This window comes from Zunongwangia sp. HRR-M8, assembly GCF_027594405.1.
Lineage (GTDB): Bacteria > Bacteroidota > Bacteroidia > Flavobacteriales > Flavobacteriaceae > Zunongwangia.
The window spans coordinates 3,335,001-3,565,686 of the sequence record NZ_CP115161.1 but is presented as its reverse complement, the minus strand read 5'-3'; the positions used below and the strand labels follow the sequence as shown (position 1 = coordinate 3,565,686).

Genomic DNA, 230,686 nt, shown 5'->3' with positions numbered 1-230,686 from the left:
ATAAGTGTGAACTACATGATGGCCAAAGACTCGGTTAAAAAGCGTTTATCTTCAGATGCTTCAGAAGGGATGTCTTTTACTGAATTTACTTATCAATTAGTGCAAGGTTATGATTTTCTACATTTGTTTAGAGAACATCAATGTACTTTGCAAATGGGAGGTAGCGACCAGTGGGGGAATATCACAACCGGTACAGAGATGATTCGTCGAATTGGCGAAGGCAAAGGATACGCACTAACCTGCCCATTAATTACTAAAGCAGACGGTACAAAATTTGGAAAGACTGAAGGTGGAAATATTTGGCTGGATGCCAATAGAACTTCGCCTTATAAATTTTACCAATATTGGTTAAATACCAGTGATGCGGATGCTGAAAAATATATCAAAATCTTTACATTTTTGAGTAAAGAGGAGATTTCTGAGATAATTGCAAAACATCAGGAAGCGCCTCATTTAAGAGAACTTCAAAAAGTTTTAGCGAAGGAAGTTACCGTGATGGTACACTCTGAAGAAGATTATAACAATGCCGTAAAAGCTTCTGAAGTTTTATTTGGAAAAAGCACTGCAGAAGATCTAAAATCTTTAAATGAAGCAACTTTTTTAGATGTATTTGAAGGAGTGCCACAAGCTGAAGTTTCTAGAGCAGATGTTGAAGAAGGTTTGGATATGATTGGAGCACTTTCTGCTAAAACCGATTTTTTGAAATCTAACGGAGAAGCCAGAAGAGCTTTAAAAGAAAACTCGGTTTCCGTAAACAAAGAAAAGGTAAAAGAAGATTACAAGATCACCAATAATGATCTTATCAATAATAAATATGTTATTCTCAATAAAGGTAAAAAGAATACCTACATTTTGGTTGTAGTATAAATTATAAACCTAAATATGATTATAAAAAAGCCCCTTTTGAATTTTCAGAAGGGGCTTTTCAACTAACTAACCAATCTAATATGAAAAATTTTATTTGCGAAAACCTATGATTACCACAATCATATATTTTGCTGAAGATAAGTCGTAATTAGAGTTGTAAACTTACAATTAGTTTTAAAAATATTTGATTATAAAACCATTAGGTTGCAACCACGAATATCGCTATTGTCAAAACGCCCCAATATTTCTATCGTTCCATCTTTATTTATTTTTCCCAAATCCTGAGTAGCAATAAACGAGCAAGAATTAATATTCGCAAGATCGATTACATTTATTCCTCCGGTTTTTCCCGATTTTACTGTCGTTAAAGCATCTTCAGGATCTCTAATAATAAGATCCATCCAAGGCGGGCATTCAAACACGCCATTTCCTTTAGAATAAGCCTGTGAAAGTAACTCGGTCATACCATACTCGCTATGTATAGACGAAACACCAAAACCTTTGGCAAGTATGGTGTGCAGTTCTTCTCTAATCATTTCTTTACGCCTACCTTTCATTCCGCCAGTTTCCATTACAATGGTATTTTTAAGCTCAAATTGGTGGTTTTCTACAAGATCCAACAAAGCAAAAGAAACACCAATTAAAAGCGTTTTTTCGCCTTTTTTATCGAGCTCGATAAGCTTGTATTTTAGTTCTTCGAGATTGTGTAAATAGAAGCCGCTTTCTTTTTTTTGACTTTTCTGAATAAGATGCTCGGCCATGTAGATAAGCGAAGAGCCTTCGCGTTCTAAGTAAGATGGTAAAAGTGCTAAAATAGTGATGTCTTCTGCAGCACCATAAAATTGCTGAAATGCTTTTTCGAAACTTTGTTCGTAGATATCCAAATCTGTAACCAAATGCTTACTGGTTTTATTTCCAGTAGTTCCGCTGCTGGTAAAAGTGATCTCTATTGGTTTATTTTCTGAAAGTATGCGGTGACTCTTAAAAAACTCGATAGGTAGAAAAGGAATATCCTCTAATTGCTGAACGTTGTTTGGAGTCTTATGTAAGTGATTGCAGAAATCCTGATAGGTTTTGTTATTCTTATATTGAAATTCGAAGATTTCGAGGCTTATTTTTTTAAAATCAGTTTTAGACTGAATATCAAAAATTTTGCTTTTCTGCATTGTCTGCAATTTTTAAGCAAAGTTAGAAAGAATAAAAAATAAAGGAATAATTAATCGCAAGAATAAAGTTTATCTGCCTCTTGGGGAAGAGCGTCGTGGGCCGAAGCCTCTCCTCTTCATTTAACAATAAGCTTGCGCGTGGCAATCTCGTTCTTTTCTTTGATTTTTACGATGTAAATGCCAGCATCTAAAGAAGAAATGTCAAGCTCTTTACCGATAAGTTTAGTTTTCTTGATGGCTTTTCCCAGAACGTTGTAAATTTCGATTTCTTTTTCAAGATTCTTCGTGCTGGTAATATAAACTTTGTCCCCAGAAACCGGATTTGGATACATACTAAGACCATCAATTGTCTCTTCAGTCCTTTTATTAAGGCGTAGATCATTTTCCTGAGCAGCTGCAGGAGCAGCTATCAGTAAAAATAGAACCATGATAAGACTGTAGAGATATTTTTGTTTCATTCTTTCTTAGTCGGTTATTGCAAACTTACAACAAATATTGAAAAAGTTTATCTAAAATTTGCATAATTAAAAGAGATGTATTTATGTTTATTTTAAGAAGTAAAAATGGTAACAAAAAACGGCTGCAACTTGCAGCCGTTTTTTATATTATTATTGGCAATAATTTAGTCTTCAGATTCAGCAGAATCTAAAGAAGGGAACGTGTATCCAGTCCATGCAAAAACTGAAGTATCAGCTCCTGTGTTTCCTGCTTCTACAGTAATATTTGTAGCACCCGCATCTTTAATTGCTGTAGCATCTATACCTCCTAAAGCAGTTACATTAATAGAAGTTTCGCTAGATCCGTTTCCACTATTATCAGTAAGGTCAATAAAATCAGACGCAGTTCCTGCATTTTCGTCTTCTGCTGCAAAAATGGCCACTACCGCATTAGTTATTGTAGCGTTACTTCCTCTTCTAATTTTAATCATATCTGCCATGTTAATAGTAGACTGGTGGTAAAGAGTAAGTCCGTCGATAGTAGGGTTCGATCTTGGTGAAGCGTCATTGTTGCCTTGATTACTATCAGCTTCAATACCTCTAGGATCCTCAGTTACATCATTAAATCCAAATTCTCTGATTCCATAAAAGTTTTTACCGTTTCCAGTCCAACCTTCGGTCCAATCAAACCAATCATCTTTTGCGTTAACTACTAGCGCATTTGTTACGTCTACAGTACCGCCAAACCATTCGATACCATCGTCATCACCGTATCTTACCATGATGTTGCTTATTGAAGTTTCACTACCTACACCGTAAAAAGTGAAACCGTTAAATTCTTGCTGTCCACCTATTCTTGCTCCAGTGTATTCTAAAATCATGTAGTCTATGATTCCAGAGTTATCTTCATCGTTGTCACCTCCATAAGTTACTTCAGCAACTTCAGTTGTAGCAACATCTCCAGAATTAATTTGGGCGTATCCAGCTAATATAAGCCCTCCCCAGTCTCCAGAACGCGGATTCTCTGCTGCTGAAGTAATCGTGATAGGTTCTTCAGCTGTGCCCTGCGCATCTATTTTTGCACCCTGTAGAATTACCATATAAACTTCGGTACCTCCTGCTTGAGCTTTTATAGTAACACCAGGCTCTATGGTTAATGTAACGCCATCTACTACTCTCAAGGCTCCTGTGAGCATCCATTCAGTATCAGCAGTAATAGTTACATCAGCACGCACCTCACCTTTTAGATCTTCAGGATCTAAATCTGGATCATCTTGAGAGTCAATTACATCATCTTTTTCTTCTACGGCAACACCATCGTCATCTGTTACTGGGTTGTTGTCATCGTCACTAGAACAGCTAGTTAATAATAGCGCTAGTGCAAAAAACGCATAAAATAATTTTAATTTTTTCATAAGTGTTTAATTTAATAATTGGATTATATAAAAGTGTTTAGATTACATGTTTAGTTATAAACTGTAGCTAAGTCCCAACGAAAACACAATTCCTTTGTTAAAATTGTTAATTACGTTCGTTCCGCCATTGATGTCATCCTGAGTTAATTGAAATTCCGGATCCAAAATATTTTGAACTTTGGCGCTAACACCCCAATGCTGAGAGATAGTTCCTTTAGCGATAAAGTCTAATGTTGGAATACCAGTCTCAACAATATTACCTTGTTCCTGTACCCCTAAAGAGTAAATACGATCACTAAAATAGTTTAGAACAACAGATGACATTAAGTTGAAGTTAGTACTATCGTAGTTGTAAGTAAGATCTGTATTAAGAACCCAAGGAGATGCTCCTTCTAATTCATCTTCACTATTTGTGAAATTGGTGTTGCGATTAGTAAGATCTTGTCTAGAATATAGATAGGATGTGTTTAATCCAAATGCCAATTCGTGTTTTCTGTTCTCACTAGATTCAAGATTGAAAATCGTTTTACGAACTTCTAATTCGGCTCCAGCAACGTCTGCTTCAGCACCTGAGTTGATGTAAGAAAGTTGATTAGCTGCAGAGTTAACTTGTACTCTGTTTATTGGGTTTTTAATTTTTTTGTAAAATCCGGTTATAGAAATAATTTGATTTCCTCCAAAATAAAATTCATATTTAAGATCAAGATTATAGTTGTCTGAAGCTTCTAAGTCTGGATTACCATAGCTTGAAAAGTTTACATTTTCATAGACAAATGGAGCAACTTCTTTAAACTGCGGGAAGGTATATGTTTTACTTCCGGTAAGTCTAAGAATACTATTTTTAGTAAAGCTGTATTTTCCAGTAAAACTTGGCAGCAAATACGTATTTTCTATAGTTGAGGGATCGGTGTTGCGGTTGTTTTCACTGCTTGATAAGTTCGTATCCCAGTTTACATATTGTTTAATATGTTCCAACCGTACACCTGCATTTACTGTAAATGCTTCGTTAAACTGATAAAAAGCACTTGCAAAGCCAGCATGTATGTCTTTTTCTCCTTCGTAGAAGAATGGATCTAAAGGATTAAAATCGTCACCAAAACCACTATTAGTTACTAGTCTAAAAGTGCCGTCAGATAAGTTTTGCTGATTAAATACAGCATCTGGATTTGAACGATCTATAACTACTGGAGAGCCGAAATCATGATTGAATTGTAAGAAATCAAATCTTCTGTCTGTATTTCTATAATCGTAACCTAAATTAATTTTTCCTTTTGGTTGCTCCTCATCACCCATTTCTCCATAAGCATAAGATGCATTTAGGTGTCCCACGATTTCATCTTCTTCTAATTCTGAAAAGAATCGTAAATTATAGGCAGGTGTGCCTACGGCGACGCGGTAATTGTCATTAGTTTGGTTATAAACAAAAGTATTCTGTCTACGATCAGGTTCATTTGCTCTTGTCATGTTGTAACCTACACTAGCTTGTAAACTAATCCTTTCGGTTAAGGCAAATTCACTTAGCAACTGATTAACGAATACCGTATTGTCATTAACCTGCTGTCTTTTTATATAGGCAGAATCGTCTGTTTCCTCAGATATATTTGCAGACTGGCCAAAATAGTTTCCTACACTTTGGGTATTATTATGGATATACAAAGAATTGAAACTTAAATTATTTTCTCCAAAGCCATAATCTACATTCGCCATCAAAATCTGAGAAACATTATATTGATATTTCTGAAAATCGAGATCACGAAGCGGTAATCCCTGTGCATTGATTTCTTTTGTATTTCCTTCGTTGTAGCTGTATTTACTGTCGAAAGATCCTATTAATAGAGTTTTTAAGCTATTTTCTCCAATGTTAAATTTTTTCCCTAGTTGGAAATTTGCATTCAGATTAACTTGAGAATTTTGCCTGTTTGGAGCAAAAGAGTTTTCGAAGCTATAATTGTCTAAACTGCTTATTGGGCTATCTGAAGATAAACCGTACCCAAACCAGGATGCTCCATCCACAGTTTCAAAGTCTTCGCTTACTGCACGGGTATTGATTCCCGATCCAATTCCTACCTGTATCGTTTCTTTGCCGTATAATTCTTTTGAAATGATATCAATATTTGCTCCAGCAAAATCTCCATACAAAGAACTTTGGAATGTTTTATTTATTCCAACACTGTTAATAATATTGCTGTCAAAAAAATCTAAAGCGACGTTTTTGTATTCTGGATCTTCAGAAGGAAGAGGTAATCCATTAAGAGTGGTAGAGTTGTAACGGTCACCAAGACCTCTTACAAAGACATTTTTAACTCCTTCTTGTTTACTTACACCAGCCATCTTTGTTAAAGCGCCTTGGGCATCACCAACACCTTTTCTCGCTAATTCCTGTGCGCTAATGTTTTCGATCATTTCAATGGCACCCTTTTGCTCTAATAATAGAGCAACTTCACTATCTCTTCTAGAGACAGTTGTAATAACAACTTCATCTAAAGAAGCAGCACTGGCGCCTAAATCTGTATTTATTTCTGTAACTTTATCTGCAACAACCTGTACGTTTGGTATCTCTAAGGTCTCGTAACCTACAAAGCTAAAAACCACAGTGTAAGTGCCGGGCTCTAATTTGTTTAGAACATACAAACCGTCATAGTCTGATGTTGTTCCTTTAGAAGTTCCTTTAATTGTTACGTTGGCAAACGCTAATGGTTCACCGTTCATCTCACGGTCGGTAAGTTTCCCTGCGATCGAACCTGTTGTTTCTTGAGCATTTACTACGATAGTAAGTAAAAATGCAATGAGTACTAAAAATTTATTCATCCCTTTGTTTGATTCTTGAGTGCAAATTAAAGGGGGGTATGTAAAGCTTGTGTTAACGGCAAATTAACGCTTTGTCATTTTAGTGTTATGTAAAGGTTACTAAATAAATGCTTAAATTGTAGGTTGAAATTAATAATTACATTTACCCCGTATTTGTTAAAATCTATACAATAAAATGAAGAAAAAAGACATCCGTATCCTTCTAGTAGACGATGAGCCAGATATTCTTGAAATCGTAGGCTATAACCTTTCAGCTGAAGGATATCAGGTAATTACAGCCGATAATGGCGCAGATGCGGTAAAAGTGGCAAAAAAGAAAACTCCGCATCTTATTATATTAGATGTAATGATGCCGGGTATGGATGGTATTGAAGCTTGTGAGCAAATGAGAAAAATCCCTGAGTTAGACGAAACAATCATAACTTTTCTAACGGCCAGGGGTGAGGATTATTCTCAAATGGCAGGTTTTGATGCCGGAGCAGATGATTATATTACTAAACCAATAAAGCCAAAAGTTTTAATTAGTAAAGTGAAAGCTTTATTAAGAAGGTTTAGAGATGAAGAAGCAACTTCTAACATTGTAAAGGTTGGGGAGATTGTTATTAATAGAGATGAATATAAAGTAGTGAGAAATAAAGAGGAGATGATTTTGCCTCGTAAAGAATTTGAATTACTTTCATTATTAGCTTCCAAACCGGGTAAGGTTTTTAAAAGAGAAGATATTTTAGACAAAGTTTGGGGTAACGAAGTTGTTGTAGGAGGACGTACTATAGATGTTCATATTCGTAAATTAAGGGAAAAAATTGGAGACGACAGCTTTAAAACCGTAAAAGGCGTTGGTTATAAGTTCGTAGTTTAATGGCAAAAAAATTTAAGAAGTCCTACACATTCGCAATAAAGACCTCTTTATATCTAACTTTATTTTTAAGCGGTCTCTGGGCTGCTTTTTCTTATTTATCAGGCAATTTTCATTGGTGGGCTTTACTTGGTTTTGCTGCCGTTTGCTATACCTTTTCGTTTTTTATAACGCAGTATCGTGTAGAGAATTTTATTTATAAAAGGATTAAGAAAATATACGATGATGTTTCCTTGCTGGATTCTTCAACCTTAAGGCCTAATCAGGTGACTACAGATATGGCTTCGCTTACCAGAGAGGTAGAGAAATTTGCTGAACATAAAAAACTTGAGATCGAGACTTTAAAGGTGCGTGAGAATTACCGTAAGGAATTTATGGGAAATGTTTCTCACGAGTTAAAGACACCACTTTTTACCGTACAGGGATATATTTTAACTTTATTGGACGGGGCAATGAAAGATAAAACGGTGCGAAAAAAGTATCTGCAACGTGCCAGTAAAGGAGTTGAACGTCTAATCTATATTGTAAAAGATCTTGATATGATCACCAAATTAGAAACTGGTGATTTACACCTTTATATTGAGGACTTTAATATCGTAGAGCTTATCCAAAATACTTTTGATCTCCTAGAGATGAAAGCGGCCAAGAAAAATATCACGCTTACATTTGATATGCCGTATCGCGAAGCCATTTTCGTGAGGGCCGATAAGGAGAGAATTCAGCAGATAATTACGAATCTCGTTGTGAACTCAGTTAAATACGGTAAAGAAGGCGGTACAACAGAAATTAGTATAGAAAACCTGATTAAAAATAAAGTGATTGTACGGGTAACAGATAATGGTGAAGGAATAGAAAAAGAAAATATTCCTCGTTTATTTGAGCGTTTTTATCGCGTAGATAAAAGTGGTTCTCGAAAAGAAGGAGGTTCTGGTTTAGGCTTATCTATTGTAAAACATATTATAGAAGCACACCAGGAAAAAATTTATGTAGAAAGTGTTTTTGGTGTAGGAAGTGAATTTTCATTTACGCTCGAAAAGAGTAAAGAGATCCCGAAAAGAGTGATCGAAACGGATGCTGCTAAATCCTGAAAATTCTTCTAAATCATTCAATTTTTCCAAAGTGAAATCTTGCTGAGTGCAGAATGGAGCAACTCCTAGCTTATAAAGTCTTTCAGCAAGATATTCCTGCTCGTATTGTCCCGGTGTAGGGATAAAGAAAGCCTTTGCTTCAATACTATTTAAATCCATGATAGTTGTATATCCAGATCTTGCAATTATATATTTGCAACTGTTAAGGGCTTGCTGTAGAACAGCTCCATAAAGATGGTTTCTTATATTAATATTGGTGTTTTTTACACTAATTTCTTCCGAAGAAAAAACGCCTCTTACAAATAGAATTTTCTCCTCACTATCTTTAAAAGTGTTTAATAATTTCTTCTCTAAAAAAGTTCGTTGAGGTTCTGGACCAGAGAGAATAATCAAAAAATCATATATTTTAGGCCAGGAGCGTTTTTCAATTCGGCTTAGAGGTCCAATATATTTTATAGCTGAATTTTCTTTTTTTAAATGCCCCAAAATACCGCTTAGGTTTTTGCTTCCGGGATAATCGGGAACCCAGCATTCGTCGAATTTTTCGATATAATTTTGCTGAATTTTACTACTAAAAGATGTGGTGTTGCCAGAGAGTACATTTAATTGATGTGTTACAAAGACGCTTTTTAAATTTTTGTGCCGTACACCCCAACGATTATCTGAAATTATTCCAATAATCTGATAATCCTTAATTATTTGCTTAGTTATTTTTTTTTCAGCCTTTATTGTTCTTAAAATATGTGGACTGTCAAAAAGTAATTTCCATTTCAAATTTGAGGGATCCTCGGTATATTTAATATTATAAGAAGGCAAACTTAAGCAGGTAATATGTGGAAACTCTTTTTGCAGTAATTTTAGCGCATCACCATCGGATGCTAGGATAGGTTCGTAATCATTTTTTAATAATGCTTTAATTATAGGAACGCATCTTGCGGCGTGGCCAAGTCCCCAATTTAAAGCAGCAACTAAAATTCTTCCCTTTTGCATATAGCAAATATATACTTACGCAGAAAACAGCATCTTTTTCCCGATTAAAAAAACATCATCAAAGCTTTAAATAAGCTCTATCGATTTTAAGCAATTTAGTTTTACACTGGAAATCTTCAATTGTAACTATGGCTTTGCTGAAAACTCAAATAATATTCTATAAATTTGTCGAAACTCAATTTTTAACTGTGGGAAGTAAGAATAAATTAAAGCGTTTTAAAGAGAACGAGGTGTTTTCTAATGTAATTCAGCCTAAAAGAGAAGATTTAACCGATGCTCAGTTTGAATATAAAGGAAAATGGGCCAGTGATTTTTTCAAGAATGATAAGCCTATAGTATTAGAATTGGGTTGTGGTAAGGGTGAATATAGCGTTGGTCTTGCAGAAGCATATCCCGATAAAAATTTTATTGGTATAGATATTAAAGGGGCTCGATTTTGGCGAGGTGCGAAAACAGCTTTAGAAGACGGATTGGAGAATGTTGGGTTTTTAAGAACTCAAATAGAACTTATCGATCATGCTTTTGCAGAGAATGAAGTTAGTGAAATCTGGATTACCTTTCCTGATCCTCAGATTAAATATAAAAGGACAAAGCATCGTTTAACGAATGCAGAATTTCTACAGAAATATAAAAAAATTCTCAAGCCAAATGGCGAAGTGAATTTAAAAACAGATAGTGAATTTATGCATGGCTATACTTTGGGGTTGCTTCATGGGGCAGGCCACGAGGTAATTTATGCAAATCACCATGTTTATAAGAATGAAGGTGCGCCAAAAGAGGTGACAGATATCCAAACTTTCTACGAAAAACAGTATCTTGAAAAAGGAAAACCCATTACATATATTAAATTCAGAATAAAATAAAAGGTTTTTGGAAGAAGCAAGGATTTTTCTTATCGTATATTTTGCAGCTCTTTTTGGAGTTTTACCGCCCGGTCTCGTGAATATGACTGTGGCGAAAACCTGTATAGAGCGTGGTAAGAAAAATGGAATGCTGGTTGCTATTGGTGCTTCGATAGTGATTTTAATTCAGGCATTTGTAGCCGTTCTTTTAGCAAAATATATATTCGATCATCCTTTTGTTCAGCGCGTAATGCTTAGAGCTGCTTTAGTAATCTTTATTATTTTAGGAGTTTATTTCTTTATTCAGGCAAAAAATAAAAAGGGTGCTCCCTCTCATTCCAAGAAAAAAAATAAAAACAGTTTGTATAAAGGTATGTTGATAGCAGCCCTTAATATTTTTCCCATTCCTTATTTTTGCGCTATCGCCGGTGGTTTTAATGTTGGGGTTGGTGTAAGTTATAATTGGTTTAAAATTATAGCATTTGCAGCAGCAGCATCTCTGGGTAGTTTTACGAGCCTATATTTATATGTGCTTTCTTTTATTAAAATTGAAAATAAAGCAGAGAAATTCGCTAAATATTCAAACTACTTTATGGCCGGTTTGATGCTTATTCTAGTAATTGTGACGATTTTTAGGATCTATAATTCATGAGTTCTAATTCCGGTTTTTTCGAAAAAGTTTACAAAGTTGCATCTCAAATCCCAGAAGGTCGTGTGACCTCTTACGGTGCTATAGCTAAATATTTGGGAGCGGCTAAAAGTGCAAGGATGGTTGGTTGGGCGATGAATGCTTCAAAAGATAGAGATGAGGTTCCCGCCCATCGTGTAGTTAATAGAAATGGCGTGCTAACTGGTAAAATTCATTTTGGAGGTACAAATGCCATGCAACAGCTTTTGGAGGCAGAAGGCGTAGAGGTGAAAGATCTTAAGATTGTAAATTTCGAATCTATTTTTTGGGATCCAATGAAAGCGCTTTTTAAGGAAGATAAGTAGCTAATAATTGTAAGGTTTTACATACTTATCATACTGAATTTATGAATATACCAATTTAGAAAAACTGAATTGGTTTTGTAAATATTAGGGTAGATCAATTCTATATAAATGCTTCGTGTTCTTAGCATTTCAAGCTATATTTGCATTTAGAATCGGTCTAATTAGAGGATATTCTTACTAAAAAATTTTATGAAATTAGATAGAAAAGAAATCATAAGTGCATTAGAAACTATCAGTATCGCCGGAGAAGGCAAAAATATTGTAGATAGTGGTGCATTACAAAATGTAATGACCTTTGGTGACGAGGTTGTTGTGGATCTGGTGTTAAGTTCTCCCGCTTTACATATTAAAAAGCGTGCTGAAGTTGATGTGATGAAAACTATTCACGAAAAGGTCTACGAAAAAGCCAAGGTTAAGGTAAATATTAAAGTTGAAACTCCCGAGCCTGAAAAAAAAGCTCCTGAAATAAAAGGAAAAGCAATTCCTGGGATAAAGAATGTAGTTGCTATAGCTTCTGGAAAAGGTGGGGTTGGTAAATCTACCGTAACTGCTAATTTAGCAGTCACTTTGGCAAAAATGGGCTTTAAAGTAGGAGTTCTAGATGCAGATATCTATGGTCCTTCGGTGCCAATCATGTTTGATGTAGCTGCAGAAAGACCACTATCGGTTACTGTAGATGGTAAATCTAAAATGAAGCCGGTAGAGAACTATGGTGTTAAAATTCTTTCCATAGGATTTTTTACTAAACCTAGCCAGGCTGTAATTTGGAGAGGACCAATGGCAGCAAAGGCATTGAATCAAATGATTTTCGATGCAGCATGGGGAGAATTAGATTTTCTATTGGTAGATCTTCCTCCGGGAACAGGAGATATTCATCTTTCCATAATGCAATCTCTTCCAATTACGGGATCTGTTGTGGTAAGTACACCGCAAAATGTGGCTTTAGCTGATGCGAGAAAGGGAGTAGCAATGTTTCAGCAGGAAAGTATAAATGTACCGGTGCTGGGTATTGTAGAAAATATGGCGTATTTTACTCCGCAAGAATTGCCAGAAAATAAATATTATATTTTTGGTGAACAGGGAGCTAAAAACCTTTCCGAAGATTTGCAAATACCATTTTTAGGAGAAATTCCATTGGTTCAAAGTCTTAGAGAATCTGGAGATATAGGTCGTCCTGCTGCACTTCAGGAAGATACCCCCTTAGAAGAATCTTTTAAGGAGTTAACCCGAAATATGGTGCAAGAAACGGTAAAAAGAAATAAAAGCTTACCTCCAACCGAGGCGATTAAGATCACCACAATGGCTGGATGTAGTGCGGTTAAAACTAAGTAAATGACGAGCGAAGAAGTAAAACTTAATGTAGAAAAGGCACTGGCCGAAATCCGTCCTTTCCTAGAAAGCGATGGCGGAGATATATCTTTGGTTGCGATTGAAGACGACCGCCTTGTAAAAGTACAGTTAGAGGGTGCTTGCGTAGGTTGCTCTGTAAATCAAATGACTTTAAAATCTGGCGTAGAAATGACTATTAAAAAGTATGTGCCACAGATAGAAGAAGTAATAAATATCCAGAAGTAGACTTTCGAATTAACCCAAACAACATGATTAAAACAGATATGATTATTGTTGGTGCCGGGCCAACTGGACTTTTTACTGTTTTTGAAGCAGGATTGCTAAAATTGAAATGCCATCTAATCGATGCATTGCCGCAACCTGGTGGTCAATGTTCAGAGATTTATCCTAAAAAGCCTATTTATGATATTCCAGGTTTTCCAGAGGTTCTTGCTGGTGATCTTGTGAATAATCTGATGGAGCAAATAAAATCTTTTGAACCAGGTTTTACCTTGGGAGAGCGAGCAGAAACTATCGATAAACAAGAAGACGGAAGTTTTATTGTTACTACAAATAAAGGAACAAAGCATCATGCGCCCGTAGTTGTTATTGCCGGAGGCTTGGGTAGCTTTGAGCCGAGAAAACCGCCTATTCCTTCAATAAATGAGTTTGAAGATAAGGGAGTGGCTTATATGATTAAGGAACCTGAAATTTATCGCGATAAGAAAGTGGTTATAGCAGGTGGTGGAGATTCAGCACTAGATTGGGCTATTTATCTTGCCGATATTGCTTCAGAAGTTTCTTTAGTTCATCGCCGACAAGAATTTAGAGGTGCTCTAGATTCTGTAGAAAAAGTTGAAGAACTCTCTAAAATTGGAAAAATAAAAATGATAACCAATGCAGAGGTTGTAGATCTAAAGGGTAAGGACAATCTTGAAGCTGTGGTTATTCGGCACAAGGATACAGCTCTGGGTGAAGAAATTAAAGAAGTAGATAATTTTATTCCTTTATTTGGACTGTCTCCAAAACTTGGGCCTATTGGCGATTGGGGATTAGAGATCGAAAAAAATGCGATTAAAGTAAATAATTCTTACGATTATCAAACCAATATTCCCGGGGTATATGCCATTGGGGATGTAAATACTTATCCTGGTAAATTAAAGCTTATTTTATGTGGTTTTCATGAGGCAGCAATTATGTGCCAAAGTGCCTACCAACGTATTTTTCCGGATAAAAAGTACGTGATGAAATATACCACCGTTAGTGGTGTTAATGGCTTTGATGGAAGTAAGAAAGAGGCAAAAAAAGAAGTAGTTAAAAGTATAAGTTAATAGTACAAGCGAAGTGTTAGCTTCAAAAAATAAAGAAATGTCTGATATAAAGATTACCATCATCGACAGAGAAGGAGAGGCTCATACGGTAGATGCCCCTACAGATATGAATATGAATTTAATGGAAGTGATTCGTTCTTACGAGTTGGCGCCAGAAGGAACTATTGGTATCTGCGGAGGAATGGCTATGTGTGCATCCTGCCAATGCTATGTTATGAATTTAGAGCATATGTTGCCCGAACAAAGTTTCGAAGAAGAAGATATGTTAGACCAGGCATTTTTTGTTGAAGATAACAGCCGATTAAGTTGTCAAATTCCAATTACAGAAGACTTGGATGGCCTTGAAGTTAAATTAGCTCCAGAGTCTACTTAATTAATTCTATCTGAAAATATATAACAATAAAGCCGATGGGAAACCAATCGGCTTTATTGTTATAATTGTACTATTTCTTTTTCTATTCCATCCCATAACTCTATGCGAGCATCTAAAGCTTGCTTGGCCACAGTTTCTACTTCTTCCCATTTTTTGCCGTCGAAGGCGCATAAATGCTCAATCATTTCAAAAGCCATCGGCCCGTGTTCATCGTCATCCAATTCTATATGGCGATCAAAATAATATTTAAAAAGCTCCAAATCCTTTTCTGGAAAATTCTGTTGAATATTGCTGATTATAGAAGTGAACATTCCGGGAATTAGTCCTTCTCTTCCAAAGGTGAAAGCTGCGGCGATTTTGTGGGGTTTTCCTTCAGAAATTAACTCAAAAGTAAATTTTAGAAACTGTTTAATGCTCCAAGGTAGCTCACTGGTAGCGATAATTAAATAGATATCTGTACCATGGATTACCTGATTTATAAATTTGTAAATCTTTGTAGTATCTGCACCGGCTTTTTGCATGGCGTCAATATACATTTCGTAGTGACTTTGGTGCTTTCCGTAGAAATTAATATCGGTTTCCTCGGCAAGTACAATTTCGTTAATTAAATAGCGTGTTTCAGGATTTCCTACGGGAAACCATGGATTAGTGGTTTTTGTTAAACTTTGCTGTAAAGCTTTAAGTAAAGACATAAAATCCCATACTGCAAAAACATGATGTTCCATAAAGATCTGCAATTCTTTAGGGGAAGTGATCTTTGAATATAGCGAGTGATTTAGTAAAGTTTTTACCTTAGGCTTTAAAACTTTATTGATGTCTTTAATCATGGTTAAGCTTAAATTTCCCACAAAAATACTAGCTAGGTTCGGATTTTAAAATAATAACAGTCTTTTTAAATAATCTTAGTATCGATTTTCATTAAATCTCTTTAAATTCGTTGCTATTATGATTGGCTTCCTGCATTTAAATATTATTGTTTTTTACTCAGAAAAATCTAAGGATTTTCTTAGAGTAGAAGGTGTTGTGCCGAAAAAGGAAATGAAGCTAAAAAAGAAGTGTTGCGAGAAATATAAAAAGGGCAATCGTTGTAAACGCTGCCCTTGCTTCGATCTTTTATAAAAAATTAAAATCCATTAAATACTATCTAGTTTTATCGAATTTCAGCATGTATTTTTAGAATGCTGAATGTCCTGTGATATCCAATCCTGTGATAAGAAGATGTATATCATGTGTGCCTTCGTAGGTAACGACGCTTTCTAGATTCATCATATGCCGCATTATACTGTATTCCCCAGTAATTCCCATAGCGCCTAAGATCTGGCGTGCATCTCTGGCTATTTTTAAAGCCATATCAACGTTATTTCTTTTAGCCATGGATATTTGGGCTGAAGTTGCCTTTCCTTGATTTTTGAGTGTGCCAAGGCGCCAGGCTAGTAATTGAGCTTTTGTAATTTCAGTGATCATTTCTGCCAGCTTTTTTTGCTGAAGTTGTTTTACAGCGATGGGTTTACCAAACTGGATCCTCTCTTTTGCATAGCGCAATGCTGTATCATAACAATCCATAGCGGCACCAATGGCACCCCAAGCGATACCGTAACGAGCAGAATCGAGACAACCAAGCGGTGCACCCAATCCATTTTTATTTGGCAACAGGTTTTCCTTTGGTATTTTTACATTATTAAAGATCAACTCTCCGGTAGCACTTGCTCTTAGCGACCACTTATTATGAGTCTCTGGTGTAGAAAATCCATCCATCCCACGTTCAACAATAAGTCCGTGAATTCGATCTTCTTCATTTTTTGCCCATACAATAGCAATATCTGCAAAAGGAGCGTTAGAGATCCATAGTTTTGCTCCGTTAAGCAAATAATGATCTCCTTTATCTTTAAAATTGGTTAACATTCCACTAGGATTCGATCCAAAATCAGGTTCAGTTAAGCCAAAGCAGCCAATTAATTCGCCAGAGGCTAGTTTAGGGAGATATTTTTTTCTTTGTTCTTCAGATCCATAAGCGAAAATAGGATACATTACCAAAGAAGATTGTACAGATGCTGTAGATCGTATACCGCTATCGCCTCTTTCAATCTCTTGCATTATGATTCCGTATGAGATCTGGTCTAGGCCCGCACCACCATAATCTTCAGGAATATAAGGTCCAAAAGCTCCAATTTCAGCTAAACCATTTAATAAAATCTTTGGGAATTCGGCTTTTTGTGCAGCATCTTCTATTATTGGGCTTACTTCTTTTTTTACCCAAGAACGAGTTGCTTCGCGAACCATTTTATGTTCGTCGTTCAATAAGTCATCGATATTATAATAATCGGGAGCAGTAAAAAGATCTGTTTTCATTTTAGTTGACTTATTATCTATTATAAAATTAGTATTGAAATTACGGAATAACTACTATAGAACAAATTTTATTGATATATTTTATGTAAATAGGTTTCTTTTTAATTCCATAATAATTACAGTTTAGCTAATCAATATGCAGGTTATTGTTAAGCTGTTGCTTAATCTGTATAATTAGCTTTATATTTGGAGATTATATTACTATATGACATTTAAAGAACTGGGTATTATAGACCCAATCTCAAGGGCGTTAGAAGATAAAGGTTATTCTGAGCCTACTCCCATTCAGCAACAAGCTATTCCAATCTTATTAAAAGGAAAAGACTTACTAGGATCTGCTCAAACAGGTACGGGGAAAACTGCGGCTTTTACAATTCCTATTTTACAAAGATTGGTAGAGGGTGACCCGCCAAAGGGTAAAAGAAAAATAAGAGTGCTTATCATTACACCAACAAGAGAGTTGGCTATTCAGATAGCAGATAATATCGATACGTATTCAAAATATACAGACATTCGAAATACGGTGATTTTTGGTGGAGTAAAGCAACATCAGCAGGTAAGAAAAATACAGAGTGGAATAGATATTTTAACAGCAACACCTGGAAGGTTATTAGATTTGATTAATCAGGGTTTTATATCGCTAAATAATATTGAACATTTTGTGCTTGATGAAGCTGACCAGATGTTGGATATGGGGTTTGTACATGAGATAAAAAAAATTCTCAAAAAGTTACCTAAGGAGCGTCAATCGCTGTTTTTCTCTGCCACTATGCCGAAGTCTATTATCGAACTTTCAAGGCAAATTTTAGGTGATTTTGAGCGTGTAAAGATCGCGCCTCAACAAACTACGGCAGAGCGTGTAGATCAAGAAATTTATTTTGTGCCAAAACAGAATAAGGTTAAGCTGCTTGTTCATTTGTTGAAAACGGCTTCTTTTGATACCGTAATTGTATTTTCTAGAACTAAGCATGGGGCGAATAAAATTGTAAAGAAATTGAGTCAGGCTGGTATTGATTCCGCAGCAATTCATGGTAATAAATCGCAGAATCAACGGCAAAATGTGTTGAATGACTTTAAGGATGGAAAAATCAAAGTTTTGGTGGCGACAGATATTGCTGCCAGAGGTATAGATGTATCTCAGCTTTCACTTGTAGTGCAGTTTGATTTGCCAAATGTAGCAGAAACATACGTACATAGGATAGGAAGAACAGGTCGTGCCAAAGCTAGCGGAAGTGCGATCGCTTTTTGTGATATTGAAGAACGACCTTATTTAAAATCTATAGAAAAACTTATCGATCAGCGGTTGCCGGTTATAGATGATCATGATTTTAAAGAAATATCTGCAGAAGCAAAGGCCGCTCAAAGTGCTGGCAAATCGCCAAAAAAGCCAAGAATTAATTCTGGAAGGAAAACAAATCCGAGACGCAAAAAATAGTTTTGTCCTATAATAGAGATTACTAGTTTCGTTTATCTACGAATCGGGGATATTTTCTTGATGAATGATTTAAAGATTTTATCTTGAATGAATTACCTACATGGCAAGGTAAAAATCTTTAACTAAGTTCTTGTAAGCTTCAGTGTATTGGTGTCTATTAATTTCTATGACTAGCTCGTCTTTTTCAGTTTTTGTATTATCAAAACCAAGTAATAACAGACATCTTTTAATTTCTGAATCTTGGTGGCCTTTTACATAAGTGATTTTTTTAGGGAATAATTGAAAGTTTTCTGCTGTAGTTAGGAAACTTTCTTCTTGATTCTTCGGAATGATAACTGCTAGAGTTCCATTTTCGGAAAGTAGATAGGTCGAGCCTTCAAGTAGAAGCTCAAAAGGTAGTGCATCCTGAAAACGTGCCATATCGCGTTCTTTAGATGTGGTTTTATAGTCTGCGTTGTAGAAGGGAGGATTAGATATAATAAGATCGTATTTTTCTTCATCCTGCATTTCTTCAACAAATTCTCCAAATTCTGCGTGGTAGCAAAAAAGACGATCACCCCAATCGCTGGCTTCAAAATTTTCCACAGCTTGCTCGTACGCGTTTTCGTCGATTTCTAAGGCGTCTATAAGTTGTGCGGGGGAGCGTTGTGCAAGCATAAGTGCGATAATGCCTGTGCCGGTACCAACATCTAGTATGCTGTTTATATTTTCAGGAAGGTCTACCCAGGCGCCAAGAAGTACGCCATCGGTGCCGATTTTCATTGCGCATCTATCCTGATGAACTTCAAATTCTTTAAATTGGAATGGTTTTTTGGACATGGTTTGAAAATAAAAAAACCGCTTCAATTGAAGCGGTTTTTGATAAAATATTTTAAAAAGAAATTACTCTCCTAAAGCAACTCTTTCAAAAGCAACTACAGTAAGATCTGAATCTACAGATTTTACATATTGTGCAACAGATTGTTTGTTGTCTTTAATAAAAGCCTGGTTTACTAAAGTGTTATCTTTAAAGTAACGCTTTATTTTTCCTTTAGCAATGTTATCTAACATTTCTTCTGGTTTACCTTCAGCTCTTAATTGATCTTTAGCAATTTCTACTTCTTTATCAATTATAGTCTGGTCGATACCTTCCTCATTAAGAGCAACTGGATTCATTGCAGCCGCCTGCATAGAAACATCTTTAGCAGCATCCTCAGCACCTTCTACATTTTTAGAAAGACCTGTTAAAACAGCAATTTTGTTACCAGCGTGAATGTAAGAACCTACAAATGGAGCTTCTAAAGTTTTAAAAGCACCAATTTCGATTTTCTCTCCAATTACACCGGTTTGTTCAGTTAATTTATCTTGAACTGAAATTCCGTTGTAATCTGCAGCTAAAAGTTCTTCTTTAGTAGAAACAGTTAATGCAAGATCTGCGAAATCATTTGCTAATTTTACGAAGTCATCGTTTTTAGCAACGAAATCTGTTTCACAGTTAAGAGAGATAACAGCTCCTTTAGAATTGTCTGCATTTACTTTTGCAATTGCAGCACCTTCAGCAGAATCTCTATCGGCTCTCTTAGCAGCTACTTTTTGTCCTTTTTTACGAAGAACTTCAATAGCCTTATCAAAATCACCATCAACTTCCACAAGAGCTTTTTTACAGTCCATCATTCCTGCTCCTGTAGCTTTTCTTAATTTATTTACTTCAGCGGCGGTTATCTTTGCCATAGTTGTTTTAGTTTTTAATGAATAAGTCGCTTAGTTCATTCTGCAAAGAAAAAAACTAAACGACTCATAGAATTTACCAAAATGTTATTTTATTCTTCTTCGTTAGAAGATGCTTTCTTTAAAGTTTCTTGCTTAGATTCTAATTTAACATCATTCTTAGCCTCACTCATGGCTTTTTGATCTGATGCATCTTTAGATGGAACTTCTCCTTCAGCTTTTGGCATTTTAGGAGCCGCTTTTTCGCTTTTACTTTCTTTATCAGCTTTCTTAGAATCTTTACCTGATTTTCTATCAGATAAACCTTCTACGATAGCATCTGAAACGTAAGAAACTACTTTGTTGATAGATTTTGAAGCATCATCGTTGGCAGGAATCAAATAATCCACCTCACGAGGATCTGAATTCGTGTCTACCATAGCAAAAATTGGAATGTTTAATTTTTGAGCTTCTTTAATAGCAATGTGTTCACGAGTAATGTCTACCACAAATAATGCACCTGGAAGTCTGGTCATATCTGCAATAGAACCTAAGTTTTTCTCTAACTTAGCTCTTAAACGATCTACCTGAAGACGTTCTTTTTTAGAAAGAGTGTTGAATGTACCGTCTTTCTTCATTCTATCGATAGAAGCCATTTTCTTAATAGCTTTACGGATAGTAACAAAGTTGGTAAGCATACCACCAGGCCATCTTTCAGTGATGTAAGGCATGTTTGCTTTTTCAGCTTGCTCTGCTACGATTTCTTTTGCTTGTTTTTTGGTAGCAACGAAAAGTATTTTTCTGCCGCTGGCTGCTATTTTCTTAAGGGCTTCACCAGCCTCTTCCATTTTAGCAGCACTTTTATATAAGTTGATGATGTGAATTCCGTTACGCTCCATATAGATGTAAGGAGCCATGTTTGGATTCCATCTTCTTGTAAGGTGTCCAAAATGTACACCTGCATCAAGTAATTCTTTAACTTCTACTTTGTTTGCCATTTTTGTAATAGTTTACGTTCTGTTGAGATAGCAACATTCAGGTGGCTACTTGTTTAAAGTATGGCCCTGATTGTTTAGATGCTAAACTAACTTCCAATCGTAATTGGAATAACAACAAAATTTTTAATTTAAATAAACTGTTTGGGTAACAACCCGGTAAATATTAACGTTTAGAGAACTGGAATTGCTTACGAGCTTTCTTCTGACCGAATTTCTTACGCTCTACCATTCTTGGATCTCTTGTAAGTAATCCTTCTGGTTTAAGTGCTCCTTTGTTTTCTTCGTTAAGCTCTACCATTGCTCTAGATAAAGCAAGACGGATAGCCTCAGCCTGTCCAGTGATTCCTCCACCATATACATTTACTTTTACATCAAAAGTACCAGCAGTTTCAGTAAGATTGAAAGGTTGGTTTACTTTGTATTGTAACGTACTTGTTGTGAAGTAATCGTTAAGATCTTTTTTGTTTACAGTGATGTTTCCATTTCCTTCAGAAACATATACACGTGCAACAGCCGTTTTTCTACGGCCAATTTTGTGAATAACTTCCATTACTTAAGATCGTTTAAGTTAATAGTTTTCGGTTTTTGAGCCTCATGATCGTGCTGAGTTCCAGAATAAACCTTTAAATTACGGAAAAGAGCTGATCCTAGTTTGTTCTTAGGAAGCATTCCTTTTACTGCTTTTTCAATAAGACGCTCTGGCGCTTTTGTAAATAATTCTGAAGCAGTTAGACTTCTCTGTCCACCTGGATAACCTGTGTGACGGATGTATTCTTTAGCATCCCACTTTTTTCCAGTTAAGTTGATTTTCTCTGCGTTGATAACAATTACATTGTCTCCGCAATCAACGTGTGGGGTGAAGTCTGCCTTGTGCTTACCTCTAATGATTTTTGCAACCTTAGATGATAGGCGGCCTAAAGTCTGTCCTTCAGCATCTACAAGTACCCATTCTTTGGTTACTGTCGCCTTATTGGCTGATACTGTTTTGTAGCTTAATGTGTCCACACTAATTAAATTTACTTGTTATTAAACATTCCATTCCTGAACCCCAAAGTTGTAGCAAGGGGAAATTCAGGGGGTGCAAATGTACAATTATAAATTTATATAGCAAACATCATTTTTATCTAAAATTTATTGGAAGCGATTTGATAGTCAAAGATATACGTTTTAAGCTCTAATGTGCTTGTCTCTCTCTTCTGAAAAGTAGGGTACAATGATTATTCAAAAATAGATTTTTGATGTTAAAGCTAAAAACTTTGAAATTTTTCGAAATCTAATTCTCACTATATCTTTCCATTGGCTTAACATATAGTTCCTGAACGAGTATAATAATAATAAGCATAAGCGGAGTAGCAAATATAACTCCCCATATACCTGTTAATGCTCCAACAAAAATTTGAGAAATAATTATTAGAGCTGGTGGTATTTTAATAAGTCTTTGTTGAGCTCTTGGAGTAATAAAGCTACTTTCAAACAATTGTATTGCTGAATACATAATCACGACGATAAGTGCTGTAGTAGGGTCTTCAGTAAGTGCAACTAGCACTGCAGGAATCATTGCTGCTAAAGGACCAAAGTTTGGTATAAAATTTAAAACTCCTGCTATAATAGCTAATGTGAGCCACATAGGCATCCCCAAAATGGCCAGGCCAATTGCTGTTAATACAAATACGGCAAACATGGCAATAAATTTACCAGCTAGCCATTTTGTCAGTCCGTTTACTAGCCGTTCTAGGATGTCATTTGCTCTTTCCCTTTGTGAAGGAGGGATTAACTTAATTACTCCTTCTTTATAAATGTATGGCGAAACCGTAAAAAAGATACCTATTAATAATATGATATAGATATCACCAATTCCTCCAAAAGTGGTCATAAAAAACCTGGAAAGAAATTCTGGTACTTTTTCTGAAGATTGAATTTGTTCCAGTTGCATAGAAACTTCGCGTCCCAATCTACTTCCGTTGAGTGAATTTTGGGCATTTTCTAATAGCTTTGGGAAAGTTTCTTCCATTTTTGCAATTTCAGAAGAAACGGTTGCTCCAATAAGCCAGGATAAGCCAGCGACAATTAGAATCACGCCAATAACTGCTGTTAAAAGCGAAATTTTAGAACTCCAGGAAGTTTTTTTATGTATTAAGTCTCCCAAACCTCTGAAAAAGCAAGCGATAAGACTTCCTGCAAGTATTAAGATAAGGATGTCGAATGTTGCTTCTAAAAGAAGAAGGATAATAGCAATTAAAGAGAATATTAGACCAACAATCCAAACTTTCTTAACGAAAGAATAGTGTGGTTCTGATGGTTTGTTGGCTGGCATTTTTTTGGTCTGGAATTAAAATTTCTTCCAAGTTATCAAAGTTTTGTCCCAACTATCTTAACGAATGCTTAATTTTAAGACATCAATAGCCGGATAATAACTTTAAGTTTTGTTCCAGAGACCTATGCTTGTATAAATTCTAAATTCTGTTTAATGCGCTTCCAGCCAATCTTGCCCCACTCCTAAATCAACATCTAAAGGAACTTCAAGTTGATAAGCACTTTCCATTTCAGATTTAATAAGCGTTTTTATTTTTTCCAATTCAGGTTTATAAACATCAAAAACCAATTCATCATGAACTTGAAGAAGCATTTTTGTTTCAAATTTTTCTTCTTTAAATTTTTTGTGAATATTGATCATTGCTATTTTGATAATATCCGCAGCACTTCCCTGGATAGGAGCGTTTACTGCATTACGTTCAGCAGCGCCTCTAACTACTGCATTCTGAGAATTGATATCTTTTAAATATCTTCTTCTGCCTAAAATTGTAGAAACATATCCGTTTTCTCTTGCATAAGCAACCTGATCTGCAATATAATTGCTGAGTTTTGGGTAGGTTTTGTAATAAGTGTCTATTAGTTCTTTAGATTCGGCTCTACTTAAACTTGTTTGATTGCTTAAACCAAAAGCAGAAACACCATATATAATCCCAAAATTTACGGTTTTTGCGTTACTACGTTGTTCTCGCGTAACTTCATCTAAGGGAACATTAAAAACCTGCGATGCGGTTGAAGCATGAATGTCTTCGCCATCTTTAAATGCTTTGATCATGGTTTCTTCTTCGCTTAGTGCAGCAATAATACGTAGTTCAATTTGAGAATAATCGGCAGCTAATAATATATAATCTTCGTTTCTGGGAACAAAAGCTTTTCTAACCTGTCTACCGCGTTCGGTACGAATTGGGATATTTTGCAAATTAGGGTTATTGGAGCTTAGTCTTCCGGTAGCTGCGATAGTTTGGACGTAATCGGTATGCACTCTGCCGGTTTTTTCAACCTGTCCCGGTAAAGCATCAACGTATGTGTTTTGTAGTTTTACGAGTCCGCGGTAATCTAAAACATATTGAACAATATGGTGTTCTGCGGCTAAATAAGAAAGAACATCTTCGCTGGTAGAGTATTGCCCGGTTTTTGTTTTCTTCGGTTTCTTAACTAAAGCTAATTTTTCAAAAAGGATAATCCCTAATTGCTTGGGAGAACTTATTTTGAATTCTTCCCCTGCTTCTTCATAAATTTTAGTCTCTAATTCTTTAATATCACGATCTAAAGCTTCAGAAAGTGAGTTCAGAAAATCTAAATCTAGATTTATTCCTTCAATTTCCATATCAGAAAGCACCTCGACTAGTGGCATTTCAATCTCGTCAAATAATTTGCGAGTATTAGCTTCAGCTAATTCTTTTTCAAAAAATTCTTTAAGCTGAAAGGTGATATCGGCATCTTCAGAAGCATATTCCGTTTGTTCGGCTAAAGGAACATCACGCATGCTTTTTTGATTTTTGCCTTTTTTACCAATTAATTCTGAAATGGGTTGCGGAGTATAATTTAGATAGGTTTCGGCTAAAATATCCATATTATGGCGCATATCAGGATTAATTAGGTAATGGGCGATCATGGTGTCGAAAGTCTTCCCTTTAATCTTTATGCCATATTTATCTAGAACTTTGATATCATATTTTAGGTTTTGGCCTATTTTTTCAATTTTAGGATCTTCAAAGAAAGGGCGTAGCAATTCGATAAGATTCTGCGCTTTTTCAGCATCTTCTTCAAACGGAATATAATATCCTTTACCGGCTTCCCAAGAGAACGCTATTCCTACCAATTGGGCTTCAAGTGGATTAAGACTTGTGGTTTCAGTATCAAAACAAACCGATTTTTGCTTCATTAATTTCTGAAGGAACAATCGGATTGCCAAACCGGTATCTACTTTTTGGTAAACGTGCGCCGTATCCTTTAGCGTTTTTCTGCTATTGCTATCCTCTATTTTTTCTGAATTATCGCCTCCGAATAAAGAAAATTGTCCCGCACCTGCGACTTTAGCATTTTTCTTGGCTGATGGAGAATTGGTGACCTGAGTTTGATTGCTTTCGGTTTCTCCGCTAAATAATTTTATAAATTGATCTTTAAGTCTTCGAAACTCCAGTTCGTCAAAAATTGACTGTACTTTTTCTGAATCTGGCATTGAAAGTTCGTAGTCTTCAGCATGAAATTTCACATCACAATCGATAATTATTCTGGCAAGTTTTTTTGATAAAATTCCTTGTTCAGCATTCGCTTCAACTTTCTCTTTCATCTTGCCTTTTAGCTTATCGGTATTCGCTAAGAGTTCTTCCATAGAACCAAACTGTTTCAGGAATTTTTTGGCGGTTTTCTCACCAACACCAGGAAGACCAGGAATGTTATCTACAGCATCGCCCATCATTCCTAAAAAGTCAATTACCTGTTCTGGTCGCTCAACTTCAAATTTTTTCTGAACTTCTGGAATTCCCCAAATTTCGATACCGTTGCCCATTCTAGCCGGGCGATACATGAAAATATTTTCTGAAACTAACTGTGCAAAATCCTTATCGGGAGTAACCATAAAAACTTGGTAATCCTCTTTTTCGGCTTGTTTTGCCAAAGTACCTATAATATCATCGGCTTCGCAACCGGGAAGTTCTACAACGGGGATATGCATGGCTTTCAGAATATCCTGAATTATGGGAATAGCTTCCTGAATTGGCTCTGGTGTAGCATCTCTGTTGGCTTTATAATCTGAAAAAAGTTCGGTTCTTAGTTCGCTTCCTTCTTTGTCGAAGCACACCGCCAGGTGGTCTGGTTTTTCTCTTCTTATAACATCAAAAAGAGAATTCATAAATCCCATTATTGCTGAAGTGTCGAATCCTTTAGAATTTATTCTGGGATTTTTTATAAAAGCATAGTATCCACGGAAGATTAATGCGTACGCATCTACTAAGAAAAGTCTTTTTTGAGCAGCCATATTTACTGAAAAATTTATCTGTATCTTCCCAAAACTACGAAGATAATATTATACAAAAAGAAAACCGTTCATTTTTATGAACGGTTTTTATATATGTTGTTGATCTTATTTGTCTTAAACTTCTACTTGTCTCTTGCGGTTTATAAAACCATAAAAGAAGATATAAGCATACGCAATCATTACTAAAAAGAAAGCGATACCAAATCCAAATCTATCAGTCAAAAACCCGAAAGAAGGCGGTAATACTGCGCCACCAACGATCATGGTACATAAAACTCCCGATCCTTGTGGTTTATCGTCGCCTAGGCCATCTAGTGCTAAACTAAATATTGTTGGGAACATGATAGAATTAAATAATCCTACGGATATTATCGTAACCATGGCAACTATACCAACAGAAAGGTTAGAAATATTAATCATTAAAAAAGCACAAAGTGCGAATGCACATAAAACTAATGCGGGATTAAATTTCTTGGTTAAATACGACCCTATAAATCGGCCAATCATAGCGGCTGTCCAGTAGAATGTGACGAATACACCAACTACGGCCATATTGCTGGCTTCTTCTAGGCCAGAATCTAATATCCATTGAGCGATATTACGTAAAAAAGGAGTGGATTTTATAATTTCAGATAACTCCAGGTTCAAAAAGTAATTTACCATATAGCTTCCCAGAGCTACCTCGGCGCCTACGTAGAAAAATATCCCGAAAGCTCCCATCACCAGATTTCTATTTTTTAGAACATTTCTGTAATCATTAGAAGCTGCTTTATCTCCTACTTTGGGTAGATTAACAAATGCAAAAACTAAAGCGATTACTGCTATAAAAATAGCGATGCCAACAAATGGTTTTTGTACCGCGCCTGCTTCAGAAATATAATAAGCTTTTTGCTGAGCAGCAGATAATGCTTCAATTTCGGCAGTTGTCATTACTTTATCTTTCAGAATAAATAATGCGCCAATTGCAGGAGCTATTGCAGTTCCTAAGGCATTAAATGCCTGGGAAAGATTCAATCTACTTGAAGCCGATTTTTCGGGACCCAGTATAGTTACGTATGGATTAGCTGCTACCTGAAGAATAGTTATTCCTCCTGCTAGAACAAAGTAACCTACCATAAAGACCCAGAAAACTCTAAAGGACGCTGCCGGCCAAAACAACAAACAACCAGCGGCCATAGTGCTTAGACCTAAGATTATTCCCTTTTTATAACCAATTTTGGATAGAATATAACCTGCAGGGATAGAAAGCAAAAAGAAGGCTCCAAAAAAAGCAAACTGCACCATGCCTGCCTGAAAGTAGCTTAAAGTAAATACTTCTTTTAATCTAGGAATTAAGGAGTCTACTAATACTGTAATAAATCCCCAAAGGAAAAATAAAATAGTTAAGAAAATAAATGCGGTACGATGCGACTTGTTTGTGTTGTTACTCATAGTTAATTAAGACTTTCCTTTAAAGAAAGCTTTTACATTTTACATTTTCATTTTCATTGTCCTGATACTTGGCGTAAGAAAAACCGTCGTGAATGGCATATCCGCCAACCTCTCCATTTTTGTTTATAGCAATAAAGCAAGCCTGGAAATCTTTATGATTGGCATTCTTTTTTACAATGCGCTCTACTGCTTCCTTACATGCTTGTTGTGGAGATCGACCGTTTCTCATTAACTCTACCACTAAAAAGCTGCCTACGCTTTTCATAATAGCTTCTCCCATACCGGTAGCAGCTGCGCCGCCAACTTCGTTATCTACAAATAAACCAGAACCAATAATTGGGGAATCTCCAACACGGCCATTCATTTTATAAGCTAAGCCAGAAGTGGTACATGCACCTGCGATATCACCATCTTTATCCATGCAAAGCATGCCTATCGTATCGTGATTCTCGATGTTAATGATTGGTTTATACTCTTTTTCTTTAAGCCATTCTTTCCAGGCTTTTTCAGAATTTTCGGTTAGTAGGTTCTTCTTTTTAAATCCGTTTTGGATAGCAAACTGTAAAGCACCTTCTCCTGCTAGCATAACATGCGGAGTCTGTTCCATAACCTTTCTTGCTACAGAGACAGGGTGTTCAATATTTTTAAGATAAACCACAGATCCTGCATTTCCTTCTGGATCCATTATGCAGGCGTCTAAAGTTACATTTCCGTCACGGTCTGGAGCACCTCCATTACCTACGGTTGTATTTTTTAAGTTAGCTTCTTCAACCATTACACCTTGTTCTACAGCGTCAAGTGCAGATGTTCCTTTGTTTAAAAGTTCTCCGGCTTTTTTTGTTGCTTCATGGAAATTCCATGTCGCAATAGCAATGGGAAGAGATGCTTCTCTTGATGTTTTGATTTCGGAAATATTCTGGGCGAAAATAGAGGGGGTGGCACTTATCGCAGCTCCCGTGATTCCTGCCTTTTTTATAAAGTTTCTACGTTTCATAGTGCGTAGCTATAAGGTTTTAGCTGAAATTAAGCTGGAAAGGTAGAGTTTACGGGGTAAATTTACAATGTTAGCGCTGTTAATTTTAAGGAATTTTGATTTTAAGGCTAGTGTTTACAAGGCTTATTACGTTAAATTAATTTTAAAGAAGGATAATAAAGAATTGATTAAAAGTACCTTCGTTGAAAATCTCCTAGAATTATGCGATGGCTGCTATTTATTGCTTTCTATTTGCTTATTGATATTTATGCTTATCAAGCTTTAAGAAGTTTGAACCGTTCTTGGTGGCTTACTATAATCTATATCCTTGTTAGTATCGCTGTGATTGGTAATTTTATCTATCAATGGCAAAGTGCAGGCGGAGGATTTTTTAGTGCAATTGGATTTGCTTTTGGGATCGTTCTTGCTTTTTTACTGGCTAAAATTGTTATCGTACTTTTTCTTTTTGGACAAGATATTACACGATTTTTTATTGGAGTTTTTAAAGCATTTTCTGGAAGTGGTTACAGCGCTCCCGGCAGGCGAAAATTTGTGAGTCAGCTCGCGCTTGGTCTAGCTGCGATTCCTTTTGTTTCTGTTTTGTATGGAATGTTTAAAGGGAAATACGATTTCAGAGTATTAAACTACACATTGCATTTTGAAGATCTTCCCGATGCTTTCGACGGTTACCGAATAGCCCAGATTAGTGATGTACATAGCGGTAGTTTTGATAATCATGAAAAGGTTTCCTACGGAATAGATTTACTTAATAAACAAAAAACCGATGTGGTCTTCTTTACGGGAGATTTAGTAAATAATATGGCTACTGAAATGAATGATTGGAAATCACTTTTCAGCACAATAAAAGCGAAAGATGGCGTTTATTCCATATTAGGAAATCACGATTACGGTGATTATGTAGATTGGAGTAGTGCGGAAGCAAAAGCGCAAAATCTGAAAAAATTAAAAGCTACGCATGCTGAGATGGGTTGGGATCTGCTACTTAACGAACATCGATATTTAGAAAAAAACGGGGAGAAAATCGCCGTTGTAGGTGTGGAAAATTGGGGAGGTGGACATTTTAAAAAAGCAGGAGATTTAGATCTTGCCGGTAAAAATGTTGCTGATAAAGATTTCAAAATATTGCTTAGTCATGATCCTTCTCACTGGCAGGAAAAAGTGAAGAATCATAATAAATTTTATCACTTAACGCTAAGTGGTCATACCCATGGTATGCAATTTGGAATAGAGATTCCCGGTTTTATAAAATGGAGTCCGGCGAAATATCGTTATAAAAACTGGGCGGGGATATACCAAGAGAATCAGCGGTATATTAATGTGAATCGTGGATTTGGTTATTTGGCTTTTCCCGGTAGAGTAGGGATATGGCCAGAGATTAGTGTAATAGAATTACGAAAAGGAAAAGCTTCAGCATAATAAGGATTAATTATTATATTTGATTAGCGTCTGGGAGTAGTGTTTAAAAGAAAGAAATCACCTTGTAATAAGGTGAATGTTGAAAAAAATAATATCTCGGTTTATCGAGTAAAGCGCAATTTTATGTCAAAATTTGGAGAACTAGTAGGGTCTAATATACCTGTACTTATCGATTTTTATACGGAATGGAATGAAGCTTCTGTAAATATGCATCCTATTTTGAGGGATGTTGCTTCCGCTGTTGGGGATAAAGCAAAAGTGATTAAGATCGATGTAGATAAAAATACACAATTGGCAGAAGCACTTCGTGTAAAAGGTTTGCCAACACTTATGATTTATAAAAATGGAGAAATGATGTGGCGGAAAAGTGGAGAACAAAAGGCAGAGGCTATTCTTTCGCGCTTAGAAGAATATTCTTAATAGATCGCTTTAAATTTCCAACCTTTTTTAGTGTATTCTTCTAATAGTCTTGGTAGTGCGTATTTCAGGTTTTTTTCAGCTTTTAAACTGTCGTGAAATACAACTATGCTGCCTGGACGTATTTGTTTTTTTGCATTTTTAAGGCATTTTTCTTCATCATATTTGGCATCAAAATCTCCCGTGATCACATCCCACATTACAATTTTGTAACCAAGTTTCGTAATTTCAGAAGCTTGTTTATTTTTAATCTTTCCGTAAGGTGGTCGAAACAATTTTTCTTCGGAAGTAAATAAATTCTGAAGCTGAGATTGTATAATATTCTCTGCTTTTCTGAAATTCTCTAAGTAATCTGAAGTGGATGTTTTCCAGCCATCCAAATGGTTGAATGTGTGATTTCCTATGGCATGTCCTTTCGCTTCAATTTGATGAAAAACTTCAGGATGCTTCCTAACATTGTCTCCTATACAGAAAAAAGTAGCTTTGGCTGTATACTTTTCAAGCTGTTCTAGTACCCACGGAGTAACTTCAGGAATAGGGCCGTCATCGAAACTTAGGTATAGTGTTTTTTCCGAAGAAATTCTGGAAAGTCTTTTTGGATAAAGCTTTTTTAGAATCCAGGGATATTTAAGTATAAAACGATTCATAAAAAAGAAGGTCTCAAAATATCGAATTTAGATATTCTGAGACCTTTTTATTTGTTTATTCAACAACATCAATCTTTAAGGAATCTTGTGCTGCTTGTCCCTGGTTAAGTTCCTGCTCTAATTCTTGCTGGCGTAATTGATCTGCCGGAGATACTTCAGGTTCGATACCTTCATCCTCTGCATAGAAATGCTGGAATTTCTTTAGGTAATTATTGAATTCTTCAGCTTTCTCTTTCATTATTTTTTCATCCTGATTTCTAACCAAAATGTCAACCAGACCGCGGTAACGCTCTACGTCGGTAAAAATTTCTTCAGCATATCTGCGCTGTCTCTCGAAATCCCAAGTGCTGTACCAATCCAGATTTTGCTTATATTTTTCAGCAACTTTATTCCAAAGATCTCGTGCTTTTTCGTCTTCTCCAACTTTGTAGTAGCCATTAATAAACGGTTCTAAAAGCGTGTAATATCCGTAATAATCTACCGGCATATTTTCCATTCCTAAATCCAGGATTTCTTTTGCACGTTCCTGGTCGCCTTCGTTTAATAGGTTTTCTATTAATCTCGCAAGATTGCTCCTGTAGGTGATGGAGTTTTTACGTGTTTCTGGGTCATGGTAAATATTTGGATCTCCCATATTACCCCAATCCCAGTTTTTCACCATATTGTACATCTTATCGGTATTTACCCTTCCCATATCAAATGGGTTTCTAGGATTAACCGGTGTTTTAATCGGTACAAGTTTGTAAGCTACTCCTTCTAGCTGAAGGTAGTCTTTCATCCATAAATAATCGTCATCGCCATAGCTTCCGCCGGTAAAATAGATTGGACGCTCCCAATTGTTGTTAGCAATAATGTCTAACATCAACAATCTGTTTTTATAGATGAGGTTAGAGCCTATTTCTATATCTATATGATCAACAACCTGGTCGGCTTCGCTAGGATCTACGATTCCGTTATCAATAACAGTTTGTTTATTTACCGGAATTCTAACGTGTTTAGAAGGATAGGTATTAAAAGTTTCGTTTTCAGAATATTCTAATTTGGTTCTGGCATCGTCGCTTTCAATGTAATTCATCCATTGTTTAATATTGAGCGTATCCTGAGTAATTTCTCTGCCGATCACAATATCATTTTGCCCGGAATAGAAATCATGCTCTAATTGCGAAGGTATCGGGTCGCTATCAAAAGCTTTGCGCTTCATCTGGTCGATATACCAATCGGTCGCAAATAAACTTGTGTTTACAACTCTAACGTCCATTCTATAGCGCTCCACCTGCTGTGCATACCAAAGCGCAAAGGTGTCGTTATCACCAATGGTAAATATAATACCATTTTCGTCTACAGAATCCAGATACATTTTGGCCATCGCTAATGCCGAATATTTATCAGAACGATCATGATCATCCCAGTTTTGGGCTGCCATGATAGCGGGTACAATTAACGAGACAGAAATCACCACAGGAGCGACTATTTTTGGCGATAAATAATGCTTCAGTTTGTCGTATATCGCGTAAACCCCAAAACCTATCCACATCGCAAATACGTAGAACGAACCTACTAATGCGTAATCTCTCTCTCGAGGTTCAAATGGTCTTTCATTCAGATAAATCTTAAGCGCTATACCTGTGAATAAGAAAAATACAAGTAATACCCAGAAGTTCTTTTTATCACGGTTTAAATGAAAAAAGAAACCAATAAAACCAAGTAAAAATGGTAAGAAATAATAGGTGTTTCTTGCCGGGTTGTCTTTAACATCATCAGGTAGATTATCCTGCGGCCCTAAGTGCCACTCGTCAATTGGTGTAATACCACTTAGCCAATTTCCATGTAAATCAGTATATTTTCCCTGAATATCATCTTGTCTCCCTACAAAATTCCACATAAAATATCTCCAATACATATAACCAATTTGGTATTCTAGTAAATAGGAAATATTAGCTGAGGGTGTAGGTTTTTCAACATCAATGTAATCACTAAATTGTTGAAGAAATTTATGATAGTCTGAGTTATCTAACTCTCCACTAGAATAGCGTTGTTTAAACTGAGAGATAGCTTGCATCAAACGTTCTTCACCCTGGTATTCTGGTTTAACGGTAAATTTAAGTGCTCCCGTTAAATCCATATAATTTGAAGCATGCTCTGTACTCCACATTCTTGGAAGGAAAGTTTTATGATCGTCATCCAGATTCTGCTTCGTATTTTTCCAATTATTGGTGATCACATACTTGCCAAGCTCTTCGTTTTTCTCGTATTTAGGTTTTTTATCGCTGTATGGATTGTCTTCATCTAAACCAGAATACATTTCAGACCATTGCGGGCCGTAAAATAAATGCGTTTCTCCGTATTGCTCTCTATTGTAATATGCAAGTAATTCACGCGCGTTATCAGGGCTGTTTTCATTAATAACAGTCGGTGCGTTAGAACGAATAGGTAGCATGATCCAACAAGAGAATCCTATTAAGATAAAGAGGATACAATGTAATAGTGTGTTTATTTCAGTTTTCTTATTTTTTATACTCCAATTAATTCCGAAGTAAAAAGCAGCAATAACGACTAAGAAAGCTACGATTGTACCCGTATTAAATGGCATCCCGAGTGAGTTCGTAAAGAAAACTTCGGAAGCTGAAAAGAACGTTAAGGTGTAAGGTAGTAATAATTTAAATATGAATAGTAATACTGCTACCACTACGACATTGGCAATGATGAAATTCTTTACGGTTACCTTTGGATAATTTTTAAAGAAATATAGAAAACCAATCGCTGGGATCGTTAAAAGTCCCATAAAATGAATCCCGAATGTTAGTCCTGTAACTAAAGATATTAAAATTAGCCATTTGTTTCCGCGAGATTCAAACATATCCCGTTCCCAAAGTAATCCAAGATAAAACATGAGGGACATAAGGCATGCCGCACCAGCGTAAACTTCAGCTTCTACAGCACTAAACCAAAAACTATCGGTAAAAGTGAAGGCTAAAGAGCCAACGGCTGCACTCCCAAGAACGGCAATTTGTCCAGAAATACTAAGCGTGTTCGCTGGTCCTGAAATTTTCCGGATAAGTAGAGAAACCGACCAGAAAATAAATAATACCGCAAATGCACTGGCCAATCCAGACATAAAGTTTACCATTAACGCTATATGTGCGTTATCGGGAGCAAAAGTAGAGAAAAAAGCTCCAAGCATTTGGTAAAGCGGCGCACCTGGCGGGTGGCCTACTTCTAAATTAGCTGAAGTTGCAATATATTCTCCTGCATCCCAAAAACTGGCTGTAGGTTCTAGAGTCGAGCTGTAGGTAAAAAGGGCGATAGCAAAAATCACCCAACCGGTGATTATATTCCACTTTTTAAAGTTGAATTTTGTCATTTTCGGTAATGTTGAATCTTGTGTGGCGAATTTAGTAATAAAATTAGGAACGTCTGTACAACGCTTATTTAAAGTATTTATTTTTTGCTGAATTTAGAAAAGTATTGAAGTTCTTAAATTTAGCATAATATTGGATAGTGCGTTTATGCTTATTTCAATTAAAAGTTGTATTTTTTTTAAAAAATATTTGTGGGAATGAAACTTTGTTTTAAATTTGCATCCGCATTACAGCAATGGCCTATGGTGTAACTGGCAACACGTCTGGTTTTGGTCCAGAAGAGTCTAGGTTCGAGCCCTAGTAGGCCAACAGAAAAAGCCCTCAAATTTTTTGAGGGCTTTTTTATTTTGATCAGGATTTGAATTCTATATATTTGAACTACTAATCCTAACCCGGAACCTAGAAATTATGTCGATCGAGGCAATTATAACGATATGTGTTATAGTTGGAGCAATTATACTTTTTGCTACCGAACTTTTATCTATTGACCTAGTAGCCTTATCGGTTATGCTGGTTTTAATTTTAAGTGGTGTTCTAACTCCACAGGAAGGAGTAAGAGGGTTTAGTAATACTGCTACTATCACCGTAGCTTTTATGTTTGTTTTAAGTGCTGCTTTGTTAAAAACTGGTGCGCTTCAGGTTATGGCACATCGATTATCCGGTATTTTTAGATATAAATTCAATGTAGGCATAATTTTGATGATGGTGCTTATAGCTTTTATTTCTGCATTCATTAATAATACACCAGTTGTTGCTGTATTTATTCCGGTAATTATTCAGATTGCTCATTCTTCCGGTCAAAGTCCCGCAAAAATGCTTATTCCGCTTTCTTTTGCCTCAATTTTCGGTGGAACTTGTACGCTTATAGGAACTTCCACAAATATTTTGGTAAATAGTATTTCTGAATCTGATGCGGGTATTTCGATTTCAATGTTCGATATGACTCCTTTGGGGCTAATTTTCCTGGTTGTTGGTATTTTATATATGATTGTTTTTGGAGTTAAAATATTACCTAATAGAAAAGTAAGTAAAGATCTCCGTGCAAAATTTCAGATGAGCGGTTACCTTACCGAAATTGAACTTTTAGAGGATTCTGGTTCCGTAGGGAAAAAAATAATGGACTCTGGTTTAGTGAAAGAATTGGAGATGGATATCATCGAAATTCGAAGAAATGACCAGAAGTTTACGCTCCCTGCAGGAGACTTTATCTTGCAAAGAGGAGATATCCTGAAAATACGATGCGATGTAGAGAAGATCAAGTCTTTAAAGGATCGAGCTAAGATAGTTATTGGTACTTCCATTCGAATTGGCGATGATGATTTAACTGGAACAAATTCTACCATAGTAGAACTTGTTTTAACAGCTAATTCTGAAATTGAAGGTAAAACTTTAAAATCTATGGATTTTAGAAGAAGGTATAGGGCTGTTCCTTTAGCTATTAGGCATCGCGAGGAGGTAAAACACGATCAACTTTACGATGTGAAATTAAAAGCTGGAGATGTAGTTCTTGCAGAGGTTAAAACGCATTACGTGAAGGAATTGCGTAAAAAAGGAAGTTCCCAAAAGGCGCCGTTTATTGTTCTTTCAGAAGATATGATAACCGATTTTGATAAGAAGAAGTTTTATACCGTGATTAGCGTAATATTAGGTGTAATTCTTTTAGCTACTTTTAATATTCTTGATATTATGGTAGGCGCTATATGCGGAGTGACTTTGTTGGTTCTTTTAAAAACAATATCTATGAAAGAAATGTATCAGGCGATTAACTGGAAAATTGTGTTTCTCTTGGCTGGTGCATTAAGTATGGGAACTGCTATGAGTAAAACAGGTCTAGATGAAATGATTGCTAATGGATTAATTAGCAGTTTAGGGAGTTGGGGACCGGTGGCTATTGTTTCGGGTTTATATTTGGTAACCTCAATGCTAACAGAAATTATGTCTAATAATGCAGCGGCAGCTTTATTGACTCCAATTGCGATTACTACAGCAGTAAATCTTGGTGTAGATCCTATGCCATTTTTGATGGCGATTATGTTCGCCGCTTCAGCAAGTTTTATGACGCCGGTTGGTTATCAAACCAATACAATGGTTTATAGTGCCGGGCAATATAAGTTTAAAGATTTTTTAAAAGTAGGTACACTACTTAATATTATCTTTTGGATAATAGCAACGATAATGATTCCGCTTTTATATCAATTTTGAAATTATTCTTCTAGATATAAATCGAATTCAATTTCAATTTCTTCTTTCACTTTAATTAAACCGAAAACTTTTTTAGGAGGTTCTAGTTTAAAATCATTGATATTTAGCAAAATTGTTCCTTTGTAATTTGAAGAAGCCTGATCTATTTTTACCGGCACTTGAAAAGTTTTTGCTATGCCGGCAATATTTATTTCTATAGTAATTAATGAAGAAGATAAATCTTTGAATTCTAATTTTTTCAAATTCAGAATAATATTAGGGTATTTTTCAGCTTTCATCAAAGCTTTAAAATCCTTGTTGATTGGTCGACTTCCGCAGTCAAAAGCTTTAGAATTTAGTTTTAAACTAGTGTTTTTGAAGAATAAGGTATTTTGTTTGCTTTGAAAAGAAACCCTTAGATATTCTGGTAGTTCTTTAGGGTCAAATTCGCAGCTAAAAGTATTGATGTTAGTATCGCCTGTAATTTTAAGATGGGAATCTTTATTGATTTTTAGGGTTTTATGTTCTAGGCTTTGAGCATTGTTTAATTGAATTCCGAAAAATGTGAAAAATAGTATGTATAAGAAAGTTTTCATTGCTAAGGGGATTTTAATGAAAAAATGAAAAAGGAGAGCGATAAATTCGTTCTCCTTTTTCTAAATTGAATTTATCTAAAAACTAATCACTGCTTCAATTGTTGCACCATTAAATTTACCTTCATTTAAAATGCTTGTTTGGTTAAAGTCATCGTAGTTTTGCACTACGTATTCAGCTTTCAATAGAATATTATCAGTCATAAACCAACCTGCGGCAGCTTGAAATCTGTTGATATTTACATCTTGTCCTGAAGGATCTTCTGCATCAACTACATTATAACGAGCGCCAACATAAATGTTTTCATCAAGTCCAAATCTATATATCAATTCACCAGCATATTGGTTAGCAGTTCTGTCATCAACTTCAGCACTAGCTTTTCCTGTGGCAGTTTCAATTGTTCCGAAGAATTCAAGACCTCTATATTTCACAAACGGGTTAATCATAATTGCAGTTATTGCGTTAGATAACTTAGGGTCGTATCTTGAAGCTCTAAAATCATCACTTTCACTACCTAATGCTTGCATTACATTATAATATCTAGCTCCTGCTCTATCTGCGCTGTATAGATATGTGTTTGGAATGTAGCCAGTATTGTACATAGATCCAGTAAGGCGAACGCGCAAATCGTTATTGATTTGTTTGTCGTATCCCAATTTCGCTAGGAACGATGCTCCACCGGTTTTGCCATAATCATTTTCGCTAACAGATTGATTTAATTTACCGTTGGTGAACCCTACCATTCCTATAAATCCGTTACGACGGTAATATAATTCAGCTCCTACTTCAGTAGTAAAGGCATCCATAATTAAGTTACCTACAAATGGGTTGTAAATTGCCTGTGCGTTATCAGATCTTCTAAAGTGAGCATCACCATAGTTGTTTTCCATGTGACCAATTTTAATAGTGGTGTATTTCATAACATCCTCTAAAAATCCTTCCTGCACAAAGTTAAGTTTGTCTACCAATAAATATCCTCCTTTTACATAAGGTTCGTGGTGGTGTCTTGAAGATAAGTATGTACGAAGATGCATTCTAACTCCATCATACAGGGCTACATCTAAATCGAAATTTGCGGTAGGAAGGTTAAAATTCTCGCCAATACCTTGTATTTGGTAACCTTCTATATTTGCATTTTCATTATCCAAAGCCTGGAATTGTAAAGCAAAGGCTCCTCCGATTCTAACTTTTAATCCATCAAAAGTAGTGGTGGTATCTTTTGGTGCTTCAAAAACATTGACACCATTTTTATCTGGTTCGCGATAATTATCTAGATTTCGATTGTCTTGAGCTTGTATATTTACTCCTAGGAATAAAGAGAAAGCAATAGCGGAGATTTTAAATATAGTTTTCATATTGTTTGATTTATGAATTAGTTATTGATTGAATTGAAAATTGAAGTTTACCGTTACCTCTTCACCTGTTTTAATGGTGCCCATCAAAGCTGTTGGAGGTTCTACACCGTAATCGGTCATGTTAATTGTCTGTTTTCCTGAAATTTTGATGTTTTGGTTAGAATTTTTTATACTTACTGGTATTGAAATTGTTTTAGACTTTCCATTCATTGTAAGGCTTCCAATCACCTTGTTTGATTGTACTTCTTTTGAAGTAAATTTTACTTTAGGATAATCATCTTCGTTTAATGCCTTGTACGCATTTTTATCCATGCCTCCTTTTCCGCTTTTTAGAGATTTAATTGGGATTTCAATTGTGATTTTAGAGACTTTTCCGTCTTTACTTTCTATGTGTCCAACGGCATTTTTAGAAGTCATTTCCCAATCATGAATATTAGATGTTCCTTCTACCAAAATGTTAGAAGTAATCGATTTAAGATTCTGGCTGTTTACATTAAATCCTGTGAAAATTATAAGGATTAAAGTGATCAATGAATAATTAAGGGATTTAGTTCTCATGACTTATTTGTTTTGTTTGATACAAATTTCTCATATTAAGCCTGAAGAATTTATGATTAATGTCATGTTTTGCTGAAATCACGCGGTATTTATGAGGAGTTATTAACTATTTCGATATAGTTGTTTTTTCTTTTTAGTATTAATAAGCCATGAAAATTTTTACACTTTCTTTTATTGAATTTTATTAATTGATTTATATTTACAGCTTCATTTTTGAAGCTATGATTCATTTAGAAACTTCCCCACTTAAGGTTTCTTTAATTATTCCCCAAAAGATAGCTTCTATTTCAAACCAGTGATTTATTATGTCTTGGTATGTAGTAATAACAAAGCCTAAGTCTGAAATTAGAGTGGCTAAAGCTCTAAAGGAAATGGGGATTGAGGTCTTTTGTCCCGTAATAGAAGAAGTACGGCAATGGAGTGATCGTAAAAAGAAGTTCACTGTTCCTTTATTTCGAACATATATTTTTGTGAATTTATTAGAAAAGGATCGTTCTGTAGTTTTTGATGTACCAGGGGTCGTAAAATATTTATTTTGGTTAGGAAAGCCGGCTAAAGTTCGTAAGAATGAAATTGAAATGATCAAAGAGTGGTTGGGCAATGAAACTGTTCACAATATTAGAGTTTCACAATATAAACCGGGTGAAAATTTCAAGATTAAAAAAGGAGCTTTTAAAGATAAAACGGCTTTTGTTCAGGAATTAAATAAAACAAAATTAAAGCTTGTTCTGCCAGATTTAGGAATATTTTTAACTGCTGATATAAATGAAGTTATTTGAATTTATGAATATCATATTATTCTGAATTTAACTATTTAATTAATGAATATTTCTTGATATCACCAGAGTGTTTTTAAATATATAGTAATAGTAAAAAAATGTTAAATTTTAGTTTTGTTGAATTAACATTTATTTATAGGTTAGTGTACTCTAAATAAATAGTTTTGGAGCTCGATTTAACTAAAGGTTGAATCAATTTTATACATAATACAGCTTCTTTTTTTATGAATTGAAGTTTCGAATAAACTACTTGGGCGATTTAAATCTGTGACTCTTGCGGCGAAGCCGTATAAAATTTTATCTTTAAAGTAAAATAATCAGTTAAAATATGGGCGCTACTTATCATGTTGTATTAACCGGGGGGGTGGGAAGCCGTTTATGGCCACTATCCAGAAAATCCAGACCCAAACAGTATTTAGAAATTTTTAAGAATGATTCTTTATTTGAGCTTGCTGTTAAACGCAATCAGAAATTTTCTGATGGATTGATAGTGGTAGGAAACAGGAATAATCGCAATCTTTCAATTAGAAGTCTGGAAAAACTTGGAGTTGATAATTATTATGAAATAGTCGAAGCCATTCCACGAAATACTGCTCCAGCTATTGCCTTTGCAGCATTTCAGGTAAATCCAGATGATATATTGGTGGTCACACCTGCCGATCATATTATCAAGGCAGGTCAATTTTATGATAAAGCAGTTTCTAAGGCTATAGAGTTAGCTAAATCAGATAATATTGTAACATTTGGTGTAAAACCAACAAGGCCAGAAACTGGTTATGGGTATATTGAAAGTGATGGGCAATCGGTACTTTCTTTCCGCGAAAAGCCCAATTTAGAGACCGCGAAAGATTTCTTGCATAAAGGTAATTTTTTATGGAATAGCGGAATGTTTTGCTTTAAAGCAGGGGTGTTTTTATCAGAACTTCAAAAATATGAACCTGAGGTTTATAATAATTCGAAGGAAGCTTTTGAAAAGGCGAATGATGGGATGCTTGATGAGGAATTGTCGATGCAAATCCCTTCTATAAGTGTCGATTATGCTGTAATGGAACGTAGTGAATTAATAAAGGTGGTTAATGCTGAATTCGACTGGAGCGACATGGGTAGCTTTGAAGCGGTATATGATTACTTTTTAGAGTCTGGTTATCCTGTAGATGAATATGGGAATATGGTTATTGGCTGCGATAAATTTACCGCTTTTGTTGGATTGAAAAATTGTATTTTCATAAATACTGATGATGCTATTTTGATCTTGTCGAAAAAAGCTTCGCAAGATGTCAAAGGGGTTTATCAACAACTGGTAGATAAAAATTCACCTTTAATCCAATAAAAATATTCAATTCTGCTTTTATTTTTAAGTTGCTAACTTTTTAAGTAGAATAGATTAATATGAGTAATATTATTCCACATAAATATGAAATTTCTGTTTCCGAAAGAGCTTCTTTAAAAAGTCAGAGGCCAATTGCAGTGTGGTTTAGCGGTCTTTCAGGATCTGGCAAATCTACCTTGGCAAATCTGCTGGAGAAAAAACTTTTTTCTGAAGGTTTTCATACGTACACATTGGACGGGGATAATATTAGGTGTGGACTCAATAGAGATCTAGGGTTTGATCAAGAATCCAGAAATGAAAACATTAGAAGAATAGCTGAAGTTTGTAAATTGTTTTTGGATAGTGGTTTAATTGTGATTGCTGCATTTATAACCCCTAAAAAAATTGATCGGAACATTATAAAATCAACTCTTGGTGATGCATGTATAGAGATTTTTGTTGATACGCCAATAGAGATTTGTGAGAAAAGAGATGTTAAAGGTCTATATAAAAAGGCAAGGCAGGGAGAGATAAGAAATTTTACAGGAGTTACCTGTGAGTTTGAGAAGCCTACAGCACCAGATTTGCATGTAGAAACTCAAAAGGAAGAAATAGAAGAAAGCATTCGGAGAATATTTCAGTATATTCACGACCGAATAATTGAAAAATGATATGAAGAAGTATTATCTGAATTATTTAGATGAACTTGAATCGGAAGCAATTTATGTTTTACGAGAAGTCTGGGCTCAATTTGATAATCCGGTAATCTTATTTTCCGGTGGCAAAGACTCGATTCTTGTGACTCATTTAGCAAAAAAAGCGTTCTATCCAAGTAAAATCCCGTTCTCGCTATTGCATGTGGATACTGGGCATAACTTTCCAGAGACCATTGCTTTTCGTGATGATCTAGTGGAGAAATTAGGCGTTAATCTTTTGGTTGGTTCTGTTCAGGAATCTATAAACCAAGGCCGGGTGCAGGAAGAAAAGGGTAAAAATGCAACTCGTAATGCATTACAAATTACCACGCTGCTTGATGCTATTGAAGCTAATAAGATTGATTGTGCCATAGGCGGTGGGAGAAGAGATGAAGAGAAGGCTAGGGCTAAAGAACGATTTTTTTCGCATAGAGACGATTTTGGACAATGGGATCCTAAAAATCAACGTCCGGAATTATGGAATCTCCTTAATGGAAAGCATTTTGAAGGAGAACATTTTAGGGCATTTCCAATAAGTAATTGGACTGAAATGGATGTTTGGAATTATATAAAACGTGAAAACATTCAAATCCCATCTTTATATTTCGCTCATGAGAGAGAGGTGGTTTGGAGAAACAATTCCTGGATTCCGGTCTCAGATTTCTTGAAATTGGAAGAAAATGAAGAAATTTTATCTAAGAAAATAAGATTTAGAACACTAGGAGACATCACAATTACCGGAGGCATAGAGTCTAATGCAGATACACTGGAAAAAATTGCAGAAGAGGTTTCTACCATGCGCAAGACAGAGCGGGGCGATCGATCTGACGATAAGCGCTCAGAAACGGCTATGGAAGACAGAAAAAAACAGGGTTATTTTTAAATAAACGGGTCTTAGACCATAAGATACAAGTTACTATGGAAATTAGTAATAATCAATTATTACGATTTACAACAGCTGGAAGTGTAGACGACGGTAAAAGTACCTTGATAGGAAGACTTTTATATGATTCAAAATCTATTTTTGAAGATCAATTAGCTTCCGTTACAGAGACGAGCTCTAAAAAGGGACATAACGGCGTCGATCTTGCTCTATTTACAGACGGGCTTAAAGATGAAAGAGAACAAGGGATTACCATAGATGTTGCATATCGCTATTTTACTACTCCCAAAAGGAAGTTTATAATAGCAGATACACCGGGTCATATTCAGTATACAAGAAATATGGTGACAGGAGCTTCGACAGCTAATGCTGCGGTGATTCTTATTGATGCCAGAAACGGAGTTATTGAGCAAACCAAAAGACATTCTTTTATAGCTTCACTATTGAATATTCCACATCTTGTGGTATGTGTAAATAAAATGGATCTTGTTGATTTTTCTGAAGAGACTTTCAATAAAATTACGGCTCAATTTGAAGAATTTAGTAGTAAGTTATTAATGAAAGATGTGCGGTTTATTCCAATTAGCGCTTTAGAAGGTGATAATGTGGTGAATAAATCAGAAAATATGAACTGGTATGCTGGTGGTACTCTTTTAAACGTTCTAGAGACACTTCATATTAGTAGCGATATTAATAAGATAGATGCTAGATTTCCTGTTCAAACAGTTCTAAGACCGCAATCTGAGGAGTTTAGGGATTATAGAGGATACGCCGGTAGAATCGCTAGCGGAATTTATAGAAAAGGAGATGAAGTAGCTGTTTTACCTTCAGGATTTACTTCAAAAATTAAGTCCATCAATACCGGTGATATTGAAGTGAATGAAGCTTTTGCTCCAATGTCTGTTTCGATTACCTTGGAAGATGATATAGATATTAGCCGAGGAGATATGATCGTGAAAAAAAATAATCAGCCGGAACCTTCTCAAGAGTTTGATGTGATGTTATGCTGGTTAAATAATGAGGCTGCGAAGCCACGTGCTAAATATCTAATTCAGCATACTTCGAATGAGGAAAGAGCAATGATTAAATCTGTCGTTTACAAAATAGATATCAACTCCTATGACCGTGAGGATGGTGAGGATAGCTTAAATATGAATGATATTGCTCGAGTGAAGATTCGGACTACAAGAAGATTAATGATCGATTCTTATCGTGATAATAGAAATACCGGAAGCATCATTCTAATTGATGAAGGAACTAATGAAACTGTAGCTGCAGGAATGATTGTTTAATTTGGAAAATCAGTATTTAGAGATAGCAATTAAGGCAAGTTTTAAAGCGGCCAAAAAGGTAATGTCAATTTATAATGAAGGAGGCTTCGATGTAGAGTTTAAATCGGATAATTCACCTTTAACCCGAGCCGATAAAGCTGCGCACAGAATTATAAAAGAAGAGCTGGAAAAAACAGGAATTCCAATTCTTTCTGAAGAAGGAAAACATTTGTCTTACGAGGAGAGAAAAGATTGGGAGAAGCTTTGGATTGTAGATCCAATAGATGGTACTAAAGAGTTTATCAAAAAAAGTGGAGAGTTTACCATAAATATCGCTTTGATCGAACAACAAAAACCAGTGTTGGGTGTTGTATATGCACCAGCTTTAAACGTGATTTATTGGGGAGCAAACTCTGGTTCTTTCAAATTATCTAATGTTTCAAGCTTTAGTGAGTTTCATGATAATTTTACTTCTAAAAGAGAATTACCTCTAAAATATGAAAAAGAAGCTTATGTAATCGCAGCTAGTAAGTCGCATCTCACAGAACGAACCAAGAGATTTATTGAGTTGCAAAAGGACGAGCATTCTAATGTAGAAGTTATCTCAAAAGGAAGCTCTTTAAAAATATGCATGGTTGCAGAAGATGCTGTGGATTGTTATCCAAGATTCGGTACTACCATGGAATGGGATACTGCTGCAGGTCATGCCTTGTGTGTCAATGCGGATGCCGAGATTATGGATTTAAATCAAATCCCTTTATTGTATAATAAAAAAGATTTAAGGAACAGTGACTTTTTATGTGTTCCTATTAATTAATAGAGTAATCAACTAAAATACTATAAATGAAAATTAAGAATATCTGCTGTATAGGAGCTGGTTATGTTGGTGGACCAACAATGTCAGTTATCGCTCAAAAATGCCCAGAAATTAATGTAACCGTAGTAGATCTTAATGAAAAAAGAATTGCTGCATGGAATGATGATGATGTAGAAAATATTCCGATTTACGAACCTGGTCTATCTAAAATAGTGAAAGAAGCCAGAGGTAGAAATTTATTTTTTTCTACGGAAGTTGATGAGGCAATCGATAAAGCAGATATGATATTTATTTCGGTTAATACGCCAACCAAAACCTATGGTATAGGTAAAGGAATGGCAGCTGATCTAAAGTGGATAGAATTATGTGCACGGCAAATTGCAAGGGTTGCTACTTCAGATAAAATTGTTGTCGAAAAATCTACCTTACCCGTTAGAACGGCTCAGGCATTAAAAAATATCCTTGAAAATACTGGGAATGGCGTTAATTTCCAAATTTTATCCAACCCTGAATTTTTAGCAGAAGGAACGGCAGTAGATGATTTACTAAATCCTGATAGGGTTTTAATCGGTGGGGATATTGATACTGAAAAAGGGAGAGAAGCAATGCAAGCTTTAGTTGATGTGTATGGACATTGGGTTGCTAATGATCATATTTTGACGACCAATGTTTGGTCTTCAGAATTATCAAAATTAACGGCTAATGCTTTTCTGGCGCAAAGAGTATCTAGTATAAATGCAATGTCTGAACTTTGTGAAAAGACAGGTGCAGATGTGAGTGAAGTAGCGAAAGCTGTAGGTATGGATACTAGAATTGGTCCCAAATTTCTTAAAGCTTCTGTAGGCTTTGGAGGATCTTGTTTTCAGAAAGATATTCTTAATCTCGTCTATATTTCTAAGTCTTTCGGCTTAAATGAAGTGGCTGATTATTGGGAGCAGGTGATTATCATGAATGATCATCAAAAAAGACGTTTTGCTGCTAACATTGTAAAAACACTTTATAATACAGTATCAGGAAAGAAAATTGCAATGTTAGGATGGGCTTTCAAAAAAGATACTAACGATACAAGAGAGGCTGCATCTATTTATGTTGCAGATTACCTTTTAAATGAACAGGCAGAAATTGTAGTGTATGATCCTAAAGTAACTGCTGAACAGATCTATGCTGATTTGGCTTATTTAGGTTCAAGGTCTGATGAAGAAAACCGCAAACTTGTTAAAGTTGTAAATACTGCTAAAGAAGCCTGTAATGACGCTCATGCAATAGCACTGATGACAGAGTGGGATGAATTCAAATCTTTAGATTGGAAAGAAATTTATGAAAATATGCTTAAACCTGCTTTCCTTTTCGATGGAAGAAAATTATTGAGTAATAAAGAAATGGAAGATTTAGGATTTAAATTTTATGCAATTGGAAATTAATTATTAGAATTAATTCAATTGTTAAAAACAAGAAATTAAAATAATGATTGCTATGGATAAAACTGCTAAAATTTATATCGCAGGTCATCGTGGAATGGTAGGTGGTGCTATATGGAGGACTTTAGAAAAAAAAGGCTATTCCAATTTAATAGGGAAAACTAGTAAAGAGCTTGATCTTAGAGATCAAAAGCAAGTCGCTGACTTTATTTCAAAAGAAAAGCCGGATGTTATTATAGACGCCGCAGCAAGAGTTGGTGGGATTTTAGCAAACAATGATTATCCATACCAATTTATTATGGAGAATATGCAAATCCAAAACAATCTAATTAATGCAGCACACGAACTAGATGTTGAAAAATTTGTATTCCTGGGAAGTTCTTGTATTTATCCTAAGTTAGCTCCGCAGCCATTAAAAGAAGAATATTTGCTTACTGGACCTTTGGAAGCTACTAATGAATGGTATGCGATTGCAAAGATTACGGGTGTAAAGACGTGTCAGGCCATACGTGAACAGTTTAATAAAGATTTTGTTAGTTTGATGCCTACCAATTTATATGGAACGAACGATAACTTTGATCTTAAAACTTCACATGTTTTGCCTGCTATGATTCGTAAATTTCATGAAGCAAAAGAAAATGGAAATTCGCCAGTTACTTTATGGGGAAGTGGCACACCAATGAGAGAATTTTTGTTTGTTGATGATATGGCTGAAAGTATTGTTTTTGCACTTGAGAATAAACTACCTGAACATTTATATAATATAGGTACCGGTATCGATATCACCATTAAAGAATTGGCTGAAACAATCCAAAGGAGCGTTGGTCATACAGGTAATATTATTTGGGATAGTTCGAAGCCAGATGGAACACCTCGTAAATTAATGGACGTTTCCAAAATGCATAATTTGGGGTGGAAACATAAGGTAGATCTAGAAGAAGGAATAGAGAGAACGTATCAATGGTTTCTTGAAAATATAGAGAACTTTAAGGAAGTAAAATTATAACGATTTAACAATCTAAACTAATACTTAAAATTTTAATTATGAAAGTTGCATTAATCACGGGTATTACAGGTCAGGATGGATCATATTTAGCTGAGTTATTATTAGAAAAGGGCTATATGGTTCATGGTATCAAAAGAAGAGCTTCCTTATTTAATACTGATAGGATTGATCATTTGTATCAGGATCCACATGATCCAGAACAAAAGTTAAAGCTGCATTACGGTGATTTAACAGATTCTATGAATTTGACCCGTATTATACAGGAAACGCAGCCTGATGAGATTTATAATTTAGGAGCGATGTCTCATGTTAAGGTTTCTTTTGATTCTCCGGAATATGTTGGCAATGTTGATGGATTAGGAACACTAAGGATTTTGGAAGCTGTGCGCTTATTAGGGCTAGAGAAAAAGACCAGAATTTACCAGGCTTCAACTTCTGAACTATACGGTGGTTTACCAGAAAATAAAAATGCAAATGGCTTCTATGATGAAACCTGCCCATTTTATCCACGTTCTCCGTATGGTGTGGCTAAAATCTATGGTTTCTGGATTACAAAGAATTATCGTGAAGCTTATAATATGTATGCCTGTAACGGAATCCTGTTTAATCATGAATCGCCAAGAAGAGGGGAAACTTTTGTGACCCGAAAGATTACACGAGCCGTAGCAAAAATAGCTTTAGGATTACAAGATAAAATATATTTAGGGAATTTAGAAGCACAACGAGACTGGGGACATGCGAAAGATTATGTACGCATGATGTGGATGATTTTACAAGCTGAAAAAGCTGAAGATTGGGTAATAGCAACAGGTGTAACTACCACGGTTAGAGAATTTGTTCGTATGGCTTTTGAGGAAGTGGGGATCGAGTTGGAATTTAAAGGTAAAGGAGTAGATGAAAAAGCATATGTAGTTTCCTGTAAAGGCGAATATAAAGTTGAGATTGGAAAAGAAGTCTTGTCGGTAGATCCATCATATTTCCGTCCAACAGAAGTAGATTTGTTGTTAGGAGATCCATCTAAAGCAAAACAAAAGCTGGGTTGGGTGCCGGAATATGATCTAAAAGGATTAGTAAAAGATATGATGAAAGGGGACATAAAGTTGATGAAAAGAGATGTAGATCTTTTAAAAGCAGGGCATAAAATTTTAAAACAAATGGAGTAATTTAAATTGAATCCCTATTTTTTATAACGTAAATCTTGGGGCTAGTGAAAATACCTAAACTTAAATAGGAAATGAAACTGTTTTACTGAATCATTTCATTAAATTTTATATAATAGTTAACTTCTGAAATAGAAAATTTTTAGATAAATATGAAAAAAAATAAAAATATACTGATCAAAATATTACATGTCTACAGCGAATAGGGTTATTAAAAACACTGGCTTTTTATATGCAAAAATGGGGATAACAATGTTTATCTCTTTGTATACAACGAGGCTAGTTTTAAATGCTTTAGGAACATCTGATTATGGAATATATAGTGTTGTGGGTGGAGCTGTTGCAATGTTAGGTTTCTTAAACGCTGCGATGGCTAGTGCTACTCAAAGATTTATGTCTTTTTATGAAGGTAGAGGAGATAGGATTATTCAAAAAAAAATATTTAATGTAAGTCTTATTTTACATTTTGGAATTGGAATATTTTTAGCTTTAATATTGCTATTAGCTGGTTATTTCTTTTTTAACGGTATATTGAATATCCCAGATAATAGAATGTATGCAGCTAAATTTGTATACGGAAGTCTTATTGTTAGTACTGTATTTACAGTAATGAGTGTGCCTTATCAGGCTTTGTTAAATGCTCATGAGAATATGTTTTATTTTTCCATAGTTGGTGTTCTCGAATCTATTTTAAAATTACTTGTGGCATTATTTGTAGTTTATACAGCGATGGATAAGTTGAAGATGTATGGTGTTCTAATGGCTGGAATTCCATTAGTAATTCTTACAATAATGAGAATATATTGTCACAAACACTATTCGGAATGCGTTGTATCCCCCAGACGTTTTTGGGATAAATCTCTTTTAAAAGAAATGACGGGGTTTGCTGGATGGAATTTTTTAGGTTCCACTATTTCTATAGTCGCTCAATATGGCCAAGGTATAGTTCTTAACATGTTTTTTGGTACTAGAATTAATGCAGCTCAGGGTGTAGCAAATCAAGTTAATGGTCAAATTAGCGTTTTTGCTGCAACTATGCTAAAAGCATTAAATCCTGTTATTGTTAAGAGTGAGGGAGCTGGAAGGAGAAGTAGTATGTTGAAGACAGCTATGATTGGTTCTAAATTTTCATTTTTTCTTTTAGCCTTTTTTGCCATTCCTATCTGTATAGAAATGCCATATATATTGCATTTATGGATTAAAAATGTACCAGAGTACACTGTTGTTTTTTGTCGTCTTTTATTAATTATAAGTTTAATAGATCAATTATTTATAACATTACCATCAGCAATCTCTGCCACAGGTAAAATTAGAAATTACCAATTATCTGTATCAGTTTTACTAGCATTACCAATAGTTCTGGGTTATATTCTTTTTACTATGGGCTACCCTCCTTACACTTTATATGTATTGTTCATTACTCAAAGGTTAATAAGAGGTTTTGGCGTTGTTCTGCATTTTGCAAAGAAAATTGTCGGTCTATCCAAAAGTTTATTCCTGAAACAGGTTGTAGTTAGATGTCTTTTGTCAACAATGGTATCATTAAGTATCGGTATTTTAATTATAGCGCTTTTAGAGGAAGGTTTGTTTAGATTATTTATAAGCTTAGTTTTTACTTTTATTGTAGGTCTATTAAGTTCATATTATATAGGTCTAGCTAGTGATGAAAAGGATCAAGTTATGTTACTTTATGGACAGGCAAAAGTGAAAATGGGAGAAATGTTAAAAAGGAATTAGAGAGGTATGATAAATATAAAAGATGCTCTAATTTATAGGATTAAACCTATATTATTTGAAAGGCTTAATAAAAAAGTAAAGAATAATTTTCAGAGTGATAACAAATCGTTTGAATATTATGATTTAAAAAAAGCAATTAATATAAAAAGTGTAGAGAATTTTTTTGAGTTCAAGGATAATTCTTGGAATCAAATTAAATACATTGAAAATCTTATGCTTAACGATTTAATTCCTTTCAAAGTGAAGGATGCGAATTATAAAAATGATAATGTATGTGATAATTCGAAAGTGGAATTTTTATCTGATGGAATTATTAAATGTTTCCATGAAGGTGTTAGTAATGATTGGATATTATTAAAATATCAAAATGAACTACAAACACCATATATTTTTGAGTTTGATGCTAAGATTAATACTATAAATTCTGAATTTCAGGTAGCTTTTAATTTCGAGAATTTAGGTAAGAGATATAGGTTTAATTTTAGGCACAATGAAAAATTATCTTTTGAAGTAGTTTATAAGGGCTTTTTTCATAATCATATATACTCTAAACCTTTAAGTGTTGAATTAGGTATTTATAATCATTTCAAGATAGTTGTTGGTATTGACTACTATCAGTATGTTGTCAATGATATTATTATTCTATCTGTTAAAGAAACAGAAAAACTTTTTCACGCATCGGGGTTAGCGTTAATTCTTTGGGAAAATAATGGTAATTCTATAGATGTTAGTTATAAAAATATTAAGTTTTCAGAAATCTAGCGGGGAAGAATTTAGTTTGTTAGATGTTTAAGATACCTAGAATTAGGAACTGATTAGAAAGTATTTTTCTTTTTTTAATTATAATAATTATGTTCATTACTAAAATTAAACTCATAATTTTTGCTGTAAACGTAGTGCCTCATCTACTTGTAACTTATTTTTCATCTGAAAAAGAAAAAATAAGATTGGATTTAGAGGCTTTTGCCAAAATTCAAAAGAAAAACATTCACGGGTTTTATGGGAGTTTAATGCACTATTTGATAAATTGTAAAGAGTTTAGAAATGTTTTTTACATGAGAGTTGGGCCTAGAAAAACACACTTACTTGGGTTATTATTAAAACCGGCTCCACTCTTATTTTTAGGGGTGAAAAGTGAAAATTGTGGAGGGGGAGTTTTTGTACAACATGGCAATTCTACTATTGTGTTGGCTAAAAGTATAGGTGAAAGTTTTTGGGTTAATCAGAATGTCACAGTGGGATGGACGAAATTGGGATGTCCTACAATTGGTGACAATGTAAGAATAGGAACTGGAGCCGTTGTTATCGGACCTATAACTATTGGAAATAATGTAACTATTGGAGCAGGTGCTATTGTAGCGAAAAATGTACCTTCTAATTGTACTATAGTTTCTCCACATGCATATATTTTAAATCAAGATGGAGTAAGAGTTAATAAGCCTCTTTAAGCAGTTTACTATAACTACATAGATATTTTAGATCCTAGTATATATTGTTTTTTGCGATTATTATAAAAATATAAAGGGAATGAGAATAGGTATAATGACAACCCAGGATGCTTTGAATAATGGTGCAATGTTGCAAGCATTTGCTTTACAAACATTTTTAGAGAGTTTAGGGCATCAGGTTGAGTTTATTAATTTTGAAAGACAACGAAATAGAACTTGGCGTTCTTTAGTTTCAAAAAGCCCAAAATTAATGAGACAAAAGTTAATTAATGCATTAAACGAAAGCCGCTATAGAAAGCAAGGTAACTACGGAGCTTTTTTAAAGAGGGGCGAGAAGGTTTATAAGAGTCTTAAAGCACTACAACAAGATCCGCCAGATTACGATATTTATATTGCTGGGAGTGACCAAATTTGGAACGTGAGTTCTAGAAATACGATTAATCGGCCATTTTATCTTGATTTCGGAGGAGACCATGTCAAAAAAATTGGCTATGCGGCAAGTATGGGGCAATGTAAGGTGCCTGAATTTATGAATGATGAAATTCATTCTTTGCTAAAGAATTTTTATGCTATCAGTTTAAGAGAAACAATCGCCGTGAATTTTATTCAATCTTTATTTAAAGATACAAAGCAAATATACCATACACCAGATCCTACGTTTCTACTTTCCGTAAATGATTATAAAAGATTTATACCGGATAGTAATAGCCAAAAGGAATATATTGTTTCTTATATATTGGTGCCTAATGAATTTCCGAAGGAATTGAGGGAAGCCTGTAGATTTATTGGGAACCAAAAAGGAATGGAGATATTAAATTTAAGAAATCCAGATACTTGCATTTGGTTAAAAGGAGCAACAGATATTATTGTTGCTCCTGAAAAGTGGTTGGAATATTTTTATTATGCTAATTTTACTATTTGTTGTTCCTTCCACGCTGTAGTATTTTCATTAATATTTAATAAACCTTTCGTGGTTTTAACACCTTATAAAAATGAGAGGATAGTGTCTTTACTAGACAGGGTAGGACTTGGAGATAGAATAGTTTATAAATTTGATAAAGAACAAATTTATAAACTTTTGAACCAAAATATTAATTGGAAAGAGACAAATGAGCGATTAAGCGAATTTCAAAGTGTAGGAGTTAATTTTCTTAAAGAACACATATGAGTATGATATCAGTTGTTATTCCGTTATATAATAAAGCGCATACAATATTAAAAACTATTCAAACGGTTTTAGATCAAACTTTAACAGAATTCGAATTGATAGTTGTTAATGATGGATCAACTGATGAAGGAGTCGAAGTGATTGAAAAAAATATAAATGACCCCCGAATTAAAATAATAAATCAGGATAATAAAGGGGTTAGTGTTGCCCGCAATGAAGGTGTTAGAATAGCAAAGAATCAATATATTGCTTTTTTAGATGGTGACGATGAGTGGCTCCCAAATTATCTGGAAACGATGGTAGATGGGATCAAGAAATTTCCAAATGCGGGTATGTTTTGTTGTGCAGGTTTAATTAGGAATTCGACAGGTATACATAATAGAATAGCTACAGACTATCGAGATAAAATAGTTGAAATTAGTTTTTTTCAAAATCCCCATGTGTTTCTTCATACGAGTGCTACAATTGTAACTAAAATTGAGTTTGAGAAATTGGGAGGATTTCCGGTAGGAATGAAAAGAAATCAAGATTATGCTCTTTTTTTTCAATTAGCACTTACTTCAAAGGTAATCTATTGTGGAACTCCACTAAGTATATATGTAGGTGACGTTGCGGGCCAAGCAACCCAAACTAAAATTAAGGAAGTACTAAAACATGTAATGGATAGGTATAATTTGGTACATATGAGATGGTTGGAAACGGGTAAGCTGAATATTGATTATCCAACTTTTCTGAGGTATGAAGTTAGGCATTTTTATCTTTCTTTTTTAAAAAAGAAAGATTATGCATCTATCAAGTACTTTAATAATAATCTAAATATAGAAATAAAGAAATGCTTTATTCCATTTGAATTTAATTTATATAGAAGTAGGAATACGAGAATATTGTCATATATTTTCATCTATCTTACTAAAGTTAGATGGCGTTTGAGAGGATACCCGAGATTGGGGAAATAAAAATTTTTATATGAATAAAACAAAAAAAATTCTGCTTAAATCATTACGTCGTTTGTATATTAAAATCACTAGTAATTCTGAACGAATTTCAGAAAAGAAAATTTATATTAAAAGTTCTGAAAATCTTATTTATAATAGATTACTTGCTGATGAACCTTGTATGATAGCTAGATTTGGTTCTACAGAATTAACATGCTTAATAAATTATATAGGAGTGAAGTCCGGAAGGAAAAATTATTTAAAATTTATTAGAGGGGAAGAAAATAAATGGTGGTGGGATTATAATATTATTGATCAAATGTACGAATGGAGTGGCTTTTTTCCTCCAACTTTAAATAATATTGAAAGATTTTGTGAGATGATGATCGATGATATGCAGGAGGTAGATGTTTTAGGTTCGTGGTTAGATGGAGAGAATTATTTTGATGGGTATTTAAATTGTTACAAAACACATTTACGTAATTTAGAGCCTTTTTGGTCAGATTTACCATGGACAAAGGCTTTAGAAAATAAAAGAGTTTTAGTAATTCATCCCTTTTCAGAAACAATACTTGATCAATATGACAAAAGAGTCCATTTGTTTGAAAATCCAAATATATTGCCTGAATTTAAATCTCTTGATGTAATAAAAGCTGTTCAGACTTTAGGTCAGACTAGTTCAGAATATATTGATTGGTTTGATGCTTTGGAAGGGATGAAGGAGCAAATTGATAAAGCTGATTTTGATATTTGTTTGATAGGGGCCGGGGCTTATGGTTTTCCCTTAGCAGCACATGTTAAGAGAATTGGTAAAAAAGCTATTCATTTAGGAGGAGCCTTGCAATTAGTTTTTGGAATTAGAGGAAAAAGATGGGAAGATCCAAATTATGGGGTTAAAGAGTGGGAAATCTCTAATGGTGAATATTCAGAATTAATGAATGAATATTGGGTGCGACCACTTGAAATTGAGAAACCTGAGACTGCGGGTAATGTTGAGGATTCATGTTATTGGTAAAATTATGAAATATCTTAAGAGGTTATTATATTTTCCAATGGGAGCATTTAGAGCATTACTTTTTTCTAGTAACTCCCACGCTCGGGATATTGTGAATAGAAAACAATTTCCAGAGGCGATTATTGATAAAAATGTAACAATTACGTCAGATTCTGAAATTGGTAAGAATTCTCATTTATTATCTGGTAATATAATTAATCATAGTAAGATTGGAAATTATACTTATATAGGTAGAAATTCAATGGTTCAGAATGCCGAAATTGGTAATTTTTGTTCGATTTCTCATGAGGTGAATATAGGCTTAGGTAGTCATCCAATACATCTGATCTCGACTTCTCCAATTTTTTATAAACGTGTAAATACTTTTAATATTCAGGTTGTGGATAAAGACTTGGATTTTATCGAATTTAAAAAAATTAAGATAGAACATGATGTTTGGTTGGGGGCTAGAGTAACTATTATGGATGGTGTTATAATCGGTACTGGAGCAATTGTAGCCACTGGAGCTGTTGTGACTAAAGACGTTCCGCCATATGCAATAGTAGGAGGTGTTCCAGCAAAAATAATAAAATTTAGATTTGACGAAAATGAAAGAAATAATTTATTAAAGAGTGAATGGTGGAATGAGTCTCCGTGGGATATTGTTAATATGAATTGGAAATGAGAACTAAAGCCTATTACTATGCAACTAAAATTTTACCTTTCTGTATTTTGTTAGTAACATTATCCTCAGTAAATCAATGGTCCAGACTGCCGATAGGAAATACATTTTTTTGGTGGATTATTTACGGTATTATTTTAGTGCTCTTTTTTAAAACAAAATCTTATTTATTAAATTCTATTACTTCTAGTTTTTGGCCTATATCTTTTTTCTTGATTATTGTATTATTTTCATTTATGCATGGTATTCTCAAGTCGGAATATTATTGGGACTGGAAATTATTAATAAGTAATTTAATGGTGTTTTTAATGCCAATATCAGTTTATGCATTTGGTTCACCATTGATATTGAGTAAAATTATAAAATATTGGAAAAATTGTGCATTTCCTTTATTTCCAATTTTTCTGATGTTTATATTGCCTGAGGCTTACGGAAGATATTTAATGCCCATAAGTTTTTTTTTATTGTTTTTTCCAATTTTACCTAAAAAGTGGAAATTTATTGGTATTCTTTCAATTTTATTGATAACATTATTAAGTAGTGGTGCGCGAAGCAACGTAATTAAATTTATAGTTCCATTTGGATTAAGTTTTTTATATTATTTCAGAAATTTCTTTTCTAAGAAAATATTTTTCTTGATTAGTTTGATGTTTTTTGTTTTGCCTTTTGCTTTTTTTTATCTCGCAGCTAACAATACCTTTAATGTATTTAAATTTGACGAGTATTTAGATACTAAGAATGATGATCAGAAACTTTTGGTGGACACTAGGACTTTTCTTTATGAAGAGGTCATAAGTTCTGCAATAAATAATGATTATTGGTTTTTGGGAAGATCTATGGCTCGAGGTTTTGACAGTAATTTTTTTGATTGGTTAGAGGCTTATAAACAATATCGTTTAGAAACTGATAGGGATGAGCGCCAAAGTTCCGAAGTTTCTATATTAAACATTTTTAATTATTTTGGGATAGTTGGAGTTATAGCATATTTTATTATTTTCTTTAAAGCTGTCCATACTTCAATATATATGTCAAATAATATTTTTTCTAAAATTCTTGGAGTGTATGTTGCCTTCAGGTGGTTTTATAGTTGGATAGAGGATTTTAGCCGTTTTGATTTAAACTTTTTGGTTCTATGGATCGCTGTTGGTGTATGCTTTTCTGAAACTTTTAGAAGCATGAATGATAAAGACTTTTTTAATTGGATCCAAAGTCTTTTTAGTAAGAGTGCTTTATTAAGTTAATTTAATAGTCATAAATGAAATTAAAATTACTTTTTAAAATAATTTTTAAGACTCTTAGAAAAGTTTTGCAGTTTCTTGTTAAAAGGTATGATAAATTCATTTGTTATATTATTTTCACAGGAAATGGTGTCTGTTTCGGTAAATTTAAATCAACCGGGTTCCCTTATATGATGATTGCCCGTAGAGGAAATTTTACAATAGGTGAGAATTTTTCTATGCATAATGGGATTAAAGGAAACCCTATAGGTTTTTATGATAAATGTACTTTTTTTGTAGATAAAGATGCAAGGTTGATTATTGGTAATAATGTAGGTATATCTCAGGCTGCTTTAATCTGTTACAAAGAAATAGTTATAGGAGATTTCGTTAAAATTGGTGGAGGTGTCAAAATTTTTGATACTGACTTCCATTCTTTAGATTCGAATATTAGAAGAAGTAAAGAGGATTTAAAACACAAAATAAAAGCTTCAGTCTTGATTAAGGATAATGCTTTTATTGGTGCTGGATCAATTATTCTCAAAGGAGTTGCTGTCGGTAAGAACTCCATAATAGGAGCAGGTTCTGTTGTTACAAAATCAGTGCCAGATAACCAAATATGGGCCGGAAATCCTGCTAGATTTATTAAAGAAATCAAATAATGAAGACTATTGCGGTAATTTTAACTGTTTTCAATAGAAAAAAGAAGACGCTCGACTGTTTAGACGGTCTATTTATTCAAAGTATACCTTCAGATATTCACATAGATGTTTTCATGGTGGATGATGGAAGTACCGATGGGACTTCCGAAGCTGTTGCAGGTAGGTTTCCCGAGGTCAATGTTATTAGGGGAAGTGGAGATTTATTTTGGAATAGAGGGATGCATTTGGCCTGGACTGTTGCTTTAAAGAAGCAGGAATTTGATTATTATTTATGGTTGAATGATGATACCTATTTGAAAAAAGATGCTTTGAAAAAATTATTAAAAACTTCTTATGATTTTAAGGATAAATCAATTATTGTAGGGACTACTTGTGCTCTTGACGATCATAATAAGATTACTTATGGAGGTCGTTCGAGGAAAAAGGGTTTATTAATTCCAAAACAATCTCCGCAAGAGTGTGATTATTTTAATGGAAATATAGTTTTGATTCCGTTTTATGTTCATAAAATTGTAGGTCTTAATGATCCAATCTTTAGACATGCCTTAGGAGATTTTGACTATGGTTTACGAGCGAAAGCTGAAGGGGTGAAAATGTATATTGCACCAGAAATATTAGGCAAGTGTGACTTACATCATGAATTAGCTACTTGGTGTAATCCCAAAAAGTCATTCCTAAAGCGTTGGAAAGCTTTTCGTTCACCGTTGGGAAATAACCCTGAGGAATTTTATAAATTTGAGAAAAGGCATAAGGGTTTCGGAATAGCTCTATTCCATTATATAACGAATCATGTAAGGCTTGTAGCTCCTTATTTGTGGAACTAAAATTTAATTTCTGTGATTAAAAAAACAAAAGCATTAATTTTTTTCCAATATCTACCACCTTGGCGTATTGACGTTTTTAATGAGATGAGTTTATATTATGATCTAACTATTGCTTTTACTGATTCTGAAAGGGAAGGTTTTAAGTATAATAGGCATGAACTTTTAAATCTACTAGAACCTGAAATAGACACTGTTTTTTTGAACAAGGGCTTTAGAATTGGCAAAAGACCTATAAGGTTTGGGGTTTTAAGCTTAATTAAATCTGTAAAGCCGAAGATTATCTTTTCTCATGAATATGCTCCTACTAGTATACTCCTTGCATTTTATAAAAGGTTTGTCAAGTATAAATATGTCATTACCACTTCCGATAATATTGTAATAGCTCAATCAGCAAAAGGTTTAAAGGCTCAATCTAGAAAATATGTACTGAAGAATGCTGATGCAGTGATTGTTTATAGTAAAAGGGTGATGAATTGGTATAGAAATGTATTTCCTCATTTGAGGGTGGAGGTATGTCCAAATATTCAAAATCCCGAAAGTCTGTTAAGTTATAGAAGTTTGTTTCCTGAAATAATAAATAAATATGAAGAAAAATTTCATCTTGGTGATAGAAAAATTATTCTTTATTCCGGGCGATTAGAACATGTTAAAGGATTAGATTTATTGATTTCTGCATTTGCAGAATCTAATAATAAGAATCATATATTAGTTTTGGTTGGAGAAGGAAGTAAAAAGAATGAGTTATTGGAGCAATCTAAATCTTTAGGAATTAGCGATAAAGTTGTTTTTGCTGGTTTTTGTTCAGGAGCTAAATTATATGCATGGTACGATATAGCAAACTTTTATATATTGCCAAGTAGATTTGAACCATTTGGTGCAGTGGTTAATGAGGCTTTGATTTTTGGTTGCCCCGTTTTGGCTAGCAAACATATTGGAGCAATCGATTTTATATCAGACAAAAACGGAAAACTTTTTGAGCCTCTAAATAAAGAAAAATTTGTTAATGAGCTTAACAATTTTTATTCTATAGACCATATTAGACAGAATCAAAGACCTAATTTAATGCCGGTGTCTTTTAAACAATATGTGGAAGTTTTTAATGATTTTTTATAATATATAGTATTTTATGAATTTTCAGTATAGTAATATGCCAGTAGGATCAAGTAAGTTAAAATTTGCTTTGAATCATTTTCTTAACGTTTTTCGTACCTGGTATGTATTTAACTTTAAATTTCCTTTTGTAAAATATAATGGATTTGTGAGGGTAATGAAAGATGTAAGATTTGCCAAGGGGCGTAAAATAGTTTTAGGGCATAAGGTGCAAATAGGTAAGGGCTCTAGAGTAGCAACTGATTTAATTTTAGGAAATCATGTACTTATAGCAGGTAATGTTTCATTTGTTGGTAGGAATGATCATACTTTTACAGAACCGGGAATAAGCATGTGGGATGCACCACGTGGCAAGGATGAAATGACTTATGTGGGTAATGATGTGTGGGTTGGAAATGGAGCAATAATTTTAGCGGGTGTCAAAATTTCTTCTGGATCTATAGTAGCAGCAGGTAGTTTGGTAAACAAAAGTATACCGCATTGTGAGATTTGGGGGGGGGTTCCTGCTAAGAAAATCAGGGATAGATTCCAATCTTCTGAGCAAAAAAAAGAACATTTAGAATATCTTAATAAACTAAGTACTAATTAATTCAAGAATGAAAAAAATAGGTATTATTACCATATCAAGAACAAACAATTATGGTGCTGAGTTACAAGCCTACGCGCTTCAAAGAAAATTAAGGAACCTAGGTTATGATGCAGAACTTATAGATTATTTATATTATAAACATAAAAATCATAAACCGACTAGTTTATCCCAACCAGTATTAAAACTGGATACAAAAAGTAAACTTAAAAACTTTTTAATGTACAGGGTGGTTTCGCCTTTAATCGAAGGAAGTTCTGTGTTTTCTGCTGCTATTAAAAACAGGAAAAAAAATTTTTATAGGTTTCATGCAAATGGCAATACTAGTTATTCTAAAGATCAATACAGAAGTTATGAGGAACTTTGTAAAATGAGCTTAGAATATGATATTTACATGGTTGGTAGTGACCAAGTTTGGAATCCTGGAACTGGAACATCATTATCTCCGTATTTTCTTGATTTCGCTCCTAATGATAAGCTAAAAGTGACTTATGCTTCCAGTTTTGGGGTTTCACAAATCCCTGAGAGTTTACATGCTAAATATCGCGATTTTTTTAATAATCTTGATATTATAGGTGTGCGAGAAAAGCAAGGGGTAGCTCTAGTTGAGCAGTTATCTGGGAAACAAGCACAGCAGGTTTTAGACCCTACTTTATTGCTTTCTAAAGATGATTGGAGTCGAGTTATTAATGGGGGTAACATGAATAGTTTGCCAAAAGGAGATTATATTCTTCTATATAAGTTACATGAATCTGATGAATTGGTGAAAAAAGCTTATGAGTTAAAACAAAAGTTTAATTGTGAAATATATAATATTTGTAAAAGAGCTTACGCAAATAAAAAAATAGATGGGATTCATAATATTGAAGATGCAGGACCTTCTGAATTTATAGCCTTATTCCAAAACGCTAAATTTGTTCTAACAACTTCTTTTCACGGGACTGCTTTTTCTGTTAATTTTAATATTCCATTTTTTGCAGTTTTGAGACCTAATAAGGCAAATAATTCCAGAATTACTGACTTTTTAGAAATGCTGAATTTATCAGATCGTATTGTTTGGGAAGATGGAGAAAGTGATAATGGGCAGTTATCTGAAAATATTAATTTTAGTGAAGCTAATCGACTCTTAAATGAATCCAGAAATGATTCGATGGGATATTTACAGCGTATTTTGAATGCTGAATATAAATAAATTATGAAAGAATTACTCTTTAAAATTTTTCCGGACAGTTTTATTAGATTTATTTTCAATAAAACTTTAAGAGCATATACTATTTATCAGTCGTATAATTACGATAGAAAGCGTTACAAAAAGTATTCTGATTCTTTCTTAATGAAAAACCAGAATGAGTTAATGGGTAATATTATTAAACATTATCATGTGTTTGAAAAGGGTTTGACAATGCCAGAGACTCGCTTAGGTTTTGGACAACCTAAGCTAATAGTTTTAATTAACGAATGTTTGAAGTATAGTGAGTTATTTGGGATTAATGAGCCTCAGTTAAAACATGCCGTTGCTGTTATAAAAGAGTATGAAAATTTTCATATTCAGAATAACTTTAAATTAGAAAGTAATACCCTTGAAAGTTTAAGCAGAATTAATTCTTTGGGTATTGAAGGTCAAGTTTCTAAGCAGCTTATAAATTATAGTGAAGAATATTTTAAAAATACAATGGCTCCATTTGATAAATTTTCTGTTTCAAGACATAGTTTACGAAACTTTAAGGATTCAAATATTCCCATAGAAAGCATTACTAAGGCTATAGAATTAGCTAAAAAAACACCCTCCGCCTGTAATAGGCAGGCATGGAGAACTTATGTTTTTACTGATAAAAGGCTTATTCAAGAAATATTAAAAATCCAAGGAGGAAATAGAGGTTTTGGTCATCTGGCTGATAAATTAATTATTGTTACATCTGAGTTGGGCGTGTTTGGTCATTCTTTTGAAAGGAATCAAGCTTTTGTTGATGGGGGAATGTATTTAATGAATCTTTTGTATGCTTTGCATTTTAATAAAATAGGCGCATGTCCCTTAAATTGTAGTAATACACCTAAAAAGGATAAAATACTTCAGGAATTGTGTAATATACCTCCCTCTGAAGTTTTTATTTGTATGATAGCATGTGGAGTGCCTCCAGAAGAATTTAAATTGGCAATTTCACCAAGGTATGATATTAGCTTTACAAATAAGGTTATAAATTAAGGTTATTGAATTTCAGCTAAAATGATCAAAATTCTTATTAATGTCTATGCGTGTTCTCCACATACAGGAAGCGAACCAGGAATGGGATGGAACTGGTGTATTAATTTAGCCAAGTATTGTGAGGTACATATAATTACCGAGGGAGAGTTTAAAGCTTATATTGAGGAAGCTCTAAAAAAATTACCGCAGGCATCTAATATGTATTTTTATTATAACCCGGTTTCAGAAGAAGTTCGAAAGATGTGTTGGAATCAGGGGGATTGGCGTTTCTATAGATATTATAAAAAATGGCAATATAAAACTTACCAATTAGCTAAAGAAATTGTTGAACAAAAAAATATAGATATCCTTCATCAACTTAATATGATTGGTTTTCGTGAACCTGGATATTTATGGAAAATCGAAAGTATTCCTTTAGTTTGGGGGCCGATAGGTGGATTAAAGAAATTTCCTGTAAATTATTTGGAAGGTGCAGGTATTAAATATCAGCTTTTTAACAGACTAAAGAACTTTCTTAACCTTTACCAGCTTAATAATGATATTAGGGTAAACAAAGCTCTAAAACGTGCTGATGTACTTATAAGTTCTATTCCCGATTCTCATAATGCTTTAAAAAAATATAAAAGATTAGATTCAGTAATTATTTCTGAAACTGGAAGCTATCCTACGAATAGCGGGTTTTCTGCAAATAGATTCTTTTCAAAAAAGTTAAATCTTCTTTGGGTAGGTAAATTTGATTTTCGAAAGCAATTACTTTTGGCTTTAAAAAGTATAGCTCGAGCAAACAATCCAGATATTATTTTGCATGTTGTCGGAAGTGGTTCTAAGCAGCAGGAAATTAGTGCAAATAAAATGGTAGAAACTTTGGGTATAAAAAATCAGGTTATTTTTTATGGAAGTATTCCTCATGTAATGGTGTTGAAGAAAATGAAGAAAATGCAGGTTTTTTTCTTTACCAGTGTAAGTGAAGATACTTCTACCGTTGTTCTTGAAGCGATTTCTAATCAATTACCAGTCCTTTGTTTTGATGCCTGCGGATTTGGGGCTATTGTTAATGAAAAAATAGGGGTTAAAATTAAACTTTCTTCACCAGAAAAGTCTGTATCCGAATTTTCTTCTAAATTAAATTATCTATTTGAAAATAGGGATTTATTAAAAGAAATGTCTATCAATTGTATTGAGGGTCAGTTAGAGTTGTCCTGGGATAATAAAGCAAAGAAAGTTGTTGATCTATATAGAGATGCTTTAGGCAAAAATAGAGCATAGGTAATTTTTATAAAGAGACATTCTTGATGAGAAAGAGACTTATAAGTATTGATATTTCTATTAAATCATATCAGGATTTTATTAAGGATTTAACCCGTTATGCAGAAAAAAAGATTTCATCGTATACTTGTGTAGCAAATGTCCATATGCTGGTGGAGGCTTATAAAAATAAAGATTTTGCGGCAGTAGTTAATAATGCAGATATGGTAACGCCCGACGGCATGCCGCTTGCTAAGGCTTTAAATTATTTGTATCATATTAAGCAGGATCGTGTGGCAGGAATGGATTTGTTACCGGATTTACTTGAATTAGCGGAGGAAAAAAATATCAATGTGCTGTTTTATGGTGGTACCCAGTTAATGTTGGATGAAACCAGCAAATTTTGTAAAAATAAATATCCTGACCTAAATTTAGTAGGCTTAATAAGCCCACCATTTAGGGACTTAAATTTAGAGGAAGAAGAAGATTATATTCAGCTAATAAATCAAAGTGAAGCAGGCTTTGTTTTTGTAGCTTTAGGCTGCCCAAAGCAGGAAAAATGGATGGCTTCGATGAGAGGACGAATTAATGCATGTATGATTGGGATTGGTGGTGCGCTTCCGGTAATGGTTGGCATGCAAAAAAGAGCACCAAAATTAATGCAGAGATTTTCATTAGAATGGCTTTTTAGATTAAGCCAGGAGCCAAGGCGGCTTTTTAAAAGATACGCCTACACCAATTCTTTATTTATATATTTAATAGTAAAGGAAAAATTTAAAAGATAGAGCTATATTCGAAATTAAGGCAAAGCTCGTTATTATTAATTAGTTTTGCAGCATAGCTGAAAAAAATATGAAGAGGTCTTCTTTAATCATACCTGTTTCAATTATAATACATCTTATTATAATTAATTTTACATTGTTTACTTTAAGTTATGATACCTATAATAATATCGTAGCCATAGTCTATTATAATCTTTCTTGGTTATTGATTACTTTCGCCATCGATTTTTATCCCACAAAAAGAAATGAGCGCTTTTTTACTAATTTTCATAAAGTGTTGGAATTGTTCTTTATTTTTTCTTTGGCTTATTTTACCAATTTTAGTTTTCGTAATCTTTCAATATCTCCTGTATATCAGATAAAAGTATTGTTGGTTATTTTTTCCACTATCATAATCTATCGCTATATTTTTTATTATCTAAGAGATATCTATCGTGTAGAAGGTGGAAACTTTGTAAGTGTTGTGGTAGTTGGGAGGGACCGGAAGCTTAAAAAGATCCGTCAAATTTTTGATCAGCCGGAACTAGGATATCGGTATAGGGGGTATTTCGATAATCATCCCTCTAAAAGTATTACCTATTTAGGGAATATAGATCGGGCGTTCGATTTTATTCGTGACAATACGGTAGATGAAGTTTACTGTATGGTATCCAGGTTATCTTCGGAACAAATTAATGAACTTATTGCTTTTTGTGATAATAATCTGGTTAAAATAAAAATGGTACCAGATAATAAAGAGGTTTATACGAGAGCCATGAATGTCGAACTGTTTGGAAATGTGCCTATTCTTAATTTAAGAAAATTACCATTGGATACTGATGTGGCGCGCTATACAAAGCGTAGTTTTGATATTGTTTTTTCTTCGCTTGTGTTGATATTTGTGCTATCATGGTTAGTTCCTATTATTGGAATTTTGATAAAATTGGAATCCCGTGGCCCGGTATTTTTTAAGCAAAAGCGACATGGAGTAAATAAAAAATCATTTTTTTGCTATAAGTTTCGCTCAATGGCCGTAAATAAAGAAGCAGATACAAAAATGATGACGAAAAACGATGTTCGCCTTACTAAGATTGGAAAATTTATCCGGAAAACGAGTATAGATGAATTGCCGCAGTTTATTAATGTATTGAAAGGAGATATGAGTGTGGTGGGGCCTAGACCTCATATGGAAGCCCATACAAGGGAATACGAAAATTCTGTTGATAAATATTTAGTAAGGCATTATGCGAAACCTGGGATTACGGGTCTCGCACAAATAAAAGGCTATCGTGGCGAAGTAGTGGTGAAATCTGATATTATCAATCGTACTCGTTTAGATATCTTTTATGTTGAAAAGTGGTCTTTACTTTTGGATATTAAAATTATTATCAAAACAGTGTTGAACGCAATAGGAGGAGAGGAAAAAGCCTATTGATATTATTTAAATTTTATAATTTATTTTTTAGATCTTTATAAAGATTTATTTTAGCCTAAAATCTATATTAATGTTGAAGTCCAAATTTATTCTTTATATATTCTGTTTTTTATTGTTATCCTCCTGTGTCTCTCGCGAGGAAATGGTTTATTTTCAAAATATAGATCAGCTTAAAGGAGATGCTGATAATCTGATTTATAATAATTTGGAAATTAAACCCAATGATCAATTGGCGATTACCGTTTCAGCTGATGAAATTGAGGCGGCAATGCCTTTTAATCTGCCTTATGTTGGTAATAGCTTAGGAGGGCAACCGGGAGAAGTTCGAATTGGAGGAACACCTTCTTTGCAAAAGTATCTCGTAAATTCTCATGGAGAAATACAATTCCCTGTTCTTGGTTCTATCAAAGTTATTGGAATGAACCGAAAAGAATTGACATCTTTTTTAGAAGCTAAAATTTCAGATTACATTAAGAATCCTATTGTCAATGTACATATATCAAATTTTCAAATAACGGTTTTAGGAGAGGTAAATCGACCTGGAACTTTTACAGTTAACGATGAATATATAAGTTTGCCGAAGGCTTTAGGTCTCGCGGGGGATCTTAGCATTTATGGTAAACGTAAAAATGTGCTGGTGGTTAGAGAAGGTAAGGACGGAGAGAAGGTACATGCTTATTTAGATTTGACCGATGCTAATATAGTTAATTCTTCCTTCTATTATTTACAACAAAATGATTTGGTGTACGTTGAGCCTAATGGCCCACAAATTCAGTCCGCAAGTTATAATCGAAATGCGTCTGTGTATATCTCCATAGCTTCTGTTCTAATTTCTTTAGCTGTATTAATAACCCGATAATTTATATATGAATAGCGAATATCAAATTTTTCAGGAGGAAGAAGAATTCAATTTAAGGGAAGAAATATATAAGTATTTAAAGTATTGGCCATGGTTTATTGTATCTGTATTTATTGCTTTATGTATTGCATTTGTTTATTTGAAATTTTCAAATTCCGTTTATAGAAGTAGTGCAACTATTATCATTAAAGATGAAGATACTAAATCTCCTGGTTCTGGAATATCCTCTTTTGCAGATTTGGGCTTTATAGATGGTTTGCAAACTAGTAGTATTGAAAATGAAATAGGTTTATTGGAATCTAAACGGATGTTGACTAAAACCGTTGAGTCTTTGGATCTAAATATTAAATATTATGCAAAAGATTTATTTGTTGCTCGAGAAATTTATAGTAATGTTCCTTTTAAAATAAGTATTTTACAATTAGACGAGCTGAAATTGTTTGATTTTGTGAAAAAAGGATATAATAGTTTCATAGTTAAATTGGAGAAAAAAGATGGTGTTGTTATTACTAATGCTGAATCTGGTGAAAAATTCAAGTTTGAATACGGCGAGCCTGGTAATATTGGTTTCGCCGATATCGTATTTAGAAATAATGAAAATTTCGAAATGAGCGGAAATAGTGAAATTGAATATAGTTTTGCCATTTCCCCAATTTCATCAGTAGTTTCCTCTTACAGTAATCGTTTGGAAGTTTTATTAGTAAACGATAATTCTACTTTAATTGAAATTAGTCTTAAGGATGAAGTTCCAGCTAAAGCGGAAGATATAATAGATCAATTAATAGTAGAATATAATAAAGAAGCCATTATAGATAAAAATCTGGTAGCTTCAAACACAGCTGAATTTATTGACGAGAGATTAAAAATAATCAATTTCGAATTAGATTCTGTAGAAATCGATAAAGAGGCTTTTAAAGAGAATCGTAAACTTACAGATATCCAAGCAGAATCTGAGCTTTTTTTAGAAAATGCAAGTGAGTATAAAAAGAAACGTCAGGAAGCGATGACTCAAATGCAATTGGTTGATGCGATGTTAAATTATCTTGAGGATGGTAATAATTCCGATCTTTTGCCGGCAAATCTAGGACTAGAAGGTGATGGTGTGAACAAACAAGTAACAAATTATAACCAATTGGTATTAGAGCGCAATCGTATCTTAGAATCATCCACTGTAAAAAACCCTACTATTCTAAAATTAGATCAGCAAATTGATCAAATGCGTTCTGTTATTATTAAAAGTTTGGATCGTTTGAGTTCAAACTTGGATATTTCCATGAAAGAATTAAATAATGAGGCCAAAGTCATACAGTCTCGAATTTCTGCGGTACCTTCGATAGAACGTCAATATCGAGGTATTGATAGGCAACAGCAAATTAAGGAGGCTTTGTACTTATTTTTATTACAAAAAAGGGAGGAAAATTCACTATCCCTTGCAGTTACTGCTCCGAAGGCTAAGATTGTAGATCACGCTTTTACTTCTGGTCAAATAGCACCTAGATCTAAAGTTATATTGCTTGGAGCATTAGTTATAGGTTTGATATTTCCTTTTTTAATTATTTATGGTAAGAATCTTCTAAATAATAAAGTGAGGAATAGAGATGATTTAGAGAGAAAAGCTAAGCAGATTCCAATTGTTGGTGAGATCCCTAGAATTGATAAAAAGCAAAGTCATTTGATTACAGAAGCGGATCGTTCTGTTCTAGCCGAATCCTTTAGAATTGCAATTACCAATATGCAGTATTTGCTGATAAATAAGACTGATAAGCAAACAGGGATTAAAATGCTGGTCACTTCTACAGTTAAGGGAGAGGGGAAAACCTTTACTTCTATAAATCTGGCTTTAACCCTGGCGAACATGGGAAAAAAAGTAATTGTAGTAGGTGCTGACTTACGTAATCCGCAGTTACAACGTTATGATGTAGGTTCTAGAAAGCAACTGGGGGTTAGTGATTATTTAATTGATGAAAATTTGAACTTACTTACTCTTGTAGAGCAAACAAAATATAATAAGAATTTAGATTTTTTAACTTCAGGAAGTATACCGCCAAATCCTTCTGAATTATTAAGGCATCGTCGCCTGGGCGAAATGCTTAGCATATTGGAAGAAAGGTATGATTACATAATTCTCGATACGGCACCATGTATGTTAGTAGCAGATACTTTCCTGATAAGCCAATATGCAGATCTGACGCTTTATGTGGTAAGAGCCTCCTATACAGAAAAAGATTTATTGCAATTCCCTATTGATTCTAAAAAGGCCGGAAAGTTACATGATGTTAGTTTTGTACTTAACGATGTTGATTTGGCAAATTTTGGTTATGGTAATAAGTATGGATATTCTTATGGAGCGGATAAAAAAAGCTTTTGGGAAAAATTTAAAGAACGTTTCTAGGGGCTTTAATTAAATTTTGAATTGAAATGATATTTTGTTGAATTACTTAGAAAGAATTTAAATATGGGACACAGATTAAAATTGTATAAAAGATTCCTGACGGGATCTTTTTATTTCATAACTTTTATGATGTATTCCCAATCTGGTTTTCAATTAGAGTTGAAATCTGCGGCATTTGTCAATGGCGATGATACCCTGCCATTTTGGTTGCAAAGTAACAATCATGGAAGAGTTGGTAGGCAAACAAATGTGTATGCTGTGCTTGCTCCTTCTTACGTTTTGTTTCTCAATGAAAATTCAAAATTAACCTTTGAATCGGCATTTGCTTATCGGGATAAATTTAACGAAGTAGGGAAAGCTAAGGATGTTTTTATAGATGAATTATATGCTAAATTCGCTTCAGAATTTATTAATGCAACAATTGGAGTGAAACATGGTGAATTAAAGTATAATGGACTTGCTTCTACAAATCAAAGTCTTCTTTGGTCGAATAATTCGCGTTCCCTCCCTGGGATAGAAATAAAAACAGCTAAGCCTGTTTATTTTCTCTTTGGTAAACAACTAGGCTTTGAAGCTTTGTTTAGTGAATATTTTTTAAACGATCACAGGTCCACTGAGGATACTCATGTGCACCATAAGTATTTAGCCCTAGTTTATAAACTAAGTACTAATTCAACTTTAAAATTAGGAGTTAGACATGTTGCTCAATATGGCGGGCAGCCCTCTGATCCTAGATTCGACGATCAGGCAATTGGTTTTTCTGAATATATAAGAATGTTTTTTGGGCGGCCGGGAAGTGATAATTCTTTACCTACAGACCGTGAAAATGCGATTGGAAATCATATAGGAAGTTACGAGTTTTCCTATAATAGGAAGCTCAGGAATGAAGGTGAGTTTGAATTTTTCTATAATAGTATTTTTGAAGATGGCTCTGGAAGTGCCATGAAAAATTTTCCTGACGGACGTTATGGTATTTTTTATGATACAGGTAAGTCAGATAGGATCATCAATTCGTTTGTCTATGAGTTTATCTATACTAAGAATCAAAGTCAAACCGCACCTCATCTTTGGGATAATTACTTTAATAGCGGTGTTTATAGTAGTGGTTGGACCTATCAGCAAAATGTAATCGGTATTCCTTTTATTACCAGTACGTACTTGTCAGATTATGGCGGTGACCATATTACTGTTGGTAATAATAGGTTGATTGCCCATCATTTGGGTATTCAAGGTAAATTATATTTTCCATATGAATTTAAAGTTAGTTACCGACGAAACTACGGATTTAATCAAAACATCGCTTATATGAAATATAGGCATTATGATGCAGATGATGAGCGTTCTTTATTTAAGGTGCAGCCTGAAGTTGTTTCGACCTACCTGAAAATAGGTTTACTAAGAAGTTTTATGAACGTAGATGTAATGGGAGCTTTAGATATTTCAGACGAGAATTCTAATTTTGCAGCAGGTCTTTCCGTCTCAAAATCTTTCTTTTAGAAGTCTATAGTACTAATGGCGTTAATAAGCCTCATTTTATTATCCATCACGGCAGAATTTACAAATAATGTAGGTCCTATATTCTTCTTTCCGAAATCGTCGTGAACATGCCCAAAAAGGTGTAGTGTGGGTTTTATATTTACTACGTGTTTTAATAATTCTTCACAACCAATATTCTTATAGGTTTGGCTTTCATCTAAAATCCCATAGGGAGGGGTGTGAGTTATGAGAATGTCTATGTTTTGTGGAATAAGATTCCATCTTTTTCGAATTGCTCTTCCTCTTTCCAAAGCAAATGCCCAATTAACATTACTTGGAGTATAAGGGCTTCCCCAGAAAGTAATTCCTTCTATGTTAATTCCACTATCCTCAAGGTAGACTATATTGTTAGGAATGATATTCGAAATTTCCTGCTGATGTTTTTCTAGATAAAAATCATGGTTACCCGCAACGAGTATTTTATGTTGGTATGGTTGTTTTGAAAACCATTCAAGAAAATTTAAAGTTTCTTTTTTTGAACCTCCTTCAGTAAAATCACCACAATGAATCAAAATATCTGCATCGGGTAAATGAAGATCTTCGTGTTTATTATGAGTGTCTGAAATGGAAACTAAGCGCATAAGCTGATATCGATTATTCACCGGTACCGTCTTCTTGCTCTTTAGAAATGTAGTCTTTATCTACGGGTAAGAATTTATTGGTGATTTTAGTAAGTGCAAACGCAATGATCACCGCTGTAAAAGCAAAGAAAATAAATTTAACCAATAGGCTGTCGCTCATAGCAAAGCTGTAAAATGCCAAGAAAATTTCAGCAATTACAAACAGTATCTTAAGGCTCAATTTAAAAATCATTGGTTAGCAATTAGTTGTTGCAAATATAATTTCTAATCTCGTAGTCTAGTAAAAAATTTTAATTTTTGACGTAAATTTAACTTTGGTAATTTTCTTAATTTAAAGTTTTTAGTTAAAAATTCTTAATCATGTTACCTTGGTCATAATAGAATCGTACATTTCAATTAAATAAGGACATCTTGACCAAAAAACAAATTACGGTTACTGTGATTTCATTAATAATTGTCGCAGTGGTTATCTCAAGTTTCTTCGCAAATTCTTTTGTCGAAAAAAAAGCAATTTCTTTACTTCAAAAAGAGTTGCCCGAGCTTCAATTTGACGATTTAAACATTAATATTTTTCAAAACCAAGCGAATCTATCTCAAATAAGTATACGTAAAGGCAGTGTAGATTTAAAATCGAATGGTATAAATCTAGCTGGTCTGGATTATTGGAAGTTGTTGGTAAGTGGTGATGTCGAGATAAGTAATGTTGCGATTCTGGATCCTGAAATCGTTTATTTTTCTAAAAGCAATTCGGCTGAGAGTAGCAAGAAGTCAAAAGGAAGCGATGATAAATCGAAGGATTTCAAAAAGGAAATTACGGTGAATAGCTTCAATATTAAAAAGGGGAGTTTTAAAATATTAGATAGCATCCAAGAGCGTACATTGCTGATAAATACTTTTGATTTTGAGCTCAACGAAATCTTTTTAAGTAGCGCTACTATTGCTAATAAGATTCCGTTTAAATATGGGAATTTTAGTTTGAAGTTAGATTCTGTAAAATTGAATGTCGATAAAAGGCATCAATTGAATGTTGCGGCGATTAGTATAAATAATAACGAAAGCTTTTTAGAAAGTATTCATCTAAGCTCTAAATATTCTCGTGAAGAATTTCAAAAACATACCGATATAGAAAAAGATATGTACGATCTAAAAATTGATAGTTTGGCTTTTCAAAATACGGATTATGGGTTTAGAAATGATAGTTTGAAAGTTTTAGTGGGTAGAGCTCTCGTTAAAAATGCCGATTTTCAAATTTATCGAGATAAAACATTGCCAGACGATACTTCTGTAAAACCAATGTACAGTGAAATGCTACGAAAAATGTCATTTCTGCTAAAATTGGATACTCTTCAAATTTCAAATTCGAGAATTGCTTATGAGGAAAGAATGAAAGCAGATCGTAAACCTGGAAAAGTAATTTTCGCTAATCTAAACGCGACCATAGCAAATCTTACCAATTTTAGCGAAAAGAAGGAATTTCCAACAACAAGTATTAGTGCTAATGCTGATTTTATGAATGAAGCGCCAATAAATTTAAATTGGGGATTTAAAGTAAATAATCTTAGTGACTATTTTAATGTTTCCGGAAGCATGGGGACGCTTTCTGCTAGAAGTATTAATGGATTTTTGGAGCCGGGAATGAATGTGAAGGCTGAAGGTGCTATAACTTCTATGAAATATGATTTTTCTGGAAACAGAAGTAAAGCTACCGGAGGAGTAAATATTGCTTATAAGGATTTTAAAGTTGAAGTTCTTAAAAATGACGGAACAGAAAAAAGTGGATTTCTAACAAGTATTGCGAATATATTTGTAAATCATAACGGCGAAAGTGGAAAAAATGCCAATAAAGGTTTAGAAATTGAGCGAGATAAAACTAAATCTTTCTGGAATTATCTATGGTCTTGTATTCGTAAAGGTGCTCTTAAAACCTTTGTTTAGATCTTAAAAGTTATTACCGGTCTAGAGGCATGATTTATTAAATCTTCGCTTATGCTTCCATTAAAAAAGTGTGAAAGTCCTTTGCGTCCGTGAGTGATAATTCCTATTAAATCTGCATTAAATTTTTCGGCAAAATTTAAAATTCCCTTCTCGATGCTCACGTCATTATAAATATGCTTTTCGATATTGTTTAATTTAATTTCTTCTAGAAATTCCTCTAAATCTGCATAAGCTTGTTTTGTAGTGGTGAAATTATTGGGTGTATTTACAAACAATAAATGAAGTTCTGTTTCGAATAATTTTGCAAAATGAACCGCTTTTAAAAGTGTTTTTTTGTTGTCTAGATCTGCATCTGTCGCTAAAACGAATTTTTTAATGTTGAAGTCTGAAACTTCCTTTTTAACGACCAAAACAGGTATTTCAGATTCGCGAACTACCTTTTCTGCGTTAGATCCTATAAACATTTCTTTATATCCGCTACTGCCATGTGATCCCATTACGATCAGGTCGCACTCATTATTTTTAGCAAATTCAGTAATGCCTTTAAACGCATAATTAAACTGAACTGCTTCGTGAATATTTATATTTTTGAGAAAATCCATATGCTTTATTTTGCTGAATTGCTGATGAGCAAGTTTCATAAAATATAGTGCTTCCGGTATGTTTTCGTTGTTCTGTAAAACCGGGTCAGCAAGATGAAGCGGAAGATCCAGCATATGCAGTAAATAAATATCAGCGTTAAATTTAGTAGCTATTTTTGCTGCAGATTTAAGTGCATTTTTAGCAATTTCTGAAAAATCTGTGGGAACCAAAATCTTTTTCATAGTGGTCAATTTTAATGGGTTTTAAACCGCATAATAAATTTACAAAGATTTTTGCCTAATTGCCTGGTTTTCTTTCTCGGGAATTATTATTATATTTGCATCGTTGAAACTAAAAAAGTACAGCGAGGGGACATAAAGTCCCCTCTTTTTATAACCAGTATGGAGTTGAAGGAGAAAGTAGAAAAGTTACTACAAGAAGCATTCGATGAGAATAATTCCTTATTTTTGATTGACCTTATGGTGACGCCGGATAATCAAATAAGAGTGGTTATTGATGGTGATAAAGGAGTATCTGTAGAAGATTGCATTAATGTGAGCCGTAAGGTAGAGCATAATTTAGATAGAGAGGAAGAGGATTTTTCTTTAGAAGTAACTTCTGCAGGAGTATCTGAGCCATTGCTGCTCCCAAGACAGTTTAAAAAAAATGTTGGAAGAAAGTTGCAGGTTAAAACTGAAAATGAACAATTTGAAGGAAATTTAATCGATGCTACAGAAACCAATTTTAAACTGCGCTGGAAAGCACGTGAACCTAAACCTGTTGGTAAAGGGAAGGTGACGGTAGAGAAGGAAGCTGTATTAGAATATTCAGCAGTTGTTGAAGCTAAAGTTATGATAACATTTTAATTGTCTTAGTATGGAAAATCTCGCCTTAATAGATTCATTTTCAGAGTTTAAGGATGATAAGTTGATAGATCGTGTAACATTGATGGCGATCTTGGAAGATGTGTTTAGAAATGCTTTAAAAAAGAAGTATGGTGAGGATGATAACTTTGATATCATTGTAAATCCCGATAAAGGAGATTTAGAGATCTGGCGAAACCGAGTTGTTGTTGCCGATGGTGAGGTAGAAGATCCAAATCAGGAAATATCACTAACAGAAGCACGACAAATTGAGCCAGATTTTGAAGTTGGCGAGGATGTTTCTGAAGAAGTTAAATTAATAGATCTTGGGCGTAGAGCGATTTTGGCATTAAGGCAAAATCTAATTTCCAAGATTCATGAGCATGACAATACAAATATATATAAGCAGTTTAAAGATCTTGAAGGAGAAATTTATACTGCAGAAGTTCATCATATTAGACATCGTGCAATAATCCTTTTAGACGATGAAGGGAATGAAATTGTTCTTCCAAAAGATCGACAAATTCCATCAGATTTCTTTCGAAAAGGAGAAAATGTAAAAGGTGTTATTGAAAGTGTAGAGCTTAAAGGGAATAAACCAAGTATAATTTTATCTAGAACTGCACCTGTATTTCTAGAAAAATTATTCGAACAAGAGATTCCTGAGGTTTTTGATGGTTTAATTACCATAAAAAAAGTGGTACGTGTGCCTGGCGAAAAAGCGAAAGTAGCGGTTGATTCTTACGATGATAGAATTGATCCTGTTGGAGCTTGTGTTGGGATGAAAGGATCAAGAATTCACAGTATTGTGAGAGAACTTGGTAACGAAAATATTGATGTGATTAATTATACAAATAACGATCAGTTATTTATAACCAGGTCTTTAAGTCCTGCGAAAATCACATCTATTAAGATCGACGAAGAAAATAAAAGGGCTGAAGTTATGCTTAAGCCTGAAGAGGTTTCTAAAGCAATTGGTCGTGGAGGTCATAATATAAGACTAGCGGGGCAATTAACAGGTTACGAGATAGATGTCTTTAGAGAAGGAGTAGAAGAGGATGTAGAATTGTCTGAATTCTCTGATGAAATTGAAGACTGGGTAATTAAAGAATTTGCAAAAATTGGTCTTGATACTGCAAAAAGTATTTTAGAACAAGATGTAAATGATTTAATTAAGCGTACTGACTTGGAAGAAGAGACTATTCGTGAGGTATTCAATGTTCTTCGCGAAGAATTCGAAGAATAATTTATTGTAATAATAAACAAAAGAGGTTAATTTAGAGGGCAATTTATGGCTGAAGCAAAAACAATGCGATTAAACAAAGTATTACGTGAATTCAATATTTCGCTGGACCGGGCTGTGGAGTTTTTAAACTCTAAGGGGCATGATATTGAAGCACGTCCTACTGCTAAAATTTCTCAGGAGACTTATCAAGTTCTTTTTGATGCGTTTCAGACGGATAAAAGCAAAAAAGTAGCTTCCAAAGAAGTAAGTGAAGAGCGGAAAAAAGAGAAAGAAGAATTACGTCTGGCCCGCGAGCGCGAGCAGGAGGAGAAAAGGAAGGAGCAAGAAAAGCTTGAAGAGGTAAGGCTTAAGGAGGAGCAGGAGATTAAAAAGCAGCAGGAGCAAGAAGCGATAACTTCTAGAACCAAACTTTCTGGTCTTAAAACCGTTGGTAAGATCGATCTCGATCAACAACAAGGTGAAAAGAAAAAAGAAGTGCAAAAAAAGGACGAATCTACAAAAGAGGAGCCTAAAAAAGTAGCTAAGAAAGAGGAAAAGGAAACACAAAATCAGCAGGATAAGCCAGCCCAAAAATCTGCCGATCATAAGCCTAAGCCAAAATCTGATGATGCTAAAGAGCAAAAAGAAGCTGCCCCTAAAAAAGAACAGCCTAAGCAGGAAAATGTAAAAGAAGAAACTGAAGGCAAGCCTGAAGCTTCTGAAGGAGAAGGGGATAACCGAATTAAGACTAATTATACAAAATTAGACGGTCCTAATTTTACTGGTCAGAAGATTGATCTTTCTAAATTTAAAAAACCTGCTAAGAAAAAAGACGATAAAAAAACAGCTGCTAGCGATGACAAAAAAGGTAATCGTAAAAAGCGTCGTCGTAGAATTAGTAAAGATGTAAAAGGAGGTCCTAATCAAGGTGGGGGTTCTAATAATAACCGCAATAAAGGACGTAATACTAAGCAACGTAGTAAACCGATTACTAAAGAAGAGCCTAGTGAAGAAGAAGTACAAAAGCAAGTACGCGAAACACTAGAGAAACTTCAAGGTAAATCTAGTAAAGGTAAAGGTGCTAAGTATCGTAGAGATAAAAGGGATCAACACCGTCAACGTTCAGAAGAAGATCTTGCAAAACAGGAATCAGATTCTAAAGTGCTTAAAGTAACAGAGTTTGTTACGGTAAGTGAAGTTGCTACAATGATGGATGTTTCTGTTACCAAAGTTATTTCAGCTTGTATGTCTCTTGGTATGATGGTTACAATGAACCAGAGATTAGATGCTGAAACGCTTTCTATTGTTGCAGATGAATTTGGATACGAAGTTGATTTTGTAACTGCAGATGTTGAAGAAACTGTTGAAGTTGTTGAGGACGATCCTGAAGATTTAGTAGAAAGAGCTCCTATCGTAACAGTAATGGGGCATGTTGATCATGGTAAAACATCACTTCTGGATTATGTTCGTAAGGAAAATGTGATCGCAGGAGAGAGTGGTGGTATTACACAGCATATTGGTGCTTATGGTGTAGAATTAGAGGGTGGGCAAAAAATAGCCTTCCTGGATACACCAGGTCACGAGGCCTTTACAGCAATGCGTGCACGTGGTGCGCAGGTAACCGATATTGCTATTATTGTAATTGCTGCAGATGATGATGTGATGCCGCAAACTAAAGAGGCTATCTCTCATGCGCAGGCAGCAGGAGTTCCGATTATATTTGCAATTAACAAATCAGATCTTCCAACAGCCAATCCAGAAAAAATTAAAGAGAAATTAGCTTCAATGAATCTTCTAGTGGAAGATTGGGGAGGTAAAGTTCAATCTCATGATATTTCAGCTAAAACAGGAATGGGTGTTAAAGAGTTGCTGGAAAAAGTACTTCTTGAAGCCGAAATTCTTGAGCTAAAAGCGAATCCTAACAAAATTGCCAACGGTACGGTTGTGGAAGCGTTCTTGGATCGCGGTCGTGGATATGTAGCCACAATTCTTGTTCAGGCTGGTACACTTAAGATTGGTGATTATGTTTTAGCAGGTCGCCATAGTGGTAAGATCAAAGCAATGCATGATGAGCGCGGTCACGAGATTAAAGAAGCCGGTCCATCAACTCCGGTTTCTATTCTAGGTTTAGATGGAGCTCCACAAGCGGGAGATAAGTTCAAAGTGATGTTAGACGAGCGTGAAGCTAAAGATATTGCTGCGAAACGTACTCAACTGCAACGTGAACAAAACGTAAGAACACAACGTCATATAACATTAGATGAGATTGGACGTCGTATAGCTTTAGGAGAATTTAAAGAACTTAATATTATCTTGAAAGGTGATGTGGATGGATCTGTAGAAGCTTTAACAGATAGTTTCCAGAAGTTATCTACTGAAGAGATACAGGTTAACATTATTCATAAAGGAGTAGGAGCAATTACTGAAAGTGATGTATTGTTAGCTTCAGCTTCCGATGCGATTATAATTGGATTTAACGTGAGACCTGCTGGTAATGCCAGACAGGTAGCCGATAAAGAAGAAATCGACATCAGGACATATTCTATTATCTATGATGCTATCAATGATCTTAAAGATGCTATGGAGGGTATGCTTTCTCCTGAATTGAAAGAAGAAATTACCGGTACAGCAGAGATTAGAGAAACCTTTAAAATATCGAAAATCGGAACAATCGCAGGTTGTATGGTTACCTCAGGTAAAATATACAGAAGCGCGGGTATTCGTTTGATTAGAGATGGCGTGGTAATCTATACTGGAGAGCTTGCTTCGCTTAAGCGTTTCAAAGACGATGTGAAAGAAGTAGCTAAAGGATATGACTGTGGTATGCAGGTTAAAAATTACAATGATATTAGAGAAGGTGACGTTATAGAAGCCTTTAGAGAAGTAGAGGTTAAGAAAACCTTGAAATAAATTTTTCGCGCTTTTAAGCGTGAATTGAGAATAAAAAAAGGCCGCAATAAGCGGCCTTTTTTTATGTTTAAAATTTAATTGGTTTACTTCCTTTTGGGTTTTGGGATAAAAGCTGAGGGGTATGCTTCTTTTAGCGTTAAAAGAGCTCTGTCTGCTTCTATTCTATTTCTAAAGTTTCCTACCCAAACCTTATAATTTGGTTCTTCATACTTAATTCTAGCACTGTAATTATATAGAGATTCGTAGTGTTTTATCTCTTCGCTAGCACCTTTGGAATTTCCGCTAAAGATCTGAATTGCAAAACGATCCCCTATCGTGTAGGATTTTTGAAGTTCTGTTTTCGTATCAATTAATTGAGTTATCATTTCATCTTCTGAAATGTTAATTTTTGCTGAATTTTCTTGAGAAACGGCTATTCCTGAAAAACCAAGGAATAAGCCTAACGAGATATTTCGTATGCTTAAAATATTCATAGCTATGATTTTATGGACAAATGTAAAACTTAATAACTAAGATTCTAGCTATTTTATTATTTAGAACTAGTATAAATTACCGATTAACACTTCTGTAACATTCACAAAATCGAACTTAAGTATTACTTTTGTGCCTGAATTTAATGGTGCGATTCTGAGTTTTTACGTACAGATTTTAATCTTAAAAACCGTACCAAAGTTTAGACGTTAATTCAACTTGTAATATGAAAAAGGTGAAATACCGCCACTCAACTTCGCGACTGCTCTTAATTGTAGCGTTTTTTCTTTCGTTCTCTGTAACGGGATTTTCTCAGGATTCTACAGATGTCGAGGCCGGTGAGCCAAAGACAGCTGCAGGAAAAGATGATGCATCCGCTTCAGCAGAACTTGGAGATCCGGCAGCCGGTAAAGGTTTGTTTAATTCTTTGTGTGCAGCATGTCATAAACCATACTCAGCTAGTATTGGTCCGGCACTAAACGGAGTGACACTTAGGCATGATAAAGAATGGCTTTATGCATGGATTAAAAATAACGCAGAGCTAAGAGCTTCTGGGGATGCAGATGCAGAGGCGATTTATCAGGAATACAATGGTACTGCAATGCCAGTTTTTCCTCAGTTAAGCAATGAAGATATCGATAATATTCTTGCTTATGTAGAGCAGCCGCAACCAGAAACTTCTACTGCCGCCACTGGTGGAGGAGAAGCTGAAGGCCAGGGTGGATCTGGAGGAGAAGTTTCTGTGAATATCATATTGGGTATTCTGATCTTTGTTTTGATTATGCTGTTGGTTGTTTTGTTCTTAGTGAATAAAACGCTCAATAATTTTGCTGCGGCTAGCGGAGTTTCACTTCCTAAGAAGCCAAAAGGAAAGCCAATTTGGCAATCTTTTGTTGAAAATCAGTTTTTAGTACTTGTTTTTTCAATAGTTGTACTTTTAGGTGTTGGTTATTTCGCTTATGGATTCTTGATGCAGGTTGGAGTGGATCAAGGTTATCAACCAATTCAGCCAATTCACTATTCCCATAGAATTCACGCAGGGGATAATGGAATTGAGTGTAAGTATTGCCACTCTTCAGCAAGAGTTTCTAAGTCTTCAGGAATTCCATCATTGAATGTTTGTATGAATTGTCATAAAGCTATCTCTGAAGTTGCACCTGAAACTGCTACTGAAGATCATTCTAAAGAATTCTATGATGGTGAGATTGCAAAATTATACGATGCTGTAGGATGGGATCCTGCAACTAGAACATACTCGGGAGAAGAGAAGCCAGTTAAATGGGTAAGAATTCATAATCTTCCAGATTTCGTTTATTTTAACCACTCGCAGCACGTTACTGTAGCAGGAGTACAATGTCAGCACTGTCATGGTCCTATTCAGGAAATGGAAGTTGTGCATCAGGAAGCTCCTCTTACTATGGGATGGTGTATAAACTGTCACCGTGAAACGAGTGTTCAGATGGAAGGAAACGAATATTATGAGAAAATCCACGAAGAGCTTTCTAAGAAGTATGGTGTAGAAGAGCTTACTATTGCTGAAATGGGTGGTCTTGAATGTGGTAAATGCCACTATTAATAACTGCGTTAGCAGATATAAATTAAGAAGTAAATATCTAGATATATATGTCATCAAACAAAAAATACTGGAAAAGTGTTGAAGAGCTAAAAGGTAGCTCTGTTGTTGAGACGCTAAAACAAAAAGAATTTGCAGAGGAGATTCCTGTAGAGGATTTTCTTAGTGATGAGGAATCTTTAAGTAATTCAAAAACTTCTAGAAGGGATTTTCTAAAGTATGTTGGGTTTAGTACTGCGGCTGCTTCTCTAGCAGCCTGTGAAGGTCCTGTGGTTAAATCAATTCCTTATGTAGTTCAACCAGAGCGTATAGTTCCTGGGGTAGCTAACTATTATGCTTCTACCATAGCAAACGGATTCGATTTTCAAAGTGTTTTGGTTAAAACCAGAGAGGGTAGACCAATTAAGATTGAAAATAATGATCTTGCGAAAGTAAAAGCTGCGGGTGGTGCTCGTGTTCATGCTTCGGTTCTTTCTTTATATGATAAGAAAAGAGTGAAGCGCCCAATGATCGATGGTAAGAATGTATCTTGGGAGCAATTTGATCGTGAAGTGGGATCTGCTCTTAATTCGGTTTCAGGAGAGATTGTTTTACTTACACAAACTTTTGCTAGCCCTAGTACAACTAAGCTTATTCAGGAATTTAGTGCGAAATATGCTAACGTAAAGCATGTTACTTATGATGCGGTTTCTGAAGACGCAGCGCTTTCAGCCTTTGAAGCTAGATATGGAAGAAGAGCGCTTCCTAATTATGATTTTAGTGAAGCGGAAGCTATAGTTTCTATAGGAGCTGATTTTCTGGGTGATTGGCAAGGCGGAGGTTACGACGTTAGTTATGCTAAAAGTCGTATTCCAAATAATGGAAAAATGTCAAGACACGTACAATTTGAATCAAATCTTTCTTTGGCAGGTGCCAAAGCAGATAAACGTGTACTTGCAAAACCATCAGAGCAAAAGGCTATTTTAGCTGCGCTTTATGGATATATAGTTGGAGGAAATTCTACAAGTGAGCTTTCTTCCAAAATTGATGATGCAGTTGTAAAAGCAGCAAGTCAATTAAGAAAGGCGGGAAGTAAAGGTGTTGTAGTTTCTGGTATTCCAGATGCTGATGCGCAGGCTCTTGTTTTGTCAATTAATGAAGCTTTAGGTAGTTCTATTATGGACACTGATAATGCTCGTTTGACGCGTCAAGGTAATACGGCACAGGTTACTGAACTTGTTAAAAATATGAATTCTGGCAATGTAGGAGCGCTAATGATTGTGGGAACAAACCCTGCTTATAGTCTTCCTAATGCTTCTGAATTTATTGAAGGTATTAAGAATGTAGATTTAACTGTTTCATTTACCATGAAGGAAGACGAAACAGCTAAACTTTGTAAATATATTGCTGCGACCCCTCATTATCTTGAAAGTTGGGGAGATGTTCAGTTTACTGATAAACAATTCAGTTTAATGCAGCCTACCATTAGACCTTTATTTGATACTCGTCAATTTCAAGAGTGTCTTTTAAAATGGTCTGGTAATAGCAACTCTTATCACGATTATATTAAGGAAACATGGTCTGGTAGTTTATCTGGTGGATGGAATCAGGCATTACATGACGGTGTTTTTGAAGGAACCAGCCCTGTTAGTTTACCGGTTTCTGAAGGTTTTGCTCCATCAAACAACGATGCTTCATCATTGAGAAAATTGAATGCATCTGCCCAAGAAAAAGGTGATTTGGAGCTTACGCTTTATACCAAAGTTTCGATGGGAGATGGTGAGCAAGCTAACAACCCTTGGTTGCAAGAACTTCCAGATCCTATAACAAGAACAACTTGGGATAATTATCTGATGATTTCTAAAGCAGATGCAGATAAATTAGATTTGGAGAACGAAATTGTTTCCAACGGAGCTTTAAACGGAAATTATGTAGATATTAGTGTTGGTGATACAACACTTAAGAATGTGCCTGTAATAGTACAGCCAGGTCAAGCAAAAGGTTCTGTTGCCTTAGCCTTAGGCTATGGTAAGAAAGAAGGAATGCAAGAAGAGATGCAAGTAGGTGTAAATGCCTATCCATTATATAAGAATTTTAGTGCTTTCCAAAATGTATCTGTTACTAAAGCTGCAGGAACTCATGAGTTTGCCAGTGTTCAGATGCAAAGTACACTAGCAGGTCGTGATGATATTGTTAAAGAAACTAGTTTATCTGTTCTTACCACAAAATCTAAACATGAATGGAATAGTGTTCCTGAGGTAGATTATAATCATCAGGAGATTCCAGTAAGTGATCAGAAAGCTGATATTTGGAATTCTTTCGATAGATCTATCGGTCATCATTTCAACTTATCTATAGATCTAAATGCATGTACTGGATGTGGCGCTTGTGTTATAGCTTGTCATTCAGAAAACAATGTTCCTGTTGTTGGTAAGGATGAGGTAAGAAAGTTTAGGGATATGCACTGGTTAAGAATAGATAGATACTATTCTGCTGGCGATACTTTTGAAGAAGAACAAGAGAAATTAATAAATCTTCCTGCTTTTGAGACCTACGATACTATAGAAGATCCTTCTTATGATAATCCACAGGTTGCATTTCAGCCTGTAATGTGTCAGCATTGTAACCATGCACCTTGTGAAACTGTTTGTCCAGTTGCAGCAACATCGCATGGTAGACAAGGGCAAAACCAAATGATTTATAATAGATGTGTAGGTACAAGATACTGTGCTAACAACTGTCCTTATAAAGTGCGAAGATTTAACTGGTTTAATTACGCTCAGAACGAGGAATTTGATTATCATATGAATAACGATCTTGGTCGTATGGTATTGAATCCAGATGTTGTAGTACGTTCTCGCGGAGTTATGGAGAAATGTTCTATGTGTATTCAAATGACACAAAAAACAATTCTGGATGCTAAGCGCGAAGGAAGAGAAATCAAAGATGGTGAATTCCGTACAGCTTGTTCAGCAGCGTGTGATACTGGAGCTATTCAGTTTGGAGATGTAAACGATAAGGAATCTAAAGTTGCTAAAATGCAAAATGATGATAGAACTTATCATTTGTTAGAAAGTATCGGTACGAAGCCAAACGTAATGTATCAGGCTAAAATCACTAATACTGCTGAAGCATAATAATTAAGTAATAAGAATCAATTTTTTAGAAATATGTCGTCACATTACGAAGCACCTATAAGAGAACCTCTGGTTACCGGAGAGAAGACTTATCATGATATAAGTGTTGAAGTAGGAGCGCCTGTACTTGGTAGAGCTAATAAATCCTGGTACATAGTATTTACAATTGCCTTAATTGCATTTTTGTGGGGATTAGGTTGTATAATCTATACTGTTTCTACAGGAATCGGAGTATGGGGGTTAAACAAGACCATTGGATGGGCTTGGGATATTACCAACTTCGTTTGGTGGGTAGGTATTGGGCATGCCGGAACTTTGATTTCTGCCGTATTATTGTTATTCCGTCAGAAATGGAGAATGGCAGTTAACCGTTCTGCAGAGGCAATGACAATTTTTGCGGTAGTTCAGGCAGGTTTATTCCCAATTATACACATGGGACGTCCATGGTTGGCATATTGGGTACTTCCAATTCCAAACCAATTTGGTTCCCTATGGGTAAACTTTAATTCACCTTTACTTTGGGATGTATTTGCGATTTCTACATATCTTTCTGTATCTCTTGTATTCTGGTGGACTGGTTTACTTCCTGATTTTGCGATGCTTCGTGATAGAACAACAAATGAGTTTCAGAAAAAAATATACGGAATATTAAGTTTTGGATGGAGTGGTCGTGTTAAAGACTGGCAGCGATTCGAAGAAGTATCTTTGGTATTAGCCGGTTTAGCAACTCCTTTAGTACTTTCGGTACACACCATTGTATCTTTTGACTTTGCGACTTCGGTAGTTCCAGGATGGCACAGTACTATTTTCCCTCCTTACTTCGTAGCAGGGGCGATCTTTTCAGGTTTTGCAATGGTACAAACCTTATTAATCATTATGAGAAAAGTGGTAAATCTTCAGGATTATATTACTGTTCTTCATATTGAATATATGAACAAAGTTATCCTACTTACTGGAGGTATTGTTTCCGTAGCATATATTACTGAATTTTTTATAGGATGGTATTCTGGTACTAGTTACGAGAACTATACTTACTTATCTTTTGGTGCTGCAACAGGACCTTATGCTTGGGCTTTTTGGGCATTGATTATTTGTAACTTTATAGTGCCATTAACCTTATGGTTTAAAAAGCTAAGAAGAAACATTCTTTGGACGTTTATTGTAGCTCTTGTTATTAATATTGGAATGTGGTTTGAGCGTTTTGATATTATTGTGATCGACTTAAGTAAAGGTAGAACCCCATCATCTTGGGCAATGTTTTCTCCTACATTTGTTGATATTGGTGTATTTATTGGTACAATTGGATTCTTCTTTGTTTTGTTCCTATTATATGCAAGAACATTCCCAGTGATCGCTCAGGCAGAAGTTAAGACTATCTTGAAATCATCTGGTGAGTACTATAAGAATCTAAGAGCTAAACATGGTGATGACGTTGCTCATCATGTAGATAATGATCCTACTTCTAAAGAGCCGGCGGCAAATATTGAGGGAAAAGGTAATTTCTTTGGTGATACTTCTACTGAAAAGGAAGCTGGAGAAGGCCATGAGGCAACGGTAAATGCGGATGGATTGGGAATCACTGAAGCTCAAAAAAATCGCCTTGATGTAATGTTAGAAAGGATTGGAACTTTCAATCCCGAAATGCAAAAGGCTGATGATTTGCAAAAACTTGATAATGTTGGGCCGTTGTTGGAGCAACGTTTGCATCAAGTAGGAATATACAAATATGGCCAGGTGGCTAATTTGACGAATGAAGATTATGTTTTGCTTGATGAAGTTATAGAAAGCTTCCCTATTGCTAGTAATCGTAGTGATTGGAATGCTCAGGCAACCGAACTAAAAAATAAATAACCAAGATGGCATCAAAGACAATACACGCTATTTATAATGATGATGATCTGCTTTTACAGGCTGTAAAGCAGGTTCGTGAAGCGCGCTATCACATTGGAGAAGTCTTTACTCCTTTTCCTGTCCACGGTTTGGATAAAGCGATTGGTGAAGCTCCTACAAGACTGGCGATAACTTCTTTTTTATACGGTATTACAGGTTTATCGGTAGCCATTTTGATGATGAATTTTATGATGGTTCAAGATTGGCCTCAGGATATTGGAGGAAAGCCGAGCTTTTCATTTATAACCAATATGCCATCATTTGTGCCAATTATGTTTGAGTTGACGGTATTTTTTGCGGCTCACTTAATGGTAATCACTTTTTATATGAGAAGTAGATTGGCACCTTTTAAAAAAGCTGAAAATCCAGATCCAAGAACAACCGATGATATGTTCTTAATGGAAATCGACGCAACAAATCATAACGTAGACGACCTTACAAAGTTTTTATACGATACGGGTGCTGCAGAAATTAAATTAATTGATAATAAATAGACCAGATGAGAAGTTTATTTCATAAATCTATAGTCTTTATTATAATCGCAGGTTTTTTTACTTCCTGTGCAGATGATAACGATCGTAACTACCAGTATTTTCCTGATATGTATCGACCAGTTCCTTACGAGCCTTATGGGTCATACGATATTTTTGCGAATCAGCAGGAAGCTAAATTGCCGGTAGAAGGAAGCATCTCTAGAGGTTGGATGCCTTATGATTACGAAAATACACCTGAGGGAAGAGAGGATGCTAAAGCAAATTTAAAAAACCCTTTACCTTACACAGAGGATAATTTAACTGAAGGTAAAGCTCTTTATACTGTTTATTGTGCAGTTTGTCATGGTGACAAAGGTGATGGGCAAGGAACTTTGGTAGAAAGAGAAAAAATATTGGGTGTTCCTTCTTATGACGATCCAGGTCGAAGTATTACAGAGGGAAGTGTTTACCACGCAATGTATTATGGTCTTAACAATATGGGGTCTTACGCTGTTCAAACTAGTATAAAAGAGCGTTGGCAAATAGATCATTATGTAATGAGTTTAAAAGATAAGTTAGAAGGAAATCCTGAACGTTCTTTTCAAACCAATACCATAACTCAGGAAAATTCAGAAAATCTTAATCCTGCTGAACCTGCTGATGAGCCTAGTAAAGAGCAAGTCGAAGGGTCAAATGAAGAGGAATCTCAGTCTGAGGAATAATTAATTAGGAATATAGCTTTTAGATCTAGTAATATGTATACGCTTTCTAGTAAATTAAAATTAACTGCAATTATTCTAATAGTTGTTGGTGCCATAGGCTTAGTTTATGGTTTTATTTCTACACCATCCAACCAGGAAGAATTGAAGGAATTAATGGCTTCAGATGCTCACGGCGAACACAGCAGTGATCATGTTGAAGCAACTGCTAATATAGAGGGACATGGTGCTGAAGAAAATCATCACGCCAGTTCTGCTGAAGTTCATGAAAATGAAACAGCTCATGAAACAGAAGCTCACGGAGAAGCTGAGCATGGTGATGAACATATGGAGCATGTGCTTCATCAATTTCAAACCAAACCTTGGTCGGCCGTTTTTGTTTCAGGTTTCTTTTTCTTAATGATTGCATTGGGAGCTCTTGTATTTTATGCTATTCAATACGTCGCGCAGGCAGGTTGGTCTCCGGTATTATTTAGAGTTATTGAAGGTATTACCAATTATATTTTACCAGGTTCGATTATCGTTGTGTTAATTGTACTTTTTGCAGGGGAGCATTTTTATCCTTGGCAAAATCACGAGCTTGTTGAAGAAGATGTGATCTTGCAAGGTAAATCAGGGTATCTTAATTTTCCGTTTTTCGTTATTAGAGCTATAATTTATCTAATAGGATGGAATTTATATAGATTCATTGCAACCAGAAATTCAGTGGCACAAGCTACAGCCAATACCTTAACTCCTTATAAAAAGAATTTTAAGGCTTCGGTATTTTTCCTATTGTTTTTCGTAATTACTGAAACTACGATGGCCTGGGACTGGTTTATGAGTATGACTCCGCATTGGTACAGTACACTTTTCGCATGGTACATATTCGCTAGTATGTTTGTTTCTGCGATTACTGTAATTGCCATGGTAACAATGTTCCTTAAAAAGCTTGGACATTTAAGTTTCGTAAACGATAGTCACTTACACGATTTGGCTAAGTTTATGTTCGCTTTTAGTGTATTTTGGACCTATCTTTGGTTCGGCCAATTCTTATTAATTTGGTATGCAAATATCCCTGAAGAAGTAACTTATTTTATTATTAGAATTGAAGAATATAACTTATTATTCTTTGGAATGATCGTATTGAATTTTATATTCCCTATTCTAATGCTGATAAATACAGATTATAAGCGTATTCCTTGGTTTGTGATGATGGCTGGAGTATTAATTTTAGTAGGACATTATATAGATATTTTCCTATTAGTTATGCCTTCTACTGTTGGACCTTACTGGTCTTTCGGTATTCCTGAAATTGGAAGTATCTTATTCTTCTTAGGCTTGTTTATATTGTTTGTAGGAACTGGTTTAGGTAAAGAATCCTTATATCCAAAGGGTAATCCTTTCCTTAAGGAAAGTGAAAATTACCATTACTAATTAAAAGATTGATTGTTTAAAGAAGACTTTATAAAATGACCGTATTTTTAGTAATCATAGTATTAGCACTTCTTGCTGTGACAGGATGGCAAATTTCAAAAATATTTGAATTGTCAAAAACTCCTGATGCAGATACTTCTCAGGTAGCTAACAATAAGGATAACGAGAACCAGGGAAAACTAATGATTGGTTTTGCAGTTTTTCTTTATCTTTTAATGATATTTTGTTTTTGGAGTTACACAAATGTAACTTTACCAGAAGCTTCATCAGAGCATGGTAGTAAATATGATAACTTAATGTTGATATCTATTCTACTTATCATGTTTGTTCAAATTATAACTCAGGCGTTACTGCATTTCTTTGCGTATAAGTACAGAGGTGCGGCAGGAAAGAAAGCTTTGTTTTATGCAGATAATGATAAGTTGGAATTTATTTGGACTATCATTCCGGTAATTGTGTTAGCAGGATTAATTATATATGGCCTTTTTACTTGGACCGATATTATGAGTGTTAATGAGGATGAAGATCCAATAGTTATCGAGTTATATGCTCAACAATTTAGTTGGACTGCGAGATATGCAGGTGAAGATAATACTCTAGGTGAGGCAAATGTTCGTTTTATAGAAGGAGTAAATACATTAGGGGTTGATAAAGAAGATTCTTATGCTCAGGATGATAAAGTTGTAAGAGAATTACATTTACCGGTCAATAAGCCAGTATTATTTAAGTTAAGATCTCAGGATGTATTGCACTCAGCTTATTTCCCTCATTTTAGAGCACAAATGAATGTTGTTCCTGGTATGATTACTCAGTTTGGTTTTACTCCAACAGTAACTACTGAAGAAATGAGGAATAACGATGATATGATCGATAAAGTAGATCATATAAATGAAATTAGGAAAGATAATGGGGATGATTCTTACGAATTTGATTACTTCTTACTATGTAATAAGATTTGTGGACAAGCCCACTATAACATGCAGATGAAGGTTGTTGTAGAGTCTGAAGCCGAATACGAAGCCTGGTTGGCCGAGCAAGGAACTTTCGAAGAATCAATGTCGCAAGAATAATTATTTTATTAAAGAACTAAAAGTATTATTTAAGATATGTCAGCAGTAGTAAACGCACCAGCTCAGGATCACCACGAAGATCACGGACATCATCATAAACAAACATTTATATCGAAGTATATTTTTAGCTTTGATCATAAAATGGTTGCTAAGCAATTCCTAATTACAGGTCTCTTAATGGGGATCGTTGGAATTGGAATGTCTATTTTATTTAGAATGCAATTAGCATGGCCAGAGGAGTCTTTTGCTATTTTTGAAGCTTTGCTAGGAAAATGGGCTCCAGATGGTGTGATGACACCAAATATTTATCTTGCATTAGTGACCATCCATGGGACTATCATGGTATTCTTTGTACTTACCGCGGGATTAAGTGGTACCTTTAGTAACCTGCTTATTCCGTTGCAAATTGGTGCGAGAGATATGGCTTCTGGTTTTATGAATATGCTTTCATATTGGTTGTTTTTTGTGGCTTGTGTGATTATGTTATGTTCTTTATTTGTAGAGGCAGGACCTGCTTCTTCAGGTTGGACAATATACCCTCCTTTAAGTGCATTACCACAAGCAATTGGTGGTTCTGGTATGGGGATGACACTCTGGTTAGTTTCGATGGCATTATTTATTGCTTCTCAGCTATTAGGAGGTATTAATTATATTGTTACTGTTATTAACTTGCGAACCAAAGGAATGTCTATGACAAGACTTCCATTAACTATTTGGGCGTTCTTCGTAACAGCAATTCTTGGTTTGGTTTCTTTCCCTGTATTACTATCGGCAGCGTTGCTATTAATCATGGATAGAAGTTTTGGAACTTCATTCTTTTTAAGTGATATTTTTATTGAAGGAGAAGTATTAAGCCACCATGGTGGTTCACCGGTTTTATTTGAACATTTATTCTGGTTCTTAGGTCACCCTGAAGTTTACATCGTAATTCTTCCGGCTCTTGGTATAACTTCTGAAGTTGTTGCTACAAACTCTCGTAAACCTATTTTTGGTTATCGTGCGATGATCGCATCTATATTAGCAATTGGTTTCCTTTCAACAATCGTTTGGGGTCACCATATGTTCGTATCGGGTATGAATCCATTTTTAGGATCTGTATTTACCTTTACAACGTTATTGATTGCGATTCCTTCAGCGGTAAAAGCTTTTAACTATATAACAACATTGTGGAAGGGTAACCTTCAAATGAACCCAGGAATGCTTTTCTCAATAGGATTAGTATCCACATTTATTACAGGTGGTCTTACCGGGATTATTCTGGGGGATTCTACATTAGATATTAACGTTCATGATACTTATTTTGTGGTAGCTCACTTCCACCTTGTAATGGGTATTTCAGCATTGTATGGTCTTTTTGCCGGGGTTTATCACTGGTTCCCAAAGATGTTTGGAAGAATGATGAACAAAAATCTTGGTTATATCCACTTCTGGGTAACAGCTGTTGGAGCATACGGGGTTTTCTTCCCAATGCACTTTATAGGAATGGCTGGTCTTCCAAGACGTTATTATACAAATACAGCTTTCCCATATTTCGATGATCTTGCAGATATTAATGTAATTATTACGGTATGTGCGATCATAACTGCTTTGGTTCAGTTGGTATTCATTTACAATTTCTTTAATTCAATGTTCCGCGGTAAGAAAGCGACTATGAACCCTTGGAAATCTAATACTCTAGAATGGACTACACCAGTAGAGCATATCCATGGAAACTGGCCAGGAGAGCTTCCTGTAGTATATCGTTGGGCGTATGATTATAGTAAAACCTATCCTAACGGCGAATACATTATTAAAGGTCAGGATTACGTACCTCAAACGGTACCGATGCAAAAAGATGAAGAAGATTTACATCATTAATAAACTTTTATCTTATATACTCAAAAGCCTTTTCTTTAATGAAGAGGCTTTTTTATTTTATATTTGTTTTGTCTATACTTAGGCTGTATTTAATTTACTTGCTATGAATGAAAATCTTGATGCCAGCGGAGAAAGTTTTTCTTCGGAAGAATTTGATATTGAAAGGGCTTTAAGGCCTCTTAGTTTTGATGATTTTGCTGGGCAGGAACAGGTTTTAGATAATTTAAAAGTATTTGTAGCAGCTGCGAATCTAAGAAATGAAGCTTTAGATCATACCTTATTACATGGTCCTCCCGGATTAGGGAAAACCACCTTGGCTCATATTTTAGCAAACGAATTGAATGTTGGATTGAAAGTTACTTCAGGGCCTGTTTTGGATAAACCTGGAGATTTAGCCGGTCTTTTGACTAATCTTGATGAACGTGATATCCTTTTTATAGACGAAATTCATCGTTTAAGCCCTATTGTTGAAGAGTACTTATATTCAGCAATGGAAGATTACCGCATTGATATTATGATTGAATCTGGGCCAAATGCGCGTACGGTTCAACTTAATTTGAGTCCGTTTACCTTGATTGGTGCCACCACTAGATCTGGATTGCTTACGGCACCAATGAGAGCTCGTTTTGGTATTTCAAGTCGACTTCAATATTATTCAACCGAACTGCTTTCGGATATCGTTCAGCGTAGTGCGCAAATATTAAATGTGCCAATTACTATGGAAGCTGCGATAGAAATTGCAGGTCGTAGCCGTGGAACGCCACGTATAGCCAATGCACTTTTACGCAGAGTTCGTGATTTCGCTCAGATTAAAGGAGATGGTAAAATTGATATTCATATTGCCAAATATGGTTTGAAAGCTTTGAATGTAGATGCGCATGGTTTGGACGAAATGGACAACAAAATTCTAGAAACCATAATCGATAAATTTAAAGGTGGTCCCGTTGGTATAACCACTTTAGCTACTGCGGTAAGTGAAAGTGCTGAGACTATTGAAGAGGTTTACGAGCCTTTTTTGATTCAACAAGGATTTATTTATCGTACACCAAGAGGAAGAGAAGTAACCGAGGCTGCTTATAAGCATATGGGCAGATCGCCAGGCGCTAAGCAAGGAGGTTTATTTTAATAGTTGCAGAAAAAGCTGCAATTTTTGACGTTTTGATTTATGAAGAAGAAAGAAATTCCAGAGGTATCTACGCTAACATTTTTAAAAAATGCAGGTAGCATTGTAAAAAACCCATTGCCTTTTCATCGTGAGAATTTCAAAAAGCATGGTGATATTTTCCGTTTAAATATTGGCCCTAAGAAGTCTGTTATTTTTTGTAGAGATGCCGATTTTGCCCAATATGTACTTCAAAAGAATCAGAAGAATTATATAAAATCTGAAATTCAGACCAAAGATCTTAAGAAATACGTAGGTAATGGTCTGTTAACCGCTAATGGTGAACATTGGCAAAAACAGCGTAAATTAATTCAGCCTGCTTTTCATAAAAAGCATATTGCTAATTTATTGGAAACAATTTTAGAAGCGATAAGAGTGGAATATACAAAGATCGAACTCAATACTTCTTTAGATGTGTTTCCCATATTCAACGATCTAGCTTTCCAAACGGTCGTTAAATCTTTATTTAGTTCAGCGGCCAGTCAGGAACAAATTAATCGTTTACAGTTTGTGACAGAAGCGAACCAAAAAATGCTTGTAAAAGAGCTTCGACAGCCTTATAAAAGTGTTTGGTTCCGCATTAGTGGAGAGCTGAAACATCACTTAAAATTAAGCGAAGAATCGCGACAAATTTTAAAGAAAATCGTAAAAGAACGTCAGGAAAATCCAAAGCGTTACGACGATTTACTCGATATGCTATTGGATGCGCGTTATGATGATGGGCAGCCGATGGATGAGGAACAACTAATCGATGAAATTTTAATTCTTTTTGTCGCCGGCCACGAGACCACTTCAAATTCCTTAAGTTTTACCACGCAACTACTAGCGCAGCATCCAGAAATTCAAGAAAAAGTTTTTGCTGAAGTAAAAGAAGCTTCAGCCAATAGCAAGGGTTTGATGGAATTTCTTCAGCAATGTTCCTATACGCAAAATGTGGTTTTGGAAAGTATGCGTTTATATCCACCGGCATATTTTATGGATCGAGTGAATTTAGAAGAAGATGAATTTAATGGATTCAAATTCGATAAAAACTCGAACCTTTTATTTTCGTTTTATGAGATTCATCGTAGCAAAAAACATTGGGAAAATCCGTTGGATTTTAATCCAGATCGTTTCGCTTCAGAAAAGAATCCCGAAGCGTATTTTCCGTTCGGTGCAGGGCCAAGAAAATGTATAGGTAGTAATTTTGCGATGTACGAGATGATTTTGGCGGTTTCAGAAATGGTTTCAAACTTCAAAATTCTTCCGAAGAAAAAAGACATAGAGATTTTACCTCTTATTACTTTGAAGCCTAAAAATGCTTTTGTAGAATTCCAGAAAAGAGCCTAATGTTTTCAGAAAAGAAGGCAAAATATACCAATCTTATCAAAGAAGAGGCGAAGCGTCTCGGATTTATGTCTTGCGGAATTAGCAAAGCTGAATTTCTAGAGCAAGAAGCACCACGTTTGGAAGAATGGCTTAATAAAAATCGAAATGGGAAAATGTATTACATGGAAAACCATTTTGATAAGCGTCTAGATCCAACAAAACTGGTGGAAGGCTCTAAAAGTGTGATTTCTTTATTGCTGAATTATTATCCTAATCAAACTCAAAATTGCGATTCCTATAAAATCAGTAAATATGCCTACGGAAGAGATTATCACTTTGTGATTAAAGACAAATTGAAATCTTTACTGAAATTTATTCAAGATGAAATTGGTGAAGTTGAAGGACGAGCTTTTGTGGATTCTGCACCGGTTTTAGATAAAGCCTGGGCGGCAAAAAGTGGTTTGGGATGGATTGGGAAGAACTCAAATTTACTTTCTAAAAAAGCCGGTTCTTTTTTCTTTATAGCAGAGTTGATCGTCGATCTGGATTTAGAATACGATACTCCGGTAACCGATCATTGTGGTACCTGTACCGCCTGTATTGATGCCTGTCCTACCGATGCTATTGTAGAGCCTTATAAAGTAGATGGTAGCAAGTGTATTTCTTATTTTACCATCGAGTTAAAAGACGAATTACCGAATAGTTTTAAAAATACTTTTGACGACTGGATGTTTGGTTGCGATATCTGTCAGGATGTTTGCCCTTGGAATCGTTTCTCTAAACCTCATAACGAGCCTTTGTTTGATCCGCATCCCGATTTACTGAAATTCGATAAAAAAGACTGGGAAGAGATCACCAAAGAAACCTTCAACGAAATCTTTCGAAAATCTGCCGTTAAAAGAACCAAATTCGAAGGTTTAAAGCGGAATATTTCTTTTATTAAATATTAAGACCGGAAATTTCTTTTGAACAAAACCTGTAATAAATCAAATGTTGCTGCACTAATCAGGTAAATTATATTTTGAGCAAAGATTTTTATAACCAGTTTATATTGCCTTACGCCGGTATTATTATTAAGATTTGTAGAGCTTATACGGATACTGAAGAAGATTTTCAAGATTACTATCAGGAGGTTTGTCTACAAATTTGGCACAGCCGTGATAATTTTAAAGAAAAATCGAAGTGGTCGACCTGGATCTATAGGATTACACTAAATGTAAATATGAGTTTGCTGAGAAAGCAGAAGAAGCAAAGTTATTCTTCATTGAATGGAAGAGATCTTCAAGAAATTCCTGCTGAAGAAACTTTCTTTCAGGATAAATCTTTGCAACTTCTTTATAAAGCGATACGCCAACTCTCTGAACTAGACCGTGCAATAATATTATTATATCTGCAGGAAAATTCTTATAAAGAAATTGCAGACATCATCGGAACTTCTCCTAATAATATCGGTGTGAAAATCACTCGAATAAAAAAACAACTTAAAAAATTACTTGATGGAAAAATCTATTGAAAATATCTGGAAAGAAGGATTCGAAGCTGAAAAAAAGTTATCGGCACCGGTGGTCTCTAATTTATATCGAAAAAAGTCTTTGTTGGTTGTTAATAAAATCAACAGTACCATGAAACGTGATAATTTAAGCTTAATCCCAATGTTGATAGTATTCTTTGCGGTGTTCGTCTATTTAGATAAAATGATTTTAGGTTGTTATATTGGTTTACTTCTTATCGTTTTATTTTTTCTTAATAGAAGGATATTAAAACGATTTGAAGCCATAGACATAAAATCGAATACCTACACCTATCTTTTAAATTATAGAAATCAAATAAAGCGTAGCATAAGATTTTCTACCTGGATAGTAGGCTTAGGCTTTCCTTTGCTTATCCTGCCTTCTTATTGGATGTTTTTTGAAGGAACCCAGATGATGGAAAGTTTTGAGCAACTTAGTTTTAGCTTTCAATTACTATTAACTTTAGGAATAGCTATTACACTTTCAGTACTATGCGTGGCGATGTATAAATTAGCTAATATAGTTCTTTATGGTAGATTGCTTGCAAACTTAGAAAGTACGCTGGATGATATGGAGCAACTTATGGACTCATGAAAATTATAAAGCTTTGTTATATAGTTTACATTATAAAGCTTTTGACATAATTTGTAAAGAAACCTTACTAACTTTGTAAATAGCTAAAGCCAAAAGTTATGAGCAACAATTCCAGAAAAAGAAGGGAAGCATTAGTTTATCATGCTAAACCTAAACCAGGGAAAATTGAGGTTGTCCCGACAAAAAAATATGCTTCACAGCGCGATCTTTCATTAGCGTATTCGCCTGGAGTAGCAGAACCTTGTCTAGAAATAGAAAAAGATAAAGAAAACGCATATAAATACACGACCAAAGGAAATCTTGTTGCTGTTATTAGTAACGGCACAGCAGTTTTAGGCCTTGGCGATATAGGCCCTGAAGCTTCTAAACCGGTAATGGAAGGAAAAGGTTTACTTTTTAAAATCTTCGCAGATATCGATGTTTTTGATATTGAGGTGGATACTAAAAATGTAGATGCTTTTATCGAAACCGTTAAAAATATAGCGCCTACTTTTGGAGGAATTAATCTTGAAGATATCAAAGCTCCTGAAGCTTTTGAAATTGAAAAAAGATTAAAAGAGGAATTAGATATTCCTGTAATGCACGACGATCAGCACGGTACTGCGATAATCTCAGCAGCAGCATTATTAAATGCCGTAGAGCTTGCCAAGAAAAAAATGTCGAAGGTTAAAATCGTAGTAAGCGGAGCCGGTGCAGCGGCAGTCTCTTGTACGAAGTTATACAAACTTCTTGGAGCTAAGCCAGAAAATATTGTGATGCTGGATAGTAAAGGAGTAATTAGAAAAGATCGTCCTAACCTTTCTGAAGAGAAATTAGAATTTGCCACGGAGCGTGATTTAAATACGTTAGATGATGCGATGAAGGGAGCTGATGTATTCATAGGCCTATCTATTGCAGATATTGTATCCCCAGAAATGTTAGAAAGTATGGCAAAACGACCTATCGTTTTTGCTATGGCGAATCCAAATCCCGAGATCGATTATCAACTAGCCATGGATACTCGTAAAGATGTAATTATGGCCACTGGTCGTAGTGATCATCCTAATCAGGTAAATAATGTTTTAGGATTTCCATTTATTTTCCGCGGTGCTTTAGATGTTAGAGCGACAAAAATTAATGAGGAAATGAAAATGGCTGCCGTAAAAGCTTTAGCAGAATTAGCTAAAGAACCGGTGCCAGAACAGGTAAATATTGCTTACGGCGAAACCCGTTTAAATTTTGGTCCAGACTATATAATACCAAAGCCATTTGATCCAAGACTGATTGCCAAAGTTCCGCCGGCTGTAGCAAAAGCAGCTATGGAAAGCGGTGTAGCTAGGCAGGATATTACAGATTGGCAAAAGTATGAAGATGAGTTGCTAGAGCGAATGGGAAGTGATAATAAGATCACCCGTTTACTTATGCAACGTGCAAAAACAAATCCTAAGCGTGTAATTTTTGCTGAAGCCGATCATTTAGATGTATTAAAAGCTGCTCAGATAGTGCATGACGAAGGGATCGCAATCCCTATTCTTCTTGGCCGTAGAGAGGTGATTAATGAATTAATGCGAGAAATAGATTTTGATGCTGATGTAGAAATCATCGATCCAAAATCTGATGAAGAAAAGGACAAGCTTCAAAAATATGCTGAAGCTTATTTTGATACTAGAAATAGAAAAGGGGTAACGCTTTATGATGCGCAACGATTAATGCGCGAGCGTAATTATTTCGCTGCAATGATGGTAAATGTAGGCGATGCCGATGCTTTACTTTCAGGATATTCCAGAGCTTATCCAACGGTGGTAAAACCAATGCTTCAGTTAATAGGAATGGCGAAAGGTGTTTCTAGAGTTGCAGCAACAAACGTTATGAATACCAGTAGAGGTCCTGTTTTTATTAGTGATACATCTATTAACATAGATCCTTCAGCTAAAGATTTGGCTAAGATTGCTCAATTAACCGCAAGAACGGTGAAATTATTTGGAATGGATCCCGTTATGGCGATGTTGTCTTACGCGAATTTTGGATCCTCAGATCATCCACAAGCAAGAAAGGTAAAAGATGCAGTGTCTTACTTACATCGTTATCATCCAGATTTATTGGTAGATGGGGAACTTCAATCAGATTTTGCATTGAATAAGGAAATGCTTCAAAGTAAATTTCCGTTTTCTAAATTGGCAGGGAAAAAAGTTAACACACTAATTTATCCAAACTTGGATTCAGCAAATAGTGCTTATAAACTTATCAAAGAGCTTAATAATACCGATTCTATTGGGCCGATTATGATGGGAATGAAAAAACCCGTTCACGTTCTTCAGCTAGGTGCTAGTGTAGAAGAAATGGTTAATATGGCTGCTGTTGCTGTAGTTGATGCACAGGAGAAAGAAAAAGCTGAAAAGGCTAAAAAATAGTTTTAACATAAAGATGATTTAAGGGGAAAGACTTGCGTTTTTCCCCTTATTTTATTTTAGTACATTTGCGGCTTTAACTTTCGGTTACCGTATGATTCATCACTTAAAGGGCAAACTGGTAGAGAAGAATCCTACCCATGTTGTCGTAGATTGTAATGGCGTTGGTTATTTTGTCCATATCTCGCTGCATACATTTTCTAAAATACAAGACGAAGAGAATATTTCCCTTTTTACTCATTTACAGGTGAAAGAGGATTCTCACACCTTATTTGGCTTTCATGAAAAATCTGAAAGAGAAATCTTTAGGCTTCTTATTTCCGTAAGTGGTATAGGGGCTAATACTGCTCGATCTATGCTTTCGTCTTTAGAGCCTGTACAGATAAGAGATGCTATAGCATCTGGCGACGTAGCAACTATCCAGAGTATAAAAGGGATAGGCGCCAAAACGGCACAACGGGTTATTTTAGACCTAAAAGATAAGATTGTTAAAATATTTGGTATTGATGAGGTTTTTGTAGAACAAAGCAATACAAATAAAGAAGAAGCGTTATCTGCTTTAGAGACTTTGGGTTATGCTCGTAAGCAGGCAGATAAGGTTCTAAATAAGCTAATTAAAGAGCAGGAAGATCCAACGGTAGAAACTCTGATTAAATTAGCATTAAAAAACTTGTAGAGACATTGAGAAACAATTACCTAAGGTTTTTCACATCGATGCGTTTCCCTTCGCTGCTAGTAGTGTTGTTGCTTTTAATTACTTCTAATTTATCTGCACAGCAGGAGGAAGAGGAAGAAACGCAACAGGATACCACACAAACATTTTCGTTTGGCACTATTTCTATGCCAGATCCCAGCGCTATACAATCTAAGTATGAGTATGATCCTGCTTTAGATTTATATTTTTACAAAAAGAGCCTGGGAGAAACAAATATTGGTTTGCCATTAGTTCTTTCTCCAAAAGAATATCAAGAACTGGTTATTAAGGAAGAAATGCAACAATATTTCAGGCTTAAAAACCAGGCATTATCTGGTAGAAGTGATAATGTTGAAGAGTTGCAACAGGATTTATTACCAGATTTTTATGTGAATTCAGATTTCTTCCAAAGTATATTTGGGGGTACAAATATTGATATTGCTCCACAAGGTTCAGTAGCGGTAGATCTTGGTGGATTATATACAAAACAGGATAATCCCGCTTTTTCGCCAAGAAACAGATCTAACTTTACATTCGATTTTGATCAGAGAATTCAGTTGTCGCTATTGGGGCAGGTAGGTACTCGATTGGGAATTGTAGCTAATTTTGATACCGAGTCTACCTTCGATTTTCAGAATCAATTAAAACTGGAATACACGCCCAGCGAAGATGATATTGTTCAAAAGATTGAAGTAGGTAACGTAAATATGCCGCTTAATAATACCCTTATTCAAGGCGCACAAAGCTTGTTTGGTTTTAAAACACAACTTCAATTTGGAAAAACCAAAATAACAGGTGTTTTTTCAGAGCAGAATTCAGAGAGGCGAACGGTAAACGTAGAAGGAGGTGCAGCAGTAGAGAATTATGAAAAATTTGCTTTAGATTATGATGAAAATCGGCATTTTTTCTTAGCGCATTATTTTAGAGATAATTACAATAATTCGGTTAAGAATTATCCATTTGTAAGTAGCGGAATTCAGATTAAAAGAATTCAAGTTTGGATTACCAATAGAACCAATAATGTACAGAATCTTACCGATACCAGAAATATTGTCGCTATTCAGGACATTGGAGAAAGTCCGGTGGATGGTAATATTGGTTTAAATGTAGCTCCTTCAGGCTTTTTTAATCAACCTGCTGGCGCTTATCCCGATAATGAAAATAACGATTTTAATCCCTTCGGAATAAATGGTGGAGCCCAGTCTGTTTTAAATTCGGCCATTCGTGATATTTCAACCGTAGAAAGTGGTTTTGGAAATGTTCAGGTTTCAGAAGGAATAGATTATGTGAAGTTGGAAAATGCACGGCAGTTGAATCCTGGCGAGTATACATTAAATCAGGATTTGGGATATATTACTTTAAACCAAAGACTAAATAATGATGAGGTTTTAGCGGTAGCATTTCAGTATACGGTAAACGGGCAGGTATTTCAGGTTGGTGAATTTGCGAATGATGGAGTAAATGCGACGGGAGATGAGTCACAACAACAGCAAGGACAAAACGATGCCAGGATAAGCCAAAATTTAGTGGTGAAAATGCTTAAAAGTACCATCACAAATGTGAACGAGCCGGTTTGGGATTTGATGATGAAAAACATTTATAGCCTGGGAGCTTATGATTTGGATCCTTCAGATTTTAGATTAAATATTTTATATACCGATCCTCAGCCCTTAAATTATATTAAACAAGCTGAAAATTCTTCAGTTCCGCTGCCAGAGGATGTCGTTGAAACACCACTTTTACGTGTTTTCAATTTAGATAATCTGAATACCAATAATGATCCAATAAATGGCGGGGATGGATTTTTTGATTTTGTACCCGGTTTTACAGTAGATGTCCAAAATGGACTGGTAATTTTTACCTCTGTTGAACCGTTTGGTGAATATTTATTTGAAAAGTTATATAATACGCCAAATAATAATCAGGAAATTTACTCAGAACCTTCTACCTGGAATGGCAATCAGAATAAGTATGTTTTCAGGTCACTTTATCGCACTACTAAAACGCAGGCAGAACAAGAAGATGCAGATAAAAATAAATTTCAGTTAAAAGGACGTTACAAATCGGCAAATTTTGAAGGTATTCCAATAGGTTATAATGTTCCTCAAGGTTCGGTTACGGTTACAGCTGGTGGTAGATTACTGCAAGAGGGTGTGGATTATGTAGTGAATTACGATTTGGGAAGAGTACAGATTTTGGACGAAGCACTTTTAGCTTCAGATACGCCAATTCAGGTAAATACTGAAAGTAATGCGTTATTTGGGCAACAATCCAAAAGATTTACCGGTATAAATGTAGAACATCAGTTTAGTGAAGATTTGATCTTTTCAGGTACATTTTTAAATCTTAGGGAACGCCCATTAACGCAAAAGGCAAACTATAGTTACGAGCCCATTAACAATACGATTTTGGGCTTCAATTTCAATTATACCAAAGAGGTTCCTTTTCTCACAAGATTAGTGAATAAATTGCCAAATATTGATACCGATGTAAAATCGAATGTGTCGGTAAGAGGCGAATTTGCCTATTTGCTCCCAGGGGCGCCAGCAGTTAATGATTTTGATGGTAAAGCAACAACATATATAGATGATTTTGAAGCTGCTCAAACTTCCATAGATATCAGTACACCCCTTAGTTGGGAGCTTTCTAGTGTGCCAATTGGTTTTGGGGGAGAATTGGCAAATGGCGATTTAAGTGTTGGCGATCGCAGGGCAAAACTTGCTTGGTACTCTATCGATCCGATCTTTTATAGTAGTCAGCGTCCTAGTGATATTTCAGATGCAGATCTTAGTAGTTATGCAACACGTAGGGTAACTGTAGATGAGATTTTTCCTAATACAGATGTAATCCAGGGGCAGGCTCAGGTTATTTACACCATGGATGTGGCTTATAATCCACAAGAGCGAGGACCGTATAATTACAATCCTGCTGCTGCTGGAGGGAACACAATCCCTAACCCCTCAGGTAATTTTGGGGGAATGATGCGCGGTATTAATACTACTAATTTTGAACAATCTAATGTAGAATATATTCAGTTTTGGGTGATGGACCCATTTTTATACCAGGACAATCCTGATAATGTAAATAACGACGGTACGATTGTATTTAATTTAGGGAATATTAGTGAAGATGTTTTAAAAGATGGTAGGAAACAGTACGAAAATGGATTGCCGGTAGATGGCTCAGATTTAAATACTATAGAAACTACTTATGGTAGAGTTCCTTCAGATCAATCACTGGTTTATGCTTTCAGTTCGGAAGGAGAAGCTAGAGAAAATCAAGATGTGGGTTATGATGGTTTGGATGATATTCAGGAAGCTTTAAAATTCCCAGATTTTGGTAATCTTCCCGATCCTTCAGCAGATAATTACGAATATTTTTTAAGTGTAGATGGTGGCATTAGAGAGCGATATAAAAATTACAATGGTGTAGATGGAAACTCTCCAGACAATTCAGGAGCAAACGATCGCGGGAATACTACTTTGCCAACTACAGAAGATGTTAATCGTGATAATACCATGAATACGATTGACAGTTATTTTCAATACGAAGTTCCTTTTTTTAACGGAATGAATAGCGAGAATAATGAATATATCTCTGATACCAAAGAGCTAAGTGTAACGCTTTTAAATGGCCAAACCCAGCAGGTAAGATGGGTGCAATTTAAAGTGCCAATTTACGAGCCTACAGATGCTATCGGGGGAATAGCAGATTATCGTTCTATCCGATTTATGAGAATGTTTCTTACTGAATTTGAAAAACCAACTTTATTACGTTTTGGAACGATGGAATTGGTGCGTGGAGATTATCGTCGCTACAATGGTAATTTAGATGAAGAAAGTAATTTACCACAAGATTCTAATGTGCTTTTTGAAGTTACCGCAGTAAATATTGAAGAAAACGAGAACCGAGAGCCAATTCCGTATGTTTTGCCTCCGGGTGTAGTAAGAGAAGAACTGTATCAAAATAACACTAATATTAGACAAAATGAGCAGTCTCTATCTATGAGTGTTTGCGGATTACAACCTCAGGATGCTCGTGCTGTTTATAAAAATTTCCAGATAGATATGCGTCAGTATAAAAATTTGGAAATGTTCTTGCACGCTGAAGCTTTACAGGGCCAAACACCGCCATTGGATGGCGAGTTGGTTGCGTTTTTAAGAATAGGAACCGATTTTACTGATAATTTTTATCAAATTGAAATTCCGTTATCTATTACTCAGGCCGGTAGTGTGAATCCTACAGAAATTTGGCCAGAATTAAATAGGTTAAATCTTCCGTTAGAATTACTGCAACAAGTAAAAACTGCAGTTTTGGGAGATCCGGCTTACAATACTACTCGTCTTAATTTCTTTGATGAAAATTTAGAGCCTCGAAATCCTGAAGATGCGTACGAAGCAGGAAGGTTAAGAATTGGTGTAAAAGGAAATCCGAGTTTTGGAAATGTAAGGTTAATAATGCTCGGAGTAAAGAACGGTGCAGATCGTAAAAGTTTGCAGGATATATGTGGGGAAGTTTGGTTTAATGAATTAAGACTTTCAGATTTGGATAACGAAGGTGGATGGGCCGGAGTTTTAAATATCGATACCAATTTGGCCGATTTTGCAACATTTTCTGCAACGGGAAGAAAAAGTACTGTTGGTTTTGGAACTTTAGATCAAGGGCCTAATCAGCGAAGCAGGGAAGATGCAGAGCAATATGATTTTGTAACCAATCTTAATATGGGGCAATTGCTGCCGCAAAATTGGGGGCTCAAAATTCCGGTTAACTATAGTAGGGGAGAAGAGCTGATTACGCCAAAATACGATCAGGAATTTTTAGATATCGAGTTAGATAATAGGCTTGCAGCTATAACTAATCCTGAAGAACGAGATCGCGTTAAAAAGCAATCGCAAACTTATACCAAGCGTGAGAGTATAAACCTTATAGGTTTAAGAAAAGAACGTACAGGAGAATCTAAACCACAGCCTTACGACGTGGAGAATTTTGCTTTTTCGGGTTCTTATAATCAGGTTGATTATCGTGATTTTGAAATTGAAGAATCTTTAGATCAAAATGTAAGAACGGGTGCTACGTATCAATTCAATTTTGCGCCTAAAAAAGTAGAGCCTTTCAAAAATATTACGGCTTTAGATAGTAGTGATTATTTCTCGTTGATTAAAGATTTCAATTTAAACCTCTTGCCTACCAATATAAATGCCAGTGCAAATTATCTTAGGCAGTATACACAGCAACAATTTAGATCTTTGGAATTGAGTGATAATGATATTGGCATCCCTACGCTTTATCAAAGAAATTATTTATTTGATTGGGAATATGGGATTAATTATAATCTAACCGAAGCTTTAAATTTCAGTTTTAATGCATCTAACAACAGGATTGTAAGAAATTATATCGACGAAGAGGGAAATGCCGATAATACGATTGGAATTTGGGATGACTATTTTAATGTAGGAGAACCTAACTTCCATTATCAAACGCTTCAACTTAATTATGAGGTTCCGCTCAATAAAATACCAGTTTTTGAATTTTTAAAGACGTCTTATTCGTATACCGGAGACTTCCAGTGGCAAAGAGGGTCGCGTATCTTACAAAATTTGGATGGTGTTCCTGATATTGGTAATTCTGTTCAGAATTCAAATTCGCATCAAATAACTGCAAATATGGATTTGCAGAAACTTTATAACTACGTAGGGCTTCGTAAGAAAGATGCTAAAAAAGGAACTTCTATCGCAGAGCGTAGTTTGGGAGTGCCTACGCTGCAGCCGCCAGGTGCTAATGAAAAACCAGCGCGTTCCAGTAAAAGTGCTTCGGGTAATAAAGCTTTAAATACGCTTATTGATGTCGTAACAGCTGTAAAGCGACTTCAGGTTAATTATCGAAATAATCAAGGAACTTTCTTGCCGGGTTATACTCGTAGTATAGGATTTATGGGATCTTTAAAACCTTCCGCAGGATTTACTTTTGGGATGCAGGATGAAATTCGCTACGAAGCTGCAAGGAGAGGTTGGTTAACTTTATATCAAAATTTTAATCAGCAGTTTACAACCATAGAAAATGAAGAATTAAGTGCGCAAGCGTCAGTAGACCTTTTGCCAGATTTAACTATAGAGCTTACAGGAAAGAAATTGTATTCTGAAACCTTTTCTGAAAATTTTCAGGTAGATCCACAAAGCTTAGAATATCAATCTTTAACGCCATACACTTTTGGTAACTTCAATATTTCAACGATTTTAATAAAAACTGCCTTTAAGCAAAGTGACGAGCAGTCTTCAGAAACTTTCCAGAAATTTAGAGAAAATCGATTGGAAGTTGCAAGAAGACTCGCTGTAGAAAAAGGTTTAGATCCTAATAATGTAGATGAATCGGGATATCCTGTAGGTCTGGGGAAAACCAATCAGGCAGTATTGTTGCCTGCTTTCATTTCGGCATACTCCGGAACTTCCGCAGAAAATGTAAAGCTTGGTGCTTTTAGAGATGTGCCATTACCTAACTGGAATCTTAAGTATACTGGATTAATGCGTTTGGAATGGTTTAAAAGAAGTTTTAGACGATTCTCACTTAGCCATGGTTATAAATCCAATTATACCATCAACCAATTTCAAACCAATTTGGATTATGATGAGGAGAATCCTTTTGATACCAATCAGGCCGGAGATTTTAAAAATAGAACTTTATTTTCGAATATTGTACTTTCAGAATTATTTACACCGCTCCTGCAAGTTGATCTTGAAACAAGTAATAACATCCAGTTTTTAGGAAGGTTAGAAAAAGATCGACAACTTTCCTTAAGTTTTGATAATAATATTCTAACAGAGATTACCGGAAATCAATATACCTTGGGAATGGGGTATCGTTTAAAGGATATGAAAATTGTTACAGCACTTGGTGGTCGTCGCCGGGTTTTAAGTAGCGATTTAAATTTTAAAGCAGACGTTTCTTATAGAAGAAATAAAACTATTGTGCGTTATTTAGATTTATTGAATAATCAGGTAATTGCCGGGCAGGACATTTGGTCGATCAATTTTGTGACCGATTATGCGATTACAAAGAATTTAACGGCTTTATTTTATTATGAGCATACATTCTCTGAGTATGCAGTTTCTACGGCTTTTCCGCAAACTACAATACGCTCAGGGATAACATTACGATATAATTTCGGAAATTAGTGTTTGCCTATTTGAACAATTACCCGAAAAAATTAACTTTGTCGCTATATAAAACATAACTATGAATATTCCAGAGGATTTAAAGTACACCAGAGACCACGAGTGGGTTAAAATTGATGGTGACATTGCAACTGTAGGTATCACAGATTTTGCACAAGGTGAGTTGGGAGATATTGTTTACGTTGAGGTAGAATCTGTAGACGAATCTCTAGACCGCGAAGACGTATTTGGTACCGTAGAGGCTGTAAAAACAGTTTCAGATCTTTATTTACCACTTACGGGAGAGATTATTGAGTTTAATGATAGTCTGGAAGATGAGCCGGAAAAGGTAAATAACAATCCCTATACCGACGGTTGGATGATTAAGATTAAGTTTTCTGAAATTTCTGAACTTGAAGATCTTCTTACGGCCCAAGAATATAAAGAAATAATCGGTGGCTAAAATTGCCTTTTTTTTGGCAGGAGCTTACACGGCAACGCTGCTTTTTTTCTCGTTGTATAAAATTACACCAGAATTTGAAGTAGGAGGATTTAGTGTAACCGATAAGATGCTACATGCATCTGCCTATTTAATGTTGTTTGTATTTTGGAATTTGGCTTTTTTTCTAAAATCCAATACAGAAACAGCATATAAGTCGACAATAGTTAAAATAAGTTTAGCTTGTATTGCTTTTGGTATGTTAATTGAGGTATTACAAGGGACGCTTACTAGTTATAGACAAGCCGACTGGTGGGATGTTGTCGCAAATTCAACCGGTGTTTTAATAGCATCATTTCTTTTTTTAGCTTTTGAGGGACCACTCAAAAAGGTTAAAAACTGATATTTGTTTAATTTTTTGGAAAAAATATTTATTTTAGCAAACCTTATTAATCAATAACCATTATGGAACCTAAGAAAAATCCTAAAGCAGATTTGTCCAGAAGAAGCGTATTGTTTCTTCAATTAGGTCTAATATTGGTTCTTTTTGTAACCTGGCAGGCTATCGAATGGAAGACTTATGACAAGTCTGATATCGATACCGGAATGGTACAGATGGATCAATTAGAAGACGAAGAAATTCCAATTACTCAAATGCAAAACACGCCTCCACCACCACCGCCACCACCACCGGCGCCAGAGGTGATTGAAGTTGTGGAAGACGAGGAAGAAGTAGAAGAAGATGAAATCGAATCTACAGAAACCAGTCTTGAAGACATCGTAGAGGTAGAGGAAGTGGTTGAAGCACCTTCTGAAGAAGAGGTTGCAGATGTTCCTTTCTCTGTAATTGAAGATGTGCCAATCTTCCCAGGATGTGAGAACCTTAAGAACAATGATGAGCGTAAAGCTTGTATGAGTGAAAAAGTTCAGAAATTTGTAGTTAAAGAGTTCGATACAGATTTAGGGTCAGAGCTTGGATTATCGGGTATTACTCGAGTAATTGTTCAGTTTAAAATTAATAAACAAGGTAATATTACAGAGGTAAGAGCTCGTGCTCCACACCCAAGATTAGAGCAGGAAGCTGCTAGAGTTGTAAATAAATTACCTAAAATGCAACCTGGTAAGCAAAGAGGTAAGCCAGTTGGGGTTGTTTATTCACTGCCAATTGTTTTCCAAATTCAGGATTAAAAAATTACGTTTTATAAAATATTTAAGAAATCCCGGTAAATCCGGGATTTCTTTATTTCAGGATAGCTTTAAATAGCGTATCTTTCAACCCGAAAAATCTTTTATCCTGGTATGAAGTATATCCTACTTCCAATCATATTCTTCTCGTTTTTTAATTTGCATTCCCAGAACGCTGAGGTTTATCCCGTTTTTCCGGAGTGCGAAACTGTAAACTATAGTGCTTCTGAAGCTTGTTTTAATACTACTTTGACAGAATTTGTAGTAGAGCGTTTCCAAGTGCCTTCTGCATTGAAAGAGAAAAGATATAGTGGGCAAATTACTGTGATTTTTGAAGTGAGCAGAACCGGTGCTTTTCGAGTAATGTATGTTGATGCTGCTTATGAAAGTTTGAAAGAGGAAGTAGAAAGAGTGTTTTCTCTTTTACCGCAAATACAGCCTGCGATGTACAATGCGCAGCCTACTTATATGCAATTTCGATTGCCTATTAACGTTCCTTTAGAAAGCAATCTAATACAAGAGGTGCGAAGTGAAAATATAACTTCAGTAAATGCTCCAGTAATCGCTCAGGAGGGCAAAGAAGATTTTGCTGAAAACGAGTTGGTAAAGGCAGCCGATGAATATGATTCAATAAAGTCTAAAATCTTCACTAATCCTCGTTACAGTAGTAATATCAATATTCCGCTTTCTCACGAATATTATTCCAGATTCGATGCGGCGCTTAACCAAATAGGAACAAATACGCATACTGCTTCAAAACCATTTTTATTTAAAGATGTATCTAAGTATTACGATTTAGAAGGAGATTCAAAACGTTTATTTCAAGATCGAAAAACATTAGTGGGGCGTAAAATCTGGAATGAGCATATGGTTAGGTTTGAAACCGATGATTATTGGTTTACTTTCGATTTTGCTTTAGATCTTCAATTAGGTAAAGATTTTAATGATGATAGCAGAGACTATACTTATAATAATACTCGAGCTGCTATTTTTCAGGGTGGGCTAGGCAAGAATCTAAATTTCTATGCGGTAGTTTACGAAAATCAAGGCCAGTTTGCTGGATATTATAATAATTGGGCAGAGTCTCTTCGGCCGGCTGGTGGCGATCCAGCTATAATCCCTGCACGTGGAATAGCGAAGCCATTTGGAGATAATGCCTATGATTATCCGGTTGCTGAAGGTTATATTTCCTATAGTCCTTCAAAATTCTTTAATGTTCAGTTCGGGCATGGTAAAAATTTTATAGGAGATGGTTATCGTTCTTTGTTGATGAGTGATATTGCTTCTCCTTTTCCTTATTTAAAATTAGATACTGAATTTTGGAAATTGAAATATACCAATACCTGGATGTCTTTACGCGATGTACGTCCAGAGGTTAATGATAATGGTAGTTTTAAAACCAAATTCATGGCTAATCATTATTTAAGTTTGAATGTTACAAAACGTCTTAATATTGGTTTGTTTGAGTCTGTAATTTGGGAGAGTGATAACGATCGAGGTTTTGATCTTAATTATTTGAATCCAGTTATTTTCTACAGAGCGATAGAATTCTCTACGGGACCTAACGGGGGGAATGCTTTAATAGGGCTTACGGCAAAATATAAAATTAATAATCAGTTGAATGCCTATGGGCAATGGATTATTGATGAATTTTCTTCTTCTGATATTTTTGGAGGGAAAAAGAGTTGGAAGAATAAATTGGGTTATCAATTGGGGTTGAAATACTTTAATGCATTCGACGTTCCTAATCTTTTCCTTCAGTTAGAATACAATCAGGTTCGACCTTATACTTATTCCCATAGAAAACCCGTTTTAAATTATGGCCATGCCAATCAATCCATGGCGCATCTATGGGGTGCGAATTTTAGAGAAATAATTGCCATTGGTAGGTATAAAAAAGATCGTTGGTATGGGATGGCAAAAATGATCTATGGGAAAAGGGGTTTTGACTTTAATTCTTTTGAAGATCCTTTTTCATATGGAGAAAATATTTACCGAAGTTATAGAGAGAGACCTTTTGATGATGGTGTGAAGATAGGGCAGGGTAACACTGGTATTTCCTTTTTCGGTCAATTAGAAGCAGGGTACATTATTAATCCAGAAACCAATTTGAAGCTATACGGTAGTTTTATTTATAGAAATATGAATACCGACGTGAATACAGTGAATAACTTCGATATTTCTACCACTTGGCTTAACTTTGGAATACGTACAGATATTTTTAACTGGTACTACGATTACTAGACTTTTAAGCTTGCTAAAAAATTAACAATTGTGCGGCCTTGCCAAAACCTAATTAAGGAGTATCTTTGCGCCAATTATAAAAAGTAGTTTTTGAGCAGCGCAGGCGTACATAGTACTTCCACTTCAATATTATCGGATTTTAAGGAAATAACCAAAATGCGTCTTGCAATTAGTGTGGTTTTTTCTTCTGTTGCTGGCTATTTTTTAGGTGCTGAAACTGTTGATTTCGTAACGGTACTTCTTCTTGCTATTGGTGGATACCTCATGGTTGGTGCATCTAATGCGTACAATCAGATAATTGAACGGGATCTTGATGCATTGATGAATAGGACAAAAAATCGCCCTATTCCCGCAGGTAGAATGTCGATTACCAGTGCTTTTATTATCGCAAGCCTATTTACTATTTTGGGATTAGTAGTGCTATATGTTATTAACCCTAAAACAGCCATGTTTGGTGGGATTAGTATATTTTTATATGTAAGTATTTATACTCCGCTTAAAACTAAAACACCATTATCTGTTTTTGTAGGGGCCTTTCCTGGTGCGATTCCTTTTATGTTAGGATGGGTAGCAGCTTCGGGTAATTTTAGTATCGAGCCAGGTACACTATTTATGATTCAGTTTTTTTGGCAATTCCCGCATTTTTGGGCAATTGGTTGGTGGTTATATGATGATTATAAAAAGGGAGGATTCTTTATGCTCCCCACTGGTAAAAGAGATAAAGGAACAGCAATACAAGTTATCTTATATACGGTCTGGACGATATTAGTTTCTTTGATACCGGTATTTGGTGTGACAGGTAGATTATATCTTACACCGGTTTCGGGAATTATTATTTTAATTCTAGGATTGGGGATGCTTTATTATGCGCTAAAACTTTATAAATTGAAAACGGCAGAAGCAGCAAAACGTCTGATGCTCGCCAGTGTTTCGTATATCACTTTATTACAAATTGTTTATGTTTTGGATAAATTTATAAGAGAATGGATTTAACAAGAGGAAGCGAGAAAGATAGAAGGAATCGTGCAAAAAAGATGATGCTTCTGTTTGCTATAATTAGTATGGTAATGATGTTTGCAGGTCTTACGAGTGCTTACGTAGTGAGTAAAAGCAGGCCTGATTGGCTTACGGAATTTGATTTACCTAAATCTTTCATATGGAGCACTATTGTTATTGTGGTTAGTAGTATAACGATGTTTTTAGCGAAAAAGAATATAATTGCAGGAAATAGAACTAATGGGACTGCTTTTTTAATTGGTACTTTAGTCTTAGCTTCTGTCTTTGTAGTATTTCAATTTCAAGGTTTTGCAAGTATTGTAGAAGAAGGCTATTATTTTACTGGTAGTGAAAGTACAATTACGACAAGTTTTATATATGTTTTGGTTTTAGCGCATTTAGCCCACTTGGCGGGAGGTTTGGTTGTGCTTTTAGTGCTAATTTATAATCATTTTAAACAGCGTTACTACAACGGGCAAACACTTGGATTAGAGCTTGGTGCAACTTTTTGGCACTTCCTTGATCTACTGTGGGTTTACCTGTTTTTCTTTTTATATTTCTTTAGATAATAAAATTGCGTATTTTTGCGCATCACTTAAAATTAAATGACTTCTTCTTATGGACGCTACTGTTGTTAGAACAGGTACCGAAGGTAAAACTTGGGGCGGTGGTAACCAGCCACTTGGAGCCAGCTATGGTAAGTTGATGATGTGGTTTTTCATCCTTTCCGATGCACTTACATTCACAGGTTTTTTATCAGCTTATGGGTTTTCCAGATTCAAATTTGCAGATTCTTGGCCAATACCCGATGAGGTTTTCAATCACTTTCCTTTTTTACATGGGGTAGATGCACCAATGTACTACGTTGCATTAATGACGTTTATTCTTATTTTCTCTTCTGTTACAATGGTGCTAGCTGTAGATGCTGGTCATCAAATGAAACAGGGTAAAGTGACTACTTATATGTTTTTAACCATTATTGGAGGATTAATCTTCCTTGGTTCTCAGGCATGGGAGTGGACTAATTTTATTCAGGGAGAATATGGTGCTCTAAAAACTAAGGGAGGTAAAATTCTTCAATTTGTAGATGGTGAAGGTCATCGAGTAGCTTTAGAAGATATTGCAGTAGCACACGAAGGAGAAAGAGTAACTCATGCCAACAACACCGGTGTTTGGTTTGAAGGTGAATCAACAGTTTCTGAATTTACACTAGAAGAAATAAAAGAAGGCTTCGCAGCTAACGATAATTTATTCATAAGAACTCTAGATTTTAACGAAGAAGGAGAAAAAACCATTTTATCCAGAGGGGATTCTCAAAAATGGTTAGATAATAATGCTGTTGGTATTGTTGAGGGCGCTAATTTAACAGAGAATGAATATGGGCCACCTTTATTCGCAGATTTCTTTTTCTTTATTACCGGTTTTCATGGTTTTCACGTACTTTCTGGAGTAATAATCAATGTTATTATCTTCTTCAATGTAATTGTTGGAACTTATGAGAGAAGAAGAAGTTATGAAATGGTAGAAAAGGTTGGTTTATACTGGCACTTTGTAGATTTAGTTTGGGTATTTGTATTTACTTTCTTTTACCTTGTTTAATTTTTTGAAGCGAAGAGATTATGGCACACGATAATACAGCACATCAGCACGAATCAAGTACAAAAAGAATATGGCAGGTATTTGCAATTCTTTCAGTAGTAACCATTGTAGAGGTAATATTGGGGATTTTAAGACCTCCTTTTTTAACTGAAACAACGGTAATAGGTATGCACCTATTAAACTGGATATTTATTATTCTAACCTTATACAAAGCATATTATATTGCATGGGCGTTTATGCACATGGAACACGAAACTAAAGGCTTAAGAAGAGCCGTAGTTTGGTCTGGTATCTTTTTAGCAATATATTTAATCTTTATACTTTTAACCGAAGGAGGATATATTTACGAAGTATATGAAAACGGTTATATAGCTTGGGATTTTTAATATAATCCAAAAGTTAAAATGTTAAGAAAAGGCGGTTTTGTAAAACCGTCTTTTTATTTTTGTACTCCTTTTCTGAATTGCTGCTATGAAGAAATTTTTTGTACTTACAGTACTTTTTGCACTCCCGATTATAGCCTATCTTTTTTTTGCCTCAGGTAAGAATAATTTTGCCAAGTTGCCGGTATTAACAGAGAATGTGACAGAAATTTCCAATTTGTCTACCTATAATGGGGATGCGGTTGCCTTAAGAGATCATATTAGTGTTGTAGCCTTCTTCGGAAGTAATCTTGAAGAGTTTAGAGGAAATACCTTTAATTTGGATAAGAAAATCTTAGAGAAGTATTATGGTTTCGATGATTTTCAGTTCGTAATAATACTGCCTGAAAGCGCAAGAAAAGATGCTGAAGCTTTTGCAAAAGAATTTGAAGGCATAACTAATGCAGAAGAATGGAAATTTATCTTTGGTTCCTCACAAGAAATTGAAACGATATTTAAAAGCTTCAAAAGTCCCTATCAACTTTCTGGTAATTTATATTCTCCTTACGTTTTTATTGTAGATAAAGCTGGTAATTTACGTGGTAGAGATGATGATGACGGTAAAGATCTTTATGGTTATGATTCTAGGGATATTGCTGAACTAACCAATAAAATGAATGATGATGTTAAAGTGATTTTAGCGGAATACAGATTGGCTTTAAAAAAGAATAATGCAGATCGAGATTATTAGGATTATAATAGAAATTCGGTAAAATGAAGAAGAAATATTCGTACATAGGTGTAACCATTGTTATCTTAATTTTCGGAATTATTTTTATTCCTAAAATTATTGATAGGGTTAAAGATGGTGAGGTCGTATCTGCAGATCGACTTAACAAAGAAGGAACAAAGAAAAAAGCAAAAAATTCGCCCGAGGTTGGTTTTGTTGAATTGAATGGACAAAAAAGAAAAGCTCCAGATTTTGAATTTATTGATCAACATGGTGATACCATCAGTAATCAAGATTATTTAGGGAAAGTATACGTTGTAGAATTTTTCTTTACAACCTGTCCAACAATTTGCCCTATAATGAGCGAGAATCTTGTTGAAGTTCAGGATGAATTAAAATCTTACGAAGATCAATTTGGTATAGCTTCTTTTTCAATAGATCCAGATCATGACACGCCTGAAGTTTTATCTGAATATGCCGATCGCTATGGTGTAAGCAATCCAAACTGGCATTTAATGACGGGAGATCGTGACGATATTTATAAATTGGCCAACGCAGGATTTCAAACCTATGCAGGAGAAGATCCGAGCGTAAAGGGAGGTTTTATACATTCTGGGATGTTTGCTTTGATCGATAAAGAGGGCTATATACGATCAAGAAAAGATAAGTTTGGGAATCCTTTAATTTACTATAGAGGATTTGTAGAAAGAAATAAATCGATTGCTGAAGGTGAAGAAGAACCTCAAATCGATATTTTAATTGAAGATATCAAAACATTGTTGTGAAAAGAGCTTTAACTAAAACAGACAAAATAGCAATACCGGTTATAATCGCACTATCGGTTTTAATTCCAATAGTGGTGCTTATTTTAATGAACTTGCCAGAAAGGTATAATCTTTTAGGGACAGAATCCGGAACCTTTCCGTTGTTTCATGCTGTGCTGAATGGATCTACGGCAGTTTTACTGCTTATGGGTTACTTTTTTATGAAAATAAAGGAGTATAAACTTCATAGAAATGTAATGATCACTGCATTTCTTTTGTCGTCCATATTTTTAGTAAGTTATGTGATTTCCAAAATTAGTAATGAGCCCGTACATTATGGAGGTGAAGGAATGCTGAAGTATGTATATTTTTTCATCTTAATAACACACATAGCACTTTCAGCAATAATAATTCCTTTGGTGTTATTTACGATGTATCGCGGTTTGACTGCAGAATATGAAAAGCACAAGAAAATAGCGCGGTGGACCTTCCCTATCTGGCTTTATGTGGCGATAACCGGCGTTTTGGTCTACGTTTTTATGTTTCCGTATTATTAAACAATTTTAATATGAATACAAGAGCTAACAAAAAGTGGATAGTTTCGTTTTTAATAATACTATTTATTCCTGTGGTTTCTAATGCCCAATGTGCAATGTGTAGAGCTGTTTTAGAAAGTGAAGCTTCTCAAAATGCTGCTGAAGGCATTAATGATGGTATTCTTTATTTGATGGTTTTTCCTTATTTACTCGTTGGCGGTTTGGGATACTATATTTATCGCTCTTATAGAAAAAGTAAGTCGCAGTCTTAAATCAAATTCTTTTTCTTAATAATTTTAAAAATTCCTGTAACATTTTGTAAAGATTTTAGTCTTATGGTTAAAGGCATTCATTTTGCTTCTAACCATCAATCAAAATGTTATGATCGAAATTAAAGATTTACACAAATCTTATAAAACAGGAAACAATTCTCTTCATGTCTTAAAGGGAATAAATTTTAATGTTGCTGAAGGGGAACTCGTTTCTATTATGGGCTCTTCAGGATCTGGTAAATCTACACTGCTTAACATTCTTGGTATGCTCGATGAAGCAGACGAAGGATCCTATACATTAGATGGTGTGGCTATTAAAAATCTAAACGAAAAAATAGCTGCTCGTTACCGAAACAAGTTTTTGGGATTTATTTTCCAATCTTTCAATCTTATTAATTACAAATCTGCAGTAGATAATGTTGCGCTTCCACTTTATTACCAAGGGATAAAACGTGGAGAGCGAATGGATAGGGCTGAAGCTTATTTAGAGAAAGTAGGCCTCGCCCAGTGGATGCATCACCTGCCAAATCAACTTTCTGGTGGGCAGAAACAGAGAGTAGCAATAGCCAGAGCTTTAGCAAGTGATCCCAAAGTACTTTTAGCAGATGAACCTACCGGAGCCTTAGATACTAAAACTTCCTACGAGGTCATGGATCTTATCCAAAAAATAAACGATGAAGGAAGAACTATTCTTATCGTAACACACGAGCATGATATTGCTGAAATGACCAAGCGAATTGTTAATCTAAAAGATGGGTTAATTATCGATGATACTAAAGTTAATCAGGTAAGAGCTTTACAGAATGTTTGATTTAGAGCGTTGGCAGGAAATATTCGAAACGATAAGCAAGAATAAATTGCGAACGTTTTTAACCGGGCTTTCAGTTGCTTCAGGAATATTTATTCTTGTGATTCTTCTTGGTATTGGTGAAGGCATGAAGCATGGTATTGAAAAAGAATTCCAATCTGATGCTGCCAATGTGATTTATGTTTATCCCGGGGTAACTACCAAAGAATACAAAGGTTTGAATCCTGGACGTCAAATTCAAATGAAAAATGAAGATTACGAGTTTACAAAACGGGATAACAAAAACGAATTAGAACTTAATTCTTCAATCTATCGTATTTGGTCTGGTATGATTACTTATGGTAAAGAGTCTGGTTCTTATAGAGTAGAAGGCGTTTATCCAGATTATCAATTTCTCGAAAACAGTAGTATGGTCCAAGGACGGTTTCTTAATCATAAAGATATTGAGGAATCAACGAAAATAGCCGTAATCGGAAATCGTGTAAAGCTCGATCTTTTCAAGGATTCAGATGATGTTATTGGGCAATACGTAGAAATTTCAGGAATCAAATTTCAGGTAGTTGGCGTTTATACCGATCCCGGTGGAGAAAGAGAAGAGAGTCGGGTTTTCGTTCCAATCAAAACAGCACAAAAAGTTTTTAGTGGTGCTAATAATATCGATTTACTAAGTTTTACATTAGAACCTAAAGATACTTACGAAGAAGCGCTTGCAGCGTCAAACAGTTTTACAGATAAGGTAGAAACCTATTTAAAAGGAAAGCATACTGTAGCTCCAGATGATAACAGTGCCATAAGAGTAAACAATATGCTAGAGAATACTAAGCGATTTTATGATCTTATGGGAATGATCAAGATATTCTTTTGGGGAGTGGGTATCTGTACCATTATTGCCGGTGTGGTTGGTGTAAGTAATATAATGCTAATTATCGTCAAAGAACGTACTAGAGAAATTGGTGTAAGAAAAGCTTTGGGAGCCGAGCCACTTTCGATTATAGGGATGGTGCTTCACGAATCTATTTTTGTAACCTCCTTTGCGGGATTAACGGGATTAATTGCAGGATTAATTTTGTTGGATCTAGCAGGTCCTTTAATTCAAACAGATTTTTTGTATAACCCAACGGTTGATTTTAACGTTGCGCTATCTACAGTTGTAATATTGATAGTTGCGGGTGCTTTAGCAGGTTTTTTTCCTGCATACAGAGCAGCACGAATAAAACCAATTGTAGCTTTAAGAGACGAATAATATGTTTAGTAGAGATCGCTGGGACGAAATTATAGAAGCATTAACCTCCAATTGGTTTAGAACACTGCTTACCGCCTTTGGTGTATTATGGGGGATTTTTATACTGGTAATACTTCTGGCGGCGGGTAAAGGCTTAGAAAATGGAGTGAAGCAGGGATTCGGAGATATGGCAACAAATTCTATGTTTATGTGGTCCAGAACCGTTTCCAAATCCTACAAAGGGCTTCCTAAGGGAAGAGAGTATAATTTTAAAACAAGTGATGTTGAGGCTATAAAAGAAAATGTTCCCGGCTTGTCAATTGTCTCACCCAGAAATCAACTAGGTGGTTTTGGAGGAGCTAATAATGTTGTGCGAGGTCTAAATAGCGGTGCTTACAATGTGTATGGCGATTATCCTGAAATTATAAAGCAACAGCCAATGGATATAACTTCCGGTAGATTTCTTAATTATTCGGATATTGAAGAAAAGAGAAAAGTAGCGGTTATCGGTGAGGGGGTAAAAGATGGTTTGTACGATTTAGATGAAGAAGTTTTAGGCTCATACATCAAAATTAACGGGGTCAACTTTATGGTGATTGGCACCTATAAGAAAAAAGGAAGCGGCGGCGGAGATATAGAAGAGCAGCAAAAGGAAATTTACGTGCCTTTTTCAGCATATTCCCAGGCTTTTAATATGGGAGATATTGTGGGTTGGATGGCAATTACCGCAGATGACGATCATTCTATTACCGAGCTTAAAAACCGAATTTTTAATGTTATTAAAACAAGACATACGCTGCATCCAGATGATGATAGAGCAGTAGGGAATTTTGATTTATATGAAGAGTATAGCCGGATAAACGGATTATTTGTTGCGCTTCGATTTGTAGCTTATTTTGTGGGTACCTTGGTGTTGCTGTCTGGTATAATTGGGATTAGTAATATCATGCTCATTGTAGTAAAAGAACGAACTAATGAAATCGGAGTTCGAAGAGCTTTAGGCGCAAGTCCTTGGAATATTAGAGGGCAAATTTTATTGGAATCGATATTCTTAACGATTGTTTCAGGGATGGTAGGTATCATACTTTCTACCATCGTTATTTTCATCATCAATAAAGTTTTAGAAGGAGTGGATACTTCAGAAATGATGTTTGCAAATCCATCAGTAAATATTGGCGTGGTATTAATTGCGCTGGCAATTTTAGTGATTTCAGGATTACTCGCAGGATTAATCCCGGCGCAAAACGCAATTAAAATAAAGCCGGTAGACGCTTTAAGAACCGAATAGAATCAAACCTAAGATAAATACAATCAAAAATGAAAAGAACAGTTACCATCATTATTTTAGCCATAATTTTTATAGGCTTTTTGGGTTCGCTGTATTACTACTTTCAAAAAGGTCAAGAAGATCCTGTAGTTTATCAAACCGAGCAACCATCAACTCAAACAATAACCAAGAAGACAGTGGCCACAGGTAATATAGTACCGTTAGAAGAGATTCTAATAAAGCCTAATATTAGCGGAATTATTGATGAAATTTATGTTGAAGCGGGAGAATCTGTAGAGGCAGGAGACTTAATTGCTAGGATTAGAGTGATCCCAAATGTAACTTCATTGCAAAGTGCAAAGGATGCAGTAGCTACAGCAAAGATCAATTTAGATAATCAGAAGAAGCTGTATGATCGTCAAAAATCTTTATTTGATAAAGGAGTAATTTCTGCAAACGATTTTGATAATACTGAAGTTGCCTATCAAAGAGCAGAACAAAATTATAAATCTGCTCAACAAAATTTTGAGATTGTAAAAACAGGAACAACAAGCGGGATAGGTGTTGCTGCCAATACTTTAATAAGAAGTACCGTAACCGGGATGGTTTTAGATGTTCCGGTGAAAACAGGAAATCAGGTAATCGAATCTAATAATTTTAACGACGGAACTACCTTAGCAACTTTAGCTGATGTAAATAAAATGATCTTTGAAGGAAAAGTAGACGAAAGTGAGGTAGGAAAAATAAAAGAAGGTTTGCCTCTTGAAGTTACTGTTGGTGCGATCGAGAATAAAACTTTCGATGCTGTTTTAGATTATATTGCTCCTAAAGGAGTAGAGGAAAATGGCGCGATTCAGTTTGAAATTAAAGGAACATTGGATAAAGCTGATGCTACTTTTATTAGAGCAGGTCTTAGTGCAAATGCCTCGATAATTCTTGAAAAGGCTGAAGATGTTCTTGCTATTAAAGAGGCCCTGGTTCAGTTTGATTCTGATTCACAAGAACCTTATGTAGAAATTGAAACCGGAAATCAACAATTTGAGCGTAAAAATATTCAGCTTGGCGTTAGCGATGGCATTTATGTAGAAATTAAGAGCGGAATTGATAAAGACGCTAAAATTAAAGTTTGGAATCAATTGAAACCAGCACAAAACCTTGCTGCTAATTAAAAAGTATAAGTTTTTGTAACATCTCAACTTTTCGTTAGACATATCTTTTACAATATTAATTATGAAGAAATTTAGTTTTTTAACCATTTTACTTTTCGTTGGGTTCATCACCAACGCACAGGAGAAAAAATGGACTTTACAAGAATGTGTAGAATATGCTTTGGAGCATAATATCTCTGTAAAGCAATCTGAGCTTGATGTGGAAGCTTCAGAAATCGATAAAAAAGATGCGATAGGTAATCTTTTACCGGCGATAAATGGTAATGCCAGTAACTCTTGGAATACAGGTCTAACCCAAAATGTAACCACGGGGGTCCTTCAGAATCAGACTACAAGAAACTTTTCTGCAGGGGTAACAGCAAGCATCAATTTGTTTGATGGCCTTCGTAATTATAAGCAATTACAGCGTGCAAAATTAGCTAAGCTTTCAGCACAGTATTCGCTCGATAAGATGCAGGATGATATTACGCTCAATGTTGCAAACTCATATTTACAGGTGCTTTTTGCAAAACAGGATCTAGAGGTTTTAAAATCTCAAAATGAAGTCACACAAGAGCAATTAGAGCGTACGCAACAGCTGGTAGATGCAGGATCTTTGCCAAGAGGGGATCTTTTAGAAATTAAGGCAACAGATGCCGACGAAAGACAACGTATTATTGTAGCTCAAAATAACATAAGGATTTCTTTAATTAGCCTGGCGCAAATGCTTTTAATTAAAGATTATGAAAACTTCGATATTGTAGAGTATGACTACGATATTTTTGGAGCTGAGATTTTAAATAATTCAGTTTACGATATTATTGAAAGAGCAAAAGAAGAACGTTCTGAAATTAAAATTGCAGAGGCAAATAAAGAAATTGCTCAACAAAACGTTGAAATTGCGCGTGGAGCTTATATGCCAACTTTAGGAGCTTTTGTAAATTATAATACCAGAGAGACAGGAGCAAATAGAATTGAATATTTTGATCCTCCGGGAACTTCAATTACAGAGATTGGTTATGTAGAATCTACAGGAGAGCCTGTTGTGACGGAGACTAGTGATCCTGCGGTTCCAACAGTTATAGGTCCACGTCCTTTTATCGATCAGTTATGGTTAAATGATGGTATTTCTTATGGGTTTCAATTAAGCGTTCCTGTATTTAATGGGTTTTCAACCAGAAACCAGGTACGAAGAAGCCAGGTAGATGCGCGTAGAGCAGAATATCAATTAGAACAGGCAGAGCTAGATCTTGAAGCAAATGTTTATCAGGCTTACGTAGATGCCTCTGGTGCTTTTGAAGCTTACGAAGCGGCATTAGTTGCAGCAGAATCTCAGGAACAAGCTAACGAATATGCTACAGAACGTTACGATGTAGGATTAACAAATGCTTTTGATTTTAGTCAATCTAAGTTACGTTTTGAAAATGCGCAACGCGAGGTGATTCGTGCTAAATATGATTATATTTTCAAATTAAAAGTATTGGAGCTTTACTTTGGAGTTCCGGTTTCAGATTTACGATTTTAAATTTACCCCAGTTAGTAGATTTAAGTAATAATAGATAATAGATCATCTACGATTGATGATTAAAAATGATTGCGTTTAAAAATTTTATAAATGAAAAAGAAAACTCTTTTTATCATTCTTGGTGTAGTAATAGTGCTAATTATATTACTTGTTGTAGGTAAAAAATCGGGAATGTTCGGTAAGAGCGGTAATTTTAAGCAGATCGAAGTTACAGAAATTAAACCATTGGACATTGTTGAAACAGTATCTGCTACCGGGAAAATTCAGCCCGAAGTAGAGGTGAAATTATCTTCTGAAGTTTCAGGAGAAATTATTGAGCTTCCCATTAAAGAAGGGCAACAGGTAGAAAAAGGTGATCTTTTGGTTAGAATTAACCCAGATCTTTACCAGTCGAGCTTGCAACGTTCTCAAGCCAGTATGGAAAATACTCGTGCAAATTATGCACAATCTCAGGCTAGTTTAAAACAAGCAAAAGCCGATTATGAGCGTAACAAAACTTTATTCGATAAAGGAGTAATTTCAAAGGCTGAGTGGGATGGTATAGTGTCTAATTACGAAGTAGCAGAAGCTAATAAAGAGTCTGCTTACTATAGCATGCAAAGCGCAGCGGCGACTGTGACCGAAGCTCAGGATAATTTAGGTCGAACTAGCATTTATGCTCCAATGAGTGGAACCATATCTAAATTAGATGCTGAATTAGGTGAACGAGTTGTAGGAACACAACAGATGGCAGGTACCGAAATTTTGAGAGTAGCCAATCTCTCTAATATGGAAGTTGAAGTTGATGTTAATGAAAATGATATCGTAAAAGTTGAAGTAGGAGATTCTACCACAGTTGAGGTTGATGCGTACCTGAGAAAAGAATTTAGAGGAGTGGTAACCGAAATTTCTAATTCTGCAGATAGTGAATTAACAACAGACCAGGTAACCAATTTTAAAGTGAAAGTAAGAATTTTAGAAGAATCTTACCAAGATCTTTTAGAAGGGCGGGGCGAGAATTATTCGCCTTTTAGACCGGGTATGACGGCTACCGTAGATATTATCACAAACCAAAAGAATAACGTAATAGGAGTGCCAATTAGTGCTATTGTTGTAAAATCTGATACAACCTCTGCCAAAACAGGGTCATTGCCAGCTTCAGCAAAAGAAACAGACCCTTCTAAACTTTATGAGTGTGTCTTTGTTAAGAATGGAGAAGAAGCTAAATTGCGCGTTGTAAAAACCGGTGTTCAGGACGATGCTAACATTCAGATTACAGAAGGTCTGAAAGAAGGAGAAACCGTAATTACCGGTCCTTATAATGTGGTAACAAAAACTCTTAAGTCTGGAGATAAAGTTGAGGTCTCAAATAGCGGTAACAGCGAAGACTAGAGTTTAAAAAATTAAAATTTTGGCTATAATTCTTTGTTTGGAAACAGCAACCACAAATTGTTCGGTTGCTTTGTGTGAAGATGGTAATTTAATTGCTTTAAAAGAAGATAACAGTAAAGGCTATTCGCATGCCGAAAAGCTTCATGTTTTTATTGATCAGATACTCAAAGAAAATAAGCTTGAAATCAATAATCTTGATGCTGTAGCTGTAAGTAAAGGCCCTGGGTCTTATACTGGATTAAGAATAGGTGTTTCTACCGCAAAAGGTTTATGTTTTGCTCAGGATATTCCGTTAATTTCAGTGCCTACTTTAACTGCTTTGGCTAAAAAAGTAGCTCCACAACCACAGGAGCAGATTATCCCAATGCTGGATGCTCGAAGAATGGAAGTATATTCCGCAGTATTCGATTCAGTATTTAACCAAGTTAGAGAAACAAAAGCTCAAATACTTTCCGAAGAATCATTTACGGAAGAATTGTCGAAAGGAACAGTTTATTTTATTGGGAACGGAGTTGCTAAATTCAAAGAAATTTGTGAGCATCCTAATGCTGTTTTTATAGAAGATAAGCTTCCTTCAGCAAAAGAAATGTGTGTAATAGCATTTGATAAATATAAAATAAGCGACATGGAAGATGTCGCTTATTTTGAGCCTTATTATTTAAAGGATTTTGTAGCAGGATAATCTGCTGTCTTATAGTTCTTTGTCTTCAGAACTGTCTTTAGATTTTTCTGATTCTTTTAAAACAGTCCCATTCATTTTTGTTTGATCGTAAAGATAAACATCTCTTTGTGGATAAGGAATGGTCATACCTGCTTCTTCCAATCTTATCTTACCTTCTTCTAGCATATACCAGTGGAGGTCCCAAAATACAGTATTGGATGCAAAATATCTCACATAAAAGTTAACCGAGTTGTCACCAAGTTCTCCAACTAATACCTGTGGCGCTGGATCTGCTTCGATACCTTCCTGTTCTTTTACAAGATTCATCAATACTTCTTTAGCTTTCTTTATATCGTCGTCATAAGAAATACCAAAAGTCATATTTTCGCGACGAACACCGTTTACAGTATAGTTTACAATGTTGTCATTTGCCAAGCTACCATTTGGAATTACAGCTTCCTGATTTCCGAAGGTATCTAGCTTAGTATAAAAAAGATTTACTTCTTTTACACTACCAGAAACTCCTTGTGCTTCAATCCAATCTCCTATTCTAAAAGGTTTTAAGATGATAATCAAAACTCCTCCTGCGAAGTTTGATAAAGATCCCTGTAATGCAAGACCTATAGCTAAACCTGCAGCACCAAGAATGGCCACTAAAGAGGTTGTTTCTATGCCTACTTGGGAGATGGCAACAATAATTACCAATATTTTTAAAGCCCAGTTTACCAATGTAGCAAGGAAGCCTTCTAAAGCAGGATCGTATTCTCTTTTTTGCAGTGCATTTTTCATGAATTTTATTATCCTTTTTACGATCCAAAAACCGATAATTAGGATTAAAATAGCTGCAATTAAGTCGGGTAGAAAATCAATAAATTTTTTAGCGTATTCTTTCGCTACAGCAGAAAAGTCGTTTAATTTATCCATAGTTTTTTAGTAGTTTTCACAAATAGAATAATTTTTTTGAGTAAATGCGAGAAATTCTCGTTTAAGTTTTGTTAAACCAGCTGTATATTATTTAAAACGCTCGTTAAATTTTGGTCGGGTAGCTGGCATTTACCCTCTTCGCATAAAAATATTTGGGTTTTTCCGTTAATAAATCTGTTGGCAAGTAAAGGCAAGTCGCTTTCTACTTTACTTCCTGAAAGTATCAAATTAGGATTATAATTTTTCTGAATTTCAGTTTTATACTCCATTGCTTTATTACCAAGAATTGCAACCTCGTAATAAGGATTACTCATATTCATATATAGTTGAAGCCAGTTAGAATATCCCATAGGGTAGGATTCGATTTTTTCTGAAATAACTTTAAGCATTTTAACGGCGATATCCTGATATTCCATATTCCTCAATAATTTACTTAGTTTAAATAAATTATTAGCCATTACTGAGTTAGAAGCAGGTATCACATTATCGGTGAATTCTACCGGAGTACTTATTAATGGATCATCTTCTAAAGATGTGAAGTTAAAAAGTCCATTTTCGGCATTATGGAAATTTTTGATACTATATTGAAGCATCTTTTTCGCCAGATCGATCCATTTTTCATCGAATGTAACCTCATAGAGCTTAACAAAAGCTTCAATTGTAAATGCGTAATCTTCAAGATAGCCATTAATCTTACTCTTTCCGTTTTTATAAGAATGGTATAATCTAAAATCTGAACTACACTGTTTTTCAAATATAAAATTGGCATTCTTACTAGCAATTTCTAAAAACCTGGTAATTCCCGTAGCAGCATAAGCATCCAAAAAACCTGTAATCGTCATTGCGTTCCAAGAAGTAAGTGTTTTATCGTCTAGACCTGGCCTTTTTCTTTTTTTTCTTACTTCTGAAAGAATACCAGTCCATTTCTCTTTTTTATTTTGAAGTTTCTCTAGCGAGATTTGATGTTTCTTGGCGAAGCTTTTGTCGTCTTCGGTTTTATAAAGAATATAATTTCCGTTTTCCCAATATCCTTTTTCATTGATGTTGAAATAAGAAGCAAATAAGTTGTAATCTGAAGTTAATAACTTCTGAAGTTCTTCTTTTTTCCAGGTGTAGTAAGCGCCTTCTTCCTGTTTTCCGCTTTCATTTTCAGAATCAGCATCCAGAGCAGAGTAAAATGCTCCCGAACTATCTGTAAGCTCATTTTCGATAAATAGGGCTGTTTTTTCAACAATCTCTCTAAACCATGGATTTTGAGTAAGTTTATAAGCTTTGCTGTAAACGCTTAGCAGTTGAGCATTGTCATAAAGCATTTTCTCGAAATGCGGAACATGCCATCTTGCATCTACAGCATATCTGGAAAAACCACCGCCCACATGGTCGAATGTTCCCCCAAAAGAAATTTTATTTAGTGTGTGAAGAACGTAATCATTTAACTGGGTATCCTGAAATTGATAAGAATATCGCAGTAAAAAATCCAGATTAGTGGGCATCATAAATTTTGGAGCATTTTTACTACCTCCAAGTTTAGTATCCAAATATGGTTTCCAGATTTCTAAAAAAATCTTCAAATTATCCTGAGAGAATTCTACGTCATTTTTACCAATTTCAAGAGTGTTTAATTGGTGTAGTCCTTTTTCAAGTTTTTCAGCATAATTAGTTAATTGCGCCGGCTCTTTCTCATAAATCTGTCTAATTTGGCGCAAGGCGCTTATCCATTGTTCTTTTCTAAAATAAGTGCCACCCCAAACAGGCCTGCCGTCTGGTAGCGCCACAATATTCATTGGCCAGCCACCACTTCCGGTCATTATTTGTACGGCCTGCATATAAACCTGATCGATATCTGGTCGTTCTTCACGATCTACCTTTATAGAAACATAATGCGCATTCATGATATCAGCTACCTCTCCATCTTCAAAACTCTCGTGCTCCATTACATGACACCAGTGACAAGCCGAATAGCCAACACTTATAATAAGTAGCTTATTACTCTGTTTTGCCTCCTGTAATGCCGTTTTATTCCATGCTCTCCAATCCACTGGATTATGGGCATGCTGAAGCAAATACGGACTACTTTCATTTATTAAATCATTAGTAAACTGCGGGGATTCCATAACCTATTTTTAATAAAAGGTAGTAAAATTTAAAAGTTTTGGTGCAATGAAGTTTAGATAACTTCACGTTCGTAATGACAATCTAAAGGTGAGATCATTATATTTGTCTCTCAAAATCAGCACAAAGCCTATATTTTGGAGGTAGTAATTAATTAAAGTTTTGGTAACCTTGGAGCGCTTTTAATTTGAAAAAAAAGAAAGACTTTTGCTGGTTGAAAATATAGGATTTATGGAAGATGTATACATTGTAATGCTGGTGGCCCTTCTTGCACTGGCAATTACAGATTTGGTGGTAGGAGTAAGTAATGATGCCATCAATTTTTTGAATTCGGCTATTGGGTCTAAAGCCGTTTCAATGCGAACCATTTTAATCGTTGCCAGTATAGGTGTAGCTGTAGGTGCGATATTTTCGAGTGGTTTGATGGAGGTTGCCAGAAAAGGGATTTTTCTGCCTCAGCAATTCTATTTTGAAGAAATCATGATCATTTTTATGGCGGTAATGATTACAGATGTACTGCTGCTCGATTTCTTTAACTCTATTGGTCTTCCTACTTCGACAACAGTATCTATTGTTTTCGAATTACTGGGTGCTGCTGTAAGTATAGCTGTAATTAAGATCTATAAAGATAGTGGCGATTTAGGATTATTAACAAATTATATAAATACCAGTAAGGCGACAGAGATTATTATAGGTATTTTAATGGCGGTAGTTATTGCCTTTATAATAGGGTTGCTGGTTCAATATATATCAAGACTTATTTTCTCTTTTCAGTTTGAGAAAAAAATGAAATATGTTGGAGGTGCTTTTGGTGGAGCTTCATTAACCGCTATCCTTTATTTTATCCTTATAAAAGGTCTTAAAAGTGTTACTTACCTTTCTGAAGAAACACTAAATTTTATAAATGAAAATACGCTATTAATAATACTTATTGGTTTTGTAATATTCTCGATTATCAGTCAGCTTTTAATGAGTATTTTCAAGCTAAATATTCTTAGGGTAATTATTGTTATAGGAACTTTTGCATTGGCGTTAGCATTTGCTGGTAACGATTTGGTAAACTTTATTGGAGTGCCTATTGCTGCGTGGCAATCTTTCACTTTATGGGAAGCTGCGTATCAATCTTCAGGAACATTACCTTCAGAGCTTTTGATGAGCGGTTTAAGCGGGAGCGTTCCTACACCAGAGTTTTTGCTAATCATAGCAGGTGGTGTTATGGTAGTAACTCTGTGGTTTAGCAGTAAAGCCAAAGCAGTAGTAGAAACGGGAGTGAACCTGGCAAGACAAGGAGATGGAGTAGAACGTTTTGAACCCAATTGGCTTTCCAGAAGTATTGTTCGCTATTCTGTTATAGTTAGTGGAGCTGTTTCTACCGTAGTGCCAAAAGTGGTTAAAAATAAAATAGATAAGAAATTTGAAAAGCCAGAAAATACTTCTAGAAGTAAGCGTTTAGATGCTCCGGCCTTTGATATGGTTAGAGCCTCTGTAAACCTGGTTGTGGCCAGTATTTTAATTTCTATAGGTACAAACCTTAAATTACCATTATCTACTACCTATGTAACATTTATGGTAGCTATGGGTTCTTCTTTAGCAGATAGAGCATGGGACCGCGAGAGTGCTGTTTATCGTGTTGCAGGAGTACTTAATGTAATTGGTGGTTGGTTTGTAACAGCATTAGTAGCTTTTACAGCAGCAGCAATTTTTGCTTGTATCATTTACTACGGAGGGACTATAGCCTTAGCTGTTTTAATCATTTTAGCCGTAGTTCTTGTGGTAAGAAGCGGAATAATGCATTCTAGAAAATCGAAAGAAGAGAAGAAAAATAAGCGATATAATCGTACCGATATTATTACTATTAATGAAATTACCACCGAAACTTCAGAGAATATTTCTAGTGTAATACACGGGATTAATAGAATGTACACTAAGACGGTCGATAATCTTGGTTATCATGATCTTGGCAAACTGAAGAAAAATAATAAAGCTATAGGAAAGCTTGAAGAGGAAGTAGATGATTTAAAGGGGAATATTTTTTATTTTATTAAATCGCTAGATGATGACTCTGTTGAAGCCAGTAAATTTTATATTTTGATTCTGGATTATCTTCAGGATATGACGCAGTCTATAGCATTTATTACCCGTAATAGCTATAACCACGTTCATAATAATCATAAAAACCTGAAGTTTAATCAGATTAGAGATTTGAAAAAGGTTGACGATCGTATGCAGGTTTTATTCGATGATATTGAGCATACTTTCAATAATCACGAATTTGGGAAAATAGATCAAATTCTAACAGATAAGCAGGAATTACTGGATTATGTTTCAGACTTAATTCAGAAGCAAATTAATAGGATTAGAACATCAGAGACCAGTCCTCGTAATACAAAATTATATTTTGGATTGTTATTGGAAACCCGCGATCTAATAACGTCTACGATGAGTTTATTGCAATTATTTCAGGATTTTTATCGTGAAGCAAAAAGCACTTTATAATAAATATTTAGTATTAATAAAAAAGCCGCTTAAAATTGATAAGCGGCTTTTTTTGTATCTTATAATTTTTAGAAAACTATCCGTTTATAGCTTCAACGTAATCTACTTTTCCTTTTAGCATGTCACGAAGCATCGTTTCGATTCCGCTTTTTAATGTCATCGTAGACGATGGGCAGCCACTACAAGCACCTTGTAAAATAACTTTTACTGTTCTTGTTTCTTCATTGTAAGAATCGAATAAGATATTCCCTCCATCACTAGCAACGGCAGGTTTAATATATTCTTCCAATATCGCCACAACCTGTTGTGAAGTGTCATCTAACTCATCAATATTAATTTGTGGCTTTGGGGCTTTTGCAGCATCTTCGGTTGTATTATTTTTTTCCGTAGAAGTGGTAACGGCATCATTGTTTAAAACCGAATTTCCATCCTGAATAAAATTACGGATAAATTCACGTAGTTCCATGGTGATTTCTTCCCAACTGGCAACATCAAACTTATTAATGCTCACATAATTCTCATCAATAAAAACTTCTTTTACAAATGGAAAATGAAATAATTGTTGCGCTAAAGGTGCATCCTTCGCATCGTCGATATTTTTAAATTCTGCCGCATGAAGCACAAGCTTACGATTGGCAACAAACTTCATTACCTTTGGATTAGGTGTGCTTTCAGCATAAACAGTTACCGGAATATTTTTCTGCTCGTTTTCATCGTTTTTGATAATGATTCCACCTTTATTAAGGTAAGATTCTATTTGTTCAGCTACTTCTTGCTCTACCTCTGGCCATTCTACAATATCGTACTTTTCAATAGCGATAAAATTCTGTGAGATATAAACTGTTTTTACAAAGGGAAGATAAAATAACTGTTGTGCTATAGGCGATTTTGCAGCTTCATCTATATTTTTGAATTCAAAATTCTCATGCTTGGTTAAAAATTTGTTAGCTTCAAATTTAACAATCTGAGTTTGTGTAGTATGTTGTATATTAATTTTGTAATTTTCCATTATTTTCAATTTTTGGCAAAAATACTAAACAAAAGTTATCTTGTAGATTTATTACTTAACTTATCTAATATTGCGAAATATAGTTTGATAAAATTTTACCCTAATTTTATAGTTTTTAAACGAATCAAAGGCTTATTGATTTTAAGCTTATTTTTCGTTTTTCCAGTCAATAATGCGATAGCACAAGAAGTTATCCCAACCTACTCCGATTATTTGACAGATAATTTATATCTTCTTTACCCTTCTATGGCGGGCGCTTCCAATTATAATCAGATACGTCTAACCGCAAGGCAGCAATGGTTTGACGTTAAGGATGCACCCAACTTACAAACTTTAAGTGTTAATGGAAGACTAGGTGAAAAGGTTGGATTAGGTACCATTTTTTTTAGAGATGAAAATGGTTATTTTTCCAAATTGGGTGCTTATGGTACTTTTGCTTATCATCTTATGTTTTCTCGCGATAACGTCAATCTGAATCAATTATCATTCGGGATTAGTGGGGGAATTATTCAGCATCGTTTAGACCAATCTCAGTTTACAGTTTTTGATCCTTTGATTGGAGGCCGTAATGCAACCGATTTTTTTGCTAATATGGATTTGGGATTGTCTTATTACTACATGGATTTCTATGCGCATGTTGCAGCTAAGAATATAATTTCTGTAGAGCGCGATTTATTTTATTCAGATGCTGTTCCTAATAATCAGAGAAAATATTTGGCGTCTGCCGGTTATGTTTTTGATTTCTATAAAGATGATTGGGGATTAGAACCTTCAGTTTTATTTCAGTTACGAGAGCAAAATTCGCAGAGTAGTGTAGACGCAAATCTAAAAGCTTATAAAGATTTTGATTTTGGTCTTGGGTGGATAGGTGCTTCTTATCGGCATAGTTTTGATGCTTCAGAATATAACAGAAATGGGGAAGAAGTAGCTCGCCAAAGTTTGAAATATATCACACCGTTTTTAGGTATTGAATATAAACAGTTTATTTTTGGGTACACTTTCAGCTATCAATTAAATACAATGGTTTTAAGTGATAATGGATTCCATCAACTTACACTAGGTTATAATTTCGGAAAGAATAGAGAGCGATACGATTGTCACTGTCCCGCAATAAATTAGAATTTTTTTTGCTTTACCTGAAATTCTTCTTTTTCAGGATTAATTATTTTCTGAAGCACAGTTGGATTAGTATTCGTGTAAAATTTACATTCTCCTTTTTGTTGAAAATTAGTATTCAATATTTTCAATTTCTCCAAGACTGCTTTTGTCTGTCTGGCAACCGCTTCACCAGAATCGATGATTGATATATCGTTGCTGAAAAAATGACGTAATTTAGGGATCAAGTAGGGGTAGTGACTACAACCGAGAACCAGATAATCTAAAGCTTGTTCCTGAAACGGAATTAGAATGTGCTGTAATAAGATATCCATTTCTTCGGAATTAATCTTACCGGCTTCAATAAGCTCTACAAGACCATTTCCTTCTACTTCAATAACTTTTAGATCTTGCGTATACAACTCTGAAGTTTTTGAGAATAATTGGCTGCTAAGCGTTCCTTTGGTTGCAAGAATGCCAATCGTTTTTGTTTTCGATTTTAAAGCAGCTGGTTTTATTGCTGGTTCAATTCCTATAAATGGTACGTCAAACTCGGTTCTTAGCTCCTGGATTGCATTGGTGGTTGCGGTGTTACAGGCTACAACAATTATTTTAGCGCCTAATTCTAAAAGTTTAATGGTGTTCTTCCGGCTTAATGCCACAATTTCTTCTCGAGTTTTTATTCCGTAGGGAGCATTAGCGCTGTCTGCAAGGTAAATAGTATTCTCGAAGGGAAGAAGTTCGTGAATTTCTTTCCATATAGAGGTACCGCCTATCCCAGAATCAAATATGCCTATTTTATCTTTTACCATAGCTCCAAAAATAAAAACTGCGCAGATATCTGCGCAGTTTTTATAGAATTTTATGTTTTTAGGTAAATTACATGCCTAATTCAGTCTTTACAGCTGGCATTAAGTCGTAACCATCTGCCATGATTACTCCAGCACCTGTTGTAGAGTCTAATACATAGTCGTATCCTTTAGCTCTTGCTACTTTTTGGATAGCTCCACGAGCTTTTTCTAAGATTGGTCTTACAAGATCTTGTTGTTTTTTCTGAAGATCCTGAGAAGCTTTTTGGCTGCGTTCTTGAATTCTTCTTTGCGCACCTTGTAACTCCATAGAACGTTTTTGATTTTCTTCCTCAGTTACAGTTTCTGCTTCAGCTTCGTAACGTTGTAATGTTTTTTGAGCTTCATTCATCATATCTTTGATCTCAGCATCATAAGTGTTTCGTAGCTTATCAAGCTGTGTCATTGCTTCTTTGTAGGCTGGCATAGACTCGATAAGATCTTGAGTTGCAATGTGAGCGATTTTAGAATCCTGCGCATTTACAAATGTTGTAGCTCCCAATGTTAAGGCTAGGGCTATAAAAAGTGTTTTGAATTGTTTCATTTTAATTAATTATTAAGTGTTAAAGTAATTATTTGTTAATTGATTGTATCCTTAATTCTGGCTTCAGCTTCTCTAGCTGCGTTTATACTATCTCTTCTTCGTTCTCTGTCTTCCAATATCTGTGCCCTTCTTTCTTCGAACTCCGCTTTTTTAGCAGCTCTCGTAGAATCACGTTTTCTTCTTCGCTCTTCAATATATAATTCGCGCTCTGTTTTGGCATTTTGAGAGGCTTGCTCCCGAGCTTGAATTACTGAATCCTGCTCTACAGTTCTATTTTCTGCTTGTTGTAATTCTATAAGATCCTGGCGGCTTTCAATCTCTTCTCTATTGGCAGCCCTTGTAATAATTCTTACTACCTGATCGCTCATATCGTAATTGGATTTGGCATAAATCATACCAATATCTGAGGTTCGATCAAAAATAAAATCAAATTTTCTTCTTTCAGCTATTTCCTGAACTGCGTTAAAAACCTGGTCTTGTATAGGTTTAATTAGTTGGCGCTTTTGTAAAATATAATCACCACCCGGGCCAAATCTTTTTTGTTGATATTCGGTTAATTGATCCTGAAGATATTTAATATCATCTTCTCTTTCCTCTAAAAGTTCTTTAGTTAATAAAGTTCTTTCGTTTTCAAGCTGAGTCTGAATTTCAGAAATTTCTCTTTTTTTAGTATCTATTTCATTTTTCCAATCCTGCACACGATTATCAAGTTGATTTGATGCTTCCTGATATTCCGGAATATTCTCTAAAATATAATCCATGTCAATATAACCAATATTGAGTCCGCGTTGAGAAAAAGCTCCCAGGGGTAAAAGTATGGTTAGTATGATAAGGAATATTTTTTTCATAATTGGTAGATAGAAAATATCATGCCATTTTAAAATTGTTGCCCAATGATGAAGTGAGTTTCCCATCCGTTAGCACCGCTATTAGGCTGTCCTGGCAGTGCATCGAAACCGTATCCAAAATCGATACCTAATAATCCAAAAGCTGGCATAAATATTCTTAAACCTGCACCGGCAGATCTATTTAACTGAAATGGGTTGAAGTCTCTAAAATTATCATAAGATGCACCGCCTTCTAAGAAGGTTAATGCATAAATAGAAGCTGAAGGTTTAAGCGTTATAGGGAATCGAAGTTCCAGAGAGTATTTATTATAAATAGTAGCTCCATCATCATTCGATGCCTGGCTTAAAGAAGTTCTGTCTAGCGGAATTAAAGATTGGTTAGGATAACCTCTAAGACGTATAGTTTCACGACCATCAAGGCTGTAAGAACCAAGACCATCACCACCCAGATAGAATCTTTCGAAAGGTGGTACTCCACGATCCTGATTGTAGGCACCTAAAAATCCATATTCTACATTGGTTCTTAGTACCAAGTTTTTGTTTTCGCCAAAATTGGCCAAGGTTGTGTACCAATCTCCTTTAAATTTCACTTTGTAAAACTCTAACCATTTATATTTTTCCTGGTCAATTTTCGCCTGATCGCCAATAGCGTTTGCTTCAGTGGTACGTACTGTTCGGCCTTGATCGTCGTATCTTATCAAATTACCATTATCATCTTCTAGCTGAAATTCTCTTTGGTTTTCTAAGTCATCATAGTCAACACCATTCCATAAAGAATAAGGAGGAGTGAACTTAGCTGTAATACTGAAAACAGACCCTGCAATAGGGAATATTGGGTTATATCTTGTGTTATCTCTAGTAATACCAAAGGTATAAGTTAAGTTGTTAGAGAAACCATCACCGTAAGTAAATAAACCGGTATTATAATTATTAAGATCGTAACGCTGAAACCCTAAAGTATGTGAAACCTGAAGATATGGATCTGGCTCTGTTAAACGTTTCGCAAAACCTACACTTACACCCAAAATGTCGAAACTACGGCTCTTATCAGCTCGTCTTGAGCGATAGTCATACAAAAACTGTCTTGTATAAGAGAATGATGTCGATAACTGTACTGGCTTTTTGCCTCCTAACCAAGGCTCCATAAAAGAAAGACTATATGTTTGGTAGTAAGTACTTGCCTGTGCTCTTAAAGATAATCTTTGCCCATCTCCCATAGGTACCGGTGTGTATGACTCTTTATTGAAGATCTCTGAAATAGCGAAGTTATTAAAAGAAAGTCCCAGCGTACCAATAAATCCACCGCCACCGTAACCACCTTGTAGTTCAATTTGGCTGGCACCTGCTTCCACGACGTTATATTCTAAAGATAATGTTCCACTTTGTGGATCTGGATCAATAAATTCAGGACTTAATTGTTCTGCATCGAAAAATCCTAAAGAACCTAATTCCCTAACGGTTGAAACAACATCTTGTTGGTTGTATTTTTGTCCCGGTTTTGTTAGTAAATTTCTATAGATTACGTGATCTTTTGTTTTGTTGTTTCCAACCACTCTAATTTCATCAAAATATGCTTCTTTACCTTCGTTAATACGTAGTTCAAAGTCTATAGTGTCATTGTAAACACGTGTTTCAACTAAGTTGAAACTTGAAAACAAGTAACCGTTGTTTCTATATATTGTTGAAATATTTGTTGCATTTGGATCCTGCGCTTCGATTCTTTCGTTAATAAGAACGCCATTATAGGTATCTCCTTTTTTGATCCCCATTGCGCGATCTAAAAATTCATCTGTATAAACTGTATTTCCTACAAATGAGATATCTCCGATAAAATATTTGTCTCCTTCTTCAACTTTAATATCTAGGGCGATATTTTTATCGTCTATTTTTATAAGACTGTCAGATATGATACGCGCATCGCGAAAACCATTTTCTTTAAGCTTATTAACCAGGTTTTGTTTGTCTTCTTGATAATCGTCACGGTTAAATTTAGAGCGTTTCCAAAAACGATAAAAGCGTTTTTGCTTCGTGTTTTTCATTGCTCTTTTCAGTTTCGCATCAGAGATCTGATCGTTACCTATAATATCAATATTTTTTATCTTTACTTTATCACCAGTATCAATATTTACAACCATATTTACCTGATTGGTACCGGTTGTGTCTTTTACTTCTACAGTATTGATAGCTACTTTTGCATTAAAATAGCCATCTTTTTTATACTTGCTTTCAATATAGTTTTTGGTGTTGGTAATTAAGTTCTCAGTAACATTAACACCGGTTTTAAGCTTATTCTCATCAATAAGCTCTTCTTTATCTCTTTTCTTTTTAATTCCCTGAATTCGAACTTCTGATAGTTTTGGGATATCGGTAATAACAAGCTCAAGATCGGCCACGCCGTTATCTACATTAGTGATATAAAATTCTATGTCACTAAACATATCTAGATCCCAAAGTTTTTTAATTACATTACTTAAACGTTGTCCCGGGATGTAAAGTTCTTCACCTTTTTTGAGTCGAGTAAACGAGATTACGGTTTGCTCGTTGTATCGTGTAGATCCAGTTACTTTAATTTCGCCTAAAGTATATTTTTTACCGTTTCCTATAGGGAGATCCTGCGCATTGGCAGCGATACTAAGAGTAAAACAAATTATTACGAATGCTACTATATTTTTCGTCATAAATGCACTAACTAAGTTGCTCACTTGTTTTTCCAAATCTTCGTTCTCTGTTTTGATAATTATAAATGGCTTCGTAAAGATTTTCTTTTCTAAAGTCTGGCCATAAAATACTTGTAAAATACAACTCGGCATAAGCCATTTGCCAAAGCAAAAAGTTGCTGATTCTTTGTTCGCCGCTAGTTCTAATCATAAGATCAACATCGGGCACATCTTTGGTATATAAATTTTCAGAGATTAAAGAATCATTGATCTCATCTGGTTTTAACGTTCCATTTTGCACTTTATTGGCTAAAATTTTAAATGCAGAGGTTATTTCTTCTCTGGATCCATAGCTTAAAGCTAAAATTAACGTCATTTTAGAGTTATCTTTTGTCTTATCGATAACATCTAAAAGTTCTCTTTTCGCTTTTTTTGGTAAGTTCTCAATATTACCAATGGCGGTTAATCTAATGTTATTATTTTGTAATGTTTTGATTTCTTTTTTTAGCGAAGAAACCAAAATTTTCATTAAAGCATCAACTTCAAATTTAGGACGGTTCCAATTTTCTGTTGAAAATGCGTAAAGAGTTAGATATTTAACTCCGATTTCGGCACTTCCTTCAACTACATCTCTAACCGATTTTACACCTTCGTTGTGCCCAACGGCTCTTAAAAAGCCCTGTTTTTTGGCCCAACGACCGTTACCGTCCATAATAACGGCAATATGCGCAGGTAATTTTGTTAAGTTGAGATTTTCTTTAAAATTCATTCTCTAAAAGCTCGAATAACAGGGTTTTCTCCCGAAGGTTATTGTAAATGTGATTCCGGTAAAAACATACCAATCATTTGTATTTTGATTTCCAAAGGTAAGAACAGGATCTTGTGTGTCGGTTAATTCCTCTGGATTACTTCCGTCTAAATTATCTGTAAACGTATATCGCGCGCCAATTTCTACTGCTCCAATTAGACGCTGAGTTAAAGTTGTTTTGTAACCAATAACCATTGGGATCGCAAATTCCCAGTTTGTACCCTGGTTTACCAATGGTCCTCCTCTAGATCCATCTAATATTACGTGGTCTGCACTAAAATAAGTAACACCTGTGTAAAGATAAGGGCTGCTTTGCGGCTTTCCCTTATGAAGATCGAAATCCCAGAAATTAAATTCTAAGCCCAAGGATGCTTCTGTAATAGTATTACTAAAAGAGTAGCCTCTTTGTTCTCTACGGGTATCATTACTTTCGGTATCATCTGCTTCTATATTTCCCATAATAACAGAAAACCTAAAGGAATGGCGAGGACTGCGATTCCATTTAAGAATACCTCCGAATGCCAAATCACTTGGGTTGATGTAAGTAGATTTACCTACATCACCAATATAATTTGCGCCACCCAAAAAGGCACCGACCTCATAGGTCTGAGATTGCAAATGTACTGAAGTAATTACCATTAAAACTAAAGCTATTCGATACCGCATAGGTTCTTAAAAGTTTGCAAATATAACAATTATGTTTGCTCTGCAATAATTTGAGCTAATTAGTATTACATTAACAGAGTTTTAAAAAAAATATTGTCTAATTACGTTTATCCTCTCCCCATAGAAGTTTCTTTCTTAGCGTTTGTAGAAAGCTATTATCGTGAAGTTCTACTAGATTAATAGTATAGGGTGCTTTTTTTATTATAATTTCAGTATCATTAGGAAGACTTGCTAAGCGTGAATCCATCGATAGAAGATGAGAGTCTTCGCGTCCACTAACTTTTAAAGTGATTTTTGTATTATCTTTAATAATAAGCGGTCTTGCATTTAAATTGTGAGGTGCGATAGGTGTGATTACGATAGAATCTGCATCTGGAGTAATAACCGGCCCGCCACAACTAAGGGAATATCCTGTGGATCCTGTAGGTGTAGCGATTATTAATCCATCCGCCCAGTAAGAGGTTAGATATTGATCGTCTAGCCAGGTGTCTACTGTAATCATCGAGGTTGTATTCTTTCGGCTAACAGCTATTTCGTTTAGGGCTACATTTTTAAAGATCTCTTCATCAAATTCTGGATTTGTTTCCACTTGCAATACCGTTCTTGGAGAAATACTAAAGTCTTTTCTCAAAATCGCGTGTATTGTTTCTCCAATTTGCTCTTTCTGAATGGTAGATAGAAATCCTAAACGTCCTGTGTTTATACCAACGATGGGAATATCCAAATTCTTAATATAATTCACCGATTTTAAAATGGTGCCGTCGCCACCAATAGTGAAAAAAAGATCAAAACTGTCATCTAAAACATCGAATGTTTCGTAGTCACTATATTCCCCTGTAACGCTTTGATTTTTATTGATAAGTTCTAAAAAATAACGTTCGATAATAACTTCAACTTTTTGTTCTTGCAAAAGCTCTAAAAGTTGATTGATGTAAGTGCCGGCGTTTTCGTGATAAAACTGGCCGTAAATGCCTATTTTCATATTAAATGTTTAGGTATTTGTCCAGATATTTAGAGCGTTCTCGAAGATTTTTATTAAATGAATCTTCCTGGTGTTGGGAGATAATACTGTAACCATATCTTCGTAGTGATTGTATCACTTCAGTAATTCCCGTAGGATTTATTTTGATGGTAATTTGGGCAAGATCGTTTTCAATTTTAGACACAAATAAGCCAAGTAAATGTACGTTGCTTGATTCTATAATCTGGCTTATTTCACTTAACGAATAATCTTTAAATCCTTTCTCTACGACAATAATATTTCCTGCCTCGTTCAAAAAGGGAGTTTCGTTAAAAATTCCCATAATTTCATTTAATTCGATATAACCCAGATATTCATTTTCATTATCTAATACAGGTAGGATATTCGAATCATTTTGTGCAAAAGTTTCAAGTACATCTAGCCAGTAATCGGTATTTCTAACAAAAAAACCTTCCAGCGCATATTGGTAATCTTCAATTGATTTTTCGGCATCAAAGCAACGAATGTCATTTTCAGAAATACATCCCATATATAATCCGTTATTCTCTACGGGCAAGTGAGAATAGGTAAGCTGATTAAAATCTTTCTGTACTTCACCAATTTTGTCAGTAAAATGACGAATTGAAACGTCATTTAAAATATATTCTTCCATATTCATATCCCACGTCCTTTAGCGCAAATTAATTAAAATAAAATTCATTCAGCCATACCCAACTTTGTATTTTTGTTAAAACAAAAAGTTTTAAGATAAGCTTTAGAGTATGTAGTGCAGTAGTAATTTATAATTGCAAAAGGCTCTATATGTCAAATAAAAACTATAAATACAAATCCCTTTATTGAAAGGAGAAAACTATAGCTATGACGAAATTAAGCGTTAATATTAATAAGATTGCCACATTAAGAAATGCACGGGGAGGAGATATACCTAATGTAGTGAAATGTGCTTTGGATATCGAAAAATTTGGAGCACAAGGCATTACGGTGCATCCACGCCCAGATGAAAGACATATTAGATATCAGGATGCGAAAGATCTGAAACCGGTTTTAAAAACTGAATTTAATATTGAAGGAAATCCAGTGACCAAATTCGTAAATCTCGTCCTGGAAATTAAACCAGCGCAGGTTACGCTAGTGCCAGATGCTGAAGATGCAATTACCAGTAATGCCGGCTGGGATACTATTCGTTATAAGGAATATTTGCAGGAAGTAATTTCAGAATTTAAAAAATATGGTATTCGTACTTCGATTTTTGTTGATCCAGATGAAAAAATGATTCAGGGAGCCGCAGAAACCGGAACAGACCGTATAGAACTTTATACCGAAAGTTTTGCTGAAAAATTTGCACACGGAAATAAAGAAGAAGCTGTGGCACCATATGCTAAATGTGCCAAACTTGCACACGATTTGGGGTTGGGTGTAAATGCTGGTCACGATTTGTCGTTGGATAATATAGCATTCTTTAAAAAACACGTGAATTTTGTAGATGAAGTATCTATTGGGCATGCATTAATTGCAGAAGCGCTTTATTTAGGTCTAGAAGAGACCGTAGCAAGATATTTAAAGAAATTAAAGTAAATTAAAATTGGCCAATTTTGGTTAAGATTTTAAAAGAACAAAAATGAAATTACATACTAATATTTTAGGAAAAGGAAAGCCATTTATCATTTTGCATGGATTTCTAGGAATGGGAGATAACTGGAAGACTTTAGGTAAAATGTTTTCTGGAGATGCTTACGAAGTTCATTTGGTAGACCAGCGAAATCATGGTAAAAGTCCGCATAGTGATGATTTTTCTTATGAATTATTAGTGGAAGATTTAAAAGAATATATCGAAGAGCACAAGTTGGAAAAAATTGTGCTTTTAGGTCATTCTATGGGGGGTAAGACAGCGATGCTCTTTGCAGCAACCTATCCAGAATTGCTAGATAAACTAATAATCGTAGATATTGCTCCTAAATATTACGAACCTCATCATCAGGAAATTTTAGCAGGATTAACCTTGTTAGAAGACGCCAATCTTTCCTCTCGCCAGGAAGCCTCTAAAATAATTTCTGAATACGTTCCCGATAGGCCAACACAGCTTTTTCTTCTGAAGAATTTAGACCGCGAAGGGAAAGGAAACTACGTTTTAAAAGTAAACCTTAAAACGCTAAAAGACAAGATTGAAAATATTGGAGCAGGTTTAGAAAAAGATAAAGTTTATAAAGGCGAAACACTTTTTATAAAAGGAGAGAAGTCTAATTACATAAGATTACCTGAAGATGAGCAACTTCTCCGTACTCATTTTCCAGAAGCAAAAATTGAAGTAATAAGTAATTCGGGCCATTGGGTTCATGCAGAAAACCAGAATGATTTTTATAATGCTATAATACGTTTTTTGTAAAAAGCGCCTTTAATTATTATGCATACATAATATTTTTCTCTATTTTGTTGTAGGATTCGTAATTTATGCTAAATTTGAGCATAGGTTTTTTAAACCTGATAAAACTTAATTCTACAATAAATTATTATGAAGAAACTAGTATTTCTAACCCTTTTTGGGTTGGCAGCTGCAATGGCTTATGCAGGTGGTTACAGAGTAGGGCTTCAGGGGCAGCGAAGACTGGCTATGGGGCATACTGGTGTGGCTGTGGTTGATAATGCAGAGCTGGCCTTTTTTAATCCGGCGGGTTTAGTGTATTTAGAGGATAATATAAATGTTGCTTTTGGAGCAAGTGCCGTATTCTCTGATGTGGTTTGGCAAAATGATGAATTTGGACAAATGTCCAGAACAGATAGTTCTATAGGAACTCCCTTTTATGCTTACATTTCTTATCGAGCTACAGATTGGTTAACATTAGGATTAGCAGCATATACGCCCTACGGTAGTTCTGTAGAATGGCCAACCGATTGGTCTGGATCTCATCTGGTAAACGATATCGATCTCCAGGCAATTTATGTTCAGGCGTTAGCTTCAGTAAAAATTTCAGAAAAATTTAGTGTAGGTGGTGGTCCTATCTATGTAAATGGATCGGTTAACTTTAATAGAAACTTAAATAGAACCCTTAGCGATATCGATGGAAATCGGGCAAATGTAACTGTAGATGCTTCTGGGGTTCATGCTTGGGGATGGTCTTTGGGGGCAATGTATAATCCTACCGATAAACTGAGAATAGGAGCAAACTATCGTTCAGAAATTATTGTAGAAGCAGAAGAAGGTGACGCAGATTTTAGCAATATTCCTAATTCACCACTTGCTCCTTTTAATGATACTAGATTTGATGCATCGCTGCCTTTACCAGCAGAGTTTTCAATCGGTGTATCTTACGAGCTTACAGAAAAATGGTTATTGGCTTTTGATTATAACCGCGCTTTTTGGGATGTTTATCAATCTTTAGATATCGACTTTGAAGATCCAAATATTCCAGATTCAGAGAATCCTAGAAATTACAAAGATGCGAATACCTATAGATTCGGAGTCCAATATCTAGCTAACGAAATGTTTACGCTTAGAGCTGGTTATTATTTTGATGAATCACCTGTACAATCAGGATATTTTGCGCCGGAAACACCAAGAAATGACGCGCATGGGTTTACAGCGGGACTTTCAGTAAATATTACCGAAAAACTTTCCATAGATGCTTCTTTCCTTTACAATAGGTTTAAAGAAGTAGATGAGTCTTACAATTATTATATGGAAAACGGAGAAAATGTACCTTTTGAAGGGACTTACAAAACTGTGGCGTTTGTTCCTGGTCTTGGGGTAACTTTCAAAATTTAAACTTACAGGAAATGATGAAAAACTATAAATTTTTAGTAGTTGGTTTATTGGCTTTGGGAATAGTTTCTTGTGAGCCAGATTTAGATAATCCAATAGATGAAAAAGGAAGTGTTTATACTAATGGAGAAGCAGATTTCTCTAATTATGTTGCTCTTGGAAATTCGTTAACCGCAGGTTATGCAGATAATGCACTTTATATTACGGGGCAAAGAAATTCGTATCCCAATATTTTGGCGGGACAATTTGCTCTAACTCAGGAAACACAGGAGTTTACAATTCCTTATATGAATGATAATGCCGGCGGACTTTTACTATCCGGCGAACCATTGCAGGGTTTCAATAACCGTTTAGTGCTAGCAGTAGATGAAGATGGGGAGCGTGCTCCTTCAGTTTATACAGGAATGTCGCCTACTACAGATATATCAAATATTTTAGAAGGGCCTTTTAGTAATATGGGTGTTCCTGGTGCTAAATCGTATCATTTGGGTGTGGATGGTTATGGTAATATAGCAGGAGTACAGGCTGGTCTTGCTAATCCTTATTTTGTAAGATTTGCTTCTTCACCTCAAACAAGTATTATGGCTGATGCAATGGCTCAAAATCCAACATTTTTTACACTTTGGATAGGTAATAACGATGTTTTAGGTTATGCAAGTTCAGGAGGGACAGGAGTAAACCAGGCAGGTAATTTAGACCCTTCAACTTATGGATCTAACGATATTACAGATCCTCAGTTTTTTGCTCAGGTATATTCAGGTTTAGTACAAACTTTAATCTCGGGAGGTGCCAACGGTGTCCTTATTAATATACCAGATGTTACAGATGTAGCATTTTTTAATACCGTACCGTTTAATGCACTTAATCCTGCAACCAATGACGATTTTGCAGCTCAAATTCCTACTTTAAATGCTACTTTTTCACAGTTAAATCAGGTTTTTGCTGCCTTACAAGTTTCTGATAGAAGTATTCAGTATTCTGAAACAGCGGCTTCGCCAGTATTGATTTTTGATGAATCATTGACAAATCTTTCTGCGGAAATAACTCAGGTTTTAACGCAATCTGGATTCGATGCGTCGATGGCTGCACTATATGGTCAGCAGTTTGGGCAGGTTCGTCAGGCTACTTCCGAAGATTTATTCACGCTTACTTCTTCAAGAGTTATTGGGCAGCTTAATGAAACACGCTTCACTCAGCTAGTTCAGGCAGGTGTGCCGCAAGAAATGGCGGGGCAACTTGCAATAAACGGGATTACTTATCCGCTAGGTGATGAGTATGTTTTAATACCAAGTGAGCAGACTGAAATTTTAGAAGCTACAAATGCCTTTAATGCTTCCATAAAAAATATTGCGACAACCAATAATCTTGCTTTTGTTGATGCTAATGCTATGCTTAGCCAAGTGGCTAATGGAGGTGTCGCTTATGATGGAGGTTCGGTTACTTCTACTTTCGGGACAGGTGGTGCATTTTCGTTAGATGGCGTTCACTTAACACCAAGAGGATATGCGGTAATGGCGAACGAGATTATCGATCAAATAAATGCAACTTATGGTTCTACGGTTCCTAAAGTAAATGTTGGTCAATACAACACTATTACACCTAGTAATGATGTACAGTAATGATAAACTTATATTAAAATAAAGAAAGTCGGCAATTAGCCGGCTTTTTTTTTCGCAATTTTGAGGTATTCAAACTAAATTAAATATGAGACTTTTACTAAAACTTCTTTTATCGGCCCTTGTAGTGGTTGGTCTTGCTAAGATTTTACCCGGTGTAAGTGTAAGTAGTTATTTAACAGCGTTTATCGTTGCTGTAGTACTTGCGGTCTTAAACCTAATTTTAAAACCAATATTGGTCGTTCTTACCTTACCGGTAACAATTTTAACTTTTGGGCTATTCCTATTAATTATAAATGCCATAATTATATTTCTTGCAGATAGCTTTATAGGAGGATTCAGCGTCGATGGTTGGTTTATGGCGATTATTTTTAGTCTGCTTTTTTCTTTGTTTCAGTCAATATTGTATTCCCTTCTTGATAAGGATTAGAAGCTTGCTGAAATTCAATAATTTGAAACTTTGCAGGCTTATGAAAAAAGCTTAATTTTGCACACCAATTTTTATAATAAGTCAAGAATGAATATTACCAGAGAGAATATTGATAAATTGAATGCGGTAGTTAAAGTAGATATCGCAAAAGACGACTATGCTCCTAAAGTAGAGAAAATCCTTAAGGATTACCGTAAAAACGCCAATATTCCTGGCTTTAGAAAAGGTCATGTTCCTATGGGGATGGTTAAAAAGCAATACGGGCAGGCTGTTTTAGTAGATGAGGTAAACAAATTGCTACAAGAAAATCTTAATAAATATCTTACTGAAGAAAAATTAGACGTTCTTGGAAATCCTATTCCAAAAGAGCAAGAAAACTTCGACTGGAATAAAGATGAGTATACATTCGAATTTGAAATAGGTCTTGCACCAGAGTTTGAAGTTGATCTTGACTTAGAAAAGCCAGTTAAAAAATATAATATCGTTGCTGATGATAAAATGATCGATAGCCAAATCGAATCTATCCAGAAGCAATACGGTAAATTAATTTCTAAGGAAGAAGTTGAAGAAGGAGATATCGTAGCCGGAACTTTTAAAAACGAAGAAGAAGGAATCGAAAACGAAACTTCTATCGAGTTAGAAAAAATTAAAGGGAAGAGAAATCTTAATAAATTTGTTGGCGCTAAAGCTGGTGATGTTATCACTTTAAAGACAAAAAGTCTTTTTGAAGATGATCACGACTTGCAACAACACTTAAAGGTTGAGCACGATAAAGCGCACGATCTGGATATCGAAGTTGAGTTTACTATTTCTGAAGTTAACCAAAGAGAGCTTGCAGATTTAGATCAGGAATTATTTGATAAGCTTTTTGGAGAAGGGAAAGTAACTTCAGTTACCGAGCTTAAAGAAAAGATCAAAGAAGATGCAGAGAAGCAATTTGTTCAGCAAAGTGATCAACAATTAATGAATGATGTTACTGAAGCATTAATTGAAAAAACAGACTTCGATCTTCCTAAAGAATTTCTTCAAAAATGGATTAGAACTGTTGGAGAAAAGCCACTTACTGAAGAAGAAGCGGTTGAAGAATACGAAAAGAGCGAAAAAGGTTTACGTTACCAGTTAATCGAAGGAAAAATCGTTAAGGATAACGATATTCAGGTAGATTTTGAAGCGCTTAAAGCTTTCGCTAAAGATAAAATTAAAGAACAAATGGCTCAATTTGGGCAGATGGATCCTTCAGATAAAGAATTGGACGATATCGCAGCAAGAATCCTTTCTAACCAAGACGAAGTGAAGCGTCTTTCTGAGCAATTAGTAAACGAAAAGCTGTTAAATTTCTACAAAGAGAATATGAAATTTGACGAAAAGGAAGTTACTTACGATGATTTTGTGAAAGAGATCTATAACTAAGCCTTTTTTATAATTTATACCTATCTTTAAGGCGTTATCCATATGGTATAACGCCTTTTTTGGCTTTATGGGTAGCATGTGTAATTAAAAAGAAAAATTGATGGATTACGGAAAAGAATTCGAAAAATACGCAACCCAGCATCACGGGATAAATAGCAATTATTATAACAAAATAGTAAGCAGTATGACCCCAATGGGGATGACGCCTAACATTATTGAAGAGCGCCAAATGAATGCTGTAGCGATGGATGTATTTTCACGATTAATGATGGACAGGATTATCTTTATGGGAACTGGCATCAACGATCAGGTAGCTAATATTATCCAGGCGCAATTATTATTTTTAGAAAGTACAGATTCTTCAAAAGATATTCAAATTTATATAAACTCGCCTGGTGGTAGTGTATACGCTGGTTTAGGTATTTACGATACCATGCAGTTTATAAAACCAGATGTTGCTACGATTTGTACTGGTATGGCAGCTTCAATGGGAGCGGTATTACTTTGTGCAGGAGCAGATGGGAAACGTAGTGGATTACCACATTCTAGAGTGATGATTCACCAACCTCTTGGCGGAGCTCAAGGACAAGCTAGTGATATCGAAATTACAGCAAGAGAGATTATTACTTTAAAAGAAGAATTATACAAAATTATCTCTAAACATTCTGGGCAGTCTTACGAGAAAGTACACGAAGATAGTGACCGTGATTATTGGATGAAAGCTGATAAGGCAAAAGAATACGGGATGATCGACGAAATTCTTACTAGAGATTAAGGAGTATTAAGAACGAAATTTAGAGAAGAGTTTTAGAAAGCATTTCTAAAACAGAACAGGAAATTAAATAAGATGGCGAAAGAAGAATTAGAATGTTCCTTTTGTGGAAGAAAAAAGCCGGAAACCAATCTATTGATTGCCGGCTTGGATGCTCACATCTGTGATCGATGTATAGAGCAGGCGCACGGTATTGTGCTTGAAGAATCCAAACAAGGGGAAGCAAACGAGTTATCTTCAGAATTAATGCTAAGTAAGCCTAAATCTATTAAGGCTTTTTTAGATGAATATATAATTGGTCAGGAAGCTACTAAAAAGGTAATGTCTGTTGCCGTTTATAATCACTATAAGCGATTATTACAACCGGATAGCGATGATGATATCGAAATCCAGAAAAGTAATATTGTTATGGTAGGAGAAACCGGTACCGGTAAAACCCTTATGGCAAAAACAATAGCTAAAATGCTGAATGTGCCTTTGGCAATTGTAGATGCGACGGTTTTAACAGAAGCAGGATATGTAGGTGAAGATGTAGAAGGTATTTTAACCCGTTTATTACAGGCAGCCGATTATAATTTAGAAAAAGCGCAACGCGGAATTGTTTTTATTGATGAGATCGATAAGATTGCTCGTAAAAGCGATAATCCTTCAATCACCAGAGATGTTTCTGGAGAAGGTGTTCAGCAAGCTTTACTAAAACTTTTAGAAGGAACCACTGTAAATGTTCCGCCAAAAGGAGGAAGAAAGCATCCCGATCAAAAATTTATCGAGGTAGATACAGAGAATATTCTGTTTATCGCGGGTGGAGCTTTTGATGGTATCGAGAAAAATATCAGCAAGCGTTTAAATATGCAAGCGGTAGGATTTAGTGCCTCTAAGAGCGATGATAATATCGAAAGAACTAATCTTTTAAAATATATCATCCCTAAAGATTTGAAAGATTTTGGACTTATTCCTGAGATTATTGGTCGTTTACCGGCATTAACGTATATGAATCCATTAGATAAAGATACGCTTAGATCAATTTTAACGGAGCCTAAAAATGCGATTATCAAACAATACACAAAATTGTTTGAAATGGATGAAATCGAATTTAGTGTAACCGATGAAGCTTTGGATTATATCGTAGAAAAAGCGGTAGAATACAAACTTGGTGCACGTGGTTTACGTTCGCTTTGTGAAGCAATTTTAACCGATGCGATGTTTGATCTCCCGGAAAGTGATGTAAAAGAATTTGAGCTTACTAAAAAGTATGCTGACGAGAAATTAAATAAATCAACTATAAATGCACTGAAAGCAGCTTCGTAGTTGAAAGCTAATATTAGTTGAAAAGCCTCATAAATTTTGTTATTTATGGGGCTTTTTTATTTCAATCTATTTCTCACTTCACTAATAAATCTGCAAGTAAACCTTTCAAAAATGAGATTATCAATTTTTATTTTTTGAAAGCTTTAGCATTGCACTATAATCTTCTGTTAATCATTTTAACTCAGCCTTATAAATTGGTAATTTCATAAGAAGAGAACTCTTTTTACCAATCAATAAATTGCATAGCATGGCTAAGGAAAATGAAAGTAATACCGAGATTGAAAATCAGGAATGGTTGGATTCGCTCAGATGGGTATTGCAAAATGAGTCGAAAGAACGAGTTGAAGAAATCCTAAAATTACTTCAGGCTGAAGCACAAAGAAATGGTGTGAAGCAAAACTTACCCCTTACCACTTCTTATATAAATACTATAAGCCCGGAAGACGAAGAAAAGTATCCTGGAGATATTGAAATTGAAGAGAAAATCTTAGGGTACATTCGTTGGAATGCCATGGCCATGGTGGTGAGAGCCAATAATGAAAGTAAAGGTATAGGAGGGCATGTTTCAACCTATTCTTCTATAGCACATTTGTGGGAAGTAGGTTTCAATCATTTTTATAAAATGGATCGTGAAGCAGGATCAGATATGGTTTATTTTCAAGGACACGCTTCACCTGGTGTTTATTCTCGAGCTTTTTTAGAAGGTAGGTTAACTGAAGAACACTTAGAAAACTTCCGTAGAGAAATAAAATCAGATAAAGGTTTAACGTCTTATCCACACCCGCATTTAATGCCGGAATTCTGGAATTTTCCAACCGTTTCTATGGGATTGGGGCCAATTAATGCAATCTATCAGGCGCGTTTTAATAAGTATCTAGAAAAACGTGGATTAATAGAAAATAACGATCAGCAAATTTGGGCGTATTTAGGTGATGGAGAAATGGACGAGCCTGAAGCACGTGGCGCAATAAGTGTAGCTGCTCGGGATAAATTAGATAATCTAACTTTTGTGGTCGATTGTAATCTGCAACGTTTAGACGGTCCGGTACGGGGAAATGGTAAAATTATTCAGGAACTAGAAGGTTTATTTCGTGGAGCCGGGTGGAATGTAATTAAGCTGCTCTGGGGAAAAGATTGGGATCCGATTTTCGAAAAAGATACCGAAGGTAAACTAATTAGTTTATTAGATGAATTACCCGACGGGCAACTTCAAAAATATGCATTTTCTGAAGGCGAATTTATCAGAGAAGATCTCTTCGGAAAAGATAAAAACTTAGCTAAAATCGTCAAGAATTTATCTGATGATGAGTTGAAGCGTTTAAAGCGTGGCGGTCACGATCAACAAAAAATATATAATGCTTATAAAAAGGCGACCGAGCATAAAGGTCAGCCTACCATAATTTTAGCCCAAACTATAAAAGGTTATGGTCAGGGAAAAGCCGGTGAAGCCAGCAATGTTTCGCATAAAACTAAGAGTTTTAAAGAAGATGAATTAAAAGCATTTAGAGATTTCTTCAATCTGCCAATTTCAGATAAAGAAATAAAAGATATTCCGTTTATAAAGCCTGAAGAAGATAGCGAAGAAATTAAATACCTACAGAAGAAACGCAAAGATTTAGGTGGTTTTATGCCGCAACGCAAAGATGAAAGCGAAGCGATAAAAGCGCCCGATAAAAAAGTATTTAAAAGTTTTTTGGAAGGCTCAGGAGATGATGAGGCGGCAACAACAATGGTAATGATTCAAACCTTAAGCAGGTTGTTTAAAGATAAAGAACTGGGGAAATATATTGTTCCGATTATTCCCGATGAGAGCCGAACTTTCGGTATGGAATCTTTATTCAGGCAAGTTGGAATTTACGCTCCCGGTGGTCAATTATACGAACCGGTAGATAAAGAAAGTCTGCTGTTTTACAAAGAATCTGAAGATGGGGCAATAATGGAAGAAGGAATTACCGAATCGGGTTGTATGGCCGAGTTTATTGCTGCCGGTACTTCCTATCTCAATCAGGGTATCCCAATGATTCCGTTTTACTTCTTTTATTCGATGTTTGGTTTTCAAAGAACCGGAGATTTAATCTGGGCAGCAGCAGATGCCGGAGCAAAAGGATTTTTAGTAGGAGGTATTTCAGGAAGAACAAGTTTGCCGGGTGAAGGTTTACAGCACCAAGATGGCAACAGTCATTTATTTGCTTTAGCATTTCCAACGGTAAAAGCTTACGATCCTGCTTTTGCATACGAGTTGGCGACTATTGTAAAGAACGGAATACAAGAAATGTATGTCGACAAAAAAACATATCAATATTATATCACGCTTGGAAATGCGACCTACAAAATGCCAAAAATGCCTAAAGACAGTGAAGAGGGTATTTTGAAGGGGATGTATAAATTTCAGAAAACTAGAAAACGCAAAACCGATAAAAAAGCACATCTTTTTGGTAGCGGTTCTATTATGGTTGAAGTACTAGAAGCTGCCGAAATTTTAGAAAAAGAATATGATGTTGCGGTAGATATTTGGAGTATAACCAGCTACAAAGCACTTTATGATAATGCGATCGATATTGAAAGAGAGAATCGCTTAAAAACGCAGCTTAATAAAGAGAAAAATTATATTCAAGATTGTCTGGAAGAAGAAAAAGGTGTTTTTGTTGCTGCTTCCGATTATGTAAAAGCACTGCCAGAGTCGATTGCGAAGTGGTTCCCGGCACCTCTTGCTGCTTTAGGGACCGATGGTTTTGGGCGTAGTGATGCAAGACCAGAACTACGTAATTTCTTCGAAGTAAACGCGGCACATATTGTATTTGCTACACTTTACGAATTAGCAAACGAAGGAAAAATTAAAGCCAAGCAGTTAAAAGATGCCGCTAAGAAATTTGACATTGATGCTAAAAAACCGAATCCAAGAACATCCTAATCAAAAAAGAAAAGAAAAATGGCTATAGAAATCAAAGTACCACAAATAGCGGACGGAGTAGAAACGGCAACAGTTTCAGAAATATTAGTCGCTGAAGGTGATAAAATCGAAAAAGATCAGGGCGTTATTGCTGTAGAAAGTGATAAAGCTTCTGTTGAGGTTCCAAGTTCAGATGCCGGAACAGTAAAAGAAATAAAAATTAGTGAAGGTGATGAGGTTGAAGTCGGGCAGGTAATCATTCTTTTGGAAGAATCAGAAGATAGCGACGATGAAACTGAGGATACCGAAGAATCTTCAGAAGAGCAGGAGGAAAAAACTTCTGAAGAAGAAAATGAAGATGAAGGTGATGATGCTGAAGAAAAAGACGGTAAGAAAAAGAAGAAGGTAAAAGAAGAGAAAGCTAAAGATAATAAAGACGAATCTGACGAAGAGGAGGAAAAAGAAACATCAAAAAAGGATGAATCTGAGGATGAATCTTCCAAAGAAAATGAAGATAAAAAATCAAACAAATCTTCAGGAAAATCTACCGGAGCCGGAATTCAGGCTTCACCGGGAACGCGTCGTTTAGCGAGAGAGCTTGGGGTAGATCTTAGTGAATTGGCAGAAGAAATTTCAGGAAAAATTTCAGAAAAAGATGTCAAAGAATTCGCTAAAGGCGGAAGTCAAAAATCTACAAAATCAGCTTCAGTTTCTTTACCGGATTTTGAAAAATTCGGAAATGTAAAACGTGAGCCATTAAATAATATCCGAAAAGCAACAGCTAAAAATGTTACGGCTTCTTGGCAGTCAGTACCACATGTTTTTCAGTTTGATGAAGCAGATATTACCGATATTCAGCAATATTTAGAAGCAAATCAGGATAAAGCTGAAAAAGCCGGGGGAAAATTAACCATTACCGCTTTGCTGACTAAAATTGTGGCGAGCGCATTGGTTCGATTTCCAAAGTTTAACGCCAGCATAGATATGGAAAATCAGGAAATGATCCTGAAAAATTATGTAAATATCGGGATTGCAGTTGCTACCGAAAAAGGATTGTTAGTACCGGTAATTAAAGATGCCGACAAGAAAAGTATCATAGAAATTGCTGCGGAATTAACCAATATCGCTGAAAAGGCAAGAGATGGTAAATTGAGTAAAGAAGATATGGAAGGTGCGAACTTCTCTATTTCTAATCTTGGCGGAATTGGTGGGACTAATTTTACGCCTATTGTGCCCGCACCACAATCGGGGATTTTAGGGATTTCACGTTCAGCTAAAAAACCGGTGTATATCGACGACGAATTTAAACCAAGAGAGATTTTACCGCTTAGTTTATCCTACGATCATCGTTTAATCGATGGTGCCGATGGTGCTGCATTTATCAATTGGATTACTCAGGCGTTGGAAGATCCTTACAAAGCCTTGCTTGGTGTGTAATTAGGAATTTAGCTAAGCTTAAGAGTTTAGAAAAGTAATTTTATTGTTCTAAATAACCTTTGCAATATTGAAATCTCGATTATCGAGTAAAAATAAATTATGGCAGATAGCAAAAAAGATAAAAAAGAACTGATAGTAATTGGTGCAGGCCCGGGTGGTTATGCAGCCGCTTTTCGAGCAGCCGATTTAGGGATTAAAACCACGCTAATCGATCCTGAAGCTAATCCAGGTGGAGTATGTTTATATCGGGGTTGTATCCCCTCGAAAGCCTTGTTGCACGTAGCGAAAGTGAAAAAAGAGGCTGCAGAATTATCGAATTTCGGAGTGAGTTTTGGCGAGCCTGAAATTGATGTGAAGAAAATAGGAAAGTGGAAAGATGATGTTGTAAAAAAACTAACCGGAGGGTTAGGGCAACTTAGCAAGGCTAGGAAAGTAGAGTTTATTCAGGGAAAAGCTTTTTTTAAAGATGAAAAAACGGTAGCGGTTGAAGAAAATTCTGGTGATTCTTACGAGCTGGAATTTGAAAACGCTATTATCGCAACCGGATCTGCACCAACCGAATTACCAAATATAGAAGTAGATCATAAACTTATTTGGAATTCTAAAGATGCACTCGATATTAAAGAAATTCCGAAGAAATTATTAGTGATTGGCGGTGGTTATATTGGATTAGAACTTGGTAGTGTTTATGCAAATTTAGGAAGTGAAGTTTCTATTGCTGAAATGACCTCTGGTTTTTTACCGGGAGCTGATCGTGATCTGGTAAAGGTTTTTGAAAAAGAACAGCCTTTTAAAAATCTGTATTTTGATACTAAAGTTGAAAAGGTTGAGGTGAAAAAGAAGAAAGTTGAAGTGGTATTGAAGTCTGGCGATAAAGAGCAGAAAAAGAAATTCGATCGTGTTTTAGTAGCTATTGGGCGTAAACCGAATACTAAAGCCAGTAAACCACAAAATGCGGGAGTAGAAATTGGCGAAGACGGTTTTATAAAAGTTTTTAATAATCGTAAAACTTCAGCAAACAATATTTATGCGATAGGTGATATTACCGGGCAGCCCATGTTAGCACACAAAGCTTCTCATGAAGGTCGTGTTGCTGCGGAAGTAATTAAAGGCGAGAAAGGTTCATCTTACGATGCTAAAGTAATTCCTGCGATTGTATTTACTGATCCTGAAATTGCCTGGTGCGGACTTACAGAGGAAGAGCTAAATTCATCGAATATCGATGCGAAAGTGGTAAAATTTCCATGGTCGGCTTCCGGAAGAGCTAAAGCTTTAGGAACCGATAACGGAATTACAAAACTGATTGTAGAGAGAGAGTCTGAAATTATTCTGGGCGGTGGTGTTGCCGGTAAAAATGCCGGGAGTTTAATTCCTGAAATTGCACTAGCTATAGAAATGGGCACAACAGCAAGAGATTTATCGCTTACCGTACATCCACATCCAACATTATCGGAAACAATTATGGAGAGTGCCGAATTGTTTTATGGAAGTCCAACACATATTGTTGATAAATAATTCAGGTTAAAAATGAGGCTCTATCTTCAGCGTATGCTATTCGGTTATTTACAATATCCGTAGCGTCATTCCGTGCTTGGCACGGAATCTCATACAGTTTTTTGACTGTTGATTCTTGTTTTATGAAACCCTGAATCAAGTTTAAGGCGACGTTGCTTTTCAGCAATATAATGCGACTATAAAAAATACTTAACTATCTAAAGCGAGATTTTAACTTTCTCGCTTTATTTATTTTTATACTTTTGGAATTAATCCAATAAATAGGATTAATTCCATTTTACATGATTTCAAAAGCTATTTTACATCTCGATCTGGATTCGTTTTTTGTTTCTGTAGAACGAAAACATCATTCAGAATTAAATAATAAACCGGTAATCGTTGGCGGAATGGGAGATCGTGGCGTGGTGGCTTCCTGTAGTTATGAAACCAGAAAGTTTGGAGTACGATCTGGCATGCCCATGAAAATTGCCAGAAGACTTTGCCCACAGGCAGTTTATATAAAAGGCAATGCCGGGATTTATACCAAAGAATCACACCTGGTAACTGAAATTATTAAAAGTCAGGTGCCTTTATTTGAAAAAGCGAGTGTCGACGAATTTTATGCAGATCTTACCGGGATGGATCGTTTTTTTGGAATAGAAGGCTTTGCTAAAGAATTAAGGCAGAATATCATTAAAGAAAGTGGTTTACCAATTTCGGTTGGATTATCACAAAATAAGGTAGTCTCTAAAATTGCCACCAGTGAGATTAAACCCGATGCAATGAGTGTGATTAGGCATGGCACCGAAAAAGATTTTTTAGCTCCTTTAGACGTTAATAAAATTCCGATGATTGGGAACAAGACGTTTCAGTTACTTATGGGCTTAGGGGTTTATAAAGTAAAAACGCTTCAGGAGATGCCGGTAGAAGTTTTAGAAGGCGTTTTAGGAAAAAACGGGCGTACCATCTGGAAACGCGCTAACGGAATAGATGATTCGCCAATCATTCCGTTTCATGATCGAAAATCGATTTCTAACGAGCGAACTTTTCATAAGGATACTACAGATATTACGCGTTTGCATGCCACTTTGGTTGCGATGACCGAGAGTTTGGCGTTTCAGTTGCGGCGAGGCAATAAACTGGCTTCTAATATTAGTGTGAAGCTTCGGTATTCAGATTTTCAAACCAGTACACTTCAGGCAAAGATTCCGTATACCAGTGCCGATCATATTTTAATTCCGAAGGCAGAAGAACTTTTCAAAAAACTATACAATCGTAGGGTGTTGATTCGGCTTGTAGGAGTGAAATTAAGCGGACTCGTAGGCGGGCATTACCAGATCAATCTATTTGATGACAGTGAAAAAATGCTGAATTTATATAACTCTCTAGACCGAATTAAAAATAAATATGGCGAGCGTAGCGTGGTAAGAGCAGTAAGCATGGGCGCGAGAACAATTGGGAGAATGCGAAATCCTTTTGATGGCGAACCACCAATTGTACTCGCGCATCGAAATCAATAATTGAAGCTAGAAGTATCTATTCTAGACTATAGAGGAAAGGGAAATTATGTACTTAAATTGTCATTCTTATTTTTCGTTGAGGTATGGTACTTTTTCTGAAAATGATCTGCTGAAATTAGCAATATCTAATAATGCCAGCTTTATAGCGCTTACCGATATTAATAATACTTCTGCTTGTCTAAATTTTTTAAAACAGGCCGGGGATTTTCCTGTAAAACCTTTGGTGGGTATCGATTTTCGTAATGGCGTAGATCAACAATACGTAGTGATCGCCAAAGATCGTGACGGATTTAGACAGATGAATGCTCATCTCTCAGGACATCTTCATGCTAAAAATAATTTTGATCAAAATGCGCCAATATTAGCAAATTGCTTTGTGATCTATCCTTTTAAAAAAGTGCAGGAAACTAATAAAACTGATTTTGGAGAAAATGAATTCATCGGAGTTTCAGTACGTGATCTCAATAAGCTGAAGTTTTCGAAGTATAAAAAGTACACTTCAAAATTGGTGGTTTTACAGGCTGTTTCTTTCCGAAGTAAAAAAGATTTTAATGCGCATCGATTATTACGAGCTATTGATAATAACATGCTGCTTAGTAAACTTCCGGTAGAAGAACAGGGCGATCCTAATGATAAAATGCTTTCTATAGAAGATATAAATAAAGCTTTTGAAGAATTTCCTGAAATTATAACGAATACTGAAGCACTTGCTGAAAAGTGTAATGTTGAGTTTACCTTCAGTAAAAAACAGAATAATAATTTATCTAAAATTGAAGGGAAAAAAGCAGATGAATTTACGCTTCGAAAATTATGCTTTGAAAATATCGAAAAGCGATACCCAGAAGCTACAGAGGATGTTTATGCTCGGCTGGATAAAGAACTTACAGCAATTATAAAATTAGGTTTTGTTTCTTATTTTTTGATTAATTACGAGATCGTAAAATATGCCCGGCAACAAAACTATCCGGTAATCGGGCGAGGTAGTGGTGCAAATTCTATTGTGGCGTATATTATCGGGATTACTAATGTAGATCCCATAGAATTGGATCTTTATTTTGAACGTTTTATTAACGAAAATCGAAGTTCGCCGCCCGATTTTGATATCGATTTCTCCTGGAAAGACCGCGAGGATGTTACCCGTTTTATTTTTGATAGTTACGATAACGTGGCGCTAATGGGAACTTATGTAACCTTTAAGCGGCGTGCGGTGATCAGGGAATTAGGGAAAGTTTTTGGACTTCCTAAAGCCGAGATCGATAAACTTTCTTCTGGTAGATTTCACGTTTCCAGTTTGGATAAAATGGAGCTTTTGGTCTTAAATTATGGAAATTTGATTGCTGGTTTTCCTAATTATTTAAGTGTACATTCTGGCGGAATTTTGATTCTGGAGGAAGAGATTTTTAATTACGGAGCGACTTTTTTACCTCCTAAAAATTTCCAGACGATCCAGATCGATATGAATATTGCTGAAGAAGTTGGGATTCATAAATTTGATATTCTGGCACAAAGAGGTCTTTCTAAGATCACAGATACTTTAGAGTTGATTCGGCAAAATCAGCCTGAAGCTTTTGTAGAAGATATTGATGATATTCCAAAGTTTAAAAATGATCCAAAAATTAATGATCTTCTTAAGATTGGTGATTGTATGGGGGTTTTTTATGTTGAATCGCCTGCAATGCGAGGATTGCTAACCAAACTTCAAACTCAGGATTATATGAATCTTGTGGCGGCAAGTTCGATTATTCGACCGGGAATTTCCAGTGGCGGAATGAAAGAAGAGTATATCAAGCGGCATCGTAATCCCGAAAGGCGAAAGCAGGGACATCCGGTAATGTTAAAAATCATGGATGATACTTACGGAATAATGGTCTATCAAGAAGATGTGATGAAAGTAGCGCATCATTTCGCCGGTTTAAGTTTTGATGATGCTGATGTTTTGCGACGCGGGATGAGTGGTAAGAAAACTTCAAAAGGACAAATGGAGAAGATTGAAGCGCAATTTCGTAGTAATTGTAAAGAGAAAGGATATACACAACAGATCACCGATGAGGTTTGGGAGCAGATCTCTTCGTTTGCCGGTTATGCTTTTCCTAAAGGTCATTCGGCTTCTTATGCGGTAGAAAGTTACCAGAGTTTATATCTAAAAAAATACTTTCCGTTAGAATTTATGGTGGCGGTGCTCAATAACGGTGGCGGATTTTATTCGGTTGAAACCTATGTTCAGGAAATAAAAAATTGTGGCGGGAATGTGCATGCTCCCTGCATTAATAACAGCGATCACCCCAATACGATTTTTGGTAAAGATATTTACCTGGGGTTTGGATATATAAAAGAGCTGGAAACAAAAACGGTACAGCAAATCTTAGAAAATCGACAGTTTTTTGGATATTATAAATCGCTGGATGATTTTATTGATAGGGTAGAAATTTCAATAGAGCAACTTAGGATTTTATTAAAAGTCGGGGCGTTTCGATTTACAGGAAAAGACAAACATCAACTGCTTTGGGAAGCTTATTTCAGAAAAATAAAATCAAAAAAGAAAACCGATCAGCCAGGACTTTTTAAAATCGAGCATAAAGAGTACACTTTGCCTAAATTTCAAAATTCGATGTTAGTTGATGCTTACGATCAAATAGAGCTTTTGGGTTTTCCGTTATGTAGTTATTTTGAATTATTACAGGAGCCGTTAAAGCAATCTGTAAGTGTAAAACAGCTTAAAGATTTTGTAGGAAAAAAAGTAAGAATTTACGGGAAATTGATTTGTACGAAAAAAGCAACAACTTCTAATGGCAAAGAAATGTGCTTTGCCACATTCTATGATGTAAACTATAATATTTTCGACACGGTACAGTTTCCAGATAATGTAGCGAAGTATCCATTATATAATAAAGGAATTTACCTATGTATAGGAAAAGTGAATAATGAGTTTGATTATATTTCTATTGATGCTGATATCATCGAATTTCAGAAAATTCAGGTAGATCCTCGTTTAGTGTCTTCTCAATTTAGTGCCTAAATCTAATTTTTGCTTCTAACTGCTAAAACGTTTATAGAGATTCTTATTTGTTAAAGAGCTGCATTTCATCGATTTAAATTACTTTTTAACGAAATTTTATGTTTTATTTGTGATACCAATAACACCTAACCAAAATGTATTTCAACCTAATAATTAACTATAACCTTACTAGTAGTTGTTATGAAGCTGATAAAATATGTGGTGATACTATTTTTTGCTGCAGGTTATGGCCAGGCCATAACAATAGATGATGCAGGAGTATCTAAAGAAGAATTAGTAGCAGGATTGTTAGATAATTCTTGTGTTAAGATTACGAATGTTACTCAGTCTGATAAGGAAGCGGTAGCATATTTTAATAATAATTCAGGAGATTTTCCCATTTCTGAAGGAGTTATTATTCGCTCAGGTAAAGCAAAATTTACAGAAGGTCCTTACGAAGGTCAAAACCTAAGTAGCGAAATAAATGACGATGTAGATCCAGACCTTCAGGCTATCAATAATGCTTCTGGGCAAAGTACTAGAATTTCTGATGTCGCTTATTTGGAATTTGAATTTATTCCGCTATCACAAAAGTTCAGTTTTGATTTTATTTTTGCCAGTAACGAATATGGGCAGTGGCAATGTGCTAGTAGTGATGTGTTTGCATTTCTACTTACAGAGGTAGCGACAGGTGAAACTCAGAATATAGCTGTAATTCCAGAAACTACAAAACCTATTTCGGTTAGAACGATTAATGATTCTAACTTCAACAATAACTGTGAAAGCGATAATCCTGAATATTTTGGAAGCTATCAGGTAGGTTCCGCTAACTCTGTTATTAACATGAGGGGGTATACTAAAATACTTACGGCTTCAGCAACAATAAAAGCAGGTGAAAAATACCGAATTAAACTAGTAATAGGAGATAGTAATGATTCTAATTATGATAGTGCTATTCTAATTGCTGCGGGTAGTTTTAAAACCAATCTCGATTTAGGGGCAGATCGCCAACTGTGCTCGGGAACTTTTACTCGTTTAAATACAGGATTAAAGGATACTTCATATAAGCATAAATGGTATTATGAAGATCAGGAAATTCCTAACGAAACAAATTACTACTTAGATGTTCGAGAGCCGGGTAAATATAATGTAAGGGTAACAAAAGATGATAAGCAATGTGATATTTCCGATCAAATTAACGTAGAAAATTTAAACTATGATAATCTTCCTGATTTGGTAGTTTGCGATAATGGAGATGCAGAACAATTATTTGATCTTACGAAAAATGGACATGAGGAATTGGGTTTAAGTTCAGAGCAGTACGATCTTGTTTATTTCAAGGATAATGCTGTCGCTGCTAATCAAATACCCGAGGTAAATTTAAAAGCTTTTAAAGGTGAGCCAGGTGAGACAATTGTAGTTAAGCTAAGGAGTAAAGAAACCGGAGAATTTTGTAATGCGGAAGCTGCTTTTAAGTTGCAAGTAAATGGTTCTTTAAATTTAGATTTTCCCGAAGAAATTGTGGTCTGCCAACCACATGGTAGCAATGTAATTGATCTTTCTCAAATTGGTGATTTAGTTAAGGATCAATTGGGAGAAGGATCATATCTCTTCGATCTTTTTAGATCTGAAACTAATGCAGCACTAGATCGTGATCCTGTCCTAGATCTTTCTAATTTCAGTTTTTCTGGAAACATCGAAAATTTTCAGGTTTTTGGTAAAGTAAGAGATACTTTAGTGCAGAATTGCTCTACCATTTTTCCATTGAATGTAAGTTTAAACGAACTTCCACCAGTATCAAAATTGGAAAATGTGGTGGAGTGTTCTTCTTATATTTTACCTCCAATTGAATTTGGCGATTATTACACCCGTTCTCAGGGGCAAGGCCAAAAGATGGAAGCAGGAGATGTTATCGATAAATCTGGGACTTATTATATTTATAACACCTCTTATTTAGGCTGCTTTAACGAGTCGAGTTTTAAAGTAGAGCTTATTAAAGATTACAGCTTAAGCGATTATTACTGCAATAAATTTGTGGTGCCTACTCCACCGGCCGGTGCATTTTATGACGCGCCTGATGGCGGCGGTAAAGAAATTCGTCCGGGAACAATTTTTACAGAAGATTTCAGTATTTATTATTACGGCGAATTGGAAGACGGGACTCTTTGTAAGCAAGAAAAGTTTGAAGTTTCCATTTTGCCATTGCCGCAAGTAGATCAGTTAAACGATGTAGTGGTCTGTAATGCTTATGTCTTGCCAATCCTTCAAAATGGTGTATACTATACAAAATCCAACGGTGGCGGCTCTCTTTTAAAAGCTGGCGATCAAATTGGATCTTCCACTACGCTTTACGTTTATAGTGATAACGGTAAATGTACTAGTGAATCGAGTTTTAATATTTCAATCATTCCAAATTTTAAAGATGTCTTTGCATGTGGCACGTATACTTTGCCTGAAATAGAAATCGGAAATTATTTTGATGAACAAGGAAATGAGATTTTGCCTGGCACCGTTTTTACTGAAAGTACAATAATCATTTATTCAGCTGAAACAACAGATGGTTCAAACTGCGCCAAAGAGATGAAGTTTTCTGTAGAGCTTACTCCGGTTCCTGTAGTGAGTACGCTAGATGATGTTTTGGTTTGCGTTGAAAACGGTTATGTTTTACCAGAACTTGAAAATGGAGAATATTTTACAGAACCTAACAGAAAAGGAAAGCAAATTTTACCGGGAGCGATTGTATACAAAAGTCAAAAACTTTTTATAAATAATTTGGAAAATAGTTGTGCTAATGAAAGCTCATTTTTTATAGAGGTTCGAGAAGTGGCGCCGGTAGAAAATTTTATAGATGTTTACAAATGTTTTGGTTACGAGTTGCCAGAATTAAAGTTTGGTAAATATTATACAAAACCTAATGCAAAAGGCGACGAGCTCATTGCAGGAACTATTATTAGGGAAACGCAACGAATTTATATTTATAATAAATGGGAAGATTTCGAATTGTGTGCTAACCAGAAATTTTTCACCGTTTATATTGAAGGGGTTGGTGTAGATCGACCAGAACCTGTTTCTGTTTGTGATTCTTATATTTTACCCAATCTTAAAGAAGGAGAATATTTCACTAAATCTGGCGGTAATGGTGAAAAACTCAATCCAGGTACTCAGATTACAAAGGATACGACGCTTTATATTTATAAAAAGGAAGGGCTGCGTTTTGTATGTGAAGACGAATATATTTTCGATATAAAGGTTTCAAAAACACCAATGATTTCTGAAATGTCGGATATTGAAATTTGCGGAAGTTACGAGATCCCGAGTGTTTATTCTGCCGCTGCTGCAGGAATTGCTCCTTCAGGTTTCGAAATGTACTATACTACAGATCTAGAGAATAGTAATGCAATTCTTGAGCCGGGTAGCATAATTACCGAGCCGGGAACATATACGATTTATTTAAAAGCTCAAAATAAATTTAATCAAAGTTGTTTTGCATACACCTCTTTTAATGTAACTATCCATCCTTTGCAAAATTTAGAGATAGAAAAAGAAGCGGTCTGTGTAAATACAGAAACTGGAGAAGTAGAGAGTGGTGCATATTTTTATACAGGCCTTAATCCAAATGTTTTTGAAGTAGCCTGGTACTATAATGGTGAATTAGTACATAAAGGTGTAGAATTTGAGGCGATGCAATCTGGAGAATATATCATTAAAACAACAAAAATAGATCCTCGTGTTGAGACCGGCTGCGGATTTAAAGAAACTTCTGTGTTTGTAGAAGTGTCTGCCAAACCAGAAATATTGGTTACAGTTTCAGAGCCTTTTAAGGATATAGCGGTAGTGAAAGTTGAAATTGTAAATGGAAAAGGAGATTATATTTATAGTCTTGATAATGGTGAATTTCAAGAAGAAAATCAATTTTATGATGTTTCATCTGGTACACATACCATAAAGGTAAAAGGAAAAATTGGTTATTGTGGTGTAACATCTCAGCAAATAAAAGTACTTAAGCACCCTAAATTTTTCACTCCTAATAGTGATGGTTATAATGATACCTGGAATATTGCTGAACTTGAAACACATCCCGAGGCAGAGGTTCATATTTATGATCGCTACGGAGCTTATATTACTAAAATTAAACCAGCTTCAGGAGGTTGGGATGGTTCTAAAGAGGGAACTCACTTACCATCTAATGATTATTGGTTTCAGGTTAACTTTGAACATGAAGGTAAAGAAATTACATATAAGTCTCATTTTGCCTTGAAACGATAAATATTCAGCACACTACAAATAAAAAAAGCCCGCTAAAATTAGCGGGCTTTTTAAAGGTGGTGCCTCCAGGAATCGAACCAGGGACACAAGGATTTTCAGTCCTTTGCTCTACCAACTGAGCTAAGGCACCAGTTGCTTTTCGAAAGCGGTTGCAAATATATGTTCATTTTTAGAAACTCACAAAACTTTTTTAGAAAAAAAGCTTTTGTATCTTAGCTTTTTTTAAAATTGATCTATGAATTTGGTTATCGATTTAGGTAATACTTTTGCGAAAATAGCTGTTTTTCAAAATGATAAGTCGGTGGAGCTTTTTAGAGTTCTGAAGTCAGAAAAAAATAAAAAAATTGAAGAAATTTTTGAAGCATACCCTCAAATTGAGTTTTCTATTCTATCTAGTGTACTTTATGATGATAGTTCGCTTGTGAAATTTCTTCAAAAAAGAAGTAAATCAATACTCTTAGATCAACAAACAAAAATTCCTTTTCATAATAAGTATGGTTCTCCAGAGACTTTGGGGAAAGATCGTATCGCATTGGCAGCCGCAGCAGTATGTGCTTATCCAAATCAAAATTGTTTAATTATTGATGCGGGAACATGCGTCACATATGATTATGTAAATGACCAATCTCAATATCTAGGGGGTGGAATTTCCCCCGGTTTGCAAATGAGATTTAATGCCGTACATAAGTTTACAGAAAAATTACCGTTAATACATGCAGATAGCAACCATCTAAAATTGGTAGGCAACTCTACAGAAGAAAGTATAAAAAGTGGGATATGTTTTGGTTTTGCTGCAGAAATTGACGGAATGATTTCCAGTTATAAATCAAAATTTAAAGATTTAACAGTTATTTTGACAGGTGGTGATAGTCTATTTTTGTCAAAGCGACTAAAAAATAGCATATTTGCGAACTCAAATTTTCTTTTGGAAGGTTTAAACTACATTTTAGAATTTAACAAAAATCAATGATTAAACGATTTATAGTAATCGTAGCCTTATTTTCTGCTTTTTGGGCCAAGGCTCAGGAAAATACTACTTCGCCATATTCTTACTATGGTGTTGGATTAACTAATTTTAAAGGTACTGTCGAAAACAGGGCAATGGGAGGCCTTAGTACATTTTCGGATAGTATTCACATGAATCTTACAAATCCTGCTGGCTACGCAAGGCTTGCGAGAACAGTTTATACTGTTGGAGGTAGTGCCGAATCTACGAAACAGGAAACCCTAAATGAAGAAGATCGTACAAAAAATGTGTCTTTGGATTATCTAGGCTTAGGAGTGCCGGTAGGCCGCTTTGGTTTTGGATTAGGCCTTATTCCGTATTCTTCTGTAGGATACCGTATTTTTGACATCGATGAAGATGGTGCTAGCAGATTAAGAGGTCGCGGAGGGATGAATAAAGTTTTTCTATCCGCAGCTTATGCTATAACTAGAGATCTTAGTGTTGGTGTAAATGCCGATTATAATTTTGGTAATATTCAGCATAGAAGAACCGTTCTTAGAGATGGAATTCAATATGGAACACGAGATATAGACCGATCAGATATTTCAGGATTTAATTTTAACTTTGGAATAGATTACCAAACAAAGCTAAATAGTGGTTTGAAGTTACATGCCTCTGCGGTTTATACTCCAGAAGCTGATATTACTACAGATAGTTATCGAGAAATCTCTAGTGTTCTATTTACTGCAAGTGGAGAAAGTCCTTTTAATATTAAAAGCTTCGATGTAGAATCTCAGGATATAACACTTCCATCTAAAGCAACTTTAGGTTTAGGAATTGGTAGACCGAATAAATGGTTTGTAGGAGGGGAATATTCTGCGTTTGGAAGTATACCCGAAATTTCGGTTTTTAGTACTCCGGTAAATGATGTAGAATATAATGATGGGAAAGCTTATCGATTGGGAGGATATTTTGTTCCAGAGTATAGCTCACTCACAAGTTATTTAAATAGAGTGGTTTATCGACTGGGAGGACGTTTTGAAGAAACAGGTTTGCAACTTAACGGAGAATCGATAGATGAGTTTGGCATATCTTTTGGACTAGGTTTACCGATTGGAGGAGATTTCTCTAATCTTAATCTGGGACTGGAGTATGGTCAGCGCGGTACAACAAGTTCAGGTCTAATACAAGAGAATTTTTTTAAATTATCAATTGGTTTATCTTTGAATGACCAATGGTTCGTAAAGAGAAAGTTTAATTAACCATAACAAACAACAAGATGAAAGCGAGATTTATAGTATTATTATCGGCGGTAATGCTTGGGTCGGGAGCATATGCTCAAGATTGTACAACTACTGCAGCTTTAGCTTATGATGATGCTAAAGCAAAAAACTATGATGCGGCATACGAGCCGTTAATGACAGTAAAGAAAGATTGTCCAGATTATAGTTTAGCAACATTTCAGTATTTAGAAAGAGTATTGAAGTATAAAATTGAAAACGCATCTGGTGAAGAAAAAACAAAATACATCAACGAATTAGTTGATACTTATAAAGAACGTCTTCAAAATTACCCTGAAAAGACTAAAAAGGGAGATGTGTATACAGATATTGCACTTTTGAAATTTACCCATAAAATCGGTTCAACAGAAGAAAGATGGGAAGCTTTTGATAAGGCTTATGTTGAAGATAAAGAAAACTTCACCAGTCCTAAAGGTCTTTATGCATATTTTGATCTTATGGTAAATATGCAGGATTCTGGAGACCGTGAATTACAAGATGTTTTTGATATTTACGATCGTGTAATGGCAAAAATTGATGAAGAAGAAATTTATGAAGCGGAGCGTTTACAATCCTTAATTGAAAAGCAGGATGCTGGAGAAGATTTAACTTCTAAAGAACAAAAGACAGCACAGATTGCTGAGCAAAGATTGACTAATTTTAATGCTGTAAAAGGCGCTCTAAATACTAAATTGGGAGTGCGTGCAGACTGCGATAACTTAGTGCCTATTTATGAGAAAGATTTTGAAGCTAAAAAAGAAGATGTAGCTTGGTTAAAAAATGCTAATGCTCGTCTTTCAGCTAAGGATTGTGAAGATCCATTATTTTTCAAAATTTCTGAAGCGCTTCACGAATTAGAGCCTTCTGCTGCTTCTGCTTACTCTTTAGGTCAATTGGCTGAAGCTGACGGCGAAAGAGCTAAAGCATTAGAATACTACAATGAGGCTGCAGAGTTAGAAAAAGATCCTTCTGATAAAGCAAAAATTTATTATAGAATAGGTAAGAACTATCAAAATTCGGGAAGCTTCTCACAAGCAAGAAACTTCTACAGGAAAACAGTTAATGCAAAGCCATCTTACGGGAGAGCTTATTTGAATATTGCTAGTATGTATGCAGAAAGTGCAAATAACTGTGGAGAAACTGCGTTTAATAAAAGAGCAGTATACTGGTTGGCTGCTGAATATGTAGCTAAAGCTGGTAGAGTAGATCCATCACTTTCTAATCACGCAAATGCAACAGTTGCGGCTTATAATGGTCGTGCTCCACAAAAAGCTGATGTATTTCAGGAAGGAAAAAAAGCAGGAGATGCTATCCAAATTGGTTGTTGGATAGGCGAAACTGTTCGCATCCCTCAATTATAATATGAGAATCACATATCGTGAAATAATACAGGGCATTGTCACGCTAATAGGCGTGACAATGCTTTTTTCATGTAAAGGTAATTTGAATGAAGTGAGGGCACTTCAAAATCCGGCTGATGCACCGCAGGGAATTGCAAAAGATATTATGCTTAAGTATACCGATTCTGGTAAAGTAGTAGCCACTTTGAGGAGTGAAAAAATGTTGGATTATCAAAACAGAAATTTTCCTTATCGTGAATTTCCAGATGGTTTGGATATAGAATTTTACGACGAAGAAGATAAAAAAAGTACGGTTACTGCAGATTATGGTATTATTTACGATAAAAGCGGATTAATAGATCTTAGAGGAAATGTAGTAATTTTCACAGCAGATAGTACAATTTTAGAAGGCAACCAATTATACTGGGATCAAAATCAAAGTTGGGTTTTTACCGATCGTGCAAATCAAATTAAATTTCCTGATGGATCTTTTAATGAAGGAATGGGTTTTGATTCTAATCAAAATTTCGATAAATTCAACTTTAGGACTAATAACGGAATTCAAAACATAGACGAGTCAGACAAATGACAAAGTATTTCAGATATTTCGAGTACGCATATTTAGTGATTGCAGCATTTTTCATTTTCGAGACATTTGCCATTTGGGATGCTGAGCGAAGCAGGGCCTATGTTTTTATATTTCTGGCCTTAATGGCCATTTTCATGTTTTTTTTCAAAAGAAATTTCCGAAGGAAATTAGAAAAGAGACAAAATCATAAAAAATAATGAGTGCAGAAGTCATCATTATTATTTTTTCATTATTACTTTCCGCGTTTTTCTCCGGTATGGAAATCGCTTATGTCTCTTCCAATAAAATATATATTGAAATTGAGAAGCTTCAAAACGACTTCTTAGCAAAAGTTTTAAAGCGCCTAACCAAAAAGCCATCTAAATTTATAGCAGCGATGCTTGTTGGGAACAACATTGCGTTGGTGGTTTACGGTTTTTATATGGGCGATCTAATAATGGAGTGGTTAACAGGAATGCAGCCGCTAGACAATGCAATTCTCAATTATTTGGTTACCGATTTAAGCTTATTTACCCAAACGCTGCTTTCTACACTACTAATTTTAGTAACTGCCGAATTTCTTCCGAAAGTTTTCTTTCAGATTTATGCGAATTCAATGCTGAAATTTTTCGCAGTACCGGCATATTTATTTTATCTCATCTTTAGTTTTATTTCTTCATTTGTTATCTGGATTTCAGATATGATTCTAAAGCGTTTCTTTAAAACAGACGGTGATGAAGTTCAGTTGGCCTTTAGTAAAATAGAACTTGGAAATTTTATTAGCGAGCAGATGGAAACGGTGGAAGAAGAAGATGAGGTAGATTCAGAAATTCAGATTTTCCAAAACGCACTTCAATTTGCAGATATAAAGGCAAGAGAAGTAATGATTCCCCGAACAGAAATTATTGCTGTAAATCAAGATGTCGCACCTGGAGATTTGGTGAAAACATTCACAGAAACTGGCCTTTCAAAGATTTTGATCTTTAACGAAACTATAGATGATATTATAGGTTACGTACACTCTTTTGAATTATTTAAAAAGCCGGCGTCTATAAAATCAATTTTATTACCAGTGATTTTTGTTCCTGAAACCATGTGGGTTAAGGATGTGCTGAATGTATTAATTAAGAAACGAAAAAGTATCGCGGTTGTTATTGATGAGTATGGAGGTACAAGTGGAATGATGACCATCGAAGACATCGTAGAAGAGCTTTTTGGAGAAATAGAAGATGAACATGATTCTGCAATATTAGTTGAAGAAAAAATAGGAGAAGATCATTATAAATTTTCAGCAAGAGCAGAAGTAGATTATATTAACGAAACTTACCGATTAAACATTCCTACTGGTGAGAATTACGAAACTTTAGGAGGTTTTATTGTTAATCACACTGAAGAGATTCCACAGCAAAACGAGGTAGTTCGGATAGATGAATTTGAATTAACTATTCTCGATGTTTCCAACACAAAAATCGATCTTGTAGAGCTTAAAATCAAGCCCGAAGATTAAAGCGTTAAAAAGTTAAGATTTTGCTAATTATAAGTTTCATAATTAGGCTAAAAACACTATTTTCGCCCACTATATTTGATAAAAATTATTTAGAATGGCAGTATTACAGAATATTAGGCAGAAGTCTGCTTTAATTATTGTGGTTATTGGGTTTGCATTATTTGCCTTCCTTATTCCTAGTATCCTGAAGAACGGTGGTTTTTCTGCAAAGGATAACTCCATAGCTACTGTGAATGGTGAGGATATCGCGAGAGAAGATTTCGCACGCCAGGTAGAAGCTTATCAGCAAAATATGCGTGGTAATATTTCAACCACTCAGGCTGTTAACCGTGTATGGGAACAACAATTAAATCAAATTATTGTAGAGGAGCAAGTAGAAGAACTTGGGATAAGAGCCGAGCAGGCGCAAGTAAGACAAATGATGAGAGCTCAAATGTCTAACAATCCTCAGTTTACTAACGAAGCTGGTATGTTCGATGAGAATCGAGTAAAAGAATATGTGGCGAGCATAAAGCAAACTTCCCCACAAATGTATCAGCAATGGTTAAGTTACGAAGAAGGCCTTTCTGAATCTGCTGCGCAGAATATTTATGCAAATATGATTCGTACAGGTGTTGGTGCAACGCTAACTGAGGGTAAACAAGCTTACCTATTGCAAAATAATACTATGGATCTGCGTTATGTGCAGGTTCCTTATTCTTCAATTTCAGATGAGGAGATTGAGGTTTCTAAAAGTGAAATTAAAGAATATGTAGATAGTCATAAAGCTAAGTTTGAAACTGAAGCAGCAAGAAATATTCAATATGTAATTTTTAATGAAGAAGCATCTACAGAGGATAAAGAAGAAGCTAAATCTTCATTAAGTGCACTGTTAGAAGATAGAGTAGAGTACAATTCAGTTTCTAAATCTAATGATACTATTCAAGGTTTTAGAAAAACTTCAGATGATCAGGAATTTGTAAATTCAAATTCAGATCTAACACAACCAGTAACCTTCAAATTTAAAAATCAGTTACCAAAGAAATTTGCAGATGATTTATTTAATCTTGAAGAGGGAGAAGTTTACGGTCCTTACGAAGAGAATGGATATTGGAAGTTGAGTAAGTTAATAGAGACCAAACAAATCCCAGATTCGATAAAAGCTAGTCATATTCTATTAGGTTACCAGGGCGCGCAAGCCGGTGGTGCCCGTACTGAAGCTGCTGCAAAACAATTGGCAGATAGTTTAGCTGGTGTAGTAAAAAGCGATAAGTCTAAAATGGCAGAGCTGGCAACAGAATTTTCTGATGATCCTTCTGCAGCTCAAAATTCTGGAGATCTTGGTTATTTTGGACCAGGAATGATGGTGCCAGAATTTGATGATTTTGTTTTAAATAATGACGAAGGAACTGTAGGGGTTGTAGAAACCGATTTTGGATACCATGTTATTTATATCGAAGAGCAAACAGAAAAAGAAAAAGCTGTTAAGATTGCAACAGTAGCTAGAGAAATCGAAGCTACCGAGGAAACAAGAAATAGCCTTTTTAACGAAGTAACAAAATTCGAGATTGCTGCGGGCGAAGGTGATTTTACAGAAAAAGCAAAAGCTGCTGATTATAGAATTCGTACCGTACGAGATGTAAAAGCACTTGACGAAAATATTCCTGGTGTTGGGCAACAACGTAGAGTAGTGCAATGGGCTTTTGAAGATGATGCGAAAGTAGGTGATGTAAAACGTTTTGAAACTCCAACTGGATATATTGTGGCTCAAATCACTGCTAAGAAGAAAAAGGGATTAATGAGTCCAGAAGATGCTTCTGCTGAAGTTATACCTATTTTAACCAAGCAGAAAAAGGCAAAAATGATTCAGGAGAAAATTTCAGGAACAAGTGTAGATCAGGTTGCTGAGAATCAGGATAAGATAGTGCAAACTGCTAATGCTGTAAACTTAAGCTCACCAACACTAGCAGGAGCAGGTAGCGAGCCAGAAGTTGTTGGCGCTGTTTACGCTCTAAAAGTAGGTGAAACTAGTAAGCCTATCGTTGGTGAAAAAGGAGTTTATGTTGTAGAATTAGTAAGTAAAAGCGACGCTCCCGAGCTCGATTCTTACAAGCCATTCGCTCTGCAAGAAACTAATACTCGTCGCCAGATGGCAAACAGTAGAGCTTTTGAAGCTTTAAAAGCAAAAGCTGATATTGAAGATAAAAGAGCTAAGTTCTACTAGAATTTAGGTGAAAATATATCAAAAAAAAGCCGCTCAATGAGCGGCTTTTTTTTGATATATACGAGATTTTTTCTTTATCTAATCTTAAGATTACAGGATTAAATTTTCGTAAGGAATTACTACCTCATATCCTTTTTGTTTAAAATACGCTTTAGGATCATTTTTGCTGGTGACCATTACAAAATCTCCACCCCAAGCACCAAGACTTTTTACACCTCCTTCAAAATCGGGAAAGAGCTTAGTCTTAACCTTTGGTAAATTTATCGCTTTAGAAATTAGATTTTCATGAATATTTATTAACAACTCAAATTCGGCTAAAGACTCGCATTTTAAGAGTTGCTGAGTAATATTGGATACTTTTTCAACTAAAACTTTTTGATGGGTTTCTGTTTGATTTCTATAATGCGCTATGGCTTCTCTGCTATTTTGTTTTTGGTTTAAGTAAACAAAGTATATGTCATGAATAAAATCTGGCTCAAAAGTCGCTTTTAATGCTTTTTGAGATGCATTAGTATGCTCGTAAGTAATTGGCCCTTCAGCCTGAGCGCAGGCGATGTCGTAACCACTTCCTTTAAATGTTCTTTCTAGTAATTGGTATGCATCGATTTTTAACCATTGCGCAATATTATTAATTAAGGTTGAAGAAGTCCCTAGTCCCCAATTACGATCAAATTCTAACTCTGTGCTAATGTCGCATCCTTCGAATAGGTTTTTTTCTGAAAGTGCTTCAGCTGCAGTTAAAATTTGAATACAGCGCTTTGAAATTTCAGCATCATTTTCTGATTTTTGAGTTTCTGAAGTAGATTTGATTCCGAAGGAAGTTTTTTCAAATTGATCCTGAAACCAAACTTTTCCATGTTCATCTTTACTTACCCAATTTATCAATCCTGAAGCGTTCTCTTTAACCTCTAAATATTGTCCTTTTTTGGTGGGAAGACAAAAAGCCTGAGCGCCATCTAGAACGGCATATTCCGCAGTAATTAAAAGTTTTCCGTGGCTATAGAATCTCATTTTCTCAGTTTTTCTAATTGCGTAGCAACATCGCTATGAGAAACAACATTAGTTTTGTAGTATTCAATCAAACTTGCTTTTTCTTCTAAAGTAGCATTGTGCTGATTAAGAATATTCATTAAATGCATCTTCATGTGACCTTTTTGGATTCCTGTCGTAATTAGAGATTTTACGGCTGCAAAATTTTGTGCCAATCCGGCCACAGCTACAATTTCCATAAGTTTTCTCGCATTAGGCTGTCCTAATATGTCCATTGCAAGTTTTACCAGTGGATGAAGACTTGTTAAGCCACCCACAGTTCCCAGAGCTAACGGAACTTCAATCCAGAATCTAAAGATTCCGTCTTCAATTTTAGCATGTGTTAAACTCGAATATTGGCCATCTTTAGAAGCGTAAGCATGTACTCCGGCTTCAATTGCTCTAAAGTCATTTCCTGTAGCTAAAACAACGGCATCAATGCCATTCATGATCCCTTTATTGTGAGTTACCGCTCTAAAAGGTTCAGTTTCGGCAATTTTCACCGCTCTTATAAATTTTTCAGCAAAATGCTCCCCGCTAAAATTTTTGTCATCAGAAAGTTCCTTTAAAGGACAGGTTACTTCAGCTCTAACAATGCATTCTGGAACATAATTAGAAAGAATACTCATCACAATTTCAATATTGCGTTCTTCAGCATTAAAATCTTCCCAGATTGCCGCTTCTTTCTCTAGAACTTCCGCAAATTTTTCTAAACAACTATTGATAAAGTTTGCGCCCATGCTATCTACTGTTTCAAAGTTGCAATGCAGCTGGTAGTAATTCTCAACTTCAGTAGTGCGTTCTCTAAGCTCGATACTTTTTATACCCCCGCCACGCTTTTCCATATTTTTGGTTAGCGGGGCTGCGGCTGCTCTAAGTTTAGGCTCTAATTCGTTAAAAAAGAGCTCTAATTTTTCTTCGCTACCTTTATAAATAAAATGAACCTGTCCCACTTTTATGGTATCGATCACTTCGGTTTTAAATCCGCCACGACTTCCCCAAAATTTGGCCGCTTTGCTGGCCGCTGCAATTACCGAGCTTTCTTCGATAGCCATCGGGATGGCAAAAAGTTCGTTGTTAATCAAAAAGTTTGGTGCGATACCAAAAGGTAAATAATAATTAGAGATCGTATTTTCTGTAAACTCCTCGTGTAATTGTTGTAGTTTTTCGTCTTTATTCCAGTACTGTTTTAAGACTTCAATAGCTTTTGAATCGTCATTCAGATAGGTTGCCGTTAACCATTTAATCTTTTCTTCCTTACTCAGCTTTGAAAAGCCAGAAATTGGTTCCTTCATGAAATTTAATAATAGTTCTTTTGCAAAGATACAATTGTTATTTGGTTGTCGATAATGCTTTCATTTTAGAAAGCTGTTTGGTGATTTTGAAGTTTGCTTTAACAAATTGTTGTATTTAACACGAGTTGAAGCGGCTTTTTCAGCAAATTTTAGTAAACTTGGCCTGCAATAAAATTTTGAAAAAATTTAATGAGGTTCTCAAAAATCTTAGTTCTGCTTATGACGATGGCAGCATCTGTTGCGACTTCCCAGGAAAAGAAAATTACGCTCGAAGAAATATGGAGCGGGAAGTTTAGTCAGCAACATCTACAATCCCTACAATCTTTAAAAAATGGTGTCGAATATGTGGTGTTAAACCATGATCCAGATTCTGGAAATACTAGTATCGATGTCTACAGTTACAAAACTGGTGAAAAAACTCGAACCTTAGTAGATACCAAAAACTTAGAAGCTCTAAAGAGTTTCCAAGATTTTAGTTTAAGTGATGATGAAACTAAAATTTTGCTTGCTACAGCGCCACAACCTATCTATCGTAGATCATCTAAGGCAATATTCTATATCTACGATGTGAATTCTAAAGATCTTACTAGGCTTAGCGATAAAAAAGTTCAGGAGCCTACTTTTTCTCCCGATAATTCTAAGCTAGCCTATGTTTTTGAAAATAACATCTATGTTTATGATGTAGAGGAGAAAAAGGAAAAGCAAATTACAGAAGATGGTAAAATCAATAGTATAATCAACGGAATTACCGATTGGGTTTACGAAGAAGAACTTGGTTTTGTAAGAGCTTTTCAGTGGAATAAAAAAGGCGATAAAATTGCGTTTTTAAGATTTGATGAAGCTGAAGTTCCTGAATTTTCTATGGATATCTTCGGAAGTGATCTTTATCCAAGTGAACAAACCTTTAAATACCCGAAAGCAGGTGAAGCGAATTCTGAAGTTTCTTTGCAGATGTACGATGTAGCTTCAGAAGCAACTGAAGAAATAAAGCTAGGGGATTATAGCGATTTTTATATTCCACGTATAAAATGGACCAATAGAGATTACGTTTTGAGCGTTCACGTTTTAAATAGGCATCAAGATCAGTTAGACCTTATCTTTGTAAATGCTGAAGACAATTCTTCTAAAATTATTCTTACTGAAAAAGATGATGCTTATGTTGATGTCACCGATAATCTTACTTTTTTAGAAGATCATAGTTTTATCTGGACAAGCGAGCGTGACGGTTATAATCATATTTATCTTTATGACGAAAATGGAGAACTGAAGCGCCAAATTACCGAAGGAAACTGGGAAGTAACCAATTACTATGGTTACGATAAAAAGAGCAATCGAATATTCTATCAAAGTACAGAAAAGGGAAGTGTAAATCGCGATGTTTATTCTATAAAAGCTAACGGAAAAAGTAAAAAGCGACTTACTGAAAAAACCGGAACCAATAATGCCGATTTTAGTGCTGACTTTACCTATTTTATAAATGCATTTACCAATACTGAAACGCCTATGGAATATACACTTCATAGAGCGAAAAATGGTAAGTTGGTAAGAAGAATCAAGGATAACGCCGAGCTACTAGAAGTAGAAAAGCCATATCATTTTTCGCCAAAAGAATTATCTACGATTCCTGTGAATGGCAATGAGTTGAATATGTGGACGATTAAACCTTCAGATTTTGATGCATCTAAGAAATATCCATTATTGATGTTTCAATATTCTGGCCCGGGATCACAATCGGTTTCTAATACTTATTTTAATACTAATGATTACTGGTATCAGCTTTTAGCCGATCAAGGCTATATTATCGTTTGTATAGATGGTAGAGGAACTGGTTTCAAGGGAGCCGAATTCAAGAAGGTAACACAAAACGAATTGGGTAAATACGAATTAGAAGATCAAATCGCCGCTGCGAAGCAATTAGGTCAATTAGATTATATTAATGCTAATCGAATCGGAATTTGGGGATGGAGTTTTGGTGGTTTTATGGCATCTAATGCAATACTAAAAGGGAATGATACTTTTACCATGGCAATTGCCGTGGCGCCGGTAACCAGTTGGAGATTTTACGATACCATCTATACTGAACGTTTTATGACGACTCCGCAGGAAAATGCTTCCGGTTACGATGAAAACTCACCAATTAATCATGTAGATAAATTAAAAGGAGACTTTCTAATTGTTCATGGTGGTGGCGATGATAACGTACATTTGCAAAACACGATGCGAATGGTAGAAGCGCTTATCCAGGCAAATAAACAATTCGATTGGGCAATTTACCCTGATAAAAATCACGGGATATATGGTGGTAACACCAGATTGCACTTATATACAAAAATGACAAACTTTATTAAAGAACACCTTTAATTTAAACACCACTAATAATTATGGCAAACAGATCAGACCTAGAAAGGAAAGAAATTTTTGGACATCCCGTAGGCTTATATATATTATTTTTTACTGAGATGTGGGAGCGATTCTCTTATTACGGAATGAGAGCTTTGCTTACTTTATTTCTTGTGGCTTCCGTAACATCTGATAATCCTGGTTGGGGTTGGAGTAACGATGAAGCGATAAATCTTTACAAGTGGTACACTACACTGGTTTATATAGCTTCTATCCCTGGAGGTATAATTGCAGATAGATTTTTAGGACAGAAGAAAACAGTGATGATTGGTGGTATACTTTTATGTGTAGGGCATTTGGTGCTAGCTTACGAAAGTATAGAAGCGTTTTATATTGGTTTGGCATTTATTATAGCAGGAGTAGGTGGTCTTAAACCTAATATTTCTACAATGGTAGGTGGTTTATATCCAAAATCCGAAAATGATAGACGAGATCAAGGATTTTATATTTTTTATATAGGTATTAATCTTGGTGCTTTTTTAGCCGGAATTATTATTGGTCAAGTGGGAGAGAAAATTAATTGGCATTATGGATTTGGATTAGCCGGGATAGGAATGTTGATAGGTCAATTGGTGTATATATTTGGTCAACGATATTTAAAGGGTGTAGGCGAATTTTCAGGAAAATCTGAAAACGAAGAAGAAAGAGAGGCCATGAAAAGACCTTTAACTAGAGTTGAGAAAGACAGAATGATAGTTATGGGAATCTCTTTTTTAATAATCATTGTTTTTTGGGGCGCATTCGAGCAAGCCGGTGGTTTGATGAATATCTATGCCCAACAAAATACCGATCGTGTAATTTTTGGATGGGAAGTTCCCGCTTCTTATTTCCAATCGGTTAATGCTTTCTTCATATTTACGCTGGCTTTAGCTGTTGCTGGTTTTTGGACATGGTGGAAAAGAAGAGGGAAAGAATCCAGTTCACTTTTTAAAATGGCTGTAGGAGTTATTATAATGGGATTTGGATTTACTTTTATGTCTTTTGCTTCATTACAATACGAAGAATTTGGTAAATCTGCGATGTACTGGTTAGTTTTAGCGTATCTTTTTCATACTTTAGGTGAGCTATGTGCCTCTCCAGTCGCACTTTCTTTTATAACAAAATTAGCTCCTGTAAAATATGCTTCATTTATGATGGGAGCTTATTTCGCGGCCACCGGATTGGGGAATTTTGTAGCAGGTACAGTTGGAGAACAAATTAAAAATGCTTCTGAATTTCAGATTTTTACTGGTATTTTTATATTCTGTTTAATTTTTGGATTATTAATTATACTGCTATTAAAACCTTTAAAACGTCTAACCCATGGTGCAGAAGATAGCCAAATGGAAGATGGTATACCAAAGGAAACAGCTATCGAATAGATTTTGATTAAAAAATTAGAGAAAACGTTCTGTAAAAGGAACGTTTTTTGTTCTTATAAAAGAAATTTTTGAAGATGAAAAAACTATTTTTTATAGCCTTAATGATTCTTGGAGTCACTGCACATGCGCAGCAGGAGAATGTCGAGATCAACTGGATGACGATGAACGAGGCTTTGGCGGCTCAAAAAGAAGCGCCTAAAAATATCATTATGGATGCGTATACTGTTTGGTGCGGTCCCTGTAAAATGTTGGACAAAAACACTTTTGGGCATCCCCAGGTAGCGCAGTTTATAAATGAAAACTATTATCCGGTAAAATTTAATGCTGAAGGAGAACAGGAAATCAATTACAAAGACAAAATTTTTAGTAATCCCCAATACGATCCAGAATTAAAAGCGAGAAGGAATAGTCCGCATGAGTTTGCGAGAGCTTTAAATATTTCAGCCTATCCAAGTATCGTTTTTTTTGATGAGCAAGGGGAATTAATAGCGCCTTTAAAAGGTTACAGATCGCCAGAGCAAATCGAAATTTTCCTTAAAATCTTCGCAAAGGATGAGTATAAAAATTTAACTTCAGAAAAAGCTTGGAAAGAATACAATGAAAACTTCAAACCTACGTTTACAAAGTAAGTGTTAGTTGTATCATAGACAATAGTTTGTGGTTAGTAGTTAAAAGCTCCCTTTTTGCCAGTTTGGTAGAAAGGGATTTTTTTGTTGGCACAGGTTGCTTTCCAAAGCTGAATAAAACTTGGGTAATTGCTGGCATCTGCGACAATCATAGTTGGTTCTAAAACTTCAATAACTCGGTTTAAATTTACTTTTGGTGAATTTGATAGTACTAGCATATCAGGATTAAATTCAGGGAAATTATAAAGCCCGGTGCTATCGATTAGCAGTATTCGTTTTTCTTTCAAAAGATAAAAATTCTGTAATTTATGAAATTCAATATTCGAGATTTTTTCTTGTAGTTTGAAATTCTCAAAATATCGCCAATTAGTATCTTTTGCCTTATTTCCGTAGAGAGTCAATTTCTCCGATTTCTTTTCAGCAATTAAAGTGCTGCCCGATTTATTCAGAATAAAAATTTCTTCGGAAGCATATTCATATTGTTCAAAAAGTATACTTATTTGAAATAGTATGATTCCGCAGAAAACATAAAAAACGTATTTTTTCTTTCTAAGATGAAGTAAAAAAAAGATGCTTAAAATAATTCCGAATAGAAAAATTACCGCAGGAACGCTAAGATGAATTTCTCTAAATATAAAAGCGTCCTGATTGGCAATCCATGCGATGTATTGGTTTAGTTTTTCAATTAGAAAAGAATATAGGTCGATTAGAATTTTAGGGAGTATGCCAAAAACACTCAGTATTAAAACGAATATTCCTGAAATTAATAAAACTCCCAAGCCGGGAAGGATAACGATATTGGTGAGTAAAAATAGTCCTGGGAATTGATGAAAATAGAAAAGACTTAAAGGCAAAACGCCAATTTGGGCACAAATGCTCACCGTTATTGTTTGATATAGTAATCTGATGATTTTGTTATTTGGATACCAGAGTTTGTTGAATTTTGGTTGAAATAAAGCTATGCTAAAAACCGCAGCAAAACTCAATTGAAAGCCAACCTGAAATACATAAAATGGATTAATAAGAATTAGCACAAAAAATGCCGAAAAAAGCGTGTTTATTAAGTTTACCTTCCGGTTAATTTGTAATCCAAAAGCAATAAGGCTAAACATTAAAGAAGCTCGAACTACCGAAGCTGAAAATCCCGTTAGTAAAGCAAAAGCCCAAATACCTGCTAAAGTGATTAGAAATTTTATCCATTTTAATTGCTGAAGCGGTTTTAGAATAAAATTGAGCAGCAACAGCACCATCCCAACGTGCAATCCTGAAACGGCCAGAATATGAATCGCACCTGCTGAGGCATATTCGCTATAAATCTTATCTGAAATTGAAGTACGGTCTCCTAAAATTAAAGCTTTTATTACTGCCAGCTCCTCTTTTTTAAACCCCGCGGAGGTTAGGCTTTTTAATAAACTAGTTCTGGGGGTTGCCATAAAAGAAGTTTCGCGGTTTTTAATGTATATTATTTGATCTTCGGAAAGTTGAATTTGGTTAAATATTCCCTGAAATTTCATGTATTCTGAATAATCAAATTGATGCGGATTTAAAGGAGATCTTATAGGTTCAACTAAAGCGGGAATTATTAGTTTTTGCCCGACTTCAATTTTGGGTTGTAATGGAAGAGCAATTAGCATTTCACCTTTTACAGCAGTCTTCACATTGTTTTTAGTGGAGATGATATGATCAACTTCAGCAATAAATCTTTTTTGAAAGTTCGGTTTTAGTTCTTCTTTCAGTTTTATGCTTAACAAATCATTCTCAGAAGTAATAAAATGCGAAAAATAATTATGCTGATTTTCGGGGAATTTTAGTTGATACGTAATGCTTCCGAAGAGAAATAATAAAACGTAACAGGAAATGCCAAAATAACTTTCCTGATAAAGTTGTCTTGTAGATCTAAAAAATGAAAACAGGAAAAAGAGAATTGTAATTCCTGCTGAAATAAGTAAATACGAGAGTTCTATTTTGGTGTAATAGGCAGTCAAAATTCCGAATAAAACCGCAATCGAGAACTTAAGAATCTTGATGTTTGTATAGCCCATCTTTCTGATAATTAGAAAGTAGGGTCAGTTTAAAAATAATAAAATTTCTAAATTTCACGAAATTTGTTTACTAGATCACTCGCCGTGCCATTACAAACGTATTGTTCCAGTAATTTTCTGAAAGTCGGCTTATCACAACACCCAAGGAAGTTGTGGAATGGATAAAAAGTATGTCACCTTGAGAGATATCGACGACCATCCCAACATGATTTATCACCTTTTTATTTTTGTTGGTTTCGAAAAATAAGAGATCGCCAACCGTAACATCTTTTAAATACAAACGCTCGCCCTGAAGTGACATGGCGCGAGACGTTCTTGGTAGTTGAATGTCGTTTTCCTGAAAAGAAACATATAAAAGGCCAGAGCAATCCATCCCACGTTTTGTTGTTCCGCCGTATTTGTATTTGGTGCCCTCAAAACCAATCGCATAATTCACAATATCATAAACACGTTCGTCTTTTGGTTTAATGGTGTTGTTACGTTTGGTAACTTCAGGATTATAATGTCTGGTTTTTTTAGTTCTAACTTCCTTTTTAGTAGTGACTACCTTGGGTTTAGAACTTCCGCAGGAGGTTAAGAAAATGGCAGTACATAGCATTAAGCTATATTTTAGAAGCGGCTTCATCATCATTCTTCTTTTCATATTCGGGGGCTTAATAAATTTCTAAACTACTTTATAGTATTATAAATTAGACTGGCAGTCTCCAGACTGGCGCCAGTTCCTCCTAATTTTTGCTCTAATTGATCATAATCTTTTAAAAGTCTCGCTCTATTTTTTTCTTCTAAAATCTTATGTAATTCTTCTTTCAGGGAATCTGTATTGAATTCTCCCTGTATTAATTCTTTTACAACCTCGCGATCCATTATTAGATTTACTAGCGAGATATAATCTAAATTAATAATTCTTTTGGCAATGTGATAAGAAATATAGCTTCCTTTATAACAAACCACTTCGGGAACTTTAAAGAGAGCGGTTTCTAAAGTTGCAGTTCCAGAGGTGACCAAGGCAGCATGAGCACAACTTAAAATGTCGTATGTTTTGTTCATTACCAAATTGATATTGGTCTTTTTTAAATAAGGTTGATAAAATTCTGGATCCTGGCTAGGGGCACCGGCAATTACAAATTGGTATTCTTTAAAATCTTGAGTAATACTTAGCATTACTTCTAGCATTTTAGAAATTTCCTGTTTTCTACTTCCGGGAAGTAAAGCAATAATTGGACGTTTATCAAGATTGTTTTCCTTCTTAAAATTTTCTACATCGGTATTTTTCCTATTATCAATTGCATCGATAAGGGGATGTCCCACAAAATTTACCGGGAAATCATGTTTATTTTCGTAGAATTCTTTTTCGAAAGGTAAAATCACATACATGTGATCGATATCTCTTTTGATCGCTTTAATTCGGTTTTCTTTCCAGGCCCAAATTTGTGGAGAAATATAAAAGTGATTGGCGTAACCTTGCTCTTTAGACCATTTAGCTATCCTTAAATTAAAACCCGGATAATCTATAAAGATCAGAGCATCCGGTTTATAGGCAGTAATATCTTTTTTGCAAATTGAAATATTATTCATGATGGTACGAAGGTTCATCACAACTTCAGCAAATCCCATAAATGCAAGATCACGGTAATGTTTTACCATAGTACCGCCCTGTGCCTGCATAAGATCGCCTCCCCAAAATCGAAATTCGGCATTTGGATCTATTATTTTAAGAGACTTCATAAGATTAGAAGCATGTAGATCTCCCGAAGCTTCTCCTGCTATGATGTAATATTTCATGCTTTTTAATTTTGAATCTGAACAATTAGAAATTTCGAATTTTAACGACGGCTATAGCAATAGCGACTACAAGACAGGCAAGTAAAATTCCGCGGGCATGGTACACTTGTTTTTTCCGCATAAATACAAAAAATGGTAGGAAGTTGAGAATCGCACCAATAGCTACTAACTTTCCAAAGTAATCATTAGCGATAGAATCGCGAAGGCTGGCTTCAAAACTATAGTCAGAGAAAAATGTGGTAAACAAAAATACACCGGCAATAGTTGAAGAAATGCCTATTAAAAAACCAATAATTACATTGCTTTTATCCATCTAGTTTCCATTCGTTTAATTCTTTTATAAAATGGTGCGCCGTTAAATCGAATTGAACCGGTACCAAAGAAACATATCCATTTTCTAATGCCCACTCGTCGGTATCTTGGCCTTTGTCGTTATTTACAAAAGTTCCTGTAAGCCAGTAATAGTCTCGTCCCTGTGGATTAGTCCTTTTATCAAACTCTTCTTTCCACTGGGCATTGGCCTGTCTGCAAACTTTAATACCTTTAATTTCTTCCGCAGGTAATTTGGGGAAATTTACGTTCAAAACAACACCTTTTGGCAGTCCATTTTTAAGTACATTTTTCGTAATGGCTTTTACAAATTTTTTGCAAGGTTCAAAATCTGCATTTAAAGAATAGTCCAGTAGCGAGAATCCAATCGCGGGAATTCCTTCTACACCAGCTTCTACAGCAGCACTCATCGTGCCAGAATAAATAACGTTTATAGAAGAATTAGAGCCGTGGTTAATACCGCTTACGCAAAGATCGGGTTTGCGATGTAGAATCTCTTGTGTGGCAATTTTCACACAGTCGGCTGGCGTGCCAGAACAACTATACTCTTTATGATTATAATTTTCTTTTAAGGTAACCGAATCACAAAATAAGGTATCGCTGATCGTGATCGCATGCCCCATTCCACTTTGTGGGCTGTCGGGAGCCACAACTACAACATCTCCAATCTCTTTCATTACCTGTAAAAGTGCCCGTATTCCTGGTGCTGTAATACCATCATCGTTCGTTACCAGTATTAGCGGTTTTTCTTTGCTCATAGCTTAAATTTTATAGATGCTAAATTAGTAATTTCAAACGGAAACCGTATTTTAGTAGTTTAACAAATTATTAGAGACATTGCCGATGAATGGCACAGTTTTTAATGTATTTTGGACAGAATATAATGAAGAAATCTATGCGATATATGAGAAGGAATTTAAAAATCCTGGTATTAGCGGTTTTAATGGCAGCAACTTCATGCAGCTTTACCACTAAAAAGTTTGATGATCCTAACAAAGACAAACTTTTAATTGATCTTATTACCTATGTTCTTAGTCAGGGACATTATGATGCAAAAGAAATTAATGATGATTTTTCAGCAAAAGTTTACAATCACTATATCGAGAGTTTAGATCCTTCAAAACGTTTCTTTTATAAAAAGGATATTGAAGAATTTGAAAAATATAAGATGTTGATTGATGATGAAATTAATAATAAAGAACTTAATTTTTTCGATCTAACCTATTCTAAGCTTGAAAAGCGTAACGAAGAAGCTAAGAATCTTTATAAAGAAATCCTTGCTGAACCTTTTGATTTTAGTAAGGAAGAAGATTTTGTAGCCAATGGAGACGATCTTGATTATGTAACTTCTAAGAAAGAATTGAAGGAACGTTGGAGAAAACAACTTAAATTTTCAACCCTTATTACATTTTACGATTTAAAGCAGGACGAGAAAAATAAAAAAGAAGATGATGCAGATTACAAAGTAAAAAGTGATGAGGAATTGGAGAAAAAAGCACGTGAAACTACAGAGAATAGTTTATCTGAATATTTTGATCTAACCGACGACTTAGAAAGAAATGATTATTTCTCTGTTTTTATAAATGCTGTTGTAGAGGAATTTGACCCTCATACCTATTATTTCGCACCGCGTGATAAAGATCGTTTTGATGTTGCAATGTCTGGTAAAATAGAAGGAATTGGCGCCAGATTACAAAAGAAAAATGACAATATTACTATCATGGATGTGATCTCAGGTGGTCCCGCATGGAAGAGTGACGAATTAGCTACCGGAGATGTTATCCTAAAAGTAAAGCAGGAAGATGAAGACGAGCCGGTAAATATTGTAGGCATGCGTTTAGACGATGCAGTAGATTTAATCAAAGGACCAAAAGGATCTGAGGTTACTCTTACTGTGCGTAAAAAATTGCTAGGAAATATAGAGCAGGTTAAGCTTACCAGAGATATTGTTGAGATCGAAGAAACTTATGCAAAATCTGCAATGGTAGAAAAAGAAGGCAAGCAGTATGGTTTAATTAATCTTCCTAAATTCTATTTTGATATGGAAGATTACGATAGCCGTAATGCAGCTTCAGATATGCGTAAAGATATTGAGGCACTTAAAGAGCAAGGCATGGAAGGTCTTGTTGTAGATCTTCGTAATAACGGCGGTGGATCTTTAAAAACCGTAGTCGATATTGCAGGTTTATTTATCGAAAAAGGGCCGATTGTACAAGTGCAATCTAATGGAGAGCGCAAAGAAGTTCTTAATGATGAAGATTCTGAAATTGTTTGGGATGGTCCTCTTGTGATTTTGGTAAATGAATTGTCTGCTTCCGCTTCAGAAATTTTAGCGGCTGCAATGCAGGATTATAAAAGAGCGGTGATTATAGGAAGTAAACAAACCTATGGTAAAGGTACAGTTCAGAATGTGGTAGATTTAAATCGATGGTTAAGAAATAGTGACTATGGAGACATGGGCGCGTTGAAAATAACTACTCAGAAGTTTTACAGAGTAAACGGTGGTTCTACTCAGTTAGAAGGCGTAAAGAGTGATGTAGTGGTTCCAGATCGTTATAGCTATGTAGATGTAGGTGAAAAAGATCAAGATAATCCATTACCGTGGGATAAAATTGATCCCGCAGATTACGATATTTGGGATGGTTATGTTGGATACGAAGAAGCGATCGAAAATAGTAAGAAGCGTATGGAGCAAAGTGAGCAAATAAAGCTTATAGAGCAAAATGCAAAGTGGATTAAAGATCAAAGCGAAGATGATACCTATTCTTTAAACTTCGATCAATATGCAGCAAATGCTGAGGAAACTAAAGAAGTTGCAAAGCAATACGACGCCTTAAAAAATTATAAAACAGATCTTTCTTTCGTTTCGCTACCTTACGAAAAGCAAATGTTTGAAGCAGATTCTACACTTCAGGAAAAAAGAGATAGATGGCATAAGGATTTGAGCCGAGATGTTTATGTGGAAGAAGCAATAAATGTACTTTCTGATATTAAAACGAATAACATTAAACATAAAGTAGCAGATTCAGATAAAATCAAGGATTAATAGCTAATAAATGTAATTTCAAAAAACGCCCAAAGTTCTCTAACTTTGGGCGTTTTTAATTTTGATAAAAATGAAACGAAAAATTGTATATCCATTTTTGATTTTAGTTGTTGCTGCAGTGCTTTTAATGGCCGAGCGGTGTACGATGTAATTTAAATCAATTGATTCTCTTCAGCGGTTTTATTTCAGATTTCATGGGAAGATCCGTTAAGATTTTCTTCGGAAGAAAGATCGACAGGAATTGAAATTAGTGAATTTTCCTTCTAATTTTTGCTAATTTCAATCTGTTTGAAATCCCTAATCAACTGTTTTGATAGGTCAGACTTCTTTCTATTGCATGCTGAATTTTGCGGATTTTCGCAGCGCTATTATTCAAACTTTGAACATTCGATTGGTATGTTCTTATTTCCCTTAAATTAGGAAAGCTAAGTTTTTTGCTGGCGAAGGTTTTCGTGCAAATTAGGTTCGGGTAATTTAGAATAAGTATAATAAGTTGTACCATATTCGTTTTACGCACTTCGAATCCTATCTTTTCGGCGGTTCGTTGATTAAGAATATAAGTTGAGCCAATTATTTCTAAGCTCGAATTTTCCCTATTCGAATCTACAATATGTAGTAATCCTTTTAAATATTCTATAAGGATTAGATTCTTCCGCTGTTTTGCCGAGCTATCTTTATCGAGAGTGAAATAATAATCGAATAAAGTCCCTCCATGAATAGTGATCTGATTATTCTTTTCTTTTTCTGAAATAAGGAACAGCGACTCATATTTCAATTTACCAGTTTTTATCATTGAAGGCATATCGAAAAAAGGGGCTAATACAGAGCAAAGAATCCAGAGAACGAAAACGCTTAAAAAATAGATGCTGAAATAGATTGAAATAAAAATTACCGGAATTAATATAGCGAGACAACAGAAAATCAATTTTATTATAAAACTTGTTTTCTGTTTAAATGAAAGCTGATAATATCGATTTTCTAAATGCAATTCCTATTTAATGTCATCCTTGAAATTTGAAGTGTTTAAAATACTTTTCAGTAGTTATATAAAAGGTTCAAAATAAGTATTCAGTATTAAAAAGAAAGACGATCTGAATCCAGCCTTATAAAAATAAATACGAGAATTGTAAAACCCCATAATCCCGATCCACCATAACTGAAGAAAGGCAATGGAATACCAACAGTAGGGAATATCCCTATAACCATGCCTATATTTACCATAAAGTGGAGGAATATTATTCCTACCACGCTATAACCGTAGATTCTATTAAACTGCGATTTCTGGCGTTCTGCTAAAAAAATTAGACGAAGCATAAGGCAAACAAATAAAAATACGACTGCAGCACTTCCAATAAATCCCCATTCTTCGCCCACAGTACTAAATATATAATCTGTGTGTTGTTCTGGTACAAAATGTCCTTTCGTCTGCGTTCCTTCGGTCCAGCCTTTACCCGTCCATCCACCGCTACCAATGGCAATTTCACTTTGGTTGGTATTATAGCCAATACCACGGCTGTCTACTTCTTTACCTAATACAATATTAAAACGATCACGGTGTCGTTGCTCAAAAACATTATTAAAGATATAATTTACCGAAAATGAAAGTCCGATTGAAGCAATCACCATAAATAGCAATAACGGGATTCCAGGTCGTTTCTTTTTCTTAAGAAGAAAACTTAATGCAGCTAAAGCAATCACTGCAGCAGTAACCCAAATTGGCCCAAGTAATAATGTGCCCACAAATATGAAAACTCCAGATAAAGCCAGTACTAAATATAATGCTGAAATCCCTTCTCTATACAAAGGGAAAAAGAATGCAGCATACACCATGGCACTGCCTGGGTCGGGTTGCGGTACGATTAAAATTGCTGGTAAAGCAACAATTATAAATGCTTTAAATTGATGAGAAAAGAGCTTAATATTAGTTTGTATATCACTAACATATTTAGCCAATGCCAAAGCTGTAGCGATTTTTGCAAATTCTGAAGGTTGGAGTCTAAATGATCCAATAGCGTACCACGATGTGGCTCCAGAAATTGTCTTACCAAAAACAAAAAGTCCAGCTAGTAGAACAAGAGCCGTGATATAAATAACACTTGAGAATCGCTGATAGAATTTAGCCTCTATCGCCAGAATAATTACAATTAGAAAAATACTTAGACCTATCCATAAAGCCTGTTTGCCGTAAACTTCGTTAAGATCAAAGTAACTGCCAGAAGGATCCGATCCTAAGGAAGCCGAATAAATATTGGCCCATCCAAAACAAATTAGTAAAAAATATATTAAAATCGTTAGCCAATCATAGCCAGCCGTTTTTCTTGCCATCATTGATTAAGAAAGGTTCTCCGCTATAGGGTTTTTCATACTCATCTTCTAAACTATTCTTAGGATCCATAATAAACTTTTCTAAATCTGTTCTTGTTATGGTTCCTTTTAAATATTTTTCAATCATTAAACTGGCGATTTTCCCACCATATCTACCACCCCAATAACCATTCTCTACAAAAACGGCGATGGCAATTTTAGGATCGTCTACCGGGGCAAAAGCTACAAAAATTGAATGATCTGTAAGCTGCATTCTTTTTCCATTTACTCTTACAAAATTTTCAGCAGTTCCTGTTTTACCGGCAATTTCGATTCCATCAATCTGCAACGCACTTGCAGTACCGTTTTTATAAACCTGATGCATGCCTTCCACCACTGGTTCAAAATTTTCGGGATCGATTGTGGTATGGTGTTTTTTGGTGAAATTTTCATCTGTAATCGCTTTGCCATCGATCTCTTTGATCATGTGCGGAGTATAATACCACCCTCGATTAGCAATAGTTGCTGTCATGTTTGCTAATTGTATTGGTGTTAATAAAACTTCTCCCTGGCCAATCGCATTCGATAAGGTAGCGGTAGCAAACCATTTATAGTTTGGGTAATCGTATATTTTATTATAGTATTCTGAAGTTGGAATTTTCCCAGGTCTACCGGTACTTAAATCATTACCCATATAATCGCCAAGTCCAAAGCTGGCTACGTGATTATGCCAAGCATCCATTCCTTCTTGCGGTGTAGGATATTTTTCTATGATTTTTCTATAGACTTGTGCAAAGTAAGAATTACAGGATTGTGCAATTCCCTGCGTCATCGCTAAGGGGCTTGAGTGGGAATGGCATCCCATTTTTCTGCCTCGGCCATAAGAATATCCATGATGGCAGGAAAATGTGTCATCGGTATCTACAACGCCTTCCTGTAATGCTATTAGTGCATTCATTGTCTTAAAAGGAGATCCGGGAGGGTATTGCGCAAGTATGCTGCGATCGTAAAGCGGTCTGGCCGTAGAATCTAACCACATCTTACTGAAATTTGGAGATCTTTTACGTCCAACAAGATCTGAAGGGTCGTAAGTAGGTGCCGTTATCATGGATAGAATTTCTCCAGAAGAAGGCTCAATTGCTATAATTCCGCCACGCTTATTGGTCATTAGATATTCACCATAGGCCTGTAAATCGGAATCTACAGAAATGGTAATATCTTTGCCGCGCTCTGGTAAGGTATCATAAATTCCATCCTTGTAGGGACCAATATCTCTATTCAGTTTATCCTTTTGAATATATTTTACGCCTTTTACACCTCTAAGGGTGTCTTCATAAACGCTTTCTACTCCTTTACGTCCAATTAAATCACCACTGGTATAATAGGGGTTGTTTTTTATAGTATTTGGGCTTACTTCAGCAATAAAACCCAGCACGTTGGCGCTATGATCTACATGATAATCTCTAAGCGATCGTTTCTGAATATAAAAACCTTCATAATTACGCATTTTTTCCTGTAGAAATGCATACTCACTTTTTGTAAGTTGAGGTACTATTACAGAAGGTAAAAAAGGAGAATATATTTTTGCTTTATCTAATCTTCTTTCCAGTTCCTTTCGTTCTAAACTTACAATATTGCAAAGCTCGGTAGTATCAAAAGCTTTTAGGTTTCTAGGGATAACCATTACATCGTAAGAGGGTTGGTTTGAAACCATTAATTTGCCATCGCGATCATAGATATAACCACGTTGCGGATAATCGTAAACTACTTTTACGGCATTATTATTAGAACGCACAGCAAAACTGTCGTCTACAACCTGAAGGTAAAACAATCTTCCTAGAAAGATTAAGCCTGTGGTAAGGATAATAATATATAAAAGAATTCTTCTCATCGATATTTTTTACTGAAAAGCGCAATACTCAATAAAATAACAAGTACAGTAAATATACTTGAAAATAACGTCTTTTTAAGTATAAGAATTATATGGCTGAAACTAAACATTTCCAAAGAAAATAATACTAAATGATGAATTACAACCATTAAAGCCACATAACTTATTCTAGCTCCCAGTGGAGTAGAGGATAAGCGAAGTGTTTGGTGATCGTAGCTTATCCCAAAAGAAAATCGAAGTAAATTAGGTCTTAAAAAAGCCGAAATTAAACAAGCAGCTGCATGTATCCCGCCACTGTCTTCAAATGTATCTACCGATAAGCCCAGTAAAAAAGCCAGAAATAAAAATAAACTTTGATTAGAGTTAAAAGGATAAAGCAGTAAAAATAAGATGTAAAGATAGGGATTCACGTATCCCATAAAATTTATGTTGTTAAGTACAAGTACCTGTAACAATACAAGACCTATAAAACGTAAGATATTAGAAATTAAACTGCTATTCATCCCCATCCACTTCTAAAGAAAGAATCTTTTCTTTGTTTTTATTTTCAATTACATAGACATAACCAATATTTGTCATGTCGTTGAATAACTTCACGTTGATAGTGTAATAGCTTTCTGTATTATCCAACTTAAAGTCCTCTATTGTTCCAACTAAAAGACCTTTGGGGAAAATTAAACTTTTGCCACCGGTAATGATAGTATCCCCTTTAGCTACCGGAGCTTGCTTAGGCACGTCGGTAAGTTGCATAAGGTTTGGATTTTTGCCATCCCAAACTAAGCTTCCAAAATGGTTAGATTTTTTTAATTGTGCATTTATTTTAGACTGCGAATTGAGAATAGAAATAGCTCGAGAATAGCTAGCATTTGTTCGATCTATAATCCCAATTATTCCTTTGCTGGTTACCACTCCATTTTCTGCAGCAATACTATCATTTTCTCCTTTATTAAGAGTAATGTAGTTATCCCTTTTTGAAAAATTATTGTTTATAACATCAGCACTTCTAAATATATAATCTGAAGTAAAAGTGGTGTCTGTGTAATTGGGAATAGTATCTTTTCCGCTTAGTTGTCTAATAATATTGCGAAGATTTTTATTCTCCTCTATCAAACGTTGATTGTATTTGTCCAAATAAAAGTAATCCTGGATATTATTATTCCAGGAATAAATCCCACCGGTAACTGAATTGGCCGAACTTATAAATTTACTTTTATGAAACGAATGAGTTTGTATCGTTAGGAAAATAGAAAACGCGAGCAATACCAAGAACAAAATGTTATTCTTGTTCCGAATCAGAAAATTGAATATCTGCTGCATAAGCTACTGCTTCTCCTACTTTATCAATATTCCTTTATACCTGTTAAGTGTTTTTAATGTAATCCCGGTTCCTCTCACCACAGCTCTCAAAGGATCTTCGGCAATATAAACCGGTAGATCCGTTTTAGTAGATAAACGCTTATCTAAACCTCTAAGCATAGATCCTCCACCGGCAAGATATATACCGGTATTATAAATATCTGCCGCAAGTTCTGGCGGAGTTTGTGATAAGGTTTCCATAACCGCATCTTCAATTCTAAGGATTGATTTATCTAACGCTTTAGCAATTTCTCTATACGAAATATTTACCTGCTTTGGTTTACCTGTTAGCAAATCACGTCCCTGTACACTCATTTCATCTGGTGGAACTTCTAAATCTTCAGTAGCAGCACCAATCTGAATTTTAATTTTTTCCGCGGTACGTTCACCAACATAAAGGTTATGCTGAGTACGCATATAATATACGATGTCGTTGGTAAAAACATCACCGGCAATTTTGATGGATTTATCACAAACAATTCCGCCAAGCGCGATCACTGCGATCTCTGTTGTACCACCACCTATATCTACGATCATGTTCCCTTTTGGCTGCATGATGTCTACACCAATACCAATAGCAGCAGCCATAGGTTCATGAATAAGGTAAACTTCTTTACCGTTTACACGTTCGGCACTTTCTTTTACCGCTCGCATCTCAACTTCTGTAATACCAGATGGGATACAGATCACCATTCTTAAAGCTGGCGTAAACATTTTACGTTTAAGTGCCGGGATTTCTTTAATAAACATGGTGAGCATTTTCTCACTCGCATCAAAATCGGCGATTACACCATCTTTTAATGGGCGTATCGTTTTGATATTCTCATGTGTTTTTCCCTGCATCATCGCCGCTTCTTTTCCCACAGCCGTAATCTTTCCAGACGTACGGTCTCTGGCTACAATCGAAGGACTATCTACCACCACCTTATCATTGTGAATGATAAGGGTGTTGGCAGTTCCTAAATCTATCGCTATTTCTTCAATGAGAAAATCAAAAAATCCCATATGTTATTTTATGTATTGGTAAAATGTATTCTATTAATGTTTAAAATGGCGGGTCCCTGTCATTACCATTGCAATATCATTATCATTACAATAATCGATACTTAACTGATCTTTGATAGAACCACCTGGCTGAATTACAGCTGAAATTCCTGAATTTCCTGCAATTTCTACACAATCAGGAAATGGGAAAAAAGCATCACTAGCCATTACTGCTCCTTTAAGATCAAATTTGAAAGAACCTGCTTTCTCGATACTTTGTCTTAATGCATCTACACGAGACGTTTGCCCGGTTCCGCTTGCACAAAGTTGTTTATTTTTAGCTAGAACAATAGTATTGGATTTTGTATGCTTACAAATTTTTGAAGCAAATAAAAGATCCTCAATTTCCTGTTCTGTTGGCTTATTAGTTGTCGCGTAAGATAAATCGTCTAAAACATCGGTTTTATTGTCTTTATCCTGAACTAAAACTCCATTTAAACAAGTACGAACTTGATTTTTTGGAAGTTCAGTTTCCTTTTGTATTAAAATAATTCTGTTTTTCTTTCCTTTTAAAGTTGCTAAAGCCTCTTCAGAAAAAGAAGGAGCGATAACTACTTCGCAAAATAAAGAATGAATTTCTTCCGCAGTAGCTTTATCAATTTCAGTATTAGCAATTAAAATTCCGCCGAAAGCTGAAACTGGATCACCAGCTAAAGCATCTACATAAGCTTGCTTTATCGTATCACGTTGTGCAAGACCACAAGCATTATTATGTTTTAAAATGGCAAATGTTGGCGCTTCTCCTTTAAATTCGTTCATAAGAACTACAGCAGCATCAACATCCAAAAGGTTGTTGTAAGATAGTTCTTTTCCGTGGAGCTTATCAAACATTGCATCAAAATCTCCAAAAAATGTTCCTTTTTGATGTGGATTCTCTCCATATCGTAACGATTTTCCTTGCTGAATGCTTTGTTTAAAAGCAGGAATTTCTTCTGAAGTATTAAAATAGTTGAAAATAGCAGTGTCGTAATGCGAAGAAATATTGAACGATCTAGCCGCAAAATTTTTACGCTGCGCTAAACTTGTCTCTCCATTTCCTTCATTCAAAATGTCCAAAAATTCAGCATAATCGTTAACAGAAGAAACACAAAGTACATCTTTAAAATTCTTTGCTGCGGCACGAATAAGAGAAATCCCGCCTATATCGATTTTTTCGATAATATCTTCTTCGGAAGCTCCTGAAGCTACTGTTTTTTCAAAAGGATAAAGATCCACAATTACAATATCAATTTGTGGAATTTCGTATTGAGCAATTTCTTTAACATCACTTTCGTTATCCTGACGATTTAAAATTCCACCAAAAACTTTAGGGTGTAAAGTTTTAACACGTCCACCTAAAATTGAAGGGTAAGAAGTTACATCCTCTACAGGAACAACTTCTACACCTAAATCATTAATAAATTTTTCTGTTCCGCCGGTAGAATAAATCGTGATTCCCAGATCATTAAGCTTTTTAACGATGGGAGCCAAACCATCTTTATTAAATACAGATATTAATGCAGATTTGGCTTGTTTCAAATTGCTCATTTTGTTGTGTTTGTTAAAGAGGCAAAAGTAAGTATTTAAGGTAAAAATTTAAAGGTGTTTTTGCTTATTTCTAAATAAATTTTGTAACGAATATTTAAGCCGTGCGTCATATAAATAATTCAGTCTAAAAAAGCAGCCGTTTTATTATGCTTATATTTCTAAGAGTGCTTGGTGAGAGCTTTAATTTTGCAATTAATGCGCTTAAAAATAACCTTTTACGTACTTTTCTTTCGCTACTTGGCGTTACGATAGGTATTTTTTCTATAATTGGAGTACTTGCGGCTGTAGATTCTTTAAAGAATGAAATCTCGGGATCATTAAATAGTTTGGATAATAGTACTACTATTGTGATGCGTTTTAATTTTGGTCCTACCGATATCCCACGTTGGAAGTGGCAACAATTTCCAGATGTTACTTACGACGAATATCAGTTTTTAAAACGTAATCTTCCCGAAGCAAAAGCGGTCACGTTTACTCAAAATGTTCCTGCTGAAACAATAAAATATAAGGACGCCAGCAGTCTTGGCGTAGACGTGGTATCGGCAGGGAGCGAGATTTATGATATCGAGGCTATTAATATTGAAGAAGGTCGTTTTTTTAACGAATCTGAAGCTGCCAGTGGCTCACCTGTGATCGTAATGGGAAGTGAAATTGCTGAAAATCTCTTTGGAAGTATAGATCCAATAGGGAAACAAGTACGAATGTACGGTAGAAAATTTACGGTAATCGGCTTGCTGAAAAAAGAAGGTGCCTCAATGTTTGGCGGTAGCAAAGACAGCCAGGTGTATGTGCCAGTTAATGTTACTCGAAGGATTTATGGAGAAAATAACAGGAACATTTTTCCTCAAATATTACTAAAACCTGAATCTGATGTCGATAATGCCGAATTCCTTGCGATATTAGAACAGCGTCTAAGAACTTTCCGCGGAATAAAACCCGGAGAGGTAAGTACCTTTTTTGTTAATCAGTTAAAAGGATTTACCGATATGATCGATAATATCACAGGAACTTTAAATTTAATCGGACTCGTAATTAGTGGATTTTCATTACTAGTTGGTGGTTTTGGAATCGCCAACATTATGTTTGTGAGTGTTAAGGAACGAACCAATCTTATCGGAATACAGAAATCACTTGGCGCGAAAAATAAATTTATTCTTTTTCAGTTCCTTTTTGAGGCTATTATTTTAGCAATAATTGGTGGAGCCGCCGGATTATTCTTTGTCTGGGTTACAACAATTATTGTCTCTAATTTTACCGGCGATTTTGAATTTATTCTTTCCTTCGGAAATATAGTTTTGGGAACTACTGTTTCAGCAATAATAGGTTTAGTCTCTGGGATAATTCCTGCAATTTCAGCATCGCGATTAGATCCTGTTGAAGCTATTAGAACAGGAATGTAGTACTTAGACTGCTGCGCTATTAGAGAATAGATTCTAGATTTTAGACAACCATTTAAAGAATTATTAATTTCTGAGGATGAAAATAAAAAACCTCACAGTCCAGATAAATGTCAGGATCGTGAGGTTTTCTCTTTTAAATCTATTTTTTACTGCCTGCTGTTAATTCTTACTGCTTACTGAATTATTCCAGTATCTCGGCAACTTTTTCGTTTACAAATTCTAAGAATAATTCGTCTTCTTTAGAGAATGGATCTGGAGTATGAGAATCGATATCAATTTGTCCAATATTTTCTCCGTTTAAAAACAATGGCACTACAATTTCAGCTTTAACGTGAATGCTACAAGCAATATAATTGTTTTGTGCTTTAACATCGGGAACCACAAAATTCGCATTCGATACGGCAACTTGTCCGCAGATACCTTTTCCAAAAGGAATGATATCGTGATCTGTTGGTTCACCGGCAAAAGAACGAAGTTTTAATTCCTCTTTATCGCCATTTTTAAAATAAAATCCAACCCAATCGTAATAAGGGATTGTTTCCATCAATAATTCGCAAACCTGAGTTAATCGATTATCTACAGATATCTCTTTTGTATTCAGAATTTTTTCAACTTGTGGTCTTAATTTATCAAATGGCATAAGCTGTAATTTTTTGGCAAAAGTATTTAAAATCTAAGTTCTGTTACAGCCTTTTGTCTAAATTTGTTGAAACTCATTACAATTGCTTCAGCTTTTTAGAAAATATAGTCTGGTTATTCGGTTTGTAGCCGTCTTTTTAGGAAGTTATTTTTTGCTTTCGGTACTATATAATTCGTATTTAATCTTTTCTGAAAGTCAAACTGAATATTTCCCAGACATAATAACCAACCTTGTTAGTCGCCAAAGCGCTGCACTTATAGAATTTTTGGGTTATGCCGTAAAAATGGAGCCACATACTAAAGAGCCCGCCATGAAAGTATTTGTTGAAGGCAACTTTCTTGTTCGTGTGGTAGAAGGTTGCAATAGTATAAGTGTGATTATCCTTTTTATTTCTTTTATCCTTTCTTTTTTCGCCAAAACGCGAACGACCATTTTGTATATTTTGGCGGGAAGTGTGCTTATCTATACGATGAATTTAATTCGGATTGCACTACTAACTATCGGCATTTACGAGTATCCCGAATATGGATCATTTTTACATGAGATCGTTTTTCCGTTAATTATTTACGGCACTGTCATTCTATTATGGATAGTTTGGGTAAAAGTGTATGCTAATATAGAAAAGAATGAAGACCAGGTATAGACTTTTTTTGATAGGTATTTTAGTCGTTTTACTGGCAAGTATTCGATTTTTCGAGGCAAAGATTTTCTATGATCCTTTACTATTTTTCTTTAAATATTCTGATTATTTGAGAGATGATATTCCAGATTTTGAGCCTGGTTTATTAATTCTGAATACGATTTTAAGATATGTAATAAACAGCCTTATTTCACTCGGGATAATTGCAATAGCCTTTGTAGATCGCAATATTATAAAGTTTTCAGCTGTGTTATTTTTGTTGCTGTTGGGCATCGTAGGGAGCGTTTTTACGTATCTCATTTTTACTATTGAAAATGAACATTTTCTCGCCCTGTTTTACGTGCGGCGATTTTTAATTCATCCGATATTTATTTTGGTGCTTTTGCCGGCTTTTTATTACTACCGAATACATAAGCGAAGTAGAAAAATTTAAATTGAAAGGATTTCCCTAAATCTTGAAATTTTACAACTCTGTTTTCTACTAATTTTGCTGAATAAGTGCCTATTTAAATTGTTGCAAAGCAGTTCACTTAGAATTTTGTTGTAAATTATCGATTATCGACTACTTTTGTAATAAATGAAACAGTTTTTTGCTAAAATATTCGCTTCCATTATAGCCGTTTTGGTGTTGTTTTCTACCTTTTCTTTTACGGTAGAACAGCATTTCTGCGGAAAAAAATTAGTGGATAGCGCTGTTTTTACCAAAGCAAAAACTTGTGGCATGGAAATGAATTCGGCAACTTCTGCTGAAACTTCTATAACAAAAAAATCCTGCTGCACCAACAAAAAACTAGAAGTAAAAGGTCAGGATACACTGAAGCAAAACTTCAATAATCTCGATCTTCAGCAGCAATTAGTTATCACTGGTTTTGTCTATTCTTATTTACAGCTTTTCGAGTTTTCAGAACCAGATTTTATTCCTTTCAAAGATTACTCCCCGCCAAATTTGGTCTGCGATATTCAGTTACAGGATCAGGTTTTTCGTATTTGATTTTAAACACATTTTAATTTCGAAGCATTTCTATGTCTCGATGATTTTGCTATGCCTTTTTCGAGGTCATGCTTTATCTGAAATGATGTGTTTTTAAGATCAAATATTCTTTTTATGCTGAACAAAAGCATTAAATTTTTAATAGAAAATAAATTGGTTGCCGTTATCCTGCTAGTTGTTTTAGTAGGCTGGGGAATGGTAAATGCGCCATTCAATTGGGATTTAGGATCGCTTCCGCGAGATCCGGTAGCGGTAGATGCCATTCCCGATATTGGTGAAAATCAGCAAATCGTTTTTACCAAATGGGAAGGCCGTTCCCCACAAGATATCGAAGATCAAATCACGTATCCGCTAACTACTTCATTACTGGGAATACCGGGAGTAAAAACGATACGGAGTTCTTCAATGTTTGGCTTTTCTAGTATCTATATCATTTTTGAAGAGGATGTAGAATTTTACTGGAGTCGAAGCCGAATTTTGGAAAAATTAAATTCATTGCCAAACGGATTGCTGCCTGAAGGTGTAAGTCCTTCTTTGGGACCAGATGCAACAGCTTTAGGGCAAATTTATTGGTATACTTTAGAAGGTCGCGATAAAGATGGCAATGTTACCGGTGGTTGGGATCTTCAGGAATTACGTAGCATTCAGGATTTTTATGTGAAATATGCACTTTCTGGTGCTGGTGGCGTTTCCGAAGTTGCTTCGATTGGCGGGTATGTTCAGGAATATCAAATCGATGTTAATCCTGAAAAAATGCGTCAGTACCGCGTGAGTTTGCAAGATGTTGTAAAGGCGGTAAAAGAAAGTAATCGTGAAATTGGTGCGCAAACTTTAGAGATTAATCAGGCTGAATATGTAGTACGCGGTTTAGGCTATGTGAAATCTACTGAAGATATCGAAAATGCGGTGGTTTCTTCTAAAGATTTTGCTGCGCTAAAAGTAAGCGATGTAGCGAAAGTTTCTTTGGGCCCAGCGGCCAGACGCGGAATTTTAGATAAAGAAGGCGCAGAGGTTGTGGGTGGAGTAGTAGTGGCCAGAAATGGCGCTAACCCCATGGAAGTAATTCAAAATGTAAAAGATAAAATAGCATCTATAAGCGGTGGTTTGCCTTCTAAAGAACTGGCTGATGGCACCACCTCACAACTTACGATCGTACCTTTTTATGATCGATCTGAACTGATTCATGAAACCTTAAACACATTAAACGAAGCGCTGAGTTTAGAGATTTTGATTACCATTTTTGTAATTGTAATTATGGTGTTTAACCTAAGGGCTTCGATTCTTATTTCGGGATTACTACCGGTAGCAGTGTTAATGGTGTTTATCGGGATGAAATTCTTTAATGTCGATGCCAATATAGTGGCACTTTCAGGAATTGCGATTGCGATTGGAACCATGGTTGATGTTGGCGTGATTCTTTCAGAAAATATTATTCGGCATTTAGATGAAAACGAAGCAGATTTACCAGTAAATACGGTAGTTTATAATGCAACGGCTGAAGTTTCTGGAGCAATCATCACGGCAGTATTAACTACAATTATCAGTTTTATTCCGGTGTTTACAATGGTGGGTGCTGAAGGGAAGTTATTCCGCCCGCTGGCTTTTACTAAAACCATGGCACTTACTGCTTCAATAATTGTGGCGCTGTTTTTAATTCCGCCTTTTGCCGCTAGTATTTTCAGAAAAAGAATACTTCGTAAAAACTTCAATTTAGCTATTCAGGGAATATTGATATTGTCCGGAATTACAATGATTTTTTATGGATTTTGGATAGGCTTAGTTTTAATAGGTTTAGGAATCGTCGGAATTCTAAAAGCGCAAAAAATCACTTCAGAAAAACAACATGATTGGCTTGTTGTTGGTATAATATCAACAGCTATCATTTTTATGTTGGCTGTTTTCTGGAGGCCGCTTGGTTTAGATACTTCCGTCTTATGGAATGTGGTTATGGTGGCCATTCTATGTTTCGGACTCCTATTTATTTTTAATCTTTTCCGCAGATATTATACTCGAATTTTACATTGGGCATTAGCTCATAAAATGATATTCCTAATGCTGCCATTTTCTATTGTTATTGCTGGTGCGCTAATTATGCGAAATACTGGGCAAGAATTTATGCCCTCGCTAAATGAAGGTTCATTTTTACTGATGCCAACCTCGATGCCCCATGCCGGAATTGCCGAAAATAAACGAATCTTACAGCAATTAGACATGGCGGTGGCCAATATTCCGGAAGTGAAAACTGTGGTTGGAAAAGCCGGTAGAACCGAGTCAGCTTTAGATCCTGCTCCACTCAGTATGTACGAAAATATTATTCAATATAAACCGGAATATGCATTAAATGCGAGTCGGCAAAGACAGCGATTTAAAGTAAATGACGACGGTTTTTTTATGCTGAAAAATAAAAAGCTAGCTATCGATGGAAGCACGCGTTTTACTGAAAAAGAAATCCCAGATTCGATAAATTCAAGCTATAAAATTAGTAGAGAACAATTAATTCCAGATGATGATGGCGAATATTTTAGAAACTGGCGCCCTGCGATAAGCTCACCAGATGATATTTGGAATGAAATTTCAGCCGCTACAAAATTACCGGGAATAACCTCTGCACCAAAACTGCAACCTATTGAAACTCGATTGGTGATGTTACAAACCGGGATGCGTGCGCCCATGGGGATAAAAGTGCAAGGACAGGATTTAAAACAAATTGAAGCTTTTGGAATGAAGCTCGAAGAAATCCTAAAGGCAGTTGACGGTGTTAAAGATGAAGCTGTTTTTGCCGATCGAATTGTAGGGAAGCCCTATTTGCTGATAGATATTAAACGAGATCGATTAACAAGATATGGCATATCAATGAGCGATGTGCAAGACATATTAGAAGTAGCTGTTGGCGGGAAAATGTTAAGTCAGACGGTTGAAGGTCGGGAGCGTTATTCGGTTAGGGTGCGTTATCCAAGGGAACTTCGAGATTCGCCAGAGGATTTGAAAAATATTTATGTTCCGGTAGAAAACGGAAAGCCTGTTCCGTTAGGTGAACTGGTAGAAATTCGGTATGAACAAGGTCCGCAGGTAATTAAGAGTGAAGATACCTTTTTAATCGGTTATGTGCTTTTCGATAAAATGGACGGTTTTGCTGAGGTTGATGTGATTGAAAATGCACAACAAACAATTCAGCAAAAAATAGACTCCGGAGCATTAAAAGTTCCGCAAGGGATTAATTATGAATTTACCGGAAACTACGAAAATCAGCTTCGTGCCGCAAAGACATTATCGATTGTGGTTCCACTGGCGCTGCTCATCATTTTTATGATTTTGTATTTTCAGTTTAAATCGGTGTCCACCTCTTTTATAGTTTTTACCGGAATCGCGGTCGCTTTTGGCGGCGGATTTATAATGATCTGGTTGTATGGACAAGATTGGTTTTTAAATTTTAGTCTGTTTGGTGAAAATCTAAGAGACTTATTCCAGATGCATACCATTAATTTAAGTGTTGCCGTTTGGGTTGGTTTTATTGCACTGTTTGGAATTGCAACCGATGATGGTGTGGTGATGGCAACTTATCTTACTCAGACTTTTGGAAAAAACGAACCAGAGAATATTAAAGCTATTCGAGCTTCGGTTGTGGAAGCCGGTGAAAAGAGAATCCGACCATGCTTAATGACCACGGCCACTACAATTTTGGCGCTGTTGCCCGTTTTAACGAGCACAGGGCGTGGTAGTGATATTATGATACCAATGGCGATACCAAGTTTTGGCGGAATGTTAATCGCTTTAATTACGCTTTTTGTAGTTCCGGTTTTGTTTTGCTGGAAGAAAGAGATGATGCTGAAGAGAGAATTGAGTAGTTAGAAATGAGACTGCTTCGCTGTTAGAAGCTAGAAAATTTGATGATGTGTTAATTTGAAAATGTGTTGAAAGAATCAAGGCTAGAATATTTTGAATGCAAAAAATTGAATTTAGAAAAAAGTTGAATTCAAAATATAAACGTTATGCTGAACTTGATTCAGCATCTCATAAAACTGAGGATGAGATCCCGGATCAATTCCGGAATGACGAGAGATTGTAGAGATTTTGATTGAGTAAAAAAATAAAGTTAAATCAGTTAAATACTGATTAAAAAAGCTGATTGCTGAAAGCTTTCAGCTAACAGCTCAAAAACTAAAAAATGTATACCGTGAACTGTAAATTATTAATAGAAAAGGAATATAAAATTCTATCGCTTTGTGTGATGCTATTTTCTTTTGGTATGGATGCTCAGCAACTAGAAAACTATATTCTAGAAGCGCAGAACAATAGCCCAATGATCGATGCTTTACGGGTGAAATACGATATTTCAAAAGAGCAAGCTAACTCCGTAAATACCTTGCCAAATACCGAATTTGCCGCAGGATATTTTGTAAGTGAACCCGAAACCAGAACTGGGCCGCAGCAAGCTAAATTTTCGGTGAAGCAAATGTTTCCGTGGTTTGGTACAATTTCAGCGAGGCAAGATTACGCCGGCGCATTAGCTGAAGAAGATAATATTGAAGTCGATATCGCTCTGCGTAAGCTAAAATTATCAGTTTCAAAAGCCTATTTTCAGTTGTATGAATTTCAGGAGAAAATTAAAGTGATAAAAGAGAATATTGAATTACTGAAAATTTATGAAGAATTGGCGCTAAACGGAGTTGAAGTTGGAAAAGCCAGCGCGGTGGATGTGCTTCAATTGCAAATGCGTCAAAATAAGCTAAAAGATCAGCAGCTGAGTTTAGAAAATAAATTGACTTCAGCGAAAGTAGCTTTTAATCGATTGCTGAATAGAGAAAACAATGCTTCAGTTACACTTTTAGATACGCTGGAATTGCCTTCCGAAGAAATAAAGATTTCAGCAATAAAAGTTCATCCGGAATTATCCAAATTCGATGAGAATTTGGAAAGTGTCGATTTTGCGGAAGCCGTTAATCAAAAAGAATCGGCTCCGCAATTCGGTTTAGGTGTAGATTATATCAATGTAGGAACGCGCACCGATATGGCAATTCCCGATAACGGGAAAGATATTGTGATGCCTATGGTATCGTTTTCGATTCCGATTTTCAATAGCAAATATTCATCGGTTACTGCGCAAAATGAGTTGCGAAAAAAACAAATTTCAGCGAATAGAAATCAGCGTTTAAATGAATTGAAAAGCAGTTTATCCAATGCGCTTGAAATGCGAAATTCAGCGCGATATTCTGTAGAAATTCAACTTCAAAATATTGGATTGACTAAAGACGCAGAAGATATTTTGATGCGCAGTTACGAAAGTGAGCATTTAGATTTTCGGGATGTGCTGGATATCCAAGAAATGCAATTAGACTATCAAATGAAATTAGCAGAATCGATAAGTAATTATTTTCAGCAAACGGCGGTGATTCAGTATTTGGTGGATTATTAGTGAGTAGTTAGAATTGAGTATTGAGATTTTAGAGAAGAGAATATAGAATATAGAAATGAGATCCCGGATCAAGTCCGGGATGACGCAAAGGTTATTTCGTGAATGCTTTGCGCATAAGAAAAAGTCGGATCGTCATGCTGAACTTGATTCAGTATCTCATAAGTTGGCATAAATAAGGCTGAAATTCAATAATAATTTTGATAGTTATTGAACTTGAAGGGCTACCAAAACGAATGAATAGTGAATTATGAAAAAAACAGTTATATACACCGGATTAGCTTTAATCATTGGTCTTTTTATCGGCTATTTAATTTTTAGCGGAAGTGAACATAAAACCGAAGAGCTACATGCTGAACACGATGCTGCAGAAGATACGATGTGGACATGTTCTATGCATCCTCAGATTATGCAGCCAGAACCCGGCGATTGCCCAATTTGTGGTATGGAATTGATCCCGGCAAATCAAACTGATACAACTATTGCAGGTTTTACGATGACCGAAAATGCAATGAAATTGGCCAATATTCAAACAAGTATCGTTGGAAATTCAAAGACTGATAATTCAATCACACTTTCAGGAACATTAGAGGCTAATGAAGAATTAAACGCCATACAATCTTCTTATTTCTCAGGCAGAATAGAGCAACTTTTTATCAATACTACCGGGGAGGAAATTAAAAAAGGGCAAATTTTAGCCACAATTTATTCTCCTGAACTAGTTGCCGCTCAGCAAGAATTAATAACGGCTTTGAAATTAAAAGAATCTCAGCCTAAATTATATAAGGCGGTGCGTAATAAATTGAAGAACTGGAAACTGAGTGATTCGCAAATCAATTCGATTGAAGAAAGTGGAAAAGTAAAAGAGAATTTTCCTGTTTTTGCATCAAATTCGGGCACAGTGACTGAAAAAATGGTAAGCCAAGGCGATTATGTAAATCGCGGGCAGGCTTTGTATAAAGTGGCAAATCTCACGAAAGTTTGGGCGGTTTTCGATGCTTACGAAGGGCAGTTGTCTAATTTAAAAGAAGGGCAAAACCTTCAAATCTCGGTTAATGCTTTTGCCGATGAAAGTTTTGATGGCATTATAGATTTTATAGCTCCTATTTTAGATAATTCAGCCAGAACTACAGAAATTCGAGTGGTGTTAGCTAATCGAAACGGAAAATTAAAACCGGGAATGTTTGTAGAAGCAGAGGTTGAGTTGGAAGAGACAGAAGATTTGCAAATAAGTATACCAAAATCCGCGGTGATGTGGACGGGAGAGCGCTCGGTAGTCTATCTAAAAACAGCTGCTAATTCACCGCAATTTGAAATGAAGGAAGTGAAATTAGGTAGCGAAATTGGCAATTCTTATCAAATTTTAGAAGGTTTAAAAAAAGGCGACGAAGTGGTTACTAACGGAACGTTTACCGTAGATGCTGCAGCGCAATTGCAAGGAAAAAAATCGATGATGAGTCGGAATCCGACTGATAGTAATAGCAATGCTGAGATCAAGGAAATGAATTTACCAAAAAGTTTTCAGTCGGCATTTCGAGCGGTGATTCAAGATTATTTAGAATTAAAGGATGATCTTGTGGCTAGCGATGTGACTTCAACAAGGCAGACTGCTAAAAAAGCTTCAGCAAAAATCAATACTATCGATACGGCAGCACTGAATAAAATGGTAGCAACTCGTTTTAAAGTGATTCAGAATACATTTAAAGTCATTAGTTCTTCCGAAGATATCGCAACGCAACGAAAAGAGTTTATTGCGCTTTCACAAAATATGATCGCACTAGTATCGAATTTCGATGAAATAGAGGAACTTTATATTCAGCGATGCCCGATGGCAAATAATAATAAAGGAGCAACCTGGCTAAGTAGAAATAAGGAAATTAAAAATCCATATTTTGGCTCGAAAATGTTAGGTTGTGGAGAAACGATTAGAAGATTACCCAATAGGGATAAATAGAATAACGTCACCCTGAACTTTTTTCAGGGTCTCATAATGATGAGATTCCGGATCAAGTCCGGAATGACGCAAAATAATGTTCGAAATTAAATTTAATAACAAAGAATTATGAAACGTATACCTAGAAATCTATTTTTTATCGCTTTTTCAGCTGGAATTATAAGCTTTACCAGCTGTAAGGAAAACAAAGAATCTGCTACTGATGCTACACAGGAAGATGTAGAAATGACTCAGGAAGGTAATGCAAAAACAATGGCCCAAAATGCTAAATTTGATGATGAAAAAGTAGCTTCAGAATACGCAGCTTATTTACAATTAAAAGATGCTTTGGTGGCTACCGATCCAAATGCGGCAAAAAAAGCAGCCAAAAAAATGACCGGTTTCGAGAATGCTGAGATTGCTGATTTAGCGACTAAAATTTCAGAAGAGACAGCTATAAAAGCACAACGAAAAGTATTTTCAGAATTAACGGTTTTGATGGAACCGGTGCTTGAAAATGCTATTGCTTCAGGAGAAATTTATAAGCAATTTTGCCCAATGGCTTTCGATGGAAAAGGAGCATCGTGGTTTGCAGCTTCCGAAGAAATTAATAATCCGTATTTTGGAGATAAAATGTTGCATTGCGGTAGAATAGAAAAAACTATTCAGTAAAAAGCGGAATTTCCGCAATTAATTATTATAAGTAATGTCACCCTGAACCTGCCCGTCCGGCAGGCGGGCTTGATTTAGGGTCTCATCAAGATAGTTTTTATAAATAAGGGTAAGATTCCGGATCAAGTCCGGAATGTCGAAAGCAATAAATATATAAATTGAAGATATTAATAATAAGCACTATTCTCTCGCTCTGTCTTTTGAGCGAGAGATCTTTTAAAAATTAAAGTTTTGGCAGAAAACGCGATTCCTATTAAAAATATAGTTTGTGGCCGTTGCATCGCGACGGTAGAAGGTATTTTGTCTAAACTCGATATTCCGTATAAAGAGGTGAATTTAGGGGAAGCGATTTTAGAAAGAGAACTTTCTGCAGCGGAACAAAATGCGTTGTCTTCGGAATTAGAAAAAGTAGGTTTTCAGCTTTTACAATCTAAGAATGAACGCATCATTAATCAGATAAAATCGGTTTTGATTGATGAGATTTCTAATAGTGCCGATCAAAAGAAATTATCAGAAATCTTAAGTGCAGAGCTTCATCACGATTACAGTTTTATTACTAATTTATTTACTGCGGAAGAAGGACAGAGTATTCAATCGTATTTCAATAAACTCAAAATTGAAAAAGCCAAAGAACTTTTAGAATATGATGAATTGAGTATTGCTGAAGTTGCCTATCAACTTGGTTTTTCTACTGCGGCTTATTTATCAACTTCTTTTAAAAAACAGACTGGAATTACCCCTTCTGCCTATAAAAAAATGCAACTAAAAGGTCGAAAAGGCCTTGATGCCGTTTAGCGTTCCTAAAACTGAAATAACTTACCATAATATTAAAAGTGACTCTGTTCGTGCTGTGTTATTTTTGTGTACCTGATTATAAGAATTTAGGTTGAACAAAAAACTTGAAAATATTACTAAAGATTTTCAACGCGATATGATGAAGCATACGTATAGTATAAGCGGAATGAGTTGCCAGGGATGCAAATCTCACGTAACTAAAGCGCTAGAGAATATTCCTGAAGTAGAAAAAGTTGACGTAGATCTTGAAAAAGGAACTGCTGAAATTTCGATGAAAAAGCATATCGAAATTTCAACATTTCAGGAAGCCTTAAAAAATGCCGGCGGAAATTATCAAATATTGATTCCTTCGGAAAGGTCTTCTGATGAAAAATTGATGACGCACCACTATCATGTAAGTGGAATGTCTTGTAATGGCTGTCGCGCTCACGTAGAAGAAACCTTGAATAAAGTTGATGGAGTCGAAAATGCTGAAGTGAATCTTGAAAAAGCTGAAGCAAAAATCAGCATGCATCATCATATCGAAATTTCAACATTTCAGCAAGCTTTAAAAAATGATGGTGGTAGTTATGAAATTTATCCGGCAGATCATAAGAATCATCATTCAGAAAAAACTAAAAAGAAAAAGAAGCCTAAAGCAAAAGGAAATGGGAAGTGGTATTGCCCAATGCACTGCGAAGGTGATAAAATGTATGATGAACCGGGAGATTGCCCGGTATGCGGAATGGATTTGGTTCAAGAACAAAGTTTAGGTACGCCAAAAACTATCTATACTTGCCCGATGCATCCCGAAGTTGAAGAAGATGAGCCTGGAGATTGCCCAATTTGTGGGATGGATTTAGTGCCTAAAAATCCTGAGCCAGAAGCACAAAATTCAACCTATCTAAAATTGCATAAAAAATTCTGGCTTTCGGTAACTTTTACCTTGCCTATTTTCCTAATTGCTATGTCGGATATGTTAAGTAATAATCCGCTTTACCAAATTATGGATTTGCAATATTGGAATTGGGTGCAGCTTGGATTATCGATTCCGGTGGTATTTTATTTTACGTGGATGTTTTTTGAGCGTGCCTGGAAATCTATCGTAAACTGGAATTTAAACATGTTTACGCTGGTAGGTATTGGTTCTGGAATAGCCTGGGTTTTTAGTGTACTAGGCTTATTGTTTCCTGATCTATTTCCTAATCAATTTAAAACAGAAGCAGGGACAGTGCATGTTTATTTTGAAGCGGCTACGGTAATTCTAACATTAGTAATGTTAGGCCAAATGTTAGAAGCCAGAGCGCACGATCGTACCAATTCCGCTATCAAAGAATTACTGAAGTTAGCGCCCAATAAAGCCACTCGGGTGGTAAACGGAAAAGAAGAGGTAGTTGCTATAGATGATATTGAAGAAGGTGATCTTTTGAAAGTAAAACCCGGAGAGAAAATTCCGGTTGATGGGATTATTAAAAACGGAAAATCCTCGATTGATGAAAGTATGATTACCGGTGAGCCGGTTCCGGTAGAAAAATCGGCTGACGATAAAGTAACTTCAGGAACCATAAACGGGAATTCTTCTTTTACGATGATTGCCGAGCAAGTAGGCGATGAAACCTTGCTTTCCCAAATTATCCAAATGGTAAATGATGCCAGTAGGTCGCAAGCGCCAATTCAGCGTTTAGCCGATAAAATTTCAGGATATTTTGTGCCGATTGTGGTGCTTATTTCGGTAATCACTTTTGTAATCTGGGCAATTTTTGGTCCGTCACCATCGTATGTATATGCCTTCGTCAATGCGATAGCCGTTTTAATTATAGCTTGTCCTTGTGCTTTAGGTTTGGCCACACCAATGTCGGTTATGGTTGGAGTAGGAAAAGGCGCTCAGAATGGTGTGCTCATCAAAAATGCGCAGGCGTTAGAGCAGATGAATGAGATCGATACTTTGATTATCGATAAAACCGGAACTATTACTGAAGGAAAACCTTCCGTAGAAAAAATAGTGAGTGTTGGTGATTTTACTGAAGCTGAGATTGCAGGATTTATCGCTGCTTTAAATTCGCATAGTGAACATCCGCTAGCCACCGCAACCATAAAATATGCGAAAGAGCAAGAAATTAAAATTGAAGAAGCTTCAGGTTTCGATTCGATTACCGGAAATGGAGTAATTGGTGAGTTTCAGCAGAAAAAATTAGCGTTGGGGAATAAGTCGCTTTTGGATGAAAAAGGAATCACTTCTTCAGAAAAAATTGATCAAGAAATTGAAGAATTTCAGCAACAAGGAAAAACGGTTTCTTATTTAAGTGTAAATGGGAAGGTTGAAGGTTTTGTTGTGATTTCAGATCCTATAAAGAAAACCAGTAAAGAAGCACTTACCAAATTAAAAGAAGACGGCGTTGAGGTAATCATGCTTACCGGCGATAACGAACGTACAGCAAAAGCGGTAGCCGATGAAATGGGAATTGCGTTTAAAGCCGGAATGTTGCCGCAGGATAAAATGAGCGAGGTTGAAAAATTGCAACAACAAGGACGAAAAGTGGCTGCAGCCGGAGACGGAATTAACGATGCGCCGGCACTGGCTAAAGCCGATATCGGGATTGCTATGGGAACTGGAACTGATGTAGCGATTGAAAGTGCAGAGATCACGCTGGTAAAAGGCGATCTAAAAGCGGTGCTAAAAGCACGAAAACTGAGTGATAAAGTAATGGCAAATATTAAGCAAAATCTATTTTTTGCTTTGATCTATAATAGTATTGGTGTGCCAATTGCAGCCGGAATTCTATATCCATTCTTCGGAATTTTATTGTCGCCAATGATCGCTGCTTTGGCAATGAGTTTTAGCTCGGTTTCTGTGATCGGCAATGCGTTGAGGTTACGGGCCGAAAAACTATCCTAAAGTGTTATCGAAACTAACTAACCAAACTAAAGATTTATGAACGATTTTTTAAGCAAATGGGGAGAAGCTGCCAATACCAGTCTGGGATTTTTCTGGATGGCATTGTGGGCTTTTGCTTTGGGATATGTAATTAGTAGTTGTATTCAGGTTTTCGTCACCGAAAAGCGAATGCAAAAAACTATGGGTGAAAATGAATCTAAAGGAGTATTATTGGGAACTTTTTTTGGATTTATAAGTAGCTCCTGTAGTTTTGCTGCTTTGGCATCTACCAAGAGTTTGTTTAAAAAAGGAGCAAGTTTTGTTTCGAGTATCGCTTTTTTATTGGCTTCGACTAATTTGGTGATCGAATTAGGAATTATCATCTCAATATTTTTAGGTTGGCAATTTGTGGTAGGAGAATATGTAGGCGGAATTTTACTGATTTTAATCAGTTGGTTGCTTATTCGGTTATTCCATCCCAAAGGACTAATTAAGAAAGCAAGAGAAAGACTTCAAACTGATGAAGATGACGATAATGATGACCAGAAGTCTTGGAAGAAAAGAATTAAAACCGAAAAAAGCTGGGCAAAAGTTTCGCAGCAATACGGGATGGAATGGAAAATGGTTTGGAAAGATGTTACACTTGGTTTTACCATTGCCGGGATCGTAGCTGCTTTTGTTCCAGATTCGTATTTTGAAACGCTGTTTATCAATAGTGGGCAGGGAAATACAGATTTCTCATTTTTGACGATCTTAGAACATATTATTATAGGGCCTTTAGTTGCTTTTATCACCTTTATTGGCTCGATGGGGAATATTCCGCTGGCTGCATTATTGTTTGGTAAAGGCGTAAGTTTTGCCGGAGTAATCGCTTTTATCTTTAGCGACCTAGTGGTTTTTCCGGTACTTAGAATCAATGCCAAATATTATGGTTGGAAAATGTCGTTTTTCATCTTAATGCTACTTTTTATTTCTCTGGTTGGCGCATCGCTCTTGTTGCATTATGGATTTTTAAGTTTGGATTTAATCCCGGATCCTTCGAGTGTGCAGGTACAGGATCAAACATTTTTCAAAATAGATTATACCTTTTTTCTGAATATCGCTTTTTTGCTTGTTTCAGGATATTTAATCTACTTAGGTTTCTTTAAACGAACCGATGTAATGCAAATGAAAGAAATGGCGCCAAAAAGTAAATTAATGGAGAAAAGCCTAAAGTATATTGCTTTTGTTTGTTACGCCTGGTTGGTAGGCGGAATTATTGTGAAGTATTTTTTTCAGTAATTATAAAAAATAAAAAGAGAAGCTGTTAGGCCTCTCTTTTTTGCAATTGAACAATTATAAAATTGAAATTTATTTGGGGTTTTTGTGTTTGTCTCTAAAATCTCTGTGATGATCTTTAAAAGCCAATCTTTTTTTGTGCTGTTCTATTCTTTTTGTTGTTTTCCAAAGCTCATATTGCTCTTTACTCAAAATTTCCAGCATAGCTTGTTGAAATGCTATTTCTTTATCTAAACGAGCATTCATTCTTTCGAAAGCTTCTTCTTTTAGCTTACCATCTTCCGCAGCATCTTTCATTTCTTCATGCATTTTGGCTCTGTCTTTGGCTCGCTCTGTATATAATTTCTGAAATTCTTTTTGTTGGTGTTCGGTTAGATCTAAGTCTAATGCTAATCTTTTTGATTTCAGAATAGCTTTTTCTTCAGCAGTCATATTCATTCCCAGTCTTTCCTTCATTGGCTTTGTACGATCTTTTTTTTGCTGAGCAAATGAAGATACTGCCACAAGCATCATCATAACGAAACATAATCTTTTCATATTGAAGCGTTTTAAACTAAATTCTATAATAGGACTCTTAAAAAAGAGAAAGGTTTAATAATGTATTGGGTTTTTTGTTTTTAATTTAAACAGAGAATGTCTTAAAACTATTAAAAATCGATATATAAATTGACGATTTTTGGTGGGCTAATTTTTGAAGTTGGATAATTAAAGATTTAAAAATTAAAAAACCTGCCTCGTGGGGGAGACAGGTTTTCAAAAACTAATAAATCAAATTTTGTCTATTGCTAGACTAGTCGTTAGGATTAAGAATTTGATCTATTCTTTCTGATGCATCCTGAAGATGATATCTTGTTAACGTATCTCCTGAACGGTACATCGAGTTTCTTATTTGTCTTTGTAGTGTTTGTAGTTCACCTCTTACGATTGGGCGAATATCACTTTGCGCTACATTTACATTAGTTCTACTAACCCATCGGCGGTATTCGCTAGGGATAGCTTTTTGATCTTCTGTCATTAAATAAGCCATACGATCGATATATGCTCTTTGAAGATTTCTGCGGTATCTGTCAATTTTTTGACCAGTATTTAATTCACTCCAAATTCCTTTGCGTAAATCGTCCATCATTTCTAGAAGCGTGTATGCTTCTTTGCCGTTTATTTCTTGGTTTTCTAGTAAACGTTGCATTCTTCCGAAGTCTAAAACATTAGAAAGTGTACTGCTTTGCATACCTCTAATCCTTTCGATATTTCCGTCGAATTCAATTTTATTAAAAATGTCCTGATCGATTAACCAATTTGGAGTTTCGAACAATTGTTCTTGTAAGAAATCCATTGCTCTTTCCTGCTTTTCTTTGGCAACATGCGTATAAACAGCACCTTCCTGATCGTAGGTTTTATACACTTCGTAAACACCACCAATATTAGCAGCTACGTGACCCATGTAGCGATTAAGCTGGCTAAGTACCTGCCCATAAAGCTCATCTAAATCTTCATAATCTTTGCCATCTTCAGCAGTCCATTCTATTAATTTAGGAACAATACGCTTCAGGTTTTTGATACCGTATTCACTAGCTAGCATCGCATCGTCCCCAAGATCTTCTGTTTGAGAAGAAGGATCTATTACTCCGCCACTTTGCTGACTTCCGAAGCGATATAAAGGATCACCTGCATGTTCTAAAATCCATTTATCTAAAACAGGTTTTTCTTCTCTACCTTCTTTTTCTGGAATGGGTTTATAGCCCCACATAATCGCATACTTATCGTAAGGACCAATATTTGGCATTAAAGCAACATCACCATCTCCTGGCTGAGCTACATAGTTGAAACGTGCATAATCCATAATCGATGGTGCAGTTCCGTATTTTGCAGTAAATTCAGGATCACGTAAATCTTCTACTGCATAAGCCGGGCTACTACCCATGTTGTGTGGAAGACCTAAAGTGTGACCAACTTCGTGAGAAGAAACAAAACGAATTAAGCGGCCCATAATCTCATCTTTAAATGCTACGCCACGAGCTTCCTCATTAATTGCAGCTGTTTGCACAAAATACCAGTTGCGTAATAAAGTCATTACATTGTGGTACCAGTTGATATCAGATTCCAATATTTCTCCTGAACGTGGATCGCTTACGTGAGGCCCATTTGCGTTAGGAATTGGTGAAGCTAAATAACGAACCGTTGAATAACGAACATCTTCTGGGCTCCAATCTGGATCTTCCTCTGCAGTTGGTGCGTCTTTAGCGATAATTGCATTTTTAAAACCGGCTTCTTCAAAAGCTACTTGCCAATCTTCGATACCTTGCTTAATGTAAGGAACCCATTTTTTTGGCGTTGCACGGTCGATATAATAAACGATTTGCTTTTTAGGTTCAACCAACTCACCGTTTTTAAACTTTCCCATGTCTTCATCTTTAACCTCTAGTCTCCAACGGTCAAGATATTCAACGGTTTTACTTTTTTGAGCGTCTAAGCCATAATCGGTTTGGCTCGTGGTAAACCATCCTACACGCTCATCAAAATAACGACGCTCCATTGGCTCTTTTGGTAGAAGAATCATCGAGTTGCTGAATTCCAAAGAGATAGATCCGGTAGTTGAATTGGATGGAGGATTACCCGCATTGTATGTTTTAATATGTCGAACTTCGATATTTTCAGGATAACTTCTTATCGTATCTATAAAAGAACGACTATCGTCTAATCTCGAAACTTTGTATTGTTTACGGTATCTTTCGCCTAAACCTAAAGCCTGAACATCTTTTTTGTAAAGATCGGTAACTTCGATAACGGTAGATTTGCTTATAGAATCTTTACCAACAGTTTCAACATCAAAAGAGCTTAAAATCGGCTCGAAATTAGAGTTTACAACTGCTTCATGAACAGGAAGCGAATCTGCTGCGTAGATGTCGTGAGAAACTACTCTTAGTAAAACCTGATCACCTTTCTTTTGCCAGCGGTGAACCTGTGTGTTTTGTTTACCACCACCAAATCCAATACCAGAAGCTGTTTTGGCGATTCTTGTTACCGTAAGCATTTCTCTATTGAAAAGGCTATCTGGAATCTCGTAGTAATACTTATTTTTTACTTTGTGTACGGTAAAAAGACCTTTATCTGATTTTGCATCTTTAGTGATAACTTTTGCGTAAGGTTTTAATCCGTCTTTTGATTCTTCTTTTTGTGCATTTGCAGACTGATCTTTCTTGTTTTTCTGAAAAACAGCACAAGAGGCCATTAAAAAAGAAAGACCGACAGCACAAATTCTAATCGGTAATTTGTTAGTCATAAATTAGATTTGATTTTTATTAAAGCTGAATAAACTATTTGAATGTGCTATACTGAATTATTCAACTTCCTTTTTAGGACTCATTATTCTTAAAAAGGTTTAAAACGAAGTTAAGGAAAATGGAATTAGTGGTTTTTTCTAATAAAAAAAGGCCACAAATTAATGTAGCCTTTCAAGTTTTTTAAAATTAAAGGAAGCCTTATACAACGCTTATTTTCATTTCTTCATTTTCTTTAAAAACATTGATCATTTTATGTTTTCTAAGCGATTTTAGAGCTTTGTCCCATTTTTTATTACTCAAACCAGATTTTTCCTTTATAAGATCCATATTATGGTTTTCGTCATCTTTCAGTAATTGGTAAACCGCTTTTTCTTCTTCAGTAAGTTCAACCTGTTTTTTCTCCGGCTTCATTTGTGGGAAAAATAATACTTCCTGAATGGATTGATTATTAGTTAGGAACATAATTAAACGATCCATCCCAATTCCTAATCCGGATGTTGGAGGCATACCATATTCTAAAGCACGCAAGAAATCCTGATCGATAAATTCGGTAGCTTCATCATCACCTTTTTCTGCTAAGCGTAATTGTTCTTCAAAACGCTCGCGCTGATCGATAGGATCGTTAAGCTCTGAATATGCATTAGCGATTTCTTTACCACAAACCATAAGCTCGAAACGCTCGGTTAACTCTGGATTCTCTCTATGTTCCTTACAAAGCGGACTCATTTCTTTTGGATAATCGGTAATAAAGGTTGGCTGGATATAATTTCCTTCACATTTTTCACCAAAAATTTCGTCGATAAGTTTTCCTTTTCCCATGGTTTCGTCAACCTCGATACCCATTTCTTTCGCAGCTTCGAATAATTCTGCTTCAGATTTACCGGTAATATCAAATCCTGTGAATTCGATAATAGCATCGGTCATGGTTACACGCTTGTACGGCGCTTTAAAGTCAACTTTATGTTTTCCGAAGGTAGCTTCCGTAGTTCCATTAACCGCAATCGCGCAATGTTCCAAAAGTTTTTCGGTGAAATCCATCATCCAATTGTAGTCTTTATAAGCTACATAGATTTCCATTGCAGTAAATTCCGGATTGTGGGTTCTATCCATTCCTTCATTTCTGAAGTTTTTAGAAAACTCGTAAACGCCATCAAAACCACCAACAATTAAGCGCTTAAGATAAAGTTCGTTGGCGATTCTTAAATATAGCGGAATGTCTAGCGCGTTGTGATGTGTGATAAAAGGACGAGCTGCAGCACCACCAGGTATGGATTGAAGAATTGGTGTTTCAACTTCGAAATATCCAGATTCGTTAAAGAAATTACGCATTGCTGTAAATAACTTAGTACGCTTTACAAAAATTTCTTTCACTTTAGGATTCACTGCAAGATCGGCATAACGCTGGCGATAGCGATGCTCCGGATCTGTAAAGCCATCGTATGTATTTCCTTCTTTATCGGTTTTTGGCAATGGTAAAGGTCGAATCGATTTGCTAAGCAGGCTAAAATCTTTAACCATTACGGTCATTTCGCCTACCTGAGTTTTAAATAATTCGCCTTCAATACCTATAAAATCACCTATATCCAGCAGCTTTTTGTATACATCGTTGTATAAGCTCTTATCTTCACCGGTACAAATTTCGTCGCGATTAAAGTAAACCTGAATCTTACCTTTAGAGTCCTGTAATTCTGCGAAAGATGCTTTTCCCTGGATTCTTCGGGACATTAATCTACCCGCGATTACAACTTTTTTACCTTCTTCGAAATTTGCCTTAATATCGGCAGATGTGTGATCTAATGGAAATAAATCGGCTGGATAAGGATTAATCCCTTTCTCCCTTAATGTAGCCAGTTTTTCTCTTCTTACAATTTCCTGTTCAGATAGCTGCATGGTGTAATTTTAAAATTTAATGACTTCCCGTTTTAAGAAGCAGCTGCAAATATAATGACAATCAGAGTACCAACCAATGATCTATTTAAGATTAGCTATGAATCTGAAGCAGAAATTATATCTTTGTTTTTGTTTTAGATAAAATCGAAATTATGAGTATTTGGCGTGTTATTTTGTCAATATTTTTTCCGCCTCTAGCGGTATTTGATAAGGGTTGTGGTTCTATTATTATAGTATTTCTTTTAACGCTATTAGGATGGATACCCGGAGTGATCGCCGCACTTATAATTTTAAACAATCCTAATAAATGATGACGATACCGCAAAACAAGAAGATTGAATTAAAAGAATTAGGGTTTAAAGATTACAAAGATACCTGGGACTACCAAGAACATCTTTTTAAAGAGATTCTGGATATAAAGGTAAGGAACAGAAGAGAAGATACGCAATTAGCAACGCCTAATTACCTGCTTTCTGTAGAGCATCCTCATGTTTATACGCTGGGGAAAAGCGGAAATATTTCTAATCTTCTTATTAACGAAGAGCAATTAAAAGAAAAAGATGCTGCTTTTTATAAAATCAATCGGGGAGGAGATATTACCTATCATGGTCCCGGCCAAATGGTGATCTATCCTATTCTAGACCTGGATAATTTTTTTACTGATATTCATAAATATTTGAGGTTTTTAGAAGAAGCAGTAATTCTGGTTTTAAAAGAATACGCTATTAAAGCAGAACGAAGCCAAGGGGAAACCGGAGTTTGGTTAGATATGGGTACGCCGTTTGCCAGAAAAATTTGTGCAATGGGCGTCCGTGCAAGCCGCTGGGTTACTATGCATGGATTGGCGTTAAACGTTAACGCTGATTTAGGTTATTTTGATAATATTGTTCCCTGCGGAATTAAAGAAAAAGCAGTAACATCTCTTAATGTCGAATTGGGTAAAAATCAGGTCGATATGGAAGAAGTGAAGCAAAAGTTTTTAAGGCATTTTCAGGAGTTGTTTGAGGCAGAGTTTTTTAAAAATTAAGCTCTAATTGCTCAGGCAAAAGTTTAAAACTTTTGCGGTGATATTTTGTGATTCCAAATTCTCTAATAGCTTCTCGATGCTCTTTTGTAGGATATCCTTTATTTTTTTTCCAGTTGTACATAGGGAACTCTTCATGAATTTTCTCCATATATTCATCCCGATGCGTTTTCGCTAGAATTGATGCTGCCGCAATGCTCAAATATTTATCATCACCCTTAATAATACATTCATAAGGTATATTCTTGAATGGTTTAAATCTATTACCATCTACAATAATATGATCTGGTAGCACTTTTAACTGCTCAATAGATTTATGCATAGCCAATATAGAAGCGTTCAAAATATTGATTTCATCTATGGTTTCCATAAAGATATGTGAAACTCCATAAGTACTACTTTCATTTTCTACTATTTTTCTCAGCGAAGAACGGTTTTTTAAAGATAATTTTTTAGAATCTCTCAAGATCTCATTTTTGAAAGATTCTGGTAGGATTACAGCAGCTGCAGTTACAGGACCTGCTATGCAACCTCTACCTGCTTCATCTGTACCGCATTCGGTTTTATGATCTTTGTAATGAGATATTAACATATGTTAGTATTTTTATTCTAAAACGTTACACTATAACGTTTTTTTAAGGTTTTTGTTAAAAACTATTAAGGAAAAATTAATGCTTCTATTTGAATAATTGTCAAATTTGACAGCTTAAACACAAATTAAGGAATAATGAAGAAAAGTTTGGGAAAAATCCTAACTCTTTTTCTCTTTTTGGTAGTACAAACTTTACTGGCTCAAGAGAAAAATGTTAGTGGAACTATTATTGATGACCAAGGCTTGCCATTGCCTGGTGTAAATGTTATTGAGGAAGGCACCAGTAATGGTGTTCAAACCGATTTTGATGGTAATTACAACATTAAGGTTTCAGAAAACGCAACATTAACTTTTAGTTATGTTGGTTTTGCAACTCAAAACATTAAAGTTGGAATTAAATCTACAATAGATGTGACCATGGAAGTAGACGCGGCTGCACTAGAAGAGGTAGTTGTAACCGGTTATGGTAGAAAGAAAACAGTTAAAGAAACCAGTGCTGCATCTGTAGTTACTGCTAAAGCAATTGAAGATCGTCCAATAGCATCGGTAAACGACATGCTAAAGGGAAATTCTACGGGTGTCGTTGTTACTGGTGGAAACGGACAACCAGGAGCAAAGTCCTCTGTACAAATTAGGGGTATAAGTTCTTTAAATGCAGGTACCAGTCCTTTGTATGTTATTGATGGCGTGCCGGTTATTTCAGGTGATTATACCCGAAATAGTACCAGTGCAGACGTGCTTTCCAATATAAATAATAATGATATAGAATCTATTTCTATTTTAAAAGATGCATCGGCTACCGCTTTATATGGAGCTAGAGCGGCAAATGGAGCAATACTTATAACTACGAAACAAGGAAAGTCCGGAGCCCCTAAATTTAATTTGAGTCTAGAAACTGGATTTAATGAAAAAGCAGTAGATGGTCCATCAACACTTAATTCATCACAATGGGCTGAAATAGTTAATGAAGGCTTGGTAAATTCTATGGGAGGTGCATACGATAATTATGTGCAAGAAGAATTGAACCCTAATAATATAAATAGTGATTGGGCAAACGCAGTAGAAAGAGGTTCAGCAATGCAACAGCAAGCTAACTTCTCTGTTACCGGAGGAACCGATAGGTTAAAATATTACACGTCTATAGGTTATTTTGATCAGGAAAGTATTATTAAAAATTCATTTTTTAATAGGACTTCAGGAAGGGTGAAAATCGATTATAAGTTAAGCGATAAGATCACAATTGGTCAAAACATTAGTGCTAGTTTTTCAAATATGAAAACTTTGGCTAATGGTGGTGGATTCTCAAACCCGATGTTGGCTAAATATTTTGCCCGACCTTCTGATCCTATTTATAATGAGAATGGATCTTTTTACATTGGAGATAATCCTGATAATCCGCGTTTATCGAATAACCTTTTTAATGTTCCTATGTTGTTGGAAAATAATTTTTCAAAGGCTAAGACTTTAAAATTGCAGAGTATAACCGATTTTTCTTATGAAATTACAGATCATTTAACCTATACTTCTCGTTTATCTTTGGATAATACGGTAATAGAAGAAGATGAATATCAAAACCCTAGACATGGAGATGGATTCTCTGTTAATGGCAGGGCTTATGCTTATGATACGCGTGTTTTTAATTATGTATTTCAGAATACATTATCTTATGATTTTACATTAGAGGAAAATCATAACTTCAACATTCTTTTAGTACAGGAAGCGCAAAAAAATCAATATCGTGATGTTTCTGCTGCATCAGAAGGTTTTGGTAAAGAAGGTTTTTCTACAGTGTCTGTAGGTTCTAATAACTTAGAAGCCTTAGGTGAGAGACAACAATATACAAATGCAGCATACTTAATTAATCTTACTTACGATTACGATAGTAAATATTTCTTTGATGCTTCTTACAGAAGAGAAGGGAACTCTAATTTTGCTAAAAACAATAAATGGGGAGATTTTTACTCTGTAAGTTTAGCATGGGATATTGCTAAAGAAGAATTTTTGAGAAATTCCTCTTTAAGTCAGCTAAAAATACGCACTAGTTATGGTGAAGTAGGAAACGCCTCTATTGGTTCAACTTCAAGTTTAGCTTATTTCAATTTTGGAGGCCAATATAATGGTCGTATACCATTGTACGTAGGTGGTGTTGCAAACCCAGATTTAACTTGGGAGAAAAATAAGCCATTCAATGTCGGAGTAGATTTCGGATTTTTGAATAATAGAATAACTGGTACTTTTGATTATTTCGTCAAAAAAACTGAAGATTTATTATATGCAATTCCACTTTCATTAACTAGTGGTGCGAACATCGAGCTTGAAGATGGTACAACTGAAGTTAGCCAGTTTACAAACGCAGGCTCTTTAGAAAATCGTGGTTTTGAAGCGAGTATCGGTGCGCAGGTTTTTGATAATGATTTTAAGTGGAATACCCGATTAAACTTATCTTATGTGCAAAACGAGTTGTTAGATCTAGTAGAAAATGATGTTATTACCGGAACTAAAATACTTCGTGAAGGAGAAAGTATCAATACTTATTTCATGAGAAAATGGGCAGGTGTAGATCCTGCTAATGGTAACCCCCTTTGGTATGTAAACGGTAAAGGAGGAGAAACCACCAGCGATTATAATAAGGCTGAACGAGCTGTTCAGGGAAATTCGTTGCCTAATTATACAGGTGGTTTTAATAACTCTTTTAGCTATAAAGGTATTAGCCTTCAAAGTTTATTCACTTTTGCACTAGATTACAAAGTTTATGATAGCTGGGCTACTTATTTACAGAGTGGAGGAGTTTATGATCTAAATTATCCTGGTTATGCCAGTAACTTAGATAGATGGCAAGAACCAGGTGATATAGCAAAAAATCCAAGAACTGTGTATAATACAAACAACCAGAATAATGCTACTTCTACGCGTTATTTATATGATGGTGATTTTATTAGGTTAAGCAACCTACAAATTGGCTATGATTTAGCAAGGGTTCTAAATAACGATTTGTTTAATTCATTTATGGTATATGTTAGAGGTACTAATATCTATACACACAAATTCGATGATGATTTAGATTGGGATCCTGAAACCAGATCAAGTGGGATAATAAACCTGGATCTACCAGCCCTTAAAAGTTATACTATGGGAGTAAAATTATCATTTTAAAAAATATTACTATGAAAAGACAATTTTTAAAAATAATGATGCTATGCTTAGTAGTATCGATGGCATCATGTGGCGATGATTTTTTAGAAAATGAGCAGTTCTCAACCACACCACAGGAAGTTACTTCTGTAAAAGATTTAAACGCATTATTATATGGAGCTTTTATCGATGCTACAGATGTAACATACTATGGTAGAGATATGATAATTTATGGTGCAGTGAGAGGAGATATCGCTTATAACGATGGGGGATCAGGAAGATTTAGAGGTCCATCATATTATAATATGATTAGTACAGATGCATATGCCACTGATACTTTCACCCAAATGTATAAAATAATTGGAGAGCTTAATACCATTATTAATTCAGACTATACAAGTGTAGGTCAAGAGGATGAAATTAAAAATACCAAAGGTCAAGCTTATGTTTTTAGAGCCTTGGTATTTTTCGACCTTGTAAAGTTATATGGACAAGAACATACTGGCGGAGAATTAGGAATACCTATTTTATTAGACTACGATCCTGTTTTAAAACCAGCTCGTGCTAGTTTAAACGAAACTTATAAACAGATAGAGTCAGATTTCGAAAAGGGAATATCAATGTTAGATGAAAGTGGAATTAATAATCCTGGAACCAAGGATTTAATAAATAAATACTCCGCAAAAGGTTTGGCATCTAGATATTTTTTATACCGAGGAACTAGCAATGCAATGCAAAAAGCATATAACTATACTTTAGATATCATAGAATCTGGTGTATATTCTGTTGCTAACGCCGATCAATATATAAATACTTTTTCTCAAGATTTATCCAATGCTAATTCTTTATTTGAGCTTGCCATTGGTAATCAGGCACGTTTAGGAACTACATCAATTGCATATATGTATTCTGATGCCGGTTATGGAGATATTCACCCATTAGAAAATTTAGAAAGCAATTTTGATGAAAATGATGTACGATTAGAACTGTTTAGCGGTGATCATGTTGAACTAAAATATCCTTCAATTAGAGGTGATAATAGTATCAAAATTTTACGCTATGAAGAAATTTTGTTAACTAATGCTGAAGCAGTTTTAAGATTAAATAACAATAGTAGTAAAGCGCTTGAATTGATAAATCAAATTGCTACAAATAGAGGTATTTCAGCATACACAGATATTACAATTGATGATGTCCTAGGAGAAAGAAAGAAAGAACTCTTCTTTGAAGGGCAACGTTTCTTTGATATGTTGCGAACAAAGCAAAATATCCCAGTATGGTCACCAGATGGTACGCCAGAGCAGGTGGAGAACGAAGTGGAGAATGCTGAGAATAGAATTCTGATTTATGGGAATTCTTATGAATTAGCTTTTCCGATTCCTCAAAGAGAATTGGATATAAATGCGAAAATGGAACAAAACCCAGGATATTCAAGTTAACCTTTTTGCTAACTAAACTAAAGCCCAAATTCGAAAAATTTGGGCTTTTTTTATGGCTAATTTTTAAATACGGGAAATAGAATTAAAATTATTTTGTATTAAGCTGATTACTTTGATCATATTTTATGAATTCCTAAAACACGATTTGGTTTCAAATAATGGAGCTTCTGCTGCTAATGTTTTAAGATCTTCAGAACAAGAAGTTTACAATTATATATTAGCTGATTTGTTAGACGCTCAGGGTAATAAAGCAGATAGTGATGTTTATCATTTTTCTAATGATGCTTTAAATGTATTGTTGGCAAAAGTTTATATGAACCAAGAAGATTATGAAAATGCAACTACAATTTTGGAGAGTGTTGTAGGAGAATACTCTTTAGTAGGTGATTATTCATCAGTATTTTCCAATGGTTCCAATTCTGAAGCTATCTTTAGAGTGAATTACAGCACTGACGATCAAAATAGTTTAGCATTCTACTTTTATCTATCTGGTCTTGGGGGTAGAAGAGAAGTTGTTCCTTCTTTCTAATCTATTAGATGCATTTGTAGATGGGGATAGTAGAATAAATCTTATTGCAAATGCAGATGATATTAGCTCAATATATATAGCAAAATATAATGATGTTTCAACAGGAACAGATCAGAGATATATTTATCGTTATGCAGAAGTAGAGTTGCTTTATGCTGAATTGTTAGCTAGAAATGGAGATTATGATACAGCATCAAGCTTTATTAATGATGTGCGTAACAGGGCAGGTTTGGATGAAGTTGAACTAAACTCATCTAATTTTATTGCTTTAATTTCTAAAGAAAGAAGAGTAGAATTATTTGCAGAAGGTAAAAGATGGTATGATGCCAAACGTTTAGATATTTTAGAAGAAGTTGTTGAAAATAAGGGAACTTCATCTTTAAATGAGAATAGACAAATTTGGCCAATACCTCAAGCCGAGATTAATGCAAATAAAGAAATGTCTCAGGAAGATCAGAATCCAGGGTATTAAATGATAATTATTTTGAAAATTAAAAAGCCGGCTAATGCCGGCTTTTTTGATTAAAAGCATCTCGTAAATCGGAGGGAGTCCATGATAAAATATAATCTTTGAGATATTTTATTATTTAAGTTTAGAATAACAAGTCTATTCATTCTGTCAGGATTTTTTCTTTTTACCTAGACTTGAAACATTTTTAATAGATTCCGATAGTTGATAAAAAATGTTTTCCAATAAATACTCATCCTGTCTATAAACAGAAGTAAACTGATAAGCTCTACTGTTTAATTATTTATTATTTCGAGTAGAAATCTTTAAAGGAGTGTTATGTTTAAATTTTATGCTCTTAATCTAAAAATCATACAAATGGCTATACGTCATTAAATTTTCAGTTTTTCAATTGAACTTTATGACTATACTATAAGAATTCACTGTAAATAATTAATATCTTAAATTTTGAATTGTAAAACACTTCATTTTTAACATATTCTTAATTAATATTGTAGCTATCAATATTTTAATAAAAGAGGTGTTTTAGTGATTTATTTTAACTAAAAATGGTTTACTAAAACGGTTTACTAATAATTTTGGCAAAAAAAACGAGAAAATAAATATTAAAAACTTTGTTTATTAAGTTATTATTATGATTTTTGGCTCAGGCTAATTCAAATTAATTAATAATGAAAAAAACATTACATGGATTTCTAACACTTTTTATGGTGTTAGTCGTGCAATTAGTTTTTGCACAAGAAAAAACTGTTACTGGAACGGTAATAGATGAAGATGGTTTACCACTACCAGGGGTAAATGTTATTGAGAAAGGAACTAATAATGGTGTCCAAACTAACTTTGATGGTAATTATAGTATTGAGGTAGAGCAAGGATCTGTGTTAGTTTTTAGTTACGTAGGTTTTGCATCTCAGGAACAAAAAGTTGGTTCAAAAAGTTCTATTGATATAACTTTATCAGTAGATGCAGCCGCTTTAGATGAAGTTGTAGTTATGGGTTATGTTTCTAAAAGAAAAGACGACATGACTGGATCTTCTGTGCAGGTCGATGCTAATGTCTTACAGGAAACTACGGCTGCATCTATAGATCAGGCTTTACAAGGTAAGGTGGCAGGTCTGCAAATTAGTTCTACCTCAGGTACTCCAGGATCTACTCAAGATATTAGGATACGTGGTATTAGTTCAATAACCGCAGGTAATGAACCTTTATACGTTATCGATGGGGTGCCTGTTATAAATAGTAATGTTTCAGGAAGTGATGCTACATCATCTATGTCTCCTCTTTCTAGTTTGAATACTAATGATATAGCTAGCGTAACTGTGTTGAAGGATGCTTCTGCTACTGCTGCGTATGGAGCTAGAGGAGCTAATGGGGTAATTGTAATAAATACAAAAAGAGGTAAATCTGGAAAAACAACAATAAGTGCAAGTTCTTATTACGGTTTTACAAATAATGCTATTGATGGTCCAGATCCCTTGACAGGAGCTGAAAGAGAAGAACTGTTTTATGAAGGTGTTTTAAATACTTATGGAGCAAGTCAAGGACTATCGACTATTCAAGATGCTATAGATTTTGATGCTAATGCTCTTGGTGATTATGCTGGATTTATCGCTTGGAATGAAGCTGGTAGACCAGAAGGTAATTGGGATAATTTGGTTACTAATGAAGATGCTCCCATGCAAGAGCATACAATTTCAGCTACTGGAGGTACAGATGATTATAATTTCTATACTTCTCTTGGGTATTATAAGCAGGAAGCTACCGTGATCGGATCGACTTTTGACCGTATTTCTGGGGCTTTAAATTTCACAAAAGATCTTTCTGATAGTTTCAGTTTCACATCTACTAATAATGTGGCTCATACATTTCAGGATGGTTTGCTTGAAGGAAGTGCTTATTTTTCATCTCCTCATGCAGCTAAATATTTTATGTCTCCTATAGATCAACCCTACAACGAGGATGGTACGTACAATTTGAACACATCGCTACCTAATCCTTTATATATTGCGGAAAATGATATTGATGAGTCTAGGTTAACCCGAATTTTATCCAATAATTCCATTAATTGGTATCTGCCGATTGAAGGCTTAAGTTTTACTTCCAGGATGTCTATAGATTATCAGGTTTATCGCTACAAAACCTATAATAATAGAGTCTCAGGCGACGGTGATGGAACAAATGGTTATGGATTTGAGGTCAGTAGGAATACAGCTACTTACGTTTTTCAAAACTCTTTTGATTATGCTCTGACATTAGATGATAATAGTTTTAATTTCAAATTGCTTCAGGAGTATCAAAAGTATAGAAGATCATATCTTTCTGCTGCAGCAGATAATTTTGCTACAGATGGATTGAGTAACCTAGCGGTAGCAGGGAATCCAACAGAAGCGAATTCGGAATTTACCGATTGGGCGGTAGCATCTTATATGTTAACTGGATCTTATAATTTTGATAATCGTTACGTTTTGAATGGAACTTATAGAAGAGAAGGGAATTCTAGGTTTGCTAGAGATAATAGATGGGGTGACTTTTGGTCTGTTGGTGCAGCATGGAATCTTCATAGAGAATCTTTTTTAAGTAATAGTGACGCAGTTAATAACCTAAAAATAAGAGCTTCATATGGTAAAACAGGAAATGCTAACATTGGTATAAATTTATATCAAGTTTTGTATAACTACGATGCAGATTATGCTGGTACGGGAGCAGGTTACCCTGCAGGATACGGTAATGCTGATTTGACCTGGGAAACTAGTAAAACATTTGATGCAGGTATTGATTTTGGTCTTTTCCAAAATAGATTATCAGGATCTTTAGCATATTATATAAGAAAATCTGATGATCTTTTACTTGACGAGCCACTTTCTATGACTTCAGGTTTTTCAAGTCAATATAGAAACGTAGGAAGAATGCAGAACAAAGGTTTCGAACTAGAATTAAGCGGTGATATTGTTAGGTCTAACGATTTTAATATTACGGTTAGTGGTAATTTAGCTACAGTAGAGAATGAGGTTTTAGAAGTTAGTACCGATTTTAATGGAGAGGAAATACCAGTAACTAGTGATTATAGTACATACGCTAGATCTCAATCTGGGTCTATTGTTAATGAGTGGTTTATGGCTAGTTGGGCTGGTGTAGATCCAGACACCGGTGTAGACACTTGGTATACAGATGAGTCTAGAGAAGAAACTACAACTAATTTTAATAATGCAGAAAGGGTTTATCAAGGAACTAGTGCATTACCTACTTTAACAGGAGGTATTAGTTTTCATGTTGATTTTAAAGGATTTTTCTTAGATGCTTCTGGATACTATGCTGGAGGGCATCAAATTTATGAAAGCTGGCACAGATACCTTAATCAGACGAACCTCTATACTATAGGTGTTTATAATGGTTATGATGTCTTGATGAATAGATGGCAAAATCCAGGTGATCAAACTCGAGTAACTAAAGTTGAATTCGCGGGAGAACCTTGGAGATATAATTCTAAATTTTTATTTGATGGTGATTATTTCCGATTGAGAAACTTAACTGTAGGGTATGATTTTCAATCAAAAGTGATAGAAAATATAGGCTTATCTGGAGCGAGATTATATGTACGAGGTATGAATCTTTATACTTGGGTTAAAGACGATTATTTATTACATGATCCCGAGGTGGATTATACTGGATTTACAAGTATATCAACTCCTCCAGTTAAATCAGTTGTATTAGGTGTGAATTTAAATTTCTAAAGAATTATGAAAAAAAATATAAAAAAATACTTTAAAGTTTTACTCCTTTCTTCTATAGTAGTTTCGACTTCTTGTATGAATGACGATTTGGAGCCATCTTTAAGACAGCAAAAACAATCCGAAGAAGGAGTTCTGCTGGTTAGTGATATGGAAGTAATATTCAAAGGAGCTCTAAACAGGTTAACGTCTTCTGGTTATTATGGTCGTGATTATTTAGTAACTAATGAAGTTAGAACACCAAATACATTTTCTAATGGTAATTCTGGTAGATTCTCAACTGAAGCTGCCTTCGAATATCTGCCAAGTAGTACTTATATTTGGGATAATGCTTATGGGGTAATTGCGAATGCGAATATACTTATAGGTACAGATGTTTCTACTTTAGAAGGAGATTTAGATTATGGACAGCATATTCAAGGTCAAGCTTATGCTATTAGAGCTTTGGCTCATTTGGATTTATTATTAACATATGGGCAACAGAACGTAGGAGGTGATCTAGGTGTGCCTTATATAAAGGAATTTAAGGGAGATGATTTAATTCCAGCCAGAGAAACTGTGGATTCGAATGTGCAGGATATCATGACTGACCTTCAGACTGCATTCGACTTGATGCTTGAAGATTATTACGATGAATCAAAGGAAACCGTTAATAAATATTTCGCTAAGGCCTTGGAGTCTAGAGTTGCTATTTACTTTGAAATGTGGGCTGAGGCCCGAGACGCAGCAGAGATTGTGATAAATTCTGGTAATTTTTCAATCGTACCAGGTGAAGATTATGTTGCATCTTTCGGTCAGGATGGAGGTAGTAACTCAATATTTGAATTGGCATTTAGTCTTACTGATAATCCTGGAAGTGATGCACTAGAATTCATTTATAGAGGAGGTACTTATGGTGATATTGAAGTAGCCCCTAATGTTATAGATTTGTATGAAGATGGTGATGTAAGAGCTGATATTCTTGGTTATGAAGGAGATCAACTCAGAAATATTGGTAAATATCCTGATCGCGAAGCTAATGTTATTGTGATTAGGTATGAAGAGGTTGTTCTAAATTATGCTGAAGCACTTTTTGAGTTGGGTCAAAATGAATTAGCTTTGGATTATTTGAATATGATTCCTGAATCTAGAAATGCTGACAGTTATTCTGAAATAACAAAGACTAATTTGATAGAAGAAAGAAGAGAGGAGTTAATATTTGAAGGTTTATATTATTGGGATTTATTGAGAACTGAAAGTGATATTGAGAAAATAGATCTTGAACAAAACATTTCAGAAACTATCCTTTATGGGGATTTTAGATTGGCTTACCCTATCCCTTTGGATGAATTAGATGCCAACTCTAACATGGTGCAAAATCCGGGTTATGGTAGCTAGGGTATTTTAATTAATGATATTTCACAAAAACCACCCAAATTGGGTGGTTTTTTTGCTTTTATACCAAATCCTGAATTGTAGCGTTATTTTTATATTTTTGTTGGATAAATTTTAGAATGAAGAAAGTACTCCTTTTAATTACGATTTTTAATTTTAGTTTTTTTTGTCATGCTCAGGAGCAAAAGCTGCCAAATAGAGGAGCTAAAGGCGAAGCAAAAGATTCTGTAGCAGAGCCCACTATCGATCTATTCAAAATAATTTCAGTAGAAAACGATACAACGCAAGTTGATACTTCGCTTACTATTCAAAAAGATTACAAATTTAATTATCTCAGAAAGGACTTGTTCGGTTTACTTCCTTTTGCTAATACGGGACAAACATATAATGCGCTAACCGAATTTCGAGATTTCAATACTATAAAACCTAAGTTCGGAGCCAGAGCGCGTCATTATAATTTTATGGAACCACAAGATATTAACTATTATCATGTTCCTACTCCGTTAACAGAGTTGTATTTTAAAACCGTGCCAGAACAAGGGCAACAACTCGATGCTTTTTTTACAGTAAATACTTCTGAGCGTTTAAATTTTAGTGTTGCGTACAAAGGCGTTAGGGCACTCGGTAAGTTTAGACACATGCTTACAAGTACAGGTAATTTTAGAACTACATTAAATTATCAGACTAAAGATAGAAAGTATAGGGCTAAAGCTCATTTTGTAAGTCAGGATTTAATGAATGAAGAAAATGGAGGTTTAACCGATGATGCTCTTCAATCTTATGTAAGTAAAGAAGAGGAATTTGAGGATAGATCTGTTTTAGATGTTAATTTTGAAAATGCTGAAAGTACTTTATATGGTAAAGGCTTTTTTCTGTATCATCAATATTACTTAAATGGAGCTCAAGACAGTATAGATAATAAACTATATTTTAGCCATCGATTGGATTATAGTTATAAGAAATTTCAATATCTCCAATCTAACTCTGCTAACAGTTTTTTTGGATCATCATTTCAAAGTACAGGCTTAAGAGACGAAGTGAGATATGAGAATTTTTCAAATACAGTTGCTGTCAATTTCGATAATTCAGTTTTAGGTAAAATATCAGGTAGGGCTGGTTTTTCATCATTGGATTATTGGTACGAATCTGTTTTTGTTGGTGAAGATGGGGTTGTTGGCGATCGTTTAGATGGGCAGTTGCTAGAAGTAGGTGGGAGTTATGACAATTATTTAGGAGGTTTTAACCTTTATGGGGATATAGCATTTACTTTCGGTGATAATTTTTCAGGAAATCATATTATAGCTTCCGCTGGATATCAAATAGATCCATTTAATTTTCTAAACTTCGGGCTCAAGCAAACGAGTAGGGCTCCCAATCTTAACTTTTTGCTGTATCAAAGTAATTATATTGATTATAACTGGCAGCATGCTTATGATAACGAAAATGCCCAAAGTCTGTTCTTTGAACTTTCTGCGCAAAAAATAGCTAATTTTAGCGGTGAGATTACTCAAATTCAGAATTACACTTATTTTGCTAGCAATGGGGAAGGGGCAATCAAACCTTTCCAATCAGGAAGCGATGTGCGTTATGTGAAGCTCAAAGCCCAACGGGAATTCAAATTCGGGAAATTCGCCTTGGATAATACCATTTTGTATCAAAAGGTCTCGGATGGTGGCGATGTATTTAATGTACCCGAGCTGCTTACTCGAAATTCGCTTTATTATAAGGATTTTTGGTTCGATAAAGCGCTGTATTTACAGACCGGCTTTACATTTAATTATTTTTCTTCCTATCAAATGGATGGGTATGATCCGGTTTTAGCCGAATTTTATGTACAAAACGAATCGAATTACGGAGCTTATCCATTAGTAGATTTCTTTTTTAATGGTAAAGTGGACCAGGCCAGAATATTTTTCAAGCTCGAAAATCTAAATTTTGCGCTTAATGGCAATAATAATTTTTCCGCCCCACGATATCCGCACAATGATTTTATGATCCGCTTTGGTATTGTTTGGAACTTTTTTCTTTAATTTCTTCGGAAGAAGGGCTGCGTTTTTCGCATAAAATCTGTTATTTCTAAAGTGTTAATCTAATGTTAAGTGGTTTTACCTCTGAAATGACTCAAAAAGGACTTGAATTGATACGATTTCATCAAAAATAGGAAGAATATTAGAAAGCCTTGTGTAATCAAAAAAGGGTAGTATATTTGCATCCGCTTAGCGCCGGAGTGGTTGGCTGCGAGGGCGGATGTTCATTGAGAGGATACTGAAAAAGGAGCTTAAAAAAAACTTAAAAAAAGTTTTGGTGTTTAAAGAAAAAGGGTTGTATATTTGCAGCCGCTTTAACGGCGAGGTTCTTTGGAAGTGGCGTTTAAAAATACAGAAAAATAATTTTTATTTTTTTCTTGTGAGTTTAAAAATTAGTTGTAGATTTGCAACCGCTTTCAGAGAAAGCGATACAGTTCTTAACACGCTGAATAACTAGGAAATACCGATTGGGGTTTGGGTAAGGTTCGATTCCTTAATTTCTATCGAAGGGAAGTAATTCCCGGACTTTTAAATGAGTTCATTGACATATTGAATTGACAAACGACATTTTTTAATAATGCTTTATGGTGTTATTAAAAATGGAAGTGTAGAATTAAGAATTAAGACTAGAAAGTCGTCTTTTGAGCTTTAAACTTCTTATTTATATAAGAACGCAAACTTAAGATTTGATTGTTACAAATTAATGAAACAACGATGAAGAGTTTGATCCTGGCTCAGGATGAACGCTAGCGGCAGGCTTAACACATGCAAGTCGAGGGGTAACAGGGGAAAGCTTGCTTTTCTGCTGACGACCGGCGCACGGGTGCGTAACGCGTATGCAATCTACCTCTTACTGAGGGATAGCCCATGGAAACGTGGATTAATACCTCATAGTATTATGAATTAGCATTAATTTATAATTAAAGGTTACGGTAAGAGATGAGCATGCGTCCTATTAGCTAGATGGTAAGGTAACGGCTTACCATGGCAACGATAGGTAGGGGTCCTGAGAGGGAGATCCCCCACACTGGTACTGAGACACGGACCAGACTCCTACGGGAGGCAGCAGTGAGGAATATTGGACAATGGGCGAGAGCCTGATCCAGCCATGCCGCGTGCAGGAAGACTGCCCTATGGGTTGTAAACTGCTTTTACAGAGGAAGAAACCCCTTTACGTGTAAAGGGCTGACGGTACTCTGCGAATAAGGATCGGCTAACTCCGTGCCAGCAGCCGCGGTAATACGGAGGATCCAAGCGTTATCCGGAATCATTGGGTTTAAAGGGTCCGTAGGCGGATTTATAAGTCAGTGGTGAAAGTCTTCCGCTTAACGGGAGAACTGCCATTGATACTGTAGATCTTGAATTATTATGAAGTGGTTAGAATGTGTAGTGTAGCGGTGAAATGCATAGATATTACACAGAATACCGATTGCGAAGGCAGATCACTAATAATATATTGACGCTGATGGACGAAAGCGTAGGTAGCGAACAGGATTAGATACCCTGGTAGTCTACGCCGTAAACGATGGTTACTAGCTGTCCGGCCCAATTGAGGGCTGGGTGGTTAAGCGAAAGTGATAAGTAACCCACCTGGGGAGTACGTTCGCAAGAATGAAACTCAAAGGAATTGACGGGGGCCCGCACAAGCGGTGGAGCATGTGGTTTAATTCGATGATACGCGAGGAACCTTACCAGGGCTTAAATGCAGTCTGACGTATTTGGAAACAGATATTTCTTCGGACAGATTGCAAGGTGCTGCATGGTTGTCGTCAGCTCGTGCCGTGAGGTGTCAGGTTAAGTCCTATAACGAGCGCAACCCCTGTGGTTAGTTGCCAGCACGTAATGGTGGGAACTCTAGCCAGACTGCCGGTGCAAACCGTGAGGAAGGTGGGGATGACGTCAAATCATCACGGCCCTTACGTCCTGGGCCACACACGTGCTACAATGGTAGGGACAGAGAGCAGCCACTTCGCGAGAAGGAGCGAATCTATAAACCCTATCACAGTTCGGATCGTAGTCTGCAACTCGACTACGTGAAGCTGGAATCGCTAGTAATCGCATATCAGCCATGATGCGGTGAATACGTTCCCGGGCCTTGTACACACCGCCCGTCAAGCCATGGAAGCTGGGGGTACCTGAAGTCCGTTACCGCAAGGAGCGGCCTAGGGTAAAACTAGTAACTGGGGCTAAGTCGTAACAAGGTAGCCGTACCGGAAGGTGCGGCTGGAACACCTCCTTTCTAGAGCAGAACCTTATTTTAGAATAAGGAACTGGCAATTAGATTTAGGGAAGTTCAAAAGCAAGTCCTTTTGGTCTTGATTCTTAATTTGTCAATTTGATTATATGGACAGTCTCATAGCTCAGCTGGTTAGAGCGCTACACTGATAATGTAGAGGTCGGCAGTTCGAGTCTGCCTGAGACTACTTTAAAGAAGTACTTAAGGGCGCGAGTTTAAAAGTATATGTTCTTAAAAAGAATTATTGAAAGGAAATTTTAGAGGTTGAGTAGCCGTTATAAGTACTGTTAACTGATAACTGGTTAACTGATCACTAAAAACGGGGGATTAGCTCAGCTGGCTAGAGCGCCTGCCTTGCACGCAGGAGGTCATCGGTTCGACTCCGATATTCTCCACAATTCCTTAGGGTTATAAGGAGTAGGATGTTTGAAGTCACCAGGAAATGAACTTGGCATTCACTAGCTTATAATTTGTTTTAACAGGAAAAACGTTCATTGACATATTGAGAAATAAAGAATACGAGAAACTAACGCTTATTATGCGATAGAGTTTTTAAAAATTCTAAAGTAATAATAGCACAATAAAATAGTTGACAATCATTTAGCAAAGATGATTGTCGCGAGCATATTAGGTAAAAAGC

General features: G+C 35.4%; 182 protein-coding genes, 4 tRNA genes and 2 rRNA genes (2 of these 188 only partly in view). 133 read left to right on the top strand and 55 right to left on the bottom strand.

Annotated features, from left to right (window positions below; translation table 11 throughout):
- Positions 1-867, top strand: partial view of a tyrosine--tRNA ligase gene (tyrS, locus tag PBT89_RS15455; RefSeq protein ID WP_270062621.1) — the 3' portion only. The gene continues 429 nt to the left of window position 1, outside the view; the window shows 867 of its 1,296 coding nt (coding positions 430-1,296); the start codon falls outside the window, past its left edge; the stop codon is at positions 865-867.
- Between the two features lie 188 nt (positions 868-1,055).
- Here tyrS and PBT89_RS15450 read toward each other — a convergent pair whose 3' ends face one another.
- The 4 genes from PBT89_RS15450 to PBT89_RS15435 all read right to left on the bottom strand — a co-directional run bounded on the left by PBT89_RS15450 (position 1,056) and on the right by PBT89_RS15435 (position 6,693).
- Positions 1,056-2,033, bottom strand: coding sequence for a LuxE/PaaK family acyltransferase (locus tag PBT89_RS15450; protein ID WP_270062620.1), 978 nt, complete (start codon positions 2,031-2,033; stop codon positions 1,056-1,058).
- A gap of 116 nt (positions 2,034-2,149) precedes the next feature.
- Positions 2,150-2,491 (bottom strand): T9SS type A sorting domain-containing protein, encoded by a 342-nt coding sequence (locus tag PBT89_RS15445; protein ID WP_270060025.1) that lies wholly within the window; start codon positions 2,489-2,491, stop codon positions 2,150-2,152.
- Positions 2,492-2,655: 164 nt separating this feature from the next.
- The gene (locus tag PBT89_RS15440; protein WP_270062619.1) at positions 2,656-3,885 is read right to left on the bottom strand and encodes a hypothetical protein; all 1,230 of its coding nucleotides are present in this window, start codon (positions 3,883-3,885) and stop codon (positions 2,656-2,658) included.
- A 54-nt stretch (positions 3,886-3,939) separates the two neighbouring features.
- On the bottom strand, positions 3,940-6,693 hold the full coding sequence (locus PBT89_RS15435) for a TonB-dependent receptor (RefSeq protein WP_270062618.1): 2,754 nt from the start codon (positions 6,691-6,693) through the stop codon (positions 3,940-3,942).
- A 175-nt stretch (positions 6,694-6,868) separates the two neighbouring features.
- Between PBT89_RS15435 and PBT89_RS15430 the strand changes: the two genes are divergently transcribed.
- Both PBT89_RS15430 and PBT89_RS15425 read left to right on the top strand, forming a co-directional pair.
- Entirely contained in the window at positions 6,869-7,552 is a 684-nt protein-coding gene (locus PBT89_RS15430) for a response regulator transcription factor (protein ID WP_270060028.1), read from the top strand.
- Positions 7,552-8,637, top strand: coding sequence for a sensor histidine kinase (locus PBT89_RS15425; RefSeq protein WP_270062617.1), 1,086 nt, complete (start codon positions 7,552-7,554; stop codon positions 8,635-8,637). Before PBT89_RS15430 ends, PBT89_RS15425 begins: the two co-directional genes overlap by 1 nt.
- Here the strand turns inward: PBT89_RS15425 and PBT89_RS15420 are convergent.
- The gene (locus PBT89_RS15420) at positions 8,569-9,627 is read right to left on the bottom strand and encodes a glycosyltransferase (protein WP_270062616.1); all 1,059 of its coding nucleotides are present in this window, start codon (positions 9,625-9,627) and stop codon (positions 8,569-8,571) included. The genes PBT89_RS15425 and PBT89_RS15420 overlap by 69 nt on opposite strands.
- A 188-nt stretch (positions 9,628-9,815) precedes the next feature.
- Here PBT89_RS15420 and trmB point away from each other — a divergent pair, with 188 nt between their 5' ends.
- The 7 genes from trmB to PBT89_RS15385 all read left to right on the top strand — a co-directional run bounded on the left by trmB (position 9,816) and on the right by PBT89_RS15385 (position 14,495).
- Positions 9,816-10,490 carry a tRNA (guanosine(46)-N7)-methyltransferase TrmB gene (gene trmB, locus PBT89_RS15415; RefSeq protein ID WP_270064278.1) on the top strand — a complete coding sequence of 225 codons (675 nt, stop codon included), beginning with the start codon at positions 9,816-9,818 and terminating at the stop codon, positions 10,488-10,490.
- Positions 10,491-10,497: 7 nt separating this feature from the next.
- Positions 10,498-11,121, top strand: a complete 624-nt coding sequence (locus PBT89_RS15410; protein ID WP_270062615.1) for a LysE family translocator — start codon at positions 10,498-10,500, stop codon at positions 11,119-11,121.
- Positions 11,118-11,462 carry an MGMT family protein gene (locus PBT89_RS15405; RefSeq protein WP_270062614.1) on the top strand — a complete coding sequence of 115 codons (345 nt, stop codon included), beginning with the start codon at positions 11,118-11,120 and terminating at the stop codon, positions 11,460-11,462. The genes PBT89_RS15410 and PBT89_RS15405 overlap by 4 nt, the downstream gene beginning before the upstream one ends.
- A 189-nt stretch (positions 11,463-11,651) precedes the next feature.
- A complete protein-coding gene (locus tag PBT89_RS15400) occupies positions 11,652-12,794 on the top strand; it encodes an Mrp/NBP35 family ATP-binding protein (RefSeq protein ID WP_270062613.1) in 1,143 nt (380 codons plus the stop codon).
- Complete coding sequence (locus PBT89_RS15395; protein WP_084842358.1) at positions 12,795-13,037, top strand: NifU family protein; 243 nt, start codon at positions 12,795-12,797, stop codon at positions 13,035-13,037.
- A 23-nt stretch (positions 13,038-13,060) separates the two neighbouring features.
- The gene (locus tag PBT89_RS15390; RefSeq protein WP_270062612.1) at positions 13,061-14,122 is read left to right on the top strand and encodes an NAD(P)/FAD-dependent oxidoreductase; all 1,062 of its coding nucleotides are present in this window, start codon (positions 13,061-13,063) and stop codon (positions 14,120-14,122) included.
- Positions 14,123-14,159: 37 nt separating this feature from the next.
- Positions 14,160-14,495: a 2Fe-2S iron-sulfur cluster-binding protein gene (locus PBT89_RS15385; RefSeq protein ID WP_270062611.1), complete on the top strand. Its 336-nt coding sequence runs from the start codon at positions 14,160-14,162 to the stop codon at positions 14,493-14,495.
- 59 nt (positions 14,496-14,554) lie between these two features.
- Here the strand turns inward: PBT89_RS15385 and PBT89_RS15380 are convergent, their stop codons facing one another.
- Both PBT89_RS15380 and PBT89_RS15375 read right to left on the bottom strand, forming a co-directional pair.
- Positions 14,555-15,322 (bottom strand): DUF3050 domain-containing protein, encoded by a 768-nt coding sequence (locus tag PBT89_RS15380; protein WP_270064277.1) that lies wholly within the window; start codon positions 15,320-15,322, stop codon positions 14,555-14,557.
- Positions 15,323-15,668: 346 nt separating this feature from the next.
- Complete coding sequence (locus tag PBT89_RS15375) at positions 15,669-16,844, bottom strand: acyl-CoA dehydrogenase family protein (protein ID WP_270062610.1); 1,176 nt, start codon at positions 16,842-16,844, stop codon at positions 15,669-15,671.
- Between the two features lie 205 nt (positions 16,845-17,049).
- Here PBT89_RS15375 and PBT89_RS15370 point away from each other — a divergent pair, with 205 nt between their 5' ends.
- Positions 17,050-18,279: a DEAD/DEAH box helicase gene (locus tag PBT89_RS15370; RefSeq protein ID WP_270062609.1), complete on the top strand. Its 1,230-nt coding sequence runs from the start codon at positions 17,050-17,052 to the stop codon at positions 18,277-18,279.
- 96 nt (positions 18,280-18,375) lie between these two features.
- Here the strand turns inward: PBT89_RS15370 and PBT89_RS15365 are convergent, their stop codons facing one another.
- From PBT89_RS15365 to PBT89_RS15325, 9 genes are all read right to left on the bottom strand, one after another.
- The gene (locus PBT89_RS15365; RefSeq protein WP_270062608.1) at positions 18,376-19,098 is read right to left on the bottom strand and encodes a tRNA1(Val) (adenine(37)-N6)-methyltransferase; all 723 of its coding nucleotides are present in this window, start codon (positions 19,096-19,098) and stop codon (positions 18,376-18,378) included.
- Between the two features lie 63 nt (positions 19,099-19,161).
- A complete protein-coding gene (tsf, locus tag PBT89_RS15360) occupies positions 19,162-19,989 on the bottom strand; it encodes a translation elongation factor Ts (RefSeq protein ID WP_270060040.1) in 828 nt (275 codons plus the stop codon).
- An 89-nt stretch (positions 19,990-20,078) separates the two neighbouring features.
- Complete coding sequence (gene rpsB, locus PBT89_RS15355) at positions 20,079-20,963, bottom strand: 30S ribosomal protein S2 (protein WP_270060041.1); 885 nt, start codon at positions 20,961-20,963, stop codon at positions 20,079-20,081.
- Positions 20,964-21,126: 163 nt separating this feature from the next.
- Positions 21,127-21,513, bottom strand: a complete 387-nt coding sequence (gene rpsI / locus PBT89_RS15350; RefSeq protein ID WP_270060042.1) for a 30S ribosomal protein S9 — start codon at positions 21,511-21,513, stop codon at positions 21,127-21,129.
- Positions 21,513-21,968, bottom strand: coding sequence for a 50S ribosomal protein L13 (rplM, locus tag PBT89_RS15345; protein ID WP_270060043.1), 456 nt, complete (start codon positions 21,966-21,968; stop codon positions 21,513-21,515). Before rplM ends, rpsI begins: the two co-directional genes overlap by 1 nt.
- Positions 21,969-22,236: 268 nt before the next feature.
- Positions 22,237-23,277, bottom strand: a complete 1,041-nt coding sequence (locus tag PBT89_RS15340; RefSeq protein ID WP_270062607.1) for an AI-2E family transporter — start codon at positions 23,275-23,277, stop codon at positions 22,237-22,239.
- Positions 23,278-23,427: 150 nt separating this feature from the next.
- The gene (gene polA, locus PBT89_RS15335) at positions 23,428-26,253 is read right to left on the bottom strand and encodes a DNA polymerase I (RefSeq protein WP_270062606.1); all 2,826 of its coding nucleotides are present in this window, start codon (positions 26,251-26,253) and stop codon (positions 23,428-23,430) included.
- Between the two features lie 114 nt (positions 26,254-26,367).
- Positions 26,368-27,684 (bottom strand): sugar MFS transporter, encoded by a 1,317-nt coding sequence (locus tag PBT89_RS15330; protein ID WP_270062605.1) that lies wholly within the window; start codon positions 27,682-27,684, stop codon positions 26,368-26,370.
- A 19-nt stretch (positions 27,685-27,703) separates the two neighbouring features.
- A complete protein-coding gene (locus PBT89_RS15325; RefSeq protein ID WP_270062604.1) occupies positions 27,704-28,678 on the bottom strand; it encodes an isoaspartyl peptidase/L-asparaginase family protein in 975 nt (324 codons plus the stop codon).
- 201 nt (positions 28,679-28,879) lie between these two features.
- Here PBT89_RS15325 and PBT89_RS15320 point away from each other — a divergent pair, with 201 nt between their 5' ends.
- The gene (locus PBT89_RS15320) at positions 28,880-30,094 is read left to right on the top strand and encodes a metallophosphoesterase (protein ID WP_270062603.1); all 1,215 of its coding nucleotides are present in this window, start codon (positions 28,880-28,882) and stop codon (positions 30,092-30,094) included.
- A 123-nt stretch (positions 30,095-30,217) separates the two neighbouring features.
- Positions 30,218-30,514, top strand: a complete 297-nt coding sequence (locus PBT89_RS15315; RefSeq protein WP_270060049.1) for a thioredoxin family protein — start codon at positions 30,218-30,220, stop codon at positions 30,512-30,514.
- Here the strand turns inward: PBT89_RS15315 and PBT89_RS15310 are convergent.
- Positions 30,511-31,158, bottom strand: a complete 648-nt coding sequence (locus PBT89_RS15310) for a polysaccharide deacetylase family protein (protein ID WP_270062602.1) — start codon at positions 31,156-31,158, stop codon at positions 30,511-30,513. The two genes, PBT89_RS15315 and PBT89_RS15310, sit on opposite strands and share 4 nt — an antisense overlap.
- A gap of 55 nt (positions 31,159-31,213) precedes the next feature.
- Positions 31,214-34,519 (bottom strand): glycosyltransferase family 117 protein, encoded by a 3,306-nt coding sequence (locus PBT89_RS15305; RefSeq protein ID WP_270062601.1) that lies wholly within the window; start codon positions 34,517-34,519, stop codon positions 31,214-31,216.
- 234 nt (positions 34,520-34,753) lie between these two features.
- On the opposite strand from PBT89_RS15305, the gene PBT89_RS15300 reads away from it, so the two are divergent.
- Positions 34,754-34,826 (top strand) — tRNA-Gln (locus PBT89_RS15300).
- Positions 34,827-34,925: 99 nt separating this feature from the next.
- A complete protein-coding gene (locus tag PBT89_RS15295) occupies positions 34,926-36,719 on the top strand; it encodes an SLC13 family permease (RefSeq protein ID WP_270062600.1) in 1,794 nt (597 codons plus the stop codon).
- Between the two features lie 2 nt (positions 36,720-36,721).
- Here PBT89_RS15295 and PBT89_RS15290 read toward each other — a convergent pair whose 3' ends face one another.
- The 3 genes from PBT89_RS15290 to PBT89_RS15280 form a co-directional block, all read right to left on the bottom strand.
- A complete protein-coding gene (locus PBT89_RS15290; RefSeq protein ID WP_270062599.1) occupies positions 36,722-37,294 on the bottom strand; it encodes a YceI family protein in 573 nt (190 codons plus the stop codon).
- Between the two features lie 75 nt (positions 37,295-37,369).
- Positions 37,370-38,647, bottom strand: coding sequence for a hypothetical protein (locus PBT89_RS15285; protein WP_270062598.1), 1,278 nt, complete (start codon positions 38,645-38,647; stop codon positions 37,370-37,372).
- Between the two features lie 21 nt (positions 38,648-38,668).
- Positions 38,669-39,205, bottom strand: a complete 537-nt coding sequence (locus tag PBT89_RS15280; RefSeq protein WP_270062597.1) for a YceI family protein — start codon at positions 39,203-39,205, stop codon at positions 38,669-38,671.
- Positions 39,206-39,510: 305 nt separating this feature from the next.
- On the opposite strand from PBT89_RS15280, the gene PBT89_RS15275 reads away from it, so the two are divergent.
- From PBT89_RS15275 to PBT89_RS15135, 29 genes are all read left to right on the top strand, one after another.
- On the top strand, positions 39,511-39,984 hold the full coding sequence (locus tag PBT89_RS15275; RefSeq protein ID WP_270062596.1) for a UpxY family transcription antiterminator: 474 nt from the start codon (positions 39,511-39,513) through the stop codon (positions 39,982-39,984).
- A gap of 328 nt (positions 39,985-40,312) precedes the next feature.
- Positions 40,313-41,314: a mannose-1-phosphate guanylyltransferase gene (locus tag PBT89_RS15270; RefSeq protein WP_270062595.1), complete on the top strand. Its 1,002-nt coding sequence runs from the start codon at positions 40,313-40,315 to the stop codon at positions 41,312-41,314.
- 59 nt (positions 41,315-41,373) lie between these two features.
- The gene (gene cysC / locus PBT89_RS15265) at positions 41,374-41,964 is read left to right on the top strand and encodes an adenylyl-sulfate kinase (RefSeq protein WP_270062594.1); all 591 of its coding nucleotides are present in this window, start codon (positions 41,374-41,376) and stop codon (positions 41,962-41,964) included.
- Between the two features lies 1 nt (position 41,965).
- Positions 41,966-42,871 carry a sulfate adenylyltransferase subunit CysD gene (gene cysD / locus PBT89_RS15260; protein WP_270062593.1) on the top strand — a complete coding sequence of 302 codons (906 nt, stop codon included), beginning with the start codon at positions 41,966-41,968 and terminating at the stop codon, positions 42,869-42,871.
- 35 nt (positions 42,872-42,906) lie between these two features.
- Positions 42,907-44,163, top strand: a complete 1,257-nt coding sequence (gene cysN, locus PBT89_RS15255) for a sulfate adenylyltransferase subunit CysN (RefSeq protein WP_270062592.1) — start codon at positions 42,907-42,909, stop codon at positions 44,161-44,163.
- Positions 44,164-44,224: 61 nt separating this feature from the next.
- Positions 44,225-44,959: a 3'(2'),5'-bisphosphate nucleotidase CysQ gene (gene cysQ / locus PBT89_RS15250; protein ID WP_270062591.1), complete on the top strand. Its 735-nt coding sequence runs from the start codon at positions 44,225-44,227 to the stop codon at positions 44,957-44,959.
- A gap of 26 nt (positions 44,960-44,985) precedes the next feature.
- Positions 44,986-46,380, top strand: a complete 1,395-nt coding sequence (locus PBT89_RS15245) for a nucleotide sugar dehydrogenase (protein WP_270062590.1) — start codon at positions 44,986-44,988, stop codon at positions 46,378-46,380.
- A gap of 52 nt (positions 46,381-46,432) precedes the next feature.
- The gene (locus tag PBT89_RS15240; protein ID WP_270062589.1) at positions 46,433-47,383 is read left to right on the top strand and encodes a GDP-L-fucose synthase family protein; all 951 of its coding nucleotides are present in this window, start codon (positions 46,433-46,435) and stop codon (positions 47,381-47,383) included.
- Positions 47,384-47,421: 38 nt separating this feature from the next.
- Entirely contained in the window at positions 47,422-48,546 is a 1,125-nt protein-coding gene (gene gmd / locus PBT89_RS15235; RefSeq protein WP_270062588.1) for a GDP-mannose 4,6-dehydratase, read from the top strand.
- 186 nt (positions 48,547-48,732) lie between these two features.
- The gene (locus PBT89_RS15230) at positions 48,733-50,280 is read left to right on the top strand and encodes a hypothetical protein (RefSeq protein WP_270062587.1); all 1,548 of its coding nucleotides are present in this window, start codon (positions 48,733-48,735) and stop codon (positions 50,278-50,280) included.
- A 6-nt stretch (positions 50,281-50,286) separates the two neighbouring features.
- A complete protein-coding gene (locus PBT89_RS15225) occupies positions 50,287-51,042 on the top strand; it encodes a hypothetical protein (RefSeq protein ID WP_270062586.1) in 756 nt (251 codons plus the stop codon).
- A gap of 89 nt (positions 51,043-51,131) precedes the next feature.
- On the top strand, positions 51,132-51,728 hold the full coding sequence (locus PBT89_RS15220) for a DapH/DapD/GlmU-related protein (protein ID WP_270062585.1): 597 nt from the start codon (positions 51,132-51,134) through the stop codon (positions 51,726-51,728).
- A gap of 79 nt (positions 51,729-51,807) precedes the next feature.
- Positions 51,808-52,896: a polysaccharide pyruvyl transferase family protein gene (locus PBT89_RS15215; protein WP_270062584.1), complete on the top strand. Its 1,089-nt coding sequence runs from the start codon at positions 51,808-51,810 to the stop codon at positions 52,894-52,896.
- Positions 52,893-53,852, top strand: coding sequence for a glycosyltransferase family 2 protein (locus tag PBT89_RS15210; RefSeq protein WP_270062583.1), 960 nt, complete (start codon positions 52,893-52,895; stop codon positions 53,850-53,852). Before PBT89_RS15215 ends, PBT89_RS15210 begins: the two co-directional genes overlap by 4 nt.
- Before the next feature lie 10 nt (positions 53,853-53,862).
- Complete coding sequence (locus PBT89_RS15205; protein ID WP_270062582.1) at positions 53,863-54,846, top strand: hypothetical protein; 984 nt, start codon at positions 53,863-53,865, stop codon at positions 54,844-54,846.
- A gap of 4 nt (positions 54,847-54,850) precedes the next feature.
- The gene (locus tag PBT89_RS15200) at positions 54,851-55,510 is read left to right on the top strand and encodes a CatB-related O-acetyltransferase (RefSeq protein WP_270062581.1); all 660 of its coding nucleotides are present in this window, start codon (positions 54,851-54,853) and stop codon (positions 55,508-55,510) included.
- A complete protein-coding gene (locus tag PBT89_RS15195) occupies positions 55,507-56,748 on the top strand; it encodes an O-antigen ligase family protein (RefSeq protein ID WP_270062580.1) in 1,242 nt (413 codons plus the stop codon). Before PBT89_RS15200 ends, PBT89_RS15195 begins: the two co-directional genes overlap by 4 nt.
- 14 nt (positions 56,749-56,762) lie before the next feature.
- On the top strand, positions 56,763-57,386 hold the full coding sequence (locus tag PBT89_RS15190) for an acyltransferase (RefSeq protein WP_270062579.1): 624 nt from the start codon (positions 56,763-56,765) through the stop codon (positions 57,384-57,386).
- On the top strand, positions 57,386-58,210 hold the full coding sequence (locus PBT89_RS15185; RefSeq protein ID WP_270062578.1) for a glycosyltransferase family 2 protein: 825 nt from the start codon (positions 57,386-57,388) through the stop codon (positions 58,208-58,210). Before PBT89_RS15190 ends, PBT89_RS15185 begins: the two co-directional genes overlap by 1 nt.
- A gap of 12 nt (positions 58,211-58,222) precedes the next feature.
- Positions 58,223-59,323 carry a glycosyltransferase gene (locus PBT89_RS15180; protein ID WP_270062577.1) on the top strand — a complete coding sequence of 367 codons (1,101 nt, stop codon included), beginning with the start codon at positions 58,223-58,225 and terminating at the stop codon, positions 59,321-59,323.
- 13 nt (positions 59,324-59,336) lie between these two features.
- Complete coding sequence (locus PBT89_RS15175; RefSeq protein ID WP_270062576.1) at positions 59,337-59,909, top strand: acyltransferase; 573 nt, start codon at positions 59,337-59,339, stop codon at positions 59,907-59,909.
- A gap of 7 nt (positions 59,910-59,916) precedes the next feature.
- Positions 59,917-61,098, top strand: coding sequence for a polysaccharide pyruvyl transferase family protein (locus PBT89_RS15170; protein ID WP_270062575.1), 1,182 nt, complete (start codon positions 59,917-59,919; stop codon positions 61,096-61,098).
- Positions 61,099-61,101: 3 nt separating this feature from the next.
- A complete protein-coding gene (locus tag PBT89_RS15165) occupies positions 61,102-62,109 on the top strand; it encodes a nitroreductase family protein (protein WP_270062574.1) in 1,008 nt (335 codons plus the stop codon).
- A 21-nt stretch (positions 62,110-62,130) separates the two neighbouring features.
- On the top strand, positions 62,131-63,375 hold the full coding sequence (locus PBT89_RS15160) for a glycosyltransferase family 4 protein (RefSeq protein WP_270062573.1): 1,245 nt from the start codon (positions 62,131-62,133) through the stop codon (positions 63,373-63,375).
- A gap of 26 nt (positions 63,376-63,401) precedes the next feature.
- Positions 63,402-64,139: a WecB/TagA/CpsF family glycosyltransferase gene (locus PBT89_RS15155; RefSeq protein ID WP_270062572.1), complete on the top strand. Its 738-nt coding sequence runs from the start codon at positions 63,402-63,404 to the stop codon at positions 64,137-64,139.
- A gap of 67 nt (positions 64,140-64,206) precedes the next feature.
- Entirely contained in the window at positions 64,207-65,550 is a 1,344-nt protein-coding gene (locus PBT89_RS15150) for an undecaprenyl-phosphate glucose phosphotransferase (protein WP_270062571.1), read from the top strand.
- 70 nt (positions 65,551-65,620) lie between these two features.
- On the top strand, positions 65,621-66,409 hold the full coding sequence (locus tag PBT89_RS15145; protein WP_270062570.1) for a polysaccharide biosynthesis/export family protein: 789 nt from the start codon (positions 65,621-65,623) through the stop codon (positions 66,407-66,409).
- 7 nt (positions 66,410-66,416) lie between these two features.
- Positions 66,417-68,801 (top strand): GumC family protein, encoded by a 2,385-nt coding sequence (locus PBT89_RS15140; protein ID WP_270062569.1) that lies wholly within the window; start codon positions 66,417-66,419, stop codon positions 68,799-68,801.
- Between the two features lie 63 nt (positions 68,802-68,864).
- Positions 68,865-70,298, top strand: coding sequence for a capsule assembly Wzi family protein (locus PBT89_RS15135; RefSeq protein WP_270062568.1), 1,434 nt, complete (start codon positions 68,865-68,867; stop codon positions 70,296-70,298).
- Here the strand turns inward: PBT89_RS15135 and PBT89_RS15130 are convergent.
- Together PBT89_RS15130 and PBT89_RS15125 are read right to left on the bottom strand one after the other, a co-directional pair.
- Complete coding sequence (locus PBT89_RS15130; protein ID WP_270062567.1) at positions 70,295-70,918, bottom strand: metallophosphatase domain-containing protein; 624 nt, start codon at positions 70,916-70,918, stop codon at positions 70,295-70,297. The two genes, PBT89_RS15135 and PBT89_RS15130, sit on opposite strands and share 4 nt — an antisense overlap.
- 13 nt (positions 70,919-70,931) lie before the next feature.
- Positions 70,932-71,078: a hypothetical protein gene (locus tag PBT89_RS15125; RefSeq protein WP_270062566.1), complete on the bottom strand. Its 147-nt coding sequence runs from the start codon at positions 71,076-71,078 to the stop codon at positions 70,932-70,934.
- Positions 71,079-71,329: 251 nt separating this feature from the next.
- On the opposite strand from PBT89_RS15125, the gene PBT89_RS15120 reads away from it, so the two are divergent.
- Positions 71,330-72,853, top strand: a complete 1,524-nt coding sequence (locus PBT89_RS15120; RefSeq protein ID WP_270062565.1) for a hypothetical protein — start codon at positions 71,330-71,332, stop codon at positions 72,851-72,853.
- Here PBT89_RS15120 and PBT89_RS15115 read toward each other — a convergent pair.
- Entirely contained in the window at positions 72,850-73,677 is an 828-nt protein-coding gene (locus tag PBT89_RS15115; protein ID WP_270062564.1) for a universal stress protein, read from the bottom strand. The two genes, PBT89_RS15120 and PBT89_RS15115, sit on opposite strands and share 4 nt — an antisense overlap.
- 159 nt (positions 73,678-73,836) lie before the next feature.
- Between PBT89_RS15115 and rimP the strand changes: the two genes are divergently transcribed.
- From rimP to infB, 3 genes are read left to right on the top strand one after another with little or no spacing between them, the layout of a single operon-like run.
- A complete protein-coding gene (gene rimP / locus PBT89_RS15110) occupies positions 73,837-74,301 on the top strand; it encodes a ribosome assembly cofactor RimP (protein ID WP_270062563.1) in 465 nt (154 codons plus the stop codon).
- Between the two features lie 10 nt (positions 74,302-74,311).
- Positions 74,312-75,544 carry a transcription termination factor NusA gene (gene nusA / locus PBT89_RS15105; RefSeq protein WP_270060087.1) on the top strand — a complete coding sequence of 411 codons (1,233 nt, stop codon included), beginning with the start codon at positions 74,312-74,314 and terminating at the stop codon, positions 75,542-75,544.
- 45 nt (positions 75,545-75,589) lie between these two features.
- The gene (gene infB, locus PBT89_RS15100; protein WP_270062562.1) at positions 75,590-78,433 is read left to right on the top strand and encodes a translation initiation factor IF-2; all 2,844 of its coding nucleotides are present in this window, start codon (positions 75,590-75,592) and stop codon (positions 78,431-78,433) included.
- 83 nt (positions 78,434-78,516) lie between these two features.
- Here infB and PBT89_RS15095 read toward each other — a convergent pair whose 3' ends face one another.
- Positions 78,517-78,906 (bottom strand): SPOR domain-containing protein, encoded by a 390-nt coding sequence (locus tag PBT89_RS15095; protein WP_270060089.1) that lies wholly within the window; start codon positions 78,904-78,906, stop codon positions 78,517-78,519.
- A gap of 224 nt (positions 78,907-79,130) precedes the next feature.
- Between PBT89_RS15095 and PBT89_RS15090 the strand changes: the two genes are divergently transcribed.
- From PBT89_RS15090 to tsaB, 35 genes are all read left to right on the top strand, one after another.
- Positions 79,131-80,480, top strand: a complete 1,350-nt coding sequence (locus tag PBT89_RS15090; protein ID WP_270062561.1) for a c-type cytochrome — start codon at positions 79,131-79,133, stop codon at positions 80,478-80,480.
- Positions 80,481-80,527: 47 nt separating this feature from the next.
- Entirely contained in the window at positions 80,528-83,593 is a 3,066-nt protein-coding gene (locus PBT89_RS15085) for a TAT-variant-translocated molybdopterin oxidoreductase (protein WP_270062560.1), read from the top strand.
- Positions 83,594-83,626: 33 nt separating this feature from the next.
- Positions 83,627-85,444, top strand: a complete 1,818-nt coding sequence (nrfD, locus tag PBT89_RS15080; protein WP_270062559.1) for an NrfD/PsrC family molybdoenzyme membrane anchor subunit — start codon at positions 83,627-83,629, stop codon at positions 85,442-85,444.
- A 5-nt stretch (positions 85,445-85,449) separates the two neighbouring features.
- Positions 85,450-85,977, top strand: a complete 528-nt coding sequence (locus tag PBT89_RS15075) for a DUF3341 domain-containing protein (protein WP_270060093.1) — start codon at positions 85,450-85,452, stop codon at positions 85,975-85,977.
- Positions 85,978-85,982: 5 nt separating this feature from the next.
- A complete protein-coding gene (locus PBT89_RS15070) occupies positions 85,983-86,678 on the top strand; it encodes a c-type cytochrome (RefSeq protein ID WP_270060094.1) in 696 nt (231 codons plus the stop codon).
- 33 nt (positions 86,679-86,711) lie between these two features.
- Positions 86,712-88,091, top strand: a complete 1,380-nt coding sequence (locus tag PBT89_RS15065; RefSeq protein ID WP_270060095.1) for a quinol:cytochrome C oxidoreductase — start codon at positions 86,712-86,714, stop codon at positions 88,089-88,091.
- A 35-nt stretch (positions 88,092-88,126) separates the two neighbouring features.
- Positions 88,127-89,161 carry a cytochrome c oxidase subunit II gene (locus PBT89_RS15060; protein ID WP_270060096.1) on the top strand — a complete coding sequence of 345 codons (1,035 nt, stop codon included), beginning with the start codon at positions 88,127-88,129 and terminating at the stop codon, positions 89,159-89,161.
- Between the two features lie 36 nt (positions 89,162-89,197).
- Positions 89,198-91,018, top strand: coding sequence for a cytochrome c oxidase subunit I (locus PBT89_RS15055; RefSeq protein ID WP_270060097.1), 1,821 nt, complete (start codon positions 89,198-89,200; stop codon positions 91,016-91,018).
- Between the two features lie 103 nt (positions 91,019-91,121).
- Positions 91,122-92,144, top strand: coding sequence for a Holliday junction branch migration DNA helicase RuvB (gene ruvB / locus PBT89_RS15050; RefSeq protein WP_270060098.1), 1,023 nt, complete (start codon positions 91,122-91,124; stop codon positions 92,142-92,144).
- A 39-nt stretch (positions 92,145-92,183) separates the two neighbouring features.
- Positions 92,184-93,509, top strand: coding sequence for a cytochrome P450 (locus PBT89_RS15045; protein ID WP_270062558.1), 1,326 nt, complete (start codon positions 92,184-92,186; stop codon positions 93,507-93,509).
- On the top strand, positions 93,509-94,438 hold the full coding sequence (gene queG, locus PBT89_RS15040) for a tRNA epoxyqueuosine(34) reductase QueG (RefSeq protein ID WP_270062557.1): 930 nt from the start codon (positions 93,509-93,511) through the stop codon (positions 94,436-94,438). The genes PBT89_RS15045 and queG overlap by 1 nt, the downstream gene beginning before the upstream one ends.
- Positions 94,439-94,509: 71 nt before the next feature.
- Entirely contained in the window at positions 94,510-95,001 is a 492-nt protein-coding gene (locus PBT89_RS15035) for an RNA polymerase sigma factor (RefSeq protein ID WP_270062556.1), read from the top strand.
- Entirely contained in the window at positions 94,985-95,593 is a 609-nt protein-coding gene (locus tag PBT89_RS15030) for a hypothetical protein (RefSeq protein WP_270062555.1), read from the top strand. The genes PBT89_RS15035 and PBT89_RS15030 overlap by 17 nt, the downstream gene beginning before the upstream one ends.
- 98 nt (positions 95,594-95,691) lie before the next feature.
- Positions 95,692-97,983: an NADP-dependent malic enzyme gene (locus PBT89_RS15025; protein WP_270062554.1), complete on the top strand. Its 2,292-nt coding sequence runs from the start codon at positions 95,692-95,694 to the stop codon at positions 97,981-97,983.
- 91 nt (positions 97,984-98,074) lie between these two features.
- On the top strand, positions 98,075-98,656 hold the full coding sequence (gene ruvA / locus PBT89_RS15020; RefSeq protein ID WP_270062553.1) for a Holliday junction branch migration protein RuvA: 582 nt from the start codon (positions 98,075-98,077) through the stop codon (positions 98,654-98,656).
- Positions 98,657-98,694: 38 nt separating this feature from the next.
- Positions 98,695-105,843 carry a T9SS outer membrane translocon Sov/SprA gene (sov, locus tag PBT89_RS15015; RefSeq protein WP_270064276.1) on the top strand — a complete coding sequence of 2,383 codons (7,149 nt, stop codon included), beginning with the start codon at positions 98,695-98,697 and terminating at the stop codon, positions 105,841-105,843.
- A 61-nt stretch (positions 105,844-105,904) separates the two neighbouring features.
- Positions 105,905-106,285, top strand: a complete 381-nt coding sequence (gene gcvH, locus PBT89_RS15010; protein ID WP_270060103.1) for a glycine cleavage system protein GcvH — start codon at positions 105,905-105,907, stop codon at positions 106,283-106,285.
- Positions 106,286-106,298: 13 nt separating this feature from the next.
- Positions 106,299-106,664 carry a VanZ family protein gene (locus PBT89_RS15005; protein ID WP_270062552.1) on the top strand — a complete coding sequence of 122 codons (366 nt, stop codon included), beginning with the start codon at positions 106,299-106,301 and terminating at the stop codon, positions 106,662-106,664.
- Positions 106,665-106,726: 62 nt separating this feature from the next.
- On the top strand, positions 106,727-107,449 hold the full coding sequence (locus PBT89_RS15000) for an energy transducer TonB (RefSeq protein WP_270060105.1): 723 nt from the start codon (positions 106,727-106,729) through the stop codon (positions 107,447-107,449).
- Between the two features lie 111 nt (positions 107,450-107,560).
- Positions 107,561-109,690, top strand: a complete 2,130-nt coding sequence (locus PBT89_RS14995) for a gliding motility protein RemB (RefSeq protein WP_270062551.1) — start codon at positions 107,561-107,563, stop codon at positions 109,688-109,690.
- A gap of 90 nt (positions 109,691-109,780) precedes the next feature.
- The gene (cyoE, locus tag PBT89_RS14990; RefSeq protein ID WP_270062550.1) at positions 109,781-110,683 is read left to right on the top strand and encodes a heme o synthase; all 903 of its coding nucleotides are present in this window, start codon (positions 109,781-109,783) and stop codon (positions 110,681-110,683) included.
- Positions 110,674-111,255 (top strand): cytochrome c oxidase subunit 3, encoded by a 582-nt coding sequence (locus tag PBT89_RS14985; RefSeq protein WP_270062549.1) that lies wholly within the window; start codon positions 110,674-110,676, stop codon positions 111,253-111,255. Before cyoE ends, PBT89_RS14985 begins: the two co-directional genes overlap by 10 nt.
- A 49-nt stretch (positions 111,256-111,304) precedes the next feature.
- Complete coding sequence (locus tag PBT89_RS14980) at positions 111,305-112,285, top strand: cytochrome c oxidase subunit 3 (protein ID WP_270062548.1); 981 nt, start codon at positions 111,305-111,307, stop codon at positions 112,283-112,285.
- 20 nt (positions 112,286-112,305) lie between these two features.
- Entirely contained in the window at positions 112,306-112,671 is a 366-nt protein-coding gene (locus PBT89_RS14975) for a cytochrome C oxidase subunit IV family protein (protein WP_270060110.1), read from the top strand.
- 85 nt (positions 112,672-112,756) lie between these two features.
- Positions 112,757-113,398, top strand: coding sequence for a hypothetical protein (locus tag PBT89_RS14970; protein ID WP_270062547.1), 642 nt, complete (start codon positions 112,757-112,759; stop codon positions 113,396-113,398).
- 23 nt (positions 113,399-113,421) lie between these two features.
- Positions 113,422-114,162 (top strand): SCO family protein, encoded by a 741-nt coding sequence (locus PBT89_RS14965; RefSeq protein WP_270062546.1) that lies wholly within the window; start codon positions 113,422-113,424, stop codon positions 114,160-114,162.
- Positions 114,159-114,698, top strand: a complete 540-nt coding sequence (locus tag PBT89_RS14960) for a DUF420 domain-containing protein (RefSeq protein ID WP_270062545.1) — start codon at positions 114,159-114,161, stop codon at positions 114,696-114,698. Before PBT89_RS14965 ends, PBT89_RS14960 begins: the two co-directional genes overlap by 4 nt.
- Before the next feature lie 11 nt (positions 114,699-114,709).
- Positions 114,710-114,949, top strand: a complete 240-nt coding sequence (locus PBT89_RS14955) for a hypothetical protein (RefSeq protein ID WP_270062544.1) — start codon at positions 114,710-114,712, stop codon at positions 114,947-114,949.
- A 109-nt stretch (positions 114,950-115,058) separates the two neighbouring features.
- The gene (locus PBT89_RS14950) at positions 115,059-115,760 is read left to right on the top strand and encodes an ABC transporter ATP-binding protein (protein WP_270062543.1); all 702 of its coding nucleotides are present in this window, start codon (positions 115,059-115,061) and stop codon (positions 115,758-115,760) included.
- Complete coding sequence (locus PBT89_RS14945; RefSeq protein WP_270060116.1) at positions 115,753-117,000, top strand: ABC transporter permease; 1,248 nt, start codon at positions 115,753-115,755, stop codon at positions 116,998-117,000. Before PBT89_RS14950 ends, PBT89_RS14945 begins: the two co-directional genes overlap by 8 nt.
- A gap of 1 nt (position 117,001) precedes the next feature.
- Positions 117,002-118,267, top strand: coding sequence for an ABC transporter permease (locus tag PBT89_RS14940; RefSeq protein WP_270062542.1), 1,266 nt, complete (start codon positions 117,002-117,004; stop codon positions 118,265-118,267).
- A gap of 29 nt (positions 118,268-118,296) precedes the next feature.
- Positions 118,297-119,415, top strand: coding sequence for an efflux RND transporter periplasmic adaptor subunit (locus PBT89_RS14935; RefSeq protein ID WP_270062541.1), 1,119 nt, complete (start codon positions 118,297-118,299; stop codon positions 119,413-119,415).
- Between the two features lie 61 nt (positions 119,416-119,476).
- Positions 119,477-120,919 carry a TolC family protein gene (locus tag PBT89_RS14930; RefSeq protein ID WP_270060119.1) on the top strand — a complete coding sequence of 481 codons (1,443 nt, stop codon included), beginning with the start codon at positions 119,477-119,479 and terminating at the stop codon, positions 120,917-120,919.
- A 90-nt stretch (positions 120,920-121,009) separates the two neighbouring features.
- Positions 121,010-122,290: an efflux RND transporter periplasmic adaptor subunit gene (locus PBT89_RS14925; protein WP_270062540.1), complete on the top strand. Its 1,281-nt coding sequence runs from the start codon at positions 121,010-121,012 to the stop codon at positions 122,288-122,290.
- A 19-nt stretch (positions 122,291-122,309) separates the two neighbouring features.
- The gene (gene tsaB / locus PBT89_RS14920; RefSeq protein ID WP_270062539.1) at positions 122,310-122,972 is read left to right on the top strand and encodes a tRNA (adenosine(37)-N6)-threonylcarbamoyltransferase complex dimerization subunit type 1 TsaB; all 663 of its coding nucleotides are present in this window, start codon (positions 122,310-122,312) and stop codon (positions 122,970-122,972) included.
- A 9-nt stretch (positions 122,973-122,981) separates the two neighbouring features.
- Here tsaB and PBT89_RS14915 read toward each other — a convergent pair whose 3' ends face one another.
- Both PBT89_RS14915 and PBT89_RS14910 read right to left on the bottom strand, forming a co-directional pair.
- Positions 122,982-123,875 carry a mechanosensitive ion channel family protein gene (locus PBT89_RS14915; protein WP_270062538.1) on the bottom strand — a complete coding sequence of 298 codons (894 nt, stop codon included), beginning with the start codon at positions 123,873-123,875 and terminating at the stop codon, positions 122,982-122,984.
- Between the two features lie 71 nt (positions 123,876-123,946).
- The gene (locus tag PBT89_RS14910; protein WP_270062537.1) at positions 123,947-125,989 is read right to left on the bottom strand and encodes a thioredoxin domain-containing protein; all 2,043 of its coding nucleotides are present in this window, start codon (positions 125,987-125,989) and stop codon (positions 123,947-123,949) included.
- A gap of 229 nt (positions 125,990-126,218) precedes the next feature.
- Here PBT89_RS14910 and PBT89_RS14905 point away from each other — a divergent pair, with 229 nt between their 5' ends.
- A complete protein-coding gene (locus tag PBT89_RS14905; RefSeq protein WP_270060124.1) occupies positions 126,219-128,483 on the top strand; it encodes an inorganic phosphate transporter in 2,265 nt (754 codons plus the stop codon).
- A 76-nt stretch (positions 128,484-128,559) separates the two neighbouring features.
- Here the strand turns inward: PBT89_RS14905 and PBT89_RS14900 are convergent, their stop codons facing one another.
- On the bottom strand, positions 128,560-129,492 hold the full coding sequence (locus PBT89_RS14900; protein ID WP_270062536.1) for a NifU family protein: 933 nt from the start codon (positions 129,490-129,492) through the stop codon (positions 128,560-128,562).
- Positions 129,493-129,576: 84 nt separating this feature from the next.
- On the opposite strand from PBT89_RS14900, the gene PBT89_RS14895 reads away from it, so the two are divergent.
- Positions 129,577-130,611 (top strand): PorP/SprF family type IX secretion system membrane protein, encoded by a 1,035-nt coding sequence (locus tag PBT89_RS14895; protein ID WP_333474141.1) that lies wholly within the window; start codon positions 129,577-129,579, stop codon positions 130,609-130,611.
- Here PBT89_RS14895 and murI read toward each other — a convergent pair.
- From murI to PBT89_RS14855, 8 genes are all read right to left on the bottom strand, one after another.
- Positions 130,608-131,399: a glutamate racemase gene (murI, locus tag PBT89_RS14890; RefSeq protein ID WP_270062535.1), complete on the bottom strand. Its 792-nt coding sequence runs from the start codon at positions 131,397-131,399 to the stop codon at positions 130,608-130,610. The genes PBT89_RS14895 and murI overlap by 4 nt on opposite strands.
- Positions 131,400-131,466: 67 nt before the next feature.
- Positions 131,467-131,979 (bottom strand): OmpH family outer membrane protein, encoded by a 513-nt coding sequence (locus PBT89_RS14885; protein WP_270060127.1) that lies wholly within the window; start codon positions 131,977-131,979, stop codon positions 131,467-131,469.
- A 35-nt stretch (positions 131,980-132,014) separates the two neighbouring features.
- Positions 132,015-132,827 (bottom strand): OmpH family outer membrane protein, encoded by an 813-nt coding sequence (locus PBT89_RS14880; RefSeq protein WP_270062534.1) that lies wholly within the window; start codon positions 132,825-132,827, stop codon positions 132,015-132,017.
- Between the two features lie 29 nt (positions 132,828-132,856).
- Entirely contained in the window at positions 132,857-135,505 is a 2,649-nt protein-coding gene (gene bamA / locus PBT89_RS14875; RefSeq protein ID WP_270062533.1) for an outer membrane protein assembly factor BamA, read from the bottom strand.
- A 7-nt stretch (positions 135,506-135,512) separates the two neighbouring features.
- The gene (locus PBT89_RS14870; protein ID WP_270060130.1) at positions 135,513-136,253 is read right to left on the bottom strand and encodes an isoprenyl transferase; all 741 of its coding nucleotides are present in this window, start codon (positions 136,251-136,253) and stop codon (positions 135,513-135,515) included.
- 3 nt (positions 136,254-136,256) lie between these two features.
- A complete protein-coding gene (porG, locus tag PBT89_RS14865) occupies positions 136,257-136,958 on the bottom strand; it encodes a type IX secretion system protein PorG (protein ID WP_270062532.1) in 702 nt (233 codons plus the stop codon).
- A gap of 97 nt (positions 136,959-137,055) precedes the next feature.
- Positions 137,056-137,940: an NAD kinase gene (locus PBT89_RS14860; protein WP_270062531.1), complete on the bottom strand. Its 885-nt coding sequence runs from the start codon at positions 137,938-137,940 to the stop codon at positions 137,056-137,058.
- Position 137,941: 1 nt separating this feature from the next.
- Positions 137,942-138,598, bottom strand: coding sequence for an acetoin utilization protein acuB (locus PBT89_RS14855; RefSeq protein ID WP_270060133.1), 657 nt, complete (start codon positions 138,596-138,598; stop codon positions 137,942-137,944).
- Positions 138,599-138,798: 200 nt separating this feature from the next.
- Here PBT89_RS14855 and PBT89_RS14850 point away from each other — a divergent pair, with 200 nt between their 5' ends.
- The 14 genes from PBT89_RS14850 (at position 138,799) to PBT89_RS14785 (ending at position 161,835) form a co-directional block, all read left to right on the top strand.
- Positions 138,799-139,515, top strand: coding sequence for a pyridoxine 5'-phosphate synthase (locus tag PBT89_RS14850; protein WP_270062530.1), 717 nt, complete (start codon positions 138,799-138,801; stop codon positions 139,513-139,515).
- A gap of 43 nt (positions 139,516-139,558) precedes the next feature.
- A complete protein-coding gene (locus PBT89_RS14845; RefSeq protein ID WP_270062529.1) occupies positions 139,559-140,323 on the top strand; it encodes an alpha/beta fold hydrolase in 765 nt (254 codons plus the stop codon).
- Positions 140,324-140,449: 126 nt separating this feature from the next.
- Positions 140,450-141,700: an OmpP1/FadL family transporter gene (locus PBT89_RS14840; RefSeq protein WP_270062528.1), complete on the top strand. Its 1,251-nt coding sequence runs from the start codon at positions 140,450-140,452 to the stop codon at positions 141,698-141,700.
- 14 nt (positions 141,701-141,714) lie between these two features.
- Positions 141,715-143,316 carry an SGNH/GDSL hydrolase family protein gene (locus PBT89_RS14835; protein WP_270064274.1) on the top strand — a complete coding sequence of 534 codons (1,602 nt, stop codon included), beginning with the start codon at positions 141,715-141,717 and terminating at the stop codon, positions 143,314-143,316.
- An 85-nt stretch (positions 143,317-143,401) separates the two neighbouring features.
- On the top strand, positions 143,402-143,743 hold the full coding sequence (locus tag PBT89_RS14830; protein ID WP_270060137.1) for a phage holin family protein: 342 nt from the start codon (positions 143,402-143,404) through the stop codon (positions 143,741-143,743).
- Between the two features lie 87 nt (positions 143,744-143,830).
- A complete protein-coding gene (gene tig, locus PBT89_RS14825; protein ID WP_270062527.1) occupies positions 143,831-145,153 on the top strand; it encodes a trigger factor in 1,323 nt (440 codons plus the stop codon).
- Between the two features lie 100 nt (positions 145,154-145,253).
- Entirely contained in the window at positions 145,254-145,928 is a 675-nt protein-coding gene (clpP, locus tag PBT89_RS14820) for an ATP-dependent Clp endopeptidase proteolytic subunit ClpP (RefSeq protein WP_270062526.1), read from the top strand.
- Positions 145,929-146,000: 72 nt separating this feature from the next.
- Positions 146,001-147,233, top strand: coding sequence for an ATP-dependent Clp protease ATP-binding subunit ClpX (clpX, locus tag PBT89_RS14815; RefSeq protein ID WP_270060140.1), 1,233 nt, complete (start codon positions 146,001-146,003; stop codon positions 147,231-147,233).
- Positions 147,234-147,480: 247 nt separating this feature from the next.
- The gene (aceE, locus tag PBT89_RS14810; RefSeq protein ID WP_270062525.1) at positions 147,481-150,144 is read left to right on the top strand and encodes a pyruvate dehydrogenase (acetyl-transferring), homodimeric type; all 2,664 of its coding nucleotides are present in this window, start codon (positions 147,481-147,483) and stop codon (positions 150,142-150,144) included.
- An 18-nt stretch (positions 150,145-150,162) separates the two neighbouring features.
- Positions 150,163-151,560: a 2-oxo acid dehydrogenase subunit E2 gene (locus PBT89_RS14805; protein WP_270062524.1), complete on the top strand. Its 1,398-nt coding sequence runs from the start codon at positions 150,163-150,165 to the stop codon at positions 151,558-151,560.
- A gap of 99 nt (positions 151,561-151,659) precedes the next feature.
- The gene (lpdA, locus tag PBT89_RS14800; RefSeq protein ID WP_270062523.1) at positions 151,660-153,075 is read left to right on the top strand and encodes a dihydrolipoyl dehydrogenase; all 1,416 of its coding nucleotides are present in this window, start codon (positions 151,660-151,662) and stop codon (positions 153,073-153,075) included.
- A 281-nt stretch (positions 153,076-153,356) separates the two neighbouring features.
- Positions 153,357-154,574, top strand: a complete 1,218-nt coding sequence (gene dinB, locus PBT89_RS14795; protein WP_270062522.1) for a DNA polymerase IV — start codon at positions 153,357-153,359, stop codon at positions 154,572-154,574.
- 46 nt (positions 154,575-154,620) lie between these two features.
- A complete protein-coding gene (locus PBT89_RS14790) occupies positions 154,621-157,590 on the top strand; it encodes a DNA polymerase III subunit alpha (RefSeq protein WP_270062521.1) in 2,970 nt (989 codons plus the stop codon).
- Between the two features lie 180 nt (positions 157,591-157,770).
- A complete protein-coding gene (locus tag PBT89_RS14785) occupies positions 157,771-161,835 on the top strand; it encodes a T9SS type B sorting domain-containing protein (RefSeq protein WP_270062520.1) in 4,065 nt (1,354 codons plus the stop codon).
- Positions 161,836-161,892: 57 nt separating this feature from the next.
- Here the strand turns inward: PBT89_RS14785 and PBT89_RS14780 are convergent.
- Positions 161,893-161,965: transfer RNA gene (locus tag PBT89_RS14780), tRNA-Phe, on the bottom strand.
- 105 nt (positions 161,966-162,070) lie between these two features.
- Between PBT89_RS14780 and PBT89_RS14775 the strand changes: the two genes are divergently transcribed.
- The 6 genes from PBT89_RS14775 to PBT89_RS14745 all read left to right on the top strand — a co-directional run bounded on the left by PBT89_RS14775 (position 162,071) and on the right by PBT89_RS14745 (position 169,679).
- On the top strand, positions 162,071-162,805 hold the full coding sequence (locus tag PBT89_RS14775; RefSeq protein ID WP_270060147.1) for a type III pantothenate kinase: 735 nt from the start codon (positions 162,071-162,073) through the stop codon (positions 162,803-162,805).
- Complete coding sequence (locus tag PBT89_RS14770) at positions 162,802-164,043, top strand: hypothetical protein (RefSeq protein WP_270062519.1); 1,242 nt, start codon at positions 162,802-162,804, stop codon at positions 164,041-164,043. Before PBT89_RS14775 ends, PBT89_RS14770 begins: the two co-directional genes overlap by 4 nt.
- 17 nt (positions 164,044-164,060) lie before the next feature.
- Entirely contained in the window at positions 164,061-165,422 is a 1,362-nt protein-coding gene (locus PBT89_RS14765) for a hypothetical protein (protein ID WP_270062518.1), read from the top strand.
- 58 nt (positions 165,423-165,480) lie between these two features.
- Positions 165,481-165,990: an LPS export ABC transporter periplasmic protein LptC gene (gene lptC, locus PBT89_RS14760; RefSeq protein WP_270062517.1), complete on the top strand. Its 510-nt coding sequence runs from the start codon at positions 165,481-165,483 to the stop codon at positions 165,988-165,990.
- A 196-nt stretch (positions 165,991-166,186) separates the two neighbouring features.
- Complete coding sequence (locus tag PBT89_RS14750; protein WP_270062516.1) at positions 166,187-167,476, top strand: hemolysin family protein; 1,290 nt, start codon at positions 166,187-166,189, stop codon at positions 167,474-167,476.
- Positions 167,477-167,570: 94 nt separating this feature from the next.
- The gene (locus PBT89_RS14745) at positions 167,571-169,679 is read left to right on the top strand and encodes a peptidylprolyl isomerase (RefSeq protein WP_270062515.1); all 2,109 of its coding nucleotides are present in this window, start codon (positions 167,571-167,573) and stop codon (positions 169,677-169,679) included.
- Positions 169,680-169,769: 90 nt separating this feature from the next.
- Here PBT89_RS14745 and PBT89_RS14740 read toward each other — a convergent pair whose 3' ends face one another.
- Together PBT89_RS14740 and PBT89_RS14735 are read right to left on the bottom strand one after the other, a co-directional pair.
- A complete protein-coding gene (locus PBT89_RS14740) occupies positions 169,770-170,690 on the bottom strand; it encodes a GYDIA family GHMP kinase (protein ID WP_270062514.1) in 921 nt (306 codons plus the stop codon).
- Complete coding sequence (locus PBT89_RS14735) at positions 170,687-172,003, bottom strand: hydroxymethylglutaryl-CoA reductase, degradative (RefSeq protein WP_270062513.1); 1,317 nt, start codon at positions 172,001-172,003, stop codon at positions 170,687-170,689. The genes PBT89_RS14740 and PBT89_RS14735 overlap by 4 nt, the downstream gene beginning before the upstream one ends.
- 189 nt (positions 172,004-172,192) lie before the next feature.
- Between PBT89_RS14735 and PBT89_RS14730 the strand changes: the two genes are divergently transcribed.
- The 3 genes from PBT89_RS14730 to PBT89_RS14720 all read left to right on the top strand — a co-directional run bounded on the left by PBT89_RS14730 (position 172,193) and on the right by PBT89_RS14720 (position 176,393).
- A complete protein-coding gene (locus tag PBT89_RS14730) occupies positions 172,193-174,364 on the top strand; it encodes a S9 family peptidase (RefSeq protein ID WP_270062512.1) in 2,172 nt (723 codons plus the stop codon).
- Positions 174,365-174,384: 20 nt separating this feature from the next.
- On the top strand, positions 174,385-175,764 hold the full coding sequence (locus PBT89_RS14725; RefSeq protein ID WP_270062511.1) for a peptide MFS transporter: 1,380 nt from the start codon (positions 174,385-174,387) through the stop codon (positions 175,762-175,764).
- Between the two features lie 74 nt (positions 175,765-175,838).
- On the top strand, positions 175,839-176,393 hold the full coding sequence (locus PBT89_RS14720) for a thioredoxin family protein (protein WP_270062510.1): 555 nt from the start codon (positions 175,839-175,841) through the stop codon (positions 176,391-176,393).
- Between the two features lie 32 nt (positions 176,394-176,425).
- Here the strand turns inward: PBT89_RS14720 and PBT89_RS14715 are convergent, their stop codons facing one another.
- From PBT89_RS14715 to surE, 5 genes are all read right to left on the bottom strand, one after another.
- Positions 176,426-178,432 carry a ComEC/Rec2 family competence protein gene (locus tag PBT89_RS14715; protein WP_270062509.1) on the bottom strand — a complete coding sequence of 669 codons (2,007 nt, stop codon included), beginning with the start codon at positions 178,430-178,432 and terminating at the stop codon, positions 176,426-176,428.
- A 70-nt stretch (positions 178,433-178,502) separates the two neighbouring features.
- Complete coding sequence (locus PBT89_RS14710) at positions 178,503-179,075, bottom strand: C40 family peptidase (protein WP_270062508.1); 573 nt, start codon at positions 179,073-179,075, stop codon at positions 178,503-178,505.
- Between the two features lie 26 nt (positions 179,076-179,101).
- Positions 179,102-180,214, bottom strand: coding sequence for a lipid-A-disaccharide synthase (gene lpxB / locus PBT89_RS14705; RefSeq protein WP_270062507.1), 1,113 nt, complete (start codon positions 180,212-180,214; stop codon positions 179,102-179,104).
- A 25-nt stretch (positions 180,215-180,239) separates the two neighbouring features.
- The gene (locus tag PBT89_RS14700; RefSeq protein WP_270062506.1) at positions 180,240-180,527 is read right to left on the bottom strand and encodes a hypothetical protein; all 288 of its coding nucleotides are present in this window, start codon (positions 180,525-180,527) and stop codon (positions 180,240-180,242) included.
- Positions 180,520-181,302, bottom strand: a complete 783-nt coding sequence (gene surE, locus PBT89_RS14695) for a 5'/3'-nucleotidase SurE (RefSeq protein WP_270062505.1) — start codon at positions 181,300-181,302, stop codon at positions 180,520-180,522. Before surE ends, PBT89_RS14700 begins: the two co-directional genes overlap by 8 nt.
- A gap of 146 nt (positions 181,303-181,448) precedes the next feature.
- On the opposite strand from surE, the gene PBT89_RS14690 reads away from it, so the two are divergent.
- The gene (locus PBT89_RS14690) at positions 181,449-183,590 is read left to right on the top strand and encodes a carboxy terminal-processing peptidase (protein WP_443089617.1); all 2,142 of its coding nucleotides are present in this window, start codon (positions 181,449-181,451) and stop codon (positions 183,588-183,590) included.
- A 1,074-nt stretch (positions 183,591-184,664) separates the two neighbouring features.
- Here PBT89_RS14690 and rodA read toward each other — a convergent pair.
- The 6 genes from rodA to purH are packed head-to-tail and all read right to left on the bottom strand — an operon-like array spanning position 184,665 to position 191,712.
- The gene (rodA, locus tag PBT89_RS14685) at positions 184,665-185,915 is read right to left on the bottom strand and encodes a rod shape-determining protein RodA (RefSeq protein WP_270064273.1); all 1,251 of its coding nucleotides are present in this window, start codon (positions 185,913-185,915) and stop codon (positions 184,665-184,667) included.
- Positions 185,890-187,785: a penicillin-binding protein 2 gene (mrdA, locus tag PBT89_RS14680; RefSeq protein WP_270062503.1), complete on the bottom strand. Its 1,896-nt coding sequence runs from the start codon at positions 187,783-187,785 to the stop codon at positions 185,890-185,892. Before mrdA ends, rodA begins: the two co-directional genes overlap by 26 nt.
- The gene (gene mreD, locus PBT89_RS14675; RefSeq protein WP_270060166.1) at positions 187,782-188,288 is read right to left on the bottom strand and encodes a rod shape-determining protein MreD; all 507 of its coding nucleotides are present in this window, start codon (positions 188,286-188,288) and stop codon (positions 187,782-187,784) included. The genes mrdA and mreD overlap by 4 nt, the downstream gene beginning before the upstream one ends.
- The gene (mreC, locus tag PBT89_RS14670) at positions 188,281-189,102 is read right to left on the bottom strand and encodes a rod shape-determining protein MreC (RefSeq protein WP_270062502.1); all 822 of its coding nucleotides are present in this window, start codon (positions 189,100-189,102) and stop codon (positions 188,281-188,283) included. The genes mreD and mreC overlap by 8 nt, the downstream gene beginning before the upstream one ends.
- A 15-nt stretch (positions 189,103-189,117) precedes the next feature.
- A complete protein-coding gene (locus PBT89_RS14665) occupies positions 189,118-190,146 on the bottom strand; it encodes a rod shape-determining protein (protein WP_013070169.1) in 1,029 nt (342 codons plus the stop codon).
- 33 nt (positions 190,147-190,179) lie between these two features.
- Entirely contained in the window at positions 190,180-191,712 is a 1,533-nt protein-coding gene (gene purH / locus PBT89_RS14660) for a bifunctional phosphoribosylaminoimidazolecarboxamide formyltransferase/IMP cyclohydrolase (protein WP_270062501.1), read from the bottom strand.
- 146 nt (positions 191,713-191,858) lie between these two features.
- Between purH and PBT89_RS14655 the strand changes: the two genes are divergently transcribed.
- A complete protein-coding gene (locus PBT89_RS14655; RefSeq protein ID WP_270060169.1) occupies positions 191,859-193,112 on the top strand; it encodes an ABC transporter permease in 1,254 nt (417 codons plus the stop codon).
- Positions 193,113-193,293: 181 nt separating this feature from the next.
- Here the strand turns inward: PBT89_RS14655 and PBT89_RS14650 are convergent, their stop codons facing one another.
- Entirely contained in the window at positions 193,294-193,752 is a 459-nt protein-coding gene (locus PBT89_RS14650) for a GAF domain-containing protein (RefSeq protein ID WP_270060170.1), read from the bottom strand.
- 82 nt (positions 193,753-193,834) lie between these two features.
- On the opposite strand from PBT89_RS14650, the gene xrtF reads away from it, so the two are divergent.
- The 10 genes from xrtF (at position 193,835) to PBT89_RS14600 (ending at position 208,328) form a co-directional block, all read left to right on the top strand.
- Complete coding sequence (xrtF, locus tag PBT89_RS14645) at positions 193,835-194,395, top strand: exosortase family protein XrtF (RefSeq protein ID WP_270062500.1); 561 nt, start codon at positions 193,835-193,837, stop codon at positions 194,393-194,395.
- On the top strand, positions 194,379-194,825 hold the full coding sequence (locus PBT89_RS14640) for an exosortase F system-associated membrane protein (protein WP_270062499.1): 447 nt from the start codon (positions 194,379-194,381) through the stop codon (positions 194,823-194,825). Before xrtF ends, PBT89_RS14640 begins: the two co-directional genes overlap by 17 nt.
- A 144-nt stretch (positions 194,826-194,969) precedes the next feature.
- A complete protein-coding gene (locus tag PBT89_RS14635; RefSeq protein WP_270062498.1) occupies positions 194,970-195,383 on the top strand; it encodes an HYC_CC_PP family protein in 414 nt (137 codons plus the stop codon).
- 114 nt (positions 195,384-195,497) lie between these two features.
- Positions 195,498-199,232: an efflux RND transporter permease subunit gene (locus PBT89_RS14630; RefSeq protein ID WP_270062497.1), complete on the top strand. Its 3,735-nt coding sequence runs from the start codon at positions 195,498-195,500 to the stop codon at positions 199,230-199,232.
- Positions 199,233-199,548: 316 nt separating this feature from the next.
- Positions 199,549-200,796: a TolC family protein gene (locus PBT89_RS14625; RefSeq protein WP_270062496.1), complete on the top strand. Its 1,248-nt coding sequence runs from the start codon at positions 199,549-199,551 to the stop codon at positions 200,794-200,796.
- Between the two features lie 247 nt (positions 200,797-201,043).
- Positions 201,044-202,747 (top strand): efflux RND transporter periplasmic adaptor subunit, encoded by a 1,704-nt coding sequence (locus tag PBT89_RS14620; protein WP_270062495.1) that lies wholly within the window; start codon positions 201,044-201,046, stop codon positions 202,745-202,747.
- A gap of 108 nt (positions 202,748-202,855) precedes the next feature.
- Positions 202,856-203,398, top strand: coding sequence for a DUF3347 domain-containing protein (locus tag PBT89_RS14615; protein ID WP_270062494.1), 543 nt, complete (start codon positions 202,856-202,858; stop codon positions 203,396-203,398).
- A 231-nt stretch (positions 203,399-203,629) separates the two neighbouring features.
- The gene (locus PBT89_RS14610) at positions 203,630-204,193 is read left to right on the top strand and encodes a helix-turn-helix transcriptional regulator (protein WP_270062493.1); all 564 of its coding nucleotides are present in this window, start codon (positions 203,630-203,632) and stop codon (positions 204,191-204,193) included.
- 139 nt (positions 204,194-204,332) lie between these two features.
- The gene (locus PBT89_RS14605; protein ID WP_270064272.1) at positions 204,333-207,068 is read left to right on the top strand and encodes a heavy metal translocating P-type ATPase; all 2,736 of its coding nucleotides are present in this window, start codon (positions 204,333-204,335) and stop codon (positions 207,066-207,068) included.
- Positions 207,069-207,104: 36 nt separating this feature from the next.
- Positions 207,105-208,328 (top strand): permease, encoded by a 1,224-nt coding sequence (locus PBT89_RS14600; RefSeq protein WP_270062492.1) that lies wholly within the window; start codon positions 207,105-207,107, stop codon positions 208,326-208,328.
- Between the two features lie 69 nt (positions 208,329-208,397).
- On the opposite strand, the gene PBT89_RS14595 is transcribed toward PBT89_RS14600, so the two are convergent.
- The 3 genes from PBT89_RS14595 to lysS form a co-directional block, all read right to left on the bottom strand.
- Positions 208,398-208,862: a hypothetical protein gene (locus PBT89_RS14595; RefSeq protein ID WP_270062491.1), complete on the bottom strand. Its 465-nt coding sequence runs from the start codon at positions 208,860-208,862 to the stop codon at positions 208,398-208,400.
- 253 nt (positions 208,863-209,115) lie between these two features.
- Positions 209,116-211,605 carry a zinc-dependent metalloprotease gene (locus PBT89_RS14590; protein ID WP_270062490.1) on the bottom strand — a complete coding sequence of 830 codons (2,490 nt, stop codon included), beginning with the start codon at positions 211,603-211,605 and terminating at the stop codon, positions 209,116-209,118.
- Positions 211,606-211,804: 199 nt separating this feature from the next.
- Positions 211,805-213,496 carry a lysine--tRNA ligase gene (gene lysS / locus PBT89_RS14585; protein ID WP_270062489.1) on the bottom strand — a complete coding sequence of 564 codons (1,692 nt, stop codon included), beginning with the start codon at positions 213,494-213,496 and terminating at the stop codon, positions 211,805-211,807.
- Between the two features lie 152 nt (positions 213,497-213,648).
- Between lysS and PBT89_RS14580 the strand changes: the two genes are divergently transcribed.
- Both PBT89_RS14580 and lipB read left to right on the top strand, forming a co-directional pair.
- On the top strand, positions 213,649-213,807 hold the full coding sequence (locus PBT89_RS14580; protein ID WP_270060183.1) for a YqaE/Pmp3 family membrane protein: 159 nt from the start codon (positions 213,649-213,651) through the stop codon (positions 213,805-213,807).
- Complete coding sequence (lipB, locus tag PBT89_RS14575) at positions 213,804-214,523, top strand: lipoyl(octanoyl) transferase LipB (protein WP_270062488.1); 720 nt, start codon at positions 213,804-213,806, stop codon at positions 214,521-214,523. Before PBT89_RS14580 ends, lipB begins: the two co-directional genes overlap by 4 nt.
- Here lipB and PBT89_RS14570 read toward each other — a convergent pair.
- Positions 214,513-215,112: a ribonuclease HII gene (locus tag PBT89_RS14570; protein WP_270062487.1), complete on the bottom strand. Its 600-nt coding sequence runs from the start codon at positions 215,110-215,112 to the stop codon at positions 214,513-214,515. The two genes, lipB and PBT89_RS14570, sit on opposite strands and share 11 nt — an antisense overlap.
- A 135-nt stretch (positions 215,113-215,247) precedes the next feature.
- On the opposite strand from PBT89_RS14570, the gene PBT89_RS14565 reads away from it, so the two are divergent.
- From PBT89_RS14565 to PBT89_RS14515, 11 genes are all read left to right on the top strand, one after another.
- Positions 215,248-218,265: a SusC/RagA family TonB-linked outer membrane protein gene (locus tag PBT89_RS14565; protein WP_270062486.1), complete on the top strand. Its 3,018-nt coding sequence runs from the start codon at positions 215,248-215,250 to the stop codon at positions 218,263-218,265.
- An 11-nt stretch (positions 218,266-218,276) separates the two neighbouring features.
- Positions 218,277-219,683, top strand: a complete 1,407-nt coding sequence (locus PBT89_RS14560) for a RagB/SusD family nutrient uptake outer membrane protein (protein WP_270062485.1) — start codon at positions 218,277-218,279, stop codon at positions 219,681-219,683.
- Positions 219,684-219,795: 112 nt separating this feature from the next.
- On the top strand, positions 219,796-220,212 hold the full coding sequence (locus tag PBT89_RS14555) for a hypothetical protein (protein ID WP_270062484.1): 417 nt from the start codon (positions 219,796-219,798) through the stop codon (positions 220,210-220,212).
- Complete coding sequence (locus tag PBT89_RS14550) at positions 220,178-220,684, top strand: RagB/SusD family nutrient uptake outer membrane protein (protein WP_270062483.1); 507 nt, start codon at positions 220,178-220,180, stop codon at positions 220,682-220,684. Before PBT89_RS14555 ends, PBT89_RS14550 begins: the two co-directional genes overlap by 35 nt.
- 668 nt (positions 220,685-221,352) lie before the next feature.
- Positions 221,353-224,412 (top strand): SusC/RagA family TonB-linked outer membrane protein, encoded by a 3,060-nt coding sequence (locus PBT89_RS14545; protein ID WP_270062482.1) that lies wholly within the window; start codon positions 221,353-221,355, stop codon positions 224,410-224,412.
- Between the two features lie 6 nt (positions 224,413-224,418).
- Positions 224,419-225,786 (top strand): RagB/SusD family nutrient uptake outer membrane protein, encoded by a 1,368-nt coding sequence (locus tag PBT89_RS14540; RefSeq protein WP_270062481.1) that lies wholly within the window; start codon positions 224,419-224,421, stop codon positions 225,784-225,786.
- A 116-nt stretch (positions 225,787-225,902) separates the two neighbouring features.
- On the top strand, positions 225,903-227,813 hold the full coding sequence (locus tag PBT89_RS14535) for a putative porin (protein WP_270062480.1): 1,911 nt from the start codon (positions 225,903-225,905) through the stop codon (positions 227,811-227,813).
- A 708-nt stretch (positions 227,814-228,521) separates the two neighbouring features.
- Positions 228,522-230,049: ribosomal RNA gene (locus PBT89_RS14530) — 16S ribosomal RNA — on the top strand.
- 110 nt (positions 230,050-230,159) lie between these two features.
- A tRNA-Ile gene (locus PBT89_RS14525) sits at positions 230,160-230,233 on the top strand.
- A gap of 134 nt (positions 230,234-230,367) precedes the next feature.
- Positions 230,368-230,441 (top strand) — tRNA-Ala (locus PBT89_RS14520).
- Positions 230,442-230,685: 244 nt separating this feature from the next.
- A 23S ribosomal RNA gene (locus PBT89_RS14515) occupies position 230,686 on the top strand; it runs 2,832 nt beyond the window's last position.
- The 16S and 23S rRNA genes sit together here with 2 tRNA genes alongside, the layout of an rRNA operon.

Coding starts and splice junctions, on each gene's coding strand:
- PBT89_RS15450 (WP_270062620.1), bottom strand. CDS start 2,033: ATGCAGAAAAGCAAAATTTTTGATATTCAGTCTAAAACTGATTTTAAA.
- PBT89_RS15445 (WP_270060025.1), bottom strand. CDS start 2,491: ATGAAACAAAAATATCTCTACAGTCTTATCATGGTTCTATTTTTACTG.
- PBT89_RS15440 (WP_270062619.1), bottom strand. CDS start 3,885: ATGAAAAAATTAAAATTATTTTATGCGTTTTTTGCACTAGCGCTATTA.
- PBT89_RS15435 (WP_270062618.1), bottom strand. CDS start 6,693: ATGAATAAATTTTTAGTACTCATTGCATTTTTACTTACTATCGTAGTA.
- PBT89_RS15430 (WP_270060028.1), top strand. CDS start 6,869: ATGAAGAAAAAAGACATCCGTATCCTTCTAGTAGACGATGAGCCAGAT.
- PBT89_RS15425 (WP_270062617.1), top strand. CDS start 7,552: ATGGCAAAAAAATTTAAGAAGTCCTACACATTCGCAATAAAGACCTCT.
- PBT89_RS15420 (WP_270062616.1), bottom strand. CDS start 9,627: ATGCAAAAGGGAAGAATTTTAGTTGCTGCTTTAAATTGGGGACTTGGC.
- PBT89_RS15405 (WP_270062614.1), top strand. CDS start 11,118: ATGAGTTCTAATTCCGGTTTTTTCGAAAAAGTTTACAAAGTTGCATCT.
- PBT89_RS15400 (WP_270062613.1), top strand. CDS start 11,652: ATGAAATTAGATAGAAAAGAAATCATAAGTGCATTAGAAACTATCAGT.
- PBT89_RS15395 (WP_084842358.1), top strand. CDS start 12,795: ATGACGAGCGAAGAAGTAAAACTTAATGTAGAAAAGGCACTGGCCGAA.
- PBT89_RS15390 (WP_270062612.1), top strand. CDS start 13,061: ATGATTAAAACAGATATGATTATTGTTGGTGCCGGGCCAACTGGACTT.
- PBT89_RS15385 (WP_270062611.1), top strand. CDS start 14,160: ATGTCTGATATAAAGATTACCATCATCGACAGAGAAGGAGAGGCTCAT.
- PBT89_RS15380 (WP_270064277.1), bottom strand. CDS start 15,322: ATGATTAAAGACATCAATAAAGTTTTAAAGCCTAAGGTAAAAACTTTA.
- PBT89_RS15375 (WP_270062610.1), bottom strand. CDS start 16,844: ATGAAAACAGATCTTTTTACTGCTCCCGATTATTATAATATCGATGAC.
- PBT89_RS15370 (WP_270062609.1), top strand. CDS start 17,050: ATGACATTTAAAGAACTGGGTATTATAGACCCAATCTCAAGGGCGTTA.
- PBT89_RS15365 (WP_270062608.1), bottom strand. CDS start 19,098: ATGTCCAAAAAACCATTCCAATTTAAAGAATTTGAAGTTCATCAGGAT.
- tsf (WP_270060040.1), bottom strand. CDS start 19,989: ATGGCAAAGATAACCGCCGCTGAAGTAAATAAATTAAGAAAAGCTACA.
- rpsB (WP_270060041.1), bottom strand. CDS start 20,963: ATGGCAAACAAAGTAGAAGTTAAAGAATTACTTGATGCAGGTGTACAT.
- rpsI (WP_270060042.1), bottom strand. CDS start 21,513: ATGGAAGTTATTCACAAAATTGGCCGTAGAAAAACGGCTGTTGCACGT.
- PBT89_RS15340 (WP_270062607.1), bottom strand. CDS start 23,277: ATGCCAGCCAACAAACCATCAGAACCACACTATTCTTTCGTTAAGAAA.
- polA (WP_270062606.1), bottom strand. CDS start 26,253: ATGGCTGCTCAAAAAAGACTTTTCTTAGTAGATGCGTACGCATTAATC.
- PBT89_RS15330 (WP_270062605.1), bottom strand. CDS start 27,684: ATGAGTAACAACACAAACAAGTCGCATCGTACCGCATTTATTTTCTTA.
- PBT89_RS15325 (WP_270062604.1), bottom strand. CDS start 28,678: ATGAAACGTAGAAACTTTATAAAAAAGGCAGGAATCACGGGAGCTGCG.
- PBT89_RS15320 (WP_270062603.1), top strand. CDS start 28,880: ATGCGATGGCTGCTATTTATTGCTTTCTATTTGCTTATTGATATTTAT.
- PBT89_RS15315 (WP_270060049.1), top strand. CDS start 30,218: ATGTCAAAATTTGGAGAACTAGTAGGGTCTAATATACCTGTACTTATC.
- PBT89_RS15310 (WP_270062602.1), bottom strand. CDS start 31,158: ATGAATCGTTTTATACTTAAATATCCCTGGATTCTAAAAAAGCTTTAT.
- PBT89_RS15305 (WP_270062601.1), bottom strand. CDS start 34,519: ATGACAAAATTCAACTTTAAAAAGTGGAATATAATCACCGGTTGGGTG.
- PBT89_RS15295 (WP_270062600.1), top strand. CDS start 34,926: ATGTCGATCGAGGCAATTATAACGATATGTGTTATAGTTGGAGCAATT.
- PBT89_RS15290 (WP_270062599.1), bottom strand. CDS start 37,294: ATGAAAACTTTCTTATACATACTATTTTTCACATTTTTCGGAATTCAA.
- PBT89_RS15285 (WP_270062598.1), bottom strand. CDS start 38,647: ATGAAAACTATATTTAAAATCTCCGCTATTGCTTTCTCTTTATTCCTA.
- PBT89_RS15280 (WP_270062597.1), bottom strand. CDS start 39,205: ATGAGAACTAAATCCCTTAATTATTCATTGATCACTTTAATCCTTATA.
- PBT89_RS15275 (WP_270062596.1), top strand. CDS start 39,511: ATGTCTTGGTATGTAGTAATAACAAAGCCTAAGTCTGAAATTAGAGTG.
- PBT89_RS15270 (WP_270062595.1), top strand. CDS start 40,313: ATGGGCGCTACTTATCATGTTGTATTAACCGGGGGGGTGGGAAGCCGT.
- cysC (WP_270062594.1), top strand. CDS start 41,374: ATGAGTAATATTATTCCACATAAATATGAAATTTCTGTTTCCGAAAGA.
- cysD (WP_270062593.1), top strand. CDS start 41,966: ATGAAGAAGTATTATCTGAATTATTTAGATGAACTTGAATCGGAAGCA.
- cysN (WP_270062592.1), top strand. CDS start 42,907: ATGGAAATTAGTAATAATCAATTATTACGATTTACAACAGCTGGAAGT.
- cysQ (WP_270062591.1), top strand. CDS start 44,225: ATGTCAATTTATAATGAAGGAGGCTTCGATGTAGAGTTTAAATCGGAT.
- PBT89_RS15245 (WP_270062590.1), top strand. CDS start 44,986: ATGAAAATTAAGAATATCTGCTGTATAGGAGCTGGTTATGTTGGTGGA.
- PBT89_RS15240 (WP_270062589.1), top strand. CDS start 46,433: ATGGATAAAACTGCTAAAATTTATATCGCAGGTCATCGTGGAATGGTA.
- gmd (WP_270062588.1), top strand. CDS start 47,422: ATGAAAGTTGCATTAATCACGGGTATTACAGGTCAGGATGGATCATAT.
- PBT89_RS15230 (WP_270062587.1), top strand. CDS start 48,733: ATGTCTACAGCGAATAGGGTTATTAAAAACACTGGCTTTTTATATGCA.
- PBT89_RS15225 (WP_270062586.1), top strand. CDS start 50,287: ATGATAAATATAAAAGATGCTCTAATTTATAGGATTAAACCTATATTA.
- PBT89_RS15220 (WP_270062585.1), top strand. CDS start 51,132: ATGTTCATTACTAAAATTAAACTCATAATTTTTGCTGTAAACGTAGTG.
- PBT89_RS15215 (WP_270062584.1), top strand. CDS start 51,808: ATGAGAATAGGTATAATGACAACCCAGGATGCTTTGAATAATGGTGCA.
- PBT89_RS15210 (WP_270062583.1), top strand. CDS start 52,893: ATGAGTATGATATCAGTTGTTATTCCGTTATATAATAAAGCGCATACA.
- PBT89_RS15205 (WP_270062582.1), top strand. CDS start 53,863: ATGAATAAAACAAAAAAAATTCTGCTTAAATCATTACGTCGTTTGTAT.
- PBT89_RS15200 (WP_270062581.1), top strand. CDS start 54,851: ATGAAATATCTTAAGAGGTTATTATATTTTCCAATGGGAGCATTTAGA.
- PBT89_RS15195 (WP_270062580.1), top strand. CDS start 55,507: ATGAGAACTAAAGCCTATTACTATGCAACTAAAATTTTACCTTTCTGT.
- PBT89_RS15190 (WP_270062579.1), top strand. CDS start 56,763: ATGAAATTAAAATTACTTTTTAAAATAATTTTTAAGACTCTTAGAAAA.
- PBT89_RS15185 (WP_270062578.1), top strand. CDS start 57,386: ATGAAGACTATTGCGGTAATTTTAACTGTTTTCAATAGAAAAAAGAAG.
- PBT89_RS15175 (WP_270062576.1), top strand. CDS start 59,337: ATGAATTTTCAGTATAGTAATATGCCAGTAGGATCAAGTAAGTTAAAA.
- PBT89_RS15170 (WP_270062575.1), top strand. CDS start 59,917: ATGAAAAAAATAGGTATTATTACCATATCAAGAACAAACAATTATGGT.
- PBT89_RS15165 (WP_270062574.1), top strand. CDS start 61,102: ATGAAAGAATTACTCTTTAAAATTTTTCCGGACAGTTTTATTAGATTT.
- PBT89_RS15160 (WP_270062573.1), top strand. CDS start 62,131: ATGATCAAAATTCTTATTAATGTCTATGCGTGTTCTCCACATACAGGA.
- PBT89_RS15155 (WP_270062572.1), top strand. CDS start 63,402: ATGAGAAAGAGACTTATAAGTATTGATATTTCTATTAAATCATATCAG.
- PBT89_RS15150 (WP_270062571.1), top strand. CDS start 64,207: ATGAAGAGGTCTTCTTTAATCATACCTGTTTCAATTATAATACATCTT.
- PBT89_RS15145 (WP_270062570.1), top strand. CDS start 65,621: ATGTTGAAGTCCAAATTTATTCTTTATATATTCTGTTTTTTATTGTTA.
- PBT89_RS15140 (WP_270062569.1), top strand. CDS start 66,417: ATGAATAGCGAATATCAAATTTTTCAGGAGGAAGAAGAATTCAATTTA.
- PBT89_RS15135 (WP_270062568.1), top strand. CDS start 68,865: ATGGGACACAGATTAAAATTGTATAAAAGATTCCTGACGGGATCTTTT.
- PBT89_RS15130 (WP_270062567.1), bottom strand. CDS start 70,918: ATGCGCTTAGTTTCCATTTCAGACACTCATAATAAACACGAAGATCTT.
- PBT89_RS15125 (WP_270062566.1), bottom strand. CDS start 71,078: ATGAGCGACAGCCTATTGGTTAAATTTATTTTCTTTGCTTTTACAGCG.
- PBT89_RS15115 (WP_270062564.1), bottom strand. CDS start 73,677: ATGAAAAAGATTTTGGTTCCCACAGATTTTTCAGAAATTGCTAAAAAT.
- rimP (WP_270062563.1), top strand. CDS start 73,837: ATGGAGTTGAAGGAGAAAGTAGAAAAGTTACTACAAGAAGCATTCGAT.
- nusA (WP_270060087.1), top strand. CDS start 74,312: ATGGAAAATCTCGCCTTAATAGATTCATTTTCAGAGTTTAAGGATGAT.
- infB (WP_270062562.1), top strand. CDS start 75,590: ATGGCTGAAGCAAAAACAATGCGATTAAACAAAGTATTACGTGAATTC.
- PBT89_RS15095 (WP_270060089.1), bottom strand. CDS start 78,906: ATGAATATTTTAAGCATACGAAATATCTCGTTAGGCTTATTCCTTGGT.
- PBT89_RS15090 (WP_270062561.1), top strand. CDS start 79,131: ATGAAAAAGGTGAAATACCGCCACTCAACTTCGCGACTGCTCTTAATT.
- PBT89_RS15085 (WP_270062560.1), top strand. CDS start 80,528: ATGTCATCAAACAAAAAATACTGGAAAAGTGTTGAAGAGCTAAAAGGT.
- nrfD (WP_270062559.1), top strand. CDS start 83,627: ATGTCGTCACATTACGAAGCACCTATAAGAGAACCTCTGGTTACCGGA.
- PBT89_RS15075 (WP_270060093.1), top strand. CDS start 85,450: ATGGCATCAAAGACAATACACGCTATTTATAATGATGATGATCTGCTT.
- PBT89_RS15070 (WP_270060094.1), top strand. CDS start 85,983: ATGAGAAGTTTATTTCATAAATCTATAGTCTTTATTATAATCGCAGGT.
- PBT89_RS15065 (WP_270060095.1), top strand. CDS start 86,712: ATGTATACGCTTTCTAGTAAATTAAAATTAACTGCAATTATTCTAATA.
- PBT89_RS15060 (WP_270060096.1), top strand. CDS start 88,127: ATGACCGTATTTTTAGTAATCATAGTATTAGCACTTCTTGCTGTGACA.
- PBT89_RS15055 (WP_270060097.1), top strand. CDS start 89,198: ATGTCAGCAGTAGTAAACGCACCAGCTCAGGATCACCACGAAGATCAC.
- ruvB (WP_270060098.1), top strand. CDS start 91,122: ATGAATGAAAATCTTGATGCCAGCGGAGAAAGTTTTTCTTCGGAAGAA.
- PBT89_RS15045 (WP_270062558.1), top strand. CDS start 92,184: ATGAAGAAGAAAGAAATTCCAGAGGTATCTACGCTAACATTTTTAAAA.
- queG (WP_270062557.1), top strand. CDS start 93,509: ATGTTTTCAGAAAAGAAGGCAAAATATACCAATCTTATCAAAGAAGAG.
- PBT89_RS15030 (WP_270062555.1), top strand. CDS start 94,985: ATGGAAAAATCTATTGAAAATATCTGGAAAGAAGGATTCGAAGCTGAA.
- PBT89_RS15025 (WP_270062554.1), top strand. CDS start 95,692: ATGAGCAACAATTCCAGAAAAAGAAGGGAAGCATTAGTTTATCATGCT.
- ruvA (WP_270062553.1), top strand. CDS start 98,075: ATGATTCATCACTTAAAGGGCAAACTGGTAGAGAAGAATCCTACCCAT.
- sov (WP_270064276.1), top strand. CDS start 98,695: ATGCGTTTCCCTTCGCTGCTAGTAGTGTTGTTGCTTTTAATTACTTCT.
- gcvH (WP_270060103.1), top strand. CDS start 105,905: ATGAATATTCCAGAGGATTTAAAGTACACCAGAGACCACGAGTGGGTT.
- PBT89_RS15000 (WP_270060105.1), top strand. CDS start 106,727: ATGGAACCTAAGAAAAATCCTAAAGCAGATTTGTCCAGAAGAAGCGTA.
- PBT89_RS14995 (WP_270062551.1), top strand. CDS start 107,561: ATGAAGTATATCCTACTTCCAATCATATTCTTCTCGTTTTTTAATTTG.
- PBT89_RS14985 (WP_270062549.1), top strand. CDS start 110,674: ATGGATTTAACAAGAGGAAGCGAGAAAGATAGAAGGAATCGTGCAAAA.
- PBT89_RS14980 (WP_270062548.1), top strand. CDS start 111,305: ATGGACGCTACTGTTGTTAGAACAGGTACCGAAGGTAAAACTTGGGGC.
- PBT89_RS14975 (WP_270060110.1), top strand. CDS start 112,306: ATGGCACACGATAATACAGCACATCAGCACGAATCAAGTACAAAAAGA.
- PBT89_RS14970 (WP_270062547.1), top strand. CDS start 112,757: ATGAAGAAATTTTTTGTACTTACAGTACTTTTTGCACTCCCGATTATA.
- PBT89_RS14965 (WP_270062546.1), top strand. CDS start 113,422: ATGAAGAAGAAATATTCGTACATAGGTGTAACCATTGTTATCTTAATT.
- PBT89_RS14955 (WP_270062544.1), top strand. CDS start 114,710: ATGAATACAAGAGCTAACAAAAAGTGGATAGTTTCGTTTTTAATAATA.
- PBT89_RS14950 (WP_270062543.1), top strand. CDS start 115,059: ATGATCGAAATTAAAGATTTACACAAATCTTATAAAACAGGAAACAAT.
- PBT89_RS14945 (WP_270060116.1), top strand. CDS start 115,753: ATGTTTGATTTAGAGCGTTGGCAGGAAATATTCGAAACGATAAGCAAG.
- PBT89_RS14940 (WP_270062542.1), top strand. CDS start 117,002: ATGTTTAGTAGAGATCGCTGGGACGAAATTATAGAAGCATTAACCTCC.
- PBT89_RS14935 (WP_270062541.1), top strand. CDS start 118,297: ATGAAAAGAACAGTTACCATCATTATTTTAGCCATAATTTTTATAGGC.
- PBT89_RS14930 (WP_270060119.1), top strand. CDS start 119,477: ATGAAGAAATTTAGTTTTTTAACCATTTTACTTTTCGTTGGGTTCATC.
- PBT89_RS14925 (WP_270062540.1), top strand. CDS start 121,010: ATGAAAAAGAAAACTCTTTTTATCATTCTTGGTGTAGTAATAGTGCTA.
- PBT89_RS14915 (WP_270062538.1), bottom strand. CDS start 123,875: ATGGATAAATTAAACGACTTTTCTGCTGTAGCGAAAGAATACGCTAAA.
- PBT89_RS14910 (WP_270062537.1), bottom strand. CDS start 125,989: ATGGAATCCCCGCAGTTTACTAATGATTTAATAAATGAAAGTAGTCCG.
- PBT89_RS14905 (WP_270060124.1), top strand. CDS start 126,219: ATGGAAGATGTATACATTGTAATGCTGGTGGCCCTTCTTGCACTGGCA.
- PBT89_RS14900 (WP_270062536.1), bottom strand. CDS start 129,492: ATGGAAAATTACAAAATTAATATACAACATACTACACAAACTCAGATT.
- murI (WP_270062535.1), bottom strand. CDS start 131,399: ATGGTAAAAGATAAAATAGGCATATTTGATTCTGGGATAGGCGGTACC.
- PBT89_RS14885 (WP_270060127.1), bottom strand. CDS start 131,979: ATGAAACAATTCAAAACACTTTTTATAGCCCTAGCCTTAACATTGGGA.
- PBT89_RS14880 (WP_270062534.1), bottom strand. CDS start 132,827: ATGAAAAAAATATTCCTTATCATACTAACCATACTTTTACCCCTGGGA.
- bamA (WP_270062533.1), bottom strand. CDS start 135,505: ATGACGAAAAATATAGTAGCATTCGTAATAATTTGTTTTACTCTTAGT.
- PBT89_RS14870 (WP_270060130.1), bottom strand. CDS start 136,253: ATGAATTTTAAAGAAAATCTCAACTTAACAAAATTACCTGCGCATATT.
- porG (WP_270062532.1), bottom strand. CDS start 136,958: ATGCGGTATCGAATAGCTTTAGTTTTAATGGTAATTACTTCAGTACAT.
- PBT89_RS14860 (WP_270062531.1), bottom strand. CDS start 137,940: ATGAAAATAGGCATTTACGGCCAGTTTTATCACGAAAACGCCGGCACT.
- PBT89_RS14855 (WP_270060133.1), bottom strand. CDS start 138,598: ATGAATATGGAAGAATATATTTTAAATGACGTTTCAATTCGTCATTTT.
- PBT89_RS14850 (WP_270062530.1), top strand. CDS start 138,799: ATGACGAAATTAAGCGTTAATATTAATAAGATTGCCACATTAAGAAAT.
- PBT89_RS14845 (WP_270062529.1), top strand. CDS start 139,559: ATGAAATTACATACTAATATTTTAGGAAAAGGAAAGCCATTTATCATT.
- PBT89_RS14840 (WP_270062528.1), top strand. CDS start 140,450: ATGAAGAAACTAGTATTTCTAACCCTTTTTGGGTTGGCAGCTGCAATG.
- PBT89_RS14835 (WP_270064274.1), top strand. CDS start 141,715: ATGAAAAACTATAAATTTTTAGTAGTTGGTTTATTGGCTTTGGGAATA.
- PBT89_RS14830 (WP_270060137.1), top strand. CDS start 143,402: ATGAGACTTTTACTAAAACTTCTTTTATCGGCCCTTGTAGTGGTTGGT.
- tig (WP_270062527.1), top strand. CDS start 143,831: ATGAATATTACCAGAGAGAATATTGATAAATTGAATGCGGTAGTTAAA.
- clpP (WP_270062526.1), top strand. CDS start 145,254: ATGGATTACGGAAAAGAATTCGAAAAATACGCAACCCAGCATCACGGG.
- clpX (WP_270060140.1), top strand. CDS start 146,001: ATGGCGAAAGAAGAATTAGAATGTTCCTTTTGTGGAAGAAAAAAGCCG.
- aceE (WP_270062525.1), top strand. CDS start 147,481: ATGGCTAAGGAAAATGAAAGTAATACCGAGATTGAAAATCAGGAATGG.
- PBT89_RS14805 (WP_270062524.1), top strand. CDS start 150,163: ATGGCTATAGAAATCAAAGTACCACAAATAGCGGACGGAGTAGAAACG.
- lpdA (WP_270062523.1), top strand. CDS start 151,660: ATGGCAGATAGCAAAAAAGATAAAAAAGAACTGATAGTAATTGGTGCA.
- dinB (WP_270062522.1), top strand. CDS start 153,357: ATGATTTCAAAAGCTATTTTACATCTCGATCTGGATTCGTTTTTTGTT.
- PBT89_RS14790 (WP_270062521.1), top strand. CDS start 154,621: ATGTACTTAAATTGTCATTCTTATTTTTCGTTGAGGTATGGTACTTTT.
- PBT89_RS14785 (WP_270062520.1), top strand. CDS start 157,771: ATGAAGCTGATAAAATATGTGGTGATACTATTTTTTGCTGCAGGTTAT.
- PBT89_RS14775 (WP_270060147.1), top strand. CDS start 162,071: ATGAATTTGGTTATCGATTTAGGTAATACTTTTGCGAAAATAGCTGTT.
- PBT89_RS14770 (WP_270062519.1), top strand. CDS start 162,802: ATGATTAAACGATTTATAGTAATCGTAGCCTTATTTTCTGCTTTTTGG.
- PBT89_RS14765 (WP_270062518.1), top strand. CDS start 164,061: ATGAAAGCGAGATTTATAGTATTATTATCGGCGGTAATGCTTGGGTCG.
- lptC (WP_270062517.1), top strand. CDS start 165,481: ATGCTTTTTTCATGTAAAGGTAATTTGAATGAAGTGAGGGCACTTCAA.
- PBT89_RS14750 (WP_270062516.1), top strand. CDS start 166,187: ATGAGTGCAGAAGTCATCATTATTATTTTTTCATTATTACTTTCCGCG.
- PBT89_RS14745 (WP_270062515.1), top strand. CDS start 167,571: ATGGCAGTATTACAGAATATTAGGCAGAAGTCTGCTTTAATTATTGTG.
- PBT89_RS14740 (WP_270062514.1), bottom strand. CDS start 170,690: ATGAGATTCTATAGCCACGGAAAACTTTTAATTACTGCGGAATATGCC.
- PBT89_RS14735 (WP_270062513.1), bottom strand. CDS start 172,003: ATGAAGGAACCAATTTCTGGCTTTTCAAAGCTGAGTAAGGAAGAAAAG.
- PBT89_RS14730 (WP_270062512.1), top strand. CDS start 172,193: ATGAGGTTCTCAAAAATCTTAGTTCTGCTTATGACGATGGCAGCATCT.
- PBT89_RS14725 (WP_270062511.1), top strand. CDS start 174,385: ATGGCAAACAGATCAGACCTAGAAAGGAAAGAAATTTTTGGACATCCC.
- PBT89_RS14720 (WP_270062510.1), top strand. CDS start 175,839: ATGAAAAAACTATTTTTTATAGCCTTAATGATTCTTGGAGTCACTGCA.
- PBT89_RS14715 (WP_270062509.1), bottom strand. CDS start 178,432: ATGGGCTATACAAACATCAAGATTCTTAAGTTCTCGATTGCGGTTTTA.
- PBT89_RS14710 (WP_270062508.1), bottom strand. CDS start 179,075: ATGAAAAGAAGAATGATGATGAAGCCGCTTCTAAAATATAGCTTAATG.
- lpxB (WP_270062507.1), bottom strand. CDS start 180,214: ATGAAATATTACATCATAGCAGGAGAAGCTTCGGGAGATCTACATGCT.
- PBT89_RS14700 (WP_270062506.1), bottom strand. CDS start 180,527: ATGGATAAAAGCAATGTAATTATTGGTTTTTTAATAGGCATTTCTTCA.
- surE (WP_270062505.1), bottom strand. CDS start 181,302: ATGAGCAAAGAAAAACCGCTAATACTGGTAACGAACGATGATGGTATT.
- PBT89_RS14690 (WP_443089617.1), top strand. CDS start 181,449: ATGAGAAGGAATTTAAAAATCCTGGTATTAGCGGTTTTAATGGCAGCA.
- rodA (WP_270064273.1), bottom strand. CDS start 185,915: ATGGCAAGAAAAACGGCTGGCTATGATTGGCTAACGATTTTAATATAT.
- mrdA (WP_270062503.1), bottom strand. CDS start 187,785: ATGAGAAGAATTCTTTTATATATTATTATCCTTACCACAGGCTTAATC.
- mreD (WP_270060166.1), bottom strand. CDS start 188,288: ATGAATAGCAGTTTAATTTCTAATATCTTACGTTTTATAGGTCTTGTA.
- mreC (WP_270062502.1), bottom strand. CDS start 189,102: ATGCAGCAGATATTCAATTTTCTGATTCGGAACAAGAATAACATTTTG.
- PBT89_RS14665 (WP_013070169.1), bottom strand. CDS start 190,146: ATGGGATTTTTTGATTTTCTCATTGAAGAAATAGCGATAGATTTAGGA.
- purH (WP_270062501.1), bottom strand. CDS start 191,712: ATGAGCAATTTGAAACAAGCCAAATCTGCATTAATATCTGTATTTAAT.
- PBT89_RS14655 (WP_270060169.1), top strand. CDS start 191,859: ATGCTTATATTTCTAAGAGTGCTTGGTGAGAGCTTTAATTTTGCAATT.
- PBT89_RS14650 (WP_270060170.1), bottom strand. CDS start 193,752: ATGCCATTTGATAAATTAAGACCACAAGTTGAAAAAATTCTGAATACA.
- PBT89_RS14640 (WP_270062499.1), top strand. CDS start 194,379: ATGAAGACCAGGTATAGACTTTTTTTGATAGGTATTTTAGTCGTTTTA.
- PBT89_RS14635 (WP_270062498.1), top strand. CDS start 194,970: ATGAAACAGTTTTTTGCTAAAATATTCGCTTCCATTATAGCCGTTTTG.
- PBT89_RS14630 (WP_270062497.1), top strand. CDS start 195,498: ATGCTGAACAAAAGCATTAAATTTTTAATAGAAAATAAATTGGTTGCC.
- PBT89_RS14625 (WP_270062496.1), top strand. CDS start 199,549: ATGTATACCGTGAACTGTAAATTATTAATAGAAAAGGAATATAAAATT.
- PBT89_RS14620 (WP_270062495.1), top strand. CDS start 201,044: ATGAAAAAAACAGTTATATACACCGGATTAGCTTTAATCATTGGTCTT.
- PBT89_RS14615 (WP_270062494.1), top strand. CDS start 202,856: ATGAAACGTATACCTAGAAATCTATTTTTTATCGCTTTTTCAGCTGGA.
- PBT89_RS14605 (WP_270064272.1), top strand. CDS start 204,333: ATGAAGCATACGTATAGTATAAGCGGAATGAGTTGCCAGGGATGCAAA.
- PBT89_RS14600 (WP_270062492.1), top strand. CDS start 207,105: ATGAACGATTTTTTAAGCAAATGGGGAGAAGCTGCCAATACCAGTCTG.
- PBT89_RS14595 (WP_270062491.1), bottom strand. CDS start 208,862: ATGAAAAGATTATGTTTCGTTATGATGATGCTTGTGGCAGTATCTTCA.
- PBT89_RS14590 (WP_270062490.1), bottom strand. CDS start 211,605: ATGACTAACAAATTACCGATTAGAATTTGTGCTGTCGGTCTTTCTTTT.
- lysS (WP_270062489.1), bottom strand. CDS start 213,496: ATGCAGCTATCTGAACAGGAAATTGTAAGAAGAGAAAAACTGGCTACA.
- PBT89_RS14580 (WP_270060183.1), top strand. CDS start 213,649: ATGAGTATTTGGCGTGTTATTTTGTCAATATTTTTTCCGCCTCTAGCG.
- lipB (WP_270062488.1), top strand. CDS start 213,804: ATGATGACGATACCGCAAAACAAGAAGATTGAATTAAAAGAATTAGGG.
- PBT89_RS14570 (WP_270062487.1), bottom strand. CDS start 215,112: ATGTTAATATCTCATTACAAAGATCATAAAACCGAATGCGGTACAGAT.
- PBT89_RS14565 (WP_270062486.1), top strand. CDS start 215,248: ATGAAGAAAAGTTTGGGAAAAATCCTAACTCTTTTTCTCTTTTTGGTA.
- PBT89_RS14560 (WP_270062485.1), top strand. CDS start 218,277: ATGAAAAGACAATTTTTAAAAATAATGATGCTATGCTTAGTAGTATCG.
- PBT89_RS14545 (WP_270062482.1), top strand. CDS start 221,353: ATGAAAAAAACATTACATGGATTTCTAACACTTTTTATGGTGTTAGTC.
- PBT89_RS14540 (WP_270062481.1), top strand. CDS start 224,419: ATGAAAAAAAATATAAAAAAATACTTTAAAGTTTTACTCCTTTCTTCT.
- PBT89_RS14535 (WP_270062480.1), top strand. CDS start 225,903: ATGAAGAAAGTACTCCTTTTAATTACGATTTTTAATTTTAGTTTTTTT.